Source organism: Kitasatospora sp. MAP12-44 (assembly GCF_029892095.1).
Taxonomy (GTDB): Bacteria; Actinomycetota; Actinomycetes; order Streptomycetales; family Streptomycetaceae; genus Kitasatospora.
Genome location: NZ_JARZAE010000004.1, coordinates 4,462,449 through 4,687,616, shown reverse-complemented (window position 1 = coordinate 4,687,616; position 225,168 = coordinate 4,462,449). Strand labels below are relative to the sequence as shown.

The following is a 225,168-nucleotide window of genomic DNA, read 5'->3' as shown; positions in this document are numbered from 1 at the left end:
GCGAGCGCGCGACCGTCACCGGCTGGGGCGAATGGCCACTGCCCGCCCCCGTGCCACCGACCGACGCCGGCCGCGCCACAGCCCCCGAGGTCCTGCTCTCCCCCACCGGCCGTCCGCTGCACTGGCAGCTGCGCTGCGATCCCGCCAACCGCGTGCTCTTCGACCACCCGGTCGACCACGTCCCGGGATTGGCCCTGCACGAGGCCGCCTGCCAGGCCGCCGCCCAGTGCACCTCGACGCTCTTCGCCCCGACCTCGGCGGTCACCACCTTCAGCCGCTACGTGGAGTTCGACGCGCCCTGCTGGATCGAGGCCTCGACCGTCCCCAGCAGCTCCCCGGACACCGTCACCGTGCTGGTGACCGGTCGGCAGGCCGGCGCGCCCGCCTTCCACTCCACCTTCACCGGCCCGGCCGTCGCCGGCAGCTGAACTCCCGCCGCGTCACTGGTTGCAGAAGCCGCCGTCCACCGGCATCACGACCCCGGTGACGAACGACGCCCGGTCGCTGCACAGCCAGGCCGCCGCCTCGGCGATCTCCTCCGGGCCCGCGGTACGCCCCTGCGGCGTCATGCCCTGGACCACCTCCTCCAGCCCGGGGTTGCGATCGAACCAGTCGACGGTGATCTCGCTGCGAGTGACCCCCGGCGCCACCGAGTTGACCCGGATCCCCTGGCGCGCGTACTCCGCGGCCGCGGCCCTGGTCAGACCGACCACGGCGTGCTTGGAGGCCACATAGGGCGCGGCGGCCGGTATCGCCACCAGCCCACCGACGCTGCTGTTGTTGACGATCGCACCGCCGCCGCTCGCCAGCATCGCCCGGATCTCATGGCGCAGGCAGTTCCACACCCCGCGCACATTGGTGTCGATGATGGCGTCGTAGACGTCGTCGTCCATCAGGTGCAGCGGAGTCTGGTCCCCGCCGATTCCGGCGTTGTTGAAGGCCGCGTCCAGTCGGCCGAAGCGCTCCACGGCGAAGTCGACCGCCCGGGCGACATCCTGACTGTTCGTCACATCGCCTACCACGTAGGCGGCTTCAGCGCCCTTGTGCCGGAGCTCCGCGACCAGCGCGGCCAACTGCGCCTCCCGGCGGGCGAACAGCACCACCGTCGCGCCCTCCCGGGCGAAGACCCGCGCCGCCGCCGCGCCGATACCGCTGCTCGCGCCCGTGATCAGCGCGATTCTGCCGGACAGAAGCCCGTTGTTGTCGTCCATGGGCGGCAGTGTGCCATGCACCCTCGGACCCCCGCCGACCAGGCCCGGAGGCTGTCGGCGGGACCCCTACGGCCTGTTCACCGCGCGGCTACTCCTCGTCGAGGTCCAGGTCCCCGATGAAGTCACCCTCCACGCCGTCCGGCAGACCGCTGAGCGCGTAGCCCTGCCGACGGGCCTCGTAGCAGCCGGCGACCAGCGCCGAGGAGACGTTGAGCGAGCCGACCCGGCCCAACTGCGGGACGAAGGCCACGGCATCGCAGAGCGCCAGGCCCTCCGGCGTCACGCCGCGGTCCTCGTGCCCGACCATCAGGCAGGCGGCGGGCGTCAGTTCGGTGGCGAACAGCGGCACGGCGTCGTCCGCCAGCTCCAGACCCACGATCCGGTAGCCGTCGGCCCGCGCCTGGGCCACCGCCTCGGCGACCGTCTCGAAATGCTGCGCCTTGAGGTAGCGGTCCGTCCCCATCGCGGCCTTCTGCGCGCCGGAGGACCGGATCGAGGGGGTGTCGCCGGTCAGGTACAGCTGCTCCGCACCCATCGCGGCGGCCGTGCGGACGATCGACCCCACGTTGAACGGCGACTGCAGGTTCTCCAGGATGACGGCGAGCCGGAAGTCGTTCGCCCGGCGCCACGTCCGGTGCAGGCGCTTCAGGTCGGTCCCGCGGAGCTGCTTCACGTTGCTGTACCTCGTCCACTGTCGGGGCCCGCGCCCTCGGGGCGGGGACGTGCTTCAAGAATGCGGAACCCGCTGACCGACGTGACCCGCGTGGTCGGATAGCCCTGGTCGTTGAGCCACGTCATCAGCGAGTCGGCGCCGAGGTGGCGCTGCACCACCAGGAACGCCGACCCCTCCGGCACCAGCCGGCCGAGCCACTGGTGCAGCATCCCGCGCAGCACCGGCTTGCCGACCCTGATCGGCGGGTTCGAGTAGATCGTGGCGAACCGGACGTCCTCGGGGACGTCGTCGGGCAGCGCCGCCTGGACGTTGCCGAGCTTCAGCTTCTGCGCGTTGAGCGTGACCAGCTCCAGCGCGCGGGTGTTCACGTCCACGCCCCAGACCGGCAGGCGCTTGCGCCGCGACGCCCAGGTCAGCGCGATCGGCCCGTACCCGCAGCCCAGGTCGAGGATCGGCCCCCGCACCCGTGGCGGCGGCGCGTGCTCCAGCAGCACCCTGGTCCCCGGATCCAGCTGGCTGCGCGAGAAGACACCCGCGTCCGTGGTGAGCTCCAGGGTGATGTCGGGCAGCCTCACCGTGATCTCGCGCCGCTCACTGGCGACCTCGGGAGCACCGTTGAAATAGTGCGAGCCGGACATGCGTACCCTCTCCTGGATGTTCAACCCCGATCGTACCCTCGTCCCACCGACCGGCCGATCTGCCGGCACGGAACGGCGCCGCGGCTGCCCCGGCTCCCGGTCGGGATGTCCGCCCCGGGACGACGTCGACCGACCTCCCACCGACTTCGTCCCGGCACGCGAGCCCCCCGCCGCACTCCCGGACGCCGTGGTCCGGGCGGGGCGGCGGCGGTGCGGCGGGCAGCACCGCCGGGACGGCTGCCGACTCCCCTGCGAGGGCCTTGAAATCAAGCGATTGAATGTCAGGACGACTGCTGCGGGGGGCGGCTGGTAGATGTTGAGGCGCGCGGGACGTCCGCCGGGGGAGCCGGTACCGGGGGGATCACCCCGCCGACTTCGTACGAGGAGGAACCATGACCGCTCGCACCATCCTGGCGAAGCTGCACGGCCGGACGGCGGTGGGTGTGCCCCGGTGGGCCGTCTGGACCGCGTACGCCACCACCCTGACCACGCTGCCCTCCTGCGTCTGGCGGATCGTGGCGATCAACCTGCACGGACCGCTACTGGAACGAAGCGCGACGGTCGTGCACGGCCATGGCCTGGTGCTGTTCACCGGCCTCTGGTACGTGGTCGCCCTCAGCATCGTCAGTGAGGGGCTGGCGTACCTCACCGTCGGGCTGGTCAGCGAGTGGGGCGAGGTCGTTCCACGGTGGATTCCCGGGCTGGGTGGCCGACGCGTGCCGATCCTCGCCGCCGTCGTGCCGGCCGGCCTCGGCGCGGCGGTGCTCAGCGTGCTCTTCCCCTACACCCTGCTCATGTTGAGCCTCGGCCGGATGGTCAACGGGACCCGCGGCACGGGGGTGGTCGTGCACGGCTGGCAGGCGGTCGTCTTCGCCGTCTCGTACGCGCCCCTGGCCGCCTGGGGGCCGCTGCTGGGCACCGTGACCGTGCACTACTACCGGCGTCGGCGCCGTGCCGCCGGCCACCCGGTCACGGCCCGGCAGGCCGGGGCCGCCCTGCCGGGCTGACGGCCGGCGCCCTGCCCTGCCCTGCCGGTCGATCCGCCCGTCAGGCGCCTTCGTGTGCCCGCCAGGCGTCGTGGAGCCGGGCGAGATGGTCGAACCCGGCGTCCTTGAGCTGCTTCAGCATCGCCATGCAGTCGTCGACGGTGCCGAACATGCCACTCGTCTCGAAGTACCGGTCGAACGCCTGGGCGACGAGGAACTCGCGGTCCTCCGGACTCGGGCTGTTCAGCTCCCCGGACAGCACGGCGCCCTCGGCTGAGCACCGCCACGTGGTTGGAGCGGTGGCTGGTGGGCGCCGAGGAGCGCCTTCGTCCCACGACGGTGCGCGGCTACCGAAAGCACGTCGAGCAGTACCTGGTTCCGCTGCTCGGGCAGGTTTCCCTGCGCGGATTGACCTATACGGACATCCAGTTGGCGTTCGCCAGGATCGCTCAGAAGCACCTTGCCGCCGACCGCGGGCCGCTCAGCGCGAGCACGGTTCGGCGGATCCAGGCCATGCTGCGCGCGGCTCTGGCTGCTGCGGTCAACGCCGGGCTGATCGACCACAACCCGGCCCGCGATCTCGATCCTCCCAGGGAGCAGCGCCCGCAGCCGCAGGTCTGGACTGACTCCCTCGTCGAGCAGTGGGGCCGTACCGGCGAGCGTCCCTCGGTGGCGGTGTGGACGCCCCTCCAGACGGCGACGTTCCTCCACCTCATCCGCGATCACCGCCTGCACGCCCTCTACCGCCTGTACGCGACCCGGGGCCTGCGCCGCGGCGAAGCGCTCGCACTGCGGTGGAGCAACATCGACTTCGAACGCCGCGTGCTGACCATCGAGCGCCAGCTGCAGAAGCTGCCGGGCGGAAAGATCACGGACTGCGAGCCGAAGAGTCGCGCCGGCAAACGCCAGATCGCGCTCGACCACGACACCATCCGCTCCCTGCGCGCCCAGCAACACCGCCAGCAGGCCGACAAGGCCGCCGCGGGCGACACCTGGGTGGAGAGCGGATACGTCTTCGCAAGCCCGCAAGGCGGGCCACTCGCCCCGGATCACGTGGGGCACGTCTTCCAGCAGTTGGTACGCACCCATGGACTCCCGCCGGTGCGGCTGCACGACCTACGCCACGGAGCCGCAAGCCTCGCCCTGACCGCCCATGTAGACCTGAAGGTCATCCAGCACCAGGTCGGGCACGCCAGCATCGTCACCACCGCGGACACATACGTGTCCGTGATGCCGCAGACTACCCACGAGGGAGCAGAGGCCACTGCCCGGCTCCTGCGAGAGGCCGCCCGGGAGTACGCGCGTAGCCAGCGAGGCAAGCCACCCACCGGAAGGAACCCCTCGATCCGCCAGAGCAGTGTGAGGAGTTCCCGGTTCATGCCCGCCACAGCGCGACCGCGTCGACTCTGAACTTCGGATGGTAGGTCGAGGACCTTGCCACGCGGATCTTCACCTTCCTGGATAACAAGATCCATTGTCAGGCGTGTCCGCATCGCGGGGGTCACCTCAGGTCAACAATCGAGACCGAAGGGCACACCAGGGGCCAACACCCCCAAGGACCCATGGTGCCATTACGGACAAATCGGCCAGGCACATCCTTGCCAGCACTTGGCGCAACGAGCGCCGAGGATGACAAAAGGCCAGGTCAGAGGCTATCTGACCTGGCCTTTTGAGAGTGGGGCGCCAGGGGCTCGAACCCTGAACCTACGGATTAAAAGTCCGCAGCTCTGCCGATTGAGCTAGCGCCCCGCTGGCGGGGCGACCACGTGGTGGTACGGCACCTGCCGCGATGATCCTACCCGGTGATCCCTGTGGGTTGGCCAGTGTTTTGGCCGCCGCGCGGGTCGAGGCGGCGGCCGCGGGTGCCGGTGCTGGCTGCGGCGGCTCAGGCGGCGGTGCTCAGGTGGACGCGGCGCAGGCGGCGCAGCCAGGCCTCGGCTGCCGCCTCGTCCGGCGCGTCGGGCAGCACGCCCGGGCGCTGGAAGCGCTGCTCGGCGTCGGCCAGCAGCGGCGCGGCGAGTTCCGGACGCTCCGCGAGGCGCTCGCCCAACTCCCGCACCCGCTCCGGCTGCTCCAGTCGGACCCGCAGCTCGCCGGTCTCGTGCAGCCGCACGCCCTGCTCCAGCAGCCGCACCAGGTGGCGGGCGTGCTTGGCGCCCTGGGTCCGGGATCGGGCGTCCGTACGGTCCCGGGTCTGCAGCTTCCTGAACTGCTGGGTCGCGTAGCCGAGATAGGAGTCGCGCACCGCCCGTGCGCTCAGCAGGCGGCTGCGCAGGCCGATCAGCTCGTCCCCGAGGTCCGTCCTGACCTCGTACAACTCATCGGGCAGCCAGGCGAGTTCGGAAGCCGTCGGATTGCAGCTCAGGGCCAGCCGGCACCACTTCGCCGCCTCGTGCCAGGTCCGGTCGGGCGCGGTGCTCACCTGCGACTCGGCCGGGCGGCGCAGGCCGTGCAACTCCTCGGTCCCGACGGCGAACACGCCCAGGCGGTCCACGTCGGACCCCTCGTGCGCGAGCCCGTACGCGGTCGAACCCACGATGCCGGACAACACCTCGTACATGACGCACCCCCTCTCTCCAGCCCGAGTCTCCCGGTGCCGCGACCGGCTGCGCGACCCAATTACGCGCGACCCAATGACGCGACCCAATGACGCGACCCGATGACGCGACCCGATGACTCAGCCCAACTCAGCCGGCGAGCGCGCCGCCGAACCGGGCCTCGAAGGCCGCGCGGTTCACCGAGACCGGCGTGCGGTCCCACACCGCGAAGACCACCCGGTCGAACGCCGCACCGTCCCGCTCCAGCGCGGCCTCGAAGGCGGCCGCCACCTCGGCCGGGTCGTTGGCGAACACGCCGCAGCCCCATGCCCCGAGCACCAGTTCGCGCACCGCGTGCCGCGCCGCGACCGCGAGCACCCTTACGGCCCGCTCGGCCAGCACCTCCCGCACGTCGACGCTCGCCGACCGGCGGCGGAGCTGACCCGCGTTGGGCGCCGGCGAGGTGAGGAAGGAGACCTCGTACGGCTGCGCCGCCAACTCGCCCCGCCCGTCCCGGATCACCGGCACGTCCGGCGAGAAGATCACCCGGTGGCTGTAGCGCAGGTCGTCGCTCGCGCGGTGCGCCGCGTAGTAGTCGGGGGCGTCCCGCAGGCACGAGTAGAGCAGGGCGGTGCGGCAGAGGTCCTCCTCCTGGGCCCGCGCGCCGCGCAGGTAGCCGCCGCCGGGGTTGCGCGCGGAGGCGAAGTTGAGCACGCCGACCCGCCGTCCGCCCGCCCGGTACAGCCGCTCGGCGGCCTGCATGCTGCCCTCGGCCGTCACCTCCGGCACGGTCGGGGCCGGCCCGGCGGGCGGTTGCGACGCCAGTAGCGCGGCCAGCTGCTCCGGCGCGTAACTGACCGTCCCGGCCCGCGCCGCGGCCAGCCGCCGCGCCACCTCCACCACCGCGCCGCCGGGGCCCTGGTAGCTCCCGCGCTCGGCGATCTCCTCGTTCACTGCGGCCACTTGATGCAATCTGCTGCTCATGCCGCCGACCGTACGCAACTTCGCATCGCCGCGCCAGCGAGTTGTTCTCACTTGTAGCACAACCGTTTCAGAGCCGGCGCCGGATACGCCAACGGGCCCGCCCCACCGAAGTGGAGCGGGCCCGTTGGCCTGGCGAACTACTGGACTAGCGAGCGTCAGCTCTTCCAACGCGGCTTGCGGTCGCCGCCGTTGAAGCCACCCGAGCGGTTGTCGCGGTCACCGAAGGAGCGGCCGCCACCGGAGCGGTTGTCGCGGTCACCGTACGAGGAGCCACCCTGCTGCGGACGGCCGCCCGAGCGGTGGTCGTCGCGACGGGCGAACGGACGGCTGGCGCCGGCACCGGCACCGCCGGAGCGGTTGTCGCGGTCACCGAAGGAACGGCCGGCCGGACGGTCACCGAACGAACGGGCCGGACGGTCGTCGCGGTTGAAGCCGCCACCGGAGGAACGGTTGTCGCGGTCACCGAACGAGCGACCCGCCGGACGGTCACCGAAGGAACGGCCACCACGGTCGTCACGGTCACGGTTGAAGCCGCCACCCGACGAACGGTTGTCACGGTCACCGAACGAACGGGCCGGACGGTCGTCGCGGTTGAAGCCGCCACCGGAGGAACGGTTGTCGCGGTCACCGAACGAGCGACCCGCCGGACGGTCACCGAAGGAACGGCCACCACGGTCGTCACGGTCACGGTTGAAGCCGCCACCCGACGAACGGTTGTCACGGTCACCGAACGAACGCGCCGGACGGTCATCGCGGTTGAAGCCGCCACCCGAACGGTTGTCGCGGTCGCGGTTGAAGCCGCCACCGGACGAACGGTTGTCACGGTCACCGAACGAACGGGCCGGACGCTCGTCACGGTCACGGTAGGACGAACGCTCCTCGCGCGGCGCACGCTCCTCACGCGGGGCACGCTCCTCGCGCACCTCACGCGGCGCACGCTCCTCGCGCACCGGCGCAGCGGCCTCGACCACCGGCGCCTCGCCCGCGGCGTCGGCCACGGCCGGCACCTCGTCCTCGATGCCCAGCTCGGCACGCTCGCGCGCCGCACGGGCGGCCAGACGGTCGGCCTCGTCACGCAGCTCGGTCGCCCGGCGCTGCGCCTTCTCCAGCTGGCGGGTCATGTCCGCGATCTCGCGCTCGGCCGCACCGGCGATGCCGGCCGCGCTCTCCGCCTGCACCTCGATCAGCGAGCGGGCACCGGTGATCCGGGCCACCTCGGCGTCGAAGGCGTGGTCGAGGATGTGGCGGCTGGCGTCGACGCCCGCGTCCTCCATCAGGCGGAACACGCCACGGCGCTGGTGCGGCAGCACCAGGGTGACCACGGCGCCGGAGCGCCCGGCCCGGGCGGTACGACCCGAGCGGTGCAGGTAGTCCTTGTGGTCGCCGGCCGGGTCCACGTTCAGGACCAGGTCGATGTCGTCCACGTGGATGCCGCGGGCGGCCACGTCGGTGGCGACGACCACGTTGAGGTAGCCGTCCTTGAAGTCGCCGAGCACCCGGGTACGGGCGCCCTGGGTCATCCCGCCGTGCAGCGCGTCGGCCTTCACACCGGCCTCGATCAGCTGCTCGGCCACCCGGTCGGCACCCATCTGGGTGCGGACGAAGATGATCGTGCGGCCCTTGCGGGCGGCGATCGCGTTGGTGATCGGGGCCTTGTCCTTGGGCTTCACCACGAGGATGTGGTGGCTCATGGTGGTGACCGCGCCCTGCGCCGCGTCGACCTCGTGGGTGACCGGGTTCTTCAGGTAGCGCTTGACCAGGCTGTCGATCTCGTTCTCGAGGGTGGCCGAGAAGAGCAGGCTCTGGCCGCCGCTCGGCACCTTGTCGAGGATCTCGGTGACCTCGGGCAGGAAGCCCATGTCGGCCATCTGGTCGGCCTCGTCGAGGACGGTGACCATCACGTCGTCGAGCTTGGCGACGCTGCGGTTGATCAGGTCGCGCAGTCGGCCGGGGGTGGCGACCAGGACGTCGACACCGCGCTCCAGCGCGTAGATCTGGTTGGACATCGAGGTGCCACCGCAGACGACCTTGAGCTTGAGGCCGAGCACCGAGCCGAACGGCTCCAGCGCGTCGGCGACCTGCATGGCCAGCTCGCGGGTCGGCACCAGGATCAGGCCGCGCGGGTGCTTGGGCTTGGTGCGCTGGCCGTCGGCGAGGCGGGTGAGCAGCGGGAGGCCGAAGCTCAGGGTCTTGCCGGAGCCGGTACGGCCGCGGCCGAGGACGTCCTTGCCGGCCAGCGCGTCCGGGATGGTCGCGGCCTGGATCGGGAACGGCGTGGTGACGCCGCGCTTGGCGAGGGCGCGCACGATGTCGTCGTGCAGGCCCAGGTCGCCGAAGGTCATCGTGGGCTCGGCCGGCTCGGCGTCGTCCTCGAGGTCGACCGCGTCGAGCTCGGCGTCGAGGTCGCTATCGCCGAGGTCGGCGGAGTCGGTGGTGTCGATCGCGTCGGCTGCCTCAACAGCGGCCTCGGCGGGGAAATCGGCGGCGGAACCGCTCGCGGGCATGGCGAAGCGGTCGTCGTCAACGAGAGACATGCAAAACCTTCCGGAAGTGGCACGCGCCTAAGTCCGGGGGTTCGCATACAACCGCCTCAATGCGGTCAGCCACGGATCGCCGGAACGCGCCAGGGGCGCCAATGGGGATTCAGGGCGCCAGACAAATGAATCAAACGAACGATCTACCAAGATAGACGAACCATGACTCCGAAGGCAAATCCGCTGGCCAGGCCGTCAATGCCCAGCCGCGACACCACCCGTGGCAGCGGAACCGCTACTGCTCGCCGAGGGCCCCGGTGCGGCCGAGGCCGACGGCGCCGCGGAGGGGTGCCCGGAGCTCGGCGCCGGGTCGACCGGGACCCCCGGGCTGGACGACGCACCGCCGCCCGCCGCACCCCCCGTGCTCCCGCCCGCACCGCCACCGGGGCCGGGGCCGGTGCCGCCCGTCGAGCCACCGGACGCGCCGCGGACCGTCCCGGTCCCGCCGGACGGCTGCCCGCCGCCCGGCACCCCCGACGACTCCACCGGACGGGCCGGCACGGCGACCACACCGCCCGGCACGGCGGCCCCCGGGAGCGCCGAAACGCCCGGACTGGGGTCGCCGCCGGCCGCCGCGGACCCGCCCGCCACACCGGAGGCACCGGCCGTCGCACCGACCGAAGCACCCTCGCCCTTCACGCCCCCGGCGCGCTCCCCCCGCGTCCCGCCGGAACCCCGGCCCGCGCTCGTCCCAGCACTCGCACGGCCGCTCGGGTTCGCCTGGCCGACGCTGTGGCCCGCCGGCTGCTGGTCGGAGCTCGGCCCGACCTCCATGCAGCCGGCCACGCTCAGCCCGGCCAGCGCCAGCACCGCCGTACGCACCGCCGCCCGGCCCGCCGCGCGCCCCGCCACCGTGCGGAACACCGCCGCACCGGCCGGCCGCGCCCGCCGCGCCGTCCGCTCGGCGACCGCCGCGCGCACCGACCCGGCCCGTACGCCCCTCGCCGCCGGCCCCTCGGTCGCCACCGCGCCCTGCGCCGAGCTCTCGCTCGAAGTGCCGCTCGAAGTGCCGCTCGAACTCGTCGGAACCATCGCCGCCGCCTCTCCACCCGCCCCGCCCTGGCCGCCCGTCGGGCACGGCCGCTTTCGGTGCCCAACGCCTGGCGCGGCGCCGGGACACGGCCGACCGCCCACCATTTGCCGACCATCCGCACCCGCATCCCCTGGCACACCCTCACCCGGCCGCCGACAATGGGCCCGTGGACATGAGCCGGGACGATTTCGAGGCACTGGTCAGCGACGCGCTCGACCAGATCCCCCCGCAGCTGGCGGCGATGATGGACAACGTGGCGGTCTTCGTCGAGGACGAACCCGACCCCGCCACCCCCGACCTGCTCGGCCTCTACGAGGGCACCCCCCTCACCGAGCGCGGCGAGTGGTACGCCGGCGTGCTGCCCGACCGGATCATCGTCTACCGCGGCCCGACCCTGCGCAGCTGCGCGACCCGCGAACTGGTGGTCTCCGAGGTCCGCACCACCGTCATCCACGAGGTGGCCCACCACTTCGGCTTCGACGACCACGAACTGCACGAGCTCGGCTGGTCGTAGGGCCCCGCTCCCGGCCCTGCTCCCGACCGCACCGGCCTGCCCAAACCGTTTTGGCGTTCCCGCTCGGATCCCATATGCTTCTCACGTCCCCGACCGCTGGAGATCAGCCGGGCGGGCCGCAAGCCCTCATCGTCTAGTGGCCCAGGACGTCGCCCTTTCAAGGCGGTAGCACGGGTTCGAATCCCGTTGGGGGCACGGCAGTACCGTAGGACGGCAGTACGCAGTACAGGTAGTACAGTCAGGGTCGCAAGGCTCTGTCGAGGTCCTGTGGAGCAGTTGGTTAGCTCGCCACCCTGTCAAGGTGGAGGTCGCGGGTTCAAGTCCCGTCAGGATCGCTCATCCCGCAAGGGATGGTGCAGTACGGCCAGGTAGCTCAGTTGGTACGAGCGTCCGCCTGAAAAGCGGAAGGTCGCCGGTTCGACCCCGGCCCTGGCCACATAGCCTGATCAGGACGATGCCCTCGAAGCAAATCGCTTCGGGGGCATTCTTGTGCTGTTTGACGCCAACGGCACAGCGGACGGTCGGTAATCCGAATGAGCGGCCCGGAGCGATCCGAGGGACTGGGCGCCCGGCCACGGGGCCCGTACGGGCGATGCCGGACCGCGTCCCGGACTACGCTGAGGTGCTGCCCGGCACACCCCAGGAGGCACCGCGCATGAACCCGGAGCACTTTCTACTCCTTGAAGAGGCCCGCAGAAGCCTGCCCGACGGATTCAAGGTGGAGCTGTCGGGCGACACCATCGTGATGATGGTCAGCCCCTCGGGCATCCACCAGCGGAACCTTCTCCTGGTCCGCCGCCAGTTCGACGCGCACGCCCCGTCGGAGCTGCTGCCGAGCGAGAACACCGACCTCGTTTCACCGAACGTGGGCAAGAGCCGCAACCCTGACCTGACATACCTTCCAGGCGAGGCGTTGGAGACGACTGACAATCAGGTTCCCTCCGAAGTCGCCGCTGTCGCCGTCGAACTGGTCTCTCCCTCCAACCCGGAGAACGACTGGGTCGGGAAGGTGCGCGACTACCCGTTGATGGGGATCCCGCTGTACCTGCTGATCGACGCCAGGCAGAAGACCGTCACGCTCTTCAGTCGCCCCGATGGCACGAGATACCACCGCCGCGAGGACATCGAGTTCGGTGAGACGCTGCACATCCCAGAGCCGTTCGACTTCGACCTGAACACGACCGAACTGCTCCCTTACTGACCGACGGACACGTCCAGAGCTGCGGCGAGCCGCAGCAGCAGGTCGGACGTGACCAGGAGTACTCCGCCGACCTCGATGTGCTCGACCTCGTCAGCCGTGGTGCCGAGCCGCACCGCCAGCTCGTCCTCGCTCAGACCCAGCTGGGCACGTCGGTCGAAGACCAGTTGCCCGAGCGCCATGGCCAAGCGGATCTGCTCGCGCTCGGCGACGATCGCGGGGGGCTCGACGTCCCCGTGCAGCGCGCGCTTGTCCCGGGCCAACTGCCAGCGTGCGTGGTTCACCACTCCTCCTCCGCCGTGTTCCGAGTGTAATCAGCCCCGCAGCCTCCGCTCATCGAGGCGGCGCAGCAGGCCGGGCAGGCGCTGATGCTCCTCGCGAAGCGCGCTGAGGCGCTGCCGGAAGGCGGGACCGCGTCCGACGTGGTCACAGGCGTCGCGAAGGTCCACCAGGAGAGCGGTGGCGGCGTCGTAGTCGGTCGGCTTCTTCTGAGCGATGCGGTCCTGGACTTGGGCCCACACCGACTCTTCCTTGTCGGCCAAGGCCGTCAGCTTCTTCGCGAGCGTCTCGGCTTGCGTCTGCTTGGTCCGTTGCCGGCGTTCGGTAGCTCGCGCGTGTGCGGCGTCAAGCAGTTCAGCTGCGGAGCGTCGCCCCGGTGCCGTCGCCGGGGTCGCTTCCCCACGCAGACGGCGCAGCAATTCGGGGCCCAACTGCGGTTCCCTGCCGAGGGCCAGGCGCAGCAGCAGGTCGTTCTTCTCCTTCTCGGGGAGTGCGGCGATCAGCTGAGCCAGTTCCTTCTTCCCGAGTCCCCTCTCGGGTCCGGGGGCGGGCAGGCTGGCCTGGGCGGCGACTGCGAGGAGGTCGGCATCGACGCGCAGGAAGTCCGCGAGTGCTCGCTGAGGTGCCGTCAGCTGGTCAAGCCCGGCCGGAACCGGGGGCTCGATCGTTTCCTGGTACTCCTCTTCGTCGTCGTCCTGGAGCCCCCAGACACCAAGAGCGGACAACCACGCCAGGTACAGGGCACGGAGATCACCGGCCGCCAACTCTGCCCGAATCCCGGCGATGGCACCGAGCGAGTCCTCCGCCCCCTCGTCCCAGTCTCCGCTCTCGTCCTCACTACGCAGATCGAGGATCAGGTGGGTCTTGGTGGCCCATGCCTCGACGTGCTCCTCAAAGCAGTACGCCTCCACAGTGCGCAGTGCGAGCTGCTGCTTTGGCACGCGCAGAATCACTTGATGGGTACCCCAGTTGGCGAGGTACAGATGAGCGTCGTAGTACCGCTCCACCAGCTTCCTGGGATCGCCGCGGAAGTTGCCCCAGTGATAGTCGTTGGTGAAGCTGGTCGCAGTGATCCGGGCCCGGCTGGACAGCGCCCGCAGCTGCTCCTGCTCCTCGCGCGTGAGTGGGCGATCGATCGCCAGGAACTCGTAATGCTGGTACTCGCTCACCACCGTGACCCTACCGGCCCGACTGAAACCCCATGATGGAATCCGGCACACCTCGGAACGGGACAAGGAGAGACGGTGGAAGCGGAGCAGCCACGCACAGTGCGGCAAGTGCGGGACCTGATCGCCTGGATCGGCACGGGGCGAAAGCTCACCCAGACGGGCAAGGCCACCCTCGCGGACGCGCGCGCTCTGGTCGCGCTGCTGGAGACCGGAAACACGGTGGACCCGTCCATCGGCGACAGGACCTTCAAGACCAAGACCAGCCAGGAGCCGTACCACGTGAACCTGCTGGTGGAGTGGGCCAAGTCGGCCCGCCTGCTGAGGACCGTGAGCGGACGGGTGGTGCCCGTGAAGAAGAACGCGCGGGTATTGGAGGACCCCGAGCTGCTCGTGCAAGCGCTGTTCGACGCCCTGTCTCAAGCAGGCCCTCGCCGACTCCGCCCACCCCGAACACGAAGACCTCCTGCGATGGCTCGGCCTCAAGACAGCAGCCGACTTCGACCCAGCCCACTTCGACCTCCGTCAAACCGACCAGCGACTCCGCGCTCTGAGCGACCAGTGATACACCCGCCCGGTTGACGCCAGCGCTGACGCCAACCGGCATGGACGCTGGCACCCGAAAGAACACTTCCACGGACGGCACGACCGGCCAAACCAGGGCATCCCGACGCCCCGGCGTGGCCTGAAAAGCGGAAGGTCGCCGGTTCGACCCCGGCCCTGGCCACAGGAAGCCCCCGAGCGCATCGCGCTGCGGGGGCCTTTTTGTGCCACCTGACACCGGCAACTCAGTCGCGGAGCTGGTCCGCGGTCAGTAGGGCGACCGCGCGGGTGCCGATCTTGAAGGACTCCTTGGGGCGCACCCCGCCCAGCGGCACCTTGCGGCCGCGGACCGTCACCGCGAGCACCGCGTGACCGGGCAGCACCGAGGCCACCGCGGCGAGCATCTCGGGCACGCCGGCCTCGCCCTCGGCGCCCAGCCACTCGGTCTGCTCCCCGTAGGGGACGTCGGTGACCACAATGTCCGGGGCGGCGCCGGCCACTGCCGCGGCGAGCTCGCCCCGGTCGAAGGCGTCGGCCCGGTGGACGGCGGCGGGCAGCGGGCCGCCGTCGTCGGTCAAGGTGCGGGCCAGTCGGCGGGCGGCGTCGGCGGACTCCAGGTAGGAGGGCTTGGCGAACCGCTCGGCCTGCTCCTCCAGCACCTTCGCCCGCGCTTCGAGGGCGGCCGGATCGAGCAGCGACAGATTCTCCCGGGCCAGGCCGAGCGCCTCCGCCGAGAGGTCGCTCGCCAGCACGGAGGAGACCGCTCGGCGGTGCAGCAGCCCGATCACCGACAGGAGGTACCCGCTGCCGCAGCAGGGGTCCCAGACGACCGCGGGCGAGTCACCGCCGCGCAGGGCCAGGGCACGCTGGAAGATCTCCGAGGTGAGCCGGACCGGAAAGGCCGGGAAACCCGGAGCAGAGCGCAGCACGGCACCGCTGGCGAGGTCCGCGTAGTCGGCCTTGACGATGACGTGCCGGTATCCCATGGGGCAATCCTAGGTGGAGGGGGAGGTCGTCTCGAATTCCATCCGCTTCCATCCGCTTCCATCCGCTTCCGTCCGCGCAACCCGAGCGCATTTCCGAACAGCTGATCAATCGTCAACTCCTTTGCACCAAGAACACCGTGAGCGAGAGCGTGGTCCAAGCGTTGCTAGGCTCCTCCCCATGCTGGACAGGGGACACCGTGAGGGATCGCACCAGGGCCGGGGTAGGGCGCTGCTGGCGCCGGAGGTGTCCGCGGGCGGCGGCGCGGCGCGTCAAGTGTCCAGCCGGAACGCGCAGTTCCAGGCATGGCAGGCGCTGCTGACCAACCGGAACAAGCGCCAGCGGCTGGGACTGTTCCTCATCCACGGCGTGCGGCCCATCTCGCTGGCCGTCGAGTACGGCTGGCCGCTGAACCAGCTGCTCTACGCGGCCGGGCGCCGACCGTCCTCCTGGGCGGACGACCTCATCAGGAGGAGCGGCGTCCCGTCGACCGCGGTGGCCCCGGAGTTGCTCGCAGAGCTCGGCGAACGGGACTCCACCGCACCGGAGTTGATCGCCGTCGGCAAGCTGCGGCCGGATCACCTCGACCGGCTGGCGACAGGGCCCGGGTTCCTCGGCGTCGCCTTCGACCGGGCCACCAACCCCGGCAACATCGGCGCGCTGATCCGCTCCGCGGACGCGTTCGGCGGGGCGGGCGTGATCATCACCGGCCATGCGGCCGATCTCTACGACCCCAAGTCGGTCCGGGCCAGCACGGGTTCGATGTTCCGGCTGCCCGCGGTCCGCGTCGGGGCGCCCGGCGAGGTGCTGGACTGGGTGGCGGCACAGCGCGAGCGCGGGGTGCCGATCAAGGTCGTGGGCACCGACGAGCACGGTGACACCTCGATCGCCGACTGCGATCTCACCGGGCCCGTGCTCCTGGTGGTCGGCAACGAGACCGTCGGCATGAGCCGGGCGTGGCGCGAGCTCTGCGACGAGGTCGTCAGCATCCCGATCGGCGGCGCGGCCAGCTCGCTGAACGCCGCCTCCGCCGGCACCCTGCTGCTCTACGAGGCCGCCCGGCAGCGCGGATTCCCCTCCCACTGAACCGGCCGGCCCCACCTCACCGCGTGCTGCGGAACCGCGCCGCGTACGTCGAGGGCGGCACGCCGAGGTGCTTGAGGAACACCCGCCGCAGCGTCTCGTCGCTCCCCACGCCCGAGCGCCGCGCCGCACCCGTCACCGACTCCCCCGCCTCCAGCAGCCCGCGCGCCGCCTCCAGGCGCATCTGCTCGACGTAGCCCGACGGCGTCGTGTCCAGCTGCGCCCGGAACAGACGGGCCAGCTGACGCGCGCTCAGGCCGACCCGCGCGCCGAGAGCCGCCGCCGAGTGGTCGGCAGCCGGGTCGGCGGCCACCGCGTCGAGCGCGGCGCGCAGCGCGTCGTGACGCGGGCGCGGAGTCCGCGCCGGCACCGAGAACTGCGACTGCCCGCCCGACCGCTGCATGAAGACCACCAGGTCACGCGCTACCTCGCGGGCGGCCTGCGGACCGAGGTCGTCCTCGACGAGCGCCAGCGCGAGGTCGATGCCCGCGCTCACCCCGGCCGACGTCACCAGGTGGCCGTCCCGGACGTAGATCGAGTCCGGCTCGACCGTGACCCGCAGATAGCGCCGGGCCAGCGCCGCCGTGTGCCGCCAGTGCGTGGTGGCGCGGCGGCCGTCCAGCAGCCCGGTCTCGGCCAGTACGAACGCGCCGGTGCACACGGAGGCGACCCGGCTCGCCGAGGCCGCCAGCGCGACGGTCGCGCCGACCAGCCCGTCGGGCACCGGCCCGTCCGGGAGGCACGGCGAGCCGGGCACCACCACGGTGTCGGCCCGGACGGCGAAGGCGTCGGCCGCCACCGCCAGGACGGTCCCGGTCGACGCGGTGACCGCGGCCCCGCCGGGAGAGCAAAGGACGACCTCGTACGCGCCGGTGGTGCCGAACACCTCCAGCGGCGCGGCCACGTCCAGCAGGCGGACCCCGTCGTACGCGAGCACGGCGACCCGGGGCCTGAGCGCAGTGGTCATCCACCGAGCATACGGCGGTCGGGTTGTCCGGATCTGTGGGCCGGCCGTCCATCCGGACATGGCTGCGGCGGGCCCCGCCCTGCGAGGTTGAGGGGACCGTCCCACACCAAGGAGTGCCATGACCCCCAGGCCGCCCGTCCCCCCGTTCACCGCCGCCACCGCGCTGCAGAAGGTCCAGGCCGCCGAGGACGCCTGGAACACCCGCGATCCCGAACGGGTCGCCCTCGCCTACACACCGGACTGCGAGTGGCGCAACCGCGAGGTCTTCCTGCACGGCCGCCAGGAGATCACCGCGTTTCTGCGCGCCAAGTGGGCCCGGGAGCTGGACTACCGCCTGCGCAAGGAACTCTGGGCCTACACGGGGGACAGGATCTCGGTGCGCTTCGAGTACGAGTGGCACGACGCCGCCGACCAGTGGTGGCGCAGCTACGGCAACGAGCAGTGGGAGTTCGACGCGAACGGCCTGATGCGCCGGCGCTACGCGAGCATCAACGACCTCCCGATCACTGCGGCTGATCGGCGGCTGCGGTAGCTCAGGCCTGCTGGATCATCACCGGCTGACCGGCGGCCGGCCCGCCACCCAGCCGCGGGCGGCGCCGGTACAGCCGGTGCAGGCGCTGCAGCAGCACGAACGTCTCCATTCGATTCGCCAGCGTCAGACGGTACTTGAGGCGCAGCTGCTCGCTCAGCCCGCCGAGCTGCTCGGAGCCGATCGCCCGCAGCAGCCGGCTGACGTGCTCCTGGTAGGCCGCGCGGTAGGCCGGGTCGCCGTCCGGCACCGACCAGAAGAACATCGGGATCTCCTCGACCAGGCAGTTCCGGTCGTACGACCGCAGGTACTCGCCGAACCTCGGCTCGGGGCGGGCGAGCAGCCACTCCCGCACCAGCTCCATCGACCGGACCCGGTCGATCAGGCCCTTGGGGTCGGTCCTCATCTGCGTGATCGACACCGTGCCGCCCTCGCGCACACGCCAGTGGTAGATCGGCTCGGAGAGGACGTCCACGGCCTCGGCGAGGTAGTGCAGCGGCACGCTGACCGGGGCGTCCTCGTACAGGATGCCCTCGGGGTAGAGCACGCCGGCCGCGTCGAAGAAGCTGCGGCGGTAGACCTTGTTCCACGCGGTGCGGTCGGTGACCAGCGCCGGGACCTCGCTCACATGGGTCCGCAGCCGGGTCTCCTTGAACGGCTTGCTGTGCGCGGGCGACTGGTAGTACCCGGCCGCCCGGAAGCGCAGCGCGTTCCCGCAGGCGAAGTCCGACCCGCTCTCGTCCAGCGTGGAGATCATCAGCTCGTACGCGCCGGGCGGCAGGGTGTCGTCACTGTCCACGAAGGCCAGGTACTCGGTGCCCTCGGCCAGGTGGCGCCAGCCGGTGTTGCGCGCCGCCCCCAGGCCCTGGTTCTGCTGCTCGACCAGCCGGAACCGGTCGTCCTTGGCGGCATAGGCCCGCGCGATGGCCGCGCTGTCGTCGGTCGAGCCGTCGTCGACCAGCACGCACTCGAAGTCGCCGAAGGTCTGGGCGGCGATCGAGTCCAGGCACTCCTCCAGGTAGGGCACCACGTTGTAGATCGGGACGACGACGGAGAGGCGGGGTGCCATCGGCTGTACAGCCTTTCGAGCGGGGAGGAATACGACCGGCGTACGAGGAAACTACAGGGTTTCCGCCACGTCCCGACCAGAAGCTCCCCCCGCACCCGCCGCTCCCACCGGACACCCCGCCGGACACCCCCGCCGCCCGCTCCCCCCAGGTGTGACACTTGACGGGCTACGAAAGCCCGGCAAGAAACCGAGGTGCGCCAGACCGCCCCTCCTTGCGAACCTAGAGGGATGCCCGAGTTGAGTTCTCCCGTAGTCCAGCCGACCGAGGCACCCACCATCGGGGAGCTGGCCGCCCGTCTGCCCGAGTTGACGCTGCGCGACCAGCAGCGGATCGGCCGCCGACTGGACGGCGCGCGGCGGGTCCGCAAGCCCGAGGCCCAGCAGAAGATCGCCAGCGAGCTCGCGGCCGAGCTCGACCGGGCCGAGCTGCGGGTGGAGCAGCGCCGGGCCGCCGTGCCGGCCATCAGCTATCCCGCCGAGCTCCCGGTCAGCCAGAAGAAGGACGACATCCTGGCCGCCATCCGCGATCACCAGGTGGTGATCGTGGCCGGCGAGACCGGGTCCGGCAAGACCACCCAGATCCCCAAGATCTGCCTGGAGCTGGGCCGCGGGATCAAGGGCCTGATCGGCCACACCCAGCCCCGCCGGATCGCCGCCCGTACGGTGGCCGACCGGGTCGCCGAGGAGCTGCACACGCCGCTGGGCGAGGCCGTCGGCTGGAAGGTCCGGTTCACCGACCAGGTCGGCCCGGACACCCTGGTCAAGCTGATGACGGACGGCATCCTGCTCGCCGAGATCCAGACCGACCGCGAGCTGCGCCAGTACGACACCCTGATCATCGACGAGGCGCACGAGCGCAGCCTCAACATCGACTTCATCCTCGGCTACGTCAAGCAGCTGCTCCCGCGCCGGCCCGACCTCAAGGTCGTGATCACCTCCGCGACCATCGACCCCGAGCGCTTCGCCCAGCACTTCGGCGACGCACCGATCATCGAGGTCTCCGGCCGCACCTACCCGGTCGAGGTCCGCTACCGGCCCGTCCTGGACGAGGACGACGACGGCGAGGACGGCGGCGACGTCGACCGCGACCGCGACCAGATCCAGGCGATCTGCGAGGCGGCCCAGGAGCTGCAGGCCGAGGGGCCCGGCGACATCCTGGTCTTCCTCTCCGGCGAGCGCGAGATCCGCGACACGGCCGATGCGCTGGACAAGCTGAAACTCAGGTTCACCGAGATCCTGCCGCTCTACGCCCGGCTGAGCTCCGCCGAGCAGCACAAGGTCTTCCAGCGCTCGGGCAGCCGCCGGATCGTGCTTGCCACCAACGTCGCCGAGACCTCGCTGACCGTCCCGGGCATCAAGTACGTGATCGACCCGGGCACCGCGCGGATCTCCCGCTACAGCCATCGCACCAAGGTCCAGCGGCTGCCCATCGAGGCGGTCAGCCAGGCCAGCGCCAACCAGCGCAAGGGCCGCTGCGGCCGTACCTCGGACGGCATCTGCATCCGGCTCTACTCCGAGGAGGACTTCCTCTCCCGCCCGGAGTTCACCGACGCCGAGATCCTGCGCACCAACCTCGCCTCGGTCATCCTGCAGATGACGGCGGCCGGCCTCGGCGACATCGCGGCCTTCCCCTTCCTCGACCCGCCGGACTCGCGCAACATCAAGGACGGCGTCAGCCTGCTGCACGAGCTGGGCGCGCTGGACCCGAACGAGAAGGACCACCGCAAGCGGCTCACCCCGCTGGGCCGCAAGCTCGCCCAGCTGCCGGTCGACCCGCGCCTCGCCCGGATGGTGCTGGAGGCCGACAAGAACGGCTGCGTCCGGGACGTGATGGTGATCGCCGCGGCGCTCTCTATCCAGGACCCGCGCGAACGGCCCACCGAGAAGCGCCAGGTGGCCGACGAGCGGCACCGCCGCTTCAACTCCGAGACCTCCGACTTCCTCTCCTATCTGGCGATGTGGCGCTACGTCAGGGAGCAGCAGAAGGAGCTGTCCTCCTCGGCGTTCCGACGGATGTGCAAAGCTGAGTTCCTCAACTACCTGCGGATACGGGAGTGGCAGGACATCTACACCCAACTGCGCACCGTCGCCAAGCAGTTGGGCGTCACCATCGAGGAGCCGCACCCGGATGCCGAGCCGGACGCCGACCGGATCCACCAGTCGCTGCTGGCCGGCCTGCTCTCGCACCTGGGCCTCTACGACGTCGAGAAGCGCGAGTACGGCGGTGCGCGCGGTGCCCGCTTCGCGGTCTTCCCCGGTTCGGGGCTCTTCAAGAAGCCGCCGCGCTGGGTGATGTCGGCCGAGCTGGTGGAGACCTCGCGGCTGTGGGCCCGGATCAACGCCAAGATCGAGCCGGAGTGGGTCGAGCCGCTCGCCGAGCACCTCACCAAGCGCACCTACAGCGAGCCGCACTGGGAGAAGAAGGCCGGCGCCGTGCTGGCCTTCGAGCGGGTGACCCTCTACGGGATGCCGATCGTCGCCCAGCGCAAGGTCAACTTCGGCCGGATCGACGCCGAGCTCTGCCGCGAGCTGTTCATCCGCAACGCCCTGGTCGAGGGCGACTGGGAGACCCACCACGACTTCTTCGCCGCCAACCGCAAGCTGCTCCAGGAGGTGGAGGAGCTGGAGAACCGTGCCCGGCGGCGCGACATCATGGTCGACGACCAGACCCTCTTCGACTTCTACGACCAGCGGCTGCCCGAGGACATCGTCTCCACCCGGCACTTCGACTCCTGGTGGAAGAAGACCCGGCACGACCAGCCCGACCTGCTCAACTTCGAGAAGTCGATGCTGATCAACGACTCCGCCGACGGGGTCACCGAGGCCGACTACCCGGACTACTGGCAGCAGGGCAAGCTCCGCTTCCAGCTCACCTACCAGTTCGAGCCGGGTAGCGACGCGGACGGCGTGACCGTGCACATCCCGCTGCCGGTGCTCAACCAGGTCACCTCCGAGGGCTTCGACTGGCAGATCCCGGGCCTGCGCGGCGAGCTGGTGACCGCCTACATCCGCGCCCTGCCCAAGGCGGTCCGGCGCAACTTCGTGCCCGCCCCGGACTTCGCCAAGGCGGCGCTGCGCGAGGTGAAGGACCGCCAGGAGCCGCTGCTGCCCACCCTGGAGCGGATCCTGCACCGGATGTCGGGCATCGCCATCCCGGCCGACTCCTGGGACGACGAGCGGGTCCCGGACCACCTCAAGGTGACCTTCCGCGTGGTGGACGGCAAGCGCAAGCTCGCCGAGTCCAAGGACCTGGAGGAGCTGCGGCTCCAGCTCAAGCCCAAGCTCAAGGAGACGCTCTCCACGGCCGCCTCCGGCCAGGGCATCGAGCAGACCGGCCTGACCGCCTGGCCGACCTCGCTGCCCGTGCTGCAGCGCACCTTCGAGCAGCGCACCCGCGGCCACTCGCTGCGCGCCTACCCGGCGCTGGTGGACGAGGGCGCCACGGTCGCCGTCCGGCTCTTCGACACCCCCGAGGCGCAGCAGCAGGCGATGTGGCGCGGCACCCGCCGGCTGCTGACGCTGGCCGTCAACTCGCCCGCCAAGTCGATCCAGGGACGGCTGGGCAACCAGGCGAAGCTGGCACTCTCCTACAACCCGCACGGTTCGATCCCCGCGCTGTTCGAGGACGTCGTCAACTGCGCCACCGACCGGCTGATGGCCCTCAACGGCGGCCCAGCCTGGGACGAGGCGGCCTACACCAAGCTGTACGACAAGGTCCGCGCCGACCTCTACGAGCTGTCGGCCGACACCACCCTCAAGACGGCCGGCGCCCTGATCGCCTTTCACCGGGCTGCCAACCGGCTGAAGTCGGTCAGCAGCCCGGTGCTGCTGAGCGCGGTGAACGACGTCAAGCTGCACCTCACCTCGCTGGTGCATCCGGGCTTCGTCACCGACACCGGCTGGCAGCGGCTGCCGGACCTGAAGCGCTACCTGCTGGCGGTGGACCGCCGCCTGGAGGCGTTGCCCAACCACCCCCAGCGCGACCTGCAGCAGCTGCTCAAGGTCCAGGAGGTGCAACGGGCCTACGGCGAGCTGCTGGCCGGCGTCCCGGCCGGGCGGGAGCCCTCGGCCGAGGTGCGGCAGATCCGCTGGATGATCGAGGAGCTGCGGGTGAGCTTCTTCGCCCAGGGTCTCGGCACGCCGACGCCGGTCTCGGAGAAGCGGATCATGCGCGCCATGGACGCGGCGGCGGCCACGCTCTGACCTGTCGGGCCCCCGGTTCGCACCGGTTCGACCTGGGGGCCCGGCATGCAGTACGATCTGTCTTGTTGCAGCCGAGCAAGGCGGCAAACACACTGGCTCGCCAGTGAAAAGTCTGGTCCTGTGGAGCAGTTGGTTAGCTCGCCACCCTGTCAAGGTGGAGGTCGCGGGTTCAAGTCCCGTCAGGATCGCAGTGCAGGAGAGGCCCGGAACCGATCAGGTTCCGGGCCTCTCGTCGTTGCTCCACCGCCTCGGACGAACCGTCAGGCCGCATTACCGGTGGACCGGCCCGGAGCACAAGAGGGCCTCCCGTGACGGTCGTCACTTATCTTTTCTTAAGAACGGTCACAGAGGACCCCTCTCCATGCCACCACCATTTAATATGTAAAATTGCACACACTCTCCGGACATTCCCCCACCCCTGCATCACCGGATATCCCCCGCGCCACTTGCGCCACAATGGCTATCTTTCTTTCACCATTATCAAGTCAAATGTCAGCCATGAAAAGGTTGATGCTGATGACACTCATCCCATCATCCTCTCCATCAAGAAAGGCCTGACCAACGGCCGGACATGACTCCCGGGATGACTCCGGACATGACTCCGGGCATGACGAAGGGGCCGCATCCCGGACCCGGCGGAGTCCGGGGCCACGACCCCTTCGACAAAGCTCTAAAACCTGCACGGCGCGCGAGACGGCCGAGTGTTTCGATCAGCGGGCCCGGCGGCCCACTACGAAGACTCAGACCTCGGTGCGCTGAGCGGGAATCCCGGCCAGCAGAGCACGCACCTCCGCCTCCCGGTAACGGCGGTGCCCGCCGAGTGTGCGAATGGACGTGAGCTTGCCCGCCTTGGCCCAACGCGTGACCGTCTTGGGGTCTACGCGGAACATGGTGGCGACCTCTGCCGGCGTCAGCAGTGGCTCAGCGTCAGGTGTACGAGCGGTCATGAGCGGCCTCCTCGGAGAACCGAACCAGGGCGGTTCTATCCTTCAAATTCTGCACCTTGGCCCGCGATGCCCGAAATGGCACAGACGGACCGAGTCGGTAATAGGACGAACGGCTTGTCCTGGTGTCTACAACTACACCATCCGTCCAGCCCTATCGACCAAACCGCCAAAATTGGCCCCTCACGGGTTCAAGAGCGACGGATGGCGATGGACCACCCCATAACGGACAGTTACGTTTGCGTGACAACCGGTAATGGAGTGGCCAGACCTATCGATTCCCCCCAAAGGGCACACCGACCCCAGATCCACCCAAAAGTGGACAGGACTGAGGAGAGTTGGGCTGGTTGTCCCATTTTTACCCTTAACGGTTAGTTCACGTCAACGGTGAGTAGTGTCACCTTCGTTGGCTATTGACCCGAAGCAGGACCTTGGTCCCAGGGCGCGAACACCTCTCCTACAACTCCCGCCCCACCAGCACCCCCCACACCCCCTTCCCCTGCCCTGAGAGCCTGCTGACCGCCCCTCAGGGTCGAGCTGCCCTAGTTCGCCTGGCGCAGCGCCTGCACCTGCCGCCACCGCTCCGTCACAGCCTCGTAGGCACGCGCCGCCCCGCCGGCGTCCCCCGCCCGCAGCGCCTCCAGGCCGACCGCCAGCTCGGCGGCCGAGTGGTCCGCCGCCAGCCGCCGCTCCCCCATCGCGTGGACCAGCCCCCCGTAGTCCAGTTCCACCAGCGACCGTGGGTGGAACTCCTCCAGCCACCGCCCCACCTGCTCCGCCCCCAGCGCCAGCGGCGACCCCGGCAGCCGCTCGCGCAGCACCCGGTAGCCGCGGGCCACCCGCCGCCGGGCCTGCGCCATCGGCGTCAGATAGAAGAGCGTGGCCAACTGCCCCTCTTGTTCCCCGCGCGCGGGGAAGGCCGGCTCGTACCGGCGGTCCTCCGCTCCGAAGGGCAGGAACCAGCGCACCGGCACCTCCCAACGGGACGTCAGGATCCAGGGCCGGGCGTCCGGGTGCGCCGCCTGCCAGCGGGCCTGGGCCGCCAGCGCGTCCTTGCGCACCACCTGCGGCAGCACGGTGTCCAGCAGGGCCGCCGGCATCGACTCCCGCAGCTCGTCCAGCGCCTGCCAGCTGCGCAACCGCACCGACCACGGGCAGACGTACAGCACCCCGTCGACCAGCCGGACGAAGGCCTGCTCGCTCTCCCGCTCGGGCAGCGCCCGGGGGGTGCGGGCCGCGACCTCGGCGAGCGCCCCCCGCTGCGCCTCGAGCGCCGCTTGAGCGACCGGGCGGTCCGCCGAGGCCACCGCCGGTCTGCGGACCGCCGCATAGGCCTGCCAGCGGGCCCGCTCGGGCTCCGGATAGGCGCCGAGCGGCTCGTACACCCGCAGGTGGGCGGCGTACGGCGGTAACACCGAGGTACGGACAACGGTCACGTCTCGCATCGTCGCACGCAGCACCGACGCCCCGGGAGGACCCGCGCGTGATCCACCGACCGAACCGTGGACGGGGGCAGCCCGCGCCCGCCTTCCCGGACTACGCTTCGCGGTAGATGCCCGCACCACAGCAGCGGGCCTTGCAGATACTGGAGTCACCACAGTGACCGACGTACGCACCGTATCCGCGACGCACCCCGCACCAGGCGTGCTGAGCCGGATCTTCCGTACTGAGCAGGACGGCGCCCCCGGCGACGGGCACGAGCAGGTCGTGCTCTGCCACGACCGGTCCTCGGGCCTCAAGGCGATCATCGCCATTCACTCCACCGCGCTGGGCCCCGCCCTCGGCGGCACCCGCTTCCACCAGTACGCCTCCGAGGAGGAGGCCCTGGAGGACGCCCTGCGCCTCTCCCGCGGCATGAGCTACAAGAACGCCCTCGCCGGGCTCGACCTCGGCGGCGGCAAGGCCGTGATCATCGGCGACCCGACGGCCAAGGCCGAGGGCGGCGACAAGTCCGAGGCCCTGCTGCGCGCCTACGGCCGCTTCGTGCAGTCCCTGGCGGGCCGCTACATCACCGCCTGCGACGTGGGCACCTACGTCCAGGACATGGACATCGTGGCCCGCGAGTGCGACTACGTCACCGGCCGCTCCCCCGAGAACGGCGGCGCCGGCGACTCCTCGGTGCTGACCGCCTTCGGCGTCTTCCAGGGCATGCGGGCCTCGGCCCAGGCCCGCTGGGGCGCGCCGACGCTGCGCGGCAAGCGGGTCGGTGTCGCAGGCGTCGGCAAGGTCGGCCACTACCTGGTCGGCCACCTGGTGGCGGACGGCGCGACCGTCGTCATCACCGACGTCTCGGAGACCGCGCTGAACCGGGTCCGGGCCGCCCACCCGGACGTCGAGGTGGTCGCCGACTCCAAGGCCCTGCTCGCGGCCTCCCTGGACGTCTACGCCCCCTGCGCCCTGGGCGGCGCGCTGGACGACGAGACGGTGGGCGCGCTGACCGCCGCCGGCACCTCGGTGGTCTGCGGCGCGGCCAACAACCAGCTGGCCCACCCGGGCGTCGAGAAGGACCTCGCCGACCGCGGCATCCTCTACGCGCCCGACTACCTGGTGAACTCCGGCGGGGTGATCCAGGTGGCCGACGAGATCGACGGCTTCAACTTCGAGCGCGCCAAGAACAAGGCCACCAAGATCTTCGACACCACCCTGGAGATCTTCACCCGGGCCGCCTCCGACGGGGTCCCGCCGGCCGTGGCCGCCGACCGCCTCGCCGAGCGCCGGATGCGCGAGATCAGCACGCTGCGCTCGATCCTGCTGCCGGGCGCCCGCCGGGCCTGATCGGCCCCGGGAGGGTCCGCGAGCCGACCCGCCGCCGGGCCGGACCGCATCACAATGTGGAACCGGATTCTCGGTCTGTCCCCCGATCGGGCGATCACAGCGCCCCGGTCGGGGGATAATCGGTCGGAGAACGACGGTCCCGGACACCTTCCGGACACCCTGTGAATGCCCGGAAACCCCCGCGTGACCTGGAGATACTCCGTTCCGCGGACTGGCAGTGCGCGCCACGTCACACCGGCGACGTACCGTCCGACGGCGGAAACAGGTACCGTTAATGCTCCAAGGGACGGCTATCCCACTTCGGGCAAGCCGCTCCTGATCATGAACACGTGTCAGACTCGGGGCCGTGAGCCCCACCGTTGAGGGGGTCGACCCATGGGGCGCGGCCGGGCCAAGGCCAAGCAGACGAAGGTTGCCCGCGAGCTGAAGTACAACAGCGGCGGCTTCGACGCTAACCGTCTGTCCAGCGAGCTGGGCGTTTCACCCGTTCCTTCGATCAACCCTGAGCCGGTTGAGGACGAAGAGGACGAGGACGATCCCTACGCGGCGTACGCGGATTACTACGCCGACGAGGACGAAGACGACGAGGAGGCGGGCGCAGGTCAACACCAAGCCCGCCGCCGCGCGTAGCGGTATGCCCTGACCGGTCCGGTTGCCCCTGTGGTGCCGGGCCGGTCTTCGGCGTACCCGCGCGCGGCTCGACCGGACCTCGGCCGGAAACGGCGGTGGGGGCTCCCGCAGGAGCCCCCACCGCCGTACCGTCGTCTCCGCGATCAGCCGGCGTAGTCGCCGTAGAGCGCCGCGCCACCCTCGTAGGCGCCGTCCTGGTGCGAGACGATGTCGCCCAGCAGCCAGGACTCGACGCCGCGGTCCTCCAGGATCGCCAGCACCACGTCCACCGACTCCGGCGGGACGACGGCGACCATGCCGATGCCCATGTTGAGGGTCTTCTCGATCTCCAGGGTCTGCATCGCGCCGACCTCGGCCACGGTCTGGAAGACCGGCAGCGGGGTCCAGGTGCCGCGGTCCAGGCGGGCGTGCAGGCCCTGCGGGATGACCCGCGCCAGGTTGGCGGCCAGGCCACCGCCGGTGACATGCGAGAACGCGTGGATCTCGGTGGCCCGGGTGAGCGCCAGGCAGTCCAGCGAGTAGATCCGGGTCGGCTCCAGCAGCTCCTCGCCCAGCGTGCGGCCGAACTCGGCCACCTCGCGGTCGAGCTTCCAGCCGGCCTGGTTCAGCAGCACGTGGCGCACCAGCGAGTAGCCGTTGGAGTGCAGGCCGGAGGCGGCCATCGCGATCACCACGTCGCCCGCGCGGACCCGGTCGGCGCCGAGCAGCGCGTCGGCCTCGACCACGCCGGTGCCGGCGCCCGCGACGTCGTACTCGTCGGGGCCCAGCAGGCCCGGGTGCTCGGCGGTCTCGCCGCCGACCAGCGCGCAGCCGGCCAGCACGCAGCCCTCGGCGATGCCCTTGACGATCTGGGCGACCCGCTCGGGGTGGACCTTGCCGACGCAGATGTAGTCGGTCATGAAGAGCGGCTCGGCGCCGCAGACCACCAGGTCGTCGACGACCATGCCGACCAGGTCGTGGCCGATGGTGTCGTGCTTGTCCATGGCGGCGGCCAGCGCGACCTTGGTGCCCACCCCGTCGGTCGCCGAGGCCAGCAGCGGCCGCTCGTAGCGCTTGAGGGCGGAGATGTCGAAGAGGCCGGCGAAGCCGCCGAGGCCACCGACCACCTCGGGGCGGTTGGTCTTCTTCACCCACTGCTTCATGAGTTCGACGGCGCGGTCACCCGCCTCGATGTCGACGCCCGCGGCGGCATAGGTGGCACCGGAATCGTTGCTGGTCACGGCTTTCAGGCCCTCTCGGGTCTAGGGGGTGTCCGCCGCGGGCCCCATGGGGCCCGCGGCGGGAGGAACTACGGGACGGACTACGGCCGGCGCAGCGCGTCGGACGCGCCGTGGCCGCCGAGCAGCGACTGCACCCCGTCGAGGTCCGAGCCGGTCGGCTTGCCGCGGACGGCGGGCTTCTGCTGGCTGCCCGCGATCTCGGCCTCCAGCAGGAGCTTGCCCAGCAGCGCCGGGTCCGGCAGCTCCATCGGGTAGACCCCGTCGAAGCAGGCCCGGCACAGGTTGTCCTTGGGCTGCGTGGTGGCCTCGATCATGCCCTCGAGCGAGATGTAGGCCAGCGAGTCGGCGCCCAGGGTGCGGCCGATCTCCTCGACCGACATCCCGTTGGCGATCAGCTCGGCGCGGGTGGCGAAGTCGATGCCGAAGAAGCACGGCCACTTCACCGGCGGCGAGGAGATCCGGATGTGCACCTCGGCGGCGCCCGCCTCGCGGAGCATCCGGACCAGCGCGCGCTGGGTGTTGCCGCGGACGATCGAGTCGTCCACGACCACCAGGCGCTTGCCCGCGATGACTTCCTTGAGCGGGTTGAGCTTGAGCCGGATGCCGAGCTGGCGGATCGTCTGGCTGGGCTGGATGAAGGTCCGCCCGACGTAGGCGTTCTTCACCAGACCCGAGCCGTACGGGATGCCGCTGGCCTCGGCGTAGCCGATCGCGGCGGGGGTCCCGGACTCGGGCGTGGCTATCACCATGTCCGCCTCGACCGGGGCCTCGGCGGCCAGCCGGCGGCCCATCTCGACGCGCGACAGGTGCACGTTGCGGCCGGCGATGGTGGTGTCCGGGCGGGCCAGGTAGACGTATTCGAAGACGCAGCCCTTGGGCGCGGCCTCGGCGAAGCGGGAGGTCCGCATGCCGTTCTCGTCGATGGCGATCAGCTCGCCCGGCTCCACCTCGCGGATGAAGCTGGCGCCGCAGATGTCCAGGGCCGCCGTCTCGGAGGCGACCACCCAGCCGCGCTCCAGCCGGCCGAGGACCAGCGGGCGGATGCCCTGCGGGTCACGGGCCGCGTAGAGGGTGTGCTCGTCCATGAAGACGAGTGAGAAGGCGCCCTTGACCTTCGGCAGGATCTGCCGGGCGGTCTCCTCGATGGAGAGATCGGGATAGCCGGCGAGCAGCGCGGTCACCAGATCGGTGTCATTGGTCGCCGCGGTCCGACCGGAGCGCGAGACATGCTCGGCACCGGGGAGTTCGGCGACCATTTCCGCGAGTTCGGCGGTGTTGACCAGGTTTCCGTTGTGGCCAAGGGCCAGCGAACCGTGAGCGGTCGCCCGGAAGGTCGGCTGGGCGTTCTCCCAGACCGAGGAACCGGTGGTCGAGTAGCGGGCATGTCCGACGGCGATATGCCCGTGCAAGGACCCCAGAGCCGCTTCGTCGAAGACCTGGGAGACAAGTCCCATGTCCTTGAAGACGAGAATCTGGGACCCATTGCTCACTGCGATTCCCGCGGATTCCTGTCCGCGGTGCTGCAGGGCATAGAGGCCGAAGTACGAGAGCTTGGCGACCTCCTCGCCGGGAGCCCAGACACCGAAGACGCCGCAAGCGTCCTGGGGGCCTTTCTCACCGGGAAGAAGGTCGTGGTTGAGTCTTCCGTCACCACGAGGCACATCTTCGAGTCTAGGGCAGTTGGCACAGGCTTCCCGAACGCGGGAGCGGCTCACTCTTGGCGTTTTTGCTGGCAACGCGCGTAGATAAAACCCCTTACCACGCCCTTTTGCCAGGCGGGGCCCGGCGATTGCCGGGCCCCGCGTGACGCTGCTCACCCCGCGGGCAGCAGCAGCCCCCAGGCCTGCGGCCGGGCCGACCAGGTGCGCGAGCGGACCGGGCCGACCGGGCAGCCGTCCGCCTCGTAGCCGAAGGTCCGGCCCGCCACCGTCACGCTGGAGGCCCGCACCCGCAGCAGCGCCCCGCCCGGGCCGGACGGCCGGACCACCAGCTCGGCCACCGCCGAGCCGACCGGCAGCCGCAGCGCGACCAGCCGGATCGGACGGTCGTATCCGAAGAACGGACGCCCGTCCGCCTCCACCCGCAGCCGGGCGGGCTCTGACTCCACCTGCTCGGCCGCAACCAATTTCGCCCATAGCGAACGCCACCCGCCCGGATGGCTCTGCCCGCGCCCGGGGATCCGGACCTCGCCCAGCACCACCCCGTCCTCGTCGTCCACCAGCAGGCCCAGCTCGCGCGGCTGCCCGTTGAGGACCGCCCGGGCCGCCGCAACCGGCTCGGTGGGCACCCCCAGCGAGCGGGCCAGCGACACCGCCGGGGCCCGCCCGACCGGGACCAGGCCCAGCGGCCCGGCGGTCAACTCGCGCTGCCTGTGCAGGGCCTGCACCACTCGTTGCAGCGTCAGGTCGGAACCGATCACCACCGGACGGCGGCGGCCGCGATGCGAGAGCACCCGGTCCAGTTCGGCCGAGTTCTCCGGCAGCACCACCTTGACGTCCGCACCCCCCGCCAGCACATCCCGGGCGATCCGGACCGCCTCCCCGTCCGCCTCACGCGCGACCGGGTCCAGCAGAAGCAGCAGCGGGCAGCTCTCCGATGGCTGCGGGGCGTCGGACGGCGGGGGTACGGACGTGGACTGGGACGACACGACCGGTCCTTCCTCAGGTAATCTCTCGGTGCAAGAGCCCCTTGCGCTATTGCGCCAGGGGCTTCGTCTATCTCGGGGCAGACTGCGGCCTACGCAGGATGCCCCAACCGGAAGGGGTGTACGCCTGTGCCGGCACTCGTGCTCGTTGGCGCTCAGTGGGGAGACGAGGGCAAGGGGAAGGCGACCGACCTGCTCGGCGGCTCCGTCGACTACGTCGTCCGCTACCAGGGTGGCAACAACGCCGGTCACACGGTGGTCATCGGGGACCAGAAGTACGCCCTCCACCTGCTCCCTTCCGGCATCCTCAGCCCGAACGTGACGCCGGTGATCGGCAACGGCGTCGTGATCGACCCGGGCGTGCTGCTCTCCGAGCTGGCGGGCCTGGACGAGCGCGGCATCGACACCTCGAAGCTGCTGATCTCCGGCAACGCCCACCTGATCACCCCGTACCACCGCACGCTGGACAAGGTGGTCGAGCGCTTCCTCGGCAAGCGCAAGATCGGCACCACCGGCCGCGGCATCGGCCCGACCTACGCGGACAAGATCAACCGCGTCGGCATCCGGGTGCAGGACATCTTCGACGAGTCGATCCTGCAGCAGAAGGTCGAGGCCGCGCTGCACGACAAGAACCAGCTGCTGGTCAAGCTCTACAACCGGCGCGCCATCCCGGCCGAGCTGGTCGTGCAGGAGTACCTCGGCTACGCCGACAAGCTGCGCCCCTACCTCGCCGACACCACCCTCGTCCTGGACGAGGCGCTGAAGGCGAACAAGGTGGTCCTGCTGGAGGGCGGCCAGGGCACCCTGCTGGACGTCGACCACGGCACGTACCCCTTCGTGACCTCGTCCAACCCGACGGCCGGCGGTGCCTGCACCGGCGCCGGCATCGGCCCGACGAAGATCGACCGGGTCATCGGCATCCTCAAGGCCTACACCACCCGCGTCGGCTCGGGCCCGTTCCCGACCGAGCTGCTGGACGCCGACGGCGAGGCGCTGCGCCGGATCGGCGGCGAGCGCGGTGTCACCACCGGCCGCGACCGCCGCTGCGGCTGGTTCGACGCGGTGATCGCGCGCTACGCGACCCGGGTCAACGGCCTGACCGACTTCTTCCTCACCAAGCTGGACGTGCTGACCGGCTGGGAGCAGATCCCGGTCTGCGTCGCGTACGAGATCGACGGCAAGCGCGTCGAGGAGCTCCCGTACAACCAGTCGGACTTCCACCACGCGAAGCCGATCTACGAGATGTTCCCCGGCTGGACCGAGGACCTCAGCAAGGCGCAGAGCTTCAGCGACCTGCCGAAGAACGCCCAGGCGTACGTGAAGGCGCTGGAGGAGATGTCGGGCGCCCCGATCTCCGCGATCGGCGTCGGCCCGGGCCGCTACGAGACGATCCAGATCAACTCCTTCGTCTGAGCCTGACCATCTGAGCCTGACCAGCACGCAAGAGGGCCCCGCCATCGGCGGGGCCCTCTTTGCCGTCCACCCCTTCTCGCTTTGCACTAAGGCAGAAATATATTGCTCCTAGTTCAATCCTCGGATACGTTCGGGGCATGACCGCTAAGCAACCTGTCCCCGTCACCCTGACCGGCCGGCACGTCCGCCTCGAGCCGCTCTCCCGTGCCCACCTGGCCGACCTCTTCGAGGCGGGCGGCAACCAGGAGGAGGTCTGGCGCTGGGTCCCCGTCGTACCGCCGCGGACCGAGCAGCAGCTCGGGGAGCTGCTGGACGACCTGCTGGCCGAGGTCGAGGGCGCCGAGAGCCTGCCCTTCGCCGTCGTCCGGCTCGACACCGGCCGCGCCGTCGGCTGGACCAGCTACCTGGCGATCAACACCGCCAACGAGTGGCTGGAGATCGGCTACACCTGGTACAGCCCCGAGGTCTGGCGCACCGCCGTCAACACCGAGGCCAAGCTGCTGCTGCTCACCCATGCCTTCGAGGAGCTCGGCATGGGCCGGGTGATGTGGAAGACCGACCACCGCAACGAGCGCTCGCAGGCCGCCATCCGCCGCCTCGGCGCCCAGTACGAAGGCACCCACCGCCGCGACCGCCGCCGCCCGGACGGCAGCTGGCGGGACAGCGTCTACTTCTCGATGCTCGCCGACGAGTGGCCCGCCGCCCACCAGCATCTGACCGCACGACTCGCCGCCGGATAGAGCCGCACCCGGGGCCGACCAATCGCCCCTCATCCCTCGGTTCGTTGTCGGACATACCGGCTACGGTGTGCTCGACAGACAGGGGCCGTGATGGGGCGCAACCGGTTGATCGTGGTGACGTGGGCGGCCCTGTCGTGCGGGGCGGTCTTGCTGGTGCTGAACTGGCCGGGCCTGGCCGACGACCCGTCCTCCTGGGCATCCCTCTGCACCAGCGCGGGCGGGGCGCTGGCGACCCTGCTGGTGCTTGTGGTGACGTTCGCCTTTCTCTGGCTTCAGCTGCACAACCGCTTCACGGCGCGCCTGGCCATGGCCACCTTGGACGTCGGCGCAGCCGCTTACGGGTTCCTCTTCGCCGGCAGCGTCGTCTTCCCGTTCCTGGCCGCGGCAGCACCCTCACGTGCGCTCACTCTCGTCACACTCGCAGCGCTCGCTCCCGTGGTCTTCTCCGTGGTCCCCGCCGTTGCACTGTGCGCGAGTCGCCTGGAGACCAGGTGGCTACTCAACGCGCCCGTGGCCAGTGCCTTGCGTCGCCTCCACGCTTCGCAGCCGTCCGTCGATCGCAACAGTAGGGCGGCGGCCGCTGCATGCCAGGCCGCCATGCAGCGCGTTCACCTCATCCTGGGTCAGGCTGACGGAAATCCCGACGACTGCGCGCAGGCCTACCGTGCGGCCAGGGACGTGCTGGTCGCAGCGGCGCGGCTGGACGACCTCACGCTTCAGTCGCATGTACGGCGCCATGCTGACCAACTCGTCGCCCGGGCACAGCAGTCCGAGGCCCCGGCGGACGATGATCTCATCACCGTACTGGTCTCCGTCGCCCGATCGGTGCCCCACCAGGGTGGAAGGGACACTCTGGCATCCGTCATCGGCAACCTCAGATCCATCGGGGACGGCCTTCCCGAGACGAACCGCACCCGGCTGCGGTTGATCGAGGCAGCCCGTACCTTGACCGTCGACATCGTCCGAGCAACATCCCGCAGTGGCCCGCCCCTCAGCCTCGCCGAGTGGCGGCCCTCGCCCACCACGGCCCCGAAAGCCGACGATCCGACCGCATTCGCCATCACGCGGTTCCATCCGGAGCGGGGCAAGGTCAGTCCGTACACCGTCTTCCACTCCGGCTGCGATCTGATCCGCGGCCTCCTGGGCCCGACGCTCGGAGCCCGTGATGACTCCTTTCGCGCCCTCGCCGCTGCGAAGGACTTCGGTGACGGTTGCCTGCACCTCGCCGGCATGGTCACGGATCTCATGGACGAAGGAGTTCGCCCACCCGAGCCCACGTTCGTGGTGGACACGCTGGAAGACCTGTTGTGCCGCCAACTCCGACCGGTCGGCGAGTCCTTCATCCCAGGCCGCTTCGGACCCCGCCGCGCGGCGGCGAGCCCCTACGCACTGGAGCTGGAGGCCCTTCACAAGTCGCTTCACCAAATCGCCGCCTCCGCCTACCGCAACGGTTACGACGACATCGCCCTGGCTTCTCTCCAGGCGCTCGTCTCGGCAGCCACGCACGCGATCCGGCAGGACGACACCATCGCCCGCGAAGCGGCCTGCAACGCCCTCCGTGAATCGCGGTCCTCCCTCCTGGATGGGAAGGATCACGGAAGCCACCGCACAATCGCCGACAGCGCCCGCCGAGTGGACCTCCTGGAAGCCCTCCAACCCGCGAACCTCGAACTCCTGACCGCTCTGCTGGAAGACGAACTCCATCCTGGTTCAGGGGATGCAGCATTCCGGGCAACGGAACGGCGGGCCGTCGTCGAGTGGGCGCTGCGCGAACCTCATGGGGTGATCGGCGGCCACGGGCAGCCATCCCTGGCCATCGCCCGCACCGCCGAGAAGGTCCGCCGGACCAAGCCCTTCGCGTCCGAGTACCCGCACCTGGCGCCGCACAGCACGATGCTCCAGAACTGGGCGTTCATGCGGCGCCCGACCGGAGAAGGCGGGCTGGTCTGCGCGCTGATCCATACTGCCGCCGATCCGGAGGCCACCATCGCCTCCGAGGTAACCGACGACGTGCGGTTCTTCACCGCAGCCGTTCGCTGGCGCCAGGCGCTCGAACTGGCCGAATCCGAGAGTGTCCCCGAAGAACTCCTGGCCGCAGCAGACATCTCCTCCCTCGCTCTCGGGTACCGATTCCTGCGGACAATGCCTCCAGCAGCGGATAGCCCATCCAGTCCCGCAGCCCCCACCTCGGTCGCCGGCTTCTACGAGCGCTTGGCTGACTGGGCCGCAGCCCCGTGGTGCCGCACGCCCATGCACGTACTGAGCGCGATCCCAGCTGGGAGCGCCGAGCCGTACCCGTTCCAGCTGGTTGCCGCTCCCGACTCCGCGCCTGATCTGAGGTCACATCTGCTGCACCTGCGCCGGCAGCGCCGGGATCTCGTCACAGCCCTGGATCTGGGCAGCCTCGACACCGAAGACGTGTGGCGGACCACCGGACTTCTCTGGGGCTCCTGGCCGCCGCCGGAGCGTCTGGCTTTCGACCCGTTCAGTGGTCCCTCCGACGATGTCGCCTCGCTGGTGCGCAGCCGCTGGTCCGATTCAGCCCACGGTCACCGCTACCCGGCGCTGATGACTCGGCAGGACCGGACGTACTTCCTGACGAACGGCGCCCCAGAGGCCGTCATCGTCGAAGAGCCCGACGGCAGTACCCGGCTTCTCGCCGGTATCACCGCCGGGAGCTCCCAGTTCACCTGGGGGTATCGGGGCACCGGGCCTCACACCTTGGCGCTGGCGCTCACCCACGATGCCCTTGGCGCCTGGGCACGCTGCCAGACCTGCGCCGGCGGATCCTGCGAAGACGCCTGTGCTCCCGGCCATTGCCAGCCGTGCCGCGGCAGCGGCTGGCACCCTGACCTCGGGTCCGGGATGCTCCGCGTGCTGGACGTCATCGCGGCGATCCCGCAGGGAGCCAACCGCTCTGTCAGCCGGTCTCAGCTTCTGGACGCCATCGTCGCGTAGCACGTAGTGCCGACGGCCGGTGGTGAAGTCGCCCTCGGATTCGTGTGACGCCCGGACCCGCACCCGGGCGTCACAGAGTCGCGCCCGTCTCAGTCGTCCTCGGCCACCAGCTGCTCGATACAGACCGCCACCGACAGCAGCAGGGCGGTGTCCGCGCCGTCGGCGATCCGGATGCCGTAGTGGTCGCGGACCCGGAACCAGGACCGCGAGACCTCGGCGATCTTGTGGCCGCCGGACTCGATCCGGTACTCCTTGCCGATCAGATCACCGTGCGCCTCCAGCTCACCGCCGTCCCGCAGCTCGGCGTAGTAGCTGTGCCGGATCGGCGAGAAGAGCTTCTTGCGGACGGTGGCCACCACGGCGCCGTGCTCGTCCTCGATCATCATCGTGTCGCGGACGGCGATCGCCTTCTTCTTGATCACCGCCACCACCCGCCCGGTGTCGTCCTTGAGCTCGAAGGTCTCCCGGATCCGCAGCACCTTGCCGTCCACCAGGAACGCCTTGTGGCCGTGCTCGTCCTCGATCCAGTGGTCGTCGCCGATCCCGAAGATCCGCTCCCTGACCTTGTACTTGATCACGTACTCGCTCCCGTCGCCGTGCGGTCCCCGTCGGGGAGATTCTGCGTCAAGCAACCGACGCACACCGAGCACCGAGCGCCGGGCGGCTCAGGGTGTCGGTGCCGACTCCCCGGGCCGCGTCAGGACCTGAGCCACGTCGCGCGGGCCGGGACGTCCGCCGAATCGGCCGTGGCCGCCTGGGCGACCTGAGCCGGACTCAGCGGCTGGTTCCACACCTGGACATCGGCGATCGACCCGTTCCAGAAGTCGACCCAGTGGGACTTGTACCGCGCCCGGCCGATCTCGATCGGACCGCTGCTCGCCAGGATGCCCGGCACCGGCACCGGGACCGTCTGAGCCGGCGCACCGTCGACATACAGCGAGATGGTCCCGGCCTTGGCGTCGTACACACCGGTCAGCGTCGTCCACCGGTCGGCGACGGCCTGGGTGGTGGACAGGGCCATGACGTCCTGGCCGGCCTCCGCGGCGGTCTGCACCTTGAACACCCACCGATTGCGGGTAGCGCTCGACGAGTCCTCCCGGCCCAGGTAGAGCGAGAAGAACCCGTCGCCGCCCTGGGAGACGGCCGCCTTGGGATCCACCGGCGCGCTGTTGCTGACCACGGCGGAGACGGTGAAGCTCGTCGAGGTGTCAATGGCGCCCGACTCGGCCTCGGCGTAGCCGTCGGTGTGGCCGTGCAGGGTCAGGGCCGGGCCGCTGTGACCGTCGACGGAGCCGACCTGGGCGGACGCGCCGAGCTGCAGACCCTGGCCACCCGCGGAGGCCGCCGCGGACGGCGCTGCGGACGGCGCTGCGGAGTTCGACACCGGCAGCCCGTGTGCCGCCGGCTTCTTCCCCCCGGAGCCCTGCGCCACCACGGCGACGACCACGACGCCGGCCAGCGCGAGAGCGCTCAGCACACCGATGCCGACGCGCAGCAGCCGCCTCCTGCGGACCTCGCGTTCGTTGGCCTCGGCCATCGCCGCCCAGTCCGGGCCGCCTCCCCAACCCCCGCTGCCGCCGCCCTGACCACCGTGCACACTTCCCCCAACACTCTCCACGGCCCGAACCCTAGGCCACCCCAGGCCCACCCCCACCGCAGGGGTCCGGACGGACGGCTCAACGAGGGTGCCACCGCTAATCCCACCATGGGTAGCACCGTCGGTAGCACTCGACTATGCTTGCAGGTATGAAGATCAGCGTCAGCCTCCCTGAAGGTGATGTCGCCTTCCTCGACCAGTACGCGGCCGAGACCTCCGCCGACTCGCGATCCGCCGTGATACATGCCGCGATCGAACTTCTCCGCGCCTCCCAATTGGAAGACGACTACGCGCAGGCATGGCAGGACTGGGAGCGACACGAAGACGCGGCCACTTGGGATCGCGCGGCAGGAGACGGCCTCTCCGATGCGACGCGGTGACATCTATCTGATCGACTTCGACCCGGTGCGCGGCAGTGAAGCGAACAAGGCACGGCCCGCCGTCATCGTCTCGAACGACTCCGCCAACCAATCAGCCGCCCGGCATGGCCGCGGCGTGCTCACGGTCGTGCCGATCACCTCGAACACGGACCGGATCTTCCCTTTCCAAGTACTGCTCGACGCCGCGTCCTGCGGTCTGGAGCGCGACTCCAAGGCCCAGGCAGAGCAGGTCCGCGCGGTGGCAGTCGAGCGCCTGCTGCACCGGATCGGAACCGTTTCCGGAGATCAGCTCACCCGGCTGGACACCGCACTTCGCCTGCACCTCGCCCTATAGCGCAAGGCAACCGTCCAGTCGCGAGGGTCGCTCCGGAATGCTTCCACAGGCCAGTGGGGTTGAATGCGGACATGGCTTCTCGTGCACGCGTTCGCGCTCCTGAACTGGTCGGATCCGGTGGTTGGCTCAACACCGGTGGGAAGGATCTGTCGCTGGCGGACTTCCGAGGGAAGATCGTCATCGCCGACTTCTGGACCTTCTGCTGTATCAACTGCCTTCATGTCCTGGACGAGCTGCGGGAGTTGGAGGAGAAGCACCGCGACACCGTGGTGATCGTCGGGGTGCACTCGCCGAAGTTCGTGCATGAGGCGGACCATCAGGCCGTGGTGGACGCGGTGGCACGGTACGAGGTGGCGCATCCGGTGCTGGACGATCCGGAGCTGGTCACCTGGAAGCAGTACGCGGTGCGGGCGTGGCCGACGCTGGTGGTGATCGACCCCGAGGGGTATGTGGTCGCGCAGCACGCGGGTGAGGGGCATGCGCACGCGATCGCGCGGCTGGTCGAGGAGCTGGAGGCCGAGCACGACGCCAAGGGCACGCTGCGGCGCGGGGACGGTCCGTACGTCGCGCCCGAGCCGCAGGCCGGGGAGCTGAAGTTCCCGGGCAAGGTGGTCCGGCTGCCGGGCGGGACCTTCCTGGTCGCGGACTCCGGGCACCACTCGCTCGTCGAGCTGGCCGAGGACGGCGAGCGCGTGCTGCGGCGGATCGGCGACGGTACGCGCGGCCTGCTGGACGGGCCGGCCGAGCTCGCGCGGTTCAGCGAGCCGCAGGGGCTGGCGCTCGTCCCGGACGGCCTCGACCTCGGCTACGACGTGGTGGTGGCCGACACCGTGAACCACGCGCTGCGCGGCGTGCGGCTCTCGGACGGCTCGGTCACCACGCTGGCCGGGACGGGCCGGCAGTGGTGGCAGGGGTCGGCCACCGAGGGCCAGGCCCGCGAGGTGGAGCTCTCCTCGCCGTGGGACGTCGCGTGGTTCGACGGCAAGGTGTGGATCGCGATGGCCGGCGTGCACCAGCTCTGGGCGTACGACGCGGTGACCGGCACCGTCGGGGTCTCGGCCGGCACCACCAACGAGGGGCTGGTGGACGGGCCGGCGGCCGAGGCGTGGTTCGCGCAGCCGTCCGGCCTCGCGGTCTCGGCGGACGGCGAGACGCTCTGGGTGGCGGACTCGGAGACCTCGGCGCTGCGCTCGGTTTCACGTGAAACAGGCGAGGTCAGCTCGCCGGTGGGCAGCGGGCTGTTCGACTTCGGGCACCGCGACGGAGCGGCCGGGCAGGCCCTGCTCCAGCACCCGCTCGGGGTCACCGTGCTGCCGGACGGATCGGTGGCGATCGCCGACACCTACAACCACGCGCTGCGCCGCTTCGACCCGGCCGGCGGCGAGGTCAGCACGCTCGCCACCGACCTGCGCGAACCCTCGGGCGCGGTGCTGGTGGACGGCGACATCCTGGTGGTGGAGTCGGCCCGGCACCGGCTGACCCGGCTGCGGCTTCCGGAGGAGGCGGTACGGGTCGAGTCGGTGGCCCACCGCACCCAGCGCGCCGCCACCGAGGTGGCCCCCGGGACACTGCGCCTGGATGTGGTCTTCTCGGCGCCGAGCGGGCAGAAGCTGGACGAGCGCTACGGCCCCTCGACCCGGCTGCTGGTCAGCTCGACCCCGCCGGAGCTGCTGGTCTCCGGCGCCGGCGCGGACTCCGCGCTGGTGCGCGAGCTGGTGCTCTCCGACGAGGTGACGGAGGGGGTGCTGCACGTCTCGGCGATCGCGGCCTCCTGCGACGACGACCCCGAGATCGAGTACCCGGCCTGCCATGTGCACCAGCAGGACTGGGGTGTGCCGGTGAAGCTGGTGGCCGGCGGTGCCACCCGGCTGCCGCTGGTACTGGCCGGCATGGAGTAGCAGAGCTGCGAGCGGGGGCCGGGCTTGGCTGCCCGGCCCCCGCGGTCCTGCTCAGGGAGGGTCAGCCCTCCAGGAACGCCTTGATCGCGCTGGCCAGCAGGTACGGGTCCTCGGCACCGCACAGCTCGCGCGAGGAGTGCATGGAGAGCGCCGCGATGCCGCAGTCCACCGTGGTGATGCCCAGGCGAGCGGCGGTGATCGGACCGATGGTCGTACCGCAGGGCATCGCGTTGTTGGAGACGAAGGTCTGCCACGGCACGCCGGCCCGGTCGCACGCGGCCGCGAAGACGGCCCGCCCGACGCCGTCCGTCGCGTAGCGGTTGTTGACGTTGACCTTGAGCATCGGGCCGCCGTTGGGCATCGGCTGGTGGCCGGGCTCGTGGCGCTCGCTGTAGTTGGGGTGCACGGCGTGCCCCATGTCCGAGGAGAGGCAGATCGTCCCGGCCAGCGCGCGGGCGCGGTCCTCGGTGGTGCCGCCGCGGGCGTAGACACTGCGGTCCAGCACGTTGCCCAGCAGCGGGCCCTGCGCGCCGGTGTCCGACTCGCTGCCGGTCTCCTCGTGGTCGAAGGCCGCGAGCACCGGGATGTACGGCAGCTTGTCGCCCGCCGTCGTCACCGCCGCGGCGAGTGCGGCGGTGGCCGCGTGCACCGAGAGCAGGTTGTCCAGCCGCGGGGCGGCCAGCAGCTCGCGGTCCTTGCCGAGGTAGGACGGCGGCTGGACGTCATGGGTCATCAGATCCCAGCCGACCACCTCGGAAGCGTCCACTGCGGCGCGCTCGGCGACGTAGGAGATGAGCGATCCCTCGTCCACCTCGCCGACCCCCCAGATCGGCGTGAGGTGGCGCTGCTTGTCCAGCTTCAGCCCGTCGTTCACCTGGCGGTCGAGGTGGATCGCCAACTGCGGGACGCGCAGCAGCGCCTCGTCCAGCTGAACCAGCCGGGTCGAACCGTCGCGCAGCACCAGCCGGCCGGACAGCCCCAGGTCCCGGTCCAGCCAAGTGTTCAGCGGCACACCGCCGTAGATCTCCACGGCCACCTGGCGCCAGCCGGCCGAGCCGGTGTCCGGCAGCGGCTTGACCCGGAGGTTGGGCGAGTCGGTGTGCGTACCGACCACCCGGAACGGCGTCTCGGGCCGGGCCCCTTCCGGCACGTACCAGGCGATCAGCGCACCGCCCCGGATGACGTACCGCCCACCGGCCGTGCCCTCCCACGCGTCGGTCTCCGCGACCTGGCGGAACCCGACCTTCTCCAGCCGCTCGGCCGCACCGGCCACCGCGTGGTACGGGGACGGGGCGGCCGCCAGATAGGCGATCAGGTCATCGGTATGGGTCCGGTCGAAGTAGACCGGTCGGTCGGCGGTCGACATGCTGCTCCTGAGTCGAGGGATAGCGGAGAGCCGGTGGGGAGGGGCTTCCCACCCCTGAGCATATGCCCGTACACCGACAGAGCAGTCAAGCGTCCGTGAGGCTCGTCACACTGCGATCACCCGGCGCGACCGCCCGTCGCGACGGGGTGGAACTGCCCGGAAAAAGCCCGGAGGGGGCCGAGCGCAGTGCGCAGGGCCCCCTCCGGGCTTGAGGGTGGGTCAGGCGGTCCGACGGGCCTGGCGGCAGGCTAGAAAGCCTCCTCGGCCAGGTCCATGATCTCGTTGTCGACGCCCTCGGCGATCAGCCGCTGCGGGGTGATCGTCGGCAGGATGTTGCGGGCGAAGAAGCGGGCCGCGGCGATCTTGCCCTGGTAGAAGGCGACGTCCTTGGCGGCGGCGCCGGCCTCCAGCTTGGCCTGGGCGACGACGGCCTGACGGAGCAGCAGCCAGCCGATCACCACGTCGCCGGAGACCATCAGCAGGCGGGTGGTGTTGAGGCCCACCTTGTACATGTTCTTGACATCCTGCTCGACCGAGGAGAGGTCGGCGAGCAGCTTGCCGACGATCGCCTCCAGGTCGCCCGCGGCCTTGGCCAGCAGCTCGCGCTCGGCCGCCAGGGCGTCGCCGCCCTCACCGGCGCCGATGAACTTCTGGATCAGCTCGGAGACCGCGGTCAGCGCCTGGCCGCCGTCCTTGACGATCTTGCGGAAGAAGAAGTCCAGGCCCTGGATCGCGGTGGTGCCCTCGTAGAGGGTGTCGATCTTGGCGTCCCGGATGTACTGCTCGATCGGGTACTCCTGCAGGAAGCCGGAGCCGCCGAAGGTCTGCAGGGACTGGGCGAGCTGCTCGTAGGACTTCTCCGAGCCGTAGCCCTTGACGATCGGCAGCAGCAGGTCGTTCAGGCTCTCGGCGGCCTTGTCCTCCTCGCCGCGCAGGCGGGCGGCCAGCAGGTCGTCCTGGACCGAGGCGGTGTAGAGCACCAGGGCGCGCATGCCCTCGGCGTACGCCTTCTGGGTCATCAGCGAGCGGCGGACGTCCGGGTGGTTGGTGATGGTGACGCGGGGGGCGGCCTTGTCCATGAAGTTGGAGATGTCGGCGCCCTGCACGCGCTCCTTGGCGTACTCCAGCGCGTTCAGGTAGCCGGTGGAGAGGGTGGCGATGGCCTTCGTGCCGACCATCATCCGGGCGAACTCGATGATCTTGAACATCTGGCGGATGCCGTCGACGGTCTCGCCGACCAGCCAGCCCTTGGCCGGGTGCTTGGCGCCGAAGGTCATCTCGCAGGTGTTCGAGGCCTTGAGACCCATCTTGTGCTCGACGTTGGTGGCGTAGGCACCGTTGCGCTCGCCGAGCTCGCCGGTCTCCCAGTCGAAGTCGAACTTCGGGACGATGTAGAGGCCCAGGCCCTTGGTGCCCAGCTTGCCGCCCTCGGGGCGGGCCAGCACCAGGTGGATGATGTTCTCGGACATGTCGTGCTCGCCCGAGGTGATGAAGCGCTTCACACCCTCGATGTGCCAGGAGCCGTCGTCCTGCTTGATCGCCTTGGTGCGGCCGGCGCCGACGTCGGAGCCCGCGTCGGGCTCGGTCAGCACCATGGTGGCGCCCCACTGGCGGTCGACCATGAGCTTGGCGACCTTGGCCTGCTCCTCGGTGCCCTCGTCGTAGACGACGCCGGCGAAGGCCGGACCGGAGGAGTACATCCAGATGGCCGGGTTGGAGCCCAGGATCTGCTCGGCGTAGGCCCAGATCAGCGAGGACGGGGTGACCTGGCCGCCGATCGCCTCCGGGATGCCCAGGCGCCACCACTCGGCGTCCATGTAGGCCTGGTAGCTCTTCTTGAACGCGGCCGGGATCGGCGCGGTGTTGGTCTCCGGGTCGAAGACCGGCGGGGTGCGGTCGGTCTCGGCGAAGGACGCCGCCAGGTCGTTCTCGGCCAGGCGCGAGATCTCGCTGAGGATGTTCTTCGCGGTGTCGACGTCCATGTCGGCGAACGGACCGGTGCCGTACACCTGGTCGCGACCGAACACCTCGAAGAGGTTGAACTCCACGTCCCGCAGGTTGGACTTGTAGTGACCCATGGCCGTTTCTCCGGTTCGTCGCTTCGGTTCGTCGCTTCCGGGTGCGCCGTTCCGATGCCCGGACGCCCCTACCCGCCAGTAGACATCCATGATGCTACCGGTTAGTAACTTCTTCAACCCCTTCGGCGTTAATCCGACGTGAACGTAGTCACGTCCCGACAGTCCCATCCCACAGTGCCTTGTTCGAATCGGCCGCCCCACGAGGGCGGCCCGGCCCGCTAGCCTGTCCGTGTGTACGGCTACGAGCAGAGCGCACCCGGCGCTAACGGCGGCTACCCCGGCGACCCCTACCAGCAGGCGGGGCAGCAGGGCATGAACGGCATGTACGGCCAGCCGGGGTACGACGGGCAGGCAGGCGGCGCCGGCGGAGTGGGGGGCGCCGGCGGGGTCGGCGGGGTCGGAGGATACGGCGAGCAGCCGCAGGCGGGCGGCCAGTCGCTCTACCCGGAGCCCTCGCCGCCGTCGCTGGCGGACGCGGTGCGCGCGTTCACGACCGGCTCGATGCCGGTGGAGGACTTCCAGGCGATCTTCATCACCTCGAAGGTGCACTGCCCGCGCGGCGAGCGGCCCGGCTTCCTCGCCCTGCACAACACCCCGACGCCGGTGATCCCGATGTTCAGCTCGCTCAAGGAGCTGCGGCGCTACGCCGGCAAGGAGTCCAAGCACTTCACGGTCTCCGGGGCCGAGGTGCTGGACCTGCTGCCGACCGGGTACGGATTCGCGCTGGACATGGAGGGCGAGCACCGGATGGTGTTCGACGCCAAGGCGGTCGAGCAGATGGTGGACTTCACCATGCGGCGAATGTACGGGTGATCTCAATCGAGAGCAGTGCTCTCGATTGCGTGCAGTGCTTTTGCTTATGAGCGGTGCTCTCATTTGTGAGCGCCGCTCTTTTTTGCGTCCACCCCATCACTGCGAGAGCACTGCTCTCGCTTGAGCATGTGGTTGAAGTTTCAACTTGCTTCTTGTTGAGGATTGAACTAATCTCCTGGATGTAGGCCACAGACCCCCCGAAGGAGGCCGACATGCCCGCCGTGACCGTCGACAACCCGCTGACCCTCCCGCGCGTCGCCACCCCCGACCCCGCCACCACGACGTCCCGGCCGGTGCTCACGGTGGTCACCGCTCCCGAGGGCTACGAGGGCGAGGGCTTCCCGGTCCGCCGGGCATTCGCGAAGATCAACACCAAGTTCCTCGACCCGTTCATCATGATGGATCAGATGGGCGAGGTGGAGTACGCCGCCGGCGAGCCCAAGGGGACGCCGTGGCACCCGCACCGCGGCTTCGAGACGGTGACCTACCTGATCGACGGCGAGTTCATCCACAAGGACTCGCACGGCGGCGGCGGACACCTGGGCGGCGGCGACACCCAGTGGATGACCGCCGGATCGGGCATCCTGCACATCGAGACCCCGCCGGAGTCGCTGGTGCAGGCCGGCGGCCTGTTCCACGGCATCCAGCTCTGGGTGAACCTCCCGGCCACCGACAAGATGACCGCCCCGCGCTACCAGGACATCCACGGCGGCCACGTCAAGCTGCTCGCCACCCCGGACGGCGGAGCGATACTGCGCCTGATCGCCGGCCAGCTGGACGGGCACCAGGGCCCCGGCGCCACCCACACCCCGATCACCCTGCTGCACGCCACCGTCACCCCCGGCGCGCAGCTCACCATCCCGTGGCGCAAGGACTTCAACGCCCTTGCCTACGCGCTGAACGGCGACGGCAAGGTCGGCGCCGAGGGCCGTCCGTTCCACACCGGTCAGGCGGTGGTCTTCGGCGACGGCGACACCCTGACCATCTCCGCCGACGCCCCGCAGGACTCCCGGCACCCGAACCTGGACGTGATCATCCTGGGCGGCCAGCCGATCCGCGAGCCGGTCGCCTGGCACGGGCCGTTCGTCATGAACAGCCACCGCGAACTGCAGCAGGCCATGCTGGACTTCCAGTCCGGCGCCTTCGGCCAACCGCAGTAGCAGGACCACCCGGCAGCAGGACCCACCCGGCGCGGGGTGGTGGACCGATCGACGGTCCGCCACCCCGCGCCGCCGTGTGCGCCGGGGCAGGCGTGACACTGGCGGGGTCGGGGTGACACAGGTCACGGCAACGGCCGGAGCCGGTCGGACAGGACTGGGTGTGGAGATATCGATACGCACCCGGGTGCGGGCCGGGGATCCGGTGGCATTCGGGCAGCTCTTTGATGAGCACGCCCGCGTGGTGCACCGGCACGCGGTCCGGGTGACCGGTGACTGGGCCGCCGCCGAGGACGTGGTCTCGTTGACCTTCCTGGAGGCGTGGCGGCTGCGGGCCAGGATCGAGCCCGAGGGCGAGAGTCTGCGGCCGTGGCTGCTGGGCATCGCCACCAACGTCATGCGCAACACCCGCCGCGCCGCGCGCCGCCACCAGAACGCCCTGGCGCAGCTGCCGCCGCGCGAGGTGCTGCCCGACTTCGCCGACGAGCTGGTCGGCCGCATCGCCGACGCCGAGCAACTCCTCGCCGCGAAAGCCGCGTTGGAGCGGCTGCGGCCCGCCGAGCGGGAGGTGTTCGCCCTCTACGTGTGGGAGGGCCTGGACCACGCCGCGGTCGCCGAGGCGCTGGGCAAGCCGATCGGCACGGTCCGCTCCCGGCTGTCGCGCGCCCGCAGTCGGCTGCGCAGTCTCACCGAGAAGGAGTTGGCCGCGAGCAAGCCGAAAGCGGGGAGCCCGGCAGCGAGAGAACCCGCGGCGCCACGAACAGGCATGCAACGCGGTCCCGTTGGCGGACAGGTACCAGTTGACCGCGCACTCGCGGTCCGGTCGAGCAAGGAGACGAACCGATGAACGCCGCCCCCCAGCCGCGGTCGCAGCAGGCCGAGCGGGAGGAACTGGCCCGGCTGCTGCCGGCCGCGGCAGAACCGGAGCTCCTCCCGCACCGCCACCACCTGCTGAAGGACCACCTGATGACCGCAGTCACCGACAACTCCCAGCCCAAGCCGGCCCGTCGAAGCCTGACGCTGCGCCTGGCACTCCCGCTGGGACTGGCCGCCGCCGTGGCCGGCGTCGCCTTCACCGCCCTGCCGGGCCATCCCGCCCCGCGCAGCAGCACAGCCACCCACACCGGCACGGCCACCCCGGTCACCCCGAGCAGCGGCGCGCCCCAGTCGCTGAGCCCCATCGTCACGGCGGCCTACACCCTGCAGAGCGACCCCGACCTCATCACGCTCACCATCGCCGACGCGGCCGGCAAGGGCGACCTGGACGGGCTGCAGCGGGACCTCGACCGGATCGGCGTTCACAGCCGCGTCTACGCCGGCGACCCCCAGTGCCCCTCCGCGTCGCACACCCCCAGTGCGACCCCGACCGGCGAGGGCGTCCCGGGCCCGCCCGGCCCCACGCCGTCCCCGCTCAGCAGCAGCGACGAAGCCGCCCTCAATGCGGCCGCGGCAGCCGAAGCGCAGGCGCGACTCGCCCAGGACGGCTGGGACATCGAGGACTCGGGCTCGCGCGGCAACGTCCTGTCCATCCGCCCCAGCAGGTTCCCGGCCGACCGGCTGCTCTTCCTCTACTTCCCGCTCGCCAAGACCATGCCGTCCAAGACCTTCAGCGACTTTCAGGCCGGCCTGCTGACGGGCCCCGCCCCCGCCTGCATGCCGGCCGAGACCTACTTCAATCCCCTCGCCAGCCTCTACCCGACGGCGGCCGCAGCGGCGACACCCGCGGCGACTCCCACCGGCTGACCTGTCGTCAGAGCCGGGCGTACAGCGCGGTGGCGTCGTCATGGGCCTTGCCGCGCGGCCAGCGTTCGCAACGCGGGTCGGCCTCCTCGGCCTCGCGGACGCGGGCGATCAGCGCGCCGGGGCCCGCGGCGGACATCAGCCGCAGGGCGTCCTGCCAGTCGCCGAGCGCGAACCGCTCGGTGTAGCGGCTCGCACCGTCGCTCAGCGCCGCGAGGGCGCGCAGCCCGTCCAGCCGGACGAAGCCCGTCTCGGCGTGCCCGGCGGCCTTCGGGGAGGCCGCCGCGATCCACGGCCCGCGGCCGGTGTTGCGCACCGCCCGGACCGCCAGCGCGTACCGCAGGTGCAGGGCGGCGCGCTCGGCGGTGCCCGGCTCGGCCTGCCAGACCGCGCGGCGCAGCGCCTCCCCCGCCGCGAAGTGCTGGTTGTCGCCGATCACCCGCGGCTCCCCGGAGCGGGGTTCCAGGACGAGCAGCGAGTCGCCGAGCACCAGGTACTCCAGCGAGCGGCCGTGCTTGCGGGCCGCGACCACCATCGCGGCAGGGGTGTTGGGGTGCGCGAGGTCGCAGCGGCCGCCGTGCAGGGCGGCGGTCTCGGCGATCGCGTCGGCCAGGCACTCGGCGATGTCGCGGTCCGAGCGGTCGGTCAGCCGGGCGAGCAGGTGCACGCCCAGGCGCCGGACGTACCAGGCGGTGCCGTGCCGGCACCCCGACTCCATGCCGACCGGTGAGCTCGATCCGTCGAGCAGCACCAGCGCCTCCGGCGAGGCCGTGGCGAAGTCCTCGCTCTCCCGGTCCGGCTGCTGTGCCTGCCCCGCCAGTTGTACCTGCATGCCGCCAAGTGTGCGGTGCGCCGCCCGCCGCGGCACAGACCTCGGCGGATGATCCCTCGATCGGGGACACCTCGCGAGTCGTGCGGTGGCGGGGCCGCGAATCTGCCCATAGCGTCGCATGTACGGACCAAGCGCCCACAGCGATCGAGTCGTCGGCGCGCGAGCATGGGAGTCGGTCATGTGGTGGGAAGCCATCGTTGTTGCAGTGGCCTCGTTCGTCTTTCCGGCCGCAGCACTGCTGTACTTCATCGGCGGACCCCAATACCGCGACGAGCGGCGCCCCCGCAGCTGACGAGGCACGGCGGGAACTGACACCGGGTCCAGTGCCGGACGTGGCACAGTGTGCAGGAGTACGACCAGAAGTCCGCCCCGCCCAGGAGGTCCCGTATGAGCAGCGACGCAGCAGCAAACGAAGAGAACCCCAAGACGCCTGCCGCTGCCGGCCAGGACGACGTGAAGGCCAAGTTCCTGGCCGCGCTGGAGCGCAAGCACGGTTCGAAGTCCGATGCTTCGGGCAGCGGCTCGGGCAGCGACTCCAAGATCCACGGTGCCCATGCGGCCGCCGGCGGAAAGCGGAACTTCCGCCGCAAGAGCGGCTGAGCACAACCCGCGGCCGAGCAGAACCGGCGAGGGGGGATCGGCACCTGGTGCCGATCCCCCCTCGCCGTCTGCCCGGAACTCCCCTGTGCTCCCGGGCAGGCCCGCGCCGCCGGTCAGGGGCGCGCGGGAGTCCGGTCAGGGTCGCGCCCGAGCAGCGCGAGGGCCCGGTCGAAGGCGGACGCCCTGGCGGTGTCCACGACCGGGGCGAACGCCTGCCCGGGCCGGCGGCTCTCCGGGGTGACCGGGACCTGCCGGGAGATCCGCAGCAGCAGCTCGGCGAGGTCGTCCGGGCAGCTCAGCGGGGCGCCGACGGCGACCGCGACGTCCCACGCGTGGATCAGCGTGTCGACGAACTGGAAGCCGATCGCCTGCTCGGCGGGGAACGCGTGGCCGACCAGGATCTCCGGCAGCTGCAGCGACTCACCGTGCTCCACCGCGTGGGCGAAGGCGGCGGCCAGCGCGTCCGCCGAGGCGGCGAAGTCGCCGGCCGGGTCCTCGCCGACCTCGCGGTCGGCCCAGACGGCGAGGTCGGCGCCGTGGCCGAGGGCGGCCTGCGCGAAGCCGTGGTTCTGACCGATGACGTGGGCGAGCAGTCGGCGCAGCGTCCAGTCGGCGCACGGGGTCGGCTGGTCGAGCTGTTCGGGCCGGACCTGGTCCAGGACGGACTGGGCGAGGGCCAGGGCGCGCAGATGGGCGGTGCGGATACCGGAGTCCATGGCGGCGACGTTAGCACGATCGGTCGGTCAGTTTCACGTGTGCAGGACGGCGGGTTGCCGACCGGGAATCCGCTCACTCCTCGGGCAGCACCGACTCGTCCACCGCCTCCGAGCGGAGCAGCAGCAGGACCGAGCGCCTGGCCCGCTCGTACGGCGCCTCGTCGTCGTGCAGCAGCGACATCGCGTTGGCGTACTCCAGGAAGCTGATCAGCTCGAAGGCCAGCTGCCCGAGATCCGCGTCCTCGCGCAACTCCCCTGCCGTGAGCGCTGCTTGGAGGAAGTCGAGGACGGTCTGCTGCCAGACCCGGCTGCCGGCCGCCATCGCGTCGCGCACCCGCCCGGGCTGGGCGTCGAACTCCGCGCCGACCCCGTAGAAGAAGCAACCGCCCGCGAAGACCCGGCTGCGCGAGTACTCCAGCCAGCGCAGGCAGAGCTCCCAGAGCCGCCCGAGACCCGGCGGCAGCCGGCGGACCGGCTCCACCACGGTGTCCAGATAGATCCGCATGGCCGCCCGCACGGTAGCCAGTTGCAGCTCCTCCTTGGAGCCGAACAGCGCGAACACCCCGCTCTTGCTCAGCTGCAGCTCGGCGGCCAGCCGGCCCAGCGAGAGCCCCCCGAGCCCCTCGACCGACGCGATCTCGGCTGCCCGGCCGAGCACCAGACGGCGGGTCTCATTGCCCTTCTGGACCCGCCCGTCCGTCGTGGGATCGGTCACTGCCCACCACCGTCTTCCGTGTGACTGCTTTCGGGCCAGCGTAAAGCCTGATACGGATGGTCCGGCACCGTGCAGACCGAACCCTCTGGAGACCCGCATGGCCGGCAGTCCCGCACGCCCTGGTGGACCCGACCCGCTCGACCTGCTCGCGGTGGGCGATCTGCTCACCGACGAGGAGAAGCTGATCCGCGACACGGTCCGGCGCTTCGCCGACGACCGGATCCGCCCGCAGATCGCCGACTGGTTCGAGCGGGGCGTCTTCCCGGCCCGCGAGCTCGCCCCCGAACTGGGCGCGCTCGGCCTGCTCGGCATGCACCTGGACGGATACGGCTGCGCCGGGTCCTCCGCGGTGGCGTACGGGGTGGCCTGCCTGGAGCTGGAGGCGGCCGACTCGGGGCTGCGCAGCTTCGTGTCGGTGCAGGGCTCGCTCGCCATGCGCGCCATCCACGCCTTTGGCTCCGAGGAGCAGAAGCAGCAGTGGCTACCGGAGCTGGCGGCCGGCCGGGCGATCGGCTGCTTCGCCCTGACCGAGCCGGACTTCGGCTCGGACCCCGCCAACATGCGCACCAGCGCCCGCCGCAAGGGCGAGGACTGGGTGCTCTCCGGCAGCAAGATGTGGATCACCAACGGCAGCATCGCGGATGTCGCGGTGGTCTGGGCGCAGACGGACGAGGGCGTCCGGGGCTTCCTGGTCCCGCGCGGCACCCGCGGCTTCACCGCCCAGGACATCCACGGCAAGCTCTCGCTGCGCGCCTCGGTCACCAGCGAGCTGGCCTTCGACGAGGTGGTCCTCCCCGCCGATGCGGTGCTGCCTGGCGTCACCGGGCTGCGCGGCCCGCTCTCCTGCCTGAACGAGGCGCGCTACGGCATCCTGTGGGGCACGGTCGGCGCCGGCCGCGACTGCTACGCCTCGGCGCTGGAGTACGCGAAGAGCCGGGTGCAGTTCGGCCGGCCGATCGCCGCCTTCCAGCTGACCCAGGAGAAGCTGGTCGAGATGGCGCTCAAGCTGGAGCAGGCCTACCTGGTGGCCTGGCGGGTCGGCCGACTCAAGGACGAGGGCAAGTCCCGGGCGGCGCACGTGAGTTTCGGCAAGCTCAACAACGTCCGGATGGCGCTGGAGATCGCCCGCAGCGCCCGGACGGTACTCGGCGCGAACGGCATCACGACCGCGTACCCGGTGCTGCGGCACGCCAACAACCTGGAGTCGGTGCTCACCTACGAGGGGACCAGCGAGATCCACACGCTGGTGCTGGGCGAGGCCATCACCGGGGAGGCCGCCTACCACTGAGGGCAGTTTCCAGGGCCGCTACGGCAGGTAGTCCTCGCGGGGGTGTTCGTCCGCGAGGAACGGCACCGACTGCAGCCAGAGCACGCCGCAGGCGCGGCAGCAGAGCTCGTCCGTGCGGCCCCACTCGGTAGGTTCCAAGGTGGCGCCGCCGGGCGCCAGCTCCCACCCGCACATGGGCTGACCGGTGGACATGGGGACCATGTGCCATCGCTTCACCGGGCCGCTGGGGCCCTCGACGCCGTACTCGGCACGCATCTGATGCAACATGCTTCAACAGTGCTCCCGCCCGCCCGCGAATGCCACTCACGCACGTCCGAAGCCCTAGGTCAGCGAGCCGTGCAGGCGCAGCCGGGCGATGCCGCCGTCGGGGAAGACGTCCAGCCGGACGTGGGTGGCCGGGCGGTCGGCGGGGCCGTGGGCGTCGAGCAGGAAGCGGTGCACGGCGTCCGGGCGCAGCCTGGTCCGGGGCAGCAGCTCGAACCAGTCGTCGGCGGCGGACGGGTCGGCGGGGTCGGCGCCGGTGCTCGCGTCGAAGCCCACCAGCGCGGCCCAACCTGCGGCGTTGCCGACGTAGTTGGCGGTGTCGATCTCCACCGCGCGGATCCGGCCGAGACCGGCCAGCCGCAGCCGGACCCAGTCGTGGCCGCCGTCGCGGCGCCGGCGGTTCTCCCAGCCCTCGCCCATCTCGCGCGAGCGGCCCGGCAGGATCAGGTTGAGCGGCGGGGAGTAGAACCGGTCCGAGGCATCCTCCACCGAGCCGCCGTTCTCCAGGGCGGCCAGGTCGAAGGTGCCGAGCGCGGCCAGCCAGGCCGGGTCGGGGCGGGCCTCGCCGTGCACCCGCAGCCGGGCGATGCCGCCGTCCGGGTACTGCTTGAGCCGCAGGTGGGTCCAGCGGCCCTGGTCGGTGACCGTGAAGGCGTTGGCGGCATGGCCGCGGACGGCGCTGCGCGGGACGATCTCCTGCCAGCGGACGTCCGCCGCGAGCAGCTCGTGCTGTCCCGGGGTGCCGGGGAGTTCGGCCGCCTCCACGCTGATCTGCTGCGGGGGGTTGCCGCGGAAGTGCGCGGTGTCCACGACGATGCCGCGGACCACTCCGGGGACGCCGAGCCGGATCAGCGCCCAGTCGTGCTCGTCGGCGCCCGGGTGCGGGTGCTCGGTGTCGGCGCCGCGCCGGCGGCGGGTCTCCCAGCCGTCCATCACCTGGCCCTTGCGGCCGAAGGTGTGCGGCTGGAAGACGGCCGGGGTGGGCAGCAGCAGGTTCTCGCGCTCGGCGAACAGCTCGTCGTTGGCGGCGATCACCCCGGCACCGAGCCGTCGGTCGGCCAGGTCGACCAGGTGGGTGAAGGGGAGTTCCGGGGCGTACGCGTAGTCGGCGTAGCCGACGTCGTAGGAGGTCATGGCTCCACTCTGCGCGCCGCTGACCATGCAGGTCTATCTCAAGTTTCTGATCAAAACGTTTACTCTGACTGCACGTTTACCCTGGCTGCATGTTTACGTGGACTGCGTGGTCAGCTCCGCCAGCACCCGGCGCAGCGGCGGCGTCCGCTCGGCGCCGGCCCGGACGGCGGCCACCACCCGGCGGCTCGGCAGGTCGGCGGGCAGCGCCCGGACCACCACCCCCGCGCTCTCCCCCGCCCGCGAGAGCAGCCGCGGCACCAGCGCCACGCCGAGGCCCGCGCCGACCATCGCCAGGATCGCCGCCCAGTCGGCCGCGGTGTGCGCCCGCTCGGGGACGAACCCGGCGTCCGCGCAGGCGCCCAGCGTGATGTCCCGCCACGGGCCGCTGCCGCCGAAGATCCACGGGTCGTCCGCCAGGTCGGCCAGCCGCGCGGCAGCGGCCCTCGCCAGCGGATGGCCGACCGGCAGGGCGACGTCCAACGGGTCGTCCAGCAGCGGCACTTGGACGAAGCGCGGATCCTCGGCGGCAGAGCCGCGGACGCTCAGCGAGACCGAGAGGTCCACCTCACCGCAGGCCAGCAGCCCGAACGCCTCGGCTGCCTCCGCCTCCACCAGCCGCACCGACAACCGCGGCGCGCTCTCCCGCAGCCGGGCCACCGCCGGCACCACCAGGCCGGTGATCGCGGTGGCGAACGCCCCGATCCGCACCTCGCCCGCCTCACCGTGCAGATACCCCGCCAACTCGGCCTCAGCCTGCTCCAGTTGGCCGAACACCCGGTCCGCATGGCGCAGCACCAACCGGGCCGCGCTGGTCAACCGCACGCGGCGCCCGTACGGTTCGAGCATCGGCGCGCCCAACTGCCTGGACAGTACCGCCAGTTGCTGGGACACCGCGGACGGCGTCAGGTTCAGCCGGCCGGCCGCCGCGGTCACCGTGCCGTACTCGTCGAGCGCCCGCAGGATACGCAGCTTCTTGAGGTCCCACTCGGTCATCGCCCCAGCGTATGGCGTACCCGCGGAGCGCCAGGAGGCCGAGCGTCAGGAGGCCACCCGCAGCGGCGCCGGGTCGGCCCACTTGAGGATCTTGTCGAAGCTGACGATCGCGCCGCGCTGCGGGTGGTTGCGCAGTTGGACGTGGTCGGTCAGCGCGCGGATCAGAAAGAGGCCGCGGCCGCTCTCGGCGTAGAGGTCGGGCGGCGAGTCGAGCTCGCCCGGGCGCGGGCCGGCCGGGACGGGCCGACCGGCGGGCAGCACATGCAGGTCGTACGGTGCCGGGCGCTCGCGGGTGCGCCGGCCCGCCCCGAAGGCGCCGGGCGGCGGCAGCGAGGCCCGCCCGCGCCGGGTGTGCGCACCGCCCCGGGCCGGCGGCCGGACCGACGACGCGCTCGGGACCCGCCGGGCCGTGACCAGATGCGGGGCGCCGGGCAGGCCCGGCCCTGAGTCGATGACCTCGATCCGCAGCCGGTCGCCCTCCATCGAGGCGGTGACCTGGAAGCTGTCGTCCGGCCGGCCGCCGACCGCGTGCTCGACGGCGTTGGCGCACGCCTCGGTCAGCGCGACGCCCAGGTCGTAGGCGATCTGCGGATCGACACCGGCGCTCTCCATGGTGCCGAGCAGGATGCGCCGGGCCAGCGGAACGCTGGCGAGATCGCGCTTGAGATGCAGAGTCCACCAGACGTCCACGACAGGTCCCTCCTGGCTGCGGCTCCACATACAACTAGGTATTGCCGAGCAATCCCCCTGCGAACCGTCTCCTGCGTGTCGGTCCGCCCATTCGGCGGATGGACTGCTGCGGCACGGTGTGCCGAACAGCGCGCAGCACCGCGCGCACGCCGGGGCCGAACGGGTCATTCGTCGCACTGCCGGGCAGCGGGGTCGGCGGCCCCCGCCCGAGGAGGCGCGGGGCCCGGTGAGATGATGGCTCGGCCATGACTGACCGCCATCCCGCCCCGCAGCCGGGCGTCGCCGACCCGGTGCGCCGGGCCAGTGGCGCTGCCTGGGATCTGCGGGCGGCCCGGGCGGTGCCCTTCGCGCTGGTCTGCACGCTGATCGCCGCGGCCGGGCACGCCCTGGGCGGCGGCGGCCAGGTCGCCCTCCCGGCGCTGGCCTTCGGCTTCGCGGCCGTCTGGGCCGTCGCGGCGCTGCTCGGCGGCCGGGAGCGCTCGCTGGCCTCGATCGCCGGCGTGCTGGGCCTCGGTCAGCTCGGACTGCACCTGCTGTTCCACAGCCTCTGCCAGCAGGCGATGGCCGGCATGACCATGGATCAGGTGGCGGGCCGGCTGATCTGCAACGACCTGCCCGGGGGCAAGATCGGCACGATCCCGGCGGGTATGACGGCCGAGCAGCTGCTCGGCAACGCCGGGGTCGACCCGAGCGCCTACCACGCCGCTGCCGCCCTGCCGTGGTGGCAGTTCGGCCTGACGCCCGCGATGCTGGCCGGCCACCTGGTGGCCGCCGCGCTGGCCGGCTGGTGGCTGCGGCGCGGCGAGGCCGCGCTCTGGCGACTGGTCCGGCTGGCCGGGACGCTCGCCCGCGAGGTGCAGGATCGGGCCGCCCCGCTGCGGACCGCGCTGCTGCTGGTCGCCGCGCTGCTGCGCGGGCTGCTGGGCGCGGGCGAGGGAGTGCTCCGGGCGGCGCGCCCGGAGGCGGGGAGCGGACGGCTGCCGGCGGCGGCCGTGCTGCGGCACAGCGTGATCCGGCGGGGTCCGCCGGCGGCGGCGTTCGCGCACTGACCTGCTGTCGCAGCATCGGAGACCATCCACTGCGGGGTCGGGGCGCGCCGTGCGTACCGCTCGTCACCCGCAGCCCAGGGCACGGGTGTGCCCTGCTCCCGATGGAGACCTCATCAGCATGCGTTCCCTTCCCACCCGCCGTGTCGCCGCCGTCGCCGCCCTCAGCACCGGTGCCGTGCTGGCCGTCGCCGCCCCCGCCTTCGCGCATGTGACCGTCCAGCCGGGCACCGCCCAGGCCGGCGGCTACACCGCCGTCGCGTTCCGGGTGCCGGACGAGAGCGACACCGCCGGCACCACCAAGCTGGAGGTGACCGTGCCCACCGATCACCCGCTGAGCTCGGTGAGCACCCAGCCGGTGCCGGGCTGGACCGCCCTCGTCGAGAAGAGCAAGCTCGCCACGCCGGTCAAGACCGCCAAGGGCGAGATCACCGACGCTGTCTCCAAGATCACCTGGACTGCCGACCCCGGGACGAAGATCGGCCCGGGCCAGTTCCAGGAGTTCAAGATCTCGCTCGGCCCGCTGCCCGGCGACACCGACAAGCTGGTCTTCAAGGCCCTGCAGACCTACGACGACGGGACCGTCGTCCGCTGGATCGACCAGGCCCAGGCCGGCCAGCCGGAGCCCCAGCACCCGGCCCCCACGCTGACCCTCACCCAGGCCGACGCCACCGTCGCGGCCGGCGGCCACCAGATGGGCGGCTCGTCCTCGCAGGACTCCGGCACCAGCACCGCGGCGGCCAGGTCCAGTGACTCCACGGCCCGCACGCTCGGCGTGGTGGGCATCGTGGTCGGCGTGATCGGCGCCGGTCTCGGCGTCCTCGGCCTGCGCCGCAAGGCCGCCCTCCCCTCCTGACGGCAGGCCGCCGCCACCGCAGCCCGCGGTGGCGGCGGCCCCCTTCCCCGAGCCCCCCGAGTCTGATCGGATCCTGCCCATGCACCGCAGCACCTCCCCCCGCCGCCTGGCCGGCGCCGCCGCCTTCGCGCTGGCCGGCTGCCTGGCCCTGACGTCCTGCGGCTCGGCCGCCGGCAAGACGTCGACCGGCGCGGCCGTCGTCTCCCTGCCGTCCTCCAATTCGCCCTATCAGGGCACGCCGCTGACCAGGCACTTCGACAAGCCCGACCTGGTGCTGAACGACACCACCGGTCAGCCGTTCGACCTGCGCCAGCGCACCGCCGGGCGCACCACGCTGCTCTTCTTCGGCTACACCGACTGCCCGGACGTCTGCCCGACCACCATGGGCGACATCGGCGTGGCGATGCAGAAGCTGCCCGTCGACGAACAGAAGAAGATCGACGTGGTCTTCGTCTCCACCGACCCGGCGCGCGACACTCCGAAGGTGCTGCGGACCTGGCTGGACTCCTTCGACACCAACTTCATCGGCCTGACCGGCGATCTGGACAAGGTCAAGGCCGCCGCCAAGTCGCTCGGCATCCTGGTCGAGGACCCGATCGTCAACAAAGACGGCACCGTCAGCTCCTCGCACGGCGCCCAGGTGCTGGCGTTCCTGCCCTCGGACGACAAGGCTCACGTGCTGTACCTGAGCAACAGCACGATCGATGTCTTCAGCCACGACCTGCCACTGCTGGCGAAGGGGGTGCCGGCCTGATGCCCGGCTTCCGAGGGACCGCGCTGGCCGGCGCCGCTCTCGCCACCGCACTGACCGCCGGCGCGATACTCGTCGCCTGCGGCGGCACCGGGCAGGGGTCGCCGGCCAGGCTCAGCGTGAGCGACTCCTATGTCCCGCTGCCCGCGGGCGACGGCATGGCGGCCGGCTATCTGACCGTCAGCAACAGCGGCGGCGGCGCGGACAAGCTGCTGAAGGTGACCAGCCCGGGCGCGAGCTCGGTGACGCTCCACCAGTCCACCGACACCACCATGCAGGAGGTCGACAGCCTCCCGGTGCCCGCCCACGGCTCACTGCAGCTGGCCAGGGGCGGCAAGCATCTGATGATCATGGGCTGGGCGAAGCCGCCCGCCGTCGGGGACCAGCTAGAACTCGACCTGACCTTCGAGCACAGCGGGACGATCGCCGTGCGGGTGCCGGTCGAGCCACTCACCTACCGTCCCGGGAGCTGACGAGAGCGATGCGCAAGACACGGGCGATCCTGGCAACGATCGGTGCGCTGCTGGTGCTGCTGCTGGGCGGGGCCGGGACGGCCTCCGCGCACGCGGCACTGCTGCACACCGACCCCGAGCAGAACTCCGTGGTGGCCACCGAACCGGCCGCCGTCACGCTGACCTTCAGCGAAGGGGTCACGCTCGACTCCGACGCGCTGCGGGTGCTCGACCCGGCCGGCAAGGCGGTGGACACCGGCAACCCGGGCCACGCCGACGGCAAGGACGACACCGCGACGATCGGGCTGCGCCCGGGCCTGGGCAACGGCACGTACACGGTGGCGTGGCGGGCGGTCTCGGCGGACACCCATGTGGTGGGCGGCGCCTTCACCTTCTCCATCGGCGCGCCCTCGGACACCTCGGTCTCGGCCTCGCAGGTGCAGGGCGCCAAGTCCGACGGCCTGGTGGCCGCGCTGTACGGGACCGGGCGCACGGTGGCCTACGCGGCGTACGCGCTGCTGGTCGGCGTCGCGGCGTTCGTGCTGCTCTGCTGGCCGGGCGGCGCGGCACTGCGCTCGGTGCAGCGGCTGCTGATGACCGGGTGGGTGGCGCTGCTGGCCGGCACGGTCGGCCTGCTGCTGGTGCGCGGGCCGTACGAGCGCGGGACCGGGATCGGCCAGGCGTTCGACCTGACGCTGGTGCGCGCCTCGCTCGACGAGCGGCTCGGGACGGCGCTGGCCGCCCGGCTGCTGCTGCTGGCGGCGGCCGGAGTGTTCCTGTCGCTGCTGGTGGGACACCTGGGGCAGCTGGGATCGCCGACCGACCAGCCCGAGCCCGAGCCGACCGGGGACGCCGAGGAGGACGAGCTGCGTCGCCTCGAGCTGCGCGCCGCGACGCGTCCGCAGCGCGAGGCGCGCCTGGCGCTCGGTATCGGCGGCCTGGTGCTGGCCCTCGCGCTCGGCGCCACCTGGGCCGGGGCGGACCACGCGGCGGTCGGCATCCAGGTCTGGCTCGCCCTGCCCCTGGACCTGCTGCACCTGCTGGCGATGGCCTGCTGGCTGGGCGGCCTGGTCACGCTGCTGGTCGGGCTGCGGCACGGGCTCGGCGTGGCGGCGGTGGACCGCTTCTCCAAGGTCGCCTTCGCGGCGGTGGCCACGCTGGCGGCGACCGGGGTCTACCAGTCCTGGCGCGGCGTCGGCTCCTGGGGCGCGCTGGTGAGCACCGAGTACGGCCGACTGCTGCTGATCAAGGTCGGCCTGGTGCTGGTGATGCTGGGGACGGCCTGGTTCTCCCGCCGCTGGGTCGCACGGCTGCGCGCGACGCCCGAGGTCTCCGAGACGGTCGAGGAGGAGTTTGCGACGGCGGAAGTCGGCCACGCCGACGATCCGGTCCGGCAGGCCCAGCTCACCCGCCAGCGCGCCGCGCTGGCCACCGCGAAGGTCCGCCGGGCCCAGGACGGCTCGCCGCTGCGGGCCGGGCTGCGGCGCTCCGTCCTGGTGGAGACGGCGGTCGCGGTCGGGGTGCTGGTGGTCACCACGATGCTCACCAACTCGCCCCCCGGCCGGGTGGCCGGGGCCGTCGCGGCGACCGCACCGGCGACGAGCAGCACCGGCACCGGCACCGGGCAGCCGGTGGACCTCAAGATCCCCTACGACACCGGCGGCACCGAGAACGGCGCCAAGGGCACCGCGACGCTGACCCTGGACCCGGCGCAGACCGGCGGCAACGCCATCAAGGTGGTCGTCGACAACACCGCAGGGCAGCCGGTGGACGTCCCCGAGGTGGACCTCTCCTTCACCCTGCCGGACCGCGACCTCGGCCCGCTGCCCGTCGTGCTGGCCAAGTCCGGCCCCGGCACCTGGAGCGGCACCGCGCAGCTCCCGCTGGCCGGCGACTGGGTGGCCGCCGTCGTGGTGCGCTCCTCGGACATCGACCAGACCACCGCGACCAAGCCCGTGAAGATCGGCTGAACCATGGCAACCACCGTTTCCCGCCGCGCGCTGCTCGGCGGCGCCGGAGCCGGGCTCGTGGCCGGCGCGGCGGGCGGGTACGCGGCCCACCCCGCCGACGCCCGCCCGCCCGGGCTCGGCGCCGCCCGGGTCGACTTCCACGGCCCGCAGCAGGCCGGCATCCTCACCCCCCTGCAGGCCCGGGTGCACCTGGCGGCCTTCGACCTGTCCCCCACCGCCGGGCGGGCCGGACTGCAGGACCTGCTGCGGCGCTGGAGCCGGACCATCGGCCTGCTCGCCCTCGGTGAGCCGGTCGGGCAGGACGAGAACCAGATCGCGCTGGACGCCGGGCCCAGCTCGCTGACCGTCACCCTCGGCCTCGGCGCCTCGCTCTTCGACAAGGCCGGGCTGCAGAGCGCCCGCCCGGCCGGGCTCGCCCCGCTGCCGGCCTTCGCCGGGGACGCCCTGGACCCGGCGCGCGGCGACGGCGACCTGCTGCTGCAGATCTGCGCGGACGACGCTCTGGTCGCCTTCCACGCGCTGCGGGTGCTGCAGCGCCAGGCGGCCGGCACCGCCTCCCCGCGCTGGCAGAGCACCGGCTTCAGCCGCACCCCGGGCGCCACCGCGCAGCCCAGGACCGGCCGCAACCTGATGGGCCAGCTCGACGGAACCAACAACCCCAAGCCGACCGACGCCGACTTCGCCGCCCGGATCCTCAGCACCGGCCCGAGCTGGCTGGCCGGCGGCTCGTACCTGGTGTTCCGGCGGATCAGGATGCTGCTGGACGACTGGGAGAACCTGCCGACCGACCGCCAGGAGCGGGTGATCGGGCGGCGCAAGTCGGACGGCGCGCCGCTCTCCGGCGGCACCGAGACCACGGCCGTGGACCTCGGCAAGCAGAACCCGGACGGCACGCTGGCGATCCCCGCCGACGCGCACATCCGGGCGGCCGCGCCGGCCGCCAACAGCGGGGCGGCGATGCTGCGGCGCGGCTTCAGCTACGCGGACGGGGTGCTGCCGGACGGCTCGCCGGACGCCGGGCTGCTCTTCCTGGCGTTCCAGGCGGACCCGGCGCGCGGCTTCGTCCCGGTCCAGCGCAAGCTCTCCCGCGGCGACGGGCTGTCGCGCTTCCTACGGCACGAGGCGAGCGGGCTGTATGCGGTGCCGCCGGGCGTCCCGGCGGGCGGCAGCGGCTATCTGGGGCAGGCGCTGCTGGAGGGTTGAGCCTGGTGCCCAGTGGCTGGACTCCGCAACCTGGCGGGGCCGTAGTGACTAAGGTGGCAGGTCTGGTATCGCCGTGTGAAACCGTCCGGAGGCACGAAATGTCGGCCACCCGCTACACCTACCTCGGGCCCGAGGGCACCTTCACCGAGGCGGCCCTGCACACCCTGCCCGAGGCGGCGACCCGGGAGCTGGTGCCGGTCAGCTCGGTGCCGGCCGCGCTGGACGCCGTCCGCTCGGGCGAGGCCGCCGGGGCGTTCGTGGCGATCGAGAACTCGGTGGAGGGCGCGGTCACCACCACCACCGACGAACTGGCCACCGGCACACCGCTGATGATCTACCGCGAGGTGCTGCTGCCGATCAGCTTCGCGCTGCTGGTCCGCCCGGGCACCAAGCTGAGCGACATCAAGACCGTCACCAGCCACCCGGTGGCCCAGCCGCAGGTCCGGCACTGGATGGCGGCCCAGCTGCCGGACGTCCACTGGGAGGCCTCGGCCTCCAATGCCGACGGCGCCCGGCTGGTCCAGGAGGGCCGTTTCGACGGCGCCTTCGCGGGCGAGTTCGCCGCCGCGCTCTACGGGCTCGAACCGCTGGTCACCGACATCCACGACGCCGCGTACGCGACCACCCGGTTCGTGCTGGTCGGCCGGCCCGGCCGGGTCTCCTCGCCGACCGGCGCCGACAAGACGTCCATGGTGGTCTGGCTGCCGGACGACCACCCGGGCGCGCTCCTGGAGCTGCTGCAGGAGTTCGCGGTGCGCGGGGTCAACCTGATGCGGATCGAATCCCGGCCGACCGGCCAGGGGCTGGGCAACTACTGCTTCTCGATCGACTGCGAGGGCCACCTCACCGAGCGCCGGGTCTCCGAGACGCTGATGGGGCTGCGCCGGATCTGCCCGCAGGTGCGATTCCTCGGCTCCTATCCGCGGGCGGACCAGCGCGAAGCGTCCGCCCGGCAGCCCGGAACCTCCGACGAGGATTTCGAGCGCGCGGCCGACTGGATCTCGCGCTGCCTGGACGGCCGCGCCGAGCTCTGATCGCGTCGCCGGTTCGCCGGATGTTCATATCGCGCCCATCCAGGTGACACCCCCGGGGAACCCGGTCAGCGCTTCACCACGCACCGTCATCCACAGGCCGGTGAGCTGGCCCCCGACTCATCCACAGCCCGATTCCAGGCGAGTTATCCACAGGTCTGGGGATGAGTCGACAAACCGGTATAGCTACTCGCAAGTCCGGTCGGATCATCCCCTAGAGGATGAGATCGGACTAATCAGATCAGAGTCACCCTTCTCCCTTGAAATCACCTGTCCGAGTGGGGGAAATACCTCAGTCGAGCAGCTGTATCCGGGTTTGAAACCTCAGAAAGCGCATATTAAGATCCAGGGTTCTCCCAGGATCACCAATCCACAGGCTGTCCACCGGGCCTGTGGACAAAAGCGGGGGCGCGCTCACGCACAGCAAGTTATCCACAGGATTCGGCCGGTTATCCCCAGGGGCGGACCGCTAGGACAGCGGGCATCGAAAACGGGTACCTGTCGGTGGCCCCCGCCCCGGTAGGCTGTGGCCCGTGATTGACCTTCGCCTGCTTCGTGAGGACCCTGACCGAGTGCGCGCCTCCCAGCGCGCCCGTGGCGAGGACGTCGACCTGGTCGACGCCCTGCTCTCCGCCGACGAACGGCGCCGGTCCTCTGGCACCCGTTTCGACGAGCTGCGCAACGAGCAGAAGGGTCTGGGCAAGCAGGTCGCCAAGGCCCAGGGCGAGGAGAAGACCGCTCTGCTCCAGCGCACCAAGGCGCTGGCCGAGGAGGTCAAGGCCGCCGACGCGGAGCAGAACGAGGCGAAGGACGAGGCCGAGCGCCTGATCCGCTCGCTGGCCAACCTGATCGACCCGGCAGCCCCGGTCGGCGGCGAGGAGGACTTCGTCACGCTGGAGGAGATCGGCACCCCGCGCGACTTCGCGGCCGAGGGCTTCGCGCCCAAGGACCACGTCGAGCTGGGCCAGATCCTCGGCGCGATCGACACCGAGCGCGGCGCCAAGGTGGCCGGCTCGCGCTCCTACTACCTGACCGGCGTCGGCGCCCTGCTGGAGCTGGCCCTGGTCAACATGGCGATGGCGCAGGCCACCGCGGCCGGCTTCATCCCGATGATCACGCCGAGCCTGGTCCGCCCCGCCGCGATGGACGGCACCGGCTTCCTCGGCCAGGCCGCCGAGAACGTCTACTTCCTGGAGCAGGACGACCGCTACCTGGTCGGCACCAGCGAGGTCCCGCTCGCGGCGTACCACATGGACGAGATCCTGGACGCCGGCCAGCTGCCGCTGCGCTACGCCGGCTTCTCCTCCTGCTTCCGCCGCGAGGCCGGGACGTACGGCAAGGACACCCGCGGCATCATCCGGGTGCACCAGTTCGACAAGGTCGAGATGTTCGTCTACACCACCCCGGAGGAGGCGGAGGCCGAGCACCGCCGCCTGCTGCAGTGGGAGAAGGACTTCCTCAACCAGCTGGAGCTGCCCTACCGGGTGATCGACGTCGCCTCCGGCGACCTCGGCTCCTCGGCAGCACGCAAGTTCGACATCGAGGCCTGGATCCCGACCCAGGGCAAGTACCGCGAGGTCACCTCCACCTCGAACACCACCGAGTACCAGTCCCGCCGGCTCTCCATCCGGATGCGCGAGGAGGGCAAGGTCCGCCCGCTGGCCACCCTGAACGGCACCCTGGTCGCCGTGCCGCGCACCATCGTGGCGATCCTGGAGAACCACCAGCAGGCGGACGGCACGGTCGTGCTGCCCGAGGCGCTGCGCCCCTACCTCGGCGGCCGGACCACGCTGGACCCGGTCAAGTGACCACGGCGGAGCTGCCGTACCGGTTGGTCGCCACCGACCTGGACGGCACCCTGCTGAACTCCGCCGAGACGGTCTCCGACCGCACCCGCGCCGCCCTGGCCACCGCCACGGCAGCCGGGGCGATACACATCGTGGTCACCGGCCGCTCGGCGACCTGGGCCCGCCCGGTCTTCGACGCGATCGGCTACACCGGTCTTGCGGTCTGCGGCCAGGGCGCCCAGGTCTACGACGCCGGCGCGCACAAGCTGCTGACCTCGATGACGCTGGACCGCACGGTGGCCGCCACGGCCATCGCCAAGATCGAGGCCGAGCTCGGCCCGCTCGCGGTCGCCTCCAGCCAGGACGGCCTGGACGGCTCGGTGCTGGCCATGCCGTCGTACCGGCTGATCGGCGGCGGGCTGCCGGTGGTCCGGGTGGACACCACGGCGGAGCTGATCAGCGCGCCGATCGGCAAGCTCTACATCCAGCACCCGGTCCTGCCGGACGACGCGCTGGCGGAGGTCGCCCGGCGGGTGGCCGGCCAGCTGGTCGGCGTCACGGTGGCCGGGCCCGGCATAGTCGAGCTGCTGCCGCTGGGGCTCTCGAAGGCCACCGGGCTGTCGATCGCGGCCCGCCGGCTGGGCCTGAAGGCGCCGGACACCATCGCCTTCGGCGACATGCCCAACGACCTGCCGATGTTCCAGTGGGCCGCGCACGGCGTGGCGATGGCCAACGCACACGAGGAACTGCTCGCGGTGGCCGACGAGGTCACCGAGAGCAATGACGAGGACGGCGTCGCGGTGGTGCTGGAGCGCCTCTACGGCTGAGCCGTTGGTACGACGTGGGGCCCGCTGCCGACTGCCGGCAGCGGGCCCTGTCCGTTTCGGCTCAGCCGCCGGCGTACGAGACGTTGCTGCACGGGTCGTCGTCGGCCGAGCGGCCGCCGTCGCCGATGCTGGACGGCAGCGGGGCGGGCGCCGCCGAAGCCGCCGCGCCACCCGTCGCGGCGGCCGGGGCACTGCCATGGGCCGCCGCGTAGTCCTGGCCGAGGATCAGGCTCAGGCCGGGGGTGCTGCTCTTCTGCAGCGTGGCTCCCGGGAAGAGCTGGGCCAGCGACTGCGCGGCCTTGGCGTCGGCGCTGCCGTACTGGATCAGCGTGGTGGCGTGGTTCTGGTTGGCGGCGTTGGCCGTGCCGGTGACCGTGAACCCGGCGTCCTTGAGCCGGCCGGCGGCGCCGGCGGTCAGGCCCTTGGTGGTGGTGCCGTTGTAGACCATCACCCGGGCGCCGGCGCCGTTCACGTCGGTGGCCGCGGGCGGCGCGGCAGACGCGGAGGAGGACGCCGCAGCGCTCGCGTCGGGCTGCTGGCCGCCGCTGGCGTCCTGGCCGTCCAGGGTGCGGTCGGCCTTCAGGGCGCCCCAGAGGGCGTCGACGTCCGGGTGCACCCAGGCCACCCGGGGGCCGGAGTAGCGCCACGGCACGGTGACGAACTTGGTGTTGTGCAGGTCGATGTTCTTCATCGAGAGCGCGAAGGACATCAGCTTCGCCGCCGAATCGAGGTCCGGGTCCACGGTCAGCGACTTGGTGGCGGCGTTGGCCAGCGGCAGCAGCGTGGTCGGGTCCATGCCCTTGGTCTTGATGTCCTTGATCATGGAGGACAGGAAGGCCTGCTGGCGCCGGATCCGGCCGATGTCCGAGCCGTCGCCGATGCCGTGCCGGATCCGGACGTAGTCCAGCGCGGACTGGCCGGAGACCTCCTGCAGGCCCTTGGCGAAGATCTGCTTGCCCTTGTGGCCGAGGTTGGGGTCCAGGTCGCCCTCGTAGACCGCGTTGGGCAGGCAGACCTGGACGCCGCCGATCGCGCTGGTCATGGTGGCGAAGCCGGAGAAGTCGACCACCATGGTGTGGTTCACCCGCAGGCCGGTGAGGTGCTCCACGGTGTTCTGGGTGCAGGCCGCGTTGCCCTGGTCAGTGTCGCCCATCGCGAACGCCGAGTTGAACATCGCGCTGGACTGGGTCCTGGTCCACTTGCCGTTGACCAGGCAGGGCGGTATCTCGATCATCGAGTCGCGGGGGAACGAGATGCCGACCGCGTGTTGGTGGTCGGCATACACGTGCAGCAGGATCGTGGTGTCGGAGCGGGCGCCGCCGTCACCACCGCCGCCCAGCTGGCTGTTGCCGCCGCCGCGCGAGTCGGAGCCGATCAGCAGGACGTTCACCGGCTTGTTGCCGTTGGCGTCGGCGGGCGCGTCGGCCGGGCGGTCCGGGCTGACGCCGGCCCGGTCGAAGGTCTTGATGTTGCCGTCGAGCTGGTAGTAGAGCATCCCGCCGGCGGCCGTGATCAGCACGATCGCCGAGGCGGCGGACCAGGCGACGATCTTCTTGGTGCTGCGCTGCTTCTTCTTGCGACCCCGGCCGGCCGGACCGCCCGCCGGGCCTCTGCCGCCGCGCGCCTGGGCGCGCCTCGCCTCGGCTCGGCCACCGGTCGGTCGCGGGCCCTCCGGTCGCCCCTGCTCATCGCGGTCGGAGGCTCCCGCCCTCTGGCCTGACAATTCATGCACCCTTCGCCGGCGACAGACACGGTGAGCTCTGCGGAGCATATAAAGCCATGATCCATACGTCACTTGCCCAACTTTGGAAGTAAATGGTTGTAGGATGACCGGGCAAGCGGACGACTGACTCGGACCCGGATCGGAGGTGGCGTGATGACCGGCGGAAACGACAACCTGCGCGCCACCGGGCGACGCTCCCTGGTGGACCTCGCCATCGAGCAGCTCCGCGAGCAGCTCGCCGCCGGGGCCTGGGCGGTCGGGGAGCAGATCCCCACCGAGCACGAGCTCGCCGAGCGGCTGCAGGTCGGACGCAACACGGTGCGCGAGGCGATCCGCGTACTGGTGCACGCCGGAATGCTGGTCTCCCGCCAGGGCGAGGGCACCTTCGTCCGCAGCACCAGTGACCCGGCCTCGGTGCTGCGCGGTGTGCAGCGCTCGGGCGTCCGCGACGTCCTGGAGGTCCGCGCCGCGCTGGAGGCCGAGGCCGCCCGGCTGGCCGCCGTCCGGCACACCTCCGAGGACCTCGACCGGATGCGGGCCGCGCTCGCCCGCGAGGCCGAGGTGATCGCCGCCCACGCCGAGCGGGTCGGACGGGAGGCCACGGTCGAGCACGACCTGGAGTTCCACACCGCCGTCGTCGAGGCCGCGCACAACCCCGCCCTGACCGAGGTCTACCGCTACTTCAGCGCCTCCGTCCGCGAGTCCATGCGGACGGCCTTCGGCGACCACGAGATGCCCGAGGTGGTCGTCGCCACCCATCAGGCGCTGGTCGACGCCATCGCCACCGGAGACCCGGAGCTGGCCGAGGTCGCGTGTCGCGCCCTGCTGGCCGAGCCGACGGCCGCGGTCGAGCAGCTGCTCGCCGAGTTCGCGGCCCGCAAGTAACGCACGGCGCGTCCCGTCCGCCGTCCTGGCACCCTGCCGCCGCCATGTCCCCAGAAAGTGCACCACCACCATGTCGATGACCCGTGCCCCGCAGCCGGTGCTCACGCCGGTCTCCGCCGTCCGCACCAAGCTCGCCCACCCCGCCCTGCTGCTCGCCGGGATCCTGCTGGTCGCGCTGAACATGCGGGCCTGCCTGGCCGCGATCTCGCCGATGGTCGGCGAGATCCAGCACACCTTCGGCCTGTCCTCCACCGTGAGCGGGCTGATCACCACCATCCCGGTGCTGTTCCAGGGCCTGGGCGCGCCGCTCACCCCGCGGCTGACCCGCCGGTTCGGGACCGAGCGCGTGGTGCTGGGCGCGGTGCTGGTGCTCGGCGGCGGTGTGCTGCTGCGGGTGCTGCCCTCGGTGGCGGCGCTGTACGCGGGCTGCGTGGTGATCGGCGTGGCGATCGCCGTCCTGAACGTGTCGATGCCCGGGCTGGTCAAGCGCGAGTTCCCGGCGCAGGCCGCGGCGATGACCGGGGTCTACTCGACCACCATGCTGGTCGGCGCGACCCTGGCGGCCGGGACGTCGGTGCCGCTGGAGCACGTGCTGGGCGGCGGTTGGCGGGCCTCGCTGGGCGCCTGGTCGCTGCTCGCGCTGATCGCCGCGGTGGCCTGGCTGCCGCAGGTGCTGCGCTCGCGTCAGGAGAAGCAGGCCGCGGTCGCCGAGGCGCCGGCGGCGGTGGCTGCGCCGGCAGCGGTGGCCGCCAAGCCGATCAGCGGGCTCTGGCGGACGCCGCTGGCCTGGCAGATCAGCCTCTTCATGGGCATCTCCTCGCTGATGGTCTACACCCTGGTCGCCTGGATGCCGACGATCCTGGCCGACCACGGGATGAGCCGGGACGAGTCCGGCCTGGTCTTCGCGTACAGCAACCTGGTGCAGGTGTCGGGTGCGTTCCTGGTGCCGCTGCTGGCCGGCCGGCTGACCCGTCAGCGCGGGCTCGCGGTGCTGATGGCCGCGCTCAACGCGGTCGGCGTCAGCGTCCTGCTGCTGGCCCCGGTCTCCGGAGCCTGGGTCTCGGCCACCGTGCTCGGCGTGGCGCAGGGCGGCTCGCTCGGCCTGGCGCTGGCCTTCATCGTGCTGCGCACCGGCAGTGCGGCCGGTGCCGCGCAGCTGGGCGGTATGACCCAGGCGGTCGGCTATCTGATCGCCGCCGCCGGGCCGGTCGGCGCGGGAGCGCTGCACCAGCTGACCGGCAGCTGGACGCTGCCGCTGGTGCTGCTGCTGGTCCTCGCGGGCTGCGCGGCCGCGGCGGGTTGGGGCGCGGGGCGCAACCGCACGCTGTAGGACCGGTCGGCCTATGACGCGGTCAGTCGTCCGAGGCGAGCGTCAGGCCGGCCAGCTTGACCGAGGCGAACACGGTGGCCAGGACGCTGACCAGCAGGAGCAGCAGCACGGCGGTGCCCAGCGCCACCTCCGCGCTGAGCGCGCCGTCGGCGGCCACCGCCTTGGCCACGGACAGGCCCCACTGCTGGATGCTGAGCGTCTTGGCGCCCTTGACGAAGTTGCCGATCAGGCTCTCCCAGATCAGCGCGTACGCCAGCCCGAAGACCACCGCGTTGCGGGAGGCGATGCCGAGGAACAGGAAGAGCGCGCTGTACGCGGCGCCCGCCACCATGACGCCGAGCGTGAAGGCGACAGCCAGGCCGTCCTTCGTCCCGTACAGCAGCAGCCCGCCCAGCAGGGTCGGCACGGCGGAGCACAGCCAGGTGGTGAGGACCGCCACGGTGAGCTTGGTGGCGACGATCCGCCAGCGGGGCACCGGCTTGGCGAGCAGGTAGACGATCGAGCCGTCGTCGATCTCGGTGGCGATCACGCCGGTGCCGACCACCAGACCGAGCAGCGGGACCAGCGTGCCCAGGCCCAGGTGGCCCAGGATGAGGACGGTCAGATCGTGCTTGTCGCCGTGCGAGGCGGCCGCCACCGCCGACATCATCAGCAGCAGGACCGGCACGATCAGCAGCAGGACGCCGCGCCGGCTGCCCAGCAGGCCGCGGACGGTCAGTCGGGCGACTGTCGCGTGCACAGGGGATGGCAGCACGGGACGCTTCCTTTCGGTGTGGGTGCTCAGGAGCTCGGGAGCTCGGGAGCTCGGTTGCTCAAGTGCTCAGGAGGAGACGAGGTAGGAGAAGACGCTCTCCAGCGACTCGTCCGCCGGGGAGACGGTGAGGATCCGGATCCCGGCCTCCTTGGCGACCCGGGGCAGCAGGGTGGTGAAGCCCTGGAAGTCGATGGCCTGGATCCGCAGGGCCCGCTCCTGCCAGTCCAGCTCGATCCCGGCGGTGGAGGCGTCCGCGATCAGCGCCGCCGCGAGTCGCCGGTCGTCGCTGGACCGCACGAGGTAGCGGTGCGGACGGTCCGTCATCAGGCGGCGGATCTGGTGGAAGTCGCCCGAGGCGGCGTGCCGGCCGGCCACCACGACCTCGATGTGCCGGGCCAGCTGCTCGACCTCCTCCAGGATGTGCGAGGAGAAGAGCACGGTACGGCCCTCGGCGCCGAAGCGCCGCAGCAGCTCCATCAGGTGCAGCCGCTGGCGCGGGTCCATGCCGTTGAACGGCTCGTCGAGCAGCAGCACGGACGGGTCGTGGACCAGCGCGGAGGCCATCTTGATGCGCTGCTTCATGCCCTTGGAGTACGTGCCGGCGGCGCGCTCCTGCGCGTACTCCATCTCGACCAGGGCGATCGCGCGCTCGGCGGCGGCACCGGGGTCGGGCAGGCCGTGCAGTTCGGCGTTGGCGAGAACGAACTCCCAACCGGTCAGGTAGTCGTACATCGACTCCCGCTCCGGGACGAGCCCGATCGCCCGGTACACCTCCTGGTTGCGCCAGATCGGCGCGCCGTCCAGGCTGACCGTGCCCGCCGAGGGGCCGAGGAAGCCGCTCATCAGGTGGATCAGCGTGGACTTGCCGGCGCCGTTCGGCCCGAGCAGCCCGGTGACACCCGGGCCGATCGACATCGAGACGTCATTGACGGCGACCACGTTGCCGAACCAGCGGGAGACCTTGTCGATGGTGATGACGGCCATGACGCCCTCTCAGATCTTCCGGTAGCGGCGCAGCAGCAGCAGGTACGCGCCCGCCACGATGAGGAGCATCTCCAGGCCGAAGACCAGCGCGCCGAGCGTCCCGGGGGTGTCGGGGCCGCCCAGTTCGCCGTGGGTCAGGCCGCAGACGTGGTTGACGAAGCGCTCGACCAGATCGGTGGGTGAGATCAGGTAGGCCCAGTCGCCGCTGTTCGCGGAGGATGAAGCCGAGTCCAGGCCGCCCGAGATGCCCTGGATGATGACGGCGACGACCTCGCTGATCACCAGGAAGCTCATGATCGCCGCGACCCCGATGCCGCGGCGCGGCATGCTCGCGGCGATCACCAGGCTCACCGCGGAGAGCACCACCGAGTACAGCGCCGCGGCCAGCAGGCCGTAGCCGAGGTGCTCGGTGTTGTACCGCAGGTTGAGACCGGCCAGCGGCGCCCCGAGGTAGAGCACCAGCAGCGGGAGCACCGTCACGATGAACGTCGCGACGACCATCGCCGCGCCCTTGGCCCGGACGTAGTCGCCCCGGGTGATCGGCCGCGAGAAGTACAGCGGCACGGTGTTGTAGCGCAGGTCGCGGGAGAGCAGCACCGGCGCCTGGGCGGCCAGGAAGATCTGGACGAAGAGGCCGAAGACGCTGAGGTAGCGCGGGTAGTCGACCGGCTCGTCGGTGCGATGCAGGATGACCGTGATCGCGACCAGCACGCCCGCGGGCAGCACCATCATCGCCACGATCAGCATCGGCAGGACCTTGGACTTGCCGGACCGGCCGAGGCCGAAGGCGCCGCGCAGGCCCTGCACGTAGAGCGAGCGGGTGGCGTACGAGCGGCCCAGCCGCGGGCCCTGGTAGCCGCGGTAGCCGATGTCGTGGATCACCCCGGCGCCCTCGGCGTCACGGGGGTCACGGGGGTCACGGGTGGCTGTCGAGGTGTCAGGCGGTAGGGACATCGGCTGCCTCCTGGGTGAAGATCTCGGAGACGCGGTGCCGGCGCTGCTCCAGGCGGACCAGCCCGAGACCGAGGTCGGCGACGGTGTCTCGGATGGTGTCGTAGGTCTCCTCACCCGCGATCTCCACCAGGAAGATCCGCGAGCCGTCCGCCCGCACGCTCAGCCCGGCGGCGGCCAGCCGCTCGCGAACGGCCGCGTCCGCGTCGAAGCCGGCGTCGCCCGGACGGTCGGTGACCTCGACGGCCAGCAGCTGGGTGGCCTCGGTGAAGGAGGCGGTGGAGGACGAGCGCAGCAGCTTGCCGCCGTCGATCACCACCAGGTGGTCGCAGGTCCGCTCCAGCTCGCCGAGCAGGTGGGTGGTGACCAGCACCGAGATGCCGAAATCGCTGTGCACCCGGCGGATCAGCGCCAGCATCTCGTCCCGGCCGGCCGGGTCGAGCCCGTTGGTCGGCTCGTCCAGCAGCACCAACTTCGGGTCGTGGACCAGTGCCTGGGCGAGCTTCACGCGCTGCTTCATGCCGGTGGAGTAGCCGCCCATCGGGCGGTAGCGCTCCTCGTACAGGCCGACGTGGCGCAGCGTGTCGGCCGTCCGCTCGCGTGCCGCGGCGGCCGGCAGCCCCGCCATCCGGCCCATGTGCACCACGAACTCGGTGGCGGACACGTCCAGCGGCAGGCAGTCGTGCTCGGGCAGGTAGCCGACCAGCTCGCGGATGGCCGGGCCCTCGGTGGCGACGTCGAGCCCGAGGACCTGGCCGGTGCCGGCGGTGGCCGGAGCCAGGCCCAGCAGGATCTTGATGAGCGTGGACTTGCCCGCGCCGTTCGCCCCGACCAGGCCGACCACGCCCGGCTTCACCTCTACGGTGAGCTGGTCCAGGGCGGTGACTCGGGGGAACCGCTTGGTGAGGCCATCGGTTCTGATGACTGGGGGCGAAATGGACACGGCCCGAACCTAGTGGCTGCCGACGACCCCCCGCATGAACTGGGATGACGAGGTCTCGGTCATCCTGTGGGATGACGCGGCCGGGCCTCCCCTTAGGGGAAGCCCGGCGTTGGTCTGACTGTCAGTCCGGCTTGCCTGACTGTCAGTTCAGGAGGTCCGACTGGAGGGTGACGACCTGCTGGAACGGCTGGTCGAGGACGCCGGCCGGGTTGGACATCACCACGGTCGCCACGACGTCGCCCGCTACCAGGTAGGCGTACCGGCCGATCGGCAGCTTGCCGCCGGGGGCGATCGTGCCGCTCGCCCGCGGGTAGTCGTCCGACAGGCCGGTGAGCGTGCCGTCCTCCGGCGCCAGCAGCGGCAGCGGGACGGCGTTCGGCACACCGTTTTCGGTGATCTCGGTGTAGTACTGGTGCGCCTCGTCGAACGAACCGAAGCTCTGCAGCCAGAGCTCGGTCCGGGTGCCGTCAGGGGCGGTCCAGACCCGGGTGGCGGCGGCGCGGCAGGCGTTCTCAGTGACGATCACCTGCACGCGGGGCGGGTTGGCGTCCAGCTTGGCGTAGTCGGCGCAGGCGGCCCAGAGCGCGGTGGGCTGCTGCGCGGATGCGGACGGGGACGGGGACGGCGGGGCCGGGGAGACGGGCGCCTTCGACGGCGCCGCGGGGGTGGGCGCCGCGGGGGTGGGCGCGGTGGTGGGCGTGATCGCGCCCTTGGGGGCGGCCAGCACCAGCTGGCGGAGGTCCGCGTAGTGCCGGTTGCCGACCGTGTCGTCGGACGGCGACAGCCTGCCGGGCGGCAGCGGAGGCAGCGTCAGCGGGGCGAACGCGTAGCGGCCGTCGTTCGGCGTGGCCAGACCCGGGAGGTCGGTGCGGGCGGGTGCGGTGACGGCGAAGGCCGTGGCCGTGCCGCCGACCACGAAGAGCAGCACGGCAGCGCCCCAGCGGAGCAGGCTTGCGCGCTGCGGGCGGCGGCGGGGCGCGGGCTCGTTGGCCGGCAACTCATCGGCCGGCAGCTCGTTGGCCAGCAGTTCATCGGCCGTCAGTTCCTGGCCGGGAGCGACGGGGTTCGGGTCGCCGGGGTTCGCGTCGCCGGCGGTCTGCTCGCTGAGGGGCAGCTCGTTGGGGTTGTGGTCGCTCATGCGGACGCTCCGGGAAGGGCCAGCCGGTCGAGCTGCTGACGGAAGACGGACACGGCCTCGGCCTTGGGCAGCGGCGCGACGCCCTCGACGTGCAGGCTCACCAGCAGGTCGCCGACGGCGGCCGTGCAGTCCAGCTCGTCGATCGGCTCGCCCGGATCCTCCGGCGGCAGGAAGCAGTGCGCCTCCGGATGCCCCGGCACCTGCGGTCCCAGCCGGAACAGCCCGGTCTCCGAACCCATCGCGGCCTCAAAGGCGTTCTCCGCCTCCACCGACTGCTGGTTGAACTGGTTGATCCGCAGGTAGAGCGCCATGTCGCCGTTGGTCGAGCGGTAGGTACGGACGCCCTCGCCCTTCTCCTTCAACCCCTGCAGGACGGCCTTGGCCTTGTCCCGCTCGGTCTTGGGCAGGTCCTTGACGCTGTCGTCCAGGTCGGCGGCGAGCTGTTCCGGCGTCAGCACGCTGTCGTTGCCGTCGGCGCCGTCGTCCGGGCCCGGCTTGTAGCCGGTGGGGACGGGGAGCAGCAGGTCGCTCAGCGAACCGAAGTGGGTGCCGTTCGCCTGGGCACCGTACGGGAGCGGCCGGCCGGTGGCGGGTGCCGCGGTCGGCGCGGTGGCGGCGGCGGCCTGCGGGGTGCCGTCGTACTTCACCTTGATGATGCCGACGCCGATGATCACCCCCGCCAGCGCTGCCGCGACCACCGCGGCGGCGACGCGCAGCGCGAACCCGGGCCGCCGCGACGACGGGACGGGGACGGGTACAGGTACAGGGATCGAGTCGGGGACGTCGATCGTGGTGTCGAGGTCGCTCATGCCAGCCGCTCCCACTGTGCCTGCGCGAGATCCCTGACCTCGTCGGCGTTGACCTGAGCCGGGGAGAAGAGCTCGATCATCATCAGGACGCCACCCCGGCGAGCCTCGGCGACCCCGTAGTAGTACTGCTCCGTCGTGTCGGTGTACTCCTGCGGCGTGGTGGGTGCTCCATAGCCGCCCTCCATCCCGTTGGCGAAGGTCAGCGACGCGTCGCTGTCCGATCGCCACACTCCGGAGATCGCCCCGGCAGCGGAGTCCGGGCCGTACTGCATCAGCTGGATCCGGTACTTGGTCGCGCCCCGCTGCCAGGTCGCGATGGCCGTGCGGCGCAGGCCCTGCGCCAGCAGGTAGCGGAACTGCTCCGCTGCGCTGCCATGGCTGCGCGCCAACTCCCCGACCGTCTCCCAGCCGTCGCCGCTGACATAGCCGTCGTCCCAGTCCTGGGCGTCGGCGGGCTTGCTGAGCAGCAGCTTGCGCAGGTCGCCGTCGATGGCGAGCGGCTTGGGAGCGGCGTCGGCGGCCGCCTTGGGGTCGAGCGTGACGGACGGGTACTTCGGCAGGACAGTGAGCTGGAGCGGAGGCAGCGGGGTCGGCGGACGGTTCGCCTGGATCGCGTAACCGATGCCACCGCCGAGCAGCGGGCCGAGCAGCAGCGCGCCGACCAGCAGCACGGCGGTGCGGGGGCGGCGGGCACGGACGACCGGCGGGGGTGTGGTGTCGGTGCCGGGGTCGGTGTCGGTGTCGGGCTCGGTGTCGGTGCTCACGGAGGGCTCCAACGCAGGAGGGGACGGAGGGGAGGACGGGAGCGGACCTGCGAGGTCCGTGGGCTCAGCCGGCACTGGACAGCCGATCGCGCTGGCGCTTCATCGCGTCCGAGAGCAGCGCTTTGTCCGGGTCGCCCTTCACGTCGACGGTCACCTCGTACGCGACGTCACCCATATAGGAGACCCCGATCAGGTGGCCCGGGAACGCCTGCTGGTCCGGCTTGAAGACGAAGCCCTTGGCCTCGCTGTCGCCGTCCACGCTGACGCTGGTGCCTGCCGAGAAGGTGGAGCTCGCGGCGAACTCCTTGGCGTTCTCGCGTGAGGAGAAGCGCAGCAGCCGCGACGACACCTCCATCGAACCGTCGGCCGTCCGGTACTGGCGGTAGACGCCCTCCTGGTAGCCGTACGAGTCGAGGATGCTCTTGATGTCCGGGGAGTCGCTGTACTCCTTGGTCAGGTCGTCCATGGTCAGCGCCATGCCGTCGGCCGAGCCGTAGGACTCGCCGCCGTCGGGGATCGGGATCAGGAAGTAGCGCAGGTCACCGCCGTGGGTGCTGCCGCTGAGCGTGCCGTGCAGCGTGCTGCTGGGCGAGGGCACCAAGGTGGGGCTCGGGGTGACGACCAGCCCGGGGGCGGCGCTCGGCGTGGCGCTCGGGGACGGGCCCGCGGTGACGGGGGCGGCGGCGACCGTGCGGGGGTGGTCGGGCTTGCCGACCACGACGGTGACGGCAGCGCTGGCCGCGGTGATCGTCAGCAGGCCGGCGGTGGCGAGCGCGACGGCCGCCACCCGCGGCAGCCGCCGGGCGACGGGCTCCGACGCAGGCTCGGGTGCTTCTTCGGGCTCGGGCTCGGGCACTGCTTCGAGCTCGGGCACTGCTTCGGGCTCGGGCACTGCTTCGAGCTCGGGCACTGCTTCGGGCGCTGGTTCAGCGATGGGCGCGGGCGCGGCTTCGGCCACCGCTTCAACCACCGCCTCGGGCTCCGGCGTCGGGTCGCCGGCAGGGTCGGGCGCGGACAAGGGACTCCCCCCAGGAGTTGTACGGAGCGATGCTCCGAGCCGGCACGGCGGAGACGCCCAGGCCGCCGCTCGAAGCGCAGCCGTAGTACCGGTCAGCTGGAATTATGAGAGATCACCGCTCGCCCGAACAAAGCGGCAATCCACACCCACACCCCTATTACTCCACCAAGCGGACACGTCGTGATCGAACCGCAACCGATGGGCCGCCGACCTGACGGGTCGGCGGCCCATCAGAGGCCCATCAGGCCATCACTTCAGCTGATCGAGCCCCTCGGTGACAATCCGTTCGAAGACCGTGAGGTCGTTCTCGAAGATCGAGTCGGGCACCGGCCAGTGGATGACGAGCTCGGTGATTCCCAGCTCCTGATACCGGCCGGCCCAGTCGACAAAGGCGTCCACCGAGGCCAGCGGCCGCTCCGCCGTCGACCCTTGCAGCAGCACCTTCTCCAGCTCGGCCACATCCCGCCCGTGCGCCGCACACGCCTGCGCCAGCTTGTCGAGCTGCGCCGCGACGACGGCGGGCGCCTGCTCGACCGGCACGTCCGCCGGACCTCGCGGATCGCCGTACGTCACCCAGCCCTGCCCGTATTCCGCCGCCAGCCGAAGCCCGCGCGGACCGGCCGCCGCGACATGGAACGGCACGCGCGGCCGCTGCACACAGCCGGGGATGTTGCGGACCTCGACGGCCGAGTAGAACCGGCCCTCTTCAGTGGTGGCGTCCTGCCGCAGCAGCTTGTCCAGCAGGGGCAGGAACTCGCCGAACCGGTCCGCCCGCTCCTTGGCCGTCCACGCCTCCTGCCCCAGCGCCGTGGCGTCGAAGCCCTCCCCACCGGCCCCGATCCCGACCGTCAGCCGCCCACCGGAGACGTCGTCCAGCGACATCAGGTCCTTCGCCAGCGTCACCGGGTGCCGGAAGTTGGGTGACGTTACGAGAGTTCCCAGGCGGATCCGATCGGTGGCGCAGGCAGCCGCTGTCAGGGTCGGCACCGCCCCGAACCACGGCTCCTCCCGGAAGCTCCGCCACGACAGGTGGTCATAGGTGTACGCGGCGTGGAACCCGAGGTCCTCGGCCCGCCGCCAGATCTTCTGACCCTCGTTCCACCGGTGGATGGGAAGGATCACTGTGCTCAGACGCATGCCATTCACCCTACGGCGCACTGGTCGCCTTGCGACTTCTCTCCCCCATCCGGGAGGTTTGACGCAAGGCTCCCCTTGGAGGATGCTGGTTGCGTCTTCTCTCCCATGTTCGGGAGAGAAGACGCAGGAGGGTTCATGGAACTACTTTCGGTGAAACAAGCCGCCGCCATTCTCGACATCGACGACTCCCGCGTTCGACAGCTCCTCCGAGCCGGGGCTCTAGAAGGTCAGCACGTCGGAGGACGTTGGCTGGTCGACGGCCACAGCGCTCGGCTGCGGAAGGAACGCGGTAGCGCGGCAGGACGCCCGCTCTCCGTGCGCAACGCGTGGGGCCTCCTGGCCGCACTCAGCGGGCAACGGGTTCCAAGCCTGTCAGATGCCGAGCGGTCCAGGATCATGAGCCGCCTCAGGAATATGGCTGCGCACGACGAGCTGCCAGTCGCACGCCTGGGGGAACTGATGCGGGCTCGAGCTGAGTGCCGACGGTACCGGGTTCACAGTGGACTGCTGCCAGTGCTCCTGGACGACCCGGACGTGGTCCGTAGCGGTATCAGCGCGGCAGCCCGCGTAGGGGCCAGTTACCTGGCACCGGGCAGGGCTGAGATCTACGTTCATCCCGACAAGGTCGGCAAGCTGGAGGCCGGGTTCGGGCTTGCCCTCGACAACGCGAGCGGCAACCTTCTTATGCATGTGGCCCCGGCAGAAGTCTGGCCCTTCCTCCGCTCCGACGCCGACGTCCCAACCAAGGGCAGCGATGCGCCGGCCGCAGTGGTGGCAACCGACTTGCTCGACTCCCAGGAAGACCGAGCTGAATCCGCTGCCACAGAGCTGTTGCGGCGACTCCTAACCGCTCACCTGCAGAAGCGGGAAGGCTCCAAATGACAGACTCGACGGCCGTCGTCGTGATCGAGTCCAACCTCATGACCAAGCCACTGGTGGACCTGTGGAACGTGCTCCTGGACCTATCGGAGAGAGTCCCGCAGGCGTGGTCCCTGATCGGCGGCCAGATGGTCTTGCTGCACGGCTTGGAGCATGGCCGAACACCGCCGGCGGCCAGCGCCGACCTGGACGTACTCGCGGACGTGCTGTCCGACCAACGAAGCCTGAGCCGTCTGGTGACCGCCCTGGGCAGTCTGGGCTTCGCTCCTGCAGGCATGTCACCGCAGGGCAACCTGCTGCACCGCTACCAAAGGGGTGTCGAGGCGGGGCTGTTGGTGGTGGATGTGCTGGCCCCTGACAATCTGGGCCCTCGGGCGGACTTGACGACCACCCCTCCGGGGCGGACCTTGGAGGTTCCCGGCGGCCGCCAAGCGGCCCAACGGACTGAATCTGTCCAGGTGAGACTCGGCGAACGCACCGGCACCATCCGCCGGCCGAGCTTGCTGGGATCGATCGTCGCCAAGTCCGCAGCACTGAGCATCAAGACTGCGCCTCCCGACCGGCACTATCGCGACCTGGCTTTCCTTCTGTCCCTGCCCATGAACCCGATGGAGCTGCGGGACCAGCTGGAAAAGTCGGATCGGAAGAAACTGGCTCTTGCCACGGCCCTGCACGACCCACAACACCCTGGCTGGCGCGAATTGCGCGACGACATTGCACGAGCGGACGGCCAGTCTGCCTACGCTTTCCTCTCGCCCCCGTGATCGCCAGCCCCGCGACAGGAGGCCAGGTCAGCATGCGATAGGTGAAAAAGGATTGACCGAGGTCACGAGCGTTCCCAAAGAATCCGCTCGGTCACGGCAGCGGCCGCCGTCAGCGTCGGCACCGCCCCGAACCACGCCTCCTCCCGGAAGCTCCGCCACGACAGGTGGTCATGGGTGTACGCGGCATGGAACCCGAGTTCTTCGGCCCGCCGCCAGATCTTCTGACCCTCGTTCCACCGGTGGATGGGGAGGATCACTGTGCTCAGACGCATACCACCGACCCTACGCGCGCGCTCCGGCAGATGAGGCTGCGAGCAACCCGCAGTGACGACATGCACGCAACCGCTAACGCGGCGCCATGGGTCCACTGGGCAGAGCCGAGCGCACCGCTGGCAACCGACGGCAGAGGCTCAGACGAGCTGTGCGAGGCCGCACGCAGGGCCGAGCAGCTCCTCGGCCGGGAGGTCAACGTCCATCGGGTATCGCCCGACCGCTGGCGCTAACCAGGTAAGGACCCGTTCCTCACGTCCGTCCGAAGCTGAAAAAAACTCTGGAAGCACCTGCAACCTCCCGAGGGGATGGACGTCTATTGGTTTGAAGGCGCGGGGAAACGGACCCGCGAGGCCGGGGAGTGACAGGCAAGGGCCGCCTTCAAAATCTCAGCACGCCATACCCAGGGGAGACTTCGTCATGCACGCGTACCTTTCGTCCCGGTTTGTGAAGAGCATCGCCGTCGTCGCCGCGGCGCTCGCCGTGGCGGGGGTCACGGCCGGTACCGCCGCAGCCGACGGCCACACCAACTGCACCGGGCAGACGGTCGTCGATCGCCCGGGCGAGCACGCGGTCAAGGACGCTCCGGCCCACCACGGCGACATCATGCTCGGCTACGAGGCCTCGATCACGCCGCCGGCAGTCGGGCAGCCCTGGCAGTTCACGCTCGACGAGTGGAACGGGACCGGCGCCGACTACCAGAACGTGGCCGTGATCCCGAGCTTCTTCGGCTGGACCGAGGTCTCGCAGGGCAGGCTCGGCGGGATGACTCCGCAGAACACTCACCTGACGGCCCTGGTCAACGGCGCATGGCGGAACGTGCCGCTGCAGACCGGCTGCGACCCGGCCATGAGCATCAACAGCACCCTGGCGGACCACTCGCTGGCTGCGGGCGCCCGGTGGCGGCAGAGCTTCCGGCTGACGGTCGACGCGGACGTCACGCCCAAGTTGACGTCGTTCCAGTTCACCGACGCTGTGATCGCGGACGGCACCTTCCAGTACCTGAAGTCGGATGCCGCCTCGGCCACGATCAAGGTTGTTCGCCCGGCGGCCAGCACGCCGGCAACACAGCGGCCGACCGCCCCCGCTACTCGGCCCACCGCACCGACGGTCGCCGCCGCCCCGGCCGCCAGCACCGCACCGGTGAGCGCCACCCCGGCGGCCGCACCGAAGAGCGTCGCCCCAGCGGCTCCCGCCACCGCCACGCCCGCTGCCTCCGCCAGCGCCGGCAGCGCCGCGCTGAAGCAGGCCCCCGTTGCCGCCGTCGTGCCCGACTCCGGCCCGTCCGATGGCTCTCTGCTCGCCGGAGCCGGCCTGGTAGCCGCGCTCGCGGGGCTCGTCTCGCTGGTCATGCTGCGGGCCCGCCGTGGGCGCCGTGCATAATCTCCAATGATCAGAATGATCATTCAAGGGGGATCGGATGACGACAACGAGTGCCCAGGGCTTGTCGATTGGGTCGTTCGATGTCGGACGACCCGTCAGACTGATCCCCCGTCGGCCTATCGGCCGAGGCGTCAGAGTGCTGCTGACGGCACTGTTCGGCACCCCGACCGCTGCCCCTGCCGCGCGTCCCTCGCGGTTTCGGCTGCTGCGCGGAGGCGCCGGGCACGAGGAGGAGAGCAAGCCGACCGTCACCGAGCTCTACCACGCCCACCGGCTCGGACTGGTACGGATGGCGATCCTGCTGGTGGACGACCTGCAGAACGCCGAGGACGTCGTCCAGGAGTCCTTCACGGCGCTGTACCAGCGACACGGAGAGCAGCTGAGCGACCTGGACAACGCTCTCGCCTACCTCCGCACCACCGTCGTCAACAACGCCCGCTCGATGCTCCGCCGCCGACAGACCGCCCGCGCCTACGTGCCGCCGCATGAGCCGGACGCGGCCTCCGCCGAGGACGACGCCGTCGTCAACGACGAGCACCGCCGGGTGCTCCTGGCGCTGCGGGAACTGACCGACCGCCAACGCGAGGTGCTGGTGCTGCGCTACTGGTCGGACTTGAGCGAGGCGCAGATCGCTGAAACGCTCAATCTCTCGCGAGGCGCCGTGAAATCGACCGCCAGCCGGGCCCTGGACGCCCTTGAGAAGAAGCTGGAGCAGGTGCGATGACCAAACCCCGCAGCCCCTGGGGCTCCGGAAACGACGACTCGACATCCTCCGACAGTCCGGTGGAGTTGCTACTCCGGGCCGCACTGGAGTCCCGTGCCGATGAGATCACCGTGCACGACCTGCGCCCTGCCGTGCCTCCGGCCCAGAGCACGCGGCGCACTCGGCGCCTCTATGCCGTGACCCTGCCGGTGATCGGCCTCGCCGCAGCGGTCGCCGTCGGCTTCTTGGCCTTGGGCGACACGGTGAAGACCGCACAGCGCGAAGTCCAACCGGCCGTGACGGGCGCCTTCTCGCCGACACCGGGCATGACGGACGTTCCCTCCACGACATCCTCCGCATCCGCATCGACCCCGGCATCGGCATCGGCCTCCGCCAGGTCCTCGGCGACCGTTTCGGCCTCCGCCACCACGACCGGAGCGCCCAGCAGCAGCGCCGTGTCGGGAGCAAACGCCGTGTCCGGCCAGTACCTTGCGTCCACCTGGCTGACGGCAGCAGAGCTCCCTCTGAGCTCGACCTTCCACTGGCAGGCGGCCAACGGCATGCCCACCAACACCACGGGTGAGTTTCAGTGGCTATGGGTCTGTGGAAGTGGCAGCCCGGTCGCGGAACTCCAGACCACCTCGATCTCCACGCTGGCCTTCACAGCCGCAGCCACAGACACCGGCTCCGTGGCGAGCTCTGCCCCTGCGCCCCAGGCGTCCCAGACGATCTTCTACTTCAAGAGCGCCCACGAGGCGACTACGGCACTGGATCGGATCCGGCAGGACTACACGGGCTGTGCGGCGGACAAGGCGAAGAACGGCCCCGGAGACATCACCACGGGAATGAAGCCCACCTGGCAGATCACTCGCACGGCGACCAGTGCCGCGGGCTTCGCCTACCGGAGTATGGCCCGCACTGCGGGGGGCGAGCCGGTCTCCATGCTTGACCTGCCGTCGGACGCGCAGGAGTCGTTCGTGCTGTCCGGAAACGTCATCACGATGGTGAGCATCTCCGGTTCCGACGCGGCGGTTGATCCCGACGGGGGCGCCGCCCAGACCCTGACCACCATGGCGACGCGCCTCAGCACATTCCCGAAGTGAGAGGTGCCAGCAGCCACTCGTCCCGGAATGACTGCCAGGTGAGGTCTTCGGCCCGCCGCCAGATCTTCTGGTGTCGAAGAGGCGCACTGTAGCGGCCTGGCGCTGGGTAGTTGCCGTCAGGGAGGTCAGCCGCTCCGCCAGCACGGGGGCAGCCATGACTGTGCGTCATGGGCGAGTCAGGGGTGGGCGCAGGGGGATGCCGATACCCCGGCGGGGTGGCTGTCGTTGCACAGGGGGGTCGGCGGAATCGGCCCGCGTGGTGACGGCAGTTGGAGTACGCCCATGAGCACGTTTGTCCGACGTATCGCCGCTGTGGGGCTGGTCGGTGCGGCGCTGGCTGCCACCGGCGCGGCGGGGGGCGTGGGGTCGTCCGGGGGCGGGCGCAGGTTTCCGGCGCTGGACCCGGCGGCGCTCGACGCCGCCATCGCGACCCGGCCGGGCGACCAGGCGGCCGGGGCCATCGCCCGGGTCGGCGAGCCGGGGCAGCTGTGGCGGGGCTCGACCGTGGACGCGGTCACCGGCGAGCAGATCCCGCAGAACGCGCACTTCCACATCGGCAGCATCTCCAAGACCTTCGAGGCCACGGTCGTCCTGCAGTTGGCGGCCGAGCGCCGGATCGACCTCGACGGGACGGTCCAGTCGTACGCGCCCGGACTGCTGCCGGACGGCTTCGCCCCGATCACCGTCCGGGAACTGCTCAACATGACCAGCGGCCTCCCGGACGTCGACCAGGGCGCACCGCAGCCGAGCGTCGACGAGGAGATCGCGAACCGGTACGACTACCGGACCTTCGACCAGATCATCCAGTCGACCCTGCGGCCCAAGGACCGTCCGTGGCCCGGCCCGAGGTTCGCGCCGGGCAGCAAGCAGGAGTACAACTCACTGGGCTTTCGGATCGCCGAGCAGTTGGTCGAGCAGATCACCGGCAAGTCGTTCAAGGACGAGGTCACCGCCCGCATCCTGCTCCCGCTTCAGCTGGACGGGACCTCGGTGCCCGAGGACGACCCGCGGATGCCCCAGCCGTATCTGCACGGCTACCTCACCAACGGCAGGGGCGAGCTGGTCGACGTCAGCGAGCAGGGCGGCGACCCGTCCAACATGATCTCCACCCCGGCGGACCTGGACCACTTCGTCAGCGCGCTCTTCCGCGGCCGACTGCTGCCTCCCGCCCAGCTCCAGGAGATGTTCACCGTCCCCGAGGACGGCACCGGCAAGCCGCTGCCGCTGAACGCCGGCACCTCGGAGTGCGTCACCGGCGCGGCCTGCTACGGCGCGGGGCTGATGGCGACGCCGCTCGCGGACGGCGCCGTGCTGTGGGGCAAGTCGGGCCACGACGACGGCTACTCCAACGGCATGTTCGCCACCCGCGACCTGTCGCTGCGCGGTGTCTACTCGGTCTCGACCACCACCTGGGCCTTCGGCAGCGCGCCCGCCCTGGCCGGCCGCCTGCTGCTCGCCGCGATCGGTGCGGCGGGCAAGCACTAAGCCTGCGGGGGCCTCACCCGTTTGACGGACGACGGGATGGCGGGGGCGTCGGGGCACGGGGATGGTGGTCGACGGGGGACGCGAACCAGCCCCGGGCGCCCGTCCGTGGTGAACCACTGCTTGGAGGCGACAGATGTCCGAAGTCACCGCTCCCTACGTGCCCGGCACGCCGTGCTGGATCGACCTGATGGTCCCCGACCAGCAGGCCGCCCTCGACTTCTACCGGGACCTCTTCGGCTGGCAGGGCGAGGTCGGCCCCGAGGAGTTCGGCGGCTACTCGGTCTGCACGCTCAAGGGCAAGCCGGTCGCAGGGATCATGAAGGCGATGGCGATGGGCGACCAGCCCCCGCCGCCGCCCAACTGGACCAGCTACTTCTCCAGCGCGGACGCCGACCGCACCCAGGCGGCGGTCAGCGCGAACGGCGGCGCCGTGATGGCCCCGGCGATGGACGTCGCCAAGCTCGGCCGGATGCTGATCGCCGCCGACCCGCAGGGCGCGGTGTTCGGGGTGTGGCAGCCGGTGGAGTTCCCCGGCGCGCAGATCGTCAACGAGCCCGGCGCGCTGGTCTGGAACCAGCTCAACACCTCGGATGTGAAGGCCGCCGGGCAGTTCTACCAGGCCTCGCTGGGCCTGGACGCGGGCCCGATGCCGGAGATGCCGGAGTTCACCGGCTTCTCGGTCAAGGGGCATCTCGTCGGCGGCCTGCAGAGCCTGGAGAACCTCCCGCCCGGGGTCCCGCCGCACTGGCTGGTGAACTTCGCGGTGGACGACACCGACAGCACGGTCGACGCGCTGGTGAAGGCCGGCGGCAATGTGATCGTGCCGGCCTTCGACATGCCGAAGGTCGGCCGGATGGCCGTCCTGCAGGACCCGCAGGGCGGCACCTTCGGCGTGGTCACGCTCGTCCCGCCGGCGTCCTGACCCCCGCCTGAACGCGTCTGAACGCGTCTGAGCCGTGCCGGGACGAGCCGGCACGGCTCAGTGCATCAGCGCGTCAAAAGCGTCAGCGCAGCAAGGGCGTCAGCGCAGCGCGAGGAAGGTGGCGGCGGCGACGGCGGCTCCGAGCACCGTGCCGACCAGCACCTGCGCGAGGGTGTGGTCCTTGAGCTCGACGCGGGACCAGCCGACGACGGCCACCAGCGGGTAGAGGGCGAGCATCCAGGGGCCGTAGGTGAGGGCCAGCATCGCGATCGCACCCGAGGAGACCGCGGTGTGCACGCTGACCTTCCAGAAGACGGTGATCGCCAGGATCACGACCAGGGCCGCGAGCATCGCCGCGACCAGCGCCGCCATCTCCCTCGGCGCGTGGCAGAGCAGCATCAGCGCCATGCCGCAGACCACCGAGGCCATGATCATCGGGATCACCACCAGCCGGTCCTGCCGACGCCGGACGTGCCGGTCGCCCCAGTGGCCGCGGCGCTCGCCGAGCTTGATCAGCACGATCGGGATCACGCCGCAGAAGAGCGCCGCCTCCACTCCCCAGCCGACGCCCACCAGGCGCTGCGCGTGCCAGCCCATCAGCAGCGTGACCAGGATGATCCAGTTCTTGGGCTCAAGGCCGTCGGTGATCAGGCGGGCGGGCCGGGACTCGGCGGCCTCGGCAGGCTCGGCGGGCTCGGACGGGCGGGGTTCCACCGGGTGGGCGGGAGCGGTCACTGGATGTCCTGGAGATCGGTGTCGGCACGGGAAGAGCTGGGCGCCGCGAAGGCCTCGGCGGCGGGCGAGTGGTAGGCCCGGGCGAGCCGGAGCAGTCGGCCGGTCTCGGTCGCGAAGTCGAGCTCGGCGAAGCTGGCGGCGCCCGGTGCGGCGGCCCGGCCCACCGGGGTGCGGCCCGCCAGCTTGGCCTCGCGGGCGGCCCGCAGCCAGAGCGCCTCGGTCATCGCGGTGAGTTCCTCGCCGTGCAGGCCGGCCCGCTCGGCGGCGCGGTCGGCCTGCTCGCGCACCTCCTCGGGGGCGTGCGGGGCGAGCACCAGGGCGGCGTCCCGGATCTCGATCACCAGGCGGTGCAGCCGCACCCGCGGGCCGCGGCCCAGGCTCGCGGTGAGCACGACGTCGGGCACCGCGCCGGTGAGCGAGGCCCACAGCGGGCGGATCCGCCGCGCGGTGCGCCAGTCCCGCAGGCCGCGCCAGGCGACGCCGACCGCCGGGATCGCGTTGCCGATCACGATCAGCGTGATCGCCAGCAGCTCGACGCCGTCCAGGGCGTCCTGGCTGACGAAGAGCGGCCGCCCGCACAGGTGCAGCACCACCTCGCAGCAGCGCAGCAGCGCGTAGCAGACGCCCACCGCGGTGCCCGCGCCGAGCATCCGCAGCCCGGTCCGCAGCCAGCCGGCGCCGGCCCGCCGCGCGTACGTCCAGAACAGCCAGCCGGCCACGGCCATCGAGGCGCCGAGGTAGCCGTTGAAGATCAGCGCGTAGCAGCCGGCGGGCACCGAGTCGCGGTAGGCCTGGTAGAAGTCCTGGACCTCCGCCGGCTGGTGGACCAGCGCGAAGGAGGCGGTCAGCGCCAGCAGCACGGCGAGCGCGGTGGCCAGGTGCGGTCGGCGGATCCGCGGGGCCAGCTCGGGCCGGGCCATCCCGACCACGAAGGAGAGCACCGCGGCGCAGGCCACGATGCCGATCTGGTTCTTGAACAGCACGGCGAGGTTGTGCACGCCGCTGAGCGCGTCGATCCGGCTCACCACGGCCGGCGTGCCGACGGTGTCGGCCAGCGTCAGCCCGGCGAACGCCGTCCACAGCGCGCGTTGCTGCGGCACCCGCACGGCGGACGGCAGCCGCCAGCAGGTGACCGCCCAGAGCAGGGCCAGCACGACCAGCTTCGAGGTGCTCATATGCTGCGGACCGGGTGGCCGAAGGCGTCGTTGAGGCGGTTCAGCACCTCGGCGGAGTCCGGCGAGGCCGGGTTGGTCTCAGCCCGGGTGGCGCGCTCCAGGATCAGGGTGGCCAGCGACTCGGCCTCGGTCTCCTGACGGCTGCTGTAACCGCTGCGGGCGAGCAGGCTGAGCACCCGGTCGGTGGACAGGCCCAGCTCCTCGTCCTCGGCCCGGGCGGCGCTCTGCTCGGCTGCCCGTACGGCGTCCTGGACGGCGCGCACCCGCGCCGCCTCGGCGCGCAGGGCGGCGGCCGGGCCCTGCGGCGAGACGTGGTCGAGCAGCATGTGCGAGATCTCGTGCAGCACGATCTGGGTCTTCAGGATGGGCGCGGCGCCCGCCTCGTAGAAGACCAGGTCGACGGAGTCCAGGCCGAGCCACATCCCGCACGGCAGCTCGTCGGCGACCGCGCCCTCCAGCGGCACCAGGCGCAGCGGGCGGCCGCGCCGCTCGGCGATCCGGCGGCAGAACTCGGCCAGCTCGAAGGGCTGCGGAAAGGTCAGCTGGTCGGCCAGCGCGACGAAACGGGCGCGCGACCGGCTACGCCACTTCATAGCCGTCCCGTCCCTCCGGTGTCGCCCCGACCGCGCGAACGGGCACCAGGCCCGATCGCGACCGCTCGGGAGTGGTCCTCGCGTCGCTGATCGAGAGTAATCGACCCGTAGCTTAGACCGACCGGGTGAACAAGCCTAGGGCGTGCGACGGCGGCGGCCGACTCGGCCGACCTCCGGCAGGCCTTCGACCAGCCGCACCTGGTCGACGATCGCGCGCACGCCCTTGAGCGCCTTCGGGGAGAGCCCGGCCAGCCGGAAGGCGACCGCCCGGATGTTGCTGTCGGCCAGCACGCCGGCCAGTTCGTCGACGAGCTCGGCGGCCGGCTCCGGCGCACCGGCCGGGCCCGCGGCGTCGCCGGTGCCGGCCTTGAGCTCGCGCACCCGCGCGTCGACCCGCTCGGCCACCGTGTCGTCCAGGAAGTACGCGGCCGGGACGCCGAAGAAGGAGGCGATGACCTCCAGGGTGTTGACCGTCGGGTTGGTCTTGGCCCCGGTGCGGATCTGCTGGAGCGTGCCGTGCGAGACCGTGGGGCCGCCCGCCGCCGCCTGCTTGCGGATCGCCTGGGCGACCTCGTGGTAGCTGAACGGGCCGCGGCCGGCCGGATGGATCTCCTGGAAGAGGTGGTCGAGCTTCTCCGCGATGGTCCGCCGGCGGGCTGGGGGCTGCTCACCCATCGACTCACCCATCGACGTCATCACTCCTCGCTGCGTGCGGCACTCGGCGTTCTGTTCGGAAGGCCCCAGTATCCACTGAATTAGACGCCTGACATGAGCAGATCCTCAAATTTCCATCACGGTTGACAGATCAGGGAGGGTGCAGCGTATGTTCGAGCGCGCGGCGTCCAACAAAATAGACGCCGTAGGGGTGGTGCACGGTCACACGGGGGTTGACCGTGCGCCACCGTCCCCCACCGCCGGGCCGGCGGCACCTGCGAGGATGGACGGGTGAACCAGGCTCCCCAGCGTCCGCGACTGATCGCCACCGACCTCGACGGCACCCTGCTCTGCCAGGGCGGCACGGTCTCCGCGCGGACGGCCGCCGCGCTGGCCGCGGCCGAAGAGGCGGGCATCCAGGTGGTCTTCGTGACCGGTCGCCCGCCGCGCTGGATGCAGTGGCTCGGCCAGCACATCGGCGGCCACGGGGTGGCGATCTGCTCCAACGGCGGGGTGGTCTTCGACGTCCGGCGCGAGCTGGTGCTGGAGAGCTTCCCGCTGCGCGCCGAGGTCACCGGCGAGGTGGTGGAACTGCTGCGCGGACGGCTGCCGGGGACGGCCTTCGCCTTCGAGTTCCCCGGCGGCTTCGCGCGCGAGCCGCAGTACCAGGTGCCGATGTGGGGTTCCGAGGGCGACCACCCGATCGCCACCGCCGAGGAGTTGCTGGCGGACGGCCGGGTGGCGGGCTGCTACAAGCTGCTCGCCAAGCACCCCGAGCTGGACCCGGACACCTTCCTCGAGCAGGGCCGGGCCGCGGTCGGCGCCCTCGCCGAGATCACCCGCTCCAGCCCGATACCGCTGCTGGAGATCAGCGCCCCCGGCGTCACCAAGGCCAGCACACTGGCCCGTTGGTGCGCCGAGCACGGCATCGACCGCTCGCAGGTGGTGGCCTTCGGCGACATGCCCAACGACCTGGAGATGCTGGCCTGGGCCGGCACCGGCTACGCCGTCGCCAACGCGCACCCGCACGTACTGGCCGCGGTGGCCAACCGCACCGTCAGCAACCAGGAGGACGGCGTCGCGCGGGTCATCGAGCAGCTGCTCGCCAGCTGAACATGCCTAGCCGAAGCGGCCGTTGACGTAGTCCGCGGTGCGCGGGTCGACCGGGTCGGTGAAGAGCCGGTCGGTCGGGCCGGCCTCGACGATCTGGCCGGGGGTGTCATGGCTGGCCAGGAAGAACGCGCAGGACTGCGAGACCCGCTGGGCCTGCTGCATGTTGTGCGTGACGATCACGATGGTCAGCCGGCCGCGCAGTTCGGCGATGGTCTCCTCGACCCGCCGGGTGGAGGTGGGGTCCAGCGCCGAGCAGGGCTCGTCCATCAGCAGGACGTCCGGCGAGACGGCCAACGAGCGGGCGATGCACAGGCGTTGCTGCTGGCCGCCGGAGAGCGCGCCGCCGGGGGTGTGCAGCCGGCCGCTGACCTCGCTCCACAGGCCCGCCCGGCGCAGACTGCTCTCCACCAGGTGGCGGCGCTCGTCGCGTTCGGTCCTGATGCCGGCCAGCTTGAGGCCGCTCGCCACGTTGTCCTCGATGGACATCGCCGGGAAGGGGTTGGGGCGTTGGAAGACCATCCCGATCCGCCGGCGCACCTCGGCCGGCCGGCGACCGGGCGCGTAGACGTCCTCGCCGTCCAGCAGCACCTCCCCGGCGAGCGCGGCGCCGCGCACCATCTCGTGCATCCGGTTGAGGATCCGCAGATAGGTGGACTTGCCGCAGCCGGACGGACCGATCAGCGCGGTGACCTGGCCGTCCGCCATGGTCAGCGAGACCCGCTCCAGCACCTTGTGCGAGCCGAACCAGGCGGAGACGCCCCGGGTCTCCAGGCCGGACAGGACCACCGTGTCGGCGGTGGTCGGCGGGTGGGCGGCGGTGGTGGTCATCGACGGTCCTTCCGGCAGGCGCAGCAGGGTCGGCGCAACAGGGTCAGTAGAGGTTGGGCAGCAGGGCGGCGGCGTTCTCGTACCCCGCCCAGAGCAGCGCGGCGAGCACCGGGGCGAAGGTCAGGTACGCCGCCCGCCGGTGCCAGTGCCGCACCGCCAGGGTCGCCGCCAGCACGGCGGCGAGCAGGGCCAGCGCCCACAGCTGCAGGGCGGCCAGCGCGCCGGTGTCCGCCGCGAGGGCGTGGTCGGCCGCGGTGAGCGCCGGACGGCCGCCCGGGTTCGGCTGCGGGTCGCCGTCCAGCCGGGCGCCGATCAGCACGGTGCCGGTCGGGATCCAGCCCGCGTCGCTGGTCGTCAGGACCAGTCGGGCCGGCGCCGCCGGGTCGCGCACCGGGTGGGTGCTGTCGCCGTAGGCGTTGACCGTGTAACTGAACCTGCCCTGGCCGGTGGTCGCGTAGATCTTGTCGCCGACCCGCAGCTCGGAGAGCCGGTCGAACGGGGCGCCGAACGCGGTGCCCCGCCCGAAGAGCACCGCGGTGCCGCGCTGGCCGGGCAGCGCGGTGTCCCGGCGGTGGCCGGGGCCGCGCATCAGATCGTGGCCGCTGGTTCCCTCGACCACCACCGCCTGGTGCAGGCCGATCGCGGGGATGTCCAGCACCGCGACCGGGTCACCGTCGGCGGCGGCGCCGGTGGGCGCGGTCGCGTTGGCGAGCTGGTAGCGGTAGGTCTTGTAGGCGGTGGACTGGAAGTGCTGCTCCTGGAAGCCGGAGAACGCCGTCAGATAGACCCCGAAGCCCAGCAGCAGGACCGCGAGCAGGGTCGCCGCCCACCCCAGCTGGAGCAGCAGCCGGCGGCGCCCCCCGGCGCCCGGAGTGTTGGGGGCCGCCGGGGCGGGCTGCGGACGCGGGGTCGGCGGCAGCTCGGGCGCCGGCTCGGGCGCCGGCTCCGGCGGCGCGAGGGTCGCGGTCATCGCGGGCCCCCCGCGACGGCGTCGGCGCGCCGCCGGCGCATCAACCAGCCGCCCAGGAACGGCGGGACGGCCACCACCGCGAGCAGCTCCAGCGCGGTGAGCGAGGTGAGCACCCAGTCCTCGGGGCGCCCGTCCACCGCGACCACCGAGGCGGGGGCGGCGAGCGAGCCGCCGGCTCCGGAGCCCGCGGCGGCGATCTGCTCGCCGGTCTGCGGGTCGATCGCGCCGGCGCTGCCGTCCGGCGAGGCCGCGCCGCCCGTAGCCGCGGCCGCACCGGTGCCGGCGCCGGCCGCGGTCCCGCCCGCGCCACCGGTACCCGCCTTGCCGCCCGTACCGCCGCCGGCGGACCCCGCGCCGCCGGTGGCGCTCGCGGAGGACGTGCCCAAGCCGCCGGCGCTCGGCTGACCATTCGTCATCACCACGCAGGTGAGCGGCTGGCCCACCTTGTCGCACGGGCTCGGCTGCGGCGCGGTGACCAGGACGGTGAGCTGGCCGGCCGAGTTGAACGTCGGGTTGGCGCAGTTGCTCAGCGTGTTGGGGTTCACCGGGCTGGCGTTGCCGGGGATCTGGGTGGTCTGCAGCAGTCCGCCGCGGACCAGCCCGCGCGGGATCGGCGAGTAGCCGATGTCGGCGACCTCGCCCTGCCCCTGGCAGAGCACATAGGAGAGGAACTGGCTCAGCGCGGCGCCCTTGGTGGTGTTGAAGCGCGGCGGCACCGGCAGGGCCGCGCCGGCCCGCGGCACGATCACGTAGCTGTAGCTGGAGACCGGGTAGGAGCGCGGGTCGGCGTTGGTGTAGACGCCGTCGAGGTTCTGCTGCAGGTAGTTCGGGTCGCTCGGTGGGGTGTTGTCGTCCACCCCGCGGATCTTCGCCGCGGTCAGCGCGACGGCCACGTTGGAGGCGGTCGGCAGGGTGTAGTAGCCGGCCGGGTTGAGCACCTTGACGACGGGCCAGTTGGCGGACTTGGCGAAGGCGTACTCGTCGTAGCCGATCGAGCCGAGCCCGGTCTGCGACATCACGTAGCCGGCCACGATGTCGGAGCCGTTCTGCGCCACCATCCGGCCCGAGGGCGGGAAGAACTCGGTGTAGTCGCCGCAGGTGACCTTGTTGACGCTGGTGCAGTAGGCGTCCCACTGCTGCTGGTGGGTGTGCTCCATCCAGCGGGTGAACTGCGCGGTGGCGCCGGAGCCGTCCGAGCGGACCACCGGGGTGACCTGGATGTGCGGCAGGGCGCGACCGTAGCTCGCGGTGATCCGCGGGTCGTCCCACCAGGTGATCTTGCCGGTGAAGATGTCCACCAGGTTGTCCGGCGACAGCCGCAGGTCGGTGACCTGCTTGCCGGCCAGCTTGAGGTTGTACATGAACGCCGTGCCGCCGGCGGTGATCGGGACGTAGGAGTACCCGTAGACCGGGTTCTCCGCGTTGCCGCCGCCGCTGCTGTGCACGCTGCCGCTGGCGCCGGTGTCGTCCTTGGTGCGGAACGGCACGTCGGAGGCGGTGAAGTCGTCCTGGTCCGCCTCCCACTGCTGGCGACCGGCGGCCGAGCCGTCGGGCTTGAAGTCGATCTGGATGCCCTCGGTGGTGACGTCGGTGCGCCACTGGTCGATCGCCGGGCCGGCCCAGCTGGAGCCCTCGGCGTTGAGCGAGGTGGTCGCGAAGGCCGGGGTGCCGGTCCCCAGCAGGAGCACCTGGGTGCAGAGCAGCAGGGCGAGCAGGACAGCCAGCGGTCGGACAGGGCGGTGAGCGGCTGCCCACGGCATGACGGTTCCTCCGATACGGATGCGGGAGCGGGTGCGCGGGCGGGAACTGGAGCTGGAGCTGGAGCTCATCAGGCCCGGGCCTCCCGGGCGGCCCGGCGGCGGCGCCGGCCCGAGGTGCCGGGGCGACGGCTGCCGAGTACCCGGGCGGTGACGAACAGGACCAGGACGATCGCCATCAGCAGCAGCGCGGCGGCGAAGCCCCGGGAGACCATGAAGGGGTAGGGCTGCCGGACGTAGTTCCAGATGTAGAGCGGCAGGCTGATCTGGTTCCCGCTGAACGGGTTGGCGTTGGTCCGGGTGGTGAAGCCCGCGGTCAGCAGCACCGGCGAGGTCTCGCCGACGCCGCGGGCCATCGCCAGCACCACCGCGGTCGTCAGGCCGGGCCGGGCGGTGGGCAGCACGACGTTCCACACCGTGCGCCACTGGCTGCCGCCGAGCGCGTACGAGGCCTCCCGCAGGGTGCCGGGGACCAGCCGGATCACCACCTCGGAGGCCCGGGTGACGATCGGCATCATCATCACGGTCAGCGCGATCGAGGCCGCGAAGCCGCTGGGCTGCAGCCCGAGGGTGAGGATCAGCACGCCGAGCACGAACAGGCCCGCGACGATGGACGGCAGCGCGGTCATCGCCTCCACCACCGTGCGCACCGGCCGGGCCGCCCGGCCGCCGATCTCGGAGAGGAAGACCGCCGCGGCGATGCCCAGCGGCACCGAGAACAGGGTGGCCAGGCCCAGCTGCTCCACCGAGCCGATCACCGCGTGCAGCGCCCCGCCCGAGGTGATCGGCGAGCGCGCCGCGGTGTGCTCCATGTCCTGGGTGAAGAAGTTGAGGTGCGCGGCGGCGTGCGAGCCGCGGATCGCGATGAAGCCGATCTGCTCGACGATCAGGACCACCAGCAGCGCCCCGGAGGTCCAGGCGACCAGCGAGACCACCCGCTCGCGCACCGTCCGCGGGTCCCACTGGAGGCTGCCGAGCGCGTAGCTGAAGGCCAGGAAGAGCAGGTACCAGCAGAGCAGGAAGCCCTGGGCGCCGCTGAACGGCAGCAGCCGCTCGTAGAGCAGCCAGTCCAGCGCCAGCGAACCCAGCAGCGCGCCGCCCAGGGTGAGCAGCTCGGGCCGGGTGACGCCGCCCAGCCGCAGTCGGTGTTCGGGGGCTTCGACGGCGGCGGCGACCGGGGCGGCCTGGGCGTCGGCGACCTTGGGGAGTTCAACCGTGGGCAGGTCGAGGGCGGTCATCGGGGGAGTTCCCTTCGGGGTCATGGTCAGTCCGCCGTACTGGCGCCAGAGCGGGAGCGACTGATGACCAGGCCCGCCAGCACGTTGACCAGCAGCGTGAGGGTGAAGAGCACCAGACCGGCCGCCATCAGGGCGGAGAGCGAGAGCGCGTCCGACTCGCCGAAGCGCAGCGCGATCAGCGCGGAGATCGAGTTGGCGCCGTTCTCCAGCACATGGCCGGTGATCTTGAAGGCCGGCGAGATGACCAGGGCGACCGCGATGGTCTCGCCCATCGCCCGGCCGAAGCCGAGCATCACGGCGCCGATCACGCCGCCGCGGCCGAACGGCAGCACCACCGTGCGCACCATCCCCCAGCGGGTGCTGCCCAGCGCGTACGCGCCCTCGCGCTCGCCCTGCGGCGCCTGCGAGAAGACCTGGCGGCTGAGCGAGGTGACGATCGGGATGATCATCAGCGACACGATCATCCCCGCGATGAAGGTCGAGGAGGTGTAGGAGGTGCCGATGTCGCCGGTGCTGACCTTGAGGAAGGGGATGAACCCCAGGTGCAGGGCCAGCCAGCGAATCACCCCGACGATCCGCGGCTGCAGGAAGTAGAAGCCCCACAGGCCATAGATGATGCTCGGCACCGCCGCCATCAGGTCGATCACCGAGACCAGCACGGCCCGCAGCCGGGCCGGCGCGTACTCGGAGACGAAGACCGCCGCGGTGAGCGAGACCGGGACGGCCAGCACCAGCGCGATCACCGCGATCAGCACGCCGTCCGGCAGCACGGCGGCGATGCCGAACTGGTGCGTCTCGGTGTCCCAGCGCATCTCGGTGAAGAACGACCAGCCGGTGGCGCGCAGCGCGGCGGAGCCGCGCAGCAGCAGGAAGAGCGCGATCAGGCCCATGATCACGAAGACCGACAGGCCGGCCGCCCGGAGCAGGCCGCGGAAGATCCGGTCGCCCGGGGTGACCGGCGCGGTGATCACGCGTGGCTGGTCCGGGCCCGGCTGGGTGGGTGGCGCGGTGAGGGCGGTTGTCATGGTCTGTCAGCTCTCCGGCTCCGACGGGACGGTAGGCGCTGGGCGGGACGGGGGGCGGCTGCCGCCCCCCGTCCCGCAGCGGTGGTCAGGTCCTGCGTCGCAGCCGGTTCAGCAGCCGGCCGCCCGCGGCGGTGCCGGCCAGCACCAGGGCCGCCGGTCCGCCGAGCAGCAGCACGGCGCCGGCGATCAGCACCAGCGGCAGCAGCAGCCGCGCGGTGCCGGCCCGGTCCGGTGCCGGCTGCCCGGCGGCGACCGGTGCAAGGGCCGGCTGGGTGCCGCCGGGCGACGGGGTGCCGGTCGCCGGCTTCGAGCCGGTGGGCGTGGTCGCCGGGGCGGCGGCGCCGTCCCCGCCGGTGGTGCCGGCGGCTGCCGCGGCAGCGGGCTCGGCGGCGCCCCCGGCTGCCGCCACCGGCGCGATGCTCGCCGAGGTGGCTTCCCCCGCCGGATTCGCGGTCGCGGCCGGCGCCGGGGCGGCGGCGGGCTGCTGGTTGCCCGGCAGCGCACCGTCCTGCGCGGCGACGTGGTTGGCCGCGGCCTGCGCCTGGGCCTGCTGGGCCGAGGTGAGGTCGGCGTAGCCGACCGCCAGCTTGCCCGGGTCGGGGCCGTAGAGCTGCCCGCCACCCAGGGCGGTCACCGACTGGACGAACTGCGAGACCGCGCTCGCCTTGGCCGCGCTGAGCCCGGCGGTCGGCACCATCGCGTACTGGACGGTGGTCAGCGGGTAGGCGTTCGGGTCCGCGGCGTACGGGGTGCCGCTCGCGCCGTAGGGCAGCTGCTGGGTGCCGGTCAGCGGGTCGACCGGCATGTCGCCTACCGCCGCCTGCATGGAACCGATGCTCGGTGCGACGAACGAGCCCTGGGCGTTGAGCAGTTGGGCCTCGGGCAGGCTGAACGCCTCGGCCTCGCCGGTGTCCAGGACGGCGATCAGCTGGCGGGTGCCCGGCAGTTCGGCCGGGCAGGCCGCGTGGTTGCCGGTGGCGTCCGCCAACGGGGCCTGGCAGGTGGGGGTGTCGGACAGGATGTGCCGGGCCACCTGGCCGAGCCCGCCGAGCTGCGGCGTCCAGTCGTACTGCTTCGCGTGCGGCTGGCTGCCGGCGCCCGAACTGTCCTCCGCCACAAAGGCGTTGACCGGGTAGCCGGCGAAGCCGGGCCGCAGGTAGTAGGTGTCGACGTGCATGCCCCACGGGTCGGGCTGGCCCTGCAGGAAGGCGGCCGCCTGCGGGTCGGCGGCGATCCAGTCGGTCAGCTGCTGGACCAGGTCGGTGGCGCCGCCGACCACGATCGGCAGGCTGGAGGGCACGCCCGGAGCGCACTTGGGCCACGTCTCGGGGGCGATCAGGCTCGGCGGGTTGAGCGCCAGGAACTCCTGGTCCTCGAAGATGCAGGCCGGGTTGCCGGCCACCGAGGCCGGGTCGAAGGCCGCGGTGGGAGTGGACGTGTAGGACTGCGTCAACTCCTTGGCCAGCAGCCGCGCGTTGAGCCGCATCTGGGTGATCTGCCGGCCGGTGGCCGGGTTGTCGACCTCGAAGGCCACCGAGATCCCGGCGTTGGCCAGCGGCGCGTAGACATAGGGTCGCGGCGCGGTCGGCGTGGTGTCGGGCAGCGCGGTCAGGGCGACGTCCGCGCCGGAGCCCTTCAGGAAGTTGCGCCGCGCCAGCGGCTCACCGCCGCCGAAGTTGTACTGCACGTTGAGCGGGCTGCTCGTCGACAGGCAGAGCCCCGAACGCCACTGCTGGACAGCCCGGTTGGCCATCTCCAGGCCCGCGATGGTCAGGTCCGCGGGGCCCGTCTTGCAGTCCGCGGCGGTCGGCGAGAAGGAGAGCGGGACGACCGTGCGGTGCGTCCAGGCGCAGGCCTCACCGGTCTGGTTGGAGTTCACCACGTTCGGATACGACAGCACGGTGGCGTCGCTGGCCTCGTTGAAGAAGCCGTCGTTGTCGTAGCTGTGGTCGTCGCAGTTGGTCGCGCCGGTGGGGTCGCCGTTGATCAGGGCGTCCACCCCGACCGCGTCGCCGCCGTAGTTGGGCTCTAGCACCAGCGAGCAGGGGTGGGTGGAGTCGCAGCCGAGCGTCTGGCTCTGGGCCGCGGTCCACACCTCGACGTTGGCCTGCCCGGTGCCGTCCGGCGCGGTGACCGCGATCGCGCGGTTGGCCGGGAACTCGGGCGAGCGGCCGGCGGCCGGCGCCGCCTGCTGGAAGCCGTCGGCGGGGATGCCGTTGTACAGCTCGGCGCCGTAGCAGTCGGTCGGCCCGGGGTTGGTGCCGCGGCACTGGTAGACCCGCACCGCGTAGAGCTTGTTGGGGTCGCCCTCCGGGACGGAGGTCACCGGGTTGCCCTGGGTGTCCACCGTGGGCGTGAAGCCCTTCCAGGACACGTGGACGATCTGGTCGGCCAGGCCGGTGGTCGGTGTCACCGTGATGCTGCCGGTCGGCCCGTACTTGCCGGCGGCGGGCTGCCAGACGGGCGGTCCTGTCACCGTGACGGCGCTCGCGTCGGCCGTGGCCCGCTGGGTGGTGCCGGCACTCAGCGGCAGCACCGCCAGGACGGCGACGATCGCCCAGGCCAGCACGGCGGACAGCCAGGCTCTGGACCACCACCCGTCGCCTCGCGGAAGTCGGTCACGGAGCTTCATGAGGGTACCTCCGGCAGTGCGCGCGGCAGACGAGCGAGGGCTACGGACATTGAGCGGACCAACGGATTCCCGATGGGGCCATCTCCTCATGCCCACATGACACTTGAAGACCGTTCAGGTGTACGAGGCCCCAACCGGGGCCCGACGCAAGGGCGTTGCTCCGCAGCGAGACCGAAAGGGCCCACGGTGGCGTGGGCCCTTGGATCGAACGGTCAGTTGGTGACGGTCAGCGCGAGGGTTCCGGTGTGCTGGCCGGCCGTGAAGAACGTGGTGTTCAGCTGGCTGTCCGCGTACTGGGCGCCCGCCGGGTCGATCTCCAGGTCGTCGGAGGTCAGCGTCTGGCTGGCGCCGTTCTTGGCCACCGCGGTGTTGCCGACCGGGTCCAGCAGGCTGACCGGGGCGGTCGCACCCAGCGGCACGCCGGTGACCGCCCAGTTGTCGGCGCTGAAGGCCAGGTTGGTGAAGATCGCGGTCTTGCCGGTCCGGATGTTGACCAGCAGCAGGCTGCCGCCGACCTGGACGTTGCCGTAGTAGCCCACCAGGCTGACCGAGCCCGCGGTCACCGGGAAGCTCGCCGAGAGGCCGGTGCTGCTGCTGTAGGAGGAGGTCGCACTGGGCAGCGCGATCGCGATGATGCCGGCCGCGGAGGACTGCTGCAGGAAGGTGCTGTCCTCCTGGATCACCAGGCTGCCGGTGGGCGCGGCGGGGGTGGCGGCCACGGCCGCACCACTCAGGCCAGTGACGGCGAGGACAGCGGTGGCAGCGGCGGTGGCGGCGACGCGGACGCGGTTGCGGGGCATGGAGGACTCCTTGTGAAGTGAACGGCCGTTCGGGGAGCGACCGGCGGCCAGGGAGCAAGCACCCCCTGGCCGCCGGATGGTGACGATGGATCAGCTACGCGTGGAGCGGGTGGAGCAGGTACGGGTGGATCAGATGTGGGTGGTGCTGCCGCAGGCGCCGATCGGCAGGGTCTGGAAGCCGTAGCTCTTCAGGTCGGCCTTGGCGGTGGCGTTGGTGCAGATCCAGCCGGAGGCACCGAAGATCGCCTTCAGCGCGGTGGCCTGCGTGCCGGTGGCGGTCCAGTCGCCACTGCGCACCACGTTGTAGACGTTGCGGCCGTAGTTGGTGGAGGTGAACGTCGGGTTCAGGGTGTGGGTCGAGGTGATCGGGAAGGTCCCGTCTACCGAGCGGATCGACAGGCTGCCGGGGGCGTCGGTCGTGGTGGTGTGGCCGCCGTAGACCTGGCCGATGTAGTGCGCGGCCGAGTACGGGAAGACCGAGTTGACGTCGGTGAAGACCGCGTCGGTGCCCTCGTTCTCCTCGGGGGTGTACGCCTCGACGCAGGAGCCGGGGGTGACCGTGGTGCCGCCGCCGATGGCCTTGAGGAAGAAGGCGCGGGTACCGGAGCTGAGCTGCGGCAGGTAGGCGTCGATCGTGGCGTTCGGGCCGGTGTAGCCGGAGACGTCGGTGATCTGGTTCCAGTTGGTGATCGAGCAGGTGTAGATGCCGAGCAGGTCGGCGGTGGTCAGGTTCGCCGGGGCGTTGCCCGCGGAGTTGCCCGCCCAGGAGACGCCGTCCTTGGCGTACGCGACGAACAGGTCGCTGGTCAGGTCACCGGTCTGCGGGGCGCGCGAGGAACGGGCGAAGTCCAGCGTGGTGTTGGTGTTGGCGTTCAGCGCGGCGACACCGGCGCTGGAGCCGTTCGGGCGGGCGATGGAGTTCGCGCCCGTCTTGGGGGTGATCGGCGAGGTGCCGGTCGCGTCCCAGCTGTACAGGCGGGGGGACGTGGTGTCGCCCTTGCCGGTCAGGAAGGCGTTGTAGTCGGTGGAGAACTGGTTGAGCACGGCCTGCGTGGTGTCCGAACCCGCACCCACGATGTCCTGGGCGGCCGGGGTCACGGTCGGGTCGGCCGAGGCCATACCGGCGGCGACGGTGGCGAGAGAGGTGGCGATGGCAAGGGTCGCGAACAGCTTTGCGGCAGTGTGACGCATGGTGCGTTTCCTCCGGTGGGAGATGCAGGCATGACGTGTCCGGGATCCGGGGTCGGATCCAGGCCGGGGGCGGCAGTTCCGACCGCCGTCCGACGGGACCGATCCTGTCCGCGTCACGCCGGGCCGGAAAGGTCCGACTGCGCCGACTGCGGTCAAGGTGAATTCCACTGTGCGGGAGCGGAGTTGGTTTAACCGCTGGCCAGCTCCGGTGCCTGGTGGGCCGATCCGGCCGGGGCTACCGGCCGGTGCTCCCGGACGTTCTTCTCGCGGTGGCCATTCGGGCCGGAACCGGACGCCTCGGCTTCACCACGGCCATCGCCCCTGCCAGCCGGTGGACTTCAACTCCCGTTCCAGGGAGTGGAGTCCGGCGCGGAAGCTCTCCAGCCCCTGGCGGCACTGGTCGCGGCGCAGATAGCCGCGGGCACTGCGGGCCACCGGTTCCTCGACCCCCGAACCGGGGCGGGTGCTGCGCGGCGGCAGGAAGGCCGACCAGCGCCAGGCCCGCGCCGCGTCCTGCGTCAGCGCGTACCGCAGGGCGGCTCGTTCGATCATCAATTCCCGCAGGGCGGTGGCCAGTTCGACCTCGCCGCGATACATCCTCGCGGACACCGCCAGTTGCCGGCCGTTGCCCGCCGCGAGCGACCAGCCGACCCGGCGGTCCGAACCCTGGACGGCGAGCAGCCGCGGGCCGCGCTGTGCGGCGCGGGATTCAGGCATCGGCGGAGGGTCTCAGCCCGTCGACGCCCGGTTCGACGAGCGGCTCGACGAGCGGCTCCTGGCGCTCCAGCAGTGCGACGAAGCGGCGGAAGGCGTTCTGGCAGGTCGCGTAGCGCTCGTAGGCCCGGCTGGAGCGGGCCCCCGGCAGGCCGCGCGGCCCCGGGACCACCCAGATCCAGCCGATCCCGTCCCGCACATGGGTGATCCGCGCGGTCAACTCCGCTGCGCCATGGCGTAATCCGTCGAACACCAGGGCCGCCTCGGCGGCCGACTCGTAGACCGCAGGGGAGATCGCCACGACCCGTCCGTTCGGCGCCTTGAGCTGCCACTGGTAGCGCCCGTTGGCCGTCCGCTCGGCCTGGAATCCGCCGCGAACGCCCGCCGCCCTCGCCCGGTTCCCGCCCACCTGGCCCACGGTCGCCCCCCTGTCAGGTTCCACGCCCACGCCGTGGGGCGGCCTGGGCCGTGGGTGTTGCGTAGAGATCGTGTGACCGCCACCCGCCGCGCGCAACCGTATGTGTGCAGAGCTGAGCACAGATAGAGCTGATGAGCGTTCAACGGTTCTATTGGCCCCGATGTTCTCCCTCGTTAATCTTGCGCGATCGCGCAACTCCTCTGCGTGACAAGGGAGTCGGCGCCTTGCCTGCAGGCGCCGTCTGTTCTATAAGTAATAGAGCAGATCAACAAGGAGCCGACGTGATCCTGAGCATTGACCCGAGCGGCCAGGTCCCGATCTACCAGCAGATCCGGGACCGGGTGGTCGAGGCGATCGCGGCCGGCGAACTCGCCGAGGGCAGCCCGCTGCCCTCGACCCGCCAGCTCGCGGCCGATCTCGGCATCAACTTCCACACCGCCAACAAGGCCTACGACCTGTTGCGGCAGGAGGGGCTGCTCGTCCTCAACCGCCGCAGCGGAGCGGTCGTCCAGCGCGACGCCCGCTCCGGCCCGGCGCTGCCCGGGTTCGCCGAGGAATGGACAACCCGGCTGCGCACTCTGCTGGCCGAGGCGGTGGCCCACGGCGTCGACGACGACGCGGTGCGCCGCGCCTGCGCCGACACGCTCACGTCGTTCGCGGTGGACGCGACTGCTCGGACGGATCAGACGGATCAAGGGGGAGAACCGGTATGACAAGCGAAGCCCTGTGGACTGACGCAGGCCTCCCGCTGCTGGTGCTGGCGGCGGCCTGGCTGACACCGGCACTGAGCGGGCCCACGCTGCCCTTCGGGGTGCGCGTCCCGGCCGAGCACGCCGACGAGCCGGTGATCGCCGAGCAGCGCTCGGTCTACCGGCGGTGGCTGGCCGGCGCCGGTGGCGTGCTGGTGCTGCTGGGCGCCGCGCTGGCCTTCGCGGCCCCCGCCTCCCCGCTGCGCGCCCTGCCGGCCGTGCTGAGCATCGCGCTCTGCCTGCCCTGCTACCTGCGCGCCCGACACGCGATCCTGGCGGTCAAGCAGCACGAGGGCTGGTACCGCGGGCTGCGCCAGGCGGTGACCGTCGACACCACGCTGCGCACCGACCCCGAGCCCTTCCCCTGGCTCTGGGGCCTGCCGGCGCTGCTCCTCACCGCCGCCACCGCGGTGCTGGGCGTGCTGCGCTACCCCGCGATGCCGCAGCGGCTGCCCACCCACTACAACGGCTCGGGCGTGGCCGACCACTTCACCGACAAGTCGGTCGCCGCCGCGTTCGTGCCGGTCTACGTGCAGCTGGGGCTGACCGCGCTGCTGGGCCTGACGGCCTGGTTCTCGTTCCGCTCCCGGGCCGACCTCGACCCGGCCCGTCCCGCCGCGAGCGCCTTCCAGCACCGCCGCTTCGTCGTGCGGATGGCGGCCTCGGTCCTGCTGCTGACCGCCTGCGCCGATCTGACCCTGCTGGTGGCCGCCTGGGGGATCTGGCACGGTGACCACACGATGGCCGCGCTCCCGCTGCTGCTGCCGGTGCTGCTCGGCACCCTCGGGGTGATCGCCGTCGCGGTGGTGACCGGGCAGAGCGGCAGCCGGATCGCGGCCCCCGCCGGCCCGGACACCGGCGCCGTCCACCAGGACGACGATCGCTACTGGCGGGCCGGGCTGTTCTACGTCAACCGCGAGGATCCGGCGTTCTTCGTGCCCAAGCGCTTCGGCGTGGGGTGGAGCGTCAACCTCGGCAATCCGTGGGCCGCGCTGCTGCTGGCGGTCCTGCTCGGCGGCGGCATCCTGGCGACTGTGCTGAACCACTGAGCCGCCGGGCCGAGGCTCAGAGCCGGGCCGACCAGCGCACCCGGGTGCCGCGGCGGTCGGGGCCCGGCTCGTGCCAGGCGTCGCCGCCGAGGTTCTCCGCGCGGCGGCGCAGGTTGGCCAGTCCGCTGCGGCGCCCGCCCTCGGGGATGCCCACACCGTCGTCGGTGACGCTGAGCAGCACCCCTGGCCGACCGGCCCGGACGGGCGCCTCGGGGTCACCGGGGACCGGGCGCCCGTGGTCGTCCAGTCGGACGGTGGCATCGACCTCCACACCGACCCGCGAGGCCCGCGCGTGGCGCGCCACATTGGACAGCATCTCCCGTAGCGCGGCCAGGAGTTGACGGGCGATCTGATCGTTGATCAGATTCTCCACCGGGCCGGTGAAGGTGACCGAGGGCTTGAAGCCGAGCGCTGCGGCGGCCTGGCTGCCCTCGCGCAGCACCCGGGTGCGCACGGTGTCCGGCTCGTCGCCGTGGTCGTCGTGCTGGAGGGCGTAGATGGTGGTGCGGACCTCCTGGATGGTGGCGTCCAGCTCGTCGACCGCGGTGTCAAGGCGCTCCTTCACCCCGGGCGCCACGGCCCGCCGGGCGGCGCTCTCCAACATCATCCCGGTGGCGAAGAGCCGCTGGATCACCAGATCGTGCAGGTCGCGGGCGATCCGGTCGCGGTCCTGGAAGACCGCCAACCGCTGCTGGTCGCGCTGGCCCTCGGCGAGCCGCAGGGCGAGCGCGGCCTGCGAGGCGAAGGTCTGCGCGAGCTGCTTCTCGGCGTCGCTGAACGGCCGCCCGCCCAGCGGCCGCCAGATGCAGAGCCCGCCGAGCACCCGGCCGGCCGCGATCATCGGCAGCGCCATCGCGGGGCCGAAGTCGCGGGCGATCCGCAGGTCCAGCAGCGGTTCGCAGGAGAGGTCCTCGACGAAGATGCTCTCGCCCGCCAGCAGTCGGCTCACATAGTCGGTCACCGGCACCAGCTCGCCGGCCACGAACTCGGCGGCCTCGCCCGAGGCGTGCGCGATCCGCAGGCCGCCGTCGGCGGTCGGCAGCACGATGAACCCCAGTGCGGCGTCCGCCAGTTCGCGCACCTGCTCGGCCGCCACCGCGAGCGCGGTGTGCGCCTCGTCGCTGGAGAGCAGCGCGGTGGTGACGGCGGCGGCGCCGGCGATCCAGCGCTCGCGGCGCAGGCCCGCCTCGTAGAGCCGGGAGTTCTCGATCGCCACACCGGCGGCGGCCGCCAGCGCGTGCACCACCTGGGCGTCCTCGGGCGTGAAGCCGCCGCCGCCCTGCTTCTCCGTCAGGTAGAGGTTGCCGAAGACCTCGTCGCGCACCCGGATCGGCTCGCCGAGGAAGGACTTCATCGACGGGTGGTGCGGCGGGAAGCCGGTCGAGCGCGGGTCACTCGCCAGGTCGTCCAGATGCAGTGGCTCGGGGCGGTCGATCAGCGCGCCCAGGATGCCGCGGCCCGAGGGGAGGTCGCCGATCGCCGCGGCGGTCGCCTCGTCGATGCCGACGTGGATGAAGTCGGACAGCCCGCTGCCGTTCGACGAGATCACCCCGAGCGCGGCGTAGCGCGCGTCCACCAGCTCGGCGGCGCCGGAGGCGATCCGCTCCAGGGTGGCGTGCAGGTCCAGGCCCGCGCCGACCGAGACGACGGCCTCGAGCAGCCGCTGCATCCGGTCGGTGACGGCCGCGGCGGACTGCAGCCGCTCCGCCACCTCGGTGACCAGGGTGTCCAGGCCGAGCGAGGAGATCTCGGGGACCCGGTGCGGTGCGGGTTCCTCATCCGATGTGGTCGCCATGGTTTGAGCCTAGTTTGCTCCGATTTGGACGGGCTCGCGACGGGCCACCTGCGCGCCCTCGGATCGGCATTCGCGATCCCACAGCTCGCGCAACCGGCCGCCCTCGCGCGCTGTCAGCTCCGCCCAGCCGCCACGCTCGACGATCCGGCCGCCGTCCAGCACCACGATCTCGTCCACCCCGGCGGTGGCCAGGCCGGCCAGCCGGTGGGTGATCAGCAGGGTGCCGCGGCCGGCGGTGGCGGCCAGCAGGTCGGCGGTGAGGGCGTCCGCGGTCGGCAGGTCGAGGTGCTCGGCCGGCTCGTCCAGGATCAGCAGCGGGAAGTCGGCGAGCAGCGCCCGGGCCAGCGCCAGGCGCTGGCGCTGGCCGCCGGAGAGCCGGTCACCGTGCTCGCCGACCATGGTGTCCAGGCCCTCGGGCAGGGTGTCCACCCAGTCGAGCAGCCGGGCCTCGGCCAGCGCCGCGCGCAGTTCCAGGTCCGAGCAGCCGGGCCGGGCCAGGCGCAGGTTCTCCCGCAGCGAGCTGTCGAAGACGTGCGCGTCCTGGGCGCACAGGCCGATCGCCCGGCGCACGTCGTCGCCGTCCAGCATCCTGGTATCCACAGCCTGTGGACGATCGGCGGCGAGCCGGACGCTGCCGCTCTGCTGGTCGAGCAGGCGCAGCAGGACGTGCGCGAGCGTGGTCTTGCCGGAGCCCGAGGGGCCGACCACCGCGATCCGGCGACCGGCGGCGAGGTCGAGGTCGATGCCGTCCAGCGCGTACGCCGAACGGCCGGGCCAGCGGGCCCGCAGGCCGCGCACGGACAGCGGGAACGGATCCTGCGGCGGCGCGGCCGGGGAGGTCGGCTCGGTCACCGGCTCCGGGGTGTCGAGCACCTCGGTGAGCCGCCGGGCGGCGGCCCGGCTGCGCTCGCGGAACTGCACGGCCACCGGCATCCCGGCCACCGCCTCGAAGGCAGCCAGCGGGGTGAGGATCACCACCGCCAGGCAGAGGCCGGAGAGCGAACCGCTGCTGACGCCGTGCACGCCGACGGCGGCGCACGCCGCCACGGTGAGGCCGGTGAGCAGCGCGGTCAGCCCCGCGCCGAGCGCCGCGGTGGCCGCCGACCGGGAGGCCAGCGCCGTCAGCCGCGCGTCGGCGGCCCGGACGGCGCCGAGCCGCGCGGGCAGCGCGCCGGCCACCGTGAGCTCGGCGGTGCCGGTGCAGGTGTCGACCACGGCGGTGGCCAACGCGCCTCTGGCGGGCGCCTGTTGACGCTCGGCCTGGCCCGCGAGGAGGGTCGACAGGGTCGGCACGGCGGCGCCGGCCAGGAGAAGACCGAGGCCGAGCAGGAGGCCGGCGGCGGGCAGGAAGAGCGCGAGCGCGGCGGCGGAGGCCAGCGAGACGGTCAGCGCGACGGCGGCCGGCAGGCGCCAGCGTAGGTACCGGTCCTGCAGCGAGTCGACGTCGGCCACCAGCCGGGAGAGCAGGTCACCGCGGCGGAAGGCCGGCAGCGCGCTCGGGGCCAGCCGCTCCAGTCGGCGGTAGACGGTGGTGCGCAGGCCGCCGAGCGTGCGCAGCACCGCGTCGTGCGAGACGAGTCGCTCGGCGTAGCGGAAGACGCTGCGGCCGACGCCGAGGGCGCGCACCGAGGTGACGGCCATCATCAGGTAGAGCACGGGGGGCTGCTGCGAGGCGCGGGAGATCAGCCAGCCGGACAGCGCGAGGAGCGCTACCGCGCAGCCGAGCGCGAGGCTGCCGAGCAGGACGGCGAGGCTCAAGCGGGGGGTGGTGGCGGCTTGGGGGCTCTCGGGTGGGTGGGTGCGGGGGTGGCTCCCGGGGTGGTCGCTGCGGGGGGCTGCATGATTTTCTGACTGCCGCAGAGGTGTGGGGGTGGTGTCTCGCCGTTCGGCAGTCTGAAAATCACGCACCACGCCCCCCTCCGCGACCACCCCGTCCGCCACCCCCTCCCGCAGCGCGACCCTCTCGCTTGGGTGGGGGGTGAGGGGGGTGAGGGGGGTGAGGGGGGTGAGGGGGGTGAGGGGGGTAAGGGAGGTGCGGAGGTTCAGCTCGATGTGGCGGTCCGCTACCGCCAGCAGGGCAGGCCTGTGAGCCACAAGGAGCACAGTGCGCCGCGGGTCGGCCGCCAGCGCGCGGACCGCGGCCACCACCGCGGCTTCGCTCTCGCCGTCCAGGTTGGCGGTCGGCTCGTCCAGCAGCACCAGCGGGCGATCGGTGGCGAGCAGCGCCCGGGCCAGGGCCAGGCGCTGGCGCTGACCTGCCGACAGGCCCGTGCCGCCCTCGCCGAGGGGGGTGTCCAGGCCCTGCGGGAGGTGGTCGACGAAGTCCAGGGCTTGCGCGGCGGTCAGGGCTGTGCGCAGCTCGGCGTCAGTTGCGTCGGGGTAGCCGAGGCGGACGTTGTCGGCGATGGTGCCGGCGAAGAGGTGCGGGCGCTGCGGGACCCAGGCGATCTGCGCGTGCCAGGAGGTCGGGTCGAGGTCGTTCAGGCGGTACGACGAGCCGTCGGCCGCCGTGATCCGCACCTCCCCTGCGTCGGGGCGGACGAAGCCGAGCAGGGCCGCGAGCAGCGTGCTCTTGCCCGCCCCGCTGGCGCCGGTGAGCGCCAGTGTCTCGCCGGGGTGGATGGTGAGAGTGAGGTCGCACAATGCGGGTGTGCTGCGACCATGGTGGGTGACCGTCAGCTTCTCGATGCTCAGCGCGGCGCCGGCCAGCGGCGGAGCCGGCACCGTCCCGGCGGGCGGCAGCGGGGTCTCCAGCACGGTGAAGATCTGGTCCGCGGCGGCCAGGCCCTCGACGCTGGAGTGGTAGAGCGCGCCGACCTGGCGCAGCGGGAAGTAGACCTCCGGCGCCAGGATCAGCACCAGCAGACCGGTCTGCAGCGGCAGCGTGCCGTCCACCAGGCGGAAGCCGATGGAGACCGCGACCAGCGCGACCGAGATGGTGGAGAGCAGTTCCAGCGCGAAGGAGGAGACGAAGGCGATCCGCAGCGTGCGCAGGGTGGCCCGGCGGTACTCGTCGGTGATCCTGGCGATGGTCTCCGCCTGCGCCTTGGCGCGGTTGAAGATCTTCAGCGTGGGCAGGCCGCCGACCACGTCCAGGAAGTGGTGCGAGAGGCGGGACAGGGCCTGCCACTGGCTGTCCATCCGGGACTGGGTGGCCAGGCCGATCAGGATCATGAAGCCCGGGATCAGCGGGAGGGTGCCGGCGATGATCGCCGCCGAGATCCAGTCCGCGCCGAGGATCCGGGCCAGCAGCACCACCGGCACCGCCACGGCGAGCGCCAGCTGCGGGAGGTAGCGGGCGAAGTAGTCGTCGAGGGCGTCGACGCCGCGGGTGGCGAGGGTGGTGAGTTCGCCGGTGCGGCGGCTGGAGAGGTAGCCCGGGCCGAGCGCGGTGGCGTGGTCGAGCAGCCGCCGGCGCAGCACCGACTTGACCCGGGCCACCGAGCGATGGGCCGTCAGCTCGGTCAGCCAGGCCACCGCGGCCCGGCCGACCGCGGTGGCGGCGAGCAGCAGTAGCGGCGTGCGGAGTTGGTCGATCCCCTGGCCGTGCTGGAAGCAGCGGACGGTGATCTCGGCTATCAGGGTGGCCTGGCAGAGCACCAGCACCGCGCCCAGCGCACCGAGCAGCACGGAGCCGGCCAGGAAGGCCCGGGTGGTCCGGGCGTAGCTGAGCAACCGGGGGTCGACGGGCTTCATCTCAGGCTCCGGTCACCGGTGCGGCGGGTTCGACGGGCTCGGTGTGCTCGCCGGACGGGATGTGCTGGACGCCGATCCGCTTGCGGAACACCCAGTACGTCCAGCCCTGGTAGAGCAGGACGAGGGGGGTGAAGACCGCGGCGACGATCGTCATCAGCTTCAGCGTGTAGGGGGAGGAGGAGGCGTTGGTGACGGTGAGGCTGAAGGCCGGGTCCAGCGTGGAGGGCATCACGTCCGGGAACAGCGAGAGGAAGAACATCGCGACGGCGGCCACGATGGTCAGCCCCGACAGGACGAACGCCCAGCCCTCGCGGGCCAGTTGGTTGGCCACCAGGGCGCCGAGCAGGGCCAGTACGGCGACGGCGAGGGCGGCCAGGCTCCAGCCGGTGCCGTGGTGCAGCTGGGTCCAGGTCAGGAAGGCCAGCGCGAGGAACGCCGTCAGGAGGCCGAGCCGCAGCGCCAGCGCGCGGGCCCGGCTGCGGATGTCGCCGACCGTCTTCAGCGCGGCGAAGACCGCGCCGTGGAAGGTGAAGAGGCTGAGCGTGACCAGGCCGCCGAGCAGCGCGTACGGGTTCAGCAGGTCCCAGAAGCTGCCGGTGTAGTTCTTCTGCTGGTCGATGGCCACGCCGTGGGTGATGTTGGCGAAGGCCACGCCCCAGAGGAAGGCGGGCAGCAGCGAGGTCCAGAAGATCGCGTGCTCCCAGCTGCGCTGCCAGCGCTCCTCGGAGCGCTTGTGGCGGTACTCGAAGGCGACGCCGCGCACGATCAGGCAGACCAGGATCATCAGCAGCGGGAGGTAGAAGCCGCTGAACAGGGTGGCGTACCAGTCGGGGAAGGCGGCGAAGGTCGCGCCGCCGGCGGTGAGCAGCCAGACCTCGTTGCCGTCCCAGACCGGGCCGATCGTGTTGATCAGGACGCGGCGCTCGGCCCGGTCCCGGGCGAGCAGCTTGGTGAGCACGCCGATCCCGAAGTCGAAGCCTTCGAGGAAGAAGTAGCCGATCCAGAGGACGGCGATGAGGACGAACCAGATGTCGTGGAGTTGCATGGCGGTGGGTCCCCCCGGCTCAGTAGGCGAAGGCGAGCGGCTTGTCGGCGTCCTCGTCCGAGGAGGGGCCGCGCAGGGTCGGGTCCTTGGCCGGCGGCCGTTCGGTGAGGTCGATTCCCGCCTTGGCGTACTTGGCGAGCAGCTTGACCTCGATCACCGCGAGGACCGCGTAGAGCGCGGTGAAGGTGGAGAAGGCGATCACCTGGGTGGTCACGCTGACGTTCGGGGAGACGGCGTCGGCCGTGGTCATCAGGCCGAAGACGGCCCAGGGCTGACGGCCCATCTCGGTGAAGATCCAGCCGAAGCTGTTGGCGATCAGCGGGAAGCCCATGGTGAGGATGCCGATCCGCCAGCTCCACCTGGTCAGCAGCGGGCTCAGCTCCCGGCGCGGGGTGAGCATCAGCCGGGGCACCTCGTCCTCGGCGGTGCGGTACTCGGGGGCGAGGAACCTGCGCTGGCGGGTGGTCCAGAGGCCGATCAGGCCGGCCATGAAGGAGGTCATCCCGAAGCCGATCATGAGGCGGAAGCCCCAGTACGTCACGAAGATGTTCGGGATGTAGTCGGCCGGCTTGCCGCCGTACTTGGCGGCCTCGGCGGCGGCGGTGTCGTTGATGCCGGGGACCGGCGAGCTGAAGTCGCTCTTGGCGAGGAAGGAGAGTATCCCCGGGACCTCCAACTCGACCGAGTTGTGGCCCTGGTTGACGTTGCCGACCGCGAAGATCGAGAACGGCGCGGGGGCCTGGGTGTCCCAGAGCGCCTCGGCCGAGGCCATCTTCATCGGCTGCTGCTCGAACATCACCTTGGCGAGGCTGTCACCGCTGATCGCGGTGCCCAGGCCCGCGACCACCGCGAGGACCAGGCCGACGCGCAGCGAGGTGCGCATCGCGGCGGTCTTGCGGCCGTCCGCCGCCTCGGGCCGGCGCTTGGCCTTCCACAGGTGGTACGAGGCGATGCCGACCATGAAGGCCGCGCCGGTCAGGAAGGCCGCGGTCAGCGTGTGGAAGACCACGACGAGCGTGGTGTCCTGGAAGAGCACCTTGGTGATGTCGGTGAGCTGGGCCTTCTTGGTGACCGGGTCGATGGTGTAGCCGGACGGGTGCTGCATCCAGGAGTTGGCGGCCAGGATGAAGTACGCGGAGAGGACCGTCCCGAGCGCCACCATCCAGATGCAGGCGCAGTGGATCTTCTTGGGCAGCTTGTCCCAGCCGAAGATCCACAGCCCGATGAAGGTGGACTCGAAGAAGAACGCGATCAGCGCCTCCATCGCCAGCGGCGCACCGAAGACGTCGCCGACGAAGCGCGAGTAGTCCGACCAGTTCATCCCGAACTGGAACTCCTGCACGATCCCGGTCACCACGCCCATGGCGATGTTGATCAGGAAGAGCTTGCCCCAGAACTTGGTGGCGTGGAAGTACTTCTCCTTGCCCGTCCGCACCCAGGCCGTCTCCAGCCCGGCCACCAGCGCGGCGAGGCTGATGGTGAGCGGTACGAAGAGGAAGTGATAGACGGTGGTGACCCCGAACTGCCATCGCGCGATGGTCTCGTGAGCGACTGATAGCTCCACTTCGGCCTCTTCCCTGCGGTCCGCTGTCCGATTCGACACATAGCAGACAAAGGTGCGGTTCACCGTGAAGCGCCCCAATGCATGCCAAGCTTGCGCGCTTGTGAACGTGAACACGTTCACAAGCTCCATCGACAGCCAGTATCACGCACGCCTGTTCGGCGCGATACACCGGGGGGTGGGGGTTGTGTGGAGGAGGCTCAGGCTCGCTTGTCGAGCGGGTCACCCGTGATGGCCGGGCCGATCACGAAGCCCTTGGCGGGGCCCTCGGGGACCAGCGCCTCCGCGCCGTACGGGGTGCGGACGGAGCTGGCGTAGTCGCCGCGGGACCGGTCCGGGCCGCTGAGGACGGTGACGGCACCGCCGTCGTCGTAGTCGTCGATGATCACGTAGACCGGGATGCCCGCCTGGGCGTAGGCGCGGCGCTTGCGGACGTGGTCGCGCTGACGTGCGTCGCCGCCGGGGGACACGGTCTCGACGACGAGGCCGATGCCGGAGGCGAGGAGGCCGAGGCCATCGGGGTGGTCGATTTCGTCGACGTCGGCAGGGCCGACGAGAACATCGGGGATCCAGACCTTGAGGCCGTCGATGACATTGAAGTCCTGGCCGGGTGCGTATCCACTGCCACGAAGAAAATCGTGCAGCACCAGGGCTACCCGCTGGTTGATCTTGCCATGACGGCTTCCACCAGTTGGTGACATCTCGATGGCCCCCTCGATGATCTCCGCCCGGAAGCCCTCCGGAACGTCCATGGACTTCCACACCTGCCACAGGGCCTGGTCCAGGTCCACGGTGATCTCCTCGAGTGCGAGCGCGGTCATTGAGGACACCTCTCTTCCAGTCCAGTGTGAGCGGCGGGACCGGGTGGCACAAGCCGCAACCGCACGATCACACACTGCTGGCCGCCGGCAAGGGGGTTCGGCTACGCGCCGCTCGAACGGGGGAGGTGGAGGCGGAAGGTGGCGCCGGTGGCGGGGGCGGTGTCCAGCGAGAGGGTGCCGCCGTGGGCGCGGGTGAGAGCCGCGGCGATGGCCAGGCCGAGGCCCGCGCCGCCGCCGTCGTGGCGGCTGCGGGAGCCGTCCACGCGATAGAAGCGCTCGAACACCCGGGCTGCCTGATCCTTCGTCAATCCTGGGCCGGAGTCGGCGACTTCGAGTATGCAGCCGGTCTTGTCGGTCCCCACGCCGATCCGTACGGCGGTGCCCGGCGGGGTGTGCTTGACGGCGTTGCCGACCAGGTTGGTGACCACCTGGCGCAGCCGGGCCTCGTCGCCGAGCACGGTGGCGGCGCCCGGGGTGCCGTCGCCGCCGGGGCCGGTGAGGGCGACCGCGCGGGTCGGGTCGAGGGCCGTCAGGTCGTGCAGCGCGTCCGCCGCCAGCGTGCGCAGGTCCATCGGGGCGAGGTCGAGCGGGCGCTCCTCGTCGAGGCGGGCCAGCATCAGCAGGTCCTCGACCAGGCCGCCCATCCGGACCGCCTCGCTCTCGATCCGGTTCATGGTCCGCTTGACGTCCGACTCGGAGGGCAGCGCGCCCATCCGGTAGAGCTCGGCGAAGCCGCGGATGCCGGCCAGCGGGGTGCGCAGCTCGTGCGAGGCGTCCGCGACGAAGCTGCGCATCCGCTCCTCGGACTCGGCGCGGGCGGCGAAGGCCGACTCGATCTGGTCGAGCATCCCGTTCAGCGCCGCCGAGAGCCGGCCGACCTCGGTGCTGGTCGGCAACTCGGGCATCCGGTAGGAGAGTTCGCCGGCCGCGATCAGCTCGGTGCCGCGCTCGATCCGGCGCAGCGGCGTCAGACCGGCCCGCACCGCGAAGGTCCCGAGCGCGGCGATCAGCAGCAGCACGGCCGTACCGATCGCCAGGAACGCCGCCCGCAGCTTCTCGACCGTGGCCTCCACCTCGTCCGAGGAGACCGCGACCATCACATAGGAGGAGGGGTTGGCGCCGGTCGGCGGGCTGGTGCGCACGACCGGCAGGATCAGCACCCGCCAGGTGTCCGAGCCGTGCTCGGCGGGCAGGTTGAAGCCCTTGCCCAGGTGGTTCAGCAGCGACGAGTCGCCGGCCGCGGGCAGCCGCGGACCGGGGTCGGACTCGGCGATCGGCTGGCGGACCGTGCGCAGCACGCTGCCGTCGGCGGCCAGGAAGCGGATCTCGAACTGGCTGGGCAGGCCCTTCTGGTACTGCACCTGCCCGTCGGGGGTCCAGTCCCAGCCCCCGTCAGAGGAGGTCGAAGTGGACGTACCGGGGGTACTGGCCGCGCCGGGGCCACCGGGCTTGCCGGAGCGGTGCGCGAGCTGCGTGCAGTAGCGCTCCAACTGCTGGTCGAGCCGGCCGACCAGCTGCATGCGCACGCTACCGAGCACGACCAGGTCGCTGACCACCAGGCCCGTGGCGACCAGCGCCAGGGTCAGCGCGAGCAGTCGGCTGCGCAGCGAGAAACGGCCGGTCCGGCGGATCACCGCGCCGGGCCGCAGCCGGCCTACCCGCGCGAGCAGCGGGCGCAGTCGGGAGAGCAGTCGGCGCACCGCGCGTCAGTCCTGCGGCTGCTGCGGCGGACGGCGCAGCGCGTAGCCGATGCCGCGCACCGTGTGGATCAGCTTGGGCCCGTGGTCCGGTCCCGAGTCGAGCTTGCGGCGCAGGTAGGAGATGTACGACTCGACGATGCTCAGGTCCCCGCCGAAGTCGTACGCCCAGACGTGGTCCAGGATCTGCGCCTTCGACACCACCCGGCCGACGTTGGCCATCAGGTAGTGCAGCAGCTTGAACTCGGTGGGCGACAGCGAGACGGCGTGGCCGTCCCGGGTCACCTCGTGGGCCAGCGGGTCGAGGGTGAGGTCGGCGACCATCAGCCGGCCGTCCTCGGCGGGACCGCCGGCCCGGCGCAGGATCGCCCGGATCCGGGCGATCAGCTCCTCCAGGCTGAACGGCTTGGTGACGTAGTCGTCGGCGCCGGCCGCCAGGCCGTGCACCTTGTCCTCGGTGCCGTCCTTGGCGGTCAGGAAGAGCACCGGGAGGTGCTCGGCCGGGCGCGCTCGGCCCGGACGGGCGGCCAGGCCCGCCGGATTGGCGATCTGCTGGCGGCGGGTGCGCTCGCGCAACCGCTCGACGACGGTGAAACCGTCCAGGTCGGGCAGCATCACGTCGAGCACCACCAGGTCGGGGCGCTCGACCGCGATCGCGGCCAGCGCCTCCTCGCCGGTGGCCGCGGACTCGACCCGGAAGCCGGAGAAGCGCAGCGAGGCGGAGAGCAGCTCGCGGATGTTCGGCTCATCGTCGACCACCAGCAGGAAGGCCTCACCCGGTGTCCGGCTCCCGCCGGCCGGTCCGACAGGCGAGGGCGCCGTGAGGGCCGTGCTTGTCGCAGTCCCCTGCATCATGGGTCCGCCTCCCAGGTTGAGGGTCGAGCCGGTCCGTACACCCCGTCGGATGACGGACTCGGGAGGTTACACGCGGGTGATGAGAGGTATATGAACGACCGGATCGTACGCGCTCGCACCCGGGCACATTCTGTCGGATCCGAGCGGACGGTGACCAGGCCCCCGGGAGGAAAGCCGCAGGGGCGACCGGTTGGCTGCAACCGATCGCCCCTGTGCCGTGCCGCGCGCGGGTCAGCCGCTCTTGGAGGCACCGCCCGTGCCGCCGCCGCCGAAGCCGCCACCACCGCCGCCGAACGCGCCGGCCGCAGCGCCGCCACCCTCGGTCACCGAGGAGGCCGCGTAGCCGCCGGAGGAGTCCGGCGTGCCGACCACGGTCACGCTCTGGCCGGGCAGCAGGTCGCCGACGGCGCCGCTCTTGCTCACCTGCACGCTGGTGCTGCCGTTGGTGGTCACCTTGACGGTGTTGCCGTTGCTGTCGGTGAGGTAGACGGTGCTGCCGTCGACCAGCTTGACCGTGCCCCGGGTGAAGCCGGGCGCGCCGGCCGCCTGGCCACCGCCCGCGCCACCGCCGCGACGGGCGCCGGCCGCGGCAGCTGCCGCACCGCGCGAGCCGCTCGCCGAGGCGGCAGGCGTGCCGTCGTTCTTCTGGTACCAGGCACCGCCGGCGAAGGCGGCCGCCGCGATCACGCCGCCGGCCAGGACCAGGGTCAGCCAGGGCAGCTTGCGCCGCGGCGGCGCGGCCAGCTCGGCCGTGATGTCCCGGGCGTCCGGCGGCGTCGCCAGCAGCGCCGCGTAGGCGGCCGGACTACCGGGCTCCGGGACGTTGACCGGGACATGGGCCGGCAGGTTGTCCGGCTTGTCGAGGCTGATGGCGGACAGCTGAATCGTGTCGTCCGCCCGGACCAGGTCACTGTTGTTGTTGGACATGGGCTCTGACTGCTCCCGCTCGTCTCGCTCGGTGATCATGTCTGCCGCCTACTCGTGCCGCAGCGCGTCGATGGGTCGCAGCGAGGCGGCGCGGTTGGCCGGGTAGCTGCCGAAGAAGAGGCCGATGGCCACGGAGATCCCGAAGGCGGCGAGCACCGAGGAGGGGATCACCACCGGCACGATCCCGACCACCTTGAAGTGCGAGCCGATCAGGCCGACGCCCACGCCGAGTCCCGCCCCCAGCACCGACAGCAGTGTCGACTCGGTGAGGAACTGGCCCAGGATCACCGCCTTCGGCGCGCCCAGTGCCTTGCGGATGCCGATCTCCCGGGTCCGCTCGGTCACCGTGACCAGCATGATGTTGGTGATCCCGATCCCGCCGACCAGCAGCGAGATCGCGGCCACCGCACCGAGCAGCACGGTGAAGGTCTTGGTGGTGCTCTCCCGGGTGGTCAGCAGCGAGGCCTGGTTGCTCACCCGGAAGTCGAGCTTGGTGGGGTCGGTCAGCGAGTGCGTCCCCATCAGGACCGAGGTGATCTCGGACTGGGCCTGCGTGGTGGTGTCCGCGGAGGTCGCCTGCACCAGGATCTGGTTGACCGAGCTGAAGCCGGTGAAGGCGTTCTGCACGGTCGGCAGCGGCGCGATCACCACGTCGTCCGGGTCGCTGAAGCCGGTGCTGCCGCCCTTGGTCTGCAGCACACCGACCACCGTGAACGGCGTGCCACCCAGGCTGATGGTCTTGCCGACCGGGTCGTCGGTGTCGAAGAGCTGCTGCGCGGTGGTCGAGCCGATCACTGCGACCTTGCGGGAGTTCAGCACGTCGTCGGCGCTGAAGTAGTCGCCCTTGGCGATCTTCTCGTTGGCCGTCTCGAAGTAGGCCGGGTAGGTGCCCAGGATCGAGCCGGGGGTGTAGGAGATGTCCCCGTACACCGCGGTCGCGCTGGTGGAGACCACCGGGGCGACGGACTTGATGTCCGGCGCGGCGGCCGGGTTGGCCAGCGCCTTGGCGTCGTCCACCGTCAGCTTCTTGGTGGTGGCCGCGCTGCGCGAGCCACCGAAGGACGAACCGGAGGTGACGGTCAGCGAGTTGGTGCCGAGCGAGGTGATGGAGTTCTTCACCGCGACCGAGGACCCGTTGCCCACCGCGAGCAGCAGGATCACCGAGGCCACACCGATCAGCACACCGAGCATGGTGAGCGCGGAGCGGACCTTGTTGGCGGCCAGGCCGCCGATGGCGAAGCGGATGATCTGGAAGATGATCACTGCCGGCCTCCGATCAGTTCGCCGTTGGCGGCCTGCCTGCGCAGCTGCGCGGCGAGCACCGGCGGCGGGCCGACGACCGGGCCCTGACGGACGTCGGAGATCACCTGGCCGTCGACCAGCCGCAGCACGCGCTTGGCGTGCATGGCCACCTCGTCCTCATGGGTGATCAGCACGACCGTTCGTCCGGTCGCGTTCAGTCCGTCGATGATATTGAGAACCTCTTCGGTGGAGTGGCTGTCCAGGTTTCCGGTCGGTTCGTCCGCCAGCAGCATCGCCGGGGCCGTGACCAGTGCCCGGGCCACCGCGACACGCTGCTGCTGACCACCGGAGAGCTCGTTGGGCTTGTGCCCCGAGCGCTCGGAGAGGCCGACCAGCGAGAGCGCGGCCAGTGCCCGCTTGCGCCGCTCGGCCGACTTCACGCCGGCGTAGGCGAGCGGGAGCTCGACCTGCGCGAGCGCGGTGGTCTTGGGCACCAGGTTGAACGACTGGAAGATGAAGCCGATCTTGCGGTTGCGGACCAGGGAGAGCTGACCCTCGTCCAGGTGCCCGACGTCGATGCCGTCCAGCAGGTACCGCCCGGCGGTCGGGACGTCCAGGCAACCCAGGATGTTCATCAGGGTCGACTTGCCGGAACCCGAACTACCCATCACCGCGACGAAGTCACCCTCGTCGATGTCCAGGCTGACGCCCTCCGGCAGACCGGTCTCCGGGTCGGAGGGCCCGCGCAGCGCGTGCACCGTCGCGTCCCCGTGGCCGTAGGCCTTGGTGAGCCGGCGGATCTGGATGACCGGGGTCGGCGTCGCCGGGCCCTCGGCCGCTGGGGTGGGAGCGGTTTCGGAGTGACGCGCTCGACCGCGGCGGGCCATCAGCTGCCGCCCTTGGTGCTGCCGCCGCCACCGCCGCCACCGCCGGCACGACCGCCGCCGCCACCGCCGGCGCCACCGCCGCCGAAGCCGCCACCGGCTCCGCCGCCGAGGCCCGGGAAGGCGCCGCTCGGGAAGCCGGTGCCGCTGCCGGCCGTGGCCGAGGCGATCTGCACCTTGTCACCGGCGTTGAGGCCGGAGACGACCTGCACGGTGGTGTCGCCCACCACGCCGACGGTGACGCTCACCCGGGAGGTGGTGCCGTCCGGCTTGACCAGGGTCGCGGTGCGCGTGGTGCCGGTGCCGGAGAGCGCCGCCGCCGGAACGGAGAGCGCGTTGTCGGCCTCGCCGGTGACCACCGAGATGGTGGCGCTCAGGCCGGTGCGCAGCGTGCTGGTGTCACCGTTGATCTGGAGCGTCGCGGCGTACTGCACGGCCGAGCTGGAGGCAGCGCCCGAGCCGCTCGAAACCGGCAGCGAACTGACCGACAGCACCGTCGCGTTGAGGACGGTGCTGGACTGCGCGTTGAGCGTGACGGTGGCCGCCTCGCCCTTCTTCAGCTTCAGCGAGTCGAGCTCGGAGAAGTCCGCGGTCACCTGCATCCCGGTCGGGTTGGTGAGCACGATGAAGCCGGTCGGGGTGGTGGAGGTGGAGCTGCTGGTGCTGGTCTTGCTGGTGGAGCTGCTGGCGCCGCCGCCCGAGGAGCTGGACGAGTCGGTGGTGCCGGCGACGGTGTCGCCGACCTTGTTGGAGATGGAGGCGACGGTGCCGCCCTCCGAGGCGACCAGGGTCGTACCGGCCAGCGCCGTCTGGGCGTTGGTCAGCGCGATCTGGGCCGAGTTGAGCTGCGCCTGGGCCTGCACCACCTGCTGCTGCGCCTGGGCCACCGCGTCGGGGTCGACGGTGGTGGTGGTGACGGTGGCCAGCGGGACGGGCGTGCTGTTGGAGCTGTTGGAGCTGTTACCGCCGGTGGCGTTGGCGGCGTTGCCGCTCACCGCGCCGCCGGTGGAGGCGCCGCCGCCGGTGCCGCCGGTGCTGCCGCCGGTGCGCCCGGTGGACGGCGCCGACGAGGCTCCCGAGGTGGTGTTCGGGGTGACGAACGAGGCCTGCTTGGTCGTGGTCGTGGTGACCCCGGCCTGCGCCTTGGTGAGGTTGGCCTCCGCCGTGGTCAGCGAGGCCTGGGCGGTGGTCACGTTGTTCTGCGCGGTGTTCACCTGCTGCTGGGCGTCGGTGGTGTCGACGGTGGCGAGCACCTCGCCCTGCGTCACCGTGTCACCCACCGACACCTTGACGGCGGTGAGCTTGCCACCGGTCACGAAGTTCTGGCCTGCGTCTGACGGGGAGGAGAGGGCACCGGATCCGGACACGGTGGCCAGGACCGTGCCCTTGGTCACGGTGGCGCTGCGCGTGGTCGGCTTACTGGCGGCAGCACTGCTGCTGTTCACGGTGCTGTACGCCAGGGCACCTCCGGCGAGGAGGGCCACACCGAGTACTGAGTTGACGAGGACGGCACCACGCCGTCGCGGGAGGACCTTCATAGCGCACAAGAGTTGCCTGGCGCTCTTGCGAAGCTCTGAGCGACGACTGAGAGCCAGCTGAATCATCCAGGGGAAGCAATAGCGGACATAGCGGGACAAAGCACCGCCGCCGAGCCGGAATCTCTGAAGCTCTATTGGCGCAACTCTCAGGGTTTTCCCAGAGATCTGGTCCGTTGCCTTTAATCGGCCTGCGGCCAGCAGATCATGGCTTTTCCGCCCTTGGCCGGGAGAATGACGGAACGTCATTCATTCGTTGCGGTGGTGAGCGGGTGGGGGCCCACCGGCCTACGGCCCCCGCCCGCTCACCATCCGTCGCTCAGAACTCCTTGCGGAACGCCTCGGCGGTGGCGAGGAAGAGGTCGTTGGCCGCCACCTCGCCGATCGTCACCCGGACGCCCTCGCCGGGGAACGGCCGGACGATGACGCCCGCCGCGGCGCACGCGGCGGCGAAGTCGAGGGTGCGCTCGCCCAGCCGCAGCCAGACGAAGTTGGCCTGCGACTCGGCGAGCGTCCAGCCCTGCTCGGCCAGCGCGCCGGCCACCCGGGTGCGCTCGCCGACCAGCGCCTCCACCCGCACCATCAGCGCCTCCTCGGCGCGCAGCGAGGCCACCGCCGCGTCCTGGGCGAGCTGGCTGACGCCGAACGGGAGGGCCGTCTTGCGCAGCGCGGTGGCCACCGGCTCGTGCGCGATCGCGAACCCGATCCGCAGCCCGGCCAGGCCGTACGCCTTGGAGAAGGTGCGCAGCACGCAGACGTTGGGACGCTCGCGGTAGAGCTCGACGCCGTCCGGGACCAGCTCGTCGCGCAGGAACTCGCGGTAGGCCTCGTCGACGACCACCAGGATGTCGCCGGGGACGGCGTCCAGGAAGCGCTCCAGCTCCGGGCGGCGGATCGCCGTGCCGGTCGGGTTGTTCGGGTTGCAGACGAAGATCAGCCGGGTCCGCGGGGTGATCGCGGCGAGCATCGCGTCGAGGTCGTGCTCCTCCCCCGCGGTCAGCGGCACCGCCACCGGGGTCGCACCGGCCACCTGGGTGATGATCGGGTAGGCCTCGAAGGAGCGCCAGGCGAAGATCACCTCGTCGCCCGGACCGGCCGTGGAGAGCACCAGCGACTGGGCGACGCCGACCGAGCCGGGGCCGGTGGCGAGGTGCTCGGCGGGCACGCCGAAGCGCTGCGCCAGCTCGGCGGTCAGCTCGCCGACCGCCATGTCCGGGTAGCGGTTGAACGAGCCGGCCGCCGCGAGCGCGGCCTCCAGCACGCCGGGCAGCGGCTCGTACGGGTTCTCGTTGGAGGACAACTTGAAGGCCTCGGCGCCGGCGGGCTTGCCGGGCTTGTAGGTGGGGATGCCATCGAGGCTCGGGCGAAGCCGCGGGCCCTGCGCTGCCGTACCGCTCACGGTGGTGCTCTCCTTCGTCTGTCGGAGCCGGTGCTGTGCACCGGCCCGGCGGGGCGTGGCCCCGGTGCCGGGTGCGCGCCCCGACGCGGTGGTGTGCGCCGGGCGCGGCACGCGACGGTTCTCCCCGGTCGGGTGCCAAGAACGATACCGAGCGCGCTCACTCGTAGGGGTGAGATGTGCTGTCGGGTTACCGACGCGGATCAGCCATTGTGTCCCGTTCCTATGGCACATGTCAGAGGTAATCGGCCGAAATCAGACCCTCGTTCCCAGGACCGTCACGGGCTCCGGGCGTGCAGAAACGGTTCTTCACCCCCGATCCGAGGCCTGGTCCCGCGATGCGCCGCAGCGCCATACGATCGGTCCGCCATGACAGCAGCAGCCAACCAGAGCGGTCGGCGACCCACCACCTCACGACGTCTGGAGCGGGCCGGCATCCGGGACGTGGCAGCAGCCGCCGGAGTGTCCATCACCACCGTCTCCGACGCCCTGAACGGGAAGGGCCGCCTGCCCGACGAAACCCGCAGCCGGGTGCGCGAGGTCGCCGAGCGCCTCGGCTACCGGCCGTCCGCCGCCGCCCGGACGCTGCGCACCGGCCGGTCCGGACTGATCGGACTGACCGTCACCACCTACGGCGAGGAGCCGTTCACCTTCACCGAGTTCGCCTACTTCGCCGAAATGGCCCGCGCGGCCACCAGCGCGGCGCTGGGCCGCGGCTACGCGCTGGTCGTACTGCCCGCCTCCTCCCGGCACGACGTGTGGAGCAACGTCGCGCTGGACGGCACCGTGGTGATCGACCCCGCCGACCAGGACCCCCTGGTCAGCGAGCTGTACCGATCCGGCGTGCCGGTGGTCAGCGACGGCAAACCGGGCAACTGCCCGGTCACCGCCTGGGTCGACAACGACCACGAGGCCGCCGTGCTCGGCATCCTGGAACACCTCAGCGAGGCCGGCGCCCGCCGGATCGGCCTGCTCACCGGCACCAGCACCGACACCTACACCCGGCTCTCCACCGACGCCTACCTCGGCTGGTGCGACCGGGTTGGCCAGGAGCCGGTGTACGAGGCCTACCCCGCGCACGATCCGGCCGCCGGCGCGGTCGCCGCCGACCGGCTGCTCGCCCGCCCCGACCGGCCGGACGCCGTCTACGGGCTCTTCGACCCCAACGGCACCGACCTGCTCGCCGCCGCGCGCCGCTACGGCCTGCGGGTCCCCGAGGACCTGCTGCTGGTCTGCTGCAGCGAGAGCGACGTCTACGCCGGCACCGAGCCGCCGATCACCACCCTCTCGCTCAAACCGCGCCGGATCGGAACCACCGTCGTCAACCTGCTGATCGACGCGATCGAGGGGGTCGACTCGGGCACCGGGGTCGACATCGCCAGACTCTTCCCGCCGCGCTACCGGACCGCCGGGACCGGACCGCCGCCCGGCACCCTGATGCCCACCGAACTGATCGTCCGGGCCTCCTCACAGCGGCGCAGCCCCCGAACCACCGTCAGCCCACCGCGCCCGCCGGGCGAGGTCTAGGGCGTCGATCCGACCCTCCCGCCGAGTGGTCCCGACCACTCGGCGGGGCCCGGCGGGGCACGTTCGTACAGATTGGATACCCACCGGGTGAGGACGACGGGAGAGCGGTCTTCCTATGATGGGCGAATGACACCCGAGGACCGCTTCCCCGGGCCTGAACTGCCCCACTCAGGCCCCCACCCGCACCAGGACCTCGACGTGCTTCCGTACGGTTCGTATCACGAGCCCAATCCCCAGCAGGAGTACCAGGTTTCGCCCGGCGAGCAGGCCGGCGGGAACGACGCCACCTACAGCGGGTACGGTGGCGCGCGCTACCTGGAGCAGCACTGGCCGGTGGCCGGGCACGAGGCACCGCAGGAGCCCTCCCAGGCCTCCCAGGGCCACTCTATGGACCGCGCGATGGACCACGACGACCCGCCGACCATCGAGCTGGGTCCGCCGCTGACCGAGGACAACCCCTACGCGGTCCCCTACCAGCCGGTCGAGGAGCCGGGCCCGATCGGCCCGCTCTACGTGGTCGGCGACGTGCACGGCTACCTCGACGAGCTGCGCGCCGAGCTGCACCGGCAGGGCCTGATCGACGCCGAGAGCCACTGGTCGGCCGGCCGCGCCCGGGTCTGGTTCCTCGGCGACTTCACCGACCGCGGGCCTGACGGCATCGGTGTGATCGACCTGGTGATGCAGCTGGCCGCCGAGGCCGCCGCCGCCGGCGGGTACTGCCGGGCCCTGATGGGCAATCACGAACTGCTCTTCCTGGGCGCCCACCGCTACGGCGACGAGCCCGTCCAGTCCACCGCCGGGACCGCCTCGTTCCGCGCCGCCTGGCTGCTCAACGGCGGCCAGCAGCACGACCTGGAGCGCCTGGAGGGCCACCACATCAGCTGGCTCTCCCGGCTGCCCGCGATCGCGCTGGAGGACGACCACCTGCTGCTGCACTCGGACACCACGTCGTACCTGGAGTACGGCGCGTCCATCGACGAGGTCAACGACGCCGTCCACGACCTGCTCGCCGACGAGGGCGCTGACGAGTGGTGGGACGCCTTCCGGCGGTTCACCAAGCGCTTCGCGTTCCGCGGCCCGGGCGGTCCGGTGGCTGCCGGCGAGCTGCTCGGGACCTACGGCGGGCACCGGGTGGTGCACGGGCACAGCCCGATCCCGTACCTCACCGGCGAGGCCAACAACGACAGCGGCGAGCGCCCGTACGTGCCCGGGCCGTACATCTATGCGGACGAGCTGGCCGTCGCGATGGACGGCGGGGTCACCATGGAGGGCCGGCTGCTGGTGGCCCGGCTGCCGCTGGACTGACCGGCGGGCCGGGCGGCCCTGTTGACCTGCTGCGCGGTCGAATTTCCGGAAACGGGCTGTCAGCACCCGCCCCCCGGCCCCTACCATCGAGGGACCCACCCCAGGCGTCCGCGCCCGCCCGTGTCGGCCGCCGCCCGCGCCTGCCGGTGGCCGTCCACCTCCCTGACGGAGCGAACGGGGTAGTCATGAACCACGCCCCGCACCTGCGCGCCGAGGACCGGCCGGACTTCGGCCGGGCCCTCGACGAGGCACTGCGCGACAGCACGATCCTCGCCGCCCTGCGAGAACGCGATACCGGCCTGACCGCCGAACAACTGCGCACCAAGGCACTGTTCGACCAGGACGCGATCGCCGAGGCGGCACTCGACGAGTACCTGCACTACGCGGGCCTGCGGGACGACCTCGCGGGCGGCCCGCGCCAGTTCCACTCAGTGACGACCGACCGGCCCGGCGGTGGCGGGCGGCCGCGGCCGCAGACCACCGGCGAGCTGCTCGCCCAGCTCAGCTCCCCCGGCGGCGGCGGGCTGTGGCCGGTGCTCACCGTGCTGGTGCCGATCCTCTCGGCCGGCGCGGCGATCGTCCTGCTGATCCTCGGCTACGCGCTGACCACCGCCGACCCCAAGCTCGCCTACGGCCGCTCGGTGCTGCTCTCCGGCTGGGCCGCCGCCTCGGTGGCCGCCGCCTCGCTGCTGATCGGGCTGGTCGGGCTGGTGCTCACCGCGCTGCGGGACGGCTCGGCCGGCCCCGCAGGCGAGGACCCCGAACTGCGTGCCGGGGTGGCGGAGGCGCGGGCCGCCTGGCTGCTCGCGCTGCGGGAGCGCGGGCTGCTGCCGTACCTGCTGGCCAACCTGGACTCCTCGCCCGCCCTCGCGCCGCGCCCGGGCGAGCGTTCTGGTCCGGGCGGGCGTTCTGGTCCAGGCGGGCGTTCTGGTCCAGGCGGCGGGCCGGAGTTCAGCAGCCCCGGCTACAGCAGCGCGACGTTCAGCAGCCCCGGCTTCTCCAGCCCCGGCAGCGAGGGAGTGACCGACCCGCAGGGCCTCGAGCCGCGCACCGCCGAGTTCAGCAGCCCCGGTTACAGCCCACCGGGCTTCACCGGCCCGGACGAGGTCTGACGCGCCAGCACCGACCGGCCTAATGACCCAGGTCGTGCGCGAAGTGCAGCGCGACGATCGCCATCCGCCGTGCGTGGTAGAAACGGTGCGCCCCGTGGTTGGACACCCCGGAGTCCAGCTCGACCCGGACGCACCCGGACTCCCGCGCGCGGGCCTCCAGCTCCGCCAGCAGCCTGCTGCCGATCCCGCCGGAGCGGACCTGCGGGTCGGTGACCAGGTCGTCGATGAACAGCACCCGGCCGCGGCTGGTGGCCAGCATCCGGTGCCCGGCCACCGCCACGCAGCGCCCGCGCTCGTCGTAGGCCGCCGTGAACACCAGCCCCTGGCCGTACGCCTCCGCGGCGAACGCGGCGAAGCCGGCCGGGCTCAGCCCCGGCCGCAGTGAGCGGATCAGCGGCGCGACGTCGCTCTGCAGCGCGCGGTCGCCCGGCGCGATGTCCATCATGGTCAGCTCCACGACCGACACCCTATGTGCGCCGGGCGGCGCACCGCCGGGGAAGCCCGCGTTCCAGGCCCGCTACCGGCCCGCTACCGGCCCGCTCCGACGCGGCTACAGTCCGGCGAGGTTGCCGGCCAGGTCGTCCAGGCCGAAGGAGCCCTGCGAAAGCACCTTCATGTGCCAGGACTTGAGGTCGAACGCGGCGCCCTGGCGGCGCCGGGCGGCCTCCCGGCCCTGCAGCCAGGCGCGTTCGCCGAGCTTGTAGCCGATCGCCTGGCCCGGCCAGCCGAGGTAGCGGTCGATCTCGCTGGACCGCAGCTCGGCCGGGCTGCCGTTGTAGGTCGCCAGGAACTCCGCGGCCAGCGCCGGAGTCCAGCGCTCGCCCGGGTGGAAACCGGAGTCCGCCGGGACGGCCAGGCCCAGGTGCATGCCGATGTCGATGATCACCCGGATGGTGCGCAGCATCTGCTCGTCCAGGAAGCCCAGCCGATGGGCCGGTTCGGCGAAGAAGCCCAGGTCGTCCATCAGCCGCTCGGCATACAGCGCCCAGCCCTCGACGTTGGCGCTGACCTTGCCCAGGCTCACCTGGTAGCGGCTGAGCCGGTCGGCGACCAGGTTCCACTGGGCGAGCTGGAGGTGATGGCCGGGCACGCCCTCGTGGTACCAGGTGCTGACCAGCTGCCAGGTCGGGAAGGCCTCCCGGCCCAGCGTCGGCAGGTAGGTGCGGCCCGGCCGGCTGAAGTCCAGGCTGGGGCTTGAGTAGTACGGCGCTGCGGCGCTGCCCGGCGGGGCGATGCACGACTCGACGGCACGGATCGGCCCGGCGATGTCGAAGTGCCGGCCGTCGAGCGCCTCGATCGCCTCGTCCATCAGCTGCTGCAGCCAGGCCCGGATGCCCTCCTCGCCCTTGACCGCGTGGCCGTGCGCGTCGAGGTGGTGCATCGCGGCGAGCGGGCCCGCGCCGGGCAGCACCCGCTCGGCCTCCGCCCGCATCTCGGCGTTCATCCGGTGGAACTCGCTCCAGGCCCAGCCGTACGCCTCGTCCAGGTCCAGGTCCGCGCCGGTGAGCTGGCGGGCGGCCCGCAGGTAGCGCTCGCGGCCCACGCCGTCCGCGGTGCCCTCGGCCGCCGGGAGGTAGCACTCACGCAGCCAGTCGCGGAACCCGGCCACCGCGGCGGTCGCCTGGCGCGCAGCCGCTTCCAGCTCCGGCCGCAGCCGCTCGGGCCCGCCTGCGGTGAAGTCCGCGAACCAACCCGCTCCGCTGGTCCATGCCTCCAACTGCTCCGCCACCGCGGCCGCCTGCCGGGGCGCGGCGAGCAGTCCGCGCGCCATCCCCTCGCCCAGCGTCGTCCGATAACCGCCCAGCGCCCCGGCCACGTTGCGCAGACGGCCGGCCACCGTCGCCCAGTCGTCCTCGGTGGCCGTCGGCATCAGGGTGAAGATCTCCCGCACCGACTGCACCGGCGAGGCGATATTCCGCAGCTGCCGCAGGTGGTCGCCGGCCTCGTGCCCGGCCAGCTCCGCCTCCAGCCGCTCCCGCAGCAGCCGCCCGCACCCGTCGGCGTCCGCGCCCGCGCCCGCCACCGCGTCCAGCGCGCCGAGCGCCGCCCGCGCCAGCCCGGCCCGAGCCTCGAACCCCTCCGGCGAGAGGTCCACCTGCCGCTCGTCCCCCGGACACACCCCCAACCTGGTGGCGAGCAAGGGGTCCAGGGCGACCACCTGGTCGAGGTAGCCGTCGGCGATGCTGCGCGAGGTGGTCGTTTCATCTGCCATACCGGCATCCTGACGCACCACCACCGGCAGCAGAAGTCGTTTACCAGCCTCGGAATCAGCGCAGGGAGTCAGCGCAGGGCGTCGACGACGAGGACGGCGAGGGCCATGGCCGAGAAGAGGCTGTACGCGAAGAGGGCGCGGCCGCGGTCACCGAAGCGCAGTTGGCGCGAGAGCACCCAGAGGAAGACGGCCAGTTCGAGGGCCGCCCCGGCCACCCCGACCGACGGCCGGCTCAGCCCTACCAGGACGCCGACGGCGGCGAGCGAGTGGCAGACGCCCAGCAGCGAGACCACCCAGAGCTTGCGGCCCTCCAACACCCCGAGTCGGGTCAGCTCGTCAAGCCGGGCCAGGCCGACCCTGGCCCGTGGCAGCGCGACGACCGCCGACGGCAGGACTTCGAGCAGCAACAGGGCGGTGACGGCGACGGCGAGAGCGAACACGGTTGGATTTCCCCCTGGTTGAGAGCTAGCGGGCGACATCACAGGCCGCCGCCCGTCGCAGGACGGGTCGCAGAAGCCTTGATCGCAGCGTCCACCCAGCCGATCGTAGAAGGCGTCACCCAGTCCGACCGCAACCCACGGAGTAGCGAATCCTATGAGCATCCTGCGCGTGAAGGCCCTCGACCACCTGGTCCTCAACGTCGAGGACGTGGAACGCTCCCTGGCCTTCTACACCGGCCTGCTCGGCCTGGAACCCGTACGCGCCGCCGACTGGCGGGCCGGCCAGGCCCCGTTCCCCTCCGTCCGGGTCACCCCCGAGACCATCATCGACCTGGTCGCCGGCCCGCGGGGCGAGTCCAACGTCGACCACATCTGCCTCACCGTGGAGCCGCTGGACTGGCAGGAGGTCATCGACTCGGGCGTCTTCACCATTCTCGACGGCCCCGCCACCCGCTACGGCGCACGCGGCAACGCAACGTCCGTCTACGTCCAGGACCCGGACGGCAACACCGTCGAACTCCGCTGGTACCCACAGGACACCACCAGCTGAGCGAAGCCGCCAAGCGAGAGAACGCCGCAGCCGCCTCGCTGTCCAGTCCACATCTACAGCCGCACAGAGAGCTTGCCCACCGTGGCCATTATCGTCAGTTCACCGCCGATGGCATGCAAGTACGCCGCCATAGTGGCGGTATCGAGACGAGCGGTACCACGCTCGATCTGGCTGACCCGGCCCTGAGTGACACCCATCGCGGCGGCGACCTGTGCCTGAGTGAGGCCCTGGGACTTACGAAGGGCGGAAAGCTCATGCCCGCGCTCGGCGTCGACCAGTCCCAGCTTAATCGCGTCAATCCGCTCGCGCTGTTCTGGAGTGATATCGGCCGTCAGATCGGCCATGCCACCGAGCTTCATCGTCCCTTGCCTTCCTTCCGCTGGTTGTCCAGTTTCTCCTGCTTGAGCGCTTCAAGGTAGGCCGCGTACTTGGCGTCCGCCTCTTTGATCGCTTGGGGGTACCAGGATGCCCATTGTCGACCGGCCGATGGGCGCTGTTCCGGAGGCTGTCAGCCTTCGGAACAGCGCCCACCGGGTGCCGCGGACGCGTCGGAGGCGTCAGTTGCCCTGGTGGTGGCGGTTGCCGGCGGCGGGGATGAAGAGCAGGCCCTTCGGGTTGGCGAGCTGCACGCCGACGGACAGGTGGGTCACCACGCCCGTCTTCTGGTCCACCACGGCGAGCGCCGGGTTGTTCGGCAGGTCGCCGGACGAGGGCGCGGGCTGGGAGGCGAAGAGCGTGCCGTGCGCCACGCCGGTCAGCTCGGCCTGGTAGATGCCGCCGCTGCCCTGGTCGACCACGTACAGGGCGCCGGAGCCGGCGACCGGCAGGATGTCGTCGAGCTGCGGGGTGGCCGCGCCACCGGCGGGGGTGACGGCGTTGGTGAGGTCGAGCTGACGGACCGTCGGCTTCTTGGCGTTCAGGTCGCTCACGTACACCAACTTGCTGTCCGCCTGGGCGTCCTGGATCAGCGTGCCGCCGTCCTTGCCCGGGACCCAGCGGTTGGAGTCGGGGTCGGTCAGGCCGAGCGGGGCCGCGGCGGGCGCCCCGGCGGCCGGGTTGATGACCTGGGCGGTGTCGTTGATGCCGAACAGCGGGGTCAGCTTCGCGGTCGAGCAGGCCCCGGAAGGACCCCGGACAGGCAGTCGGGCCTGGCGTGGCTCGGGCCAGGGCCGATGGTCACTCGCCGTTCGGCCGGGCTCCCCGAAGCCCGATTGTCCGGGGCGAACGGAACCCGTCAAGCCCGCACCGCTCGCCACCGTCGCCAGGCGCAGGCCCGTACGCGCGGGCTTGACCGAACCCGCCCGCCCCTACCACTCGGCACCTATCGGGGCGCCCGACCGGAATGGTTCCCCTCGTGCCGCCTACCAGGTGTAAGCCGCATGGACTACCCGGGCTGCGCAATACGCCCGCCTGACCTATCGTCATTGGAGTGTGCAAGAAGACAAGCAAATTACGCGAGAAGATAAACAAGAGGGCGACAGACTTCGGAGTTTGGTTTCTCGCCGTTCTCCTGGTGGGTTTTATTGCCGTTTTCGCCCAGCTGATCGCCAACAGGAATAACCGAACAGGAATCAGCAGTCTCTTTGTTAGCACTCAGGTCATTCTAACCTCAATGCTAATTGTAGTTGCCGCAAATGCAGAACTGATCAGGCATGGGAAGAAGGATTCGAGAGGGCGCCCCTTCATACAAGCCTCCTCATTGGTAGTTCTCTTCTTCGGAGGTCTGGTATTTGCCAGGATATCTCAGAGCGAAGATTCGGCCAGCGGCGCCACGTTGAGGCATCCCAATGCCATTGATATGGGCATGACTATTGGCCTGGTGGTGGCATCAGTTTCTCTCGCGGTAGGTGCCGTATGGCTGGCTTCCGCGCAATCGGAAACGCCGAGCACCCCGGCGCCAGGTCCCGTGACGTGAGATCAGTTCTGGTCTCGTCAGACAGGGATCTCCGAGCTGACCGGGATGGGGGGTTGGACTCCGGTGAGTTCAGCAGCTCGCGCAACCAGGAGGTGCGCCAGTTCGGGGTAGTAGCCGCGTGCGACGGCTTGCAGCATCTCGGCCAGCGCGATGAGTTCGCCGATCCGGCCGGCGGGGCTGTCGAGCACATCGGCGAACTCGGTGCGGATGCGGGCGGCCACCTCGGGAACGAGGAGGCTGGTCGCGTGCAGTGTGCCGACGTCGTGTCCGACGGGGACGAGCCCCCAGCGTTCCCAGTCGAGGATGATCAGCGGCGCGGTCAGATTCCCCCAAGCCAGGTCACCGTGGCCGGTGGTGCGCTCGATCCTCTCAGGGGCCGGGATGCCGAGGAACTGGGGGAACGCCCTCTCGATCCAGGTGTCCCGCACCGTCGTTCGCACACCCTGGACCTGTCCCAGGCTGGTGAGAGCACGGCGCAGGGTGCTCCACCATTCGTCGGACAGCTCGGGGTCGTGGTCCAAGTCGGGGCGGTGCGGCGAGATGACCGGGTGGGGCACGAAGTCGATGAGGTCGGCGCCGTAGCCGAAATCGTCCTCGATCCAGTCCAAGGAGCCGTGCAGCCGGGGGCGCGGCACGTCGTCGGGGATCAGCTCCGACGCGCCCACGATGCCCTCGCCATTGTTGCGGACGGGGTTCGCCTTCCTGGTCGAGAAGACACGCAGCCACTGGTTCGCGGCGCGTCGGCTGAGAGTGCTTCCGCGGTCTCCCCAGACCGGGGCGCCATCGCAGTGCACCCCGAACTGGCGGGCCGCTTCCTGGTGCGCCGCCTCCATCCGGACCCTGGTCTGTTCATCCGGTGGCGAGTGCATCGATCACCTTCCTGAGTCGGTCGGCGGCCAGCGGGTCGGCCAGCACACGGGCAGCATCGTGCCAGTGTTCCGGGCTGCTCGCCGAGACCAGAACCACGTCCAGGGCTGGGCATGAGGCCGCTACCAGCAGAGCGGCGGCCGGGGTTGAAAGGCCGGGCCGGATGAACTCCACCAGTTCGGGTGTCATCAGGTCGGGAAGTTCACCGCCGTGCAGCGGCGCCGAGCCGAAGGTTGTCACCCCGGCAGCGCGCGCGTGGAAGAGCGGACCGCCACTGTCGAGGGCTTGGCTTATGGGGTCGGCCATCACCAGGCTCACAGGGAGTTGCAGGCCGCTGAAGTGGTGATGGGAGGAGCCGGCGGCTTCCTCCGCCAGGCGCAGCAGCTCCGCGACGGTGAACGCACCGGAGGTGAATCCGGACCAGGTGGCGATGCCATAGCCCCGGATTCGGCCGTTGTGCGCGAGGCTCTCCAATTCTGCGAAGGCCGAGCGCAGTTGGGCGTGGCACTCATCCCGGCCGTGATCGTGCCAGACGCGTTCGGGGTTGTGGACGAACACCAGGTCGGCTCGGCCAAGGACGTGCAGGGAGTTCTCTGTCTGCCAGCGCACGAAGGCAGACGCCAAGCTGTGGCCGACGGCCGCGCTCTCGTCGGTCAGCACACCCGCAACGACAGCCGCCCGCCCCTGAGCAGGGGTGTGAAAGCCGGTCTTGGTCGCCACCCGCGCCTGCGGGTACTCCTCAAGCACAGGAGCCAGCTCCTGGTGGGCCAACCCATGCGCGTAGTTCGGGGCCGTGTCCACCCACAGCGCACCGGCGGCGAGGGCGGTGCGCGCCGCCTGGCTGACGACGCGCACCCGGTACGTTCCCAATGCGAGGACGGCCGTCACAGCGCCGTCCCGACGACGGAAGCCGCCTGGCCCTCGATGAGGACCGTGAGCAGCGACGCCACGTCCTTGACCTCAAGTCCGGCTGTCGCGGCCAGCGAACCGAGTGTGGCCGGCTGCCCAGTGAGCAGGACCCGGAGCATCGGAGCAGCCTGTTCGGTGAAGTCCCACGCAGTTCCCGCCGCTGCGAGGGTCACCGTGCCCTCGGCCCGGTTCTCCGTGAGCCGCGCCCGAGGAGTGGTCAGGCGCACCGACACCTCCGCGCGAGCGGGCAGGCCGGTGACATAGGGCAGCGAGGGGACCGCGCGGCCGTAGTGGGTGGTGTCCACCGACTCCGCCCACCGGCTGATCAGATCCGGATCCGACAGCTCGGTCATCATCTTTTCGCGCAACTCCTCCACGAACGCGGCCTGTTCGCGCGGTGAGGCGAACCGGGGTACGTCACGGCGGAGAACGAAGCGCGAGCGAAGCTGATCGACCAGCCAGATCAGCAAGTCAGACCCGGTCTGGGTCACCAGGCCGAACGACAGGTGCAGGGACTCTGTTCCTTGATCCGCCATGACCCCGTGCCACCAGCCGCGCGGCACGTAGAGCACGTCACCAGCCGTCAGGACCACATCGGCCACCGGATCGCCCTGCGGCTCCTCCGGGGTCTCCACGTCCCGGAACGTCGGCGCGGGCCGGGTGGGCCCGTACAGCTTCCAACGCTTCGATCCGTACACCTGGACCACCACCACGTCGTGGTCGTCCCAATGGGTCCCAAAGCCCTCCCGCTCGGTCCAGGAGGCGTAAGCGTTCACCTGAACCAGCGTGCCGAGGAAGCGTTCCAGGGCCTCAGCGGCGGCCCCGATCGGCGGGTGGATCTTCTCGATCGAGTCCAGAACGAGGGAGGCCCCCTCAGCCAGCTGAGTGTGCAGGTCGGCCGGCTGGATGCGGTGCCAGGTCACGGACCGTCGGGTCGTGACCGGCAGCGAATACCGGTACTGGGGCACCATCTCGCCATCCAGCGACAGCCGAAGCCGCGGGGCCTCCAAGCGCTGGGTGGCGAGGATGTTGTTCATGTCGTCCCAGGACAGGAGGTCGGCCACATCGGCGGCCTCACCCGGGAAGACGGCGTAGGAGCGGCTGAGCGTCTGGACGAGGAAGGACTCCCCGCCCAGACGCGCCGCCCACGAGGCAGCATCAAGCATCGTGGGCGCCCTTATCAGTCGTTGCCGTCGGACTTGCCGCTGGTGACGTCGGACGGGACCTCGGTCCGGGCCCGGGCAGCAGCGATCTTCCGTGCGGCGACCAGGAGGCCGCCCTCAGCGGCCGGGGCCGACGTGGTGTCCTGCACCATGCGCTTCTTCCCTTCTCATGGGATCTCCCGCCGGGGTTCCAACGGGAAGACTTGGGCGGCACCAGCCAGCCAAAAGGGGAATGGTGGCTGGCGCCTGGACCACCCGGCCGCGACATCCCAGCAGGCCGAGTGGAGATTGATGACACGTCAGAGCGGGTGGACAGCTACGCGGCTGACGAGCGCACCTTCGCAGCGGCATCGATGTCGGCGGCCCGCACGAGTACGGACAGGCGCTCGTCGCCGGTCACCACTTGGTCCGGGGCGCACTCGAACCAGACGACCTTCCCGGCCCCGGACGGCTCCCAGCCCCACGAGTGCGACAGACCCGCGACCACCATCAGGCCCCGACCACCCGTCACGGTGTCCTGCGCCGTATCCGGGTCCGGGAGCCGGAGGCTGCTGTCCGCGACCTCCACCCGCAGTCGAATGCCCGTCCAACGCACCGTCACCTTGCACCGCGCCTTCGTGTGCTCCATGGCGTTCGCCAGCAGCTCACTCGTGCACAACTCGACATCGCGCAGGGCATCGTCCGACAACGGCACCTGCCAGAACCGCGCGATGTCGACGACCAAGCGCCGGGCCGGCGGGACAGCGGCCGCGTCAGCCTCAACATCCCACTCGTACGGCACCGGGAACGATGCTGTCTTCAACGGGCTCATCCATGTACCTCGTCCCTGCCGAACGCTTCAGCTGCGCGCCGTAGCGCATCCAGGAAGAGCATCGGCCGCAAACGAGATTCAGGGGATGACCAGCAGGTGTTACCGAGACGGTAATAGGCTGCTACTCAGCGCGATTTGATGATCAGCAGTGGCTATGCTCTCGAGCAAAGGCTGTGCCTCATGACGCATTCCGGCCCCACCCGTGGCCCGCTACTCTCCGCTGACCTTCTCGCGCGCGAAGACCTCCGCGCAGCTCTCGCGGAACACGACTTCGCTTCGGCGTTCAGCTTGATCAAGAAGTACGGCGGGCTGTCTCAGAACCGCATCGCCTCAGCATGTCAGCTGACGCCGGGCAAGGTATCGACGGTGATCTCCGGCGATCAGCACGTCACTTCCTACGATGTGATCACGCGAATCGCAGACGGCCTGTCGATTCCCGGGGATCTCCTGGGGCTCAGCGCGCGTCCGTGGGAGAAGCAGCCAGCTGTACCGCCAGCACCCGTGTCAGGCGGGTCCCCTGCAGATGACGTCCCATGGCACCCGGCGGTAACCACCGATCTCGCGACTCAACTGACAAGAGCCGATCTCGCTATGGACAGACGAACCGCCACTCTCCTTCTCGCCGTCGCCGCCGTCTCAGGAACCGCGCTACTGGACCCGCTCGAAGGTTGGCTGACCGCAGCGGCAAAGGCTGATGAGCGCCGGCGACCGGGGCGCCTCGGCGAACACGAAGTCAGCCAGCTCGAAGCTGCTGCCGTCGCTTTCCGGCGCTGGGACCACCAGTTCGGCGGCGGGCTCCGGTCCAAGGCAGTCCTGGGCCAGCTCAATGAGACAGCCTCGGCCCTTGAAGATCGCCAACACCCGGACATCGAGCGCCGTCTGTATCGCGTCATGGCACAACTCGCCGGCACGGCAGCGACAATGGCGTGGGACTCCGGACACCAGCGCAGGGCGCAGGACTACTACCGCCTTGCCCTGCGCGCTGCCCATGCAGGAGAAGACCGCCCGTTCGGCGCCAATGTGCTGGCAGGCATGGCCCGGCAGATGCTGTACATCGATCGGCCGGCGGACGCACTCGAACTCATCCGCTTCGCCCAGGACGGCGCCCGCGGGCTTGGCGGGCCACGGGTTCTGGCCATGCTGCACACACGAGAGGCATGGGCTTATGCAGCCATGGGCCGAGTCGCGGCATTTCGGCGGGCGACCAGCCAGGCTGAGGAGGAGCTCGCGTCAGTCGGAGCGAATGCTGACGAGCCCCACTGGATCTCCTACTTCGACACCGCCGAACTGGCCGGAGTGACGGGTGGGCGTCTGCTCGATCTCGCTCGGACAGAACCCCGCGCCCACGCAGAAACAGCCGCCCAGCATATCCGGGCCGCCATTTCCATTCGTGGGGAAGAGGCCGGTCGTTCCCATGCGCTGGACCGGATCGGACTAGCCGAGACACGATTCCTGGTCGGTGATGTCACCGGGGCCGTCGAAGAGACGCGCGTTGCTGTGCAGGTCGCGTCACGCACCCAGTCCAGCCGTGTCAGAAGCCAGCTGGGAGCTCTCTACCAGTACACCGTTGGTCGCTCGGCGAACGCTGCGGTACGCGACGCGCGCGATAGCATCCGCGAGCTACTGGCGAACTGACCCGAAGGGGAGCGGCATGACCGTGATCGCTGTGACGGGGCACATGGACCTGACCGAGCAGACGGCCCGGCTGGTCGGCGAGGCACTCCTCACCACTCTTTCCTCGTATACGACTTCGGGCCTGACAGGCGTTTCTTGCATCGCCAAGGGCGCCGATGCCCTGTTCGCTGATGCCGTTCTGTCGCTCGGCGGGAGCCTGGTGGTCGTCATCCCGTCTGCTGACTACCGCGAGGCCAAGGTGAAACCCGACTACGCGGACGAGTTCGACCGCCTTCGTCAGGCCGCGATCGAGGTAGTCGTCATGCCATTCGGGGAAGCCAGTCGCGAGGCGTACGAGGCCGCCAATCAGGAACTGCTCCGGCGCGCGGATCAACTCATCGCGGTGTGGGACGGCCACCCAGGGAACGGCCGGGGCGGGACGGCTGACACGGTTGCCGGCGCCCAGGCCGCTGGAATTCCGGTGGAGGTCATCTGGCCTGAAGGTGCGGCCAGAAAGGGGTGACCATCAGGAGCGCCACCCAGCACGGGCGCCACGATCCTCCCACCGCGGCCGGCAACCGACGGCTGCGCTGGGAGCCACCGGCCTCCCAGTGCAGCGCCTAGGTCGTCCGACCCGGGTCAGTCGGCCAGCGGGAGGTAGACCCGGTTGCCGTTGGCGGCGAACTCGGCGGACTTCTCGGCCATGCCGGCGGCGGCATCGTCCAGTTCGCTGGTGACGGCGGTGGAGCCGCCCCCAGCCTCCGGCCGGGAGGTGCCCCCTTCGTGCAGTTCGCGGATGTTCTGGCTGATCTTCATCGAGCAGAACATCGACAAAGGCACCACTGGGACGCGCCGCTCGGGCTAAGGGCGGATCGAGGCGAAGATCTCGATGTCGCACTTTGCCGCGCCGCTGCGCTTGATCCTCGCGTCGCTGGTGATCAGCGGTACGCCAAGAGCTTCCGCCAGGGCGACGTACTGGGCATCGTAGGCACTGAGGTTGGCGTGCAGCTTCTTCACTCTGTCCCAGAACGGCAGCGTCTCCCGTTTGGCGATGGGAAGCATCCGGTATGCGACGACCGCCCTTTCCACTTCCCTCTCAGTCAGCTTGCCGCCACGCTGCATGCCGAGGAGCGCTGACTGGATCTCGTAGTCCAGGAGGGTGGGAGCGTAGACGTCCCCCGCCTCGGCCACACGGCTCCGGATGAGCTCTCCGTCGGGGCCTTGGGCCGTGAGGACCAGGATCAGAGCGGAACAGTCGATAACGATCAACGCCCGGCTCGCCCCTCGTCGATGGCAGCGACGATGTCGGCGGCGCTGACGCGGGCGGTGGTCTCCCGGTTCAGCCGCTCCATCATCTCCGCCATGGTGGGCTTGGACGCTTCCCTTTCGATCAGGTCTTGCATGAATGCCTGGAGCGACTGTCCGGCCTGGGCGGCCCGAACCTTCAGGGTCTGGATCTGATCGTCCGGGACGTCGCGAATGGTGAGCGCTGTCATATCTGCACTCTAGCATCACTGACTGCGAAATGCAGACACGAAAACTGGCCAGTTCAAGCGCCAATCCCTCCCCCGACATCCGGGAACGGGACCGCCCATAGCGCGAGAGCATCGTCGATGTGGATTTGCTGATCTTTGGTCCTGCTCTGAGAGGCCCCCCGGCCTCTCAGAGCAGGACCAGATCGTTGGCGAGTGTGGTCAGTTCGCCAACGGGAGGTAGACCCGGTTGCCGTTGGCGGCGAACTCGGCGGACTTCTCGGCCATGCCGGCGGCGGCCGCCTCGTCCAGTTCGCTCGCGACGGCGGTGGAGCCCTCGCCGTGCAGTTCGCGGATGTTCTGACTGATCTTCATCGAGCAGAACTTCGGGCCGCACATGGAGCAGAAGTGGGCCGTCTTGGCCGGCTCGGCGGGGAGGGTCTCGTCGTGGAAGGCGCGGGCGGTCTCGGGGTCGAGGGCCAGGTTGAACTGGTCCTCCCAGCGGAACTCGAAGCGGGCGTCCGAGAGGGCGTCGTCCCAGGCCTGGGCGCCGGGGTGGCCCTTGGCCAGGTCGGCGGCGTGGGCGGCGATCTTGTAGGTGATCACGCCGGTCTTGACGTCGTCGCGGTTGGGCAGGCCCAGGTGCTCCTTGGGCGTGACGTAGCAGAGCATCGCGGTGCCCCACCAGGCGATCATCGCGGCGCCGATGCCGGAGGTGATGTGGTCGTAGCCGGGCGCGACGTCGGTGGTCAGCGGGCCGAGGGTGTAGAACGGCGCCTCGTCGCAGATCTCCTTCTGGAGATCCATGTTCTCCCGGATCTTGTTCATCGGGACGTGGCCCGGGCCCTCGATCATCACCTGGACGTCCTTGGCGCGGGCGATCCGGCCGAGCTCGCCGAGGGTCTGCAGCTCGGCGAACTGCGCCTCGTCGTTGGCGTCCGCGATCGAGCCGGGGCGCAGGCCGTCACCGAGTGAGAAGGTGACGTCGTAGGCGCGCAGGATGTCGCAGAGTTCCTCGAAGTTGGTGTAGAGGAAGTTCTCCTGATGGTGCGCCAGGCACCACGCGGCCATGATCGAGCCGCCGCGCGAGACGATGCCGGTCTTGCGGCGGGCGGTCATAGGGACGTACCGCAGCAGCACGCCGGCGTGCACCGTCATGTAGTCGACGCCCTGCTCGCACTGCTCGACAATGGTGTCGCGGTAGACCTCCCAACTGAGCTCCTCGGCCTTGCCGTCGACCTTCTCCAGCGCCTGGTAGAGCGGCACGGTGCCGATCGGCACGGGGGAGTTGCGCAGGATCCACTCGCGGGTGGTGTGGATGTTGCGGCCGGTGGAGAGGTCCATGACCGTGTCGGCGCCCCAGCGGGTCGCCCAGGTCATCTTCTCCACCTCCTCCTCGATGGACGAAGTCACCGCGCTGTTACCGATGTTGGCGTTGATCTTCACCAGGAAGTCGGTGCCGATGATGGCCGGCTCGACCTCGGGGTGGTTGACGTTGACGGGGATGACGGCGCGTCCGCGGGCCACCTGCTCGCGGACGAACTCCGGCTCCAGGCCCTCGCGCAGGGCCACGAACTCCATCTCGGGGGTGACGATGCCGAACTTCGCGTACGCGAGCTGGGTGACCGCCACCCCGTCCCGGGCGCGCAGCGGGCGGCGCGGGCGGCCGGGGAAGACCGCGTCCAGGTTGCGCAGGTTGCCGCCGCGCGGCGAGGTGTGCTTGATCCCGTCGTCCTCGGGGCGGGACTCGCGGCCGTCGTACTCCTCGACGTCGCCGCGCTGACGGATCCACGGGTCACGCAGTGCGGGCAGGCCGCGCCGCACGTCGGGCTGGTAGGCCGGGTCGGTGTACGAGCCGGAGGTGTCGTACAGCGGGACGGTGCGGCCGTTGGTGAGCTGCACCTCGCGGTACGGGACGCGCAGGTCGGGGCGCGAGCCCTCGCGGTAGGCCTTGCGCCACGCGGGGGTCGGGTAGCCGGTGCCGGCGCTGTTGGCGGGACCCTCAGAAGGGCTCTCGGAAGGGCTCTCGGAAGGACCGCCGGAAAGGCTCTCGGCGCTCGTCTGGGCAGCCGAACGTGCATCAAAAATGGTCATCAGACCCTCTACTCCCTACGCCGGCATTACCCGGTCCAGGTTCCTGCGGTCGACGCAGCGATCGGTACGCGGCCCGCGTACCTGTCAGCGCCCTCTCAGCCCGGTGCTCCGAGCTCCCGTTCTGCAGGCGGTCTTGCCTGCACAAAAGACGTCCATACGGTAGCGGCAGCTCCGGCGTCGGTCCAGAGGGGGTCCTGGATATGGGCAGCTCCCGGCCAGTGGGACAGACTGGACGGCGACACAACCGAAGAGGGGGCGGGCACATGATCGGCTGTACGGGACGGGTCACCGGGAAGGTCGGACCGGGACTGGTCGGGGAGGTGCTGGTACACGTGCCGGAGCGGCAGGGGACCGAGGCGTTCCTCGCGTATCCGGCGGCGCCGGGGGATTCGCTGCTCGTCGGCACGCCCGTCGTGGTGGTCGAATACCAGCCACCGCGGACGGTCTACGTCTCCCCCGCGTTCGGCTGACAGTCGAACGCAGGTGCCTCCGCGGGCACTGAGTGACAGGACACGCCGTATCGGACTTCCCAAGCGATCGGAATCGGCGCAGAATCACGTGTCGCCACGGGGTTCCGCGCCATCCTGCACAACCGAGCGCAGTCACGGGACGTCGTGTGTCTGAAGGGGGAAAGGCCGATGTTTTTCGGCATCGTCGGCGGTGGGGTCGCCGCAGTCATCATCCTGTTCATCATTCTGTTCAAGCTCATGTGGCGGGTGGCCGAGCCCAATGAGGCCCTGATCATCTCGGGCTCCCGGCACCGCACCGAGGGCGTCGCCGACGGCCTGGGCTTTCGCGTGGTGACCGGGCGCGGGACGCTCGTCACCCCGGGCGTCCAGGTCGTCCGCAAGCTGTCACTGGACCTCAACGAGGCCGACCTGGACGTCGAGTGCGTGACGTCCCAGGGCATCCCGGTGCAGGTCAAGGGCGTGGTGATCTTCAAGGTCGGCGACGACCAGGTCTCCATCGCGAACGCCGCCCGACGCTTCCTGGACCAGCAGAAGATGATGGGCCACCGGGTCCACAACGTCTTCGCCGGCCACCTGCGCTCGATCGTCGGCGGGCTGACGGTCGAGGAGATGATCCGCGACCGCGAGCGGCTGACCGGTGAGACCCGGGCCGCCTCCGGCTCCGAGATGGAGAAGCTGGGTCTGATCATCGACTCGCTGCAGATCCAGGAGATCCTGGACCCGACCGGCTACATCAAGAACTTGGCCGCCCCGCACGCCGCGGCTGTCCAGCGTGATGCCCGTATCGCGGCCGCCGCGGCCGACCGGGAGGCCACCGAGGCGGAGCAGGAGGCGTTCGCCCGCAAGGCCGAGGCGACCCGCAACTCCGGTATCCAGCAGGCCGGTTACCAGGCCGAGATGGACACGGCGGCGGCCCGCGCGCTGCAGGCCGGACCGCTCGCCCAGGCCGCCTCGCGCCAGGAGGTCGTGGTCCAGGAGACCAAGGTCGCCGAGCTGGAGGCGCACCGCACCGAGCAGCAGCTGCAGGTCGAGGTCCGCAAGCCGGCCGACGCCCGCGCGTACGAGACCCGCACCAAGGCCGAAGCCGAGCGCGACGCCCGGATCTCGGCCGCCCAGGCGCAGGCCCAGGAGACCGAGCTCAAGGCCGTCGCCGAGGCGAACCGGGTGAAGATCGCCGCGATCGCCGAGGCCGAGGCCACCAAGGCCCGCGGTCTCGCCAGCGCCGAGTCCACCCGGGCCACCGGCCAGGCCGAGGCGGCCAGCGCCGAGGCCAAGGGTCTGGCGGCGGCCGCCGCGGCCAAGGCGCTCGGCCTCGCCGAGGCCGAGGCGATCAAGGCCCGCGCGGCCGCCCTGGCCGAGAACCAGGAGGCCGTGGTCGCCCAGCAACTGGCCGAAAACTGGCCGGAGATCGTGCGTGCCGGGGCGGAGGCCTTCGGCAACGTCGAGCACATGGTGCTGCTGAACGGCGCCGAGGGCATGGGCGAGATGTTCGCCAAGGCCCTCACCATGGGCGGCACCGGCCTCGGCCTGGCCCGCCAGCTGCTCGGCTCGATGAACGCCGCCGGCGAGACCCCCGTACCCGCCACCACAGCTGCCGTGCCCGCCGAGACCGGCGCCAAGCGGACGACCACCCAGAGCATTCCGCTCCAGGGGGACTCCGCGTCCTGACCCGCATGCCGTCCGAAGCCCGGCCGCCTGGATGTTCTCCGGGGGCCGGGCTTCGGTCAGTTCGCGGGAGTCCGAGGGGCCGTGAGCAAGGCCTTCAGCCGCTGGCCGGACGGGCCGCTCAGCACGCTCGCCACCCCGATCGCGCCGATCAGCAGCACGGTGGCCAGCCACACCATGGTCGCCACCGGCAGGGTGTAGGCGAGGACGATCCGCAGCACGCACTCGGCGACCAGCGCGAGCCCCCAGATGATCGAGTGGTGGCGCTCGGCCCGGCGGAACTCGGTCGAGTCCTGCGCCAGCAGGTCCCACCGCGCGCTCAGGCCGACGTCACCCCTGGTCAGGAAGGGCTTGAGGCCGGCGCTCATCAGCGGTCGGCCGCGCAGCGCCGAGACGACGATCGACAGGCCGATGACGCTGCTCACCGCGCCGTCCTTGGCGATCATCAGCCGCGGATCACCGGCCACCGCGCCGAGCGCGATCCCGACCAGGTTGACCGCCAGCATCAGCGCCGCCAGCCCGTTCACCGAGCGCTCCTGCAGCAGGCCCGCCACGGTCCGCACCGCCGGGACGACGCTGCTCAGCGCGAGCGAGGCGACCAGACCCAGACCGGCCACCGAGTGCGCCAGGTAGTAGACGGCGAGCGGGACGACGATGTCCACCGCCAGTGGCCGCAGCGCGGCCGGCAACGGGTTCGAGGTCCCGACGGCGCCCGGGGCGGTGACGCTCTCGCTCATGGTCTGCTCCTGTGCAGCTCGCTTCCTGATCTGCGTTCAGCTTGCCGCGCCGGCCTGACCGCCCGTCAGTGCCGACTGTGCGCAGTTCGGCGTGACAGCTGTCATAGCAACCGCATGACAGCCGAACGCCCGCCCCACTCGCGAGTGGAACGGGCGCCGAACGATCGGGGGAGGAGCGTCAGCTCTTGGCGGCCTTCTTCACCAGGATCACCACGGCGGCCGCGATACCGACCACCACCAGCGCCTTGATCAGGAAGCCCACCAGCGCGCTGACCACGCCGACCACGAACCAGACCACGTTCCAGGCGAGCACCAGCACGATGATCGGGACAACGATGTTGCGCACCCAAGAGGGCAGCGACTTCCAGAGCTCAGCCATGTCCGTTCCTTCTCTCCCCCTCGGGTCGGCTCCTAGTGGTCGCCGCATCCCGTCTGCTTTCGGTACCTCGATCGTACGAGCCCGACGAGTCGGAAACGAGGGATCCGGTCCCCGAGAGAACCCGGAGATCCCCCTGAGCCGGAAGCCAGGGGAACCCCGGGGAACCAGGTGCCCCAACAGGTCAGACCGGCCAGGTCTCGCCCCGCCAGGCGGCGTCCCAGAACATCCACTCATAGCGCGAGGTGGTGCAGAAGTGCTCGGTCACCCGGCGCCGCTCGGCCGCGGAGAGCTCCTCGCCGAGCCGGTCGGTGAGCGCCAGCACCCGGCGCACCACCGACTGGAACGCCTCGTCGCCGTAGGTCGCGATCCACTGGGCGTAGAGCGGGTCCGGGGAGGACTTGGCGAGCAGCTGCTCGCCGACCCGGGCATAGATCCAGTAGCAGGGCAGCACCGCGGCGACGGCCTCGGCGAAGGAGCCGCCGTAGACGGTGGCCAGCAGGTAGCTGGTGTAGGCGCGGGTGGTGGGCAGCACCGGCTCGGCGGCGGCGCGCTCGGCGGTGTCCCCGAAGGCGTCCAGGAACTGCGCGTGCATGCCCTGTTCGGCGGCCAGCGCCCCGATCGCGTCGTCGGCGAAGGCCCGGACCTCCTGCTCGCCCGGCGCCTTGGCCGCGCAGATCGCCAACGCCCGGGCGTAGTCGCGCAGGTAGTGCGAGTCCTGCACGACGAAGTGCCGGAACGCGGCGCGCGGCAGGGTGCCGTCGGTCAACCCGGCCAGGAAGGGGTGGTCGAGGATCTGCGCGTACACCGGCTCGATGGCCGTCCAGAGTTCCTCGGTCAGCGTCTGCGTCATGCCCCCGACCCTACGTGCCGGCCTCCGCTACGCCTCAGGGGGTGAGAAGACCACCAGCACCCGCAGTTCCTCGGTGATGTGGTGGAACCGGTGCGGCACCCCGGCCGGTACGTACGCCACGGTGCCCCGGCCGACCGTGGTGGTCTCGGAGCCGACGGTCAGATAGGCCCGGCCGCTGATCACCTGGTAGATCTCGTCCTGCTCGTGCGCGCTCTGGGTGTCGGTGTCGCCGGGCGACAGCGCGTACAGCCCGGCGGACATCTGCCGCTCCTTCAGGAAGCGCAGGTACGCGCCCTGGTTGGCGGCCCGCTCCTCGTCCAGCTCGTCCAGCCGGAAGACCTTCATCGCCCTGCTCCCTCACCTCGGTACAGCGGCATTCAACACCGTGTCGCACAAGATGCACCGACCGAAGCTTTCGCCGAGCGCCCGGGCCTGCGACCATGCGGAGTCATGAAGCACTTCGCGGTCAAGACCCTCATCAACGCGGCAGCCATCTGGGTCGCCGCCTGGATCGTCAACGGGATCACGCTCTCCAGCGGCGACTGGCAGCACCGGACGCTGACGGTGATCGCCGTCGCGCTGGTCTTCGGGGTGGTGAACTGGCTGATCAAGCCGCTGGTGAAGCTCTTCTCCTTCCCGCTGTTCATCCTCACCCTGGGCCTGATCACCTTCGTCATCAACGCCCTGATGCTCCTGCTCACCTCGTTCGCCTCGGACAAGCTCAGCCTGGACTTCCATGTGACGGGGTTCTGGCCGGCGCTGCTCGGCTCGCTGATCATCAGCCTGGTCTCCTGGGGCCTGCACCTGGCGTTCGGCGACGACGACTGAGACCGAACGGAATCATTGGCTCCTCTTCGCCCGCCTGTGCGAGTTTCGGAGGCCGTCGGCTGCGGGAGACTCCCGCACAACGTGCCGGTCCGGCAGCCGACCGGCCTTCCGGAGGTGACCCGAGGTGACCATGGGCCGTTCCGACGCCCGACCGTCCCGCACTCCGCACCCCCGCCCGGTCGTCAAGCGCACGGCCCGGGCGATCCTGCTGGACCTCTCCCCCGACGACCCGCACGCCACCGCCTCGCTGGTGGTGATCAAGCGGACCCGCCCCGGCAGCAATCCGTACTGGATCACCCCCGGCGGCGGGGTGGAGCCCGAGGACCGGACCGTCACCGACGCGCTGCACCGGGAGGTCGACGAGGAGCTCGGCGGCAAGGTGGTCGACGTCGTGCCGGCCTTCGTCGACACCGTCGCGCACGCGCACCACGAGGACGGCAGCCTGGCGCACCCGCACGGGGTCAAGGTGCAGCACTTCTTCGTCTGCCGGCTGGCCGCGATGGACCCCGAGCGGCGGCACGGTCCCGAGGTGGACGAACCGCGCGGCGAGTACGAGATCGTCCGGCTGCCGTTCACCAGGGAGGGGGTCACCTCGGTGAACCTGGTGCCGCCCGCGCTGCGGGCCTTCCTGGCCGCCAACATCGAGGGTGTCCGGGCGATGCTCGCCGACGACCTCGGGTAACGCCGCCACCCCCTACGCCAGATCGCCGACCAGGTCGTGCCGGATGTGTTCGGGCCGCACGCCGGAGCGCAGCAGCGCGCCCGCGCCGCGGCGCACCATCGCGGCCGGGCCGCTCAGGAAGGCCTGGTGGCCGTCCCACGGTCCGAGCCGGGCCACCACGTCGGTGAGCAGTCCGGCCGGCGCCGAGCCCGGCCGCCCGCGCTCCTCGGAGACCACCGGCCGTACCGCGAGCCAGGGGTGGAGCTGCTCCAGCGCGCGCAGGTGGTCCAGCTCGTACAGCTCCGCGGCCTGCCGCGCGCCGTAGAAGACCTCGACCCGGCGGCCGGCCGCGCCGCGTTCGGCCACCTCCTCGACCAGCGCGCAGATCGGCGCGATGCCGGTGCCGCCGCCCAGGCAGAGCAGGTGCGCCGGATCGGCGTGGTCGACCACCATCGCGCCGTCCGGCTGGCCCAGCCGCAGGACGTCCCCGGGGGCGGCCCGGCGGACCAGCGCGGTGCTCACCCAGCCGGCCGGCAGTGCCTTGACGTGGAAGGTGAGCAGGCCGTCCGGGCGCGGCGCGGTGGCGAACGAGAAGTGCCGCCAGACCCGCGGCCACCAGGGCGTCTCCAGGGTGGTGTGCTGGCCGGCCCGGTACGGGTAGGGCTGGTCGGGGCGGACGGTGATCACCGCGACGTCCCGGCCGCGCTGCTGGTGCGAGACCACCTCGGCCTGCCACCAGGGCGGCGACTGCCGGGCCGCGCCCTCGGCGGCGTCGATCATGATCTTGGAGATCAGGCCGTACGCGCGGCGCCAGGCCAGCTCGGTCGCGGCGTCCCAGCGGCCGGCGCAGTACTTCTCCAGCGCCGCGATCAGGCACTCCCCGACCACCGGGTAGTGGCCGCTCAGCGTCCCGTACTTGCGGTGGCCCTGGCCCAGCCGGCTCAGGTACGCGGTCAGGCCGGCCGGGTCGTCGGCGCTGCGGGCGGACATCAGCAGAGCCCGGAAGAGGCGGTCCCGCTGGACGTCCATCGCGGCGGGGAAGAGCGCGCGCAGCTCCGGGTGCCGCTCGAAGATCAGCGCGTAGAAGTGCGCGGTGGCCCGGTCGGCGACCGGCTCGACGGCGGCCAGGCTGGCGCGGATCAGCTCGATGTCGCGGGCCGTGGGCGGCTCGGCGGCAGCCGGCCGCTCGGGCGGCGGGACGCTGGCGGAGGCGGGAGGCAGTGCGCCGGGCGCCGTCGTCTCCCAGGCTTGGCTCCACTGGTCGCCGGGGCCCGCCCAGTTGAGCCCGGGCGCCCAGCTGAAGAGCGGCTCGATGGCGGGGCGCTCAATGGCGAGGCGCTCGGCTGCAGGACGTTCGGCCGGTCGCGGCGGCGGTAGGAAGGCCGCCGGGGTGGGTGCGTGGCCCGGCAGCGGCACCACGGGCACCGGCGGCGGCCCGGGGATGGCCGATGGCGCGGGGATGGTCGGCGGCGCGGTGGGGCGCGGCGGTACGGGGACACCGGCGACCTCGGTCGGCACCAGGGCCGGACGTGAGGGCGCCGGCGCCGGCATCCCCGGCACGGCGGCGACCGCGGCCGACCCGTGTCCGGAGCGGACCAGCAGCACGGGAAGCGGCGTGACATCAGCCTGACGCGTACTCAAAAGAATCGTTTCGCCTCCGGTCGTCCCAGCAACGCTTGGGTAGCGTGGCATGACCGAAAAGCTCATCCGACAAATCCGGCGAACGCCGGACGGTCCCCCCGGCCGCACGCTAGGCTCTGCCGATTCGCGCGCCGACGGGGGGACCTGACCACCTGGTTCTCAGAGTTGGCGCAGCAGCATCCCCGGCTGCTCCACGCAGTCCGCGACGAACCGCAGGAAGCCGCCCGCCGTGCCGCCGTCGCAGACCCGGTGATCGAAGGTGAAGGACAGCTGGGTCACCTGGCGGACCGCCAACTCGCCCTGGTAGACCCAGGGTTTGGCCACAATCCGGCCCACCCCGAGCATCGCCGCCTCCGGGTGGTTGAGGATCGGCGTGGAGCCGTCCACCCCGAACACCCCGTAGTTGTTCAAGGTGAAGGTGCCGCCGGTGAGTTCGGCCGGCTTGAGCGAGCCGGACCGGGCCGACTCGGTCAACCTGGCCAGCTCGGCGCCGAGTTGCTCGGTGGACATCAGGTGCGCGGAGCGGACCACCGGGACCACCAGTCCGCGGTCGCTCTGGGCCGCGAAGCCCAGGTGGACGGCGGAGTGCCGGCGCAGCGCCGCAGGAGCTCCGGCGGCGTCCAGGTCGACGCTGGCGTTGAGCTCGGGGTAGCGGGCCAGCGCCGCCGTGCAGATCCGGGCGAGCATCGCGAGCAGGCCGATCCGCGGGCCGGGGCCCTCGTTCAACTGGCGCCGCAGCTCCAGCAGTTCGGTGGCGTCGGCGTCCACCCAGCAGGTGGCGGCGGGGATCTCGTGGTGGCTGCGGGTGAGCTTCTCGGCCACCGTGCGGCGCAGCCCGCGCAGCGGGACGGCCTCTGCCGCAGCCTCGGCGGGTGCCACGGACGCGGCCGGGACCGGGGCCAGGACCGGGGCTGGAGCCGGGGCGGCGAGTGCGCGTTCGACGTCGGCCCGCATGATCAGGCCGTCCGGACCGCTGCCGGCCACCGTGGTGAGGTCGAGGCCGTGTTCGCGGGCCAGCTTGCGAACCAGCGGCGAGATCACCGCGACCACCGCGGGCATCCCGGCCACCGGAGCCGCCGTCGCGACCGGAACAGCCGCAGCCGCAGCCGCCGGAGCGACCGGCACGACCGGCGCGGCCGGCATCTCGGGCACGCCGACCCGGCGGCGGCGCGAACCCTTGCCGCCCGCCGCAACCCCGTACCCCACCAGCACGTTGCCGGAAGCACCGTCCGCCAGGTCCGCCTCCGGACCGGGCTGCGCCAACGCGTCGGACGCGCCCGATGGCGGCACCGCCACCATCACCAGCGGCTGCCCGACCTCCCGCTCCTCGCCCACCTCGCCGTACCGCGCGGTGACCACCCCGCCGTACGGGCAGGGCACCTCCACGACGGCCTTGGCGGTCTCCACCTCCACCACCGGCTGGTCGACGACGATCACCTCGCCCACCTCGACCAGCCAGCGCACCACCTCCGCACCGGTCAGCCCCTCGCCGAGGTCCGGCAGCTTGAACTCGCGCACGATCGGCACCACGATCACCCCTCCCACTGGAGTCGGGCGACCGCGTCCAGGATCCGGTCCACGCCGGGCAGATGGTGGTGCTCCAGCATCGGCGGCGGGTATGGAATATCAAAACCTGTCACTCGGATCACCGGCGCCGCCAAGTGATGGAAGCACCGCTCCGTAACGCGAGCAGCGATCTCGGCACCGACCCCGCCGAAGCCGGTCGACTCGTGCACGACGACGGCCCGCCCGAGCGAGCGGACCACCTCGCAGACCGTCCGGTCGTCGAACGGCACCAGGCTGCGCAGGTCCAGCACCGCGAGGTCCCAGCCCTCCGCCTGGGCGGCCTGCGCCGCCTCCAGGCAGACCGGCAGCGAGGGCCCGTAGGTGATCAGCACCGCGGAGCGGCCGGTCCGGCGCAGCACCGCCTTGCCGACCGGCTCCACCGCGGCCGCGACATCCAGCTCGGCCTTCGACCAGTAGAGCCGCTTGGGCTCCAGGAAGACCACCGGGTCGTCGGAGGCGATCGAGGCCCGCAGCAACCCGTAGGCGTCCTGCACGGTGGCCGGCGTGACCACGTGCAGCCCCGGGGTCCCGGCGTAGTACGCCTCCGAGGAGTCGCTGTGGTGCTCGACCCCGCCGATCCCGCCGCCGTAGGGGATCCGGATGGTGATCGGCATCGGCAGCCGGCCCGCCGTCCGGTTGCGCATCTTGGCGACGTGCGAGACCAGTTGCTCCATCGCCGGGTAGGCGAAGGCGTCGAACTGCATCTCGACCACCGGGCGCAGCCCGTACATCGCCATGCCGATCGCGGTCCCCAGGATGCCGGCCTCGGCCAACGGCGTGTCCAGGCAGCGGTCCGCGCCGAACTCGGCGGCCAGGCCGTCGGTGATCCGGAAGACCCCGCCGAGCGCGCCGACGTCCTCGCCGAGCAGGTGGACGCCCGGGTCCTCGCGCATCGAGTCCCGCAGCGCCGCGTTGAGCGCCTGGGCCATCGTGCTGGTCCGGGTGGCGCCCGAGGTCTGGGTCAGCGTGCTCATCGACCGGCCTCCGCTGCCAGCTCGGCGTCCAACTGTGCGGCCTGCTCGAGAAGTTGCGGCGTCGGCTCGGCGTAGACATGCCGGAAGAGCGAGGCCGGGTCCAGCTCGGGCTCGGCGTGGAACTCGGCGCGCATCCGGGCGGCCAGCTGCTCGCCCTGCTCGGTGGCGGCCGCCGCGACGGCGTCGTCCAGCAGCCCGCAGTCGCGCAGCTCGCGCTCCATCAGCAGGATCGGGTCGTGCTCGCGCCAGGCCGTGACCTCGGCGTCCTCGCGGTAGCGGGTCGCGTCGTCGGCGTTGGTGTGCGCCTCCAGGCGGTACGTCAGCGCCTCGACCAGGGTCGGACCGCCGCCGCTGCGGGCCCGCTCGACGGCCTCGGCGAGGACCGCGTGCACCGCCGGTGCGTCGTTGCCGTCCACCAGCCGGCCGGGCATCCCGTAGCCGACCGCCTTGTGCGCCAGCGAGGGCGCGGCGGACTGCCGGGTCAGCGGGACGGAGATCGCGTAGCCGTTGTTCTGCACCAGGAAGACCACCGGGGCGTTCAGCACGGCCGCGAAGTTCAGCGCCTCGTGGAAGTCGCCCTCGCTGGTCCCGCCGTCGCCCAGCATGGCGAGCGCGACCACCGGCTCGCCGCGCAGCCGGGCGGCGTGTGCCAGCCCGACGGCGTGCGGGGCCTGGGTGGCCAGCGGGGTGCAGAGCGGCGCGGTGCGGGTGGCGACCGGGTCGTAGCCGGTGTGCGCGTTGCCGCGCAGCAGCGTGAGCGCCTCCAGCGGGTCGACCCCGCGGGAGACCACGGCCAGCGTGTCGCGGTAGCTGGGGAAGAGCCAGTCCTGCGGCTGCAGCACCGAGCCGGCGACCACCTGGCAGGCCTCCTGCCCGGTGGAGGCCGGGTAGACGGCGAGCCGGCCCTGCTTGGTCAGGGTGGTGGCCTGCTGGTTGTAGCGACGACCGACGACCAGGCGCCGGTAGAGGTCGAGCAGCAGCTCCGGGTCCGCCTTCTGGAAGGCAGGGGTGCCGAGCACGCGGACCGGGGACGAGTCGGGGAGGAGGGGCGAGGGGTCGGTCCGGGGGCTGGTCGCGCCGGGTAGCCAGCCAGGGACAGGCGCGGTAGGCCTGTGGTCGAGGACGGTCATCGCGGGCACCTCCAAGGGGTGGGGAGGGCGGGGGGCCGCTGGGGAGCGGGAGGTGATTGCCTCCCAACCGATTGTTCGGTTGTCTTTTCATTGTGGCCACAGCCGAGTGAAGGTGCTGGACAATCGGCCGCCAGAGCAGTCGACTGAAGGCAGCACGTCCACAGCAGAGAGCCGGGGGACATGGACGCTGAACAAATGGCCGGGCCGGGCGCCGGCCGGATCGCACCGGGTACGAACCCGCCGGGTACGAACCTCCAGGCGCCGCCGGAGCGCACCAGGGCGACCTTCGGCCGGGTGCCCGCACCCGCCGCCGCACCGGCCGCACCGGCCCCACCGCCTCCCGTCGAGCGCGGCCTCGACCGGGTGGACCACTCCATCCTGCGCCTGCTCCAGCAGGACGGCCGCGCCTCGATCCGCTCGGTCGCCGAACGGGTGCACGTCTCGCGCGCCAACGCCTACGCCCGGATCGCCCGAATGATGGAGGACGGCGTGATCCGGGGCTTCACCGCCCGGGTCGACCACGAGCGGGCCGGCCAGGGCGCCTCGGCCTACGTCACGCTCAAGATCGTGCAGAACTCCTGGCGGACCGTGCGCGAGCAGCTCCTCGAACTCCCCGGGGTCGCGCATATCGCGCTGGTCGGCGGCGAGTTCGACGTGCTGATGCTGGTCCACACCCCGGACAACCGGGCGCTGCGCGAACTGGTGCTGGGCAGCATCCAGAGCCTGCCCGAGGTGCTGGCCACCCAGACCCTGCTGGTCTTCGAGGAGACCGACCGGGTCCCACCGGCGTAAGACCGACCGGGGTGGCTCAGGCGCGCAGCCCGTCGAAGGCCAGCCGGACCACCGCGTCCGGGATCCCGTCGACGGTGTCCGGGGCGCCGTCCGGGCGGTACCACTCGACCACGGAGTTGATCATGCCGAAGAGCAGCCGGGTGGCCAGCCGCGGCTCGACATCGGCCCGCAGCTCGCCGGCCGCGACGGCCGCCCGGACCAGCTCGGCGACCCGGTGGTCGAAGTCGCGGCGGCGCTCCAGCGCCCAGAGCTCGGTCTCGGTGTTGCCCCGCACCCGCAGCAGCAGCGTGACGTACGGCAGCTCGGCGAGCAGCACCTCGGTGGTCCGCCGCACCACGTGCTCCAGCCGGTCCACGGGGCGGCCCTGGACGGCCGGCGGCTCGTCCAGGATGCCGAACAGCCCGTCCAGCGCACGGCCCACCGCGAGCCGCAGCAGCTCCTCCTTGCCGCGCACATGGTGGTAGATGGAGGACTTCGAGATCCCGGCCGCCCGGGAGAGGTCCTCCATCGAGGTGCCGTCGTAGCCGCGCGCGTTGAAGACCTCCACGGTGACCGCGAGCAGCGAGTCGACGGTGTACGTGGTGCGGGTGCTGGGAGATGCGGCCATGTCCCGAGTATCCCCGGCCACCGCCACCTGCCGTCCATCAGGGTCTGTTGAGCCGACCGATCGTTCGGTTACGCTGTGGATTGTCAGCCCCCGTCCTCCCGCTTCGAGGAGCGCAGCATGGCCGCAGCGGCACACCCCTACGTCAGCGAACTGATCGAGCGTCACCACGAGACCCTGACCAGGGCACTGACCGCGCTCGCCGACCGCGACTACTGGTCGCCCTACCCCGAGTTCCCCAAGGCCTACGGGGAGACCGGGGCGGCCGACGGCAAGGCGGCCTTCGACGCCCTGCTCGGCACCACCTTCGCGCTGCCCGGGCAGCCCGAGGCGGGCGAACTGGTCGGCACCGAGGTCTCGCCGTACGGCCTCGAGCTGGACATCGCCTACCCGCGGGTCGACCTGGACGCGCTGCTCCCCGCCGTCCGCGCCGCCGCCCCGGACTGGGCCACGGCCGGTCCGACCGCGCGCGCCGCGGTCTGCCTGGAGATCCTGGCCCGGATCAACGCCCGCTCGCACGAGTTCGGCCAGGCCGTCATGCACACCACCGGCCAGGCCTACGGGATGGCCTTCCAGGCCGGCGGCCCGCACGCCCAGGACCGCGGCCTCGAGGCGGTGGCCTACGCCTTCGGCGAGCAGACCAAGCTGCCGCCGCAGGCCGACTGGACCAAGCCGCAGGGCAAGCGCGACCCGCTGCGGCTCTCCAAGGAGTCCGTCGTCGTGCCGCGCGGCGTGGCGCTGGTGATCGGCTGCAACACCTTCCCGACCTGGAACGGGTTCCCCGGCCTGTTCGCCTCGCTCGCCACCGGCAACCCCGTCGTGGTCAAGCCGCACCCGCGCGCCGTGCTGCCGCTCGCGCTCACCGTGCGGATCGCCCGCGAGGTGCTGGCCGAGGCCGGCTTCGACCCGAACGTGGTCACCCTGGCCGCCGAGCGCGACCGCGAGGGCATCGCCAAGACGCTGGCGCTGCACCCGGACATCAGGATCATCGACTACACCGGCTCGACCGAGTTCGGCGACTGGCTGGAGGAGAACGCCCGCCAGGCCCTGGTCTACACCGAGAAGGCCGGCGTCAACACGGTGGTCATCGACTCCACCGACGACTACAAGGGCATGCTCTCCAACCTGTCCTTCGCGCTCTCGCTCTACAGCGGCCAGATGTGCACCACCCCGCAGAACCTGCTGATCCCGCGCACCGGCGTCGAGACCGACCAGGGCGTGAAGTCCTACGACGAGGTGGTGGCCGACCTGGCCCGCGCCATCGAGGGCCTGCTGGCGGACGACGCCCGCGCGGCCGGCATCCTGGGCGCCATCGTCAACCCGGCCGTGCTGCAGCGCAGCGCAGCCGCGGCCGGCGGCGAGTACGGCGAACTCGCCCTGGCCCCGCGGGTGGTGGAGTCGGCCGAGCACCCCGGCGCGACCATCAGGACGCCCGCGCTGGTCAAGGTCGAGGCGCACAAGCCGGACGACCGGGCGGTCTTCCTCAGCGAGTGCTTCGGCCCGGTCTTCTTCGCCGTCGCGGTCGACTCCAGCAGCGACGCGGTGGACCTGCTGCGCCGTACCGTGCGCGAGCAGGGCGCGATGACGGCGACCGGCTACACCACCTCGCCCGAGGTGGAACTCCAGCTGGTGCAGGCCTGCCTGGACACCGGCGTCTCGCTCTCGCTCAACCTGACCGGCGGGGTCTACCCGAACCAGACCGCCGCCTTCTCCGACCTGCACGGCACCGGCGCCAACCCGGCCGCCAACTCCGCCTACACCGACGCGGCGTTCGTGGCCAACCGGTTCCGCGTGGTGCAGGTCCGCCGCCCCGCGTAGGTCTCTCCCGAGCAGCGGTCCGTCCGACGTGTCGAAACCCGTCGGACGGACCGCTTCGGGAAAGGAGATTCACAGCGCCGGACGATCCCGCGATGATGGGAAGCTGAACGGGGGGCGAGAGCATCCGCCCCCCGAACGTCGTCCGAGCACCGGGAGATGGCCATGACCGAGCAGCCGAGCGCCCAGCCGACCGAGTCCGACCAGCCGGACTGCGACGTGATCGTGGTCGGCGCCGGCCCGACCGGCCTGCTGCTGGCCGGCGACCTGGCCGCGGCCGGCGTCCGGGTCACGCTGCTGGAGCGGCGCGGCAAGGAGTCCAACCTGACCCGCGCCTTCGCCGTGCACGCCCGCACCCTGGAGCAGCTGGACGCCCGGGGCCTGGCCGACGAGCTGATCGGCACCGGCACCACGCTCTCCTCGATGCGGCTCTTCGGCAGGCTCAGCGTCGATTTCAGCCAACTCCCCTCGCGCTTCCCGTTCGTGCTGATCACCCCGCAGTCGCAGACCGAGCGCCTGCTGCTGGAGCGGGCGGTGAAGGCCGGCGCGCTGCTGCTGCGAGACCACGAGGTGACCGGCCTGCGCCAGGACGCCGACGGCGTCACCCTCGAGGTGCGCACCCCCACCGGGACGGCGACCCACCGGGCGGCGTACGTGGTCGGCGCCGACGGCGTGCACAGCACCGTCCGCGAGCTGCTCGGCATCCCGTACCCGGGTGAGTCGGTGATCAGCTCGGTGCTGCTGGCCGACGTCCGGCTGTCGCGCGCCCCGCAGGACGTGCTGACGGTGCGGGCCACCGAGGCCGGCTTCGCCTTCCTGGCCCCCTTCGGCGACGGCTGGTACCGGGTGACCGCCTGGGACCGCACCCGCCAACTGCCGGACGACGCACCGGTGGAGCTGGCCGAGATCGCCGACATCACCCGTCGCACGCTGGGCGAGGACTACGGCCTGCACGACGCCCGCTGGATGTCCCGCTTCCACAGCGACGAGCGGCAGGTGGCCCGCTACCGCGACGGCCGGGTGCTGCTCGCCGGCGACGCCGCGCACTGCCACTCCCCGGCCGGCGGGCAGGGCATGAACACCGGCCTGCAGGACGCCGCCAACCTGGGCTGGAAACTCGCCGCCGTGGTGCGCGGCTGGGCACCGCAGGGGCTGCTGGACAGCTACCAGGACGAGCGCCACCCGGTCGGCAAGGCCGTCCTGCGCAGCTCGGGCACGCTGATCCGGGTCGCGCTGGCCCGCAGCGCGGCGACCCGCGCGGTGCGCTCCGCGCTGACCACACTGGGCGAGGCGCTGGGCCCACTGATCTCGCGCGGCGCCCGGAGCCTCTCGGGCCTGGGCATCGGCTACCCGGCCGTCCCCGGCGCCCACCCGCTGGCCGGGCGCCGGGTGCCCGATCTGCGGCTCGCCGCGGACCGGCCGGGGCAGCCCACCCGGCTCTACGAGGCCCTGCGCGAAGGCAAGTTCGTCCTGGTCACCACGGACGAGCGGGCGCCCGGCGCACCGTTCAGCGGCCTGGAGGCAGCCGTCACCGAGCCCTGGTCGGACCGCCTGGTGCACACCGCGCCGGCCGACCCGCACGGCAAACTGCGCTCCACCGTGCTGCTGGTGCGCCCGGACGGCTACGCCGCCTGGGCCGCCGCCGACCCCAGCCACGCCGAGCTGCGCGCCGCGCTGGTCAACTGGCTGGGGGAGCCCTCGGACATCTGACGGTCCGTCCGGCCCTGTGGAACGATGGTCGGATGAAGCGCTATGCCCGGCTCCGGCAGATCCAGCAACTCGACCCCGAGCGGGACTTCCTGGAGATCTACCGCCTCACCTCGACCTACGAGTTCCCCTGGGACCACACCCGGGCCCTGGAGCTGGCGCTCTACCGCACCTACGCGGTGCCCAGCATCGGCCGGCTGCTCGCCGAGACCGCCGAGCTGACCGACCGCTCCCAGCAGCGCTACGACGACACCTCGCTGCTGCTCGGCGCCGTGGTCGAGCACGGCTTCGACACCGAGGACGGCCGCACCGCGATCCGCCGGGTCAACCAGATGCACCAGCGCTACGACATCAGCAACGACGACATGCGCTATGTGCTCTGCACCTTCGTGGTCGTCCCCAAGCGGTGGATCGACTCCTACGGCTGGCGCAAGCTCTCCGCCCACGAACTGGAGGCGACCGCGGCGTACTACCGGGCACTGGGAAAGCACTTGGGGATCAAGGAGCTCCCAGCAAACTACCAGGAGTTCGAGGATCTCCTGAATGCCTACGAGGCGGCGCACTTCGGCTGGGACGCGGGCGCCCGGCAGGTCTCCGACGCCACCCTCGACCTGATCGCCTCCTGGTACCCGCGGCCACTGGCCAAGCTGGTCCGCGGGGCCAGCCTGGCCCTGCTGGACGAGCCGCTGCTGCGCGCCTTCCGCTACGCCTCCCCCGCGCCGCTGACCAGGACATTGGTCCAGAGCGCCCTGCACCTGCGGGCCGCCGTGGTACGCCTGCTGCCGCCGCGCCGCACCCCGCACTACGCGCGGCAGAACCCCGAGATCAAGGGCTACCCCAACGGCTTCCGGCTGGCCGACCTGGGCACCTTCCCGGCCCCCGGGTGCCCCGTCAAGCACGACTGACCGACCGTCGGCGAAGGGCCGGCGAAGCCTGTCGGATCCTATTAACTGTATGGAAATCCCTCCATTCAGTTCAGAACTGATCCGTGAACACTTGACTGTTATTTAGGAACCAATTACCTAAGCATGGGACAACTCCCAGCGAATTTCTGGGATGTTCATCCCAGCGTTTTCGACCCCGGAACGCTTAGCCCCTGCCGGCACATGCAAGCCGGCCAGAGGAGGAGCCCGTGCGTCCCCGCCCTCTCGCCCTCGCAGCGGCCATCGCCCTGCTGCCCCTGACCGTGGCCTCGATGGGAATCACCGCCGCGCAAGCAGCGACCCCCAACACGGTGTCTCCGAGGATATCCCTGCCCAACACCGTGACCCCCGCGGTAGCGAGCTCGCAGAAGCAGGGCGACGTCCCCGCCGCCCAGCAGCTCTCGGTCGCGGTCAGCCTCAAGCTGCGCAACACCGCCGACCTTGACCGCTTCCTCACCGCGGTCAGCACCCCCGGCTCCAACGAGTACGGGCACTACCTGACGCCGGCCCAGTTCAACGCGCGCTACGGCCCGACCCAGGCCGACGTGGACCACGTCGTCGCGTACCTCAAGGCGCAGGGCCTGACCGCCACGGTCAGCGCCAACCGCCAGGTGATCGACGCCAAGGGCAGCACCGCGCAGATCGCCGCGGCCTTCGGCACCCACGAGAGCGCCTACTTCGACGCCGCCGACGCCAAGAAGTTCTACGCCAACGACAACGCGGCCTCCCTCCCGGCCGACGTCGCCGCGGTCGTCCAGGGCATCTCCGGGCTGAACAACAAGAGCGTGCGCACCCCGCAGCTGGCCAAGCCGAACGCGTCGGCCCCGATGGCCACCCCGAGCGGCTACGGCCCGGCGCAGTACGACGGTGCGTACAACCTGAACAAGGTCGGCACCGACGGCACCGGCGAGAAGGTCGCGCTCTGGGAGTTCGACGGCTACACCGCCTCGAACCTGACCACCTACCAGAACCAGTACGGTCTGACCGGCCCCGCGGTCACCACCGTCCCGGTCGACGGCCAGAGCTACGACAGCGCCCCCGGCCAGGGCCAGGGCGAGGTCGAGCTGGACAGCGAGATCGTGCGCGGCGTGGCCCCCAAGGCCACCCAGCTGATCTACGAGGCCCCCAACAGCGACCAGGGCGAGATCGACATGGCCGCCAAGATCGTGGCGGACAACCAGGTCTCGGTCATCTCCATCTCGTGGGGCGGCTGCGAGCCCGACACCACGCAGTCCTCGATGACCGCGGTGGACAACTCCTTCAAGCAGGCCGCCGCGCAGGGCATCTCGGTCTACTCGGCCGCCGGTGACGACGGTTCGCGCGACTGCTCGCGCTCCACCAGCGGCTCCTCCGTCGTGTCGGTGGACTTCCCCGGCTCGGACACCTACGTGACCAGCGTCGGCGGCACCAACCTGCAGCTCTCGGGCAGCAGCTACTCCTCGGAGAGCGCCTGGAGCACCTCCGGCGGCGGCGTCTCGACCGTCTTCGCCAAGCCCAGCTGGCAGACCGGCACCAACGTCACCGGCACCATGCGCACCGTCCCGGACATCTCCTCCAACGCCGACCCGAACAGTGGCTTCGCGATCTACACCCAGGGCACCAGCAGCCCCGGCTGGCAGGTCTACGGCGGCACCAGCGCCGCTGCCCCGCTGTGGGCGGGCTACACCGCGCTCTTCAACCAGAAGGCCGCGGCCGCCTCGAAGGCCAACCTGGGCCAGGCCAACCCGGCGCTCTACGCGGTCGCCAACAGCTCCAGCTACGGAGCCGCGTTCCACGACGTGACGAGCGGCGCCAACCAGGACTTCAGCACCAAGACCGGCTACGACCAGGTCACCGGCTGGGGCTCCCCGGTCGCCGACGCGCTGACCACCGCCCTGCTCGGCGGCGGCAGCTCGACCAGCGGCGGCAACACCGTCAGCGTCACCGCCCCCGGCAACCAGAGCGGCACCGTCGGCAGCGCCGTCTCGTTGCAGGTCAGCGGCTCTGACAGCGCCTCCGGCCAGAGCCTGACCTACTCGGCGACCGGCCTGCCGGCCGGCCTGTCGATCAGCGCCTCGGGCCTGATCAGCGGCACCCCGACCACCGCGGGCAGCTCGACCGTCACGGTCACCGCCAAGGACTCCACCGGCGCCACCGGCAACACCACCTTCACCTTCACCGTGGCCGCCGCCTCCAGCTGCACCCCGGCCCAGCTGCTCGGCAACGGCGACTTCGAGACCGGCAGCGCCGCCCCGTGGACCGCCACCTCCGGCGTGATCAACAGCGACACCGTCTCCGAGCCCGCCCACTCCGGCAACTACGACGCCTGGCTGGACGGTTACGGCAGCAGCCACACCGACACCCTGTCGCAGAGCGTCACCGTGCCGGCCGGCTGCAAGGCCAGCTTCAGCTACTGGCTGCACATCGACACCGCCAAGACCGGCAGCACCGCGGCCGACAAGCTCACCGTCACGGCCAACGGCACCACGCTGCAGACCTTCTCCAACGTGAACGCCGGCACCGGCTACACCCAGCAGACCGTCGACCTCTCGGCCTACGCGGGCAAGACGGTCACCCTGAAGTTCACCGGTGTCGAGAACTCCTCGTCGCTGCAGACCAGCTTCGTCATCGACGACGCGTCGGTCACCACCAGCTGACACCGTGCGTGATTATCCGGTGGCTCGCTGAGACCATTCAGCAAGTTATCCCAGGTGATTAGCAATCCCGCCGGTATCGGGCCGCTGCCCGATACCGGCGGGATTGTTGCATTCGTGTTTCGTGAGTTTGGAGATCAACGCAACTGCCGTGAAGTTAGTTTGTCGTGACCACTGTCATACCAACCGGTAGATGACGTAGCCTCTGCTCCGTGCGTAAGGTTCCCCCAGCTCGGTGACGCCCCCACGACACCGTCACTGGGCCAATCCCGCCGAACTCGGCAGGTGGGGAAGGTATCCGCATGGGCTCGCAATACCCGTACAACGCCGGTCACCTCAGGTTGGTCGAACAGCAGCCGAACCATTCGGCCCTGTTGACCGATCCGGTCGATCCGGCGCCCCTTCGACCGCTTCTTCCGTCGGTCTGTCACGCCACTGAATCCATCGGCGGTGTCACGACCGTGACAGGTAATGTCCCGGTTTCCGCAGCGGCCGCCACCCCCACGGCGGCCGACGCGGCGCCGGGCCGACCGCCCGCGACCGGCACCTTCGCCCAGAACCTGCACGCCGCGATCGAGGCGAGCGGGCTGAGCCTGGACCGGATCCGGTCGGTGCTCGCCGGACAGGGCGTCAGACTGAGCGTCACCACGCTGAGTTACTGGCGACGCGGGCGCAGCCAGCCCGAACGGGCCTCCTCGATGCGCGCCGTCGAGCTGCTGGAGGAGCTGCTGGTGCTCCCCCGAGGCGAGCTCTCCAGCCTGCTGGGTCCGCCCCGGCCGCGCGGGCGCTGGGTCTCCGCGGTGGTGCCAGGCAGCCTCCCGATGGAGGAGATCTGGCCCGAGGAGCAGCAGGTCGCCCAGGTCTTCGAGGAGCTGGACGCGCCGCCCATCGGCGAGTTGGAGCGCCTCAGCGTCCACGATGCCTACTACGTGGACGCCCGGCGGTTCGGCGTCCTGCTGCGGATGCGCCAGGTCGTCCGGGCCACCACCGGCGGGGTCTCGCGCTGCCTGGTGGTGCACCAGGCCGACCAGGGCACCACCGGCTGCCCGGAGATCTCCTCGGTCCGGCACGCCCGGCTCGGCCGGGTCCGCCGCCGTCCCGAGATCGGCCTGCTGGTCGCCGAGTTGCTGCTCGACCGACCGCTCGGCCAGGGCGACTGCACGGTCTTCGAGTACGAGGTCGAGCTGCCGCCCGGCGCCCCCACCACGGTCTACGGACGCCGCTTCGCGGCGCCGGTGCGGGAGTATGTGCTCCAGGTGCACTTCGACCCGTCCGCGGTGCCCGCGCACTGCGAGCGCTACGAGCGCGATCCCGGGACCGAGGACGACCGGCTGCGCCAGCGGCTCTGGATCGGCGCCTCGGCCAGCGCGCACGTACTGGCCACCGAGCAGCCGCCGGGCCAGACCGGCATCCGCTGGGAGTGGGAGTAACGCGCTCAGAGCTTGCGGTGGGCGTTGCGGGCGTGGGTGCGCACGGTGTTCAGCGAGATGTAGAGCCGGTCGGCGATCTCCTTGGGGCTCAGATCGGCGCGCAGCAGCCGCAGCACCGCGAGTTCGCGGTCGGTGAGCACCGGGCCCGGCGCGGGCGCGGCGCCCGGCGCGGGCGGCCCGACCGCGGCCGCCACCTCGGCGCGGAAGTCGGCCAGCCCCAGCGCGCTGCGCAGGCCCGCCAGCGCCGCGTCCGCCGCGGCCAGCCGCCCGGCCGCGCGGGCGGGCTGGCGCAGCGCCAGCACCAGCTGCGCGAAGACGGTCAGACTGCGGTCCGGCCCGAGCCCCGGCGAGCCGTCGACGAGCTCCGCCAACTCCGCCGTCTCCGCTGCCTCCGCCGCCTCCGGTGCCGCTGACGGCTGCGCGAGCGCGGCCCGCAGCACCAGGTACTCGGGCACCGCCCGGGCGCGCGGCGGCGCCGGGCAGCCGGCCCGGACGGCCCGCGCCAGCTCGGCCTGCGCCCGGGCCACCGCGTGCTCGCCCGTCCGCCACGCGGCCAGGCCCAGCAGCGCGTGCGCGTGCAGCCGCCGCAGCAACTCGCCGTCCTGCGCGAGCGTCTCCTCGCCCGGCACCTCGCCCTGCACCAACGCCGGCACCTCGGCCAGCACCTCTGCCGCCAACTCGCCGCACTCGACCGGGTGTCCGGCAAGCAGCAGGGTCCGGGCCAGGCTCAGCCGCACCCGCGCCGGCGTCGCCCCGGCCGCCCAGCCGTCGTCCTTGCGGTCCAGCGCGGCGCGGCCCTGCCGCAGCGCACGGTCCAAATCCCCGGCCTCGCGCGGCAGGCAGAGCTGCCAGGCCTGCGCCGCCAGCCGCGGTCCGCGCGGACCCGCCCGGTGGCCGGCCGCGCGGGCCCAGCGGTCCCGCTCGTCGGGACGGCCCAGCGCGGACCACAGCGCCGACGCCCGGTCCGCGAACGGCGCCTCGGCGGCGGCTATCGCCTCGTTGCTGAGCGCCCCGAGCCAGCGCTCCAGGGTGCCCGGCCGACCGGCCGCCAGCAGCGGCTCGAAGAGCGGCCCGATCAACTCGACGGCGAAGGCCTGGTCGCCGGCCCGCAGCGCGTGGTCGACGGCCTGCTCGCGGTGGCCCGCCGCGAGGTGCCAGCAGGCGGCGGCCCGGTGCGCCAGCCGCTCACGGGCCGGGTCGTGCGCCGCCAACCGGCCGGCCAGCGCCCAGCGCAGCAGCCGCTGGTAGCGGAACCAGCCGTCCTGCTCGCTCGCCAGGAAGATCCCGCCCCGGCGCAGCCGAGCGATCAACTTCGTTGCGTCGCCGCCCGGATGGACAGCGCCGGCCAGCTCGACCCCGAACCGCTCCAGCACGGCGGTGTCCAGCAGGAACTCGTGCAGCCCAGGGTCCAGCGCGGACCACACCTGGGCGAGCAGCTGCTCCGCCAGCACCGCGCCGCTCGCCGGGAGGCCGTCCTCGGGGCCGACCCCGCGCAGCGGCGCCCCGCTGTCCGGCCGCAGCCGGGTGGCGGCCGGTATCAGCGCGCCGACCCAGCCGCCGGTGGAGCGGACCAGCGCGGCCACCCGCTGCTCGGACAGCCGCAGCTCGCCGCCACCGGCCAGCAGGCGGCCCGCCTCGCGCCGGTCCATCCGCAGCTCCGCCGGGCCGAGCGCGGCCACCGCGAGCCCGGCCGGCCGCAGCGACGGCGGCACCCGGCCCGACAGCACGGTGGTCAGCCGGTCCGCGCAGCCGCGCAGCAGCAGCTCGAACTGGCGGTGCAGCACGGCATCGGTGAGCTGCTCGAACTCGTCCAGCACCAGGACCGGACGGCGTCCGGAGGCGACGATCCGCTCGGCCAGCGCCAACACGAACAGCTCGCTGCCGGGCCGCAGCTCGGCCGCCGACTCCCCGGACGCCAGGCCGTCCACCGTGACACCGCCGGCCGCCACCTCACCCACCGTCAGCTCGCCGAGGGCCAGTGCGAGCGCCGCCGCCAGATGCGCCCAGAACCGCGCCGGATCGTTGTCCAGGACGTCCACGGTCAGCCAGGCCACCGGGCGCTGCCCCTGCCCCTGCCCGTGCCCCTGACCCTGCCGGGCCGCCGACCAGCCCAGCAGCAGCGAGGTCTTGCCCGTCCCGCCCGAACCGTGCAGCAGCACCAGGTCCGCCGTGTCCACCGCCGCGCTGAACCGCCGCTGCAGCGCCGGCCGGACGATCAGGGCGCTGGGCGGCCGGGGCGGCCGGAGCTTGGAGGGGACCAGCGCGCCCGGCTCGACCGGATCATCATGCGACAGTGGGGGCATGACAGACCATGATGCCCCCGACGCGGCGGTCCGGCGGTGGCGCGAGACAGCCGGGGCCCCCGAGGCCGTCCTGATCGACGGGTTTCACGCGCTGAAGCACACCCTGCGCTTCGGCGGCGAGGTCCGCCAGGTGCTCACCAGCGACCGGGCCGCGCTCGCCGCGCTCGCCGCGGACCTCGCGGACGATGTGGCGCTCACGATCACCGCGGCCGCCGTCGAGGTGCCGCCGGCCGTACTGCGGGAGTTGGTCGGACGCCCGCACCCGACCGGCGTCGCCGCGCTGGCGATCCGGCCGACGGCGGCCTCGGTGCTCGCCACCCTGCGCGCGACGCCCCGGCCGGCGCCCGTGATCGTGCTGGACAACCCGCGCAACCTCGGCAACATCGGCGCGGTGGTCCGGCTGGCCGCGGGCTTCGGCGCCACCGGCGTGATCACCACCGGCGACATCGACCCCTGGCACCCCCATGTGGTCCGGGCCGGCGCCGGCCTGCACTTCGCCACCGCCGTGGCCCGCCTCGGCGCACCCGAACTCCCGGACGGCCCGCTCTACGTGCTGGACCCGGAGGGCGAGGACATCCGCGCGGTGACCATCCCGGACGACGCGCTGCTGACCTTCGGCTCCGAGCGCCACGGCGTCTCGGCCGAGCTCCGCGGCCGGGCCACCCGGCTGCTGGCGATCCCGATGCGCCCGCAGGTCTCCAGCTTCAACCTGGCCACCTCGGTCGGCATGGGCCTCTTCCACTGGATGACGCACAGCCCCTCACAGCGCCCGCCCGTCCGAGACCGGTCGGTCTGAGGACTTCGGCCGACGCAGCGCCCGCTCCAAATCGCCCAGCGCCTGCATCAGCAACCGGACGCCGGAGCGCAGCACGTCCAGCCGGTCACCCGGCCGGTGCGCGCGGACGAGCTCGGGGTCGGCCTCCAGCCGCTCCTCCCACCGCTGGTGGGCCGCCCGCACCGCGCCGAACTCCGCGGGGCGCCCGGTGAGCAGGGCGACCCCGGCCGCCGCCGTCGCGTCCGCCAGCACGCCGCCGAACTCCGCCGCCCCGGGCACCGGATCCGCCTGCTGCTCGGGCAGGTGGGCCTCCATCACCAGCGACACCCGGGCCAGGAAGCCGACCGCCGCGCGGACCTTCTCCAGCTGCTTGCGGGAGAGCTGCGGCGAGTGCACCGCGTGCCGCACGGGCTCGGCGGCGGACCGTTCCACCGCCTCCAGGAAGGCCGATCTGGCCTCCCGGAAGTCCAGCAGCGCGGCTCGCACGCTGCCCGACCCACGGGTCGCCGGCTCCCCGAACACCGTCAGCACGGCCGCCGAGTAGCGGCCGACGGCGGCGATCCACTCGGCGGTCCGCTCGGGCAGCCGCGCGGTCTCCCAGGTCGGGAACAGCGCATAGGCGAGCAGCGCCACCGTGCCGCCCAGCATCGTGAGCAGGACCCGCTCGTACGCGGTATGCACCGCGTCGCCGGGCCCGAGGTCGAGCAGGAAGACCACATACGCCGTGATGCAGGTGGTCATCACCGCGTAGCCGGTACGCAGCGTCAGGTACGCCCCGCAGATGCAGACCACCGCGAGTGCGCAGGAGAGCCACCTCCCCGGGTCCGCCAGCGTCACCACCGCGGTGGCCAGCACCACCCCCACCACCGTGCCGGCCAACCGGGCCACCCCGCGGCTGTAGGTCTGCGCGAAGTCCGGGCGGATCACCATCGCGGCGGTCATCGCGGCCCAGTAGCCGTGCTCGAGACCGGCCAGCCTGGCCAGCAGATAGGCCGTGGTCACCACGCCGGAGAGCCGGACGGCGTGATGCAGGATCACCGAGCCCGAGACCAGCTGCCCGCGCGCGGTCCGCAGCGCCACCGGCACCATCCGGGCCGGCCCCGGCCGCACCAGCGCGCCGCTGCGCGCGGGGAGCGGCTCGGAGAGCGAGTCCTCCGCGGACTGGTCGAGCGCCCCGACGGCGCGCACCAGCAGTGTGGTGAGCCGCCGGGCCGAGCGCAGCGCCGAACCGTGCAGCACCGGCGCGGCCGGCGCCACCAGCGCGGCGGGCGAGGAGGCCAGGTACTCGACGGGCTCACCGGTCCGGATCGCCCGGGCCAGCGCGTCCAGCAGCTGCGCGGACCCGGCCAGCAGCTCCCGGGCCCGGTCCCGCTCGGGCCCCTCGGCCGCCGCACCGATCGCCGGATCGGCGACTGCCGCCAGGGTGGGCCGGATCCGCTCGGCGATCCCGCGCAGGCCGCGCAGTTGGGGCGGCCGGCGCCGCTGCTGCCAGGTGGTCAGGGTGTCGGCATGCCGGGCGGTCATCAGCGGACCCGGGTCGAAGATGGCATGAGGATCGTGCCGCAGCCGACGGGCGTAGTCCGCCAGCGAGGCGTAGGCATCCGCGAGCGCGTCCCGCTGGAGGCCCCACGGCCGGGTCGGCCAGAGGATGATCATCAGCGCCTGCGCCGCACCACCCAGCGCGCAGAGCAACCCGTGCCCCAGCGCGGACGGCACACTGACGGGCAACTGGACGACGACCAGCATCACGGTGACGGTGTTGGTGGCCACCACCCCGGCCGTCGGCCCGATCGACCAGGCCAGGCCCGCCCCGAACGACCAGACGGCCAGCAGCACCGGGAAGAGCCCCGGCACCGAGACCGCGAGGTACCCGAGGAAGGTGCTGACCCCGAGCCCGAGCCCGGCCACCGCCGCGAGCGAGGGACGCGAGCGGAAACTGCGCTGAAAGGTCGCCGTCCCCGCGATGAAGGCCCCCATCGCCGCCGACGTGGCCAGCGCCGGCCCGGCGATCGCCAGCGTCGGAAACAGCATCAGCGCCACCGCACAGGCCCCCCGCACCGCCCGCCGCGGCTCGGTGAACTCCCGCTCCAGGCGCAGACCCGCACGTCCGGACGCACGCAACGCGGACAACCAGGGCATACCGGCCATGCTAGCCATCGCCGTACCCATTCCCACCTGCGGAAACGCGATTACCCTCACCCAGGGTGAGGGTAATCGCCGCTTACTCCTCCACCTCCGGGCCTACCCCGCCGCCCCGAACTCCCGCAGCAGCGCGGCGAACTCCCCAGCCGGCCGCAGCGCCACCACCCGCCCGAGCTCGGCCAGCTCATCGGCCTCCCCGCGCACCGTGACCTCGCCGCCACGGAACTCCAGCACCAGCCCGCCGCCGGTCCGCTCCGGAGGCGGCCCGGTCCTCGGCCGCGCCAGCCGGCGGACCAGGTCGACGAACTTCACCCGCTCGCAGAGCTCCACCGCCCTACTCCCGGCGATCCCCACCCGCTCCAGCTCCGGACAGCGGAAGTACGGCCCGAAGGGCGGCCCGGTGCCCTCCGACTTCTCCGGAAAACAGATCACCATCTCACCGTGCGAACAGTGCACGCTTCCGTCCGTACAGACCGTCAACCCCAGGTCTGTCACCACGACCCGCCCCGCCGGAACCCCGCCCTCCCCGAGCGCTTGCCCGACCGTCTCCCTCAGCCGCTCCCGCTGCCGTTCGACATCGGTGTCACCCCGCCTGATCGAGGGGATCAACTCACCGGTGACCCACTCCTGGAAGGGCCTCGCCGTGGGCTTGTCCGAGCGCATGATCAGCGTGTAGAGGCCCGCCTCGCTGACCAGGTTGAGCATCGGACTTCCTCGGTGGTAGCTATTCCCACCTGCGGAAACGCGATTAACCTCGCTTGAGGCTAGGTTAATCGCGAGGGTATTCACCGTCCTGACCTCCCGCGGATCGAGCGACTTGACCGCGTCGCTGGGGTTCTTCCGCCCCAGCACCTTGCACACGTCCGCCGTCGCGAACCACGGCTCCCCGTCGATGATCACCACCCGCAGCGGCTGCCCGCTCCCGGGGAAGGTCGTCCACAACATCGACATCTCGTTCTCACTCACGGTGTCCCTCTTTCGGGTAGGCGACTGGACACCCAGCCCAACGACCTCGAACGAGTGACGACACGCCCCTTGATCAGTTCATCGGAGCGCCAGAGCGCGCCACCCGCGCGCGCTCCTTCGTACGCGCCCCGCCGCCCACACCAGCGCCGCGGTGGGCAGGAAGACGGCGTCGGCCGCGATCATCGCCAGCGAGAAGAACGGCAGGCCCAACACGACTGCGATGCCCAGGTGTTCCAGCATCATCAGGACCAGCAGGACGTTCTTCACCCGGCGGTGGAGCAGCGTGAACGGGAAGGCCACCTGCACCAGGACCGTGCCGTAGGAGAGCAGGAAGACCAGCACCGCACTCGATCCCAGCAGGCCGGAGAGCCAGGGCCAGGGAGTGAAGTAGTCCAGATGGAGGGGGTAGTAGAGCGCGGTGCCGTCCTGCCAGCGGGAGCCCTGGACCTTGTACCAGCCGGCCGTGGAGTAGATCAGTACCACCTGCGCCGCGATCACCAGCAGCGCGCAGTTGTGCAGCATGTTCGCCAGTGCGTCCAGCACCGCGCGCGGCTCGCCGTGCGGGCGGTAACGGCTGAGCAGGTACCAGAGGCCCGCGAAGACCCAGAGCGCCCAGAAGAACCAGGACCAGCCCACGTACGGCCAGGTCGCCCCCCGCCAGCCGATCCGACCGGTCAGCTGGGCCGCCGTCAGCAGCCCACCCAGCACACCCCAGAGCAGCACCCCCACCGGACCGCCGTCACCACCGCCGTCACCACCACCGCCGTCACCAGCTCCCGCCCGCGCGCGGCGGCGGGCGTCCAGTGACCAGACGGCTCCGCAGCGGGTGAAGACCAGGTAGATCGCCATCAGGTGGACGATGTTGTCGCCGCCGTCGCCGATCAGCACACTGCGGTTCTGCAGCGACAGCACGCAGACCAGGAAGAGCACCGAGCTCGCCCGGGTCCGCCAGCCCAGCATCAGCAGGATCCCGGCCAGCACGGCCAGGTGGTAGACCGCCTCGAACCACCACCGGTTGTCGGACCAGGGCAGCACGGTGAAGGCGTGGTTGCCGGCCAGCAGTTGGCGCGCCAGCTCCAGGCTCCACGGGGAGCGGTCGCCGTACAGCACGCGGCGGTGCGGCCACTCGCGGAGCAGTTGGAGGGTGAAGACCAGGGCGAAACCGATCCGGACCGCCGCCACCTGGTAGACGCCGAGCGCTCGCCCGGTGAAGGCGCGGAAGCCGTCGGCGAGCCACCCGAACGGACCCGGCAGAGGCTGCGACGGGGCCGGCGGCGACGGAGGAGGCCAGGCCGAAGCCGTCGCCTCGCCGCCCTCCGGTGAGGTCTGCCGCGGGATGCCCCCGACCAGACCACCCTCCCCGACCCCCAACTCCGGCCCCGCCCCTGTCTCTGCCTGACTCATCACAGCCCCCGGTAGTCCTGGTCGTCCACCGGCCACCAGCCGAGATCGCGGTACTGGATCTGGGTGGACCAGCTCTCCCGGCTCCACGGCGGCGGCGCCACCGAGCCGGTCCCGGCCCGGAACTGAATCCCCGTCACCGCCGAGCCGCCCACCTCCCGGCCGATCCGCTGCAGGGCGATCCGCTTGAGGTACTCCTGGGCGAGCGCGCCGTTCGGGCCGGTGGCGCTGTCGTCCTGCGCGCTGTGCGTGGTGTCGTAGAAGTCCCAGGCCCGGCGCAGCAGGTTCTGGTCGGCGTGGCTGGGGATCGGGTTGCCGCGGATCGCGGCGATGTCCTGCGCGGTCAGACCGATCCAGCCGCCGGTGCCCTGCGCGGTCCGGACCCGGGCGTCGACCGTCACGTTCTGCTGCAGCGGGTCGGGCGCGAACAGCTTCCAGTTCTGCTCGAACTCGGGGTAGATCAGGCCGTCGACCTGCTTCTGGTCCTGCTGGTAGAGCGTGTTGGGCGGGGCGACGTGCAGGAAGACCGCGCCCAGGAAGCCGAGGCTGCAGGCGGCCAGCACGACCGCCGCGGCCACCAGCACGGTCAGCGCGGGCAGCGACCAGACCCGCTCGCCGTCATCCGTCATTCCCGCCCGCCCCCCGCGCCAGTGCTGCGGGCAGGCCGACTGCCGCGCCCGGCCATCCTGCCGCACCGGGCGCCGACCCGTCAGCTGTCAGCAGTCACACACCACTTGCCGCGTGCCATGTGTCACGTCAGAGTACGTAGGCGCCCGCGCCCGAGCTGCTCACCATCGGCCGCCCGACCGCATCCCAGGCGAGCATCCCACCGTCCACGTTGAACGCCTCGCGCCCCTGCCCGACCAGGTACTGCACGACCTGCGCCGAGCGCCCGCCGACCCGGCAGAGCACGTACAGCGGAGCGTCCGGCACCTCGTCGATCCGCGCGGTGAACTCGCCGATCGGGATGTGCAGGGCACCGTCGACGTGGCCCGCGTCCCACTCGTCCTGCTCGCGCACGTCCAGCAGGACGGCGTCGGTGGGGACGGCGGCGGCCGCGGTGGTGGGGATCTGCGCGAACATCGGCGGGCTCTCCTGGGTCTGCGTAGGGATATACCTATTGTCCACGGACGGGACGTCGACGGGGGCCGCACCCAGCAGGCGGGCCAGCTCGGCCTGCTGCTCGGCGGCCCGGGCCAGCAGCTGCTCGGCGAGCTCCTCGAGCAGCCGGTCCGGGTCCTGCGGGCTGAGCAGCAGCAGTGAGCCCATCGCGGTGCTCTCCAGCCGGACCTGCTCGGTGGCCAGCTCGCCGATCTTGCCGGTCAGCCACTCCAGCCGCTGCAGCAGCCACTCGCCGCGGTCGGCGGCCTGCGGGTCGGGGGCCGTCTCGGGGGCGGTGGACCACTCCTCGGCCAGCGCTTCGAGCTCCCCGGCGGCGCCGCGCGCGTACGCCTCGTTGACCCGGGCGATGAAGGCGGAACGGCGGTGCTGCTCGGCGGGGTCGGTGCTGAGGTCGGGGTGCGCGCGGCGGGCCAGGTCGCGGTAGATCCGCTGGGCCTCCTTGCCGGGGCGCACCCGCCGCGGCGGCTCGGCGGCCGGTGCGGCGGCCCGCGCCGAGCCCTGCCGGCTCGCACCCTGCCCGCTCTCACCCTCCCCGGCCACGGCCTCCCGCAGCGCCTCCTCGGTCTGCCGGATGGTGTCGAAGAGCGCGTCCAGGTCCGGCAGCTCGTCGACCACCCGGCGGGCCTCGGCGGCCCGCTGGACGTCCCGCGCGGCGCCGGTGCGGGCCGCGACGGCCTCCGCGACCAGCGCCTCCAGCTCGTCCAGCCGGGCGTAGAGCGGACCAAGACGCTCGTGGTGGATCAGCGCGAAGTTGTCGATCTCCACCCGCAGGGTCTCCACGTCGACCTCAAGGGTCAACCAGGCGATCTCGGTGGCGGCGACCCGCTCCTCCAGCTGCTGCCGCTCGGGGTCGGTCCACCGGACGGGGCTCTCCGCGGTCACCTGTCGCCTCGCTCATCCACACTCGTCCGTTCCCGGGGGCTCTCCGGGTCAGGACCGACCCTACCCGGGCGCCGCCCACCGGCCGCCTGCCGTGACAAGGACGAAATCCGGCCAACAAAACCATGGACAGGGCGTGCGGGACGGCGCACGCTGGGTGACACGCAACTGATACTGACGAATCCATGCGTTTCGGTTCCGGTCACAGCCCGCTCCGTGCTTCGCTGGACGGGCACAGCGTGCTTCGCTGCGAGCGGTACAGCACGGATGCCTGACAGCCGCACAGGTGAAGGGCCGACCACCCGGCCGGCCAGGCGGGAGCAACTCGAATCCCATGGCGGACGACCCAAACTCCACATCGGACGCACCTCTGGATCTGCCCCGGTCCCTGGGGCCGGTGACCCCGGCCCGCGCCCCGGCCGGCGGCGCCGGCAGGCTGCGGACGGTGCCGCAAGCCCGCGCCGACGTCTCCGCTGCGCTGCGCGCCGTACCGGCTCCCGCTGCCCAGCCCGCACCTCCCGCACCTCCCGCCCTGCCCGGCCCGCGCCCGGTCGGCGCGGGCCCCGCATCGACCCCGGGAGTCACCCTGACGAGCCATCAGCCTGTGACGTCCGATCAGCCCGCCGCCGTACTGGCCAACGGCAGCCGTTCGCGCTCCTCGCCCGCCGACCAGCTCCTGCCGATGCTGACCACCGGTCAGGCCGGTGAGCAGCTGGCCCTGCTGAACGAGGTCGGCGGCAAGGTCGGCACCACGCTGGACCTGGACACCACCGCGCGCGAGCTGTGCGAGGTGCTGGTCCCGCGGGTGGCCGACTTCGCCTGCGTCGACCTGCTCGACCGGTTGATCTCGGACGCCGAGCTGCCCGAGGAGCTGCCCGACGACGACACCATGCTGCGCCGGGTGGCCCGCAGCTTCCGCGAGTCCCCCGGCACCTGGGACCACGTGCTGCAGGAGGGCGCGCTGCTGGCGATGCCGCGCAGCACCCCGCCGGGGATGGCCCTGCAGCGCAACCAGGCCGTGCTGGTCGCGCAGGTGACCGAGGACCTGGCCGGCGACTACGCGGCCGCGCTCGGCGGCCCGAGCCTGGTCCCGGTGGTCTGCGGCCGCTCGATGCTGGTGCTGCCGCTCTCCGCCCGCGGCACCGTGCTCGGCACCCTCAAACTGCTGCGGCTGCCCGAGCGCGAGCCGTTCGACGAGGGCGACGCCGCCACCCTGCTGGAGCTGGCCGCGCGCGCCGCGCTCTCGCTGGACAATGCCCGGCTGCACCGGGCCGAGGCCACGGTCGCCACCACCCTGCAGCGCTCGATGATCCCGACCAGTCCGCCGCGGATCCCGGGCGTGCAGATCGCCCACCGCTACATGCCGGGCGACCGCCGGGCCCAGGTGGGCGGCGACTGGTTCGACGCGATCCAGCTGCCCGGCAGCCGGGTGGCCCTGGTGGTCGGCGATGTGATGGGCCACGGCCTGCACTCGGCCGCCGCGATGGGCCGCTTCCGCACCGCGATGCAGACCCTGGCGGCGCTCGACCTGCCGCCGGGCCAGCTGCTGCGCCACCTGGACAACCTGGCCCAGAAGCTCGGCGACGACCATCTGGCCACCTGCCTCTACGTGGTCTACGACCCGATCAACCGGACCTGCGAGCTGGCCAGCGCCGGCCATGTGCCGCCGGTCCTGGTGCACCCGGACGGCTCCGGCGAGCTGCTGGAGATCCCGGCCGGCGCGCCGATCGGGGTCGGCGGCGTCCCGTTCGTGGCCAAGAAGATCGACGTGGTCGACGGCTCGATGCTGGTGATGTGCACCGACGGCCTGGTGGAGGTGCGCGGCGGTGACATAGGAGCCGGCCTGGCGGCGCTCTGCGGCAACCTGATCGATCCCAAGCAGACGCCCGAGGAGGCCTGCGACACCGTCCTGGAGCGGCTGCACACCGAGGACCGCAAGGACGACGTGGCCCTCCTGGTGGCCCGCTTCGACGGCGTGGCCGAGAGCGAGGTGGCGACCTGGAAGCTGGCGGTGGACCGCTCCGAGGTGCGCCGGGCCCGCTCGCTGGTCCGCAACCAGCTGGCCGCCTGGCAGCTCAGCGCGCTCAGCGACACCACCGAGCTGCTGGTCAGCGAGCTGGTCACGAACGCCGTGCGGGTGGCCAGGGACCGGGTGCAGCTCCAGCTGATCCGGGTGGACAAGCTGCTGGTGGAGGTCAGCGACGACAACCACAACCTGCCCTCGCTGGAGTTGGCCGAGTCGATGGACGAGCACGGCCGCGGCCTCAACCTGGTGAGCAAGCTCGCCGAGCACTGGGGCACCGCCCGCAAGGCGGTCGGCAAGGTCGTCTGGTTCGAACTGCCGCTGCCCCGCCGATGACGCCCGGCTCCGGCGGGGCAGCTAAGACCGGTCGGTCTAGAGCACCGCGCCGGACGGCCGCCGGCCCTCGGCGTTGACCCGGGCCGCGGCGCCGACGCCGGTCAGCACCCGCGGCCAGTAGCTGCCGAACACCTCGCCCGCGGTGGCCAGCAGCACCGCGGTGATCAGCGCGACCACGTGCTCGAGACCGGCCAGGTTCGGCAGCAGGACGGCCTCGCCGACCATGGACGCCAGCACCACGCCCATGGTGAACCAGGCCCGGCACTTCCAGGCGACGCAGACCGCCAGCGCGACCACCGCCGCCGACGGGCCGGTGTCCCGGTACTGGCCGACCTTCTCGGCGAAGCCGAAGAGGTGGCCCGGGCCGATCTCCACGCCGACCCGGGCGAAGATCGTCCCGGCCAGCGTGCAGACGTAGGCGATGACCAGCGTCATCCGCCGGCCGAGCACGATCTCGGCGATCCCGAAGACCAGCAGCACCTGGGCCAGCGCGCCCCAGACCGGCAGGTCGAGGGCCGGCACATAGAGCGAGAGCGGCGTACGCAGCAGTGAGACCCCCAGCGGCAGCGCGGCCTTGACCACGCCGAGCTGGGTGACCAGGTGCTGGCCGCCGGGCACGTGTTGGACGATGCTGAACAGCAGGATCAGGAACGTCGCGGCGATGGCGAGCGGAACGGCCGCGAGGCGCTTGCGCGCCAGGCCGTCCCGCACGGTCACGAACAGCGTTCCCCACTCGGCGACGACGGCCCGCCTGATCGGCGACACCGGCCCTCGTCGCTCGTCCCCCGCGTGGGTCCTCTGGTTCACAGCGGCCTCTCTTGTTCGCGTACGGTCGTGTTTGGACATGCCCGCCCGCCCGGCTTCCCCGCATCAGCCCCGTCGGTTTCCAACTTCAGCGTAGACACGGGCAAATCGATTCCGCTCGGTCCACAGAGCCATTTTCGGCCGGACTCGGCGAGTGATAAAGCGAGTTTCGAGTGGACGGTCACTTCCCCGTCAGGGGAAGGTCCGATGGGCCCCCTCCGCCCCCCGGCGGAGGGACTACCCCTTCCCTCCGCGTTCCGCCGGCGGCAGTTTTGGAGCCGACGGCACCGCGGCAACCCGCGCATGCCGACGACGGAACAGGGCGGGCAGGCTTGGTGCAGTGATGAACCCCTCGGCCCGCGCGCTGGCGATGCCGATCCGCGGGATCTCGCTGCTCTTCTCGAACAGCAGGTAGCGCGGCTCCCAGATCGGGCGGTACTTGGCGTTGGCGCGGTAGAGCGACTCGATCTGCCACCAGCGGGAGAAGAAGCCCAGCACCGCGCGCCAGAGCCGCAGCACCGGTCCGGCCCCGAGTCGTGAACCGCGCTCGAACACCGAGCGGAACATCGCGAAGTTCAGCGAAACCCGCTCCAGCTGGATTTCCTTGGCCCGCTCCAGGAGTTCGATCACCATGAACTCCATCAGGCCGTTCTCGGTCTCCCGGTCACGGCGCATCAGGTCCAGCGAGAGCCCCTTGTCGCCCCACGGGACGAAGCTGAGCAGCGCGCGCAGCTCGCCCTCGGCGTCGTGGCACTCCAGCATCACGCAGCGGCCGTCGGCCGGGTCACCCAGTCGGCCCAGCGCCATCGAGAAGCCGCGCTCCGTCTGGCCGTCGCGCCAGCGGTCGGCCTTGGCCAGCAGTTCGACCATCTCCTCCTCGGGGATGTCCTCGTGCCGCCGGATCCGGATGGTGTAGCCGGCCCGCTTCACCCGGTTGTACGCCTGGCGGACCACCCGCATGGCGCGGCCGTCCAGCGAGAACTCGTCCAGCTCGACGATCGCCTCGTCGCCCAGCTCCAGTGCGTCCAGGCCGTGCCGGGCGTAGATCACCCCGGCCTCCTCGGAGGCCCCCATCACGGCCGGCGCCCAGGCGTGCTCGCGGGCCTCGGCCAGCCACAGCTCGATCGCCCCCGGCCAGGCCTCCGGATCGCCGATCGGGTCGCCGGAGGCAAGCGAGACGCCGCCCACCACCCGGTAGGTGACGGCCGCCTTGCCGGTCGGCGAGAAGATCACCGCCTTGTCCCGACGCAGAGCGAAGTACCCCAGCGAGTCCCGCCCGCCCTGCCGGTCGAGCAGCTCGCGCAGCCGCTTCTCGTCATCGGGGTCGAGCAGCTCCTTGTCCCGCGGGCTGCGGAACGTGACGTAGAGGACCAGCAGGAAGAGCACCGCGCCCATCGCGTTGATGAAGGCGTTGACCCAGGTCGGCACGTCGATGACGTCCTGCGCGTGCTCGGAGGGGTCGATGCTGACCATCCGGCCGACCGCGTAGCCGAAGCGGTCGCCGATCCCGGCGCCCGGCAGGGCGTTGTTGAGCCCCACCAGGATCGCGCCGATCGCACCGCCGACCAGCAGCCCGGCGATGAAGGTGCCCACCGCCATCTTGGGGTTGGACCGGTCCCCTTTGGAGACGAACTCCTTGCGGCCGACCAGCAGGGCCAGCACGAAGAGGCCGGTGAGCACCGCCGAGAAGTAGTTGAAGACGTGCCGGTCGTAATGCTCCTCACCCGGATCGGCCAGCCAGATCACGTAGACCAGGAAGGTGAAGCCGCCCAGGCCCATGTTGAAGATCCAGGCCGCCCGCTTGCGCCGACGCATCGCCACGGCCAGGAAGAGCGAGAGGACCGCCGAGGTCAGGCCGGCCGTCATCAGGTACGGCGTGAAGAACTGGCCCTCGGAGTGGTGGCGCACGGTGGTGCGGAACGGCACCAGCAGCACGGCCAGCAGGTTGAGCAACGCGATCAGTCGCAGGTACCAGACCGTCGCGGCCGCGGCACGGGGCCGCAGGCGCGCCGGCAACCCGGGCCGGGATTCGGCCGGGGCAGCCGCGGCGGGCGGCTTCGTGGTGGTCGACACAGCTCAATTCCAAACGATCAGGTGCGGGAACGCATCCGCGTGTCCTGCAGGGGCGTCCTCCATCGTGGCTCACCCCGGATGAGATTCGCGTGAACCGGGCTGCTGATTCCCACCCCGCCGAACGGCGGGGGTGATGCCCCAGGACGGCCTAGGCTTCGTCCTTGCCAAGAGATGAGGAGGGATCGTGACAGCCATCCGTGTGCTGATCGTGGACGACGAGTTGCTCGTCCGCTCGGGCCTTGGGTTGATCGTGGGCTCGGCCTCCGACCTGGAGATGGTCGGCGGGTGCTCCGGCGCCGAGGCCGAGGCCTACGTCACCAGGCTGAAGCCCCACGTGGTGCTGCTGGACATCCGGATGCCCGACCTGGACGGCATCTCGGTACTGCGCAGGCTGCGCGCGCTGCCCGACCCGCCGGCCGTCTCGATGCTGACCACCTTCGACACCGACGAGTACATCGGCACCGCGCTGCGGGCCGGCGCGGCCGGCTTCCTGCTCAAGGACACCGCGCCCGAGCAGCTGGTGCACGCCGTACGGATCCTGGCCGCGGGCGGCAGCATGCTCTCCCCGGCGGTCACCCGCACGGTGATCGGCGGTTATGTGGACGGCGGCGGACCGGACGCGGCCGCGCTCGCCATGGTCCGCTCGCTGACCGGCCGCGAGCTGGACGTGCTGGCGCTGCTCGGCGAGGGCCTGGCCAACGCCGAGATCGCCGACCGGCTCTACCTGGGGACCGGCACGGTCAAGGACCACATCAGCGCGATCCTGGGCAAGCTCGGCGCGGCCAACCGGGTGCAGGCCGCCGTGATCGCGCACCGCGCCGGCCTGGTCCGCGCCCCGAAGCAGCAGTGAGAGCCGACGCGGTGCCCGCCACCGCCTCCGCCGGCCGTCCGCTGCCCGGCTGGCTCGGCCGGCCGTGGGTGACACTGCTCTTCCCCGTCCTGCTGGCCCTGCTGGAGACCTGGCTGCTGGACCGCGACACCGTCTGGTGGAAGAACGCGCTGAACGGCGTCGGCGTCCTCGCCCTGCTGCTGCGCACCCGCTGGCCGGTCGCCTCGCTGGTCCTCGCGCTGCCCGGGACGTTCTTCACCGACAGCTGGCTCGCGCCGATGACCGCGCTCTACTCGGTGGCCGCCAGTCGCCCCCGGCTGCGGCTGACGGTGCTCTGCGCGACCGGTTTCGCGCTGGCCGACTACTTCACCTGGTCGGTCTCCGAACAGAACTCCTCCATCGACCCGCTGGCGCTCAACCAGTCCAACGGCCTGGCCATGATCCAGTCGCTGATGCTGGGCATCGCGCCGGTGGCGCTCGGGCTGCTGACCCGCACCCGGCGGGAGCTGACCAACCGGCTGGACGAGCTGACCCGCGGCCAGCAGCGCGAGGCCCGGCTGCTGGCCGAGCGGGTGCTCGCCACCGAGCGGGCCCGCCTCGCCCGCGAGATGCACGACGTGGTGTCGCACCAGGTCAGCCTGATCAGCGTGCAGGCCGGCGGGCTGCAGGTGTCCACCACCGATCCGTGCGCCGAGCAGACCGCCAAGACCATCCGCGAGCTCTCGGTGCGCACCCTGGAGGAACTGCGGCAGATGGTCGGTGTGCTGCGCGCGGCGGGCGGCTCCGACCTGCGTCCGGGCGGCACCCCGCACGCCCCGCAGCCCCGGCTGGCCGACCTGCCCCAACTGATCGACGAGAGCGGGCTCGCGGCCCGCGCCGAGCTGCACCCCGGCGACCGGACCTGGCCGGAGGCCGTCCAGCGGGCGGCCTACCGCACGGTGCAGGAGGCGCTGACCAACATCAGCAAGCACGCTCCCGGCTCAACGGTCCGGGTCCGGGTGACCGCCCGCGGCAGCCGACTGCTGGTGGACGTGCACAACGGGCCCGCGCCCGCCCGCTCGGCCGGCTACCCCGCGCCGCTGCCTGGCGGCGGGCACGGGCTGGTCGGCCTGCGCGAGCGGGCGCAGCTGCTCGGCGGTTCGCTCACCGCGGGCCCGACCTCGGACCGCGGCTTCGCGGTGCACACCGAGCTGCCCGCGGAGTAGCGCGGCTAGCTCCAGTGGTACTCGCTGACCGCGCCGCCGTTCACGGTGAGCCGGCCGGCCTCGGTGACCGGGTCGCGCCAGACGATGTACTCGCCGGCCGGCAGCGGGCTGATCACCGCGCAGTACACCGTGCGGTCGCCCAGGTGGCGCGGGCGGACGGCGGCGTGAGTGCGCCGCACGCCCGGGTCGAGCGGGCCCACCTCGATCTCCAGGCCGTCCTGCGCCGGACCGGTGTGGATGATCACGGCGCCCAGGTCGCCGCCGATCTCCAGGATCACGCTGCCCTGGTGGGAGGGCGGCGGCAGTGGTGCGTGTTCGTGGGTGTGCACGGGGGCTCCGATCAGGACGGGGTCACGGGCGGGTTGTGGTAGCCGTCGTAGGGCACGCCGAGGTAGGGGAAGGTGTTCAGGTAGGGGTTCTTGACGTCCGCCGGGGTCAGCCCGTCGGTGATCGCGCTAGCGGCGGCGTCCGGGGTGAAGGACGGGTCGACCAGCGGCAGGGTCAGCCCGGCGATGGCCCGCAGCTCCACGGTGACCACGTCGTCGAAGACCCGGCGGCCGTTCGGGAAGCCGGCCGGGTCGCCCGCCACCAGGCCCAGGATGTTGGGGTTGGCGGCCGGCGGAACCGCGACGTTGAGCCGCAGCATGTCGGCCTGGGTGCTGCCGGTGAAGTTCTGGAAGCCGGGCACCACGTTGGCCGGGATGCCGGTCAGCAGGATGGCCAGCAGGTCGGCGCGGTCCTTGGTGTAGGCCGCCAGGTTCGGGAAGACGCCGGGGTAGAGCACCGGGAGCAGCCTGGCCAGCTCGGGCTGGGCCACGTACTGCGCGAAGTTCTTGTCGTCGGCCGGCGGTTGGTGGTTCCACTGGTCCTTGCGGGCCATCGGCACCAGGACCTCGTTGAAGAGCGGGTTGCCCAGCCGGGAGACCTGGACGAACGGGCCGGACTCAACGCCCCGGCCCTGCTGGTCGCGGACCTTGGCCTGCTTGCGGCCGGCGGAGGTCCAGACCCCGATGACGGCGCGCGGGTCGGACACGTCGGTGGGCTTGCAGTGGTCGCGGGTCAGCTCGGTGATCGGGACCTGCAGCGAGATGCTGTGCACATTCAGGTCGGCCGTGGTGTTGACGCCCGGCATGTTCGGGAGCACCGCGTTCAGGTGCGCGGCCTGGAAGGGGCGCAGCGTGGCCAGGTCGAAGATCGAGCCGAGGTCCACGTAGAAGCCCTCGGCGCGCTGCCCGGCGAAAACCTTGCGGCCGCCGTCCAGGCTGTGCACGGCCATCGCGGCCAGCGAGGGGTAGTCGGGGGTGGAGAGCGGGCCGATGTTGCACGGCGGGCAGGCCAACCGGCGGCCCAGCACGGTCTCCCGGCCGCCGGCCTCGACCTTGGTCACCGTGTAGAACTGCTTGCGGTTCCAGTTGGGGGAGTCCAGCGAGGTGATCGCACCGGTGTTGTAGAGGAAGGTGTTGTCGTTGTCGAGCTCCACCTCGAAGCGGAACTGGTAGGTGATGTCCGCTCGGCCGTCGCCGTCGTTGTCGACGTGGATCTCGTAGAGCACGTCGTCGCCGAACTCGTAGAAGTTCGGGCCGCCCGCTGCTCCTTGCAGCGGGATGTAGTTGGCGATCAGCGTGACGGTGTCGCTGGCGTCCGGGCTGACGAACGCGTACACGTCGGTGCTGTCCGCCACCGGGTCCTTGGAGATCTCGGGAGCTTCGCGGTGGGACGACATGCTGGCCTCACAGGGGAGTTGGGGTCGGGGTGGTGCCGGGGGACCCGGCCGGCTCCACTGCGGCGCCGACCGGGGGAGGGCGGATCAGCCCAGGGTGCGCAGCAGCGCGGCGGCCAACTCGCGGTCCTGGACGCGGTGGTGCCGGTCACCGTGGAAGATGTCCAGCTCACCGGTCCGGGCGTCGCGCAGGTGCACCACGGTCGGCTGGTCGCGGTCGATGGCCATCGGGTGGTCGGCCGCCGGCTCGGCCTCGGCGCCGCCGCTGTCGAGGCCGCAGAGCACGCCGGCCGTGAGACCGACCGCACCGACCACGGTGGCGTTCCTGATCAGAGCGCGGCGGGACATCGCCGACTCGGCGGCGGTTTCGGGCACAGGGGTATCCAGGGACATGGGTCGTTCCTCCGACTCGGTGAACTGGGCAGGCCCCGAGCCTCGGCGCTCGGTCCTACGAGCGGGACGGGCACAGATCGGGTACGTACACGAACGGCCGTCCGGTGACAGAGGGTCGGCAGCCACGCTGAAGTGAAACGACGTCAGTTCGACCGGTCAAGCCGGCTTGGCCCAAGCGGGGCCGACAACCACTCACCCGGCCCAGCGAAACCCCGCCCGGCTACGCCATCCGCCTGGCGCGGGACCACCCGCAGCCGCCGCTCACAGCCGCCCTGACATATCGACTCAGCCGACCGGGTGACTAGCGGGTGGCGCAACCATCCATGGCGCGTTCGAGCGCGAAGAGTAAGCATGGGATCACATTCGGCTATATCCAGACGAGTGTGATCTCGCGTGCCCCTGTTCGATCCCGCAAGGAATGATCCCGCAAGGAATGGAGAAGACCATGAAGGACTTCCGCAGGGCCCTCGTACTGACCTGCGCGGCCGGTGCACTCGTCCTGGGCGGCGCCGGCGCGGCCAGCGCCGACGCGACCGCCAACGGTGCGGCGATCGGCTCGCCCGGCATTCTGTCGGGCAACGTGATCCAGATCCCGATCCACATCCCGATCAACATCTGCGGCAACAGCATCAACCTGGTGGGCATCGCCAACCCGGCGTTCGGGAACACCTGCGTCAACAGCTGACCCGCATCGCCGCGGCCGCTCCCGCCCCCACCGGGGCGGGAGCGGCCGCCGTCGTTGATCAGCCTCTCCCGCGTCCACCGGCCAGCCGCGGATCCCCAACCGGTGGCCACTGCGCCGGCGTCGGCAGCGCCAGCCGCAGCCCATCGGGCTCGGCCCCGCGCAGCGCCAGCGAGGACGCCAGCTGCTCGGGGAAGTCGCGCAGGCCGAGCAGGGCGGCCACCAGCAGCGCGGTGCTGCGGTGCCACTGGGCGGAGCGCTGCAGCATGCCGTGCCCGGCCCCGGTCACCTCGATCGCGGCCACCGCGGCGCCGGCCGCCCGGGCCCGGGCGGCGAACGCGCGGGTCAGGGCCGGGTCGGTCACCTTGTCGCGGTCGCCGTGCAGCGCCACCAGGCTGCGGCCGGCCAGCTGCTCGCACGGGTCCTCGGGCGGACACCACGGCGCGAGCGCGACGAGCCCGCTCACGCTGGGGTGGCCGGCCGCCCGCAGAGCGGCCCGGCCACCCATCGAGTGCCCGACCAGCACCACCGGAACCGGACCGAAGTCCGCCGCCACCGCGTCCAGCGCCGCCAGCACGTCCTGCGCGGCGTGCGCCCGCTCACCGTTCCAGCCCCGGTAGCGGTAGCGCACCAGGCCCACCGCGACCGCGCCGCCGGCCGTCTCCCGCTCCAGCGAGCGGACGAACCCGCGCATCCGCACCACCGCCAGGTGCCAGGGCCGGGCCGGCGCGGTGCTCTCCACCTGCCCGCCGTGCAGCACCAGCACCACCGCCCGCGGCTCGCCCGGCCGTACCCGCCACGCCACCGCGCCCGTCATCGCCGACCACTCCGTTCGTCCGTCGCGGACCCCTGCGGGCCCGCTGCGCCGAAGGGTACGCCGTCCGATCGCGTCCGATCGGGATGAAGAAATCTTCAAGTGACGACTGCTAGTCAACAGATCTGACGCAGATGGACAGGAGAGTCGATCAATACCGGTCAACAGACCGGCAGACACCGGCCATCTCCCTACCCTCGTGTCATCGATCCGATCAGCCAGGAGGTCCACATGTCCGGCATCGAGAACGCCCTCAAGGACGCCATGACCATCCAGGGCGCCCTGGGGGTCGCGCTGGTGGACGTCGGCAGCGGGATGGCCCTGGGCACGCTGGGACACGCGGCCGACCTGGACCTCGCGCTCGCCGCCGCCGGGAGCACCGACGTGGTCCGCGCCACCCTGCGCGCCGTCGAGCTGCAGGGCCGGGCGGGGGAGGCGATGGAGGACATCCTCAGCACCCTCACCCACCAGTACCACCTGGTCCGGCCGCTCACCAGCGCCGGCAGCCAGAACCTCTTCCTCTACCTGGTGCTGGACCGCGCCCGGGCCAACCTCGCGCTGGCCAGGCACCAGGTCCATCGGATCGAGAGCGAGCTGATGGTCTGAGGCCGCGGCAGGGCGAACCGACCGGCAGTTGAAGAATTCTTCAACTCCGGAGATGCTGGAGCGGTGACCGGAATGTTCGACGAAGAGCTGCGCACCCAGCTGGCCCAGGCCCGAGCCAGCCTGGCGAAGGCGCGCGCCGACGGCGACCTGGACGGCGTCCAGGCCTACGAGGGCCGAATCGCCGGACTGCTGCGGACCGCCGCCAAGAACGGCATCGCCCTCCCGCACACCCCCGAAGAGGAACGCGGAGAGGACTGACCCGTGCCCGTCCCGCCCTACCAGGCCAAGGCGGAGTTCTTCCGCACGCTCGGCCACCCCGTCCGGATCCGCGTGCTCGAACTGCTCCAGGACGGACCGCGACCGGTGCGCGAGCTGCTCACCGAGATAGACGTCGAGGCCTCCAGCCTCTCCCAGCAGCTCGCTGTGCTGCGCCGCACCCAGCTGGTGAGCGCGACCCGGGACGGCAACACCGTGGTGTACGCGCTGAGCACCCCCGACGTCGCCGAGCTGCTGCGCGCCGCGCGGCGGATCCTCACCGACCTGATCACCGATCAGGGACCGTTGCCGGACCAGCTGAACAGGACCGCCGCCCGATGAGCGATGCCCAGCCCGCCGCCAACCCGCAGGCGACCAAGGACGAGAAGAGCAAGCGCAAGGCGATGCTGGTGCGCGCGTTGATCTACATCGCCGCAACGCACGTCTGGGCGGCATTCCTGATCCTGCTCTTCACTCTCGGCAAGCACTGACCCCCCCTCAAAGTAAAGATTCCATAAATACGTAGAACCCGATCTGACACAGGGTCTACGCTTAGTGAGGTTTCAAGAGGGCACCTCGTTCGGTGAGGCGTCTTCACGGACACAGGCCACTGATCCCACCCGTCGAGAGACGCTCCGGATCAGGACAGATCTTCCCGACCTAAGGGTTGATCCCAAGTGGCTTCCCGCCCCAGAGGGGGGATCACGCCGTGGAGTGCCAAAGCTCTGACGAGTTGGGGTGTACCGGTCCTGCGGACCGGTCCGCTCCTTGCCGTGTCGATATCGCGCACTCGATGCGCACCGACCGGGAGGAGGCGAGAGACATGGATGCGAGTTGCAGTAGTCCGGGCCATAAACGGCCCCCCGCCCGCCTGTCCTCGCTTTTCTCCGGCACGCGGTAACCACCTCCCCTGCGCGCATTCCTGACGCGTCATCCATTCCCGCACGGCCGATCGCCGTGACGGGTCGCCATGCCGCGCGCCCGTAGGGCTGATAGCTGCCGCGTGCCCCCCGACCGCCCTGACCGGGCACCTGGGAGGCACGTCATGACCGACACGACCCTGACCACCAGCGCGCCGACGCGCGCCGCCGTTCTCGACGACGCGCACGTGGGTGACATCCGCGGTGCGCTGGGCAGCATCCGGCTGGACGACACCGCGCCGCGCACCGGACTGTCCGCGAAGCTGAAGACCCTGCTGGCGATCATGGGCCCGGGCCTGATCGTGATGGTCGGCGACAACGACGCCGGCGCCTTCGCCACCTACGGCCAGGCCGGCCAGAACTACGGCACCCACCTGCTGTGGACCCTGCTGCTGCTGGTCCCCGTCCTCTACGTCAACCAGGAGATGGTGCTGCGCCTGGGCGCGGTCACCGGGGTCGGCCACGCCCGGCTCATCCTGGAGCGCTTCGGCAAGTTCTGGGGCGCCTTCTCGGTCATCGACCTCTTCCTGCTCAACGCCCTCACCCTGGTCACCGAGTTCATCGGCATCACGCTGGCCGCCGGCTACCTGGGCCTGCCCAAGACCGCCGCCGTCGTGCTGGCCGCCGCGATCATCATCGCCTCCGCCTTCACCGGCTCCTTCCAGCGCTTCGAGCGGATCGCCATCGCACTCTGCGCGGGCTCGCTGCTGCTGATCCCCATCTACTTCCTGGTCCACCCGAAGACCTCGCAGATGGCCCACGACTTCGTGGTGCCGAACATGCCCGGCGGCACCGGCTCGCTGGCCACCGTGATGCTGCTGATCATCGGCATCGTCGGCACCACCGTCGCCCCCTGGCAGCTCTTCTTCCAGCAGTCGTACGTCATCGACAAGCGGATCACCCCGCGCTTCATGAAGTACGAGAAGGCCGACCTGTGGATCGGCATCCTGATCGTGGTGATCGGCGCGGCCGCCCTGATGGGTGCCTCGGCCACCGCCTTCGCCGGCACCGCCGCCCAGGGCAACTTCACCGACGCCGCCGGAGTCGCCCACGGCATCGCCGCCCACGCCGGCAAGGTCGCCGGCGTGCTGTTCGCGATCGCTCTGCTGGACGCCTCGATCATCGGCGCCTTCGCCGTCTCGCTCTCCACCGCCTACGCCATCGGCGACGTCTTCGGCATCAAGCACTCGCTGCACCGCGGCGTCGCCGGCGCCAAGGGCTTCTACGCCGTCTACGCCGCGCTGGTCGTCCTGGCCGCCACCGTCGTCCTGATCCCCGGTTCGCCGCTGGGCCTGCTCACCGAGGGCGTCCAGACCCTGGCCGGCGTCCTGCTGCCGTCCGCCTCGGTCTTCCTGCTGCTGCTCTGCAATGACAAGCAGGTCCTCGGCCCGTGGGTCAACGGCCCCAAGACCAACGCCTTCACCTCGGCCGTCGTCGGCGTCCTGGTCACCCTCTCGGTGATCCTGACCGCCTCCGTCCTCTTCCCCCACATCACCGCCGCGACGATCCTGCAGATCATGGCCGGCTGCGGCGTCGCCGGGGTGCTGGCCACCGGCTACTCCTTCACCCGCAAGCGCACCGCCACCAACGAGGACCCCATCGATCGCACCGGCCGCGACGAGTGGCGGATGCCCCCGCTGGAGACCCTCACCAGGACCACCGTCTCCACCGGCTACAAGATCGGCATGGGCGCCCTGCGCGGCTACCTGTTCGTCGCGATGATCCTCGTCGTCATCAAGATCATCACCCTCGCCCTCAACGGCTGAGCATCGAACACAGAAGGCCGGTCGGACCGAGAGCATCGGTCCGACCGGCCTTGCGCCCGCTTCGGCGGGAGCGCGATCCCAGTGGGAACGCAAAAGGAACGGGCCCCATCCTCGCGACCTGAGTCACTTGGATGGAGCCCGTTCCGCACTGTGCGCGAGGGGGGAGTTGAACCCCCACGCCCTTTCGGGCACTGGAACCTGAATCCAGCGCGTCTGCCTATTCCGCCACCCGCGCATGGGTGATGTCGTAGATGCTAACCGATCGTCCGGATGATTTCGAATCGGTTTGGACCCGCTTCTCGATCTTCCGTCCGGCTTCGGCTCCCTCTCGGTCGCCCCTTCCGACATGAGAAACATTAGCACGCTCCACGGGGAACCTACGAATCCCTTCCCCCAGCCGACCTGCACAGCTCTCCGGGGGCCGCCACTCGAACGACTCGGCGCCGGGGCGGCCCAGGGGTGAGGGCCCCGCCCAAGGGGTACTCCTTGGCCACCGGGCGCACCCGTACGAAGGGGTGTGCGCAAGCCCACCCCCGGGCTCGGCCCGGCCGGGGAACCGTACAGATGGCCCGCGCGTGGATACGATCAGTACGGAAGTACCGCAATCAAGCCCGAGCAGTACCTCGAGATCCCTTGGAAGGGGGTGCCCCGTGGGAGTCCTGAAGAAGTTCGAGCAGCGACTCGAGGGTCTCGTGAACGGCACCTTCGCCAAGGTGTTCAAGTCCGAGGTCCAACCCGTGGAGATCGCCGGAGCGCTGCAGCGCGAGTGCGACAACAACGCCACGATCTGGAACCGCGACCGCACCGTGGTGCCCAACGACTTCATCGTCGAGCTCAGCCCGCACGACTACGAGCGGCTCAGCCCGTACGCGGGCCAGCTCGGCCAGGAGCTGTCGGGCATGGTCCTGGAGTACGCGGAGGCCCAGCGCTACGGCTTCCTCGGCCCGCTCCAGGTCAACCTCGAACGCGCTGACGACCTGGACACCGGCCTGTACCGGGTGCGCAGCCGCACGCTGGCCACCGAGACCCCCGAGCCCCCGGCCCAGCCGCCGCAGGAGCGCCAGCCGCAGGCCGGCTACGGCCGCGGCCCGGTCACCGAGGCACCCGGCGCACCGTGGCAGCAGGGCGGCTCACCGACGTACGCGGGGGCGGCCCCGCCGGTCCCGAGCACGCCCCCCGCGATGCCGCCGATGCCCCCCGCCGGCAACGTCCGCCCGTTCCCCGGCTCCGGCACGGGCGCCAACACGCGCCGCTGGATCGAGGTCAACGGCACCCGCCACCAGATCACCGGCACCGCCTGCGTGCTGGGCCGCTCCACCGAGGCCGATGTCCGGATCGACGACCCCGGCGTCTCCCGCAAGCACGCCGAAATCCGTCCCGGCACCCCCGCGATGGTGCTCGACCTCGGGTCCACCAACGGCATCGTGGTGGACGGACAGCACACCCAGCGCGCTACGCTCCGCGACGGCTCGCGGATCGTCGTGGGCAGCACGACGATCATCTACCGACAGGTCGAAGGGTAGGGCGGGGTACCGGTGTCAGAACTGACTCTGACAGTCATGCGGCTGGGTTTCCTGGCGGTGCTGTGGCTGTTCGTCATCGTTGCGGTGCAGGTGATCCGCAGCGACATGTTCGGCGCCAAGGGCACCGCCAAGGGGGGCGGTCGGCGCGCGGCCGGCGCCGCGAGCACCGCGGCCGCGGGCACCCCGGCGCCGCGTCAGCCGCAGCAGGCGCCCGCGCCCCGTGACGCCACCCAGCAGCTGGGTCGCGGCCGCCGTGGCGCGCCGACCCAGCTGGTCGTGGTCGAAGGTTCACTGACCGGCACGACCGTGGCGTTGCAGGGCCAGACCATCACGCTCGGGCGCGCGCACGACTCCACCATCGTGCTCGACGACGACTACGCGTCGTCGCGTCATGCCAGGATCTACCCGGATCAGGCTGGGCAGTGGACCGTGGAGGATCTAGGCTCCACCAACGGCACCTATCTGGACCGGCAGCGGCTGACCGTGCCGACACCGCTCCAGCCGGGCATGCCGATCCGTATCGGCAGGACCGTCATCGAACTGCGGAAGTAGTAGCGCATGAGGGACAGCACCCCGTCCATGACCAGCCGGGACGGCAGCCACGCTGCTGCCGCTGCCGTGCGCGAGGCCCAGAGGGGGGCACGCACAGAATGAGCCTCGTGCTGCGGTTCGCCGCCGGATCCCACAAGGGGCTGATCCGGGAGGGGAACGAGGACTCCGGCTTCGCCGGCCCGCGCCTGCTGGCCGTGGCCGATGGCATGGGTGGGGCGGCGGCCGGCGAGGTCGCCTCCTCCGAGGCCCTCAGCTCGATCGTCTCGCTGGACGAGGCCGACCTCCGCGCCGACCTGCTGACGCTGCTCAGCGACGCCGTGCACGGCGCCAACGAGCGACTGCGCGTCATGGTCGAGCAGGACCCGCAGCTGGAGGGCATGGGCTGCACCCTGACCGCGCTGCTGTGGACCGGCGAGCGGATGGGCCTGGCGCACGTCGGCGACTCGCGCGCCTACCTGCTGCGGGACGGCTCGCTGACCCAGATCACCCAGGACCACACCTGGGTGCAGCGCCTGGTGGACGAGGGCCGGATCACCCCGGAGGAGGCCGAGACCCACCCGCAGCGCTCCCTGCTGATGCGCGCGCTGGACGGGCGCGGCCAGGTCGAGCCCGACCTGTCGATCCGTGAGGTCCGGGCCGGCGACCGCTACCTGATCTGCTCCGACGGCCTGTCGGGCCCGGTCAGCCACCAGACCCTGGAGGAGACCCTCGGGAGCTACTACGCCCCCGAGCAGACCGTCCAGGAGCTGATCCAGCTCGCGCTGCGCGGCGGCGGGCCGGACAACATCACCTGCATCGTGGCCGACGTCATCGAGGTCGGTGCCACCGACACCCTCAGCGGGCAGTTCGCCAGCGTCCCGGTGGTGGTCGGCGCGGTCGCCGAAGGCCCGCACGGCACGGCCACCGACCACGCGATCATCGACACCCCGGCCGGCCGCGCCGCGGGTCTCGGCCGCCCGCAGCCGCCCGCCCCGCCCGGCGCCTTCGGCCCGGCCGACGGCTACCAGGGCGGCTACGAGCCCGGTTACGACCAGGGCTACGAGCAGGGCTACGGTCAGGCACCGGACGGCTTCGGCCCGGCCCACGGCTACGACACCGCCGACTACCCCCACGAGGGCTACGGCACCGCCCCGCACGGCGCCGAGGGCTACGGCGCCCCGGCCGGCGAGTACGACGCGGACGGCTACCGCGCCGAGGACTACCCGCCGGCCGAACCGCCGGTCCGCAAGCCGAGCTGGATCAAGCGCTCGGCGATCGTGGCCGTCGCACTCGGCCTGGTCGGCGGCGCCGCGTACGGCGGCTACCAGTGGACCCAGGGGCAGTACTACGTCGCCGAGAACTCCGGCCATGTCGCGGTCTACCGCGGCATCAGCCAGAGCCTGGCCGGCCTCAGCCTCTCCTCGATCTACCAGGACTACCCGGGCGTCGAGCTGAAGTACCTGCCGGTCTACCAGCAGAACCAGCTCAAGAACACCATCGACGCCGACAGCCTGGACGCCGCCACCAAGCGGGTGCAGGCCTTCCAGGCGCAGGCCGCCGTCTGCCAGAAGATCGCCGACGGCGCCAAGCCGGCCACGGCCGGTACCGGCACCGCGACCACCGCGGCGTTCCTGGCCGCCTCACCGTCCCCGCCCGCGCCGACGCCCAGCCTGCCCGCCCAGAGCACCGCCAGCCCCACCCCGCCCGCGGCCCCGCCGAGCACCGCGCCGGCCCTCACCCCGGAGGAGCAGACGCTGGCCGGGGACTGTGCGACGGCCTAACGTCCGTCTCCCCCGGCCGACGGCCGGGGGAGGGGCGGGCGGATGAGCGCCTTCCAGCTCAGCGGCCGGACCGGACGCCCCGTCGGCCTCGGCTCGCCGGGCGCCCCCAACCGGCGCAACACCGAGCTGGGCCTGCTCGCCTTCGCCGTCCTGCTGCCCACCCTGGCGTACGCCAACGTCGGCCTGGCGGTCGACCGGCGGCTGCCCGCCGGGATGCTGGAGTACGGCCTGGGCATCGGGGCGCTCGCGCTGGTCGCCCACCTGGTGATGCGCCGCTTCGCGCCGTACGCGGACCCCCTGCTGCTGCCGCTGGCGACCCTGCTCAACGGTCTGGGCCTGGTGATGATCTGGCGGCTCGACAAAGCCGGACCGCTGCTCCAGCACAACGCCCCGGCCGCGCCCTTCCAACTGCTCTGGTCGGCCCTCGGGGTGGCCCTCTTCATCGGCGTGATCACCCTGCTGAAGGGCCATCTGGCGCTCCAGCGCTACACCTACGTCTCGATGGCCGCCGCCCTCGCGCTGCTCGCCGCCCCGGCCTTCCTACCGGCCCGCAGATCCGACTTCGGCGCCAAGATCTGGATCCACGCGGGCGGCTTCTCGATCCAGCCCGGCGAGTTCGCCAAGATCATCCTCGCGGTCTTCTTCGCCGGCTACCTGACCGTCAACCGGGACGCCCTGGCGCTGGCCAGCCGCCGGGTGCTGGGCCTCTACCTCCCGCGCGGGCGCGACCTGGGCCCGATCCTGGTGGTCTGGGCGCTGAGCATCCTGATCCTGGTCTTCGAGACCGACCTCGGCAGCTCACTGCTCTTCTTCGGCCTCTTCGTGGTGATGCTCTACGTCGCCACCGAGCGGACCAGCTGGATCGTCTTCGGCCTCCTGCTGGCAACCGCCGGCGCCGCCCTGGTCGGCTCCACCGAGCAGCACGTCAGGATCCGGATCAACGCCTGGCTGGACCCGATGGCCGCCTTCGGCCCGCACCCGCCCGCCGGCACCACCGAGCAGATCGGCCAGGCCCTGTTCGCCTTCGGCACCGGCGGGGTCACCGGCGCGGGCCTGGGCCAGGGCCGGTCCTGGCTGATCGGCTTCGCCGCCAAGAGCGACTTCATCCTCGGCTCCTTCGGCGAGGAACTCGGCCTGACCGGCCTGATGGCGCTCTTCGTGGTGTACGGACTCGTCGTGCAGCGCGCCCTGCGCACCGCACTGGCCGCCCGCGACCCGTTCGGCAAACTGCTCGCCGTCGGGCTCGGCTCGGCCTTCGCCCTGCAGGTCTTCGTGGTGGCCGGGGGAGTGACCGGGCTGATCCCGCTGACCGGCATGACAATGCCCTTCATGGCCCAGGGCGGCTCCTCGGTGGTGGCCAACTGGGCCCTGGTCGCCCTGCTGCTGAAGATCAGCGACAGCGCCCGCCGTCCGGCGCCGGAACCGACCCGGGCGGTCCGGGCGTAAGGAAAGGTGCGGTTGAATGGCTCCGCCGCACCGATCAGCTGTCGCCAGGAAACAGGAGGGGACCCTTGAACAAGCCCATTCGACGGGTCTCCGTCTTCTGCCTCCTCCTGATCATGGCGCTGCTGCTGCGCACCAACTGGATCCAGGGCGTCGAGGCCGACACCTACGCGAACAACCAGTACAACGACCGGGTCAAGTACGACCGGTACGCCTACCCGCGCGGCAACATCGTCGCCGGCGGCCAGCCCGTCACCAGCTCGGACTTCGTCAACGGCTACCGCTACAAGTACAAGACCACCTGGAACGACGGCCCGATGTACGCGCCGGTCACCGGCTTCTCCTCGCAGGCCTTCGGCAGCAGCCAGCTGGAGCAGCTGGAGGACCCGATCCTCTCCGGCACCGACGACCGGCTCTTCTTCCGCAACACCCTGGACATGCTGACCGGCAAGCAGAAGCAGGGCGGGGACGTGATCACCACGATCAACCCCAAGGCGCAGAAGGCCGCCTTCGACGGCCTGGGCAACCACAAGGGCGCCGCGGTCGCCATCGACCCGCGCACCGGCGCGATCCTGGCGCTGGTCAGCACCCCGTCGTACGACCCGAGCACCTTCGCCGGCACCAGCGACGCCGACAGCCAGGCCTGGCAGGCGCTCACCAAGAACCCCGACCAGCCGATGCTCAACCGGGCGCTGCGCGAGACGTACCCGCCCGGCTCGACCTTCAAGCTGGTCACCGCCGCGACCGCGTTCGAGACCGGCAAGTACCAGAACATCACCGACGTGACCGACACCCCGCAGACCTACATCCTGCCGGGCACCAACACGCCGCTGAACAACGACAGCCCCGACGAGCCCTGCACCAACGCGACCCTGGTGGACGCGCTGGCGATCTCCTGCAACACCGTCTACGGCAAGATCGGCGCCGAGCTGGGCGAGCAGAAGCTGCTGGCCCAGGCCGACAAGTTCGGCTTCAACAGCTCCTTCTCCGTCCCGATGAAGTCCGCGCCGAGCGTCTTCCCCAACAACTCCTCGCCGGACGGCACCGCGCAGGACGCGATCGGCCAGCACAACACCGCGGCCACCCCGCTGCAGATGGCGATGGTCGCCTCCGCCATCGCCAACAACGGCAAGCTGATGCAGCCCTACCTCGTCGACGAGGAGCGCTCGGCCAACAGCACCACCGTCTCCAAGCACAGCGCGCAGGAGATGGACCAGGCGATCAGCCCGGCCACCGCCCAGAAGCTGCAGCAGATGATGGTCGCCGTCGTGCAGAACGGCACCGGCAAGCTCGCGCAGATCAGCGGCGTCGAGGTGGGCGGCAAGACCGGCACCGCGCAGCACGGCCAGGACAACAGCGGCCTGCCGTTCGCCTGGTTCGTCAGCTACGCCAAGGTCGGCGACAGCGCGCCGGTCGCGGTCGCCGTGGTGGTCGAGGACGGCGGCGCGCGCAACGACATCAGCGGCGGCGCTCTGGCGGCCCCGATCGCCAAGTCCGTCATGCAGGCCGTGATCGGCCAGTAACCGCCCGCACCGCAGTACCCTCGGACAGTCGGCGCGCCGCCCAGGCCCTCCCCCGGGCTCCGGCTGGGCCCGGATACGGTCTGGTCTCAGCTGGCGGGCGTGTCGAGTTGTGCCGCACGCGACCGGTAGCGTATCCGCAAGCAGCGAGTGTGCCCTGGAGTGCCTGCCCCGGCGTGCTGTAGGACATACGTCACAGAACCACCGTGGCGAGCACAGCGTCACATCAGAGCGTGCGGGGACACCTACGTCACATCCTCACCATCCGGTGGGGGAGAGGGTCGGAACTATGGAAGAGCCTCGTCGCCTCGGCGGCAGGTACGAGCTCGGCGGCGTCCTCGGACGCGGCGGCATGGCCGAGGTCTACCTCGGCCATGACACCAGGCTCGGCCGCTCCGTCGCCGTGAAGACGCTCCGGGCCGACATGGCCCGGGATCCGTCCTTCCAGGCCCGCTTCCGCCGCGAGGCACAGTCCGCGGCCTCGCTGAACCACCCCGCCATCGTCGCCGTGTACGACACCGGCGAGGACTACATCGACGGCATCTCCATCCCGTACATCGTGATGGAGTACGTCGAGGGCTCCACGCTGCGCGAGCTGCTGCACTCCGGACGCCGGCTGCTGCCCGAGCGCGCGCTGGAGATGACCATCGGCATCCTGCAGGCGCTGGAGTACTCGCACCGCGCCGGCATCGTGCACCGCGACATCAAGCCCGCCAACGTGATGCTCACCCGCCAGGGCAACGTCAAGGTGATGGACTTCGGCATCGCGCGCGCCATGGGCGACGCCGGCATGACGATGACCCAGACCTCGGCCGTCATCGGCACCGCCCAGTACCTCTCGCCCGAGCAGGCCAAGGGCGAGACGGTCGACGCGAGGTCCGACATCTACTCCACCGGCTGCCTGCTGTACGAACTGCTGACCGTCCGGCCGCCGTTCGTCGGCGACTCGCCGGTCGCCGTCGCCTACCAGCACGTCCGCGAGGAAGCCCAGCCGCCGTCCGCCTACGACTCCGAGGTACGCCCCGAGGTCGACGCGATCGTGCTCAAGGCGCTCGCCAAGGACCGCGACTACCGCTACCAGAGCGCCGACGAGATGCGCGACGACATCGAGCGCTTCCTCGACGGACTCCCGGTCGCCGCCGCCCAGCAGGCCGCCGCGTACGGCATGGGCGGCTACGGCTACGACCAGAACGGCTACCCGCAGCAGCACGACCCGTACGGCCAGACCAACCTCCTTCCGCAGCAGGGCGGCGCGCCGACCACCATGCTGCCGCCGGTCGGCGGCCAGGCCCAGGGCTACGGCCAGGGCGGCTACCCGAACGAGGAGTACGACGGCTACGGCGGCGGCAACGACGGCTACGACGACGGCCAGGGCCGCGCCGGGCGCCGCCGCGACGAGCAGCCGAAGAAGAGCAACACCTCGTGGATCATCCTCGCCCTCGCGGCGATCCTGGTCCTGGTGGGCTCGTTCTTCGTCGCCACGGCGATGTTCAAGGGCCACAGCGGCGGCAGCGGCAGCGGAACCCAGGTCGGCGTGCCGACGCTGATCGGCAAGTCGCTCGCCGACGCGCAGAGCGCCGCGACGGCCGCGAGCTCCGGCCTGCAGGTCGCCCAGGGCGCCCCGATCTCCTGCCCCGACCAGCCCAGCGGCATGGTCTGCAAGCAGGACCCGGCCGCCGGGGTCAAGGTCGCCGGCAACTCGACGATCACCGTCCAGCTCTCCACCGGCCCGGCCCAGACGGCGGTGCCGGACGTGACCGGCAAGCCCAAGGACACCGCCAACCAGACCCTGACCACCGCCGGCTTCGTACTCGGCACGCCGGTGTACGCCAACGACCCCACCGTCCCGCAGGACTCGGTGATCTCCGAGAGCCCGGCGGCCGGCACCCAGGCCGCGGCGGGCGCCACGGTCACCCTGACCATCTCGCAGGGACCGGGCACGGTCACGGTCCCCTCGGTGGTCGGCCAGACCACCGATGTGGCGACCCAGGCCCTGCAGGGTGCCGGCTTCACGGTGGACTCCTCCAAGACCACCCCCTCCACCGACCCGACCAAGGTCGTCGGCACGGTCGCCTCGCAGAGCCCCGGCGCCAACGGCAAGGCCAAGCCCGGCGCCACCATCACCCTGACCATCTACACCGCCGCGGCGAAGGTCCAGGTCCCCGACGTCACCGGCAAGTCGGTGAAGGACGCCACCGCCGCGCTGCTCAGCGCCGGCCTCACCTTCACCTACAGCGGCCCCAGCGACAGCAACGCGGTCGTGGTGACGACCAGCCCCGGTCCGAACCAGCTGGTGAACCCCAACAGCAACATCGTGCTCACCACCGTGGCGGCCGGTGGGGGCTCCAAAGGGCCCATCGGCGGCACCTTCGGCGGGCCGCCCGTCGGCGGGACCGGGGGCAACTAGGCACCCCCGCTGAGCCTTGGCCAGAAGCCCGTGGGGGCCGCAGAGTTGCGGCCCCCACGGGCTTTTCGCCGCCTCAGCGCAGACGCAACTGCCCGGCGCGCGTCGGTGTGCGCGCATCGAGCGGGGGCGGCTCAGCCCGTGCGCAGCTCCGGCGGCGGGGTCCGCCGGGCGTCCACCGGGTCGACCCGGACCAGGCTGCCCCAGACCGCCATCCGGTAGCGCGAGGTGTACTCCGGCGTGCAGGTGGTCAGCGTGATGTAGTGCCCGGGTCCGCGGTAGCCGGAGCCCTCCGGGACGGGCGCGATGATGCCCGTGTCGTACTTGGACGTCTGCTCCAGCGTGGCGTCCACCCGGTAGACGTACCAGCGGTCCCGGGTCTCCACCACCACCGCCGCGCCCTTGCCGACGGCGTCCAGGTCGTGGAACTTGGCGCCGTGGCCGTCCCGGTGCGCGGCGAGCGCGAAGTTGCCGCTCGCGTCCCACGGCAGCGCCGAGCGGTAGGGCTCCTGGTAGACCCCCGCCACGCCCTCGTTGAGCACCTCCGGGCTGGTCCCCATCCGGATCAGCACCTGGAAGTCCTTGCCCATCGCCGGCACGTGCAGGAACCCCACGCCGTCCCCCGCCTGGTACTGCGGGACCGGCGCCCCCGTCGCCGCGGGCGCCGTCCAGGTCTGCCGCAGCCGGTCACCGGCCTGCCCGGAGCGCCCGTCGGCGACCAGGTCCGTCCACCAGAGCGAGTAGCCGACGAAGAGCGCCAGCACCAGCCCCGCGGTGATCATCAGCTCGCCGACGGCGCCGAGGGCGGCCGCCCCCCGACCGCGTCTGCGCCTGGCTGCTGTCCGCTGCTGCCTCACGTGGTCCCGCCTCGCGCTGTGGCTGCGGCCGCCCCGCGCCCGCCGGGACCCGGGCGGGCGCGCTCTCGCGAGGCCCTAAGAGGTCGTCAGCGCCGGAGGCTGGCCTTGGCTCCTCGGTCGTTCATCGACCATCTTGCTGAAGACGATAAGCCTTCCCCGTGCACTGAACTCGGGTGTACAGGTGGTCATCGTGAGATAGCGACCCGCCTGGGTGAACGGCGAGCCCTTGGGAATCGGCTGCAGCACCGTCACATTGGTCGGGGAGGTCTCCGGGATACCGCCCGCCACCTGGTAGGTGTAGTAGGACGTGGCGGTCTCCACCACGATCAGGTCCCCCGGCACGAGTTCACCGATACGGCGGAACGGCTGCCCATGGGTGGTCCGGTGGGCGGCGACGGCGAAGTTGCCGCTGGGGTCGGACGGCATCGCCGTACCCGTGTAGTGGCCCACCAGGCCGTGGTTGAGCACCTTCTCGGTGTCCGTCCCCTCGGCGATCGGGTACTTGAGGCCCAGCTTGGGCACGTAGAGGATCGCGAAGCCCTGGCCCGGGGCGAACACGCCCGGGTCCTTCGGGGCGGGCTGCCCGGGCGCCGGGGTGGCCGCCCCGCCCCACTGCTGCTCCAGCTGGTTGCGCGCGCTGTTGGCGGAGGCGTCCGCCTGCACATTGGTCCACCACAGCTGGTACGAGACGAAGAGCAGCATCACCAGGCCGAGCGTGATGCACAGTTCGCCGACCAGCCGGGCCGCGATGACCCCCTTGGACTCCTTGGGTCGGGGCACCGCCGAACGGCTCCCGGTGGCCCGCCTGCGGCCGTTGCCGGAGCGCACCGAGATCCGCCCCTGGGCCCGCCGCCGGTCCGCACGGCCGGCGGGCTCCGCGGGCTCGCCGGCCGGCTCCACGGATATCGTCCGCAGCTGCAGCGTCTGGTCCGCCAACCACGGGTATTCGGCGCCCTGCTGGTATCCCGGGCCGTCCAGCCGCTCGGGCTCGACCACCGGCAGCTGGGCCGTCTCGTACACGCCCCAGCCGTCCGGCTCCGGGGCGCCGTACGGCTGCCGCCCGTACTCCGTGTCGCGGCGCCCCTCCGGACGCACCGCTGTCACGATCTCAGCCCCGGCCGATCACCGGGGCGAGGCCGGCCGAGCGGCCGACCGCCTCCGGGTAGCCGCACTCGGCCAACCAGTTCGCCAGCATCCGGTGGCCTCCCTCGGTGAGTACCGACTCCGGGTGGAACTGCACGCCCTCGACCAGTAGTTCGCGGTGCCGCAGGCCCATGATGACACCACTGTCGGTGCTCGCGGTGACCACCAGCTCGGCCGGCACGGTGGCCGGCTCGACCGCCAGCGAGTGGTACCGGGTCGCCGTCATCGGCGAGGGCAACCCGGCGAAGACACCGCCGTCCTCGTGGCTGACCGCCGAGGTCTTGCCGTGCAGCAGCTCAGGCGCCCGCCCGACGACGGCGCCGTAGGCCACCGCGATCGACTGCAGACCCAGGCAGACGCCGAACAGCGGCAGCCCGGTCCGCGCGCAGTGGCGCACCATCTCGATGCAGACCCCGGCCTCCTCGGGCGCGCCGGGCCCGGGCGAGAGCAGCACCCCGTCGAAGCCGCGGTCGCCGTCGCGGTGCACCGCCTCCTCGACCGTCACCGCGTCGTTGCGGACCACCTCACAGGTCGCGCCGAGCTGGTACAGGTACTGGACCAGGTTGAAGACGAAGCTGTCGTAGTTGTCGACCACGAGGATCCGCGGGGCGGTGACAGGCGGGGTCATTCGCGCTAACTCCGGTGAGGTGCGGGGTACGGGGGATCAGATCGGCCGGGTGCAGCCGGCGGTCAGCCGGCACCGCCGTTGACTGTGACGTCATTGAAGGGGAGCAGCGGTTCCGCCCACGGGAAGACGTACTGGAACAGCAGATAGATCACACCGAGTACCAACAGCAGCGAGATGACGGCCCGAACCAGGGCGTTCCCCGGAAGATGGCGCCAGATCCAGCCGTACATGGTGCTCCCTAGGTGATGGGCGTGGGGACCAGAGTAGACCTCGTACCTGAGCGGGACTGCTGCTGCGGCCGATCTCCCGCGCCCCCGGCGCGCACCACGCCGGCGCGCGCCGCCTAGGGCTGCGCGGTGGCGACCTGCAGATCGGTGGAGCCGGTGTAGCCCGGCAGCACCAGGTCGGCGCCGTCCTGCAGCTTCCAGCCCAGCCCGTAAGCCGCCACGTACTGCAGGTAGTTGCGGATCGAAGGGTCGGCGTCCACCGCCGCCTTCAGGTCTGCCGTCCGGCCCACCGCCCGGATCACGTACGGCGGCGAGTACACCCGGCCCTGCAGCAGCAGCGTGTTGCCGACGCAGCGCACGGCGCTGGTGGCGATCAGCCGCTGGTCCATCACCTGGACGCCCGCCGCGCCGCCCCGCCACAGGGCGTTGACCACGGCCTGGATGTCCTGCTGATGGATCACCAGGTCGTTGACGCCCGGGTCGGGGACGCCGGGGATCCGCGCGGTGGCGTTCGGCGGCGCGTCGTTGAGGGTGACGGTCAGCCCGGGGCCGCGCAGCGCCGAGAGGCCCACCTGCTGCTGGAGCGCGGCGAGCCGGTCGGTGTCGGCCGGGCTGAGGCCCTGCTGCCCGGCCAACCGGTCCGCCCGCTGCTGGAGATCGGTCAGGGCCGACTGGTTCTGCCGGTTCTGGTCGCTGCGCTGCTGGATGACATCGCTCAGCTGCAGCAGCGAGTTGTCGGTGCGCAGGTCGATCCCGTTCGCCGCGTGCGCGCTGACGTAGAACAGCAGTCCAGCGAGGGCGAAGACGCCGCAGGTCAGGGCACGCCCGACAATTCGGACCAGCCGGCGGCGACCGGAGCGGGGGACGTGGTGAATCTCTCCGGGAATCGAGGAATTCTGCACCGTACCCTTATCTCCTTCTGACCCGGCGAGCCACTACGCTAACGGACGCCGGTGGCATGTGCGGAGTACCTGCGCCGTACGGACCCGGTCCAACCACACAGCCGCCTCGCCCCGCTGCACCCTGCGCGGTCTACAGCGCATCGACAGGAGAACCCCTCGTGCCGAAGTCTCGACTCCGCAAGAAGTCCGACTACACCCCGCCGGCCTCGGCGACCGCAGTCAAGATCAGCTCCGGTCGGAGCTGGGTGGCTCCGGCGATGCTCGTCCTGTTCCTGGTCGGGCTGATGTGGATCGTCACGTTCTACGTGACGGGCACCACCTACCCGGTGCATGCCTGGGGCAACTGGAACATCCTGGTCGGCTTCGGCTTCATCGCCGCGGGTTTCGGTCTCTCGACCCAGTGGAAGTGACGGCGGCCTGAGCCGCCGTCCGCACCGCCCCGCCGCTCGGCGGGGCGGTCTTTTCCATGCCCTGGCCTGCCCGAGCGCCTCGGTCAGCGGCCGGTGTGCTTATCCACACAGTTATCCACAGTGGGGAAAAGTACCTCCATCCTGTGGATAACTCGCCGGAGCCGGTGAATACCACACCCGGAGCCATGCTCCGCACACTCCCGCTGGGGTCATCGAACACACTGCAGGACGCGCGTAGACCCAGCGCGCCGCAGCGGACCGGGCGGCTGCTTGTGCGCAAGTCCCCCGGCGCTGTGGACAACTGAACTCCCCCGACCGGACCGGCCGCGGTCAACTCCGCAGCCGCGCCGTCTCCACCAGGACCATCCCCAGCACGACGGCCAGCATCAGCACCACGGTCCCGGCCTGCACCAGGTTCCGGTTCGCCCGCGGCGCGTGCATCATGCCGATCCCGGTCAACACACCGGCCACCAGGCCGCCGACATGCGCGCGCCAGTCGATGCCGGGCACCGAGAAGGTGATCACCAGGTTGAAGACGATCAGCGCGACCACCGGGCCCAGCGGCTGCCGGTAGACCCGGTAGAGCACCACGGTGGCGCCGAAGATGCCGAAGATCGCCCCGGAGGCGCCCAGCGAGCTCATCGCGTCGCCCGCCACCAGGTAGGCCAGCGCACTGCCGGCCAGCCCGCTGACCAGGTACAGCGCCAGATAGCGCAGCCGTCCCAGCACCCGCTCGACCGTGGGGCCCATCCACCACAGCGCCAGCATGTTGGAGGCGATGTGCCAGGGCTGGACGTGCAGGAAGGTCGCCGTCAGCAGCCGGTACCACTGGTCCGGACCGGCGGCCACGCCGTACAGGTGGCCGTTGATCTGCGGGCCGACGCTGTACAGCAGCAGGGTCTGCTGCAGGGGCTTGTCGACATAGGCCGCGAGCACGAATACCACCGCGTTGATCCCGATCAGGATCTTGGTGATCAGCGCGCCGTCATGAACCGGCCGACCGCCGAAGACGGTGGTCGCGGGGCGGGTCGGCGTGGCGGCGGGCCCGCTCACGCACTCCGGGCAGTGGAAGCCCACCGAGGCGTTCACCATGCACTGCGGGCAGATCGGACGACCGCAGCGCGAGCAGCCGATCCCGGTCTCCCGCTCGGGGTGCCGGTAGCAGCCCGGCAGCACGTGCGCCGGCTGCGCGGGCGCGACGGGCGCCGTCGGCTCGGCCGCGGCCGCCTCGGGCTGCGGTCGGGCGGGATCGGGCCGGCCTGGCTCGTCCTGGACCATCCGGGCACTCCTCCTCATGACGGAACCCGGTGCCGCCTCCACCGCGCGGAGTACCACCGGGACCGCCAAGGCTACTGCCGGCTGTCAACGCCCGGCAGTGATCCGCGGCCGGTCAGGTGCGGGAGATCTGGACGGACTCGATCACGACCTCGTCGACCGGTCGGTCGCCCTGGTGGGTCGGGAGGCCGGCGATCTGCTCCACGACCTTCCGGCTGGCCTCGTCGGCGACCTCACCGAAGATGGTGTGCTTGTTGGTCAGCCAGGCGGTCGGGGCCACCGTGACGAAGAACTGCGAGCCGTTGGTGCCCGGGCCCGAGTTGGCCATCGCCAGCAGGTACGGCTTGGTGAAGGCCAGGTCCGGGTGGAACTCGTCGGCGAACTTGTACCCGGGGCCGCCGGTGCCGTCGCCCAGCGGGTCGCCGCCCTGGATCATGAAACCGCTGATCACCCGGTGGAAGACCGTGCCGTCGTAGAGCCGCGCGGTGGACTTCTGGCGGGTGTTCGGGTCGGTCCACTCGCGGGCGCCCTCGGCCAGCTCGACGAAGTTGCGCACCGTCTTCGGCGCGTGGTTCGGGAAGAGCTCGATCACGATGTCGCCGTGGTTCGTGCTGAGGGTCGCAAGAAGTTTCCCGGCCACGGGGTGCACCTTCCATCGCTGCGTCACTGACCCCGGGATCATCCCACGCGCGCCCCGGCCGGCGGGTGCGCCGGCGCCCGCAGACGGCCCAGCCTGCCATGCGAGGGGACAAATGGGGATGCATGATCTCCAATCAGGTGGATATGTGCCTTAGAGACGCCACCCCAGGATGGAGGATCTCGTGACCCGCTTGGACACAGCCCGCGAGAACGCAGGCAAGACCCTGGACACCTTGGCGCCGTACGCCGCCAACGCCAAGGACACCGCCACGCACTACGCGGACGAGGCCCGCCAGCGGCTCGGTCCGGCGCTGGACGCGCTCGGCCCCAGAATCGAGGCCGCCACCGGCCAGGCCAAGGCCGGCAGCCTGCAGGCCGCCCAGTCGGCCCGGATCGGCTATGTGAAGCACGTGGCCCCCCGCGTCGAGCACGCCTTCGCCGCCCTGCCGCCCAAGGCCCAGGAGAGCACCCTGCGAGCCGTCCACCGGGCCCAGGAGGCCGCGCTGGCCGCCAAGCACTCGGCGGACCGGGCCGGCGCCCACGCCCGGACGAGCACGCTGCCCAGGATCGGCGGCGCCTTCGACGAGGCCCGCGCGGCCGCCGTCCCGCTCGTCCAGGAGGTACAGCTGCGCTCCAACGCCGCGATCACCGCCCTGCACGGCAATGTCAGCGCGCAGGAGATCAACAAGCTGGCCGCGAAGAACGCCAAGAAGGCCCACCGCAACAACCTCGCCACCGGGCTGGCCATCGCCGGGACGCTCGCGGTCGGCAGCGGCGTGCTGATGTGGCAGTGGTGGCGCAAGCAGAGCGAGCCGCAGTGGCTGATCGAACCGCCCCAGGTCCAGGGCCCGCCGAACGCCGTCCACCCGGCGAGCCCCACCGGGGCCTCCGCCACCGGCGCGAGCGGCGCCGCCGACAGCCCGGGCGCCACCTCCGCGCTCAACGGCTCGACGCCCGAGGAGCAGTCCCCCGGCAGCGGCCCGCGCCCGGCGGCCGACCCGCACAGCGACGGCCACACCCACGGCGCACACGGCCACACCCACGAGGAGCACCCCAAGCCGCACGACCCGCGCAAGCCGCACTGACCGACCGGCGATCCTCCGCAGCAACGCCAGAGGCCGACCCGGTGATCCGGATCGGCCTCTGGCGTTGATGCGCTGTGGAGCTTAGGAGACTCGAACTCCTGACATCTGCCTTGCAAAGGCAGCGCTCTACCAACTGAGCTAAAGCCCCGCGACGGAGCGGCGTGGCGCCGTCAGGCAACAGCGTACCGGGTCCTGCGGAGAATCTTCAGCAGGTATTCCCGGCAGCGGCGGGTGACCGGTGCGAATGCCCACGCGGGCAGCCGCGACCGGCCGGACCGGGAGGCCCTACGGGCCTCCCGCCATCCAGGCTCGAACCTCAGCGGCCGGCCGGGATCGGGTCGGTGGCCTCGGTCCACAGGTCCTGCTCGGCACGGTCGGCCTGGACCTGACGGTAGACAAAGAAGCCGCCGAGGGCGACCAGGGCGACCAGGAGGAGCTTCTTCACCGCGGGACCTCGTCCTTCTAGCAAATGGCGGGCTCAACAGAAGGGTCCCCGGCCGTCACGACCAGGACTGCGAGTCCTCGGATGTACAAGTACGAACCGGCGGTCGAATGGACGAACCGCCATGCGGCCGATGATACACACCTGTGTCCTGTTCGAGACCGGCCAGCAGTGCCCCAACCGGCTGACCCTGACACCGGATTGACGCCCCGACTCCTCCCGCCCCCAGCACCCGGCCCGCCGAGTGGCCCGGATCACACCCCGGCGCCTCGGCCGCAGATGCGCCGCAGACGACAACAGAACGGCCCCCTCCCGAAATTCGGGAGGGGGCCGTTCTCGCAGGTGGGCCTAACAGGACTTGAACCTGTGGCCTCTTCCTTATCAGGGACGGTCGTTTCGGCAGGTCAGCGCGTCTGCATTAGACCGCAGGTCACGGGTTTCTACGCCAATAGACCCCCGTGCACCCCCCTTGACCCCCACACGGCACCGACCTGTTTTTGGAGCAGTTTTGGATGAGTCCATGGCTCACGCCACCGCGCGCAGCCTGGGCTTATCCACCGGATCGCCCCTCAGCGCCGCAAGCACCTGGCCCGCGACGTCGGCCGCCGCGTGGGTGTAGAGCCACGTAACCTCGCCGCCGCGCTCGTGGCCGAGCACCTCCTGCACGATGACCTCTGGCACGCCGCAGCCGTGCAATCTGGAGGCGAACGCGTGCCGCTGGTCGTGGAAGTCTGGCCAGTAGTCCGTCCGCGTTCCTCCGTCCGGAAGCTTCCGCACCGTCTTCCGCATCACCCCGGCCTGTTCGATTGCAGTTATCCACAGGCGGCGGAACGCGGATCGACGAAGGGGTGCCCGGTAAGCCGCGCCGGTTCCTCGCTGCCGGCGGTTGCGCCCGTGAAACACCAGCTCCTCCGGGTGCAGCCCATCATCCGGCTCGGTCTGGGCCAGTGAGGGCTGCTCGGCCGCGAGGTGCGCGCGAAGCACCCGAACCGCGAGCGGAGTAAGGGGAACGGTCCGCAAGCTCGCGTTCTCCTTCGGATACGCCTTCCGACTCAGCTTGCCGTTCACCTCACTGAGCACTTCCCGAACCTGGATGCGTGTACCCGGAAGGTCTACCCAGCAGGCCCGCAAGCCGGCCAGCTCGCCCCAACGGAGCCCAGTCTCCTGGGCAACGATCTGGAGAGTGAAGTGATAGTCCGGAAGCTTCCGCCGAACCGCCCGCAGCTGAACGTACGTCGGGGGCCGGCGGTCCTCCGGGTGCTGCTTCTTGATCTTCGGCAGCTTGATGCTGTCGGCGGGATTGAAGGGCAGCCGGCGGTCGCGAAGCGCCGCAGCCAACATCCGGTCGAGGACCTGGAAGACTTTGGTCACAGATGAAGGCGCGAGCGGCCCGTCTAGGTTGTTGACCCAGGCCTGGACGTCCGACCAGGCGATGTCGCAGATCCGCCAGCCACCGAAGTGGGGCTCGATGTGGTTCCGCCACAGCCGGTCGTCGCGGTCGAGGGTGGCCTCTTCCCCGGTCTGGAGCCCCCGCCACGTGATCCTCCAGGTGGTCAGGGTGATCTCGGCGCGGGTCGGGTCGATCCACTTCCGCTGGCGGATCTCCTCGCGGGTGCGCTCCAGGAAGGCGATGCCTTCGTCCTCGGTCTCAAAGGTCTCGGACAGTCCCCGGCCGTCGGGGGCGGTGTAGCGGGCCTGCCAGTTACCGATGCAGTCCTTCCGGGCCCTGACCTTCGTGCCGAACTTCTCCCGGCAGCGCTTGCACCCGCACTTCATGCTGGGCATCTGGCGGGGGTTGTTGGTGGACTTACGCCCCACGGAGCACCTGCCGGCGGTCGTCGCGACACCCGGCCTGCTGCGCGAGGAGCTCGGGCGGCAGGGTGATCGGGTCCCCGCAGAAGCAGAGTGCACCAACCGCGGCGGAAGGCGCGTCGAGGTCGGACAGGATGGCGCTGATTTCGGCCATGACGTACTCGGGGTTGGCGCCCCGGCGGACGCGGATCGAGACGTCCACTGCGTCGTAGGACACCAGTTCGGCAGCGAGATCGACTGGCACTAGACGGATGCACATGGGAACCCCCGGCAATCGGCACGATAGAGCAACTCGTGTCGCAGCAGCTGGAGGAGGAGAACTGCGGCGCGCTCCCGAACGGTACCCCGTTCGAGTGACACCTCACACTGGGTTAGGTAGAAAAACGAACGATCGCGTTCCGGATGCCGATAGATCGACTTTTGGCATGTCCCGCTACGACGCGCGGGCGACCTTCGCGAGCATCTCAGCCTGCTCCACCAACATCCGCTGAGAGGCTGTCGGAAGCGCACGATAGAGCCGCAGCAGCTTGCGCTCGCGCTCCTCGTCAAGGGGGCCAGGAACACGCCTGCCTGCGGCTTCGAAGATCTCGGCCACCGTGACACCGGGCAGCACGTTGGCGATCAGCCGGAGGCGGTCGGGGTCGATCCGGCCCTCACCACCGCGGGTGCGCTTCACCCAGGCGTTGATGGTGGGCAGGGGGATGCTGGTCTCCTTCGCCAGCCAGGACTGGTTGCGGCCGACCTCGGCGAGGGCGCGCACTAGCAGCGCGGACAGGTCCTCAGGCGCCGCTGCGTCTCTCGCTTCTGCATCCATGTGTAGAAGGATCGCCCGGCACTGCGTGCCTGTGCAAGCTGGTCTACCGCTTGTGACTGACAACTGTGCATCTCTTAACGCACCGCTAAGGAGTAGAAGGACCCCCGTAGACCCCCGATCACCCACGTCCGACCCCATTGACGAAGCTCTACATCTACATGTAGAAAGGAGACATCAAGCCGACGGGCCCACCAGGGAACGTCAGAACCAGCCACGCGAGGACACCATGCGACGACGGAACAACGGAGCCGAGCTCCGGAAGGCCATGAAGGAGGCCGGCCTCAAGATCCCCAGCCTGACCGAAGCCACCCGACGGGCAGACCCGACCGGCGCCGGCATCTCACAGGCGATGGTCGGCTTCGTGGTCGGCCAGGGGAAGACCGCCCGCGAGGAGTGCAGCGAGCACGTCGCCAAGCTGATCTCCACCGCACTCGGCAAGCCGCTCACCGACCTCTTCATCGTCGAACTTTCCGTGGTCGTCAACTCTACATCTACACCGAGAGACGAGATGCAGACCACGACACCCGACGCCGGGCCCGAGCCCCTGATGACCCCCAAGGAGCTCCTCCGCTACCTGCGGAAGAGCGAGAACTGGTTGGACATCGAGATCAACGAGGGCCGCATCGAGCCCATCTACGTCGGCCGGGACCGCCGGTTCGACCGACAGCAGGTCCTCGCAGAGCTCAAGGCCGCGCGGACCACCGCAGCTGCCTGATCTGCCCAAAAACGTGGGCGGGCCGTCCCCGGCTTGGACCCCAGAGGACGACCCAGGGCCCACCACACCCAACGATCACAGAAGGAGGCAGGCCGCATGTCGCAGCCTACCGAACTGCAGCTCCAGGCCGCGGCGATGATCGCCGTCGCTAAGCTGCTCAGCCACCTCTCCAAGGCCGGCGTCGCGCAGGACATCACCCCGTCATGGAACTACGACGGGGGCCTCGCCACCGGCGTGTTCCCCGCGCACGACCGCGCGCTGATCACCCTCGACACCTGGTGTCGCCGACTGCACCGCGATCACAGGGTGGGTCACCGCGACGTGGCCACTGCGGCCGGCGCGCAGCGCGTCTGGACGATCGCCACCACGGTCGACGACGTCTCGGTGCACATCAGCGCGACCGTCCCGCTCCGCACGCCGGCCAACACGGCCCGAGAGCTGGTGCACTCGTGAGCACCAGCCCCACCAGCGTCCTGCCCGCGATCGCCGCCCTGCACGTGCTCCTTGCGCAGCACCCCGACCTCGCCGAGTCGCCGATCCGCTGGACATTCGACCCGACGGAGCTCTTCGCCCTGCTCCCCAACGAGCTCGACAGTCTGCCCCTGCTGCGCCGCGTCGCTGCCGCTATCGGCGTTGACGTCGAGGGGGGCAGCCCGTGGACCGCGTCGGATGGCGTGACGAGGACGTGGTTCAGGGCGGAGGGCACCGCGCACGGTATGCGGGTCCAAGCGTTTATCCAGATCTCGGCCGATGAGTTGCCTGGCGGTGCGCAGTGAGCACGCTCACGACCCAGGAGCTTCTCGCCGAGGTCGGGCGGCTGGGCGCCGAACTGACCGCGGCACTCGGGCAGGTTCAGACATCGGCCCGGGTCGCCGCCACCGCTCAGCAGCGCAACGCCGCGCTCCTGGGCGAGCGCCGACTGGTCGCCCGCACCGTCGAGGCCTACGAGCTCATCCTCGGGATCGGCGGCGAGGGGCTCGTCGCCTGGCGAGCCGAGGTCGGCGTGCTGCCGCTGGGCACCTACCTGGCCCGCGCCGAGGCACAGTCGCACTGCGTCGGCCACTACCGGGACATGGTCGGCGACGAACAGCTGTCCTGGGTCGAGGAGGAGCCCGACGACGCCGGCACCGTGCACCTGCACGTCGCCCTCGCGGCAGACAGCGGCAAGTACGCGGAGAGCGGCTACCGCGTCGTCCCCGTCCCGCTGCTGGCCTCCTACGACTCGGACGGTGACTCGTGACCACGCTCGGAGGCGCCATCTCCGTCGCGGTCCTCGCCGCTCCGGTCGCTGCCGCAGTAGCCATCGCGCACTGGCCCAGCGCGGAGCAGCGCGCCCACCGCCGACGGATCCACGCAGCCAGGCAGGCCCGACAGCAGCGCCTCGCACACCTGCCCGCCCAACACTCCCCGGAGGCCTGATCCATGGACGGGACGGCCCACCGCCTCGCGACGGTCCGACGCACGGTCGTCGACCACATCGCCACCTGCCTGCACTCGCTGCAGCCGCAGACGGTGACCGCTGGACTCGCCCTCGCCGCCGCCCTGGACGCCGCAGGCGTCTCGGTCGACGACGACGTCGACGCCCGGCTGCGAGGCCCGTTGGCCGCTCCCGTCCCACCGGGGCGCCGCTGACCCGCTCGACCGCATCAACCCGGCCCGCCGCCCCGGCGGTCGGCCGGGACCGAGATAGCCCGACCACACCTGACCACCAGCACCACCAGGAGCTCGCCGTGCCGGTCTACCTGTTCCCACCCATCACGACCAGCCCATGCCGGATCGACGCCGAGCCGCTCACCGAGGGCCCGCGCTTCGTACGCACGGACCGGATGAGCCGCTGGCACCGCGTCCGCTCCGGCATCCGGTACGGCGACAGCCACACCGTCTACAACCTGTGGTGCGCCGGCTCCGTCCACGGCGACAGCTTCCTCGCCCGCGAGCAGCTGCCGGACGGCGAGCGCGTCTGCGGGCCCTGCGACGGCCGGGCCGTCGGCTCCGGCCAGGAGCCCGCCGGACCGGCCGGCCGCGCGCTCCTGTTCACCCCGCAGGCCCTCGCGCCGCCGCGCTACTGCCCCGGCTCGCGCAACCAGCGCCTCACCGCCGCCATCCCGCCCGGCACCGTCGGCCAGTGCCTGGCCTGCGGCGACCTCCACCCGATCCGCGCCATGGGCGGCCCCTACAACGGCCGTGCCGCGATCACCCAGCACGCACCCGGCCGCGGTCTGGTCGCGCCGTGCCCGTTCCACCGCTGGCGGTACCTCACGCCGGTGGGTGACGCGATCGAGTGCAGCTGCGGCCGCCCCCTCAACACCCCACCTGGAGAGACCAAGTGACCGCCCCACTTCGCATCGTCCGCATCGATGAGCCGCGCCCGGCCCTGGAGCTGATCCGCCCAGATGGCCGCGGCTGGTTCCTCGCCCCGCTGCCCCCGCGCGGCTGCCTGCGCCGCCTTGTCGACGCGCTGCGGCCGCCGTTCTGACGCTGCCTCGCCCCCGTACGGCCCGTGGCGGGCCTGCCGAGCATCGGCCCGCCACGGGCGACCACACCACCGCACCGGAGAGCACCCCTTGAGCAACCAGAGGCCCGAGAGCGTCGAGTCCGTGCGCAGCGTGTGGACCCGCACGTTGCGCAACGAGGTGCTGCGCGTCGGCAAGCGGCTGGCGCGGGTGGGGGCAGTTGGAGTCTGGCTGGCCACGTTCGCCAACGCTGACGGCTCCAGGTGCTTTCCCGGCCGGGACAAGCTCGCCGGCCTCACCGGCTTCTCCGAGCCAGCTGTCTCCCGGTGCCTCCAGGTGCTGGAGGCGGTCGGCATGATCAGCGGCAAACGGCGCCCGAACAACAACACCGAGTATCAGCTGGTCATCCCGGTGGGTGGTCCCGACTGGGGCTCGGTCCTGCACATCGTGGAGGAGACCCGCCAGAAGCGGGCGCGGGCCGTCCAGAAGCTCCGAGAGATTGAGGAGCGTGAGCGGATGGTGTCCGGAGACACCGTCCGGACAGTGTCCCCGGCGGGGGTTCCGGACAGTGTCCCCGGCGGGGGTTCCGGAGAGTGTCCGGGGACACCATCCGAGAGCCTGGACAGTGTCCGCGGACACCCCTGGACAGTGTCCGGGGACACCGTCCGGACAGTGTCCCCGGCGGGGGGTACACAGTCACCTACCTCCGGTAGGTACCCCCTCACCCACACAGAGACGGCTGAGCCCTCACCTCAGCCACAGGTCCGCGCGGGCGCGCGAGGTGAAAACGATCAATCTCCGCCACCCGAACCGCCGCACCGGCCAGCCGGCCTGACCGTGCCGTGCCCGGCCGAGAACTGCGGCGCCCAGCCAGGACTCCCGTGCACGCGCCTCCGAGGCCAGCACCGACCCATCGCCCACCCAAGCCGAATCGACCTCGAAGCCGCGAGCTGGAGAGCCGCATGAGCCCCGATGCCGCCCTCGCCGCCCTCGCGAGTGCCCTGGAGCCATGGACCGCCGATGACGCCCGACCGGCTGCCCAGGCCGCCCTCGCTGCCCTCCACCGCGACGGCTGGCACATCACTCCCGACCCCGACGCCGACACACACGCCCGAGAGGACTACCCGCGATGACCATGCCCGACCAGACCCCCGCTCAGATCGCCTACGCCGCCTACGGAGCCACCACCAGCGGCCTCAACCACCGCGGTGAGCCCATGCCCGCCTGGGACGATCTCCCGGTCCGAATTCGGCTCGCCTGGGCCGCCGCAGCCGGAGCCGTCACCGAGGTCGCCAGTGCGCTGGCCGCCGTACCGTCCAACGGGCGCGAGGCTGCGAGCCCTCCGGCCGAGTCGGACGAGCTCCTCGACCACCTGGTGGACCGCGCCGCGCGCGGGGTCCTCGGCCCGGACGAGGGGCCCGCGCTCCGCATCGCGGTCACCGGACTCCGAGCCGAGCTGGAGCAGCTGCGCCGCACCGCTGGTGGCCGGCAGGCCCGCGAGCTCCGCCTCCGGCAACAGCTCGCCGAAGCCGCAGCCCGCATCGCCGCTGTCCAGGCGCTCTGCGCCGACGCGGCCAACCCCTGCAAGTGGCACGCCCACCTCTGCCCGTCGGACGTACGCGCCGCTTTGGAACGGCAACGCTGCTGACGGCCCGTCGCTCACCACCTGAACTCGCCCAACCCGCTCAGGAGACCGGACATGCTCGACTTCGCCGCCGCCACCGCCCTCCGTGCCCAGCTCACCGAGCTGCCCGAGCTGCTCGTGTACACGCACCTCGCGCTGCTGCCCGCCAGCGTGCCTCGCGGCGGCCGTGTCTCCGGCGCCACCCGGGAGGCCCCGCTTCCGCTCCGCACTGACGTGCTCGACCTGGTGGTCGACACGGAGCAGCTGCTAGGCAGCTGGGCGGCCGCCATCCGCTCGGAGCAGCGGCGTGCGAACGACTGGGGCGGCTGGCTGACCAACCGCCGGCCCGGCGAGGCGGTGGTGAGCGTCCACCTGCGTTACCTCCTCGCCGAGCACGAGTTCGCTGTCACCCGAGACCTCGCGGGCCCTTACGCCGCCGAGATCGACCAGCTGCACCGCACACTCGGCCGCGCCACCTGCGCTGCTCCGCGCCGACCGGTCCGGATCCCGTGCCCGCGGTGCCGGCTGCTCACGATGGCCGAGCGGCCGGACGGGATGCGCGAGTGCGCCAACCCATCCTGCGTCGCCGTGCTCCGGCCGAGCGAGTACAGCGACCGTGCCGAGCGTCTGCTGACCGAGCTGCACGCCGCCTGACCATCTCTGTGCAGCGCGTTCAACGCGGTCGTTGAACGCGCTGCACCGCCCCGAGAGGAACCTGATTTGTACCGCCCTGGCGACGTCCTGGACGTCACCCTCCACGGTCTGCCCGGCCTCGCCGGTTGGGCCCTCCAGGCCCAGGCCCTCGTCCTGAACGTCAGCACGTTCACCGAGACCACCATGCGGCTGCTCGTCCAAGACCCGCGGCGCAACGGCCCCACGATGTTCGCCCGCGGCCGCCTGAACACCGAGCTGCAGGACCCCGACAGCCCGTTCATCGAGCACCCGGCCACCGACGGCCCGGTGCCTGAGCGCATCCTCCTCGGGCGCGTCACCGGTTACTACCAGCACCCGCGCGGCGAGGCTGGGATGAACGCGCTGAACGAGCAGGCATGCAGCGCGCTCAGAGCCCACTGGGCCCTGCAGCTTCGTGGCCCGCTGGACATTGACGATCTGCCGACTCTCGACCTGACTATCGCAGCTGTGCGCCAGTGCCGCACCGACCTCGCCGACGCCGAGAGCGCCCGCAACACGGTCATGCAGCGGCTGCGCGCCGGCGGAGTCGAGCCGCGTGACATGGTCCGGCCCGAGCTCTCGGCGTCGCGGATCTCGCAGATCACGAAGCCCCGGCCGGCCGACGCTTGCGCATGATCGCCGGCTGTGCAACGCTACTACCAGCAGAACAACTGCGTCCGCTTCACGAAGGGCCCGACCATCGGTCGGGCCCTTCGGCGTTTCCGGCGAGGAGGCCACACGGTGGATGCGCTCCTGACCGGCCCGGAGGCGGCCGCGCTCTGCGGCGTCGACCCGGCCACCATCCGCAGCTGGAAACGCCGCGGTCTCCTGGAGCCAGCCGGCCTGGACGACCGAGGGCGGCCGCTCTACCGGCAGCTCGCCGTCGCCCAGACCGAGGCCCGCACCCGCGAGCGCGCCGGCCGCAGCCTGCCGGAGTGCTGAGTGCGCATCACCGTGACACGCGGCGCGAACACCGCGACGGCCGAGATCGACGGCGCCAGCCCGAAGCTTCTGCGCCAAGTCGAGGAGACGCTGCGACGGTTGCTCGCCGATCCGGTCGAGCCGACCGTCAAGGCGCCGCTCGGATTCGCCGGCGGATCCGTGAAGCCACCAGGTTCACCGGACCTCGTCCCGGACCTGGCCGCCGACCGGCGAGAACCGAAGTCGCCGGACCCCGGCGCCTGACACGGCGCCACCACCAGGGACTGGAGGCCGTGATGCCCAAACGCTTCTGCCTGGACTGCAAGGTGCTGTTCGACGCGCGCACCGGTCGCAGCCGCTGCCCGACCTGCCAGGCCGCGTTGGAGGCCAGGATGAATGCCCGGCCCAAGGCCAACACCACCCGGCGCGGCCTGGGTTGGGCGCACCAGCAACGGCGGCGCGCCGAGGTGTCGGCGGACATGCGGTGCTGGATCTGCGGCCAGCCTGGCAGCGAGGGCGACCCGATCACCGCCGACCATGAGGTGCCGCGCGCCCAGGGCGGCGGCGACAGTCCCCTGCGGCCGGCGCACCGGTCGTGCAACAGCAGGCGCGGCGCCCAGCAGCGAGCGGCGCAACCATGACCACCGACTTCACTGCCTGCCTGGGCTCACCGCACTGTGAGATCAAGGACAGTCACCTACACCATGTGCGCGACGCCAGACCAGTGTTCGCCACAGGGTGGCTGGTCGACCTGATCGGCCACCCCGAGCAGGCCACCTGGATACTGCCCCCGCGCCGCAGTGCGGGCAAGAGACGGCGCTGACGCGATCAGCGGGCTGATCAGGTTTTTTACATGATCATCTTCCTGACCCCTCGCCCTTGGCCCCATTTTTGCGTGGTACCAAAGCGCATGTTTTTTTCGGGGGCCCGGCTTGGGGGGTGGTCGCTCTGCCCAGGACGAAGAAGCCGCCTGGTGCGGCGGTGGACCGGCGCAACGGGCGCCGCACCGAGCTGACGGCCCTCCAGGGGGCCCAGTTGGAGCTGCCGCAGGCGCCGCCGGGTGTCGAGTGGTGCGATGACGCGGTGACCGCGTGGGAGCGGTACTGGGACGACCAGGTCGCCACCGCGCTGACGCCGGCGGACGAAGTGCTGGTGCTGCGCTGGTTGGAGGCCCTCAACCGGTACCTGATCCTCTCCCGGCAGGCCGACCAGGCGCCGCTCGGGGTCGGCAGCCAGGGCCAGGACGTGCTGAACCCCCTGTACAAGGCCGCCGAGATGGCGCTGGGGACGGTCCAGGCGTGCGAGCGGCAGATCGGCATCGGGCCGGCGCACCGCGCCAGCCTGGGAATCGCCCTGCTGACGGAGAAACGGACCCTGGCGGGCATGAACGCCCAGTACGTGGCACGGGAGGTGAGCCGTGGCGCGGAAGAAGACCCTCGGCTCACCCAGCTCGGCGGCTGACTCCTGCGTCGACTGCGGCTGGACGCCCGGGGCGGGCGAACTGTGGCCGTCCTTCGGGGGCCTGGCGGTGTGCTGGATCGAGGAGAACCTGATCCTCGCGGAGGGCGATTCCTTCGGGAAGCCGTTCCGGTTGCGCCAGGACCAGAAGGTGTTCATCTGGCGCTGGTACGAGTACTGCCCGGCCTGCGACATCTGGCGCTACGACGAGGCACTGCGAGGAGCTGCGCGCGGTGACGGTAAGACCGCGCTGATCGCCGCCCTTGGTGTCCTGGAGTTCGGCGGGCCGCCGCAGTTGGCGCCGGTCAGCCCGAACGTGGTCGTGGCCGCGGCGTCGTGGGAGCAGGCGAACCTGCTGTATGCGGCGGCGGCCACGATGATGGGCGGGCGCGACCAGACCGTGGACATCGCGCCGCTGTGCGGGTTCTTCGAGGTGTACGACGCCGAGACGAAGTTCGCCGACGGCCGGCCGGGCCGGCTGTTCCGCACGGCGACGGTCGGGGCGACCAACCAGGGCGGCCAGCCCACGCTGTTCCTCGCGGACGAGATCCACGAGTTCGGCGACACCGGCGACCGTCGCGCGGTGTTCCACGACGTGGTGACCAAATCCACCTCGAAACGCACCCTGACGTACCGAATTCCCCTGGAAACCGGCGAAGTTCGGGAGGTTCGGCGCGGTCCGGGTCGGGTGATCAGCCTCTCCACCGCCGGCGACGACGTCGACCACTCCTACCTCGGCAAGAAGTACAAGCGCGGCCTGCGCGAGCAGCACCAGCAGACGCCGACGAAGTTCCTCTTCAACTGGCGCTCGGCCCGGGCGGGCCTGGACTACACGAAGCCCGAGGACCGCGCCACAGCCTGCCGGGACGCCTCCGGAGCGGCGGACGTGATCTGGTCGGTCGACAAGCGCGTCCGCGAGTGGGACAAGGACGAGGTTCGCGCCTCGGACTGGCGGCGCTACTTCGGCAACGAGTGGGTCGACGTCGTCGACGAGTCCTGGCTGGCGGACCACCCCGGAGCGTGGGATGCCTGCCAGGGCGACTGGCCCACGGACCCGGGCGATCCGGTCATCCTGGCCGTCGACATGGCCCTCAAGCACGACTCAGTGGCCGTCGTCGAGGTGACCACCCTCAAGGACGGGCGCCGCGCGGCGACGGCGAAGGTCTGGTACCCGGGCGACGGGAACATCGACCACTTGGAGGTGTTCGAGTGGATCCGCACCCGCGCCGAGCAGTTGGGCAGCGCCTGGCAGGGCCTGGTCTACGACCCGAGGTTCTTCCAACTCCCGGCGATGCAGCTGGAGGACGAGGGCTGGCTGGTCATCGAGATGCCGCAGAGCCCGGAGCGGATGGCGCCGGCGGTCGGCCTGACCTACGACGCGATCCTCGCCGGAACGCTCGTCCACGACGGTGAGCCCGACTTCGCCGCCCAGGTCAAGGCAGCGGTCAAGCGCAACGGTGAGCGCGGCTTCACCCTCTCCAAAGGCAAGAGCAGACGCCACATCGACGCCGCGGTCGCGCTGTGCATGGGCATGTGGACCTCCGCCGAGCTGGACGGCCGCAGCGACTCGAAGGCATCGGAGGCGATCTGGTGAACCATCACCTCACCCGCGTGCTCGGGGTCTTCGCGACGGCGGCTGGCCACGCGGTCCGCCTGGGGCGGACCGGCGGGCGGTACGTGCCCGGCTGGTCGGGGGCCGCGCTGGTCAGCTGGGGCGCCGAGATGGCCTGGCGCCCGGCCGGCCTGATCGTCGCTGGCGCGTTCCTGCTCGCCGCTGACGCCCTGATCCCCGGTAACCGGCAGCGGGGGGAGGGCTGATGGCCCTCTGGTTCCGCAGGCCCCCGTCAGCGGGCTCGCGCGAGCGCCGGGCGCTGACGTTCATCGCCCCGCCGATCGGCGCGCACCTGCAGGCCGCCGAGGACTACGCGGCCGGCTCCGTCGAAGGGGCGATGCGCCACGCCACGGTGTGGAAGTGCGTGCGCCTGGTCTCCGACGTCATCAGCTGCATGACGCCGATGGTCTACCGCGGCCAGCCCGGCATCCCCGGCGCCATCCGCCTGCCGGCGCCCGAGGTGCTCACCCAGCCGATGGCCTCGGCGGACATCAACGACTTCACGTACATGGGCATGGCGTCACTGCTGCTGCGCGGCAACATGTACGGCGAGATCCTCGACCGGCAGTACGGCCTGCCCACGCAGGTCGAGCTCCAGCACCCGGACCGGGTGAAGGTGTCGGTCAACAACGACGGCACGTTGGAGTGGAAGTTCGGCAACCGGAAGATGCAGCCCGATCAGGTGTGGCACCGGATGGCCTACCGGCTGCCGGGCATGCACACCGGCCTGTCCCCGATCAGCCACGCCATGGCCACCGCCCGGCAGAGCTTCGCCGCTCAGAGGTTCGCCACCGACTGGTTTGACGCCGGCGGCCACCCGGGCGGGGTGATCACCAACCCCAACACGAAGAAGCTGGTCGACCAGGACGAGGCCAACACCATCAAGACCCGCTTCCTGGCGGCCGCGCGCGGCCGGGAGCCGGTGGTCATGGGCGGCGGCTGGAACTACCAGGAGATCAAAATCAGCCCGGAGGAGAGCCAGTTCCTGGCGACCCAGAAGTGGACCGGCGCCCAGTTGTGCGGCTTCTTCGGTGTCCCGCCGGAGCTGGTCGGCGAGGCGTCCGAGGGCTCCGCGATCACCTACGCCAACGTTGAGTCCCGCTCCCTGGACTTCCTCAAGTACGGGGCCGCTGGCTGGATCGGCCGCTGGGAGCGCTGGTACGGCGCGCTCACCCCGCGCGGCCAGTACGTACGCCTCGACAAGAGCGCGCTCCTCCAGGGCGACACCCTGACCCGCTACCAGAGCATCCACATGATGGTCGCCGCTCGGATCATCACCCAGGACGAGGCCCGCGCCATGCTCCTGGAGCTCCCGCCGCTCACCCCCGAGCAGCGCGAGGAGATCGACGCCCTCGTCCTGCCGACCCCGCCGCCCGTCGGCTCCCCCAAGATCGGCTCCTAGGAGGCCCGCATGTCTCGCCTTGTGCTGCCGGGCCCGCCCGGCCTGACCGTCGCCACCCCACTGGACGTGCTGGCCGAGCGCCGCTCCGCGCTGGGCGGCCGGCGCGAGCAGCGCCGCCAGCGTGTGCCCGCGCAGTTCGAGTTCCGCGCGAACCCGTCCAGCGCCTCTGGGCAGACTTTCGCGTTCCGCGGATACGCCGCGACGTTTGAGCAGCCCTTCGACATGTGGGACATGTGGGGCGACCCGTATACGGAGGTGCTCGACGCGCATGCCTGCAACGGCACGCTGGCCAACCAGGCCGACGTGCAGTTCCTGATCGGCCACGACACCGCTGGGATCCCGCTCGCGCGTACCGGCTCGGGCACGATGACGCTGCAGGCGGACTCGACTGGCCTGGACGTCAACGCCCCGGCGCTGGACGGCCGCTCCCCGCTCGTGCAGTCCCTGGCGAGCGCGATGGAGCGCGGCGACATGGACGAGATGAGCATCGGGTTCATCGCTCTGGCGCAGCAGTGGTCCCCGGACTACATGGAGCGGCGGATCACGGCGATCGACCTGCACCGCGGCGACGTCAGCATCGTGTGCTGGGCGGCGAATCCGGCCGCCAACGGTGCCACCTTGACGGTCCCACTGCCCGTCACCGCGGCCGGCGCCCTCGCGGCGGGCCTGCCCGCCGAACGCCGGGCGCTGCCGGCCGACGGCCCGCAACCCGACTTCAGCAGCAAACCGGCCCACGACCCGGCGGCGCACGGCGACGGCTCCCCGCAGTGCCCAAGTCCCGCGTGCGGGGCGGCGAACGCGAGCGACGCCGGGTACTGCGACCAGTGCGGCGAGCCGCTGTACGACCAGGGCGGCCTGGTCGCCTCCGTCGGTTCCATGGACGACGCCGTCACCGACGCCTCCGGGATCGTCGAGGAGGACACCGAGATGGCCCTCTCAGCCGCGCGCGCCCGCGTGCGGGTCCTGGCCCTGTCCGCCCGCCGCTGACCCCCGCGCAACCCACCTACGAAGGAGACCGCTGTGCCCCCTGTCATTGATGTACTCGGCGACCTGCGGGCCCGCCGGGAGTCTCTGCTCGGCGAGATGCAGACCCTGTCCGCGGCGGCGATGACCGCCGAGCAGCGCGGCCGGTTCGCCGAGCTGGACGGCGAGATCACCGCGCTGGACGGCGAGGTCGAGCTGCGCGAGCGCCAGGTGGAGCGTGAGCAGCGCGCCGCCTCCGCACGAGCCGCCTCCGGCCAGACCGGCACCAGCGCCCCCGGCGAGCGGCGCTCCGGCAGCGGTTGGCAGGTGGGCGAGGAGCCGAACACCTACGGCCGCGGCTCCGGCCACTCCTACTTCCTGGACATGGCGCGGGTGGCGGCCAAGCAGGGCCGCGGCGACGGCGGCGTGGTCTTCTCCGAGCAGCGCCTGGCCCGCCACGCCCAGGAGCTCGCCGTTGACATCCCGCGCCGGGCCGAGCGCCGCGCGGCCGCCGCCGCGAGCGCCTTCGACCGGATCCACGCCACCGGCTCCCCGGCCGAGCGCCGCGCCCAGGAGCGGGCCCTGGCCATGATGGACAAGGCGGGCGTCTCGCCGTTCGAGCGCGAGAGCCGCGCCCTCAGCCGTACCGACGGCGCCGGCGGCTACGAGGTCCCGCCGCTGTGGCTGATCGACGAGCTGGTGCCGTATCTGCGCGCGGGGCGGACGTTCGCGGACCTGCTGCACGGCATGCCGCTGCCCGCCGGGACCGACAGCATCAACATTCCGAGGCTCACCGTGGGGTCGGCGACCGGCCCGCAGGTCGCCGACGGTGCCCCCGTGAACGGCCGCGACATGAGCGACAACTTCGTCAACGCGAAGGTCCAGACCATCGCCGGCCAGCAGGACGTGGGCCTCCAGTTGCTGGACCAGTCGCCGATTGCTTTCGACGAGCTGATCCTGGGTGACCTGAGCGCCGACTACAACAGCCAGTTGTCCGGGCAGTGCTTCGTCGGGTCCGGCACCGCCGGGCAGATCACCGGAATCTGGCCGGGCGGCGTGATCTCCAACACGAACGGGATCTACATCCCGAACACCAACAACACCTCGGGTCAGACCTGGGTGAACGGCGGCGGGGCGACGCCGTCCGTGAACGGGTCCGTGTTCCAGGCCGGCGGGCAGATGCTCAGCTTGGTGGCGCGCACTCGGCTGCGGCCGCCCACCCACCACGTCTGGCACCCCTGGGTCTGGTACTACCTGCTGACCCAGGTCGACCAGTCTGGCCGCCCGCTGGTGGTGCCCGGGACCCCGAACAACACGGGCTTCAACATGGCCGCGGTCGACAACGACGGCCCGGTCGTCGCGGGGCCGGTCGGCTGGTACCAGGGCCTGCCGGTGATTTTGGACCCGCAGATGCCGGTGACTTTCCCGGCCTCCGGCGGCACCAACCCGCAGATCACCACCCTGAGCAGCGGTCAGTTCGCCATCTCGCCCGGGTCCGGGGTATACACGCCGGTCCTGTGCGGCCTGTGGGACGACTGCTACTTGTGGGAGGGCGAGATGCGCACCCGCGCCCTGACCGAGGTGCTGAGCGGCAGCCTCCAGGTCCGTTTCCAGCTCTACAACTACGTCGCCTCGCTCTTCAACCGCTACCAGGCGTACAGCGCGGTGCTGACCGGCACGGGGCCGATCACGGTGGCTCAGGCCGGCTCGGCAGTGTCCTACGCGACGCTCACCCAGTACTCGGCCACGCCCGCCAACTCGGTCCTCAACATGATGAACGGCGGTTTCTGATGGATCTCGGCGGCGGGCGCTACCCCGACTACGAGCAGGAATGGCTGCTCGACGGCCAGCCCAACCCCCCCTACCGCCGCAGCATCAGCCGCGGCGACATCAACACCACCGCTGCGACCGGCGCGGCTACCACCGTGCCCTACGTCGTCGCGGTGCCCGCCCAGGTCGGCGACGTCATCGGCTACGTCTCCTTCGGGATCGGCGCCCTGTCCTCGGCTCCCGGTTCGACGTCGTTCGTCGTCGTCTACTCCGGTGTCCCGACGGCGAGTTCGCCCGCCACTGTGCTCGGCGTCTCGGCGACTACGACGTTCACCGGCGGCGCCAACAAGATCGCGCTCACCGCGCCGGTGGTGGTCGCCGGGACGGTCGGCACCCCGCAGAACGCGGCCGGCTCCGGCCTGCCGAACGCGCCGCTGGTGCTCGGCGTCGCGGTGGTCGAGGCCTGGGGCACTGCCGCTTCCACGTTCGACGCGATGGCCGGCGGCAGCGCGGCGTTCAAGGGCCTGCTGTCCGGTCAGGTCCCGCTGGTGACCAAGCTGCCCGCGCTCGGCGCCCCGCCGGCGCTCGGCGCGAGCTCGGGCACGACGGTCGCCGCCCCGGCCACCGGCCTGGTCCCGTACGTGGTCCTGAGCCGCTCGTGACCAGCCCGGTCCCACCGCCCGCGCCGCGCACCAACGCGGAGGCCTGGCTGCGGCGCGAGCTGTGGCACGCCCGCAACGCCGGCGAGCACGCGCAGGCCGAGCGCCTGCAGCTCCAGCTCGACGCCCTCACCGCCGAGCCGCGGCCCGAGACCACGGCCGCGGCCCCGCCCGCCCGGGAGACCACCTCCCGCACCCATCCCAGCTCCAGGAGCGCCCGTGTCCCTCGCAAGTGACCTCCACTCCCTCCTCACCCGCTTCCGCACCCGCGTTGCCGAGCGCGTCAACTCCGGCGAGCTGCTGACCGTGGACCAGCACCTGAGCTGCCTGGCCGCCGTCGCGGAGGGCGATGTGCAGCGCGCCGACGCCCAGGCGCACGCCGTGCTAGCCGAGCTGTACACCGCCCTGCACGCCACCACCAGCGGCGCCCCCGCCGCCCCGCCGACCCCGACACCCGCCGCGGCGCCGGCCGCGCCGCCGGTGGCCGCACCCGCACCCGCACCGACCACTGCGGCCGCCAAGATCGCCCCGGCCACGGCGAGCTGACGGTGCCGAACTTCAGCGTGACCACGACGACCGCGACGCTGGTCGCCTCGACCGCGGTCACCGCGATCGAGCTGCGCACCGGCTCCGTCCCGATCAAGGTTCTCAAGTGGTGGACCGACTTCAACTCCGCCACGAGCACCGATAAACCGGTCCTCGTGCAGTCGGGCCGGTTCAGCGCCGCGGTCACCACCAACAGCGCGGCGACGCCCTCGGCGATGTCCTACGTCGGGCAGGACACCAGTGCCCAGACCGCCGCCGGTGTGAACGCCACCACGGAAGGCGCCGGGACACCGGCCGCCAACACCGAGAGCCACAACGTGCTGCCGCAGGGCGGCCTGTATGCCGCCTGGGAGACCGACGACACCGCCCTGTGGGTCGCGCCCAACTCGTACTGGCGGCTGCGCATCACCCCCGGCTCGGCCATCACCACCACGACCGCGAACTGCGGAGTCGTCTGGACCGAGTAGCAAGGGGGCGGCTGTGGCGTACGACCTGGGGGCGGTGGTGGTCCTCGCCTGGACCGTCACCGACACCGCCAACGCCCCGGCCGCCCCCGGCGCGATCACCCTCACCATCACGCTGCCCGACGGCAGCACGGCCACCCCGACGCCGCAGGCCACGGCGTTGGGCGTCTACCAGGCGTACTACCAGAGCGCCCAGGCCGGGCGGCACACGGTGCGGTGGCTGGCCACCGGCACGCCCGGGCCTGGCGTCGGCGTCGGCGCCCTGGTGGACGCCTTCGACGTCGAGGCTGGCAGCGCGGGCACCATCCTGTCCCTGGCGGACGCCAAGGACACCGTCAACATCGCCCAGAGCGACACCACGTTCGACGCCCGGATCCGCGGCTACAACGCCGCCGTCACCGCCATCGTCGAGAAGCTCGCCGGCGCCGTCGTCGTGCGGCAGGTCACCGAACGCCACCTGGAGTCGGGGGCGTCGGAGATCCTCATGCTGCGGCGCACCCCGGTCTTCCAGCCCGCCACCCAGCCCTACCCGATCGTCTCGATCACGCCGGTGCTGACCTACGGGCTGGTCTACGACCTCTCGCTTCTCACCGTCGACCCGGTGCGCGGGACCCTGCGCCACACCGCGGGCTTGCCGTTCTGGAACGGGCCCTACGACGTCACGTACACGTGCGGGCGCCCGATCGTGCCGGACAACGTGCTGACGGCGTGCCGGATCATCCTGCGCCACCTGTGGTCGCTGGAGCGCGGCGGCGCCGGCGCCAACTCCCAGGGCTACGCCGCCGATGACGCGGTGATGCTCTACGGCTACGCGATCCCCAACCGGGCCCTTGAGCTGCTGGACGGCCCGGGCACCCGTGACCCCGGCGGCATCGCATGACCAACACCCGCGGGAGGTGAGAAGAGTTGAGTACCTCCAGCATCGGCGCGGCCGTCGACTACCTGGTGACCGCCTGCACCACCGCGCTCGGCACGACGGCGCACGTCTTCGACGGGCCGCCCGTCGGTGACACCCAGCTGCAACTCGACGACCGGATCTGGATCGGGTACTCGCCGGTCAGCCCAGACCTGCCGGCCGCCACCGGCGACCAGCAGTTCGCCGCGCTCGGCGCCCGCTCGCGCGAGGAGACAGTCGCGATCGTCTGCGCGGTCGAGCACTTCAGCGGGACCACCGCCATGCGCCTGCTGCGGGACGGCGCGTTCGCGCTGCTCGCCACCGTGGAGACGCTGCTGCGCGGCACCGGCGGCAACCCCGGGGACTGCACCCTCGGCGGCGCCGTCCTGTTCGCCCAGCTCTCCGGCGGCATCGAAGTGCACCAGGCGCAGACCCCCGCCGGCGCATCCGTGTTGATCCAGTTCCACGTGCAGTGCCGCGCCCGACTCACCTGACTCCGACCGACTAGGAGGCCCTGATGGCCCGATTCCGCAACGACCACGGCGAGGACCGGGTGGTGCCCACCCTCGGCTACGTCCTGGTCCCCGCAGGCGACAGCGTCACCGTGCCCGACGACCAGGCCGAGCACTGGAGCGCCGGCGGCTGGACCCGCCTCGAGGACACCCTGCCACCGCCCCCGCCGCCACGACCCGCGCCGGTGGCCGGGCCGGTGGCCGTCCCCGCCGAGAGTGAGGCCCAGCAGTGACCCTGACCACCGTCGGCGCCGGCATCGGCGCCTGCGCCGCGCTCGTCCCCGAGACCGCCTATAGCGCCGTCGTCGCCTCCCCGGCCTGGACCTGGTTCGAGCCGAACACCGTCGTCCCCAAGAAGGCCAAGACCACCAAGCAGAGCAGCGGGTTGGCGGCCGGCCGGATGGTGGACCTCGCGCAGCGCCGCGTCGTCGTCGAGCGCTCCGCGACCGTCGAGATGCCGCTGGACTGGTGCCAGGCCTCGCACATGACCACCCTGCTCAACCAGATCTCCAGCACCTACGCGTCTGGTGCGGCGGGCTCGCAGGCCGCGCTCGGCGGGATCTACGCGGCCGGCGCCCGCCTCACCCCGGCCGCCCCCGTCTACGGCTACACCCACACGTTCCGCAACTCCATCGCGGGCCGGTCGGTGGCGATGCAGATCGGGATCCCCACCACCGACGGCGTGCTGCGCCAGTACGACGCGCTGGGCTGCAAGGCGACCAAGATGGCGTGGTCGTGCAAGTCGGGTGAGCTGCTGACGTGCGCGACCAGCTGGGACTCGCGCTACCTCGCGGACCCGCTCATCGACACCGCCTACCCGACCGCGTCCACCGGCGGTAGCACCCAGACCCCCTACACCCAGGCCGCCCCGAGCTACGCCGTCGCGATCCCGTGGGACTTCGCCAACGCGCAGATCCAGATAGGGACTTCGGTCGCGGCGGCATCGGCTTCCACGCCGGTCGACGGGGTGACCGCCTTCGACGTGAGCGTCGAGCGGAAGATGAAGACCGGGCGTCAGTACTACGGCAACGCCGGTTTGAAGGACGAGCCGATCACCTCTGACGTCGTCGCGATCACCGGCACGCTCGCCTCCGACTTCCTCACCAAGACGTACTTCGCTGACGCGTTCTACTCCGACACCCCGCTGAGCATCATCGTCACCTTCTCGGCGGGCGCCATGTCCGCGACGGCGCCCGCCCTGCAGTTCGTCCTGAACAACGTCTTCCTCAACGACGGCTCCCCGGCCGCGAGCGGCAAGGACGTCGTCAACACCAGCTTCCCGTTCGTTGCGCTGTACGACCTCGTCAACGAGCCGCTCACCGTGATCATGCAGACCACGGACGCGGCCGTCTGATGGCCGCCGCCGTGCAGATCGAGGGGGCCGAGCAACTGCGGGCGCTGGGCCTGCGCCTGGCCGACGCCGACCAGTCGGTGCGCACCGCGCTCGCCAAGGGCCTGCGCGCGGCCGCCAAGCCGGTCGTCGCCGAGATCCGCGCGGAGGTGAAGGGCCAGGGCGGCGGCAGCCGGGGCGCCGGCGCCCGGGCCCGCGCCGCCCACCGCCTCTCGCGCTCCAAGAGCACCCGCGCCAGCGCGGCGGCCAGCGCCGAGAAGCGCTCGGGGCTGCGCGCGACGATCGCCGCCGCCACCGGCGCCACGGTGAGCACCGGCCCTGACCGCACCAACCTGGCCTTCCGCATGCGCTCCTCCCAACTCCCTGCAGAGCAGCGGACGTTGGGCAAGCGGTGGAACAAGGCGCAGGGCTGGCGGCACCCCGTCTTCGGGCACGACACCTGGGTGCAGCAGCTGGGTCGGCCCTACTTCGACACGGTCATCAAGGCCAACACCGCGGTGTTGGAGGCGGGTGTGCGGGCGGCGATGGTCGTCCCGCAGCGCATCCTCGACGCCGCCGAACTCTGAACTCCGAAGGGACACAAGCATGATCACGTACACCGTCAACGGGCAGGGCGACACTCTCTCCACTGACGACCAGTCGCTGACCTTCCCCGAGGGTCTGGAGATCGAGCGGCAGGTCGGGATCGGGGCGAGCAAGTACCTGCAGGGGCTTGCCGAGGGCGGCACCCTCTCGACCGCGGCGCTGTTCTGGCTCGGCGCGGTGCGGGCGGCCGCCGTGCGCGACGGCGTGAACTTCCGCGAGGCCGCTCAGGCGCTGGCGTTCGTCCCGTTCGCCGACCTGCTCGACCTGATGGCGACGATGAAGAGCGCGCGGACGGTGGTCGCGGCGGACCCTACGCCGCCGGCGCCGGATGGCTCGGCGGAGAGCACGTCCCCCGCCACGTCCGAGCAGCCGCAGCCCCCGACTCCCTCGCCCGAAGGCGAGTCGCCCACCTCGGAGTCTTCGCCGAACTCCTCGGAATCCGTCCCTGGGAGTGGGATCTCCTGACCGTCCAGGAGGCCGACGCCCTGATCGCCTACGTCGCCACCCGCAACAGCGGGGGCTGATCGCGCGCGGCTGACCGGCACAGGGCGGGGGGTGGTGAGCCCCCGTGAGTACGACCGACCTCGTCTTTCGGCTCCTGGCGCTCAACGAAGCCTCCAAGGTTTTCAAGGAAGTCCAGGCCAGCGCGGCCGAGACCGCCACGGCCGTCAGCGCGTCCAACGCCGAGATGGCCGCCTCCTCCGAGAAGGCCGCCGCCGAGCAGTCGGCGGCCGCCGAGGAAGGCGCGTCCAAGGGCCTGCTCGGCGCGTCCCCGGCGCTGCTGGGCGTCGCCGCGGCGGCCGCCGTCGTCGGCGCCAAATGCGTCGAGATGGCCGGCCACTTCGAATCGTCCGTCACCACGCTGCAGACCGGCGCGGGCGAGTCCGCGGCCAACATGAAGATGGTCAGCTCCGGGATCCTGGACCTGGCCCCGCAGGTCGGCACCACGACAGACCAGCTCGTCAGCGGTATGTACATGATCGAGTCGGCGGGTTACCACGGCGCCGATGGTCTGACCGTCCTCAAGGCGGCCGCCGAGGGCGCGAAGGTGGGCAACGCCGACCTGGGGACCGTCGGCAACGCCCTGACCGACGTGTTGAACGACTACCACCTGCCGGCCTCCGCCGCGGTCGCGGTCACCGACCAGCTCGTCACCACCGTCTCCTCCGGCAAGACGACGATGGAGGAGCTCGGCAGCTCGCTGTCCAACGTCGTCCCGCTCGCGTCGTCCGCGCACATCGAGTTCAGCCAGGTGGCGGGCGCGCTGGCGACGATGACCGGGCACGGCATGTCCGCCCAGCAGGCCAGCCAGGACCTGGGCAACACGATCCGCTCCCTGCAGGCCCCCAACGCCGTCGCGGCCCAGGAGATGCGCCAACTCGGCCTGAACTCCACGGAGGTCAGCCAGCAGCTCGGAACCAAGGGCCTGACCGGCACGCTCTCCGAGCTCACCTCCGCGATCACCGCGCACATGGGCCCGGCCGGCACCGTCATCCAGTCGGCGTTCAACAACTCCACGGCCGCCGCCGCCAACGCCAAGACGATGATCGCGTCGATGCCGCCCGCGCTGCAGAAGATGGCCAAGGGCTTGTTGGACGGCAGCGAGAGCTCGAAGCAGTGGACGAGCAACCTCAAGGGCCTGGACCCGGTCCAGAAGGCGATGATGACCCAGTTCGAGGGCGTCGCCAAGCAGACCCACCAGTTCAACTCCATGCTCACCTCCGGCGGGCCGGCCGCGCAGACCTACAACGCCGCGCTGGAGAAGATGACCGGCGGCGCCACCGGCCTGACGACGTCGCTGATGCTGACCGGTGAGAACGCGTCGACGTTCGAGTCCAACGTCAAGGCGGTCGCCGACGCCGGAAAGAACGCGGGCAAGGACGTCACCGGCTGGTCCGAGGTCACCAACACCCTCTCGTTCAAGTTGGACCAGGCCAAGGCGGTCGTCGAGACGCTCGGGATCCGCATCGGCATGGTCCTGATGCCCGTCGTCAAGGCCGCCGTCGGTGGCTTCACCGACCTGGCCCAGGGAGCGCTGGCGGCCGGCTCCTGGCTGGAGCACCACAAGCAGGTCGCCGAGTCGCTCGGCATCGGCATCGCCGCCGTCCTCCTGCCCTCCCTGTGGGGGATGGTGACCGCACTGGGCGTCGCCGCCGTCGAGGCCGCCGTCGCCGCCGCCCCGTTCATCGCCGCCGCCGCGGTCGTCTCCCTGCTGGCGTACGGGTTCATGCAGCTGGTCGACCACTGGAAGACCGTCGAGCACGTCCTGGGCGAGGGATGGGACTGGTTCACCAGCCACTGGAAGGAGCTGGTCAACCTCTTCATGCCGGGACTGGGACTGCTGATCAGCGGGATCACCGACATCGTCGACAACTGGAAGACCGTCGAACACGTCCTGGGCCAGATCTGGTCGGACGTCTCGCACGGCTTCACCGCCCAGTTCATCACCCCGATCAAGGACGCCGTGCACGACGTCACCAACTGGGTCACCGCGTCCTTCGAGGTCTTCCGGTACCTGTTCACCCAGGCCATCCCGAGCTGGTGGCACGAGGCCGTCCAGTACTTCGACGTCCTGTTCGTGGACCCGATCAAGACGGCGCTGCACGACGTCGAAAGCGGCTTCACCAGTGCGTTCGACGGCATCCGAGCGGGCGTGCAGACGTCGTTCTCCGTCCTGGTCGGCATCGTCAAGGCGCCGATCGACGGCGTCATCGCGGTGGTGAACTCGGCGATCGGCGGCCTGGACTCCATCCACGTGGCCATCCCGAACTGGGTGCCTGTCTTCGGCGGCCAGAACTTCGGCGTCAACATCCCCAAAATCCCGATGCTCGCCGCCGGCGGCATGGTGATGCCCCAGCCCGGCGGTACCACCGTCACCGTCGCCGAGGCCGGGCAGCCCGAGATCGTCACCCCGCTGCCCGCCATGCAGCAGGCCATGACCGCAGCCCTGGCCGCCGCTGGCACCACGGGGCAGGGCGGCGCCGGGTCGAGCCCGGACCGGCCCCTCTACCTGCAACTGGAGCTGAAGTTGAACGGCCAGACGATCGATCGCCAGCTCGTCCAGTTCCTCAAGAGCGGCGGGCGGCTGCAGTCCGTCGCGATGGCGACGGCCTGAGATGCCTTACGCGACCAGCACCCGCACCCAGCCCGTCCCCCGCCCGCCCCGGCGCCGCAACCCCTGGATCCGCCACGCCCAGGCCGCCCCGGCCGGCACCGGGCAGAGCCTCGCGCAGCAACTGAACGGCGCCGCGTCCACCCCGCGCGTCTACATCTCCTTCGACCCGCCCTACACCCCCAACCCGGCCTGGCTCGACGTCACCTCCTACGTCGACCAGGACCAGCCCATCACCATCAACCCCGGGCGCCCCGACGGCCTCGCCGACCCCGGCGCCGCCACCTGCACCCTCACCGTCGACAACACCGACGGCCGCTGGACCGCAGGCAACCCCTCGTCCGCCTGGTGCGGACTGATCCGCAAAGGCGCCTGGCTGCGCGTCGACCTGCTCCCGCTGTCCGGCACCGCCAGCAGGAGGTTCACCGGCTACATCACCGCCCTGCCCACCACCATCACCGGCGCCGGCGCGCAGAGCCAGATCAGCGCCTCCGACGTCTTCGTCCTGCTGACCCAGGCCCCCAAGTACGCCACGATGCTGGTCGAGGAGTGGATGTCCGACACGGTCGGCGCCCCCTACATCGCCGGGTACTGGCCGCTGGGTGAGCCCGCCGGCGCCACCTACGCCTCCGACGTCTCCGGGCAGGCACCCGCCGGCGGCCAGAGCCTGACGGTGCGCTCCATCGGCGTGGCCGGCGGTACCGGCCTGACCTGGTCAAGCGCCCCGGCGCCCGGATTCGACGGGCGGCAGACCGCCATGTTCGCGCCGTCCGGCAACCCCTACCCCGGCTTCAGCGGCAACACCAACGCCCTGCCGAACGGAAGCTACCTGCAGGGCACCATCCGCCTGCAGGCCGTCGCGCAGTTCACCTGCTGGATCAAGACGACAACTCCCTACCAGCCCATCTGGAGCTGGGCCGACCCCACCACCAACTACGTGATCGGCCTGGGCCTGGACAGCAACGGCTGCGCACAGCTCTACCAGGCACCGCTGACCTCCACCAACTCCGCCATCGGCAATCTCATCCAGAGCGCGTCCAAGCTCCCCCTCACCGACGGTGCCTGGCACCAGATCAGCGTCCGCCTGCAGACCGTCGCCGCCACAGGCGGCGGCGCGTCGTACCTCTCCGCGGCCATCGACGGTGCGCAGACCTACTTTGCCTTCGGCTCCGCAACGCCGTCCGCAGGCTTCTGC

Annotated in this window: 223 protein-coding genes, 7 tRNA genes, 1 pseudogene and 2 riboswitches (2 of these 233 running past the window's edge); of the genes and pseudogenes, 116 read left to right on the top strand and 115 right to left on the bottom strand. The window is 71.4% G+C overall.

All coding sequences use genetic code 11. The annotated features are described in order from the left end of the window. Window positions 1-428, top strand: the 3' end of a protein-coding gene (locus P3T34_RS21905; RefSeq protein WP_280667737.1) for a ScbA/BarX family gamma-butyrolactone biosynthesis protein. It extends 493 nt beyond the left edge of the window; the window shows 428 of its 921 coding nt (coding positions 494-921); its start codon lies off the left edge, out of view; the stop codon is at window positions 426-428. A 12-nt stretch (window positions 429-440) separates the two neighbouring features. Here the strand turns inward: P3T34_RS21905 and P3T34_RS21900 are convergent, their stop codons facing one another. From P3T34_RS21900 to P3T34_RS21890, 3 genes are all read right to left on the bottom strand, one after another. Beyond that, on the bottom strand, window positions 441-1,211 hold the full coding sequence (locus tag P3T34_RS21900; RefSeq protein ID WP_280667736.1) for a glucose 1-dehydrogenase: 771 nt from the start codon (window positions 1,209-1,211) through the stop codon (window positions 441-443). 88 nt (window positions 1,212-1,299) lie between these two features. Continuing rightward, entirely contained in the window at window positions 1,300-1,884 is a 585-nt protein-coding gene (locus tag P3T34_RS21895; protein WP_280667735.1) for a TrmH family RNA methyltransferase, read from the bottom strand. Beyond that, entirely contained in the window at window positions 1,881-2,522 is a 642-nt protein-coding gene (locus P3T34_RS21890) for a methyltransferase (protein ID WP_280667734.1), read from the bottom strand. Before P3T34_RS21890 ends, P3T34_RS21895 begins: the two co-directional genes overlap by 4 nt. 392 nt (window positions 2,523-2,914) lie before the next feature. On the opposite strand from P3T34_RS21890, the gene P3T34_RS21885 reads away from it, so the two are divergent. After that, complete coding sequence (locus tag P3T34_RS21885; protein WP_280667733.1) at window positions 2,915-3,529, top strand: hypothetical protein; 615 nt, start codon at window positions 2,915-2,917, stop codon at window positions 3,527-3,529. A 40-nt stretch (window positions 3,530-3,569) separates the two neighbouring features. Here the strand turns inward: P3T34_RS21885 and P3T34_RS21880 are convergent, their stop codons facing one another. Further along, window positions 3,570-3,770 carry a hypothetical protein gene (locus P3T34_RS21880; protein WP_280667732.1) on the bottom strand — a complete coding sequence of 67 codons (201 nt, stop codon included), beginning with the start codon at window positions 3,768-3,770 and terminating at the stop codon, window positions 3,570-3,572. 44 nt (window positions 3,771-3,814) lie between these two features. On the opposite strand from P3T34_RS21880, the gene P3T34_RS21875 reads away from it, so the two are divergent. After that, window positions 3,815-4,918, top strand: coding sequence for a tyrosine-type recombinase/integrase (locus tag P3T34_RS21875; protein WP_348534679.1), 1,104 nt, complete (start codon window positions 3,815-3,817; stop codon window positions 4,916-4,918). Window positions 4,919-5,184: 266 nt separating this feature from the next. Here P3T34_RS21875 and P3T34_RS21870 read toward each other — a convergent pair. From P3T34_RS21870 to P3T34_RS21850, 5 genes are all read right to left on the bottom strand, one after another. Next, window positions 5,185-5,257, bottom strand: a tRNA-Lys gene (locus tag P3T34_RS21870). A 136-nt stretch (window positions 5,258-5,393) separates the two neighbouring features. Further along, entirely contained in the window at window positions 5,394-6,068 is a 675-nt protein-coding gene (locus P3T34_RS21865; protein ID WP_280667730.1) for a nucleotidyltransferase domain-containing protein, read from the bottom strand. 127 nt (window positions 6,069-6,195) lie between these two features. Continuing rightward, window positions 6,196-7,029, bottom strand: a complete 834-nt coding sequence (locus P3T34_RS21860; protein WP_280667729.1) for a TIGR02452 family protein — start codon at window positions 7,027-7,029, stop codon at window positions 6,196-6,198. Between the two features lie 155 nt (window positions 7,030-7,184). Continuing rightward, window positions 7,185-9,563 (bottom strand): DEAD/DEAH box helicase, encoded by a 2,379-nt coding sequence (locus P3T34_RS21855; protein ID WP_280667728.1) that lies wholly within the window; start codon window positions 9,561-9,563, stop codon window positions 7,185-7,187. 195 nt (window positions 9,564-9,758) lie between these two features. Beyond that, on the bottom strand, window positions 9,759-10,595 hold the full coding sequence (locus tag P3T34_RS21850) for a hypothetical protein (protein ID WP_280667727.1): 837 nt from the start codon (window positions 10,593-10,595) through the stop codon (window positions 9,759-9,761). Between the two features lie 173 nt (window positions 10,596-10,768). Between P3T34_RS21850 and P3T34_RS21845 the strand changes: the two genes are divergently transcribed. The 5 genes from P3T34_RS21845 to P3T34_RS21825 all read left to right on the top strand — a co-directional run bounded on the left by P3T34_RS21845 (window position 10,769) and on the right by P3T34_RS21825 (window position 12,311). Next, window positions 10,769-11,110 carry a metallopeptidase family protein gene (locus tag P3T34_RS21845; protein ID WP_280672279.1) on the top strand — a complete coding sequence of 114 codons (342 nt, stop codon included), beginning with the start codon at window positions 10,769-10,771 and terminating at the stop codon, window positions 11,108-11,110. 122 nt (window positions 11,111-11,232) lie between these two features. Further along, window positions 11,233-11,305: transfer RNA gene (locus P3T34_RS21840), tRNA-Glu, on the top strand. Window positions 11,306-11,371: 66 nt separating this feature from the next. Then, window positions 11,372-11,445, top strand: a tRNA-Asp gene (locus P3T34_RS21835). A gap of 27 nt (window positions 11,446-11,472) precedes the next feature. Next, window positions 11,473-11,546: transfer RNA gene (locus P3T34_RS21830), tRNA-Phe, on the top strand. Between the two features lie 219 nt (window positions 11,547-11,765). Continuing rightward, window positions 11,766-12,311, top strand: a complete 546-nt coding sequence (locus P3T34_RS21825; RefSeq protein WP_035798987.1) for a Uma2 family endonuclease — start codon at window positions 11,766-11,768, stop codon at window positions 12,309-12,311. On the opposite strand, the gene P3T34_RS21820 is transcribed toward P3T34_RS21825, so the two are convergent. The 3 genes from P3T34_RS21820 to P3T34_RS21810 form a co-directional block, all read right to left on the bottom strand. Next, a complete protein-coding gene (locus P3T34_RS21820; RefSeq protein WP_280667726.1) occupies window positions 12,305-12,592 on the bottom strand; it encodes a helix-turn-helix domain-containing protein in 288 nt (95 codons plus the stop codon). The two genes, P3T34_RS21825 and P3T34_RS21820, sit on opposite strands and share 7 nt — an antisense overlap. Window positions 12,593-12,622: 30 nt before the next feature. After that, a complete protein-coding gene (locus P3T34_RS21815) occupies window positions 12,623-13,756 on the bottom strand; it encodes a hypothetical protein (RefSeq protein WP_280667725.1) in 1,134 nt (377 codons plus the stop codon). 785 nt (window positions 13,757-14,541) lie between these two features. Beyond that, the gene (locus P3T34_RS21810) at window positions 14,542-15,282 is read right to left on the bottom strand and encodes an rRNA methyltransferase (protein WP_280667724.1); all 741 of its coding nucleotides are present in this window, start codon (window positions 15,280-15,282) and stop codon (window positions 14,542-14,544) included. A 178-nt stretch (window positions 15,283-15,460) separates the two neighbouring features. On the opposite strand from P3T34_RS21810, the gene P3T34_RS21805 reads away from it, so the two are divergent. After that, window positions 15,461-16,366 (top strand): TrmH family RNA methyltransferase, encoded by a 906-nt coding sequence (locus P3T34_RS21805; protein ID WP_280667723.1) that lies wholly within the window; start codon window positions 15,461-15,463, stop codon window positions 16,364-16,366. A gap of 16 nt (window positions 16,367-16,382) precedes the next feature. Here P3T34_RS21805 and P3T34_RS21800 read toward each other — a convergent pair whose 3' ends face one another. Beyond that, complete coding sequence (locus P3T34_RS21800) at window positions 16,383-17,330, bottom strand: DJ-1/PfpI family protein (RefSeq protein ID WP_280667722.1); 948 nt, start codon at window positions 17,328-17,330, stop codon at window positions 16,383-16,385. Between the two features lie 118 nt (window positions 17,331-17,448). Between P3T34_RS21800 and P3T34_RS21795 the strand changes: the two genes are divergently transcribed. Beyond that, window positions 17,449-17,862, top strand: a complete 414-nt coding sequence (locus P3T34_RS21795; protein ID WP_280667721.1) for a nuclear transport factor 2 family protein — start codon at window positions 17,449-17,451, stop codon at window positions 17,860-17,862. Between the two features lies 1 nt (window position 17,863). Here P3T34_RS21795 and P3T34_RS21790 read toward each other — a convergent pair whose 3' ends face one another. After that, window positions 17,864-18,928: a glycosyltransferase family 2 protein gene (locus tag P3T34_RS21790; RefSeq protein ID WP_280667720.1), complete on the bottom strand. Its 1,065-nt coding sequence runs from the start codon at window positions 18,926-18,928 to the stop codon at window positions 17,864-17,866. 228 nt (window positions 18,929-19,156) lie between these two features. On the opposite strand from P3T34_RS21790, the gene hrpA reads away from it, so the two are divergent. Continuing rightward, a complete protein-coding gene (gene hrpA, locus P3T34_RS21785) occupies window positions 19,157-23,131 on the top strand; it encodes an ATP-dependent RNA helicase HrpA (protein WP_280667719.1) in 3,975 nt (1,324 codons plus the stop codon). A 114-nt stretch (window positions 23,132-23,245) separates the two neighbouring features. Continuing rightward, a tRNA-Asp gene (locus tag P3T34_RS21780) sits at window positions 23,246-23,319 on the top strand. A gap of 552 nt (window positions 23,320-23,871) precedes the next feature. On the opposite strand, the gene bldC is transcribed toward P3T34_RS21780, so the two are convergent. Further along, window positions 23,872-24,078: a developmental transcriptional regulator BldC gene (gene bldC, locus P3T34_RS21775; RefSeq protein ID WP_030459248.1), complete on the bottom strand. Its 207-nt coding sequence runs from the start codon at window positions 24,076-24,078 to the stop codon at window positions 23,872-23,874. 539 nt (window positions 24,079-24,617) lie between these two features. After that, entirely contained in the window at window positions 24,618-25,520 is a 903-nt protein-coding gene (locus P3T34_RS21770) for a hypothetical protein (protein ID WP_280667718.1), read from the bottom strand. Window positions 25,521-25,674: 154 nt separating this feature from the next. Here P3T34_RS21770 and P3T34_RS21765 point away from each other — a divergent pair, with 154 nt between their 5' ends. Then, window positions 25,675-26,850, top strand: coding sequence for a Glu/Leu/Phe/Val dehydrogenase dimerization domain-containing protein (locus P3T34_RS21765; protein WP_280667717.1), 1,176 nt, complete (start codon window positions 25,675-25,677; stop codon window positions 26,848-26,850). A gap of 375 nt (window positions 26,851-27,225) precedes the next feature. Further along, window positions 27,226-27,480, top strand: coding sequence for a DUF3073 domain-containing protein (locus P3T34_RS21760; protein ID WP_280667716.1), 255 nt, complete (start codon window positions 27,226-27,228; stop codon window positions 27,478-27,480). A 143-nt stretch (window positions 27,481-27,623) separates the two neighbouring features. Here the strand turns inward: P3T34_RS21760 and purM are convergent, their stop codons facing one another. From purM to P3T34_RS21745, 3 genes are all read right to left on the bottom strand, one after another. Then, window positions 27,624-28,700: a phosphoribosylformylglycinamidine cyclo-ligase gene (gene purM, locus P3T34_RS21755; protein WP_280667715.1), complete on the bottom strand. Its 1,077-nt coding sequence runs from the start codon at window positions 28,698-28,700 to the stop codon at window positions 27,624-27,626. An 80-nt stretch (window positions 28,701-28,780) separates the two neighbouring features. Then, window positions 28,781-30,361 carry an amidophosphoribosyltransferase gene (purF, locus tag P3T34_RS21750; protein WP_280667714.1) on the bottom strand — a complete coding sequence of 527 codons (1,581 nt, stop codon included), beginning with the start codon at window positions 30,359-30,361 and terminating at the stop codon, window positions 28,781-28,783. Window positions 30,362-30,513: 152 nt separating this feature from the next. Next, on the bottom strand, window positions 30,514-31,347 hold the full coding sequence (locus tag P3T34_RS21745; RefSeq protein WP_280667713.1) for a diacylglycerol kinase family protein: 834 nt from the start codon (window positions 31,345-31,347) through the stop codon (window positions 30,514-30,516). Window positions 31,348-31,473: 126 nt separating this feature from the next. Between P3T34_RS21745 and P3T34_RS21740 the strand changes: the two genes are divergently transcribed. The 3 genes from P3T34_RS21740 (at window position 31,474) to P3T34_RS21730 (ending at window position 36,455) form a co-directional block, all read left to right on the top strand. Then, window positions 31,474-32,757: an adenylosuccinate synthase gene (locus tag P3T34_RS21740; protein ID WP_280667712.1), complete on the top strand. Its 1,284-nt coding sequence runs from the start codon at window positions 31,474-31,476 to the stop codon at window positions 32,755-32,757. A gap of 137 nt (window positions 32,758-32,894) precedes the next feature. Continuing rightward, the gene (locus P3T34_RS21735; protein ID WP_280667711.1) at window positions 32,895-33,497 is read left to right on the top strand and encodes a GNAT family protein; all 603 of its coding nucleotides are present in this window, start codon (window positions 32,895-32,897) and stop codon (window positions 33,495-33,497) included. 87 nt (window positions 33,498-33,584) lie between these two features. Next, window positions 33,585-36,455, top strand: coding sequence for a hypothetical protein (locus tag P3T34_RS21730; protein WP_280667710.1), 2,871 nt, complete (start codon window positions 33,585-33,587; stop codon window positions 36,453-36,455). Window positions 36,456-36,544: 89 nt separating this feature from the next. Here the strand turns inward: P3T34_RS21730 and P3T34_RS21725 are convergent, their stop codons facing one another. Together P3T34_RS21725 and P3T34_RS21720 are read right to left on the bottom strand one after the other, a co-directional pair. Continuing rightward, window positions 36,545-37,030: an LURP-one-related family protein gene (locus P3T34_RS21725; RefSeq protein WP_280672278.1), complete on the bottom strand. Its 486-nt coding sequence runs from the start codon at window positions 37,028-37,030 to the stop codon at window positions 36,545-36,547. Between the two features lie 122 nt (window positions 37,031-37,152). Next, complete coding sequence (locus P3T34_RS21720) at window positions 37,153-38,073, bottom strand: LamG domain-containing protein (RefSeq protein WP_280667709.1); 921 nt, start codon at window positions 38,071-38,073, stop codon at window positions 37,153-37,155. Between the two features lie 128 nt (window positions 38,074-38,201). On the opposite strand from P3T34_RS21720, the gene P3T34_RS21715 reads away from it, so the two are divergent. The 3 genes from P3T34_RS21715 (at window position 38,202) to P3T34_RS21705 (ending at window position 40,664) form a co-directional block, all read left to right on the top strand. Beyond that, the gene (locus P3T34_RS21715; RefSeq protein WP_280667708.1) at window positions 38,202-38,432 is read left to right on the top strand and encodes a ribbon-helix-helix domain-containing protein; all 231 of its coding nucleotides are present in this window, start codon (window positions 38,202-38,204) and stop codon (window positions 38,430-38,432) included. Next, the gene (locus P3T34_RS21710) at window positions 38,419-38,766 is read left to right on the top strand and encodes a type II toxin-antitoxin system PemK/MazF family toxin (protein WP_280667707.1); all 348 of its coding nucleotides are present in this window, start codon (window positions 38,419-38,421) and stop codon (window positions 38,764-38,766) included. Before P3T34_RS21715 ends, P3T34_RS21710 begins: the two co-directional genes overlap by 14 nt. A gap of 71 nt (window positions 38,767-38,837) precedes the next feature. After that, window positions 38,838-40,664, top strand: a complete 1,827-nt coding sequence (locus P3T34_RS21705; protein ID WP_280667706.1) for an NHL domain-containing thioredoxin family protein — start codon at window positions 38,838-38,840, stop codon at window positions 40,662-40,664. Window positions 40,665-40,725: 61 nt separating this feature from the next. On the opposite strand, the gene P3T34_RS21700 is transcribed toward P3T34_RS21705, so the two are convergent. Together P3T34_RS21700 and P3T34_RS21695 are read right to left on the bottom strand one after the other, a co-directional pair. Then, complete coding sequence (locus P3T34_RS21700; RefSeq protein ID WP_280667705.1) at window positions 40,726-42,030, bottom strand: M18 family aminopeptidase; 1,305 nt, start codon at window positions 42,028-42,030, stop codon at window positions 40,726-40,728. A gap of 248 nt (window positions 42,031-42,278) precedes the next feature. Continuing rightward, window positions 42,279-44,108, bottom strand: a complete 1,830-nt coding sequence (locus P3T34_RS21695; RefSeq protein ID WP_280667704.1) for an acyl-CoA dehydrogenase — start codon at window positions 44,106-44,108, stop codon at window positions 42,279-42,281. Window positions 44,109-44,429: 321 nt separating this feature from the next. Between P3T34_RS21695 and P3T34_RS21690 the strand changes: the two genes are divergently transcribed. The 4 genes from P3T34_RS21690 to P3T34_RS21675 all read left to right on the top strand — a co-directional run bounded on the left by P3T34_RS21690 (window position 44,430) and on the right by P3T34_RS21675 (window position 47,821). Continuing rightward, window positions 44,430-44,921 carry an SseB family protein gene (locus P3T34_RS21690; protein ID WP_280672276.1) on the top strand — a complete coding sequence of 164 codons (492 nt, stop codon included), beginning with the start codon at window positions 44,430-44,432 and terminating at the stop codon, window positions 44,919-44,921. Between the two features lie 212 nt (window positions 44,922-45,133). After that, the gene (locus P3T34_RS21685; RefSeq protein WP_280667703.1) at window positions 45,134-46,081 is read left to right on the top strand and encodes a pirin family protein; all 948 of its coding nucleotides are present in this window, start codon (window positions 45,134-45,136) and stop codon (window positions 46,079-46,081) included. A gap of 160 nt (window positions 46,082-46,241) precedes the next feature. Next, entirely contained in the window at window positions 46,242-46,925 is a 684-nt protein-coding gene (locus P3T34_RS21680) for an RNA polymerase sigma factor (protein WP_280667702.1), read from the top strand. Then, a complete protein-coding gene (locus tag P3T34_RS21675; RefSeq protein ID WP_280667701.1) occupies window positions 46,922-47,821 on the top strand; it encodes a hypothetical protein in 900 nt (299 codons plus the stop codon). The genes P3T34_RS21680 and P3T34_RS21675 overlap by 4 nt, the downstream gene beginning before the upstream one ends. Window positions 47,822-47,828: 7 nt before the next feature. Here the strand turns inward: P3T34_RS21675 and P3T34_RS21670 are convergent, their stop codons facing one another. Then, a complete protein-coding gene (locus P3T34_RS21670; protein WP_280667700.1) occupies window positions 47,829-48,650 on the bottom strand; it encodes a protein phosphatase 2C domain-containing protein in 822 nt (273 codons plus the stop codon). Between the two features lie 387 nt (window positions 48,651-49,037). Between P3T34_RS21670 and P3T34_RS21665 the strand changes: the two genes are divergently transcribed. Beyond that, a complete protein-coding gene (locus P3T34_RS21665; protein WP_280667699.1) occupies window positions 49,038-49,250 on the top strand; it encodes a DUF5302 domain-containing protein in 213 nt (70 codons plus the stop codon). 113 nt (window positions 49,251-49,363) lie between these two features. On the opposite strand, the gene P3T34_RS21660 is transcribed toward P3T34_RS21665, so the two are convergent. Both P3T34_RS21660 and P3T34_RS21655 read right to left on the bottom strand, forming a co-directional pair. Beyond that, on the bottom strand, window positions 49,364-49,966 hold the full coding sequence (locus P3T34_RS21660) for a TIGR03086 family metal-binding protein (protein WP_280667698.1): 603 nt from the start codon (window positions 49,964-49,966) through the stop codon (window positions 49,364-49,366). 73 nt (window positions 49,967-50,039) lie between these two features. Then, a complete protein-coding gene (locus P3T34_RS21655) occupies window positions 50,040-50,681 on the bottom strand; it encodes a TetR/AcrR family transcriptional regulator (RefSeq protein WP_280667697.1) in 642 nt (213 codons plus the stop codon). Window positions 50,682-50,778: 97 nt separating this feature from the next. Between P3T34_RS21655 and P3T34_RS21650 the strand changes: the two genes are divergently transcribed. Then, on the top strand, window positions 50,779-51,969 hold the full coding sequence (locus tag P3T34_RS21650; RefSeq protein WP_280667696.1) for an acyl-CoA dehydrogenase family protein: 1,191 nt from the start codon (window positions 50,779-50,781) through the stop codon (window positions 51,967-51,969). 18 nt (window positions 51,970-51,987) lie between these two features. Here the strand turns inward: P3T34_RS21650 and P3T34_RS21645 are convergent, their stop codons facing one another. The 4 genes from P3T34_RS21645 to P3T34_RS21630 all read right to left on the bottom strand — a co-directional run bounded on the left by P3T34_RS21645 (window position 51,988) and on the right by P3T34_RS21630 (window position 55,050). Further along, window positions 51,988-52,236 carry a hypothetical protein gene (locus P3T34_RS21645; protein WP_280667695.1) on the bottom strand — a complete coding sequence of 83 codons (249 nt, stop codon included), beginning with the start codon at window positions 52,234-52,236 and terminating at the stop codon, window positions 51,988-51,990. A 54-nt stretch (window positions 52,237-52,290) separates the two neighbouring features. Then, a complete protein-coding gene (gene alc / locus P3T34_RS21640) occupies window positions 52,291-53,367 on the bottom strand; it encodes an allantoicase (RefSeq protein ID WP_280667694.1) in 1,077 nt (358 codons plus the stop codon). A gap of 93 nt (window positions 53,368-53,460) precedes the next feature. Continuing rightward, complete coding sequence (locus P3T34_RS21635; RefSeq protein WP_280667693.1) at window positions 53,461-54,360, bottom strand: LysR family transcriptional regulator; 900 nt, start codon at window positions 54,358-54,360, stop codon at window positions 53,461-53,463. Window positions 54,361-54,405: 45 nt separating this feature from the next. Next, complete coding sequence (locus tag P3T34_RS21630) at window positions 54,406-55,050, bottom strand: ATP-binding protein (protein ID WP_280667692.1); 645 nt, start codon at window positions 55,048-55,050, stop codon at window positions 54,406-54,408. A gap of 245 nt (window positions 55,051-55,295) precedes the next feature. Between P3T34_RS21630 and P3T34_RS21625 the strand changes: the two genes are divergently transcribed. From P3T34_RS21625 to P3T34_RS21585, 9 genes are all read left to right on the top strand, one after another. Next, entirely contained in the window at window positions 55,296-56,099 is an 804-nt protein-coding gene (locus P3T34_RS21625) for a hypothetical protein (protein ID WP_280667691.1), read from the top strand. 118 nt (window positions 56,100-56,217) lie between these two features. Beyond that, entirely contained in the window at window positions 56,218-56,952 is a 735-nt protein-coding gene (locus P3T34_RS21620; protein ID WP_280667690.1) for a YcnI family protein, read from the top strand. Between the two features lie 79 nt (window positions 56,953-57,031). Beyond that, on the top strand, window positions 57,032-57,706 hold the full coding sequence (locus P3T34_RS21615) for an SCO family protein (RefSeq protein ID WP_280667689.1): 675 nt from the start codon (window positions 57,032-57,034) through the stop codon (window positions 57,704-57,706). Beyond that, window positions 57,706-58,176 (top strand): copper chaperone PCu(A)C, encoded by a 471-nt coding sequence (locus P3T34_RS21610; RefSeq protein WP_280667688.1) that lies wholly within the window; start codon window positions 57,706-57,708, stop codon window positions 58,174-58,176. The genes P3T34_RS21615 and P3T34_RS21610 overlap by 1 nt, the downstream gene beginning before the upstream one ends. Window positions 58,177-58,184: 8 nt before the next feature. Then, window positions 58,185-60,125, top strand: coding sequence for a copper resistance protein CopC (locus tag P3T34_RS21605; RefSeq protein WP_280667687.1), 1,941 nt, complete (start codon window positions 58,185-58,187; stop codon window positions 60,123-60,125). Between the two features lie 3 nt (window positions 60,126-60,128). Further along, entirely contained in the window at window positions 60,129-61,328 is a 1,200-nt protein-coding gene (gene efeB / locus P3T34_RS21600; protein ID WP_280667686.1) for an iron uptake transporter deferrochelatase/peroxidase subunit, read from the top strand. Between the two features lie 98 nt (window positions 61,329-61,426). Further along, window positions 61,427-62,362, top strand: coding sequence for a prephenate dehydratase (pheA, locus tag P3T34_RS21595; RefSeq protein ID WP_280667685.1), 936 nt, complete (start codon window positions 61,427-61,429; stop codon window positions 62,360-62,362). A gap of 530 nt (window positions 62,363-62,892) precedes the next feature. Next, complete coding sequence (gene serS / locus P3T34_RS21590) at window positions 62,893-64,167, top strand: serine--tRNA ligase (protein WP_280667684.1); 1,275 nt, start codon at window positions 62,893-62,895, stop codon at window positions 64,165-64,167. Continuing rightward, window positions 64,164-64,973, top strand: coding sequence for an HAD family hydrolase (locus P3T34_RS21585; RefSeq protein ID WP_280667683.1), 810 nt, complete (start codon window positions 64,164-64,166; stop codon window positions 64,971-64,973). Before serS ends, P3T34_RS21585 begins: the two co-directional genes overlap by 4 nt. 61 nt (window positions 64,974-65,034) lie before the next feature. Here the strand turns inward: P3T34_RS21585 and P3T34_RS21580 are convergent, their stop codons facing one another. After that, the gene (locus P3T34_RS21580) at window positions 65,035-66,696 is read right to left on the bottom strand and encodes an LCP family protein (protein ID WP_348534678.1); all 1,662 of its coding nucleotides are present in this window, start codon (window positions 66,694-66,696) and stop codon (window positions 65,035-65,037) included. 153 nt (window positions 66,697-66,849) lie between these two features. On the opposite strand from P3T34_RS21580, the gene P3T34_RS21575 reads away from it, so the two are divergent. Then, window positions 66,850-67,581 (top strand): FadR/GntR family transcriptional regulator, encoded by a 732-nt coding sequence (locus tag P3T34_RS21575; RefSeq protein ID WP_280667682.1) that lies wholly within the window; start codon window positions 66,850-66,852, stop codon window positions 67,579-67,581. Between the two features lie 70 nt (window positions 67,582-67,651). Then, window positions 67,652-68,911 carry an MFS transporter gene (locus P3T34_RS21570; protein ID WP_280667681.1) on the top strand — a complete coding sequence of 420 codons (1,260 nt, stop codon included), beginning with the start codon at window positions 67,652-67,654 and terminating at the stop codon, window positions 68,909-68,911. Window positions 68,912-68,933: 22 nt separating this feature from the next. Here P3T34_RS21570 and P3T34_RS21565 read toward each other — a convergent pair whose 3' ends face one another. From P3T34_RS21565 to P3T34_RS21525, 9 genes are all read right to left on the bottom strand, one after another. Beyond that, window positions 68,934-69,662, bottom strand: a complete 729-nt coding sequence (locus P3T34_RS21565) for an ABC transporter permease (RefSeq protein ID WP_280672272.1) — start codon at window positions 69,660-69,662, stop codon at window positions 68,934-68,936. Between the two features lie 69 nt (window positions 69,663-69,731). Continuing rightward, complete coding sequence (locus tag P3T34_RS21560; RefSeq protein ID WP_280667680.1) at window positions 69,732-70,649, bottom strand: ABC transporter ATP-binding protein; 918 nt, start codon at window positions 70,647-70,649, stop codon at window positions 69,732-69,734. 9 nt (window positions 70,650-70,658) lie between these two features. After that, a complete protein-coding gene (locus tag P3T34_RS21555; protein ID WP_280667679.1) occupies window positions 70,659-71,603 on the bottom strand; it encodes an ABC transporter permease in 945 nt (314 codons plus the stop codon). After that, window positions 71,587-72,543, bottom strand: coding sequence for an ABC transporter ATP-binding protein (locus P3T34_RS21550; protein ID WP_280667678.1), 957 nt, complete (start codon window positions 72,541-72,543; stop codon window positions 71,587-71,589). Before P3T34_RS21550 ends, P3T34_RS21555 begins: the two co-directional genes overlap by 17 nt. 142 nt (window positions 72,544-72,685) lie before the next feature. After that, window positions 72,686-73,681: a hypothetical protein gene (locus P3T34_RS21545; protein ID WP_280667677.1), complete on the bottom strand. Its 996-nt coding sequence runs from the start codon at window positions 73,679-73,681 to the stop codon at window positions 72,686-72,688. Then, window positions 73,678-74,490, bottom strand: coding sequence for a hypothetical protein (locus P3T34_RS21540; RefSeq protein WP_280667676.1), 813 nt, complete (start codon window positions 74,488-74,490; stop codon window positions 73,678-73,680). Before P3T34_RS21540 ends, P3T34_RS21545 begins: the two co-directional genes overlap by 4 nt. Further along, a complete protein-coding gene (locus P3T34_RS21535; protein WP_280667675.1) occupies window positions 74,487-75,254 on the bottom strand; it encodes a hypothetical protein in 768 nt (255 codons plus the stop codon). The genes P3T34_RS21540 and P3T34_RS21535 overlap by 4 nt, the downstream gene beginning before the upstream one ends. 64 nt (window positions 75,255-75,318) lie before the next feature. Further along, a complete protein-coding gene (locus tag P3T34_RS21530; RefSeq protein ID WP_280667674.1) occupies window positions 75,319-76,272 on the bottom strand; it encodes a hypothetical protein in 954 nt (317 codons plus the stop codon). 249 nt (window positions 76,273-76,521) lie between these two features. Further along, the gene (locus P3T34_RS21525; RefSeq protein ID WP_280667673.1) at window positions 76,522-77,409 is read right to left on the bottom strand and encodes an LLM class flavin-dependent oxidoreductase; all 888 of its coding nucleotides are present in this window, start codon (window positions 77,407-77,409) and stop codon (window positions 76,522-76,524) included. Between the two features lie 135 nt (window positions 77,410-77,544). On the opposite strand from P3T34_RS21525, the gene P3T34_RS21520 reads away from it, so the two are divergent. Both P3T34_RS21520 and P3T34_RS21515 read left to right on the top strand, forming a co-directional pair. Next, the gene (locus tag P3T34_RS21520; RefSeq protein WP_280667672.1) at window positions 77,545-78,291 is read left to right on the top strand and encodes a helix-turn-helix domain-containing protein; all 747 of its coding nucleotides are present in this window, start codon (window positions 77,545-77,547) and stop codon (window positions 78,289-78,291) included. Beyond that, window positions 78,288-79,052 (top strand): hypothetical protein, encoded by a 765-nt coding sequence (locus tag P3T34_RS21515; protein ID WP_280667671.1) that lies wholly within the window; start codon window positions 78,288-78,290, stop codon window positions 79,050-79,052. Before P3T34_RS21520 ends, P3T34_RS21515 begins: the two co-directional genes overlap by 4 nt. Window positions 79,053-79,109: 57 nt before the next feature. On the opposite strand, the pseudogene P3T34_RS21510 reads toward P3T34_RS21515, so the two are convergent. Continuing rightward, a pseudogene (locus tag P3T34_RS21510) lies at window positions 79,110-79,324 on the bottom strand (LLM class flavin-dependent oxidoreductase); the annotation flags it as partial. A gap of 418 nt (window positions 79,325-79,742) precedes the next feature. Here P3T34_RS21510 and P3T34_RS21505 point away from each other — a divergent pair. From P3T34_RS21505 to P3T34_RS21485, 5 genes are all read left to right on the top strand, one after another. Next, on the top strand, window positions 79,743-80,705 hold the full coding sequence (locus P3T34_RS21505) for a hypothetical protein (protein WP_280667670.1): 963 nt from the start codon (window positions 79,743-79,745) through the stop codon (window positions 80,703-80,705). 136 nt (window positions 80,706-80,841) lie between these two features. After that, on the top strand, window positions 80,842-81,429 hold the full coding sequence (locus P3T34_RS21500) for a SigE family RNA polymerase sigma factor (RefSeq protein ID WP_280667669.1): 588 nt from the start codon (window positions 80,842-80,844) through the stop codon (window positions 81,427-81,429). Continuing rightward, window positions 81,426-82,511 carry a hypothetical protein gene (locus tag P3T34_RS21495; protein ID WP_280667668.1) on the top strand — a complete coding sequence of 362 codons (1,086 nt, stop codon included), beginning with the start codon at window positions 81,426-81,428 and terminating at the stop codon, window positions 82,509-82,511. The genes P3T34_RS21500 and P3T34_RS21495 overlap by 4 nt, the downstream gene beginning before the upstream one ends. A 282-nt stretch (window positions 82,512-82,793) precedes the next feature. Continuing rightward, window positions 82,794-83,996, top strand: a complete 1,203-nt coding sequence (locus P3T34_RS21490; RefSeq protein ID WP_280667667.1) for a serine hydrolase domain-containing protein — start codon at window positions 82,794-82,796, stop codon at window positions 83,994-83,996. A gap of 133 nt (window positions 83,997-84,129) precedes the next feature. After that, window positions 84,130-84,918 (top strand): VOC family protein, encoded by a 789-nt coding sequence (locus tag P3T34_RS21485; RefSeq protein ID WP_280667666.1) that lies wholly within the window; start codon window positions 84,130-84,132, stop codon window positions 84,916-84,918. Between the two features lie 99 nt (window positions 84,919-85,017). Here the strand turns inward: P3T34_RS21485 and P3T34_RS21480 are convergent, their stop codons facing one another. The 4 genes from P3T34_RS21480 to P3T34_RS21465 all read right to left on the bottom strand — a co-directional run bounded on the left by P3T34_RS21480 (window position 85,018) and on the right by P3T34_RS21465 (window position 88,117). Next, entirely contained in the window at window positions 85,018-85,653 is a 636-nt protein-coding gene (locus P3T34_RS21480; RefSeq protein WP_280667665.1) for a hypothetical protein, read from the bottom strand. Then, a complete protein-coding gene (locus P3T34_RS21475; protein WP_280667664.1) occupies window positions 85,650-86,828 on the bottom strand; it encodes an MAB_1171c family putative transporter in 1,179 nt (392 codons plus the stop codon). Before P3T34_RS21475 ends, P3T34_RS21480 begins: the two co-directional genes overlap by 4 nt. Further along, the gene (locus tag P3T34_RS21470; protein ID WP_280667663.1) at window positions 86,825-87,421 is read right to left on the bottom strand and encodes a hypothetical protein; all 597 of its coding nucleotides are present in this window, start codon (window positions 87,419-87,421) and stop codon (window positions 86,825-86,827) included. The genes P3T34_RS21475 and P3T34_RS21470 overlap by 4 nt, the downstream gene beginning before the upstream one ends. A gap of 135 nt (window positions 87,422-87,556) precedes the next feature. Further along, window positions 87,557-88,117, bottom strand: a complete 561-nt coding sequence (locus P3T34_RS21465) for a helix-turn-helix transcriptional regulator (RefSeq protein WP_280667662.1) — start codon at window positions 88,115-88,117, stop codon at window positions 87,557-87,559. 249 nt (window positions 88,118-88,366) lie between these two features. On the opposite strand from P3T34_RS21465, the gene P3T34_RS21460 reads away from it, so the two are divergent. Next, window positions 88,367-89,188, top strand: a complete 822-nt coding sequence (locus tag P3T34_RS21460) for a Cof-type HAD-IIB family hydrolase (RefSeq protein ID WP_280667661.1) — start codon at window positions 88,367-88,369, stop codon at window positions 89,186-89,188. 6 nt (window positions 89,189-89,194) lie between these two features. Here P3T34_RS21460 and P3T34_RS21455 read toward each other — a convergent pair whose 3' ends face one another. From P3T34_RS21455 to P3T34_RS21410, 10 genes are all read right to left on the bottom strand, one after another. Continuing rightward, window positions 89,195-90,016 (bottom strand): phosphate ABC transporter ATP-binding protein, encoded by an 822-nt coding sequence (locus tag P3T34_RS21455; RefSeq protein ID WP_280667660.1) that lies wholly within the window; start codon window positions 90,014-90,016, stop codon window positions 89,195-89,197. A gap of 43 nt (window positions 90,017-90,059) precedes the next feature. Next, window positions 90,060-90,986: a class E sortase gene (locus P3T34_RS21450; RefSeq protein ID WP_280667659.1), complete on the bottom strand. Its 927-nt coding sequence runs from the start codon at window positions 90,984-90,986 to the stop codon at window positions 90,060-90,062. Then, window positions 90,983-92,746, bottom strand: a complete 1,764-nt coding sequence (locus tag P3T34_RS21445) for a substrate-binding domain-containing protein (protein ID WP_280667658.1) — start codon at window positions 92,744-92,746, stop codon at window positions 90,983-90,985. The genes P3T34_RS21450 and P3T34_RS21445 overlap by 4 nt, the downstream gene beginning before the upstream one ends. A 68-nt stretch (window positions 92,747-92,814) precedes the next feature. Then, window positions 92,815-93,981, bottom strand: a complete 1,167-nt coding sequence (pstA, locus tag P3T34_RS21440; protein ID WP_280667657.1) for a phosphate ABC transporter permease PstA — start codon at window positions 93,979-93,981, stop codon at window positions 92,815-92,817. A 26-nt stretch (window positions 93,982-94,007) separates the two neighbouring features. Beyond that, window positions 94,008-95,006 carry a phosphate ABC transporter permease subunit PstC gene (gene pstC / locus P3T34_RS21435; protein ID WP_280667656.1) on the bottom strand — a complete coding sequence of 333 codons (999 nt, stop codon included), beginning with the start codon at window positions 95,004-95,006 and terminating at the stop codon, window positions 94,008-94,010. A gap of 85 nt (window positions 95,007-95,091) precedes the next feature. After that, a complete protein-coding gene (locus P3T34_RS21430; RefSeq protein ID WP_280667655.1) occupies window positions 95,092-97,638 on the bottom strand; it encodes a hypothetical protein in 2,547 nt (848 codons plus the stop codon). Window positions 97,639-97,850: 212 nt separating this feature from the next. Beyond that, the gene (locus P3T34_RS21425; protein WP_280667654.1) at window positions 97,851-98,438 is read right to left on the bottom strand and encodes a hypothetical protein; all 588 of its coding nucleotides are present in this window, start codon (window positions 98,436-98,438) and stop codon (window positions 97,851-97,853) included. A gap of 129 nt (window positions 98,439-98,567) precedes the next feature. After that, on the bottom strand, window positions 98,568-99,629 hold the full coding sequence (locus P3T34_RS21420) for a substrate-binding domain-containing protein (RefSeq protein WP_280667653.1): 1,062 nt from the start codon (window positions 99,627-99,629) through the stop codon (window positions 98,568-98,570). A gap of 303 nt (window positions 99,630-99,932) precedes the next feature. Further along, window positions 99,933-100,346: a hypothetical protein gene (locus P3T34_RS21415; RefSeq protein WP_280667652.1), complete on the bottom strand. Its 414-nt coding sequence runs from the start codon at window positions 100,344-100,346 to the stop codon at window positions 99,933-99,935. Then, window positions 100,339-100,785, bottom strand: a complete 447-nt coding sequence (locus P3T34_RS21410) for a hypothetical protein (protein WP_280667651.1) — start codon at window positions 100,783-100,785, stop codon at window positions 100,339-100,341. Before P3T34_RS21410 ends, P3T34_RS21415 begins: the two co-directional genes overlap by 8 nt. A 257-nt stretch (window positions 100,786-101,042) precedes the next feature. Between P3T34_RS21410 and P3T34_RS21405 the strand changes: the two genes are divergently transcribed. Both P3T34_RS21405 and P3T34_RS21400 read left to right on the top strand, forming a co-directional pair. Continuing rightward, window positions 101,043-101,474 (top strand): GntR family transcriptional regulator, encoded by a 432-nt coding sequence (locus tag P3T34_RS21405; protein WP_280667650.1) that lies wholly within the window; start codon window positions 101,043-101,045, stop codon window positions 101,472-101,474. Continuing rightward, window positions 101,471-102,559, top strand: coding sequence for a DUF5808 domain-containing protein (locus tag P3T34_RS21400; protein ID WP_280667649.1), 1,089 nt, complete (start codon window positions 101,471-101,473; stop codon window positions 102,557-102,559). The genes P3T34_RS21405 and P3T34_RS21400 overlap by 4 nt, the downstream gene beginning before the upstream one ends. A gap of 16 nt (window positions 102,560-102,575) precedes the next feature. On the opposite strand, the gene P3T34_RS21395 is transcribed toward P3T34_RS21400, so the two are convergent. From P3T34_RS21395 to hisC, 12 genes are all read right to left on the bottom strand, one after another. Further along, window positions 102,576-104,354 (bottom strand): GAF domain-containing protein, encoded by a 1,779-nt coding sequence (locus P3T34_RS21395; protein ID WP_280667648.1) that lies wholly within the window; start codon window positions 104,352-104,354, stop codon window positions 102,576-102,578. A gap of 9 nt (window positions 104,355-104,363) precedes the next feature. Continuing rightward, window positions 104,364-108,050 carry a thiol reductant ABC exporter subunit CydD gene (gene cydD, locus P3T34_RS21390; RefSeq protein ID WP_280667647.1) on the bottom strand — a complete coding sequence of 1,229 codons (3,687 nt, stop codon included), beginning with the start codon at window positions 108,048-108,050 and terminating at the stop codon, window positions 104,364-104,366. Window position 108,051: 1 nt separating this feature from the next. After that, window positions 108,052-109,095, bottom strand: coding sequence for a cytochrome d ubiquinol oxidase subunit II (cydB, locus tag P3T34_RS21385; RefSeq protein WP_280667646.1), 1,044 nt, complete (start codon window positions 109,093-109,095; stop codon window positions 108,052-108,054). A 19-nt stretch (window positions 109,096-109,114) separates the two neighbouring features. After that, window positions 109,115-110,659 (bottom strand): cytochrome ubiquinol oxidase subunit I, encoded by a 1,545-nt coding sequence (locus tag P3T34_RS21380; protein ID WP_280667645.1) that lies wholly within the window; start codon window positions 110,657-110,659, stop codon window positions 109,115-109,117. A 197-nt stretch (window positions 110,660-110,856) separates the two neighbouring features. Next, on the bottom strand, window positions 110,857-111,477 hold the full coding sequence (locus tag P3T34_RS21375) for a Uma2 family endonuclease (protein ID WP_280667644.1): 621 nt from the start codon (window positions 111,475-111,477) through the stop codon (window positions 110,857-110,859). Between the two features lie 101 nt (window positions 111,478-111,578). Next, on the bottom strand, window positions 111,579-113,177 hold the full coding sequence (locus P3T34_RS21370) for a HAMP domain-containing sensor histidine kinase (RefSeq protein WP_280667643.1): 1,599 nt from the start codon (window positions 113,175-113,177) through the stop codon (window positions 111,579-111,581). Between the two features lie 6 nt (window positions 113,178-113,183). Continuing rightward, window positions 113,184-114,029 carry a response regulator transcription factor gene (locus P3T34_RS21365; protein ID WP_280667642.1) on the bottom strand — a complete coding sequence of 282 codons (846 nt, stop codon included), beginning with the start codon at window positions 114,027-114,029 and terminating at the stop codon, window positions 113,184-113,186. A 231-nt stretch (window positions 114,030-114,260) separates the two neighbouring features. Continuing rightward, window positions 114,261-114,995: a hypothetical protein gene (locus P3T34_RS21360; protein ID WP_280667641.1), complete on the bottom strand. Its 735-nt coding sequence runs from the start codon at window positions 114,993-114,995 to the stop codon at window positions 114,261-114,263. Between the two features lie 9 nt (window positions 114,996-115,004). Next, window positions 115,005-116,219, bottom strand: coding sequence for an ABC transporter permease (locus tag P3T34_RS21355; protein ID WP_280667640.1), 1,215 nt, complete (start codon window positions 116,217-116,219; stop codon window positions 115,005-115,007). Further along, complete coding sequence (locus tag P3T34_RS21350; protein WP_280667639.1) at window positions 116,216-117,085, bottom strand: ABC transporter ATP-binding protein; 870 nt, start codon at window positions 117,083-117,085, stop codon at window positions 116,216-116,218. Before P3T34_RS21350 ends, P3T34_RS21355 begins: the two co-directional genes overlap by 4 nt. Then, window positions 117,085-118,566 carry a biotin/lipoyl-binding protein gene (locus tag P3T34_RS21345; RefSeq protein WP_280667638.1) on the bottom strand — a complete coding sequence of 494 codons (1,482 nt, stop codon included), beginning with the start codon at window positions 118,564-118,566 and terminating at the stop codon, window positions 117,085-117,087. Before P3T34_RS21345 ends, P3T34_RS21350 begins: the two co-directional genes overlap by 1 nt. A 370-nt stretch (window positions 118,567-118,936) precedes the next feature. Continuing rightward, entirely contained in the window at window positions 118,937-120,016 is a 1,080-nt protein-coding gene (gene hisC / locus P3T34_RS21340) for a histidinol-phosphate transaminase (RefSeq protein WP_280667637.1), read from the bottom strand. Window positions 120,017-120,382: 366 nt separating this feature from the next. Here hisC and P3T34_RS21335 point away from each other — a divergent pair, with 366 nt between their 5' ends. From P3T34_RS21335 to P3T34_RS21325, 3 genes are all read left to right on the top strand, one after another. After that, the gene (locus P3T34_RS21335; RefSeq protein ID WP_280667636.1) at window positions 120,383-121,540 is read left to right on the top strand and encodes a LacI family DNA-binding transcriptional regulator; all 1,158 of its coding nucleotides are present in this window, start codon (window positions 120,383-120,385) and stop codon (window positions 121,538-121,540) included. A gap of 126 nt (window positions 121,541-121,666) precedes the next feature. Further along, a complete protein-coding gene (locus P3T34_RS21330) occupies window positions 121,667-122,845 on the top strand; it encodes a metallophosphoesterase (protein WP_280667635.1) in 1,179 nt (392 codons plus the stop codon). Window positions 122,846-123,030: 185 nt separating this feature from the next. After that, window positions 123,031-123,957 (top strand): hypothetical protein, encoded by a 927-nt coding sequence (locus P3T34_RS21325; RefSeq protein WP_280667634.1) that lies wholly within the window; start codon window positions 123,031-123,033, stop codon window positions 123,955-123,957. A gap of 19 nt (window positions 123,958-123,976) precedes the next feature. Here the strand turns inward: P3T34_RS21325 and P3T34_RS21320 are convergent, their stop codons facing one another. The 3 genes from P3T34_RS21320 to P3T34_RS21310 all read right to left on the bottom strand — a co-directional run bounded on the left by P3T34_RS21320 (window position 123,977) and on the right by P3T34_RS21310 (window position 126,609). Continuing rightward, complete coding sequence (locus P3T34_RS21320) at window positions 123,977-124,414, bottom strand: GNAT family N-acetyltransferase (RefSeq protein WP_348534677.1); 438 nt, start codon at window positions 124,412-124,414, stop codon at window positions 123,977-123,979. Between the two features lie 93 nt (window positions 124,415-124,507). Beyond that, a complete protein-coding gene (locus tag P3T34_RS21315; RefSeq protein WP_280667633.1) occupies window positions 124,508-126,169 on the bottom strand; it encodes a DUF885 domain-containing protein in 1,662 nt (553 codons plus the stop codon). A gap of 68 nt (window positions 126,170-126,237) precedes the next feature. Beyond that, a complete protein-coding gene (locus tag P3T34_RS21310) occupies window positions 126,238-126,609 on the bottom strand; it encodes a hypothetical protein (RefSeq protein ID WP_280667632.1) in 372 nt (123 codons plus the stop codon). Window positions 126,610-126,763: 154 nt separating this feature from the next. Here P3T34_RS21310 and P3T34_RS21305 point away from each other — a divergent pair, with 154 nt between their 5' ends. Beyond that, window positions 126,764-127,159 carry a VOC family protein gene (locus tag P3T34_RS21305; protein WP_280667631.1) on the top strand — a complete coding sequence of 132 codons (396 nt, stop codon included), beginning with the start codon at window positions 126,764-126,766 and terminating at the stop codon, window positions 127,157-127,159. Between the two features lie 53 nt (window positions 127,160-127,212). On the opposite strand, the gene P3T34_RS21300 is transcribed toward P3T34_RS21305, so the two are convergent. After that, a complete protein-coding gene (locus tag P3T34_RS21300) occupies window positions 127,213-127,503 on the bottom strand; it encodes a helix-turn-helix transcriptional regulator (RefSeq protein ID WP_280667630.1) in 291 nt (96 codons plus the stop codon). 213 nt (window positions 127,504-127,716) lie between these two features. After that, window positions 127,717-128,397, bottom strand: coding sequence for a hypothetical protein (locus P3T34_RS21295; protein ID WP_280667629.1), 681 nt, complete (start codon window positions 128,395-128,397; stop codon window positions 127,717-127,719). Window positions 128,398-128,588: 191 nt separating this feature from the next. Between P3T34_RS21295 and P3T34_RS21290 the strand changes: the two genes are divergently transcribed. Further along, window positions 128,589-129,074, top strand: coding sequence for a hypothetical protein (locus P3T34_RS21290; RefSeq protein WP_280667628.1), 486 nt, complete (start codon window positions 128,589-128,591; stop codon window positions 129,072-129,074). A gap of 17 nt (window positions 129,075-129,091) precedes the next feature. On the opposite strand, the gene P3T34_RS21285 is transcribed toward P3T34_RS21290, so the two are convergent. The 5 genes from P3T34_RS21285 to P3T34_RS21265 all read right to left on the bottom strand — a co-directional run bounded on the left by P3T34_RS21285 (window position 129,092) and on the right by P3T34_RS21265 (window position 132,815). Next, window positions 129,092-129,943: a hypothetical protein gene (locus P3T34_RS21285; RefSeq protein ID WP_280667627.1), complete on the bottom strand. Its 852-nt coding sequence runs from the start codon at window positions 129,941-129,943 to the stop codon at window positions 129,092-129,094. Then, entirely contained in the window at window positions 129,924-130,796 is an 873-nt protein-coding gene (locus tag P3T34_RS21280; protein WP_280667626.1) for an aldo/keto reductase, read from the bottom strand. The genes P3T34_RS21285 and P3T34_RS21280 overlap by 20 nt, the downstream gene beginning before the upstream one ends. Window positions 130,797-130,825: 29 nt before the next feature. Then, on the bottom strand, window positions 130,826-132,016 hold the full coding sequence (locus tag P3T34_RS21275; RefSeq protein ID WP_280667625.1) for a cupin domain-containing protein: 1,191 nt from the start codon (window positions 132,014-132,016) through the stop codon (window positions 130,826-130,828). A gap of 14 nt (window positions 132,017-132,030) precedes the next feature. Continuing rightward, window positions 132,031-132,165, bottom strand: coding sequence for a hypothetical protein (locus tag P3T34_RS21270; RefSeq protein WP_280667624.1), 135 nt, complete (start codon window positions 132,163-132,165; stop codon window positions 132,031-132,033). A 164-nt stretch (window positions 132,166-132,329) separates the two neighbouring features. Next, window positions 132,330-132,815: an ATP-binding protein gene (locus P3T34_RS21265; protein WP_280667623.1), complete on the bottom strand. Its 486-nt coding sequence runs from the start codon at window positions 132,813-132,815 to the stop codon at window positions 132,330-132,332. A gap of 189 nt (window positions 132,816-133,004) precedes the next feature. On the opposite strand from P3T34_RS21265, the gene P3T34_RS21260 reads away from it, so the two are divergent. Both P3T34_RS21260 and P3T34_RS21255 read left to right on the top strand, forming a co-directional pair. Continuing rightward, a complete protein-coding gene (locus P3T34_RS21260) occupies window positions 133,005-134,459 on the top strand; it encodes a hypothetical protein (RefSeq protein ID WP_280667622.1) in 1,455 nt (484 codons plus the stop codon). Between the two features lie 16 nt (window positions 134,460-134,475). Beyond that, the gene (locus P3T34_RS21255) at window positions 134,476-134,961 is read left to right on the top strand and encodes a hypothetical protein (protein WP_280667621.1); all 486 of its coding nucleotides are present in this window, start codon (window positions 134,476-134,478) and stop codon (window positions 134,959-134,961) included. Window positions 134,962-135,077: 116 nt separating this feature from the next. Here the strand turns inward: P3T34_RS21255 and P3T34_RS21250 are convergent, their stop codons facing one another. From P3T34_RS21250 to thiC, 4 genes are all read right to left on the bottom strand, one after another. Next, window positions 135,078-135,254, bottom strand: coding sequence for a thiamine biosynthesis protein ThiC (locus P3T34_RS21250; RefSeq protein WP_280667620.1), 177 nt, complete (start codon window positions 135,252-135,254; stop codon window positions 135,078-135,080). Between the two features lie 45 nt (window positions 135,255-135,299). Further along, on the bottom strand, window positions 135,300-135,707 hold the full coding sequence (locus P3T34_RS21245; protein ID WP_280667619.1) for a type II toxin-antitoxin system VapC family toxin: 408 nt from the start codon (window positions 135,705-135,707) through the stop codon (window positions 135,300-135,302). After that, entirely contained in the window at window positions 135,704-135,934 is a 231-nt protein-coding gene (locus P3T34_RS21240) for an antitoxin (protein WP_280667618.1), read from the bottom strand. The genes P3T34_RS21245 and P3T34_RS21240 overlap by 4 nt, the downstream gene beginning before the upstream one ends. Window positions 135,935-136,132: 198 nt before the next feature. After that, the gene (gene thiC, locus P3T34_RS21235; RefSeq protein WP_280667617.1) at window positions 136,133-138,004 is read right to left on the bottom strand and encodes a phosphomethylpyrimidine synthase ThiC; all 1,872 of its coding nucleotides are present in this window, start codon (window positions 138,002-138,004) and stop codon (window positions 136,133-136,135) included. Next, window positions 138,000-138,134: riboswitch (TPP riboswitch) on the bottom strand. (Overlaps the previous gene by 5 nt.) A 133-nt stretch (window positions 138,135-138,267) precedes the next feature. Here thiC and P3T34_RS21230 point away from each other — a divergent pair. Both P3T34_RS21230 and P3T34_RS21225 read left to right on the top strand, forming a co-directional pair. Then, entirely contained in the window at window positions 138,268-138,474 is a 207-nt protein-coding gene (locus P3T34_RS21230) for a hypothetical protein (RefSeq protein ID WP_280667616.1), read from the top strand. Between the two features lie 168 nt (window positions 138,475-138,642). Then, a complete protein-coding gene (locus tag P3T34_RS21225; RefSeq protein ID WP_280667615.1) occupies window positions 138,643-140,142 on the top strand; it encodes a flotillin family protein in 1,500 nt (499 codons plus the stop codon). Window positions 140,143-140,198: 56 nt separating this feature from the next. Here P3T34_RS21225 and P3T34_RS21220 read toward each other — a convergent pair whose 3' ends face one another. From P3T34_RS21220 to P3T34_RS21205, 4 genes are all read right to left on the bottom strand, one after another. Beyond that, window positions 140,199-140,876, bottom strand: coding sequence for a VC0807 family protein (locus P3T34_RS21220; protein ID WP_280667614.1), 678 nt, complete (start codon window positions 140,874-140,876; stop codon window positions 140,199-140,201). 178 nt (window positions 140,877-141,054) lie between these two features. Next, a complete protein-coding gene (locus P3T34_RS21215; RefSeq protein ID WP_280667613.1) occupies window positions 141,055-141,255 on the bottom strand; it encodes a DUF5326 family protein in 201 nt (66 codons plus the stop codon). 181 nt (window positions 141,256-141,436) lie between these two features. Then, a complete protein-coding gene (gene tenA / locus P3T34_RS21210) occupies window positions 141,437-142,105 on the bottom strand; it encodes a thiaminase II (protein ID WP_280667612.1) in 669 nt (222 codons plus the stop codon). A 27-nt stretch (window positions 142,106-142,132) separates the two neighbouring features. Further along, entirely contained in the window at window positions 142,133-142,450 is a 318-nt protein-coding gene (locus P3T34_RS21205) for a cupin domain-containing protein (RefSeq protein ID WP_280667611.1), read from the bottom strand. Between the two features lie 105 nt (window positions 142,451-142,555). Between P3T34_RS21205 and P3T34_RS21200 the strand changes: the two genes are divergently transcribed. Together P3T34_RS21200 and P3T34_RS21195 are read left to right on the top strand one after the other, a co-directional pair. Continuing rightward, window positions 142,556-142,933: a phage holin family protein gene (locus tag P3T34_RS21200; protein WP_280667610.1), complete on the top strand. Its 378-nt coding sequence runs from the start codon at window positions 142,556-142,558 to the stop codon at window positions 142,931-142,933. Between the two features lie 130 nt (window positions 142,934-143,063). Beyond that, window positions 143,064-143,615 (top strand): NUDIX hydrolase, encoded by a 552-nt coding sequence (locus tag P3T34_RS21195; RefSeq protein WP_280672268.1) that lies wholly within the window; start codon window positions 143,064-143,066, stop codon window positions 143,613-143,615. Between the two features lie 12 nt (window positions 143,616-143,627). Here P3T34_RS21195 and P3T34_RS21190 read toward each other — a convergent pair whose 3' ends face one another. The 4 genes from P3T34_RS21190 to pdhA all read right to left on the bottom strand — a co-directional run bounded on the left by P3T34_RS21190 (window position 143,628) and on the right by pdhA (window position 148,905). Beyond that, window positions 143,628-145,235, bottom strand: coding sequence for a globin domain-containing protein (locus tag P3T34_RS21190; RefSeq protein WP_280667609.1), 1,608 nt, complete (start codon window positions 145,233-145,235; stop codon window positions 143,628-143,630). 159 nt (window positions 145,236-145,394) lie between these two features. Further along, a complete protein-coding gene (locus tag P3T34_RS21185; protein WP_280672266.1) occupies window positions 145,395-146,762 on the bottom strand; it encodes a dihydrolipoamide acetyltransferase family protein in 1,368 nt (455 codons plus the stop codon). A 5-nt stretch (window positions 146,763-146,767) separates the two neighbouring features. Then, entirely contained in the window at window positions 146,768-147,775 is a 1,008-nt protein-coding gene (locus tag P3T34_RS21180; protein ID WP_280667608.1) for an alpha-ketoacid dehydrogenase subunit beta, read from the bottom strand. After that, window positions 147,772-148,905: a pyruvate dehydrogenase (acetyl-transferring) E1 component subunit alpha gene (gene pdhA / locus P3T34_RS21175; RefSeq protein WP_280667607.1), complete on the bottom strand. Its 1,134-nt coding sequence runs from the start codon at window positions 148,903-148,905 to the stop codon at window positions 147,772-147,774. Before pdhA ends, P3T34_RS21180 begins: the two co-directional genes overlap by 4 nt. Window positions 148,906-149,085: 180 nt before the next feature. On the opposite strand from pdhA, the gene P3T34_RS21170 reads away from it, so the two are divergent. Then, window positions 149,086-149,697: an Lrp/AsnC family transcriptional regulator gene (locus P3T34_RS21170; RefSeq protein WP_280667606.1), complete on the top strand. Its 612-nt coding sequence runs from the start codon at window positions 149,086-149,088 to the stop codon at window positions 149,695-149,697. Window positions 149,698-149,713: 16 nt separating this feature from the next. On the opposite strand, the gene P3T34_RS21165 is transcribed toward P3T34_RS21170, so the two are convergent. Continuing rightward, window positions 149,714-150,304, bottom strand: coding sequence for a TetR/AcrR family transcriptional regulator (locus P3T34_RS21165; RefSeq protein WP_280667605.1), 591 nt, complete (start codon window positions 150,302-150,304; stop codon window positions 149,714-149,716). A gap of 117 nt (window positions 150,305-150,421) precedes the next feature. On the opposite strand from P3T34_RS21165, the gene paaN reads away from it, so the two are divergent. The 5 genes from paaN (at window position 150,422) to P3T34_RS21140 (ending at window position 158,809) form a co-directional block, all read left to right on the top strand. Beyond that, window positions 150,422-152,119, top strand: a complete 1,698-nt coding sequence (gene paaN, locus P3T34_RS21160) for a phenylacetic acid degradation protein PaaN (protein ID WP_280667604.1) — start codon at window positions 150,422-150,424, stop codon at window positions 152,117-152,119. 162 nt (window positions 152,120-152,281) lie between these two features. Beyond that, window positions 152,282-153,826: an FAD-dependent monooxygenase gene (locus tag P3T34_RS21155; protein WP_280667603.1), complete on the top strand. Its 1,545-nt coding sequence runs from the start codon at window positions 152,282-152,284 to the stop codon at window positions 153,824-153,826. Window positions 153,827-153,858: 32 nt separating this feature from the next. Next, complete coding sequence (locus P3T34_RS21150) at window positions 153,859-154,728, top strand: oxygenase MpaB family protein (protein WP_280667602.1); 870 nt, start codon at window positions 153,859-153,861, stop codon at window positions 154,726-154,728. 227 nt (window positions 154,729-154,955) lie between these two features. Beyond that, window positions 154,956-157,382: a protease pro-enzyme activation domain-containing protein gene (locus P3T34_RS21145; RefSeq protein ID WP_280667601.1), complete on the top strand. Its 2,427-nt coding sequence runs from the start codon at window positions 154,956-154,958 to the stop codon at window positions 157,380-157,382. A gap of 458 nt (window positions 157,383-157,840) precedes the next feature. Next, a complete protein-coding gene (locus P3T34_RS21140) occupies window positions 157,841-158,809 on the top strand; it encodes a hypothetical protein (protein ID WP_280667600.1) in 969 nt (322 codons plus the stop codon). 5 nt (window positions 158,810-158,814) lie between these two features. On the opposite strand, the gene P3T34_RS21135 is transcribed toward P3T34_RS21140, so the two are convergent. Further along, window positions 158,815-161,112, bottom strand: coding sequence for a LuxR family transcriptional regulator (locus tag P3T34_RS21135; RefSeq protein ID WP_280667599.1), 2,298 nt, complete (start codon window positions 161,110-161,112; stop codon window positions 158,815-158,817). Here P3T34_RS21135 and P3T34_RS21130 point away from each other — a divergent pair. Then, window positions 161,111-161,908, top strand: coding sequence for a TrmH family RNA methyltransferase (locus P3T34_RS21130; RefSeq protein WP_280667598.1), 798 nt, complete (start codon window positions 161,111-161,113; stop codon window positions 161,906-161,908). The genes P3T34_RS21135 and P3T34_RS21130 overlap by 2 nt on opposite strands. On the opposite strand, the gene P3T34_RS21125 is transcribed toward P3T34_RS21130, so the two are convergent. The 5 genes from P3T34_RS21125 to P3T34_RS21105 form a co-directional block, all read right to left on the bottom strand. Beyond that, window positions 161,873-164,026 (bottom strand): FUSC family protein, encoded by a 2,154-nt coding sequence (locus tag P3T34_RS21125; RefSeq protein WP_280667597.1) that lies wholly within the window; start codon window positions 164,024-164,026, stop codon window positions 161,873-161,875. The two genes, P3T34_RS21130 and P3T34_RS21125, sit on opposite strands and share 36 nt — an antisense overlap. A 102-nt stretch (window positions 164,027-164,128) precedes the next feature. Continuing rightward, window positions 164,129-164,995: a Bro-N domain-containing protein gene (locus P3T34_RS21120; protein WP_280667596.1), complete on the bottom strand. Its 867-nt coding sequence runs from the start codon at window positions 164,993-164,995 to the stop codon at window positions 164,129-164,131. 78 nt (window positions 164,996-165,073) lie between these two features. After that, window positions 165,074-166,399, bottom strand: a complete 1,326-nt coding sequence (locus tag P3T34_RS21115; protein ID WP_280667595.1) for an HTTM domain-containing protein — start codon at window positions 166,397-166,399, stop codon at window positions 165,074-165,076. Then, the gene (locus tag P3T34_RS21110; protein ID WP_280667594.1) at window positions 166,399-167,025 is read right to left on the bottom strand and encodes a DUF5819 family protein; all 627 of its coding nucleotides are present in this window, start codon (window positions 167,023-167,025) and stop codon (window positions 166,399-166,401) included. The genes P3T34_RS21115 and P3T34_RS21110 overlap by 1 nt, the downstream gene beginning before the upstream one ends. A gap of 127 nt (window positions 167,026-167,152) precedes the next feature. Then, entirely contained in the window at window positions 167,153-168,400 is a 1,248-nt protein-coding gene (locus P3T34_RS21105) for a rhodanese-like domain-containing protein (RefSeq protein WP_280667593.1), read from the bottom strand. A 394-nt stretch (window positions 168,401-168,794) separates the two neighbouring features. Between P3T34_RS21105 and P3T34_RS21100 the strand changes: the two genes are divergently transcribed. Next, on the top strand, window positions 168,795-170,756 hold the full coding sequence (locus P3T34_RS21100; protein WP_280667592.1) for a serine/threonine-protein phosphatase: 1,962 nt from the start codon (window positions 168,795-168,797) through the stop codon (window positions 170,754-170,756). Between the two features lie 36 nt (window positions 170,757-170,792). On the opposite strand, the gene P3T34_RS21095 is transcribed toward P3T34_RS21100, so the two are convergent. Together P3T34_RS21095 and P3T34_RS21090 are read right to left on the bottom strand one after the other, a co-directional pair. Further along, a complete protein-coding gene (locus P3T34_RS21095) occupies window positions 170,793-171,563 on the bottom strand; it encodes a hypothetical protein (RefSeq protein ID WP_280667591.1) in 771 nt (256 codons plus the stop codon). A gap of 234 nt (window positions 171,564-171,797) precedes the next feature. Next, a complete protein-coding gene (locus P3T34_RS21090; protein ID WP_280672264.1) occupies window positions 171,798-173,576 on the bottom strand; it encodes a phosphatidylglycerol lysyltransferase domain-containing protein in 1,779 nt (592 codons plus the stop codon). Window positions 173,577-173,817: 241 nt separating this feature from the next. Between P3T34_RS21090 and P3T34_RS21085 the strand changes: the two genes are divergently transcribed. Next, a complete protein-coding gene (locus P3T34_RS21085; RefSeq protein ID WP_280667590.1) occupies window positions 173,818-174,483 on the top strand; it encodes a response regulator transcription factor in 666 nt (221 codons plus the stop codon). Continuing rightward, entirely contained in the window at window positions 174,480-175,667 is a 1,188-nt protein-coding gene (locus P3T34_RS21080; protein WP_280667589.1) for a histidine kinase, read from the top strand. The genes P3T34_RS21085 and P3T34_RS21080 overlap by 4 nt, the downstream gene beginning before the upstream one ends. Before the next feature lie 5 nt (window positions 175,668-175,672). Here the strand turns inward: P3T34_RS21080 and P3T34_RS21075 are convergent, their stop codons facing one another. The 3 genes from P3T34_RS21075 to P3T34_RS21065 all read right to left on the bottom strand — a co-directional run bounded on the left by P3T34_RS21075 (window position 175,673) and on the right by P3T34_RS21065 (window position 177,780). After that, window positions 175,673-175,996 (bottom strand): hypothetical protein, encoded by a 324-nt coding sequence (locus tag P3T34_RS21075; RefSeq protein WP_280667587.1) that lies wholly within the window; start codon window positions 175,994-175,996, stop codon window positions 175,673-175,675. 11 nt (window positions 175,997-176,007) lie between these two features. Further along, window positions 176,008-177,390: a DUF4331 domain-containing protein gene (locus P3T34_RS21070; protein WP_280667586.1), complete on the bottom strand. Its 1,383-nt coding sequence runs from the start codon at window positions 177,388-177,390 to the stop codon at window positions 176,008-176,010. Window positions 177,391-177,474: 84 nt separating this feature from the next. After that, complete coding sequence (locus tag P3T34_RS21065; RefSeq protein WP_280667585.1) at window positions 177,475-177,780, bottom strand: hypothetical protein; 306 nt, start codon at window positions 177,778-177,780, stop codon at window positions 177,475-177,477. Window positions 177,781-178,213: 433 nt separating this feature from the next. Here P3T34_RS21065 and P3T34_RS21060 point away from each other — a divergent pair, with 433 nt between their 5' ends. Next, window positions 178,214-178,465: a chaplin gene (locus P3T34_RS21060; protein WP_280667584.1), complete on the top strand. Its 252-nt coding sequence runs from the start codon at window positions 178,214-178,216 to the stop codon at window positions 178,463-178,465. 58 nt (window positions 178,466-178,523) lie between these two features. On the opposite strand, the gene P3T34_RS21055 is transcribed toward P3T34_RS21060, so the two are convergent. Next, window positions 178,524-179,279 (bottom strand): alpha/beta fold hydrolase, encoded by a 756-nt coding sequence (locus tag P3T34_RS21055; RefSeq protein ID WP_280667583.1) that lies wholly within the window; start codon window positions 179,277-179,279, stop codon window positions 178,524-178,526. Window positions 179,280-179,507: 228 nt separating this feature from the next. Between P3T34_RS21055 and P3T34_RS21050 the strand changes: the two genes are divergently transcribed. From P3T34_RS21050 to P3T34_RS21030, 5 genes are all read left to right on the top strand, one after another. Beyond that, entirely contained in the window at window positions 179,508-179,882 is a 375-nt protein-coding gene (locus tag P3T34_RS21050; protein ID WP_280667582.1) for a hypothetical protein, read from the top strand. A 63-nt stretch (window positions 179,883-179,945) separates the two neighbouring features. Continuing rightward, window positions 179,946-180,140 carry a hypothetical protein gene (locus P3T34_RS21045; RefSeq protein ID WP_280667581.1) on the top strand — a complete coding sequence of 65 codons (195 nt, stop codon included), beginning with the start codon at window positions 179,946-179,948 and terminating at the stop codon, window positions 180,138-180,140. 3 nt (window positions 180,141-180,143) lie between these two features. Next, window positions 180,144-180,479, top strand: a complete 336-nt coding sequence (locus tag P3T34_RS21040; RefSeq protein WP_280667580.1) for a metalloregulator ArsR/SmtB family transcription factor — start codon at window positions 180,144-180,146, stop codon at window positions 180,477-180,479. Beyond that, on the top strand, window positions 180,476-180,628 hold the full coding sequence (locus tag P3T34_RS21035) for a DUF6126 family protein (protein ID WP_280667579.1): 153 nt from the start codon (window positions 180,476-180,478) through the stop codon (window positions 180,626-180,628). The genes P3T34_RS21040 and P3T34_RS21035 overlap by 4 nt, the downstream gene beginning before the upstream one ends. Window positions 180,629-180,705: 77 nt before the next feature. Next, a riboswitch (M-box (ykoK) riboswitch) is annotated at window positions 180,706-180,882 on the top strand. Between the two features lie 300 nt (window positions 180,883-181,182). Then, window positions 181,183-182,823, top strand: coding sequence for a divalent metal cation transporter (locus P3T34_RS21030; RefSeq protein ID WP_280667578.1), 1,641 nt, complete (start codon window positions 181,183-181,185; stop codon window positions 182,821-182,823). 151 nt (window positions 182,824-182,974) lie between these two features. On the opposite strand, the gene P3T34_RS21025 is transcribed toward P3T34_RS21030, so the two are convergent. Next, a tRNA-Leu gene (locus P3T34_RS21025) sits at window positions 182,975-183,058 on the bottom strand. A gap of 415 nt (window positions 183,059-183,473) precedes the next feature. Between P3T34_RS21025 and P3T34_RS21020 the strand changes: the two genes are divergently transcribed. The 6 genes from P3T34_RS21020 to pknB all read left to right on the top strand — a co-directional run bounded on the left by P3T34_RS21020 (window position 183,474) and on the right by pknB (window position 192,028). Beyond that, entirely contained in the window at window positions 183,474-184,346 is an 873-nt protein-coding gene (locus P3T34_RS21020; protein ID WP_280667577.1) for a DUF3662 and FHA domain-containing protein, read from the top strand. Window positions 184,347-184,358: 12 nt separating this feature from the next. Further along, window positions 184,359-184,898 (top strand): FHA domain-containing protein, encoded by a 540-nt coding sequence (locus P3T34_RS21015; RefSeq protein ID WP_280667576.1) that lies wholly within the window; start codon window positions 184,359-184,361, stop codon window positions 184,896-184,898. Between the two features lie 98 nt (window positions 184,899-184,996). Further along, a complete protein-coding gene (locus P3T34_RS21010; protein WP_280667575.1) occupies window positions 184,997-186,658 on the top strand; it encodes a protein phosphatase 2C domain-containing protein in 1,662 nt (553 codons plus the stop codon). Window positions 186,659-186,700: 42 nt separating this feature from the next. Next, window positions 186,701-188,104: an FtsW/RodA/SpoVE family cell cycle protein gene (locus P3T34_RS21005; protein ID WP_280667574.1), complete on the top strand. Its 1,404-nt coding sequence runs from the start codon at window positions 186,701-186,703 to the stop codon at window positions 188,102-188,104. A 65-nt stretch (window positions 188,105-188,169) separates the two neighbouring features. After that, the gene (locus P3T34_RS21000; protein ID WP_280667573.1) at window positions 188,170-189,624 is read left to right on the top strand and encodes a penicillin-binding protein 2; all 1,455 of its coding nucleotides are present in this window, start codon (window positions 188,170-188,172) and stop codon (window positions 189,622-189,624) included. 286 nt (window positions 189,625-189,910) lie between these two features. Next, window positions 189,911-192,028, top strand: coding sequence for a Stk1 family PASTA domain-containing Ser/Thr kinase (gene pknB, locus P3T34_RS20995; RefSeq protein WP_280667572.1), 2,118 nt, complete (start codon window positions 189,911-189,913; stop codon window positions 192,026-192,028). 131 nt (window positions 192,029-192,159) lie between these two features. On the opposite strand, the gene P3T34_RS20990 is transcribed toward pknB, so the two are convergent. From P3T34_RS20990 to P3T34_RS20970, 5 genes are all read right to left on the bottom strand, one after another. After that, window positions 192,160-192,882, bottom strand: a complete 723-nt coding sequence (locus P3T34_RS20990) for a class E sortase (protein ID WP_280667571.1) — start codon at window positions 192,880-192,882, stop codon at window positions 192,160-192,162. Between the two features lie 75 nt (window positions 192,883-192,957). After that, a complete protein-coding gene (locus P3T34_RS20985) occupies window positions 192,958-193,986 on the bottom strand; it encodes a class E sortase (RefSeq protein WP_280667570.1) in 1,029 nt (342 codons plus the stop codon). A gap of 4 nt (window positions 193,987-193,990) precedes the next feature. Further along, window positions 193,991-194,653 carry an aminodeoxychorismate/anthranilate synthase component II gene (locus P3T34_RS20980; RefSeq protein WP_280667569.1) on the bottom strand — a complete coding sequence of 221 codons (663 nt, stop codon included), beginning with the start codon at window positions 194,651-194,653 and terminating at the stop codon, window positions 193,991-193,993. 62 nt (window positions 194,654-194,715) lie between these two features. Further along, window positions 194,716-194,883: a hypothetical protein gene (locus tag P3T34_RS20975; RefSeq protein ID WP_280667568.1), complete on the bottom strand. Its 168-nt coding sequence runs from the start codon at window positions 194,881-194,883 to the stop codon at window positions 194,716-194,718. Between the two features lie 113 nt (window positions 194,884-194,996). Further along, window positions 194,997-195,722, bottom strand: coding sequence for a DUF881 domain-containing protein (locus P3T34_RS20970; RefSeq protein ID WP_280672263.1), 726 nt, complete (start codon window positions 195,720-195,722; stop codon window positions 194,997-194,999). A 218-nt stretch (window positions 195,723-195,940) separates the two neighbouring features. On the opposite strand from P3T34_RS20970, the gene crgA reads away from it, so the two are divergent. Further along, window positions 195,941-196,192, top strand: coding sequence for a cell division protein CrgA (gene crgA, locus P3T34_RS20965; protein WP_280667567.1), 252 nt, complete (start codon window positions 195,941-195,943; stop codon window positions 196,190-196,192). Between the two features lie 330 nt (window positions 196,193-196,522). Here the strand turns inward: crgA and P3T34_RS20960 are convergent, their stop codons facing one another. Together P3T34_RS20960 and P3T34_RS20955 are read right to left on the bottom strand one after the other, a co-directional pair. Continuing rightward, window positions 196,523-197,470, bottom strand: a complete 948-nt coding sequence (locus tag P3T34_RS20960) for a rhomboid family intramembrane serine protease (RefSeq protein WP_280667566.1) — start codon at window positions 197,468-197,470, stop codon at window positions 196,523-196,525. 112 nt (window positions 197,471-197,582) lie between these two features. Further along, complete coding sequence (locus tag P3T34_RS20955; RefSeq protein WP_280667565.1) at window positions 197,583-198,107, bottom strand: peptidylprolyl isomerase; 525 nt, start codon at window positions 198,105-198,107, stop codon at window positions 197,583-197,585. Window positions 198,108-198,288: 181 nt separating this feature from the next. On the opposite strand from P3T34_RS20955, the gene P3T34_RS20950 reads away from it, so the two are divergent. After that, a complete protein-coding gene (locus tag P3T34_RS20950; protein ID WP_280667564.1) occupies window positions 198,289-199,191 on the top strand; it encodes a DUF5324 family protein in 903 nt (300 codons plus the stop codon). A gap of 75 nt (window positions 199,192-199,266) precedes the next feature. Here the strand turns inward: P3T34_RS20950 and P3T34_RS20945 are convergent. From P3T34_RS20945 to P3T34_RS20925, 5 genes are all read right to left on the bottom strand, one after another. Then, window positions 199,267-199,339 (bottom strand) — tRNA-Ala (locus P3T34_RS20945). Between the two features lie 168 nt (window positions 199,340-199,507). Further along, a complete protein-coding gene (locus P3T34_RS20940; protein ID WP_211786189.1) occupies window positions 199,508-199,636 on the bottom strand; it encodes a DLW-39 family protein in 129 nt (42 codons plus the stop codon). Window positions 199,637-200,158: 522 nt separating this feature from the next. Further along, a complete protein-coding gene (locus P3T34_RS20935) occupies window positions 200,159-201,418 on the bottom strand; it encodes a site-specific integrase (RefSeq protein ID WP_280667563.1) in 1,260 nt (419 codons plus the stop codon). Window positions 201,419-201,440: 22 nt separating this feature from the next. Further along, window positions 201,441-201,689, bottom strand: coding sequence for a hypothetical protein (locus P3T34_RS20930; protein ID WP_280667562.1), 249 nt, complete (start codon window positions 201,687-201,689; stop codon window positions 201,441-201,443). Between the two features lie 189 nt (window positions 201,690-201,878). After that, a complete protein-coding gene (locus P3T34_RS20925) occupies window positions 201,879-202,259 on the bottom strand; it encodes a transcriptional regulator (RefSeq protein ID WP_280667561.1) in 381 nt (126 codons plus the stop codon). A gap of 226 nt (window positions 202,260-202,485) precedes the next feature. On the opposite strand from P3T34_RS20925, the gene P3T34_RS20920 reads away from it, so the two are divergent. The 34 genes from P3T34_RS20920 to P3T34_RS20755 all read left to right on the top strand — a co-directional run. After that, entirely contained in the window at window positions 202,486-202,974 is a 489-nt protein-coding gene (locus P3T34_RS20920; protein ID WP_280667560.1) for a helix-turn-helix domain-containing protein, read from the top strand. 96 nt (window positions 202,975-203,070) lie between these two features. Beyond that, window positions 203,071-203,427, top strand: coding sequence for a hypothetical protein (locus P3T34_RS20915; protein ID WP_280667559.1), 357 nt, complete (start codon window positions 203,071-203,073; stop codon window positions 203,425-203,427). Next, window positions 203,424-203,750, top strand: a complete 327-nt coding sequence (locus P3T34_RS20910) for a hypothetical protein (RefSeq protein WP_280667558.1) — start codon at window positions 203,424-203,426, stop codon at window positions 203,748-203,750. The genes P3T34_RS20915 and P3T34_RS20910 overlap by 4 nt, the downstream gene beginning before the upstream one ends. Beyond that, window positions 203,747-204,214, top strand: a complete 468-nt coding sequence (locus P3T34_RS20905) for a hypothetical protein (protein ID WP_280667557.1) — start codon at window positions 203,747-203,749, stop codon at window positions 204,212-204,214. Before P3T34_RS20910 ends, P3T34_RS20905 begins: the two co-directional genes overlap by 4 nt. After that, the gene (locus tag P3T34_RS20900) at window positions 204,211-204,393 is read left to right on the top strand and encodes a hypothetical protein (protein WP_280667556.1); all 183 of its coding nucleotides are present in this window, start codon (window positions 204,211-204,213) and stop codon (window positions 204,391-204,393) included. The genes P3T34_RS20905 and P3T34_RS20900 overlap by 4 nt, the downstream gene beginning before the upstream one ends. A 3-nt stretch (window positions 204,394-204,396) precedes the next feature. Further along, a complete protein-coding gene (locus P3T34_RS20895; RefSeq protein ID WP_280667555.1) occupies window positions 204,397-204,606 on the top strand; it encodes a hypothetical protein in 210 nt (69 codons plus the stop codon). 98 nt (window positions 204,607-204,704) lie between these two features. After that, window positions 204,705-205,304 carry a hypothetical protein gene (locus tag P3T34_RS20890; RefSeq protein ID WP_280667554.1) on the top strand — a complete coding sequence of 200 codons (600 nt, stop codon included), beginning with the start codon at window positions 204,705-204,707 and terminating at the stop codon, window positions 205,302-205,304. Continuing rightward, a complete protein-coding gene (locus P3T34_RS20885; protein ID WP_280667553.1) occupies window positions 205,301-205,450 on the top strand; it encodes a hypothetical protein in 150 nt (49 codons plus the stop codon). Before P3T34_RS20890 ends, P3T34_RS20885 begins: the two co-directional genes overlap by 4 nt. Before the next feature lie 939 nt (window positions 205,451-206,389). Beyond that, complete coding sequence (locus P3T34_RS20880; protein ID WP_280667552.1) at window positions 206,390-206,560, top strand: hypothetical protein; 171 nt, start codon at window positions 206,390-206,392, stop codon at window positions 206,558-206,560. Beyond that, a complete protein-coding gene (locus tag P3T34_RS20875) occupies window positions 206,557-207,075 on the top strand; it encodes a hypothetical protein (RefSeq protein ID WP_280667551.1) in 519 nt (172 codons plus the stop codon). Before P3T34_RS20880 ends, P3T34_RS20875 begins: the two co-directional genes overlap by 4 nt. Window positions 207,076-207,126: 51 nt before the next feature. Beyond that, the gene (locus P3T34_RS20870; RefSeq protein WP_280667550.1) at window positions 207,127-207,705 is read left to right on the top strand and encodes a hypothetical protein; all 579 of its coding nucleotides are present in this window, start codon (window positions 207,127-207,129) and stop codon (window positions 207,703-207,705) included. 66 nt (window positions 207,706-207,771) lie between these two features. Then, window positions 207,772-208,359, top strand: a complete 588-nt coding sequence (locus P3T34_RS20865; RefSeq protein WP_280667549.1) for a hypothetical protein — start codon at window positions 207,772-207,774, stop codon at window positions 208,357-208,359. Window positions 208,360-208,464: 105 nt separating this feature from the next. After that, complete coding sequence (locus P3T34_RS20860) at window positions 208,465-208,665, top strand: MerR family DNA-binding transcriptional regulator (protein ID WP_280667548.1); 201 nt, start codon at window positions 208,465-208,467, stop codon at window positions 208,663-208,665. Then, window positions 208,666-208,908: a hypothetical protein gene (locus P3T34_RS20855; RefSeq protein ID WP_280667547.1), complete on the top strand. Its 243-nt coding sequence runs from the start codon at window positions 208,666-208,668 to the stop codon at window positions 208,906-208,908. Window positions 208,909-208,940: 32 nt separating this feature from the next. Then, window positions 208,941-209,285: an HNH endonuclease gene (locus P3T34_RS20850; protein ID WP_280667546.1), complete on the top strand. Its 345-nt coding sequence runs from the start codon at window positions 208,941-208,943 to the stop codon at window positions 209,283-209,285. Next, window positions 209,282-209,467 carry a hypothetical protein gene (locus P3T34_RS20845; protein WP_280667545.1) on the top strand — a complete coding sequence of 62 codons (186 nt, stop codon included), beginning with the start codon at window positions 209,282-209,284 and terminating at the stop codon, window positions 209,465-209,467. Before P3T34_RS20850 ends, P3T34_RS20845 begins: the two co-directional genes overlap by 4 nt. 116 nt (window positions 209,468-209,583) lie before the next feature. Beyond that, window positions 209,584-210,105, top strand: a complete 522-nt coding sequence (locus P3T34_RS20840; protein WP_280667544.1) for a P27 family phage terminase small subunit — start codon at window positions 209,584-209,586, stop codon at window positions 210,103-210,105. Beyond that, window positions 210,062-211,696, top strand: a complete 1,635-nt coding sequence (locus tag P3T34_RS20835) for a terminase TerL endonuclease subunit (protein WP_280667543.1) — start codon at window positions 210,062-210,064, stop codon at window positions 211,694-211,696. The genes P3T34_RS20840 and P3T34_RS20835 overlap by 44 nt, the downstream gene beginning before the upstream one ends. Continuing rightward, window positions 211,693-211,920, top strand: coding sequence for a hypothetical protein (locus P3T34_RS20830; protein WP_280667542.1), 228 nt, complete (start codon window positions 211,693-211,695; stop codon window positions 211,918-211,920). The genes P3T34_RS20835 and P3T34_RS20830 overlap by 4 nt, the downstream gene beginning before the upstream one ends. Next, window positions 211,920-213,116, top strand: coding sequence for a phage portal protein (locus tag P3T34_RS20825; RefSeq protein WP_280667541.1), 1,197 nt, complete (start codon window positions 211,920-211,922; stop codon window positions 213,114-213,116). Before P3T34_RS20830 ends, P3T34_RS20825 begins: the two co-directional genes overlap by 1 nt. A gap of 9 nt (window positions 213,117-213,125) precedes the next feature. Then, window positions 213,126-214,103, top strand: a complete 978-nt coding sequence (locus P3T34_RS20820; protein WP_280667540.1) for an HK97 family phage prohead protease — start codon at window positions 213,126-213,128, stop codon at window positions 214,101-214,103. Window positions 214,104-214,136: 33 nt separating this feature from the next. Then, window positions 214,137-215,870 carry a phage major capsid protein gene (locus tag P3T34_RS20815; RefSeq protein ID WP_280667539.1) on the top strand — a complete coding sequence of 578 codons (1,734 nt, stop codon included), beginning with the start codon at window positions 214,137-214,139 and terminating at the stop codon, window positions 215,868-215,870. Beyond that, window positions 215,870-216,511, top strand: a complete 642-nt coding sequence (locus tag P3T34_RS20810; protein ID WP_280667538.1) for a hypothetical protein — start codon at window positions 215,870-215,872, stop codon at window positions 216,509-216,511. Before P3T34_RS20815 ends, P3T34_RS20810 begins: the two co-directional genes overlap by 1 nt. After that, window positions 216,508-216,744: a hypothetical protein gene (locus P3T34_RS20805; RefSeq protein WP_280667537.1), complete on the top strand. Its 237-nt coding sequence runs from the start codon at window positions 216,508-216,510 to the stop codon at window positions 216,742-216,744. The genes P3T34_RS20810 and P3T34_RS20805 overlap by 4 nt, the downstream gene beginning before the upstream one ends. Next, entirely contained in the window at window positions 216,728-217,054 is a 327-nt protein-coding gene (locus tag P3T34_RS20800; protein WP_280667536.1) for a hypothetical protein, read from the top strand. The genes P3T34_RS20805 and P3T34_RS20800 overlap by 17 nt, the downstream gene beginning before the upstream one ends. Before the next feature lie 17 nt (window positions 217,055-217,071). Then, the gene (locus tag P3T34_RS20795; protein WP_280667535.1) at window positions 217,072-217,521 is read left to right on the top strand and encodes a hypothetical protein; all 450 of its coding nucleotides are present in this window, start codon (window positions 217,072-217,074) and stop codon (window positions 217,519-217,521) included. 13 nt (window positions 217,522-217,534) lie between these two features. After that, window positions 217,535-218,398, top strand: coding sequence for a hypothetical protein (locus P3T34_RS20790; RefSeq protein ID WP_280667534.1), 864 nt, complete (start codon window positions 217,535-217,537; stop codon window positions 218,396-218,398). Window positions 218,399-218,424: 26 nt separating this feature from the next. Next, a complete protein-coding gene (locus tag P3T34_RS20785) occupies window positions 218,425-218,907 on the top strand; it encodes a hypothetical protein (RefSeq protein WP_280667533.1) in 483 nt (160 codons plus the stop codon). A gap of 23 nt (window positions 218,908-218,930) precedes the next feature. After that, window positions 218,931-219,158, top strand: a complete 228-nt coding sequence (locus P3T34_RS20780; RefSeq protein ID WP_280667532.1) for a hypothetical protein — start codon at window positions 218,931-218,933, stop codon at window positions 219,156-219,158. Continuing rightward, on the top strand, window positions 219,155-220,279 hold the full coding sequence (locus P3T34_RS20775; protein WP_280667531.1) for a hypothetical protein: 1,125 nt from the start codon (window positions 219,155-219,157) through the stop codon (window positions 220,277-220,279). The genes P3T34_RS20780 and P3T34_RS20775 overlap by 4 nt, the downstream gene beginning before the upstream one ends. Further along, a complete protein-coding gene (locus P3T34_RS20770; protein WP_280667530.1) occupies window positions 220,279-220,842 on the top strand; it encodes a hypothetical protein in 564 nt (187 codons plus the stop codon). The genes P3T34_RS20775 and P3T34_RS20770 overlap by 1 nt, the downstream gene beginning before the upstream one ends. Before the next feature lie 19 nt (window positions 220,843-220,861). Continuing rightward, window positions 220,862-221,326, top strand: coding sequence for a hypothetical protein (locus P3T34_RS20765; RefSeq protein ID WP_280667529.1), 465 nt, complete (start codon window positions 220,862-220,864; stop codon window positions 221,324-221,326). A gap of 103 nt (window positions 221,327-221,429) precedes the next feature. Next, entirely contained in the window at window positions 221,430-223,976 is a 2,547-nt protein-coding gene (locus tag P3T34_RS20760; RefSeq protein WP_280667528.1) for a phage tail tape measure protein, read from the top strand. A 1-nt stretch (window position 223,977) separates the two neighbouring features. Continuing rightward, window positions 223,978-225,168 carry the 5' portion of a hypothetical protein gene (locus P3T34_RS20755; RefSeq protein WP_280667527.1) on the top strand. The gene runs 1,032 nt beyond the window's last position, so 1,191 of the gene's 2,223 nt are visible here — the first part of the coding sequence; it begins with the start codon at window positions 223,978-223,980; the stop codon falls past the right edge of the window.

Excerpts from the sequence above, each read along its gene's own strand:
- P3T34_RS21900 (WP_280667736.1), bottom strand. The coding sequence starts at position 1,211 with ATGGACGACAACAACGGGCTTCTGTCCGGCAGAATCGCGCTGATCACG.
- P3T34_RS21890 (WP_280667734.1), bottom strand. The coding sequence starts at position 2,522 with ATGTCCGGCTCGCACTATTTCAACGGTGCTCCCGAGGTCGCCAGTGAG.
- P3T34_RS21885 (WP_280667733.1), top strand. The coding sequence starts at position 2,915 with ATGACCGCTCGCACCATCCTGGCGAAGCTGCACGGCCGGACGGCGGTG.
- P3T34_RS21865 (WP_280667730.1), bottom strand. The coding sequence starts at position 6,068 with ATGTACGAGGTGTTGTCCGGCATCGTGGGTTCGACCGCGTACGGGCTC.
- P3T34_RS21860 (WP_280667729.1), bottom strand. The coding sequence starts at position 7,029 with ATGAGCAGCAGATTGCATCAAGTGGCCGCAGTGAACGAGGAGATCGCC.
- P3T34_RS21855 (WP_280667728.1), bottom strand. The coding sequence starts at position 9,563 with ATGTCTCTCGTTGACGACGACCGCTTCGCCATGCCCGCGAGCGGTTCC.
- P3T34_RS21850 (WP_280667727.1), bottom strand. The coding sequence starts at position 10,595 with ATGGTTCCGACGAGTTCGAGCGGCACTTCGAGCGGCACTTCGAGCGAG.
- P3T34_RS21845 (WP_280672279.1), top strand. The coding sequence starts at position 10,769 with ATGAGCCGGGACGATTTCGAGGCACTGGTCAGCGACGCGCTCGACCAG.
- P3T34_RS21825 (WP_035798987.1), top strand. The coding sequence starts at position 11,766 with ATGAACCCGGAGCACTTTCTACTCCTTGAAGAGGCCCGCAGAAGCCTG.
- P3T34_RS21810 (WP_280667724.1), bottom strand. The coding sequence starts at position 15,282 with ATGGGATACCGGCACGTCATCGTCAAGGCCGACTACGCGGACCTCGCC.
- P3T34_RS21805 (WP_280667723.1), top strand. The coding sequence starts at position 15,461 with ATGCTGGACAGGGGACACCGTGAGGGATCGCACCAGGGCCGGGGTAGG.
- P3T34_RS21800 (WP_280667722.1), bottom strand. The coding sequence starts at position 17,330 with ATGACCACTGCGCTCAGGCCCCGGGTCGCCGTGCTCGCGTACGACGGG.
- P3T34_RS21795 (WP_280667721.1), top strand. The coding sequence starts at position 17,449 with ATGACCCCCAGGCCGCCCGTCCCCCCGTTCACCGCCGCCACCGCGCTG.
- P3T34_RS21790 (WP_280667720.1), bottom strand. The coding sequence starts at position 18,928 with ATGGCACCCCGCCTCTCCGTCGTCGTCCCGATCTACAACGTGGTGCCC.
- hrpA (WP_280667719.1), top strand. The coding sequence starts at position 19,157 with ATGCCCGAGTTGAGTTCTCCCGTAGTCCAGCCGACCGAGGCACCCACC.
- bldC (WP_030459248.1), bottom strand. The coding sequence starts at position 24,078 with ATGACCGCTCGTACACCTGACGCTGAGCCACTGCTGACGCCGGCAGAG.
- P3T34_RS21770 (WP_280667718.1), bottom strand. The coding sequence starts at position 25,520 with ATGCGAGACGTGACCGTTGTCCGTACCTCGGTGTTACCGCCGTACGCC.
- P3T34_RS21760 (WP_280667716.1), top strand. The coding sequence starts at position 27,226 with ATGGGGCGCGGCCGGGCCAAGGCCAAGCAGACGAAGGTTGCCCGCGAG.
- P3T34_RS21735 (WP_280667711.1), top strand. The coding sequence starts at position 32,895 with ATGACCGCTAAGCAACCTGTCCCCGTCACCCTGACCGGCCGGCACGTC.
- P3T34_RS21715 (WP_280667708.1), top strand. The coding sequence starts at position 38,202 with ATGAAGATCAGCGTCAGCCTCCCTGAAGGTGATGTCGCCTTCCTCGAC.
- P3T34_RS21710 (WP_280667707.1), top strand. The coding sequence starts at position 38,419 with ATGCGACGCGGTGACATCTATCTGATCGACTTCGACCCGGTGCGCGGC.
- P3T34_RS21705 (WP_280667706.1), top strand. The coding sequence starts at position 38,838 with ATGGCTTCTCGTGCACGCGTTCGCGCTCCTGAACTGGTCGGATCCGGT.
- P3T34_RS21700 (WP_280667705.1), bottom strand. The coding sequence starts at position 42,030 with ATGTCGACCGCCGACCGACCGGTCTACTTCGACCGGACCCATACCGAT.
- P3T34_RS21695 (WP_280667704.1), bottom strand. The coding sequence starts at position 44,108 with ATGGGTCACTACAAGTCCAACCTGCGGGACGTGGAGTTCAACCTCTTC.
- P3T34_RS21690 (WP_280672276.1), top strand. The coding sequence starts at position 44,430 with ATGTACGGCCAGCCGGGGTACGACGGGCAGGCAGGCGGCGCCGGCGGA.
- P3T34_RS21685 (WP_280667703.1), top strand. The coding sequence starts at position 45,134 with ATGCCCGCCGTGACCGTCGACAACCCGCTGACCCTCCCGCGCGTCGCC.
- P3T34_RS21675 (WP_280667701.1), top strand. The coding sequence starts at position 46,922 with ATGAACGCCGCCCCCCAGCCGCGGTCGCAGCAGGCCGAGCGGGAGGAA.
- P3T34_RS21670 (WP_280667700.1), bottom strand. The coding sequence starts at position 48,650 with ATGCAGGTACAACTGGCGGGGCAGGCACAGCAGCCGGACCGGGAGAGC.
- P3T34_RS21665 (WP_280667699.1), top strand. The coding sequence starts at position 49,038 with ATGAGCAGCGACGCAGCAGCAAACGAAGAGAACCCCAAGACGCCTGCC.
- P3T34_RS21660 (WP_280667698.1), bottom strand. The coding sequence starts at position 49,966 with ATGGACTCCGGTATCCGCACCGCCCATCTGCGCGCCCTGGCCCTCGCC.
- P3T34_RS21650 (WP_280667696.1), top strand. The coding sequence starts at position 50,779 with ATGGCCGGCAGTCCCGCACGCCCTGGTGGACCCGACCCGCTCGACCTG.
- P3T34_RS21645 (WP_280667695.1), bottom strand. The coding sequence starts at position 52,236 with ATGTTGCATCAGATGCGTGCCGAGTACGGCGTCGAGGGCCCCAGCGGC.
- alc (WP_280667694.1), bottom strand. The coding sequence starts at position 53,367 with ATGACCTCCTACGACGTCGGCTACGCCGACTACGCGTACGCCCCGGAA.
- P3T34_RS21635 (WP_280667693.1), bottom strand. The coding sequence starts at position 54,360 with ATGACCGAGTGGGACCTCAAGAAGCTGCGTATCCTGCGGGCGCTCGAC.
- P3T34_RS21625 (WP_280667691.1), top strand. The coding sequence starts at position 55,296 with ATGACTGACCGCCATCCCGCCCCGCAGCCGGGCGTCGCCGACCCGGTG.
- P3T34_RS21620 (WP_280667690.1), top strand. The coding sequence starts at position 56,218 with ATGCGTTCCCTTCCCACCCGCCGTGTCGCCGCCGTCGCCGCCCTCAGC.
- P3T34_RS21615 (WP_280667689.1), top strand. The coding sequence starts at position 57,032 with ATGCACCGCAGCACCTCCCCCCGCCGCCTGGCCGGCGCCGCCGCCTTC.
- P3T34_RS21610 (WP_280667688.1), top strand. The coding sequence starts at position 57,706 with ATGCCCGGCTTCCGAGGGACCGCGCTGGCCGGCGCCGCTCTCGCCACC.
- P3T34_RS21605 (WP_280667687.1), top strand. The coding sequence starts at position 58,185 with ATGCGCAAGACACGGGCGATCCTGGCAACGATCGGTGCGCTGCTGGTG.
- efeB (WP_280667686.1), top strand. The coding sequence starts at position 60,129 with ATGGCAACCACCGTTTCCCGCCGCGCGCTGCTCGGCGGCGCCGGAGCC.
- pheA (WP_280667685.1), top strand. The coding sequence starts at position 61,427 with ATGTCGGCCACCCGCTACACCTACCTCGGGCCCGAGGGCACCTTCACC.
- P3T34_RS21575 (WP_280667682.1), top strand. The coding sequence starts at position 66,850 with ATGACCGGCGGAAACGACAACCTGCGCGCCACCGGGCGACGCTCCCTG.
- P3T34_RS21570 (WP_280667681.1), top strand. The coding sequence starts at position 67,652 with ATGTCGATGACCCGTGCCCCGCAGCCGGTGCTCACGCCGGTCTCCGCC.
- P3T34_RS21560 (WP_280667680.1), bottom strand. The coding sequence starts at position 70,649 with ATGGCCGTCATCACCATCGACAAGGTCTCCCGCTGGTTCGGCAACGTG.
- P3T34_RS21555 (WP_280667679.1), bottom strand. The coding sequence starts at position 71,603 with ATGTCCCTACCGCCTGACACCTCGACAGCCACCCGTGACCCCCGTGAC.
- P3T34_RS21545 (WP_280667677.1), bottom strand. The coding sequence starts at position 73,681 with ATGAGCGACCACAACCCCAACGAGCTGCCCCTCAGCGAGCAGACCGCC.
- P3T34_RS21540 (WP_280667676.1), bottom strand. The coding sequence starts at position 74,490 with ATGAGCGACCTCGACACCACGATCGACGTCCCCGACTCGATCCCTGTA.
- P3T34_RS21525 (WP_280667673.1), bottom strand. The coding sequence starts at position 77,409 with ATGCGTCTGAGCACAGTGATCCTTCCCATCCACCGGTGGAACGAGGGT.
- P3T34_RS21520 (WP_280667672.1), top strand. The coding sequence starts at position 77,545 with ATGGAACTACTTTCGGTGAAACAAGCCGCCGCCATTCTCGACATCGAC.
- P3T34_RS21515 (WP_280667671.1), top strand. The coding sequence starts at position 78,288 with ATGACAGACTCGACGGCCGTCGTCGTGATCGAGTCCAACCTCATGACC.
- P3T34_RS21505 (WP_280667670.1), top strand. The coding sequence starts at position 79,743 with ATGCACGCGTACCTTTCGTCCCGGTTTGTGAAGAGCATCGCCGTCGTC.
- P3T34_RS21495 (WP_280667668.1), top strand. The coding sequence starts at position 81,426 with ATGACCAAACCCCGCAGCCCCTGGGGCTCCGGAAACGACGACTCGACA.
- P3T34_RS21490 (WP_280667667.1), top strand. The coding sequence starts at position 82,794 with ATGAGCACGTTTGTCCGACGTATCGCCGCTGTGGGGCTGGTCGGTGCG.
- P3T34_RS21485 (WP_280667666.1), top strand. The coding sequence starts at position 84,130 with ATGTCCGAAGTCACCGCTCCCTACGTGCCCGGCACGCCGTGCTGGATC.
- P3T34_RS21475 (WP_280667664.1), bottom strand. The coding sequence starts at position 86,828 with ATGAGCACCTCGAAGCTGGTCGTGCTGGCCCTGCTCTGGGCGGTCACC.
- P3T34_RS21470 (WP_280667663.1), bottom strand. The coding sequence starts at position 87,421 with ATGAAGTGGCGTAGCCGGTCGCGCGCCCGTTTCGTCGCGCTGGCCGAC.
- P3T34_RS21465 (WP_280667662.1), bottom strand. The coding sequence starts at position 88,117 with ATGACGTCGATGGGTGAGTCGATGGGTGAGCAGCCCCCAGCCCGCCGG.
- P3T34_RS21455 (WP_280667660.1), bottom strand. The coding sequence starts at position 90,016 with ATGACCACCACCGCCGCCCACCCGCCGACCACCGCCGACACGGTGGTC.
- P3T34_RS21450 (WP_280667659.1), bottom strand. The coding sequence starts at position 90,986 with ATGACCGCGACCCTCGCGCCGCCGGAGCCGGCGCCCGAGCCGGCGCCC.
- P3T34_RS21445 (WP_280667658.1), bottom strand. The coding sequence starts at position 92,746 with ATGCCGTGGGCAGCCGCTCACCGCCCTGTCCGACCGCTGGCTGTCCTG.
- pstA (WP_280667657.1), bottom strand. The coding sequence starts at position 93,981 with ATGACCGCCCTCGACCTGCCCACGGTTGAACTCCCCAAGGTCGCCGAC.
- pstC (WP_280667656.1), bottom strand. The coding sequence starts at position 95,006 with ATGACAACCGCCCTCACCGCGCCACCCACCCAGCCGGGCCCGGACCAG.
- P3T34_RS21430 (WP_280667655.1), bottom strand. The coding sequence starts at position 97,638 with ATGAAGCTCCGTGACCGACTTCCGCGAGGCGACGGGTGGTGGTCCAGA.
- P3T34_RS21425 (WP_280667654.1), bottom strand. The coding sequence starts at position 98,438 with ATGCCCCGCAACCGCGTCCGCGTCGCCGCCACCGCCGCTGCCACCGCT.
- P3T34_RS21420 (WP_280667653.1), bottom strand. The coding sequence starts at position 99,629 with ATGCGTCACACTGCCGCAAAGCTGTTCGCGACCCTTGCCATCGCCACC.
- P3T34_RS21415 (WP_280667652.1), bottom strand. The coding sequence starts at position 100,346 with ATGCCTGAATCCCGCGCCGCACAGCGCGGCCCGCGGCTGCTCGCCGTC.
- P3T34_RS21400 (WP_280667649.1), top strand. The coding sequence starts at position 101,471 with ATGACAAGCGAAGCCCTGTGGACTGACGCAGGCCTCCCGCTGCTGGTG.
- P3T34_RS21395 (WP_280667648.1), bottom strand. The coding sequence starts at position 104,354 with ATGGCGACCACATCGGATGAGGAACCCGCACCGCACCGGGTCCCCGAG.
- cydD (WP_280667647.1), bottom strand. The coding sequence starts at position 108,050 with ATGAAGCCCGTCGACCCCCGGTTGCTCAGCTACGCCCGGACCACCCGG.
- cydB (WP_280667646.1), bottom strand. The coding sequence starts at position 109,095 with ATGCAACTCCACGACATCTGGTTCGTCCTCATCGCCGTCCTCTGGATC.
- P3T34_RS21375 (WP_280667644.1), bottom strand. The coding sequence starts at position 111,477 with ATGACCGCGCTCGCACTCGAGGAGATCACCGTGGACCTGGACCAGGCC.
- P3T34_RS21365 (WP_280667642.1), bottom strand. The coding sequence starts at position 114,029 with ATGATGCAGGGGACTGCGACAAGCACGGCCCTCACGGCGCCCTCGCCT.
- P3T34_RS21360 (WP_280667641.1), bottom strand. The coding sequence starts at position 114,995 with ATGATCACCGAGCGAGACGAGCGGGAGCAGTCAGAGCCCATGTCCAAC.
- P3T34_RS21350 (WP_280667639.1), bottom strand. The coding sequence starts at position 117,085 with ATGGCCCGCCGCGGTCGAGCGCGTCACTCCGAAACCGCTCCCACCCCA.
- P3T34_RS21335 (WP_280667636.1), top strand. The coding sequence starts at position 120,383 with ATGACAGCAGCAGCCAACCAGAGCGGTCGGCGACCCACCACCTCACGA.
- P3T34_RS21330 (WP_280667635.1), top strand. The coding sequence starts at position 121,667 with ATGACACCCGAGGACCGCTTCCCCGGGCCTGAACTGCCCCACTCAGGC.
- P3T34_RS21325 (WP_280667634.1), top strand. The coding sequence starts at position 123,031 with ATGAACCACGCCCCGCACCTGCGCGCCGAGGACCGGCCGGACTTCGGC.
- P3T34_RS21315 (WP_280667633.1), bottom strand. The coding sequence starts at position 126,169 with ATGGCAGATGAAACGACCACCTCGCGCAGCATCGCCGACGGCTACCTC.
- P3T34_RS21305 (WP_280667631.1), top strand. The coding sequence starts at position 126,764 with ATGAGCATCCTGCGCGTGAAGGCCCTCGACCACCTGGTCCTCAACGTC.
- P3T34_RS21300 (WP_280667630.1), bottom strand. The coding sequence starts at position 127,503 with ATGGCCGATCTGACGGCCGATATCACTCCAGAACAGCGCGAGCGGATT.
- P3T34_RS21285 (WP_280667627.1), bottom strand. The coding sequence starts at position 129,943 with ATGCACTCGCCACCGGATGAACAGACCAGGGTCCGGATGGAGGCGGCG.
- P3T34_RS21275 (WP_280667625.1), bottom strand. The coding sequence starts at position 132,016 with ATGCTTGATGCTGCCTCGTGGGCGGCGCGTCTGGGCGGGGAGTCCTTC.
- P3T34_RS21270 (WP_280667624.1), bottom strand. The coding sequence starts at position 132,165 with ATGGTGCAGGACACCACGTCGGCCCCGGCCGCTGAGGGCGGCCTCCTG.
- P3T34_RS21260 (WP_280667622.1), top strand. The coding sequence starts at position 133,005 with ATGACGCATTCCGGCCCCACCCGTGGCCCGCTACTCTCCGCTGACCTT.
- P3T34_RS21255 (WP_280667621.1), top strand. The coding sequence starts at position 134,476 with ATGACCGTGATCGCTGTGACGGGGCACATGGACCTGACCGAGCAGACG.
- P3T34_RS21250 (WP_280667620.1), bottom strand. The coding sequence starts at position 135,254 with ATGAAGATCAGCCAGAACATCCGCGAACTGCACGAAGGGGGCACCTCC.
- P3T34_RS21240 (WP_280667618.1), bottom strand. The coding sequence starts at position 135,934 with ATGACAGCGCTCACCATTCGCGACGTCCCGGACGATCAGATCCAGACC.
- thiC (WP_280667617.1), bottom strand. The coding sequence starts at position 138,004 with ATGACCATTTTTGATGCACGTTCGGCTGCCCAGACGAGCGCCGAGAGC.
- P3T34_RS21230 (WP_280667616.1), top strand. The coding sequence starts at position 138,268 with ATGATCGGCTGTACGGGACGGGTCACCGGGAAGGTCGGACCGGGACTG.
- P3T34_RS21225 (WP_280667615.1), top strand. The coding sequence starts at position 138,643 with ATGTTTTTCGGCATCGTCGGCGGTGGGGTCGCCGCAGTCATCATCCTG.
- P3T34_RS21220 (WP_280667614.1), bottom strand. The coding sequence starts at position 140,876 with ATGAGCGAGAGCGTCACCGCCCCGGGCGCCGTCGGGACCTCGAACCCG.
- P3T34_RS21215 (WP_280667613.1), bottom strand. The coding sequence starts at position 141,255 with ATGGCTGAGCTCTGGAAGTCGCTGCCCTCTTGGGTGCGCAACATCGTT.
- tenA (WP_280667612.1), bottom strand. The coding sequence starts at position 142,105 with ATGACGCAGACGCTGACCGAGGAACTCTGGACGGCCATCGAGCCGGTG.
- P3T34_RS21205 (WP_280667611.1), bottom strand. The coding sequence starts at position 142,450 with ATGAAGGTCTTCCGGCTGGACGAGCTGGACGAGGAGCGGGCCGCCAAC.
- P3T34_RS21200 (WP_280667610.1), top strand. The coding sequence starts at position 142,556 with ATGAAGCACTTCGCGGTCAAGACCCTCATCAACGCGGCAGCCATCTGG.
- P3T34_RS21195 (WP_280672268.1), top strand. The coding sequence starts at position 143,064 with ATGGGCCGTTCCGACGCCCGACCGTCCCGCACTCCGCACCCCCGCCCG.
- P3T34_RS21180 (WP_280667608.1), bottom strand. The coding sequence starts at position 147,775 with ATGAGCACGCTGACCCAGACCTCGGGCGCCACCCGGACCAGCACGATG.
- pdhA (WP_280667607.1), bottom strand. The coding sequence starts at position 148,905 with ATGACCGTCCTCGACCACAGGCCTACCGCGCCTGTCCCTGGCTGGCTA.
- P3T34_RS21170 (WP_280667606.1), top strand. The coding sequence starts at position 149,086 with ATGGACGCTGAACAAATGGCCGGGCCGGGCGCCGGCCGGATCGCACCG.
- P3T34_RS21165 (WP_280667605.1), bottom strand. The coding sequence starts at position 150,304 with ATGGCCGCATCTCCCAGCACCCGCACCACGTACACCGTCGACTCGCTG.
- paaN (WP_280667604.1), top strand. The coding sequence starts at position 150,422 with ATGGCCGCAGCGGCACACCCCTACGTCAGCGAACTGATCGAGCGTCAC.
- P3T34_RS21155 (WP_280667603.1), top strand. The coding sequence starts at position 152,282 with ATGACCGAGCAGCCGAGCGCCCAGCCGACCGAGTCCGACCAGCCGGAC.
- P3T34_RS21150 (WP_280667602.1), top strand. The coding sequence starts at position 153,859 with ATGAAGCGCTATGCCCGGCTCCGGCAGATCCAGCAACTCGACCCCGAG.
- P3T34_RS21130 (WP_280667598.1), top strand. The coding sequence starts at position 161,111 with ATGACAGACCATGATGCCCCCGACGCGGCGGTCCGGCGGTGGCGCGAG.
- P3T34_RS21135 (WP_280667599.1), bottom strand. The coding sequence starts at position 161,112 with ATGCCCCCACTGTCGCATGATGATCCGGTCGAGCCGGGCGCGCTGGTC.
- P3T34_RS21125 (WP_280667597.1), bottom strand. The coding sequence starts at position 164,026 with ATGCCCTGGTTGTCCGCGTTGCGTGCGTCCGGACGTGCGGGTCTGCGC.
- P3T34_RS21115 (WP_280667595.1), bottom strand. The coding sequence starts at position 166,399 with ATGAGTCAGGCAGAGACAGGGGCGGGGCCGGAGTTGGGGGTCGGGGAG.
- P3T34_RS21110 (WP_280667594.1), bottom strand. The coding sequence starts at position 167,025 with ATGACGGATGACGGCGAGCGGGTCTGGTCGCTGCCCGCGCTGACCGTG.
- P3T34_RS21070 (WP_280667586.1), bottom strand. The coding sequence starts at position 177,390 with ATGTCGTCCCACCGCGAAGCTCCCGAGATCTCCAAGGACCCGGTGGCG.
- P3T34_RS21065 (WP_280667585.1), bottom strand. The coding sequence starts at position 177,780 with ATGTCCCTGGATACCCCTGTGCCCGAAACCGCCGCCGAGTCGGCGATG.
- P3T34_RS21060 (WP_280667584.1), top strand. The coding sequence starts at position 178,214 with ATGGAGAAGACCATGAAGGACTTCCGCAGGGCCCTCGTACTGACCTGC.
- P3T34_RS21055 (WP_280667583.1), bottom strand. The coding sequence starts at position 179,279 with ATGACGGGCGCGGTGGCGTGGCGGGTACGGCCGGGCGAGCCGCGGGCG.
- P3T34_RS21050 (WP_280667582.1), top strand. The coding sequence starts at position 179,508 with ATGTCCGGCATCGAGAACGCCCTCAAGGACGCCATGACCATCCAGGGC.
- P3T34_RS21035 (WP_280667579.1), top strand. The coding sequence starts at position 180,476 with ATGAGCGATGCCCAGCCCGCCGCCAACCCGCAGGCGACCAAGGACGAG.
- P3T34_RS21030 (WP_280667578.1), top strand. The coding sequence starts at position 181,183 with ATGACCGACACGACCCTGACCACCAGCGCGCCGACGCGCGCCGCCGTT.
- P3T34_RS21010 (WP_280667575.1), top strand. The coding sequence starts at position 184,997 with ATGAGCCTCGTGCTGCGGTTCGCCGCCGGATCCCACAAGGGGCTGATC.
- P3T34_RS21005 (WP_280667574.1), top strand. The coding sequence starts at position 186,701 with ATGAGCGCCTTCCAGCTCAGCGGCCGGACCGGACGCCCCGTCGGCCTC.
- pknB (WP_280667572.1), top strand. The coding sequence starts at position 189,911 with ATGGAAGAGCCTCGTCGCCTCGGCGGCAGGTACGAGCTCGGCGGCGTC.
- P3T34_RS20980 (WP_280667569.1), bottom strand. The coding sequence starts at position 194,653 with ATGACCCCGCCTGTCACCGCCCCGCGGATCCTCGTGGTCGACAACTAC.
- P3T34_RS20975 (WP_280667568.1), bottom strand. The coding sequence starts at position 194,883 with ATGTACGGCTGGATCTGGCGCCATCTTCCGGGGAACGCCCTGGTTCGG.
- P3T34_RS20960 (WP_280667566.1), bottom strand. The coding sequence starts at position 197,470 with ATGGTCCAGGACGAGCCAGGCCGGCCCGATCCCGCCCGACCGCAGCCC.
- P3T34_RS20935 (WP_280667563.1), bottom strand. The coding sequence starts at position 201,418 with ATGCCCAGCATGAAGTGCGGGTGCAAGCGCTGCCGGGAGAAGTTCGGC.
- P3T34_RS20925 (WP_280667561.1), bottom strand. The coding sequence starts at position 202,259 with ATGGATGCAGAAGCGAGAGACGCAGCGGCGCCTGAGGACCTGTCCGCG.
- P3T34_RS20920 (WP_280667560.1), top strand. The coding sequence starts at position 202,486 with ATGCGACGACGGAACAACGGAGCCGAGCTCCGGAAGGCCATGAAGGAG.
- P3T34_RS20915 (WP_280667559.1), top strand. The coding sequence starts at position 203,071 with ATGTCGCAGCCTACCGAACTGCAGCTCCAGGCCGCGGCGATGATCGCC.
- P3T34_RS20895 (WP_280667555.1), top strand. The coding sequence starts at position 204,397 with ATGGACGGGACGGCCCACCGCCTCGCGACGGTCCGACGCACGGTCGTC.
- P3T34_RS20880 (WP_280667552.1), top strand. The coding sequence starts at position 206,390 with ATGAGCCCCGATGCCGCCCTCGCCGCCCTCGCGAGTGCCCTGGAGCCA.
- P3T34_RS20875 (WP_280667551.1), top strand. The coding sequence starts at position 206,557 with ATGACCATGCCCGACCAGACCCCCGCTCAGATCGCCTACGCCGCCTAC.
- P3T34_RS20870 (WP_280667550.1), top strand. The coding sequence starts at position 207,127 with ATGCTCGACTTCGCCGCCGCCACCGCCCTCCGTGCCCAGCTCACCGAG.
- P3T34_RS20850 (WP_280667546.1), top strand. The coding sequence starts at position 208,941 with ATGCCCAAACGCTTCTGCCTGGACTGCAAGGTGCTGTTCGACGCGCGC.
- P3T34_RS20845 (WP_280667545.1), top strand. The coding sequence starts at position 209,282 with ATGACCACCGACTTCACTGCCTGCCTGGGCTCACCGCACTGTGAGATC.
- P3T34_RS20825 (WP_280667541.1), top strand. The coding sequence starts at position 211,920 with ATGGCCCTCTGGTTCCGCAGGCCCCCGTCAGCGGGCTCGCGCGAGCGC.
- P3T34_RS20820 (WP_280667540.1), top strand. The coding sequence starts at position 213,126 with ATGTCTCGCCTTGTGCTGCCGGGCCCGCCCGGCCTGACCGTCGCCACC.
- P3T34_RS20810 (WP_280667538.1), top strand. The coding sequence starts at position 215,870 with ATGGATCTCGGCGGCGGGCGCTACCCCGACTACGAGCAGGAATGGCTG.
- P3T34_RS20780 (WP_280667532.1), top strand. The coding sequence starts at position 218,931 with ATGGCCCGATTCCGCAACGACCACGGCGAGGACCGGGTGGTGCCCACC.
- P3T34_RS20770 (WP_280667530.1), top strand. The coding sequence starts at position 220,279 with ATGGCCGCCGCCGTGCAGATCGAGGGGGCCGAGCAACTGCGGGCGCTG.
- P3T34_RS20765 (WP_280667529.1), top strand. The coding sequence starts at position 220,862 with ATGATCACGTACACCGTCAACGGGCAGGGCGACACTCTCTCCACTGAC.